This window comes from Undibacterium sp. FW305-107 (assembly GCF_058788535.1).
This window is the reverse complement of the sequence record NZ_JBYTAV010000011.1, coordinates 57672-251286: the sequence shown is the minus strand read 5'-3', so window position 1 is coordinate 251286 and position 193615 is coordinate 57672. Positions and strand designations below refer to the sequence as shown.

The following is a 193615-nucleotide window of genomic DNA, read 5'->3' as shown; positions in this document are numbered from 1 at the left end:
ACAGCACACAATGGCTGTTTGCAGATGGAAGTGACCGTGCACGGCAAGATGGCCCATGCAGCAATCCCTGATTCTGGCGTTGATGCCTTGCAGGCAGCAGTGAAAATCCTGAATGCCCTGTATGCACAAAATACCCTGTACAAGCAGGTTACATCGAAAGTCGAAGGCATTACCCACCCTTACCTGAATGTGGGGACGATAGAAGGCGGCACCAATACCAATGTCATCCCTGGCCGCGTCACTTTCAAACTGGACCGCCGCATGATACCGGAAGAAAATCCGGCAGAAGTCGAAGCGACGTTGCGCAAAGTCATCAGCGATACTGCGGCTGAGTTGCCTGGCATCAGCGTCGACGTAAAACGCATCTTGCTGGCAAATTCCATGCGGCCACTGCCGGGTAACACACCGCTAGTGGAAGCGATACAAAAGCATGGCGGCGCAGTATTTGGTGAAGCGATTCCTGCACTGGGTACGCCGCTCTATACGGATGTGCGTCTGTTTTCTGAAGCAGGCATACCTGGTGTTATCTATGGTGCAGGGCCACGTACTGTACTGGAATCACATGCCAAACGCGCAGATGAGCGTTTGAATCTGGAAGACTTGAGGCGGGCAACCAAGGTAGTAGCACGCGCGCTGCAAGATCTGCTGCAATAAAATAGCAAAAGCGCACATGGATTTATCCGGCTTTGTCGGCTAGGATGTAAAAAGTGTTGGGAAGTTGTTGAAAAGCAGTTGGCAAAACTTTTAATGCAATCACATTTTGAGAGACCAATATGAACAACAAAGCTCTTTTTCAATTCTGTGCGCTAGCTGCGCTGGCTGTTACCACCAGCAGCCAGGCTGACGACAAGATCGTTCTTAACTACAATGTGCGGCCACCCTATATAGTCGAAGAGCCGGATGGTTCCGCGTCAGGCTTGACGGCAAGTCCTGCAGCCAATGCCTTCAAAAGTGCTGGTGTGGCATTCACTTGGGCCAAAGCGGCTCCCAACCGCCAATTGGCCATGGTGCAGGAAAATACACAAAAAACCTGTGCCATAGGCTGGTATAAAACCGAAGAACGTGAAGGTTTCGCCAAGTTCAGTAAAGCCTTGTATCGCGACAAACCTGCTGTCATGATCGTCAACAGCAGTTTCAAGATCAAGGACAATGCCAAGCTGGAAGAAGTATTGACCATGCCGGGCATCAAGATACTCATCAAGGAAAAATTTTCTTACGGCCATTACATAGATGCGGCACTGGGAAAAATCAAACCACAGACGGTAGTTTCCAATGGTACCAACACCCAGATGCTGCAACTGGTTGCCAGCAAGTCAGCCGACCTGATGTTTGCAGCACCAGAAGAAGCAAATTACCTGATTGAGCAATCCAATATGGCGAAGGACAAGTTCAGCCAGTTCAAGGCAAGCGATATGCCTGACGGTGGGGAGAGATATCTTATTTGCAGCAAGAACGTACCAGATGACGTGATAGCAAAATTGAATAAGGCGATTAGTTTTAAATAGACCTTATTTAAGGTATGGGGGATGCGGTGCAAGGACTATGCGTATTTGCGTACACTGCATCCCGTGTCTTAACTTGGCATTCAATAATGCGGCGGTCTCTCATCCACCACGGCAGTGCGCTGGCTGGCAGCCACTGCCACTTCCCGTAAGCGTGCGGCCATCGCTGTGCATAGCGCTTCGAGTTCATCGATTTTCTTTTGCTGGCGATATACCTGGGTGTTCAGGGTATCGACCAGATCATCCTGGCGGGTCAGGCGTATTTCCAGGTCTATCAGTCGTTCTTCTGTTGTCATGATGCGGTTTTCCTTCAAAGTAGGCATATAGTATGCCATACCAGTCTGGTATTATAGTGGACTGGTATGCTTGTCTTACAAGCCGCGCATGCAAGTGGTATGTTCAACTTTGGCAAGAAGTAAAAACCTGTTGACCCATTTTGGCCACGCTTGCATGCTATGAGCATGAAAATCACGTCCTCTACTCCTCGCCCCTTGCTGTCATGCCTGTTCAGTATGCTGGCCTTATGTTCCGCATTTACCACTCTGGCGAAAGAAGTCAGCAAGCCCGTGGTCATGGCGTATTACGCACTGGACAAAGAAAATATCAATCATTACGACGAGGGTAAAGTCGCATTCCCGGTATCTGCCATCACGGCAGACAAGGCGCGCATGCTCACGCATCTGAATTTCTCGTTCCTGACGCTAAGCGAGGATGGGAAATGTGCGCTGGAAGAGGGTACCAATCTACAGGCCGCAGGCAAGATATTTCATGCATTGCATGATCTGAAAAAACATAATCCTGATTTACGCTTGCAGTTTTCCATCGGTGGCTGGGCTTATACCAATGATGATAGCCCCACGGCCGAGCGCTACCGCAAAGCAGCTGCGACAGCAGAGAACCGCAAGAAAATGGCGCAATCATGTGTCAGCTTCATGCGCGAATACGGCTTTGATGGTCTTGATCTGGATTGGGAATACCCACGTGCTGAAGATGCACAGAACTTTGTCGCCTTGCTCAAGGAAATGCGCTTGCAACTGAAGCAGGCCAAGCCATCAAATCAATTGTCAATTGCTGTCGCTGGCGGCGCTTTCAGCATGGCACGCACCTATCTGCATTTGCCGCAAATCGCTGCGCAGGTTGATTACGTTAATCTCATGAGTTATGACTTCAATGGAGCATGGGAAAAACTGGCCAACCATAATGCCCACCTGTTTGGCGATACGCGTGAACCCATGTTTGAAAACCCTTTGCGCACGCTGTCTTTCAAACCGGCATTGACGCAAAAAGAACTGGAAAAGCGTTTCCCTTCACCCATGGCATTGACAGTGGATGCCACAGTACAACAGCACCTGCATGCAGGTGTGCCTGCCAGCAAGCTGGTCATGGGCCTGCCATTTTACGGACGGGCTTACTTCAAGGTTGAAGCTAGCAATCAGGGCTTGTATCAGCCCTTTGTCACGCCTGCCGGTGATGTATATGCAGGCGACCCCGGCTTGCTGACAGGGTGCGATGCCTGCACCGCACGCAAGGATCCACGCACGCCTGGCTATGGCGAAATCAAGAAACTCCTGGCCGCCAACCTGGGCTACAAATCCTATTTCAGTAACGAGACCAAGGTGCCCTGGATTTATAACGCTGAAAAGAAAATCTTGATCAGCTATGACGATGAACAGTCCTTCGCCTATAAAGTCGCTTACCTGAAAAAATACAAGCTGGCCGGTGCCATGTTCTGGCACCTGGGACAGGACGATGAAGAAGGTAGTCTCTTGCGCAGCTTACATACGAACCTGCATGACAAGGTCCGCGCAGTCAATCTTGCAGGTGGTGTGCATTATCAACCTAAATGATCAGAACTCATTTCAAGGCAAGAGTGAACGTGAAGCAGGTTCAAGCATCAGGATCTCTGGCCAGCGTTGCAGCGATTTATACAAATCAGCAAACGCCTGGTCACGCCACTGCGCATCAGCAGCCAGACGTTGCAGATAGCTTTCATACGCTGCGCGGTCAGGGTAGGCAGCGAACCAGACAAAGACATTCACATTCTCACGTACGGGCAAACGCTCAAATGTATTGTGGCTTTTTTCACTGACAAAACGTCCCATGACATGTGCGCCATGGCGTTCAAACATGGGCATAAGCTGCTCGTTGAATTTGCTGATGAATTCAGGCTGCACTTCTTGGGCAAAATGGTAAACCGTTACCACCACAAAACCACTACGTGGGCTTGTACTACCTGGCGCAGGCCGTGTGCGCGATCCCGGCATAAAGCCGCTGGCGGATGTAGCGGGACGTAGCAACAGTACGTCGTCGTTATCATACAAAGTCGCGTTGGCCTCATTACGGTACGTCTGCCAGGTCTTGCCTGAATAAAAATCCGCCAGGGCTTGCTTGCGCGCCTCCATATTGCGAAAGCCGCGCAGCCAGGTGTAGCGGTAGGGATCATTCACGTCACGGAATTGCCCCAGCAGGCGTATCCCGGTTTCTTCCTGGGTTTCTATGAAATGCGTCTCAAACAAAGAGATCAGTGCATCGCGCTTACCCGGATAAGTCACATACTGGCGCAACTCTAAGACATTGCAGCATTCACCAGTATTGATGGTGTTGCCAGCTACTTCAGCAGTACTGGCCGTAGCAAGAGTACCCAACAGGGCAGCGCCAACCAAGGCAAGGGATGGGGTGTTCATTGCTTTTCTCCATGACAATTATGCGCGTGTTAATGCAGTGGAGTCAGCATATGCAGTAATTAGGACGATTCAAGTCCTAGATAAAATAATCACTCAAATAAATTAGCGACCGCGGAGAATGGGTAAGGGTCGCAAAATAAATCATTCACTTCTTTCATCGCGAAAAGAAAGCAGTCTGTTGGAATCTGATCCCCGCCAAAATCTGCAAGACTCTTTCGTCAGACAAATGACCTATGAATTCACCAAGTTGATTTTTAGGAATGGAAGTAATCTGGGATACCACCACCACGCTTTGCTTGTTCAAACTACCTTCACCCAGTTCCAGCAACACATTGCCCGGCTCCGTTACGCGCTTGAGATTGCTTGTCAGGGCGCAGACGATCACGGTAGCAATACGGGATTGATTAAAGATATCATCCTGCAAAATCACATGCGGATGTGCAAGGCCGGGGACAGCGCTACGCTCGTCGTCTGGATTTGCCCAGAATATATCGCCACGCTTAATCATGGGCTGTCATGGGCAATAACTGAGGACTTCAAAAAATTATCCACTGCCGCTGTGTAAGCATTATCCAGACCCAGGTTTTTATTGATATCGGCATGGCTCAGGCTTTGCGGCAGCAACAATGCCTGCATGCCCAGGGACCTGGCTTTATTGATAAATACTTCAGCCTGCGCGCAGGGTTTGTCTGGCCTGATGCTGGAGCATACGGCCACGAAGGGCGCTGCTGCCTGTTTCAATTGCAGGGTAGGTGAGCTGGCTTGCCAATAGGCAGGCTCAGCACCAAAGGCTTCATCATAAAAGCGGTAATGTTTTTGTTCCATGATTTTGTTGATATCGTAGGCTGCACTGTCAAGTGCGATGGTTGCCAGCCAGGCAGAGGCACCAGCCTTGGCCGCAATGGCGGGCGAACTGGCGAGCAGGGCGACCAGGTGGGCCCCGGCTGAGTGGCCCATGATGACAAAACGCTTGCGCGAGCCACCCCATTCTGCTGCCTTGCTCTGTGCGGTCGCCAGGGCTTTGGCGACATCATCGGCCTGCTCCAGCGGTTTGATGTCGGGCAACATGCGGTAATTGATGGAAATGAAGATATAACCCTGGGGCAGCCAGTGTGCAGCCTTGTTTTCAACCACACCACGGGCAGTCTTGCTACCTGTCCTCCATGCGCCGCCATGCACCATGAAGATGACAGGCATGGTTTTGTGTGTGGCCGCATTCGCTGGCAGATACACGTCCATGGTCTGGCGTTTGTCACTGCCATAGGCGACATCGCGCAAGACCTTGGTACCAGCGGGTAAGCCTTGCGGGGCAAGGTCTGTTGTCTCTGTATCAGTCATTTCATTCTTTTCAGCCACCTGCTCTGCCCGTTGCTCTTTTCTTTCCTGCCTTTTTTCCATGATTTTGTCACGCAGCGCGCCTGCCTCTGCTGAAGCTGCAGGCACGGCAAGTGCCAGCGCCAGGCATACAGAACATGCTTGCAGGGCTGGATGACGAAGTGCAGAAAGGGCAAATAACTTGAACATGGTGAAGCTCCAGGGACAAACAAGCGGGAATGGTAAGCCCTCATCTTAGAAAATCAGACTGCTTTTGCCCTAATCAATTTATGCAACAACTTGTAAAGCAAAGTAACATAATCAAGGCCAAAGCATGCGGTAGGTGTGCATGCAAGGCTGGGTTTATGCGAATATAACAGGCATCAACTTCAGGAGCGCTCAGACATGTTGCAGACTGTCCTGCTGTCCCCGACGCTTTGCCATCGCTGCCTTCAGCAGGAGGCAGAGTGCTGAGTTTTTTGCGCAGATTATGCTTGCGGCTGGGCATAGGTTCGGCCAAAGCTGATGCAGAGTCACTGCAGGCAGCAACTATCTTTAGCGCACCGGAAGACATCGTAGCCGAAGAGGGTGCCTGGCAGCCTGGCTTTGATGTCGATTCGCGTTTCTACCCCTGGCTGCTGGGTGAGTATGGCAAACAAATACAGCATGGAGCAGAAAAGCCCTTGCTGGTTGCACTTGACCGCCTGGTCAGGGCAGACTTCGGCAATACCCGCCACATACCCCGCGTGCCCAGTGTACTACCACAACTGCTGAAAAGCCTGCGTAATGAAAATGTCTCGGTCGATGAACTGGCCAACCATATCGCCAAGGATGTGACCCTGTTGGCCGAGATCATCAGTGAAGTGAACAGCTCTTACTACAGCCCGGCAGACAAGATCAGCAATCTGGACAACGCCATACGTCTGTTGGGTATCAATGGCTTGCGCATGCTGGTGGCACGCACGGCTTTCCGGCCATTGATACAGCTACAGTCGGGTCGTATTACATGCGTGGTTGCACCACTGATCTGGGAACAGTCAGAAAAATGTGCGCAGGCTTGCCGCCTGCTGGCGCAAGAGCGCGGTCTTGATGGTTTTCATGCTTTTCTGGCGGGGCTGGTGCAAAACATAGGCTTGATCATTGCCTTTCGCAGCCTCGATCAAATCATGGTGGCACCAGTCATGCCGCTGGCAACAGAATTTCGTCTGCGTTTTTTACATATGGCGCATATCCTGTCTTACCGCATTGCCAAAGAATGGGATTTTCCCGATGCCGTCATGCAGGCACTCAAAGACCAGGTCAGTCATGATGGGCCACTACAGGATTTGGGGCTGGCGCTGAAACAGGCAAGCGATATCAGCAAAATCAGATTGCTGGTCAACGCCGCTGTCATCAGCGCAGATGATGAAGATTTGTGCCTGGCCGCAGACGCAGAAATGCAGCGCTGTTTTACAGCGCTGCATTTACAGGATAAGGATGATGGTTAACAGGCCCTGAACTCATTTCCTACGCCCATTTTCAAAACAAAAACTTCCGCACGATGCCGATAATGAAGTCGAAAATCTTTGTTTTAAAAACGGGCTGTCGTCAAGAAAAAAGCCGTTTGCAAATACTGACATCCCGCGTGGTTTTGGCGATGACTATCGCGCAAAAAACACATCTTGATCAGCCTTGAACATGTTTGCGTGATGCGGCTTTTTCTGCCACTTGCTGACGTTCAAATTGCTCAGCTCTATCCATCGCCATTTTTTCATCAGCAGTCATTCTCTTAGCACTGATCAGCACTGTTTGCGTCACGTCCTGTGCTGCGTCAAATGCCAGTTTTTGTTCTTCAGTCATACGCTTTGCAGAGATAGTCACGCTGGCGATACTGGTGACATTCTGGCTTGCTTCAGCTTTGCCTTGGGTAAAAGCAGCAGTGATTGCCAGTGCGCCAGTCAGCAATGCTGTAGACAAAATCAGGCCAGTTTTGAATGTGTTGTTGATTGTGTTTTTCATTTCGTTTTCCTCTTTGTGGTTGGTTGATGTGTGTACTTTAGAGCTTGCGCTGTCAATCCGCGAGGGGCATGCGACGAAACGCAGGAAACGGAGATTGAAGTGTCAAAAACACCTCTCCAACGTTTTTTACGTCGAAGAATTTGATGAAGAAAAACGGCAGGAAAGGGGGCTGACTGGCTGGCTTAAGCAGCCTGAACCAGTGCTTGCACTATCCGGCAAGACATGAATGAGCGATGAGAAAACACAGGTTGCAGACTTGTAGATATAGGCAAATATATGCTGAAAGTGAGAAAGGGATGCGATATTACATCCATGTGAATTGGAAATATGACTTAACAGTGACATTCACATTTCATATAACAGACATCTAATCATGTGATTGGATTAACAAGTTTGCTTCTCTTATCATGAACTTGTTTTTAATCAACCAAGGAAATACACATGATCACCGCTATCGTTTTTGCTCAAATACTGGCAACTATCGTTATGCTGACTGCTGCCCTGACTGACTGAGTCTGACGCCGTCATAAGTAGTAATTGCATACAAGTAGTATTTATACAGGCTGAATTTGCAGCTGAATCAGGCCTGAGGCATACAATGCCAGATAAGTAAGTTTCTTCACCAGCATATGCGCGGCCGTCTGGCGTCGCGCAACGATGCACAGTAATCATGGCAGGATGCCTGCCGTTGAGGCGTACAATAGCGTACTTTAGCTGCTCCCGCCTTTTCGCACCATGACTATCCTGCTGACCACCCTGAACGCCCGCTATACCCATGCTTCTCTGGGGCTGCGCTATTTGCTTGCGAATATGGGCAAGCTGCAGCCAGTCACGCGGATACAGGAATTTGTCACTGGTGCGCGCAGTACCGATATTGTCGAAAAAATCCTGGCGCTGCGCCAGCCCGGTGAAAAATTCATCGTCGGCTTTGGTGTCTATATCTGGAACGTCGTTGAAACCACGCAGATCGTCGCTGTCCTGAAACGTGTCGCACCTGACGTCGTGGTGGTACTCGGCGGCCCCGAGGTATCGCATGAAACCGGCGACCAGGAAATCATACGCCTGGCAGACTATGTGATTACCGGCTGGGGCGACGTCAGTTTCCCCGCCCTGTGCCAGCAAATCCTGAACGGCCCGCAACCACTGATGAAGGTGCATGCGGGTCTGCAACCACCTATGGCCGACATACAATTGCCCTACCACTTGTATAGCGACCAGGACATCCGTCACCGCACCCTGTATGTGGAGGCTTCACGCGGTTGCCCATTCAAATGCGAATTCTGCCTGTCTGCACTCGACAAGACGGCCTGGCAGTTTGATATAGACCAGTTCCTGCAAGAGATGGAAGTGCTGTATCAGCGCGGAGCGCGCCTGTTCAAATTTGTTGACCGCACTTTCAACCTGAACATCAAAACCAGCTTGAAGATCATGCAGTTCTTTCTTGATAAACTGGAGGCAGCGCCGCATGACCCTGTGTTCGCCCATTTTGAAGTGGTGCCTGACCATTTGCCAGATGCCTTGAAAGAAGGCATACAAAAATTCCCTGAAGGCAGCCTGCAATTCGAGATAGGCATACAAAGTTTTAACACCGACGTGCAAGCCCTCATCAGCCGCAAGCAAAACAATGAAAAAGCTGCCGAGAACATACGCTGGCTGTGCGAACATTCACACGCGCATTTGCATGTGGATTTGATCGCTGGCTTGCCGGGTGAAACCATGGAGAGTTTTGCCGCAGGCTTCAACAAGCTGGTGGCCCTGGGCCCGCATGAGATACAGTTCGGCATCTTGAAACGCCTGCGCGGCACACCGATTATCCGCCACACAGAAGCCTATCAACTGGCTTTTGATCCGCAGCCGCCCTACACCATACTGGCCAACAAAGACATCGCCTTTGGCGACATGCAAAGGCTGATACGCTTTGCTCGTTACTGGGACATGATTGCCAATTCAGGACGTTTTTCACACAGCCTGCCCCTGATATTGGCAGATACCGCTTTTGAAAACTTCATGGCCTTGTCAGACTGGCTGTTCGTCAATACCGATGCGACCCACCGCATCGCCCTCGACAAACTGGCCGCACTCGTCAACAGGTGGCTGCTGGAAGTGCATGGTGCAAGTAGTGAAGCAGTGCAAGCTGCTGCTTCGCAGGACTATGCCGGGCAAGCCATACACAAGCAAGGCAACAAAGCTGATCCATCGGCCCCTCAAAGACAGACCAGGAAAGAAGCTGCCAGGGAAGTAGTGGCAAAGGCTTTGCCGCAAAGGCAGGCACGCCATATGGCGGCATAGGCATTGCTACTTACTTGTCACTGATGAGTATACGGCCGATCTCGCCTGATTTTCTGCCTGCCAGTATCGCTGCATTGAGCTTGCGTATCCATTCTTCATATTGCATACCAGTTGCAGCGAAATGCAATTCATCAACCAGCATGGGTTTGGGTAAGACTTTGAATGCTTGCTCCAGGCTTTTGTCGCTGGTGCTGGATTCTTTACGCAAGATACGTATCAATAATTGTTCGACCTCGTCTGCCTGGGCACGGCGGTCGCCAAAGATCATCACATCCATTCTTTTATTGATGAGTTTTTTCAAGCGTGCGCCGTGTGAGCCTACGTCTTCTTCCACCTGGAACAAGACATTGCGCTGGCTGTCAAATTCATCGCCATAGCTGGTACCGCGGATGACGCCAACCGTCTTTCCTTTCAGGTCCAGCATATTGTTATAAGTAAAGCTGGCATCGCTACGTGTCACCAGCCAGACATAGTTGGCATAAATGGCTTCAGAGAACTGGTAAGTCTGCAGACGTTCACGGTTTTTTGAGAGGCCAAAAACGATGCCCTCACCAGTCCTGGCATTGACTAATAAGCGTGTCCAGGGATAACGGCGAATTTCAAATTTGATTTGCAGCTGATGTTCAAAATAATTCAGTAACTGCCGGATTTCATCACGTATGGGTACGATGTCACCAGCTTCATTGCGCAATTCACGTATCAGCAAAACCAGCTTTTCCTGCTTTGCCGTCTCTGTCGCCATGCCGGGACTAGCAGCGAACAGTGCAGAAGCCAACAGCAGCAGACACAAGCCCAGCGACGCAGGCTGCCTGAGTTTGCGCATGCCTTGTGCTGCAACTGATTTCGCCTGAATGAACATACGGCGCTTCGTTTTCGTTTAGTGCGTCATGGTCAGGCGAATTTTTCCAGCAAAGACGCCAGACGCCGGGTGCTGGCGATGGCCTCTTCTGTCGTCTCGGCCTTTTCTGCATGGGTGATAACTGCGCTGGTCAGCAAGGTCACAAAAGACCGGTCCAGCGCCTTGCGTGCTGCTGACATCTGTTGTGCCACTGCCTCACAATCAGCTGGCACTGCCGCCTTGGCAATCAGTTTTTGCACACCACGCAATTGCCCTTCTACCCTGGCCAGGCGATGTAACAAGTCTTTCTTTTGCTGATCATTTAAAGCCGTGCCTTGCACTATTTTCAGTGGGGGAGTATCTGCCATGAAAATGCTCCTTCGCTATGGTGTGCCTGAATTTATTGAATAGAGAACTCATTTCATCAATAGGGATGAGATGAGTTCTACATACTACTACCGAGTATGCTACACCACTCCGGTGACTATAGGGAAACGGATATGAACGCGCAGGCCCGACACAACAGTGCCCGCCTCTGTCTGCAAGTCAGCATCTGCCAGACTGATATCACCACCATGCAATTTGACAATGTCATGCACGATGCACAGCCCCAGGCCAGTACCGCCGGGATTGGCAACAGAACTGGCGGAGGCGCGGTAAAAGGGTTCGAATACTTTTTCACGTTCGGTCTCTGCGATGCCCGGCCCCGTATCCTGGATATCTATCTTCGCTTGCGCATTCTCCAGATAGACACGCAAGACTATGCGGCCACCTTCCGGGGTATAGCGTATGGCATTATCCAGCAGGTTACTCAGCATTTCATGCAGCAGCAAGGTGTTGCCGCGATAAGGGATGTCTTCATCGGCTTCCAGTGCCAGGTCTATTTGTTTTCGCACCGCGGGCATGGCCAGTTCCAGACACACTTCCTGTGCCAGCTGGTTCAGCAAGATATCTTCCAGCTCTGCCGCTACTGCACCATGGCCGGTACGCGCCAGTGTCAGCAAGCGGTTCGCCAGATGGACCGTGGCATCGGTAGTCTGGGCAATGCTGGCGACGATCTGGCGCATGGCTACCGCATCATTTTCGCGCAGTGCCAGTTCCGCCTGGGTTTTCAGTACCGTCAAGGGTGTGCGTAGCTGATGTGAGGCATCGGCGATGAAACGCTTTTGCCCGTTGATCAGGGTCTGCAGCCTTTCCATATAGGCATTCATGGCATTCACCAGCGGGCGTATTTCCTTGTGCACGACATTCGGGTCAAAGCCGGACAAATCAGTCGGCTCACGTGCCTCTACATCAGCCCGCAATTGCATGATAGGAGCGAGTACAAAGCGCAAAGCCACCCAGACCATGAGCGCTACCGCCAGCACCAATGCCGCCTGGCGCAACAGGGTATCGATGAGGATTTTGCGTGACAGGCCGCGCCGCGCATCCAGGGTTTCACCCACTTCTATCAGGGCGATACCACGCATCTGGTCGTCATACACAGGCTGGTGCAGGGCGGCGATGCGCACAGGCTGCTCCTGGTAATCAGCATGAAAGAAATGCACGAGGGCAGGGTAAATCTCTGAACGCGGTACATTCTTGGGTAAATCCGGCAAGTCTTCATAGCCGGAAACAAACTCACCATTGACACCTGTGACCTTGTAATACAAACGCCCCAGGGTATCGGTTTCAAAGCTGTCCAGCGCGACATAGGGCACGTTTGCCACCACTTTGCCATCAACGATCTGCACTCTTTCTGCCAGTGCCCGTGCGGAAGACAGCAGTGAACGGTCATACGCCAGATCAGCCGCATCGAGAGCATTGCGGTATACAGAAAAAGCATTCAGCGCCACCAGCAAGACCAGGGGTATCAACAACCAGCGCAAGAACTGCCCGCGCAAACTCCCCAGTCGATAAGGTCTGGCCATCAGCGTGCTTCCAACAGATAACCTATGCCACGCAGGGTGACGATGACAACCTTGCCGGTGCTGACGGTCTCGAGTTTTTTACGCAGACGGTGGATGTAGATTTCTATCGCGTCCAGATTCGCATCGTCATCCAGGGCAAACACCTCATCAAACAGCTTGTCCTTGGATACTGCCTGGCCGGGACGGCTGATCAGGGTTTCAAGCACCGCGTATTCACGCGGGGTCAGTGACAGTGGCTGACCTTCATAGTGGAACTGCCGTATGACGGTATCAAAGCTCAGGGCACCGCAAGTCAGCGTGACCGCTTCGTTGCCCTGGGCACGACGCAGCAGGGCTTTGACGCGCGCTTCCAGTTCGGCCAGCTCGAATGGCTTGGGCAGGTAATCATCAGCACCAGAATTCAAACCCTGCACCCGGTCATTCAGGCCGCCACGGGCAGTCAAAATCAGTACAGGGGTCTTGCTGCCACGCGCGCGCATGCGTTTCAGCACATCCATGCCATCCATCTTGGGCAAGCTCAGGTCCAGGATGACCAGGGCATATTCCTGGGTATGCAAAAGCGCGTCGGCATCGGCCCCGTTCATGGCGGTTTCCACCGTCAGATGGGCATCACGCAAGGCCTTGGCCAGCCAGTGGGACAACTCAATATGATCTTCAACTAAAAGTATGCGCATACACAGCCTGTTCACTCCGGATTTCCGCTAGGCTACCAGCCTGATTCAAAAGCGTCACTATTTCTGTAACTATTTCTGACAAGAAAAACGTGCAGATTTCAATAAACGTATCGCAATCTCAACTTGCCTGAGCTAAGATAAATTTATAAACTTTCTGCCTAACAAGAAAATCTTATAGGTTCCACAACAGGAGGCTGGGATGACATCGATATTGACAAAGTTGCTATTATGGCAAAAATTTGTACTATTGAGTGTGATAGCGCTGATTTTGACAGCCATACCAACCGCCCTGTATTACCTTGAATCATCCAAAAACCTTGACGCTGCGCTGGCTGAAAAACAAGGCCTGCCAGCCATGACCCTGATACTCAAAACCGTGCAGCTGACACAGCAGCACCGGGGTTTGTCAGCTCTGGTACTGGGTGGTGTTTCCAGTGAAAAAGACAAACGCGAAGCCAAGCAGAAAGAAGCTGATGCCTCGTATTCTGGTATGGCAGCCATTATCAAAAAGATCAATGACAAAGCCATCACCGATGCCTGGAACAAGGCCGAACAAGACTGGAATACCCTGCGTGAACAGGTTACCAAGGCCAGTATTGCCGTACCTGCCAGTTACCAGGCTCATAGCGCCCTGGTGCCCAAATTGCTGCTGGTCAATGACCTTATTGGCGACTATTACGGCCTCAGCCTTGATCCCAATATAGATAGCTATCAGTTGATACAGGCGATGTACTACATCCAGCCCTATCTGACTGAAGAACTGGGGCGCATGCGTGCCAAGGGTGCGGGCCTGCTGGCCAAAAAAGAAGCGACGCTGGAAGACAAGATGGTCGTCTCTGACCTTATTGCCCGTTCCCAGGACCGTACACAGCAGATGAACAATTCCTTCAATAAGGCCGTACTCAGCAATCCTGATATCGAGAAAAAACTCGGTGCCGTCATGAAAGAAGCCACTGGACAGGCCACAGGCGCAATGAAACTGGCCACTGAAAAAATTGCCAAGGCCGAGACACTGGATTTCTCATCAGTGGAGTATGTGCAAGTGACTACCCGGGCCATCGATACGCAATTTCAGCTCAATGCTGATGCCACCAAGGAATTGCACAGCATACTGGATCAGCGCATCAGCGATTTCTATCAACTCCGATGGACCATGATCATCGCCATGCTGGCGCTGATCTGCGTGGCAGGTCTGTTTGCCAGGGCCATTGCGCGATCAGTCAGTGTCCCGCTGGAACAGGCCATCGTAGTGGCTCAGCATATCGCCAGTGGCGACTTGCGTTATCCCGCTGATGCCAGTGGCAACAATGAAACCGGACGCCTGTTACAGGCGCTGGAAGACATGCGCGTCAGCCTGATAGGCATAGTCGGCAACGTCAGGGACAGCATAGAGAATATCAATAATGGCACTCACGATATTGCCAAGGGTAATGTGGACTTGTCAGCACGTACCGAGACCCAGGCTTCCAGTCTGGAAGAAACCGCTTCGTCAATGGAGCAGATGACAGGTACGGTCAAGCAAAACTCCGACAGCGCCAGGCAGGCCAATCAACTCGTCAATGATGCCAGCAAGGTAGCCACCGAGGGCGGCGGCATCGTCAACCAGGTTATCCACACCATGGAAGCCATCAATGACAGCTCGCGCAAGATTTCTGAAATTATCGGCGTCATCGACGGCATCGCCTTCCAGACCAATATCCTGGCCCTGAACGCAGCCGTCGAAGCCGCCCGCGCAGGCGAACAAGGCCGTGGCTTTGCCGTAGTCGCCGCCGAAGTCCGCAACCTGGCCCAGCGCAGTGCCACCGCCGCCCGCGAAATCAAGGGCTTGATAGGCAGCAGTGTAGAACAGGTCGACGCCGGTAATGAACTGGCTGGCCACGCCGGTAAAGCCATGAACGACATTGTCGCCAGCGTCAAACGCATCACCGACATCATGTCAGAAATCGTCACCGCCACCGCCGAACAAAGCACGGGCATAGAACAAATCGACCTCGCCATCACTCAAATGGACGAAATGACCCAGCAAAACGCCGCCCTGGTAGAACAGGCAGCTGCCGCTGCCGAAGGCTTGCAGGAACAATCGCAGGCACTGGTGCAGACGGTGAGTGTGTTCAAGTTGTAGCGGGACGGTACTTTGCCAATAACCAAGGGACGCGCAAGCGTCCCTTTTAGTTTGTTGAATTGCAATACGCTGAGCAATCTGGATAGATGACGCATTGACGTTGTATTTGACTTTGGGGTTGCTTTTGAACTTCGCAGTTCCCATGTGTCGGCGCCGATTGTGCGGTACAGAAAATGGAAATAGAAGAGCCGCTGTTTGAGGTATAGCAGGGATTTCGGACAGTATGCTGTCCGCCTGCGTAACGGCATGCGCTTGCAAGCGCATGTTCCTAAAGCAAGGCCGCAGGCGAGTTTCGGATTTCCCCATTTTTTGTACCGCACAATCGGGAACCCCGCAGGGGCGACGACGCCTGGGTCGCCTTTCTTTGAATACTTACTTTGGCGACACAAAGAAAGTATTTCGGCTGCCGGGCCGAGACCCGGCTTGTATCCACGAAGGGTAATTGCTTTGATCAAAGTACGGCAATTCAACAAACGCCGCTGGATTCCAGCCAAGAGCATGCTGGAGCGCCAGCCCGGTGGAATGACGTAATTGAGATTGCAGTTCGAATCAAGAATCAAACCAAAGCTCGCGTACGTTCACTGTACGGCTAACTTCCCAAAAATCTCCCAAAGGCCCCTGACTGCAAGCAAACTGAAAGCTCCCCGGCTCTATGCTCCCTTACAAAAAAAATCCCGGAGACTACCATCATGAAGCCATTACGCCTCAGTTTCTTCCTGCTCGCCTGTTTCATCTGCCCTGCCATCGCCAGTGCAGAGGGTAAAATCGTCATAGGCCAGTCCGTAGAATTATCCGGCCAGGCCACCGGCAAAGAAAACCGCGAAGGTGCCCAGTTGTATTTTGATGCACTGAACCGCCAGGGCGGCATCCATGGCAAGAGCATAGAATTCATCAGCTATGACGACAAACGCGATCCGGCGCTGACCAAAGAAAATACCCTGAAACTCATCAATGAAGACCATGCGATTGCCCTGTTTGGTTACCGCAGCACTCCCACTATAGAAGCCATCTTGCCCTTGCTGGACAAATATGCAATACCTTTGATTGCCCCCTTTTCTGGCGCTCAAAGCCTGCATCAGCCTCTGCAACCTCAGGTATTCAATCTGCGCGCCAGCTATCAGGATGAAGCGGCCAAGATGGTAGTCTCGCTGGCTGACCTGAGTATCAGCAAGGTCGCGATCCTGCATCAGGATGACAGCTTTGGCAAAGATGGCCTGAACGGCTTTGTCAGCAATCTGGAAAAGCGCAATATGCGCGCAGTTGTCATCGCCAAATACGATAGAAAAGAAATGAAAGTCGATGCAGCCGTTGCCAGTATCGCGGCAACGTCCCCGCAAGCGGTATTGATGGCATGTACACCGGCAGCCTGCGCCGACTTCATCCGGCAAATGCAAAAATTGGGACAAAGACCGCAATTTTTGATGCTCTCGAATGTCAATTCCGATGATTTCTTCAAATCCCTGGGGGCGGAAGGGCGCGGCATCGGTGTCATGCAAGTCATGCCTTATCCACGGGATATAGGCATACCTGTCGTCAAAGAGTTGCAAAAAGTGCTGAAATCGGCCAAAAATCCGCCGCCTTTGTCCTATGCTGTACTGGAAGGCTATGTTGCCGCCAAATTAATGGCTGAAGCCTTGCGCCGTGCCGGTAATAACCCAGACTCAAAAAAATTGCTGCTGGCACTGGAGAGCATGCGCAATGTTGACCTGGGCGGGGTGGAAGTCAGTTATGGCCCCAAGGACCATGATGGCTCGCACTTTGTAGAGCTGACCATCGTTGGTAAAAATGGCGTGATATTGCGGTAAGCTACAGTTGCAGTTCAATAGACTCACATTTTGTGAAAGCCTACTGAAAGTTTCATTTCGGTATGATCCATGTAACCCTTAGCCTATGGTCTTATCATGCACATCCGGCCTACACATCTGACACTCCTGCTGAGCAGCCTGCTGGCCTGCATGCAGGCGGGTGCCGTCAAGCCGGAGCCGTCAGCAGAAAAACATGAAGCGGCCATGTGCATAGTCCCGGCCAAACCCGGTGGCGGTATGGACCTGACCTGCAAGCTGGCACAGCAGGTTCAACAGACAGGCGCCAGCCAGCCCATGCAAATCAATTACCTGCCTGGCGGTGTAGGCGCTATCGCCTGGACCACCATCATTTCCCAGAGAAAAGCCGAGGCCAATACCCTGGTTGCCTATTCCGGCGGTTCACTGCTGAATCTGGCAGAAGGCAAATTCGGTAAATCCGATGCCAGCAATGTGCGTTGGGTAGCCGCTATCGGTACCGACTACGGCATGATCGCCGTACGCAAGGATTCCCCTTATAAAAACCTGCGCGAATTGATGGATGCCATCAAGAGCAAGCCCGCCAATATCGCCATTGGTGCCGGTGGCACAGTTGGTAGCCAGGACTGGCTGAAGATGGCACAGATAGGCAAGCAGGCAGGCATAGATTCCAAAACCATGCGCCTGGTGGCCTTTGAAGGGGGTGGCGAATCTTTCACGGCCCTGCTGGCCGACCATGTACAGGCCGTCTCTGGAGATGCCTCTGAAGCCAGCCTGCATGCCCGTGATGACAAGATACGCGTGCTGGCCGTTTTATCCGATGCGCGCCTGCCCGGCCCGCTGGCGAATGTACCTACCGCGCGGGAGCAGGGTTTTGATGTGACCTGGCCCATCATCCGTGGCGTCTACATGGGGCCGCAGGTCAGCGACAAGGATTATCAGAAATGGGTCAGCTATTTCCAGCAAGCCATGAGTACTCCTGCCTTTGATGAGCAGAGAAAAATCCACGGCCTGTTCCCCTTCGCCATGACAGGCAAGGAGCTGACTGAGTACATACAAAAAGCCGTCAACAATTACCGTCTGCAAGCAAAAGAATTCGGCATGGTGCGTTAGCGCCTGCCAGTAGTTGTCCTTAGTCACCAGTCAGAAACCCAATAAGCCCAATCAGCCCAATCAGTAAATGTCAGTCAACGCAAGCTCGTATTACCCGAATAAACAATAACAGGAGAAGACAAATGCAAACAAAAAATTATTTCATCAAAAGCATGGCCGCACTTGCCGTAGGCAGCATGATGATGCTCAATGCCCAGGCGCAGGCACCAGCCGGTTATCCGGCTGATTACAGCAAGATCGTCGACGGCGCAAAAAAAGAAGGCAAGCTGGTCATCTACAGTGCGACCGATACCAAGGCCGTAGAATCGCTGATCAAGGATTTTCGCAGCATGTATCCTGATGTGCAGGTTGAATACAATGATATGAATTCCACCGAAGTATATAACCGCTATATCTCGGAAATGGCGGCGGGTGGTAATAGCGCCGACCTGATGTGGTCATCTGCCATGGATTTGCAAACCAAACTGGTCTCCGATGGCTATGGCCTGCAATATGCATCGCCAGAAATCAGCGGCATACCGCAATGGGCAATCTGGAATAACTCTGCTTACGGCACGACTTTTGAACCAGCGGTTTTCGTTTACAACAAACGTCTGGTCAGTGCTGACGAAGTACCAAAAACCCATGCTGAATTTGCCAAGATCATCAACAGCAAGCTGGATAAATTCAAAAACAAGGTCACTACTTACGACATCGAAAAATCTGGCGTAGGTTTCATGTTCATTACCCAGGACAGCCGTGAAAACAAGGAGTTCTGGGAACTGGCCAAGGCCTTCGGCAATGCCAGCGTGCGCGTGCAATCATCTACCGGCACCATGCTGGAACGCCTGTCTTCTGGCGAAAACCTGCTGGGCTATAACATCCTCGGCTCTTATGCCCTGGTACGTGCTGCCAAGGATCCATCCATAGGTGTGCAAATCCCCAAGGATTACACCCTGGTATTGTCACGTGTGATGTTCATCAGCAAGGCAGCCAAGCATCCAAATGCGGCCAAGTTGTGGCTGGATTACACCCTCTCGAAACGTGGCCAGACCATGATCGCGAATGAAGCCAAGCTGTATGCCATACGTGCCGACGTCAAGGGTGAAACCACGTATTCCGACCTGGCAAAACTCATCGGCATCGGCCTCAAACCTTTGCCAGTCAACCCGATGTTGTTGCAATATCTTGATCAAAACAAACGCCTCGCTTTCCTGAAGCAATGGAAAGAAACTGCGGGCAAAAAATAAGTCTGAGGGCACCGTGCAAATTTCAAGCTGCACGGTGCCAACCGGCTCTTCCTGCGGGATATTTTCCCCGCAATGCCTGTATGGCGAATCGCATTCTGATTGAATCTCAACCCTTGATATTGGGCTAAGCATGAGTACCCTGAGTCTACCTCCGCGCAGCCGGTGGTCGCAATTCAACTGGCCGCGTGGCCTGGTTGTGACCCTGACGCTGCTGGCAATTTTTACGCCGCTGTCACTGATCCTGTTCCAGAGCTTTTTAAATGCTCCCTTCTTTTCACCGGTAAAAGAACTGGGACTGGATTCCTATCGCTTCATCTTTGATGATCCTGATTTCCGCCAGGCATTCTGGAATGGCCTGATCCTCGCTTCTGGTCTGGCTGGCATCGCCGTTCCACTCGGCGGTTTGCTGGCCTTCCTGATGATACGTACCGACTTGCCGGGCCGTGGCTGGATAGAACCGATGTTGCTGGTACCTATCTTTGTCTCACCCATGGTGATGGGCTTTGGATATGTGGTGTCCATGGGGCCAGTAGGTTTCTATACCCTGTGGGTCAAGCAAATGACGGGGGTTGAGCCATGGAATATTTACTCCTTCTTCAGCATCGTCCTGATCGCCGGCCTGACTCACGTGCCACACGTTTACCTGTATTCATCTGCGGCCTTAAAGAGCCTGGGCTCGGACGTGGAAGAAGCAGCACGGGTCGCCGGTGCCTCGCCTTTCCAGGTTGCCATGCATGTATCTCTGCCCATGATCATGCCAGCGCTGGCTTTTGCTGCGGTGCTGGTGTTCTTCCTGGGATTTGAAGTGTTCGGCCTGGTGCTGGTACTGGGTGACCCTGAAGGCCATCTGGTACTGGCGACCTATCTTTACAAGCTGACCAACAAGCTGGGCACACCGTCTTACCACCTGATGGCAGCAGCAGCTGTCTGCCTGGTCGCGGTGACCATGCCGCTGGTGATGGTGCAGCGCTGGTTGTTGAAGTCAGCGAATAAATATGTTTCTATCAAGGGCAAGGGTTCACGCCAGAAACCGCTGCCACTCGGCAAATGGAAATGGCTGGCTTTTGCTGTACTGGCTGCCTGGCTGATTTTCACTATCGTGCTGCCATTGTCCGGCATCGTCCTGCGCGCTTTTGTCTCGTATTGGGGCGAAGGCGTCAAACTGGCGGATGTGATTACCCTGCAGCATTTCAAGGACATCCTTGAACAACCTTCTTTGATGCGCGGCATATTCAATACCGTGCTGATAGGCATCATCGGTGGTGCGCTGGCAGTGATTTGCTATGCCGGTATTGCCCTGGCCATGCACCGCAAACCTGACGGTATCACCCGCCTGCTGGATTACAGCGTGCTGGTACCACGCGCAGTCCCCGGTTTGCTGGCTGGTCTGTCTTTCCTGTGGGTATTCCTGTTCGTACCCAGCTGGCTGGAAGGTGGCCTGAAGGGTTTTGACAATACCTTCTGTATCTGGCTGATAGAAAATGTCATCCCGCAATTGCGCGCCTTGCGTTCCACCATCTTCTCGGTCTGGATTGCTTATTCCGTGGTGTGGATGGCTTATGGTTTGCGTCTGATTTCCACCGCCTTGCTGCAAGTTGGGCCTGAGCTGGAAGAAGCGGCGCGTGCAGTTGGTGCCAGCCGTGGCCAGGTCACACGTGATGTGACGCTGCCGCTGGTCAAGTTTGGTTTGCTGGGCGCCTGGCTGATGGTCTTCCTGATTTTTGAACGTGAATATTCAACTGGTGTGTACCTGCTGTCGCCGGGTACGGAAGTCATCGGTGCATTGATTGTTTCGCTGTGGGCGGGTGGTTCTGTTGATCTGGTGGCGGCTTTGTCCTTCATCAATATCACTCTGGTTGCCATAGGTTTGGGACTGGCCCTGCGCTTTGGCGTCAAGCTAAGTCACTGAATTAGTCACTGATGACATTCCATAAAAATTTCATTGCATAGCAATACAAAAAAATACGAGAGCACACTATGTCTGAATTAAGCGTACAAGATTTAACCCTGGAATATGGTTCCGGCGCTACTGCCAACCCCATTCTCAAAGGCGTGTCGATGAACTTGCAGCGTGGCGAGGTAGTCGCCCTGCTTGGCCCTTCTGGTAGCGGCAAGACCACCTTGTTGCGTGCAGTCGCCGGACTGGAATCGCCCAAGACTGGCACTATCACCCTTGGTGAGCGCGCCATTTTTGATGGCAGCAAGGGTCTGGAAGTACCGGCAGAACAACGCAACCTGGGCCTGGTATTCCAGTCCTATGCACTGTGGCCACACAAGACAGTATTCGACAATGTCGCCTACGGTCTGAAGCTGCGCAAGCTGGGCAGCAGCGAAATCAATGACAAGGTCAAGGATGTATTGGGCCAGCTGGGCCTGGGCCATCTGGGTGAACGCTTCCCGCATCAATTGTCAGGCGGCCAGCAACAGCGTGTGGCGATTGCCCGTGCACTGGTGTATAACCCTCCTGTAATTTTGCTGGATGAGCCTTTGTCGAATCTGGATGCCAAGCTGCGTGAAGAAGCGCGCGCCTTCCTGCGTGAACTGATCGTCAGGCTGAACCTGTCAGCCCTGATGGTGACGCATGACCAGGGCGAGGCGATGGCGATATCTGACCGCATCCTGTTATTGAACAATGGCGTCATAGAACAGCAAGGCACGCCGCAAAGCATGTATGAAACGCCAGATACCCTGTTCACTGCCGAATTCATGGGTAGCAATAACAAACTCAAAGGCAAGGTAGTCCAGCGCAATGGCGACACTGCCACCATCAGTGTCAATGGTGCATCATTGAAAGCCACAGTGCGCGGCAAAAATGTCGGTGAAGAAGCAACCGCCATCATCCGTCTGGAAAAAGTCAAGATCACTGATAGCCAGACCGAAAACGCCATCAAATTGCCATTGACGACCTGCATGTATCTCGGTGACCGCTGGGAATGCCTGTTCGGTCATGCCGAAGGTGGCTTGCGGGCGTATTCGCCATTCAAGCTGAGCCCTGGTGAGTATTATCTGCAACTGGATGCAGACAAGCTCTGGCTGTATTAAAAGCCGTTCATTACCCAAGATAGCCCCGCATTGAATAACAATGTGGGGCTTTTTTGCATTGAAGGCAGGAATTTTGCTCAAGACTGTATACTGGGGACTTATTTCATCTTATTTGCCCCGCATGTCCTCAAGATGTTTAATTTCCGCAATCACCTGCTAACAGTCTTTGCCATGCTGGTTTGCCCCTGGCAAGTGGCCAGTGCGGGCGCGCCTGCTGCTGGTCTTGTGTCGCCTCACGAGCTAGATATCTGGTCCTGGCTGACGCTGGCCCTGCTGGCACTGGTTATAATTACTGCAGCCTATACCTGGCATGTGCGCGCCCTGAAACGCCAGAAGCGGGCACTGGAAACTGAAATCAGGCTCAGGACTGCAGAAATACAGGCACAAAAAGAAGAACTCGAAAAAATCAACCAGACCTTGCTGAAAGTGAACAAGCGGCAAGAAGCACAGCAAAGCGAACTGACACGCTTCCTGGCCGTTGCCAGCCATGATTTGCGCCAACCCATGCATGCGCTGAATCTTTATCTCGGCGCCTTGTTTAATTTTGAGCTGCCAGCCGCCGTGCGCCCCGTCGTGAACAATCTCCGAAACTGCGCACGTACCATGGATGACATGTTTGCTAATCTGCTGGACCTGTCACGTCTGGATGCGCAAATCGTCGAACCACAATTACAAGAATTTGCTATCGCCGAAGTGCTCGGTAAACTCGACGTTGAATTCACTCCCCAGGCAATGGCCAAGGGCCTGCAATTTGAAATCCATCACAGCATGGCCATCGTCAACAGCGATGCTGACCTGGTCGAGCAGATACTGCGCAACCTGATTGCCAATGCGCTGCGGTATACCCCGGATGGCCAGGTAGTAGTCAGATGCATGGAATTTGATCAGCAGTTGCAAATCGCCGTTGAAGATACCGGCATAGGCATTTCTAAACATGACCAGGAAACCATCTTTGAAGAGTTCTTCCAGGTAGAGTCAGCGTCAGAATCCAGAAGCAGCACCGCAGGCATGGGATTGGGCCTCGCCATCGTACAAAGACTGGTGCGTCTCTTGCATATCCCCATCAAATTGCAATCGCAACCAGGCCAGGGCTCAACATTTGCCATCAGTCTGCCACTCGCTGCCAGCCAGGAAGTGACAGACAAGCATGGCCGCAGCAAGGCCAGCAACAGCGCCTCTCTGCTGCAAGCCCTGATTGTCGTGATTGATGATGATGAAAGCATACTGACGGCCATGCGAGCCTTGCTGGAGCGATGGGATGCACGCGTCATCACCGCGACCACTGGTACTGATGCACTGGCACTATGCAGCGAAGAAATCAAGATTCCTGATTTGCTGATCTGTGATTACCGTCTGAAACTCAATGAAAACGGCATCAACGTTATCGCCAACCTGCGCGAAGAATTCAATCATCATATTCCTGCAATACTGATTACTGGTGATGCCTCGCCGCAATTGTCAGGTGATGCAAAAGCGGCCAAACTGATATTGATGCACAAGCCCATACAGGCAGAGAACTTGCATGGGACCTTGACGCAATTGCTCAATGAAGCGAAAGAATAGGCACTGCGTCAGGTACGAAAATCAAGCCATTCAGAAGGTCTTGCTGACAGTAACTACCAGCGCCGTCTTGCCCAGGAACTTGCCATTGGCTGGCGATGCATAAGCGACTTCACCGGCATTGGTGCCGATAACGGCCACTGCGCCTGTAACGATGCCAAAGTCTTTGCTCAGACCGAGCTTCCAGTCTGTATAACTGTAAGCACCATTGTTCCTGACTTGCTGACGACCAGCATGCAGGTTCAGCGTCAGGCCAGAGGCCATTTCCACATTTGCACCCAGGTCCAGATAGCCACTGTTTTTACTGTCAGCAAGACCGAACAGGTTGGTGACAGAATGTGAATACTTGGCATAGGCCGGGCCGTAGGAAAGCTGGCCATAAATTTCTGTCGTATTGGCACTCACAGCCAGACCATTTGATGGATAGACATAGCTAAGTATACCAACGTCATAGCTGATGTCCTTGCTGACTTCACCACGCTTGCCTGCGTACAGATCAATTTCCATATCGCCACCACCACCAGCATCCTTGGTCCATTTGATGGTGGATGCCCATGTGCCGGCATAAAAGCCGCTGGGGTTATGGGTATAGTCGGCACCGCCCTGCAATGCAGCCTGCAAACGTGTTTGCGAAATGCCGCGATAACGGTAGTCAGAAGTGACTGCCGCATTGAAGCTGACTTCATGCTCGGGTTTGGCATCTTCTGCGCTGGCGTATGCGGCAAAAAAGACCGTGCTGATGGCTGCTGTAATGACGAATTTTTTCATTTGAGTCCTCTAAAAAAGTATTTGCAAAAATTAAGGATGCAAAAGTCCCACCGGCGAGCCAGGAAGCTGCCGGTTATTCAATATTTGCATGGTTTTAGCTAGGTAAGAGTAAGCGATAACCTATCGCTGTCTCCGTCAAGAGGTATCGCGGCTGTGCCGGATCATCTTCGAGTTTCTGTCGCAAATGCCCCATGTAGATGCGCAGGTAATGGCCGCTTTCAGAATGGCTGGGGCCCCAGACTTCGCGCAGTAATTGCGGGTTGGTGACGACCCGGCCTACATTGGTGACCAACACCATCAGCAGACGGAATTCTGTCGGCGTCAGCTTCACCATCGCCCCGGCCTTGGTGACCAGGCGGGCTTTCATATCGACCTTGACATCACCAAACTGGACTATGCCGTCCAGATTGATACCAGGCTGACGCTGACGCCGGAAAGTTGCGCGTACGCGTGCCAGCAATTCGCCGACACCGAAAGGCTTGCTGAGATAATCATCGGCCCCGGCATCCAGTGCCTTGATCTTGTCCTGTTCACTGACGCGGGCGGACAAGACGATGATGGGTACGTTAGACCATTTGCGCACATCCATAATGAAATCGATGCCGTCACCATCTGGCAAACCCAGGTCAAGGATGATGAGGTCAGGCTGGCGCGTGCCAGCATCGACGAGGCCGCGCTGCAGATTCACCGATTCATGGACTTGCCATTGTTCTTCTTCGAGCGCATTGCGCACGAAGCGGCGTATCTGTGGTTCATCTTCAACCAGCAAGGCGACTGGTGTTGTTTGGCTAGCAGTAGTCATCGTGTGCTTATTCTTCAAGATCAGGCATCGCCGGTGGCGTGCCTAAAGGCAGGGTAAAGATGAAGCAGGCCCCGCCATTGGGCGACTGCGCTGCATGCATGCTGCCCTTGTGGGCCGTGATAATAGCGCGGCAAATTGCCAGTCCCAGACCAACGCCGGGCAGGGCAGATTCACGCTCACCCCGGGTAAATTTTTCAAATACGGCTTCTTCACGCCCGGCTGGCAAACCCGGCCCATTGTCATAGACCTTGGCTTCCAGCATGCTGCCATTGAGCTCGGCTGAAATGGTTATGCGAGAATTTTCTGGCGTATATTTACAGGCATTTTCCAGCAGGTTGCACAATACCCGCTCTATCAGCACGGCATCAAAATTGATGAGGGGCAAAGCGGCTTCCAGCCTGGTTTCTACTTGATGTGTCTGCAATTGCGCACTACAGATACGCAGGGAAGTGCCGACCACTTCTTCAAAAGTCTGCCACTGCAAATTCAGTTTGACTTCACCGCTTTCTATTCTCGCCATGTCGAGCAGGTTGGTCACCAGGGCAGACAGGCGCAGGGTCTCGTTACGCAGGGCTTGTGCCATGTGCAGTTGCGCATCTGCCAGCGCAGGTTTGGACATGGCCAGGGATTCCGAAATACCCACCAGCGAAGTCAGCGGTGTGCGCAAGTCATGTGACAGCGCAGCCAACAGTGAATTGCGCAGGCGTTCGGATTCCATGTGGATCAGGGCATCTTGCGCGACTTCGATATAGTGCACACGTTCCAGCGCTATTGCCGCCAGGGCGGCAAAGGTATCGAGTTGCTGCCTTTGCTCAGGGATCATGATCCAGCGCTTGCTCTCTGGCTGTATCGCCAGCAAGCCACGGGTACGCATGGGTGCCACCAGCGGCAGGTAAAAGAAATTACTGGCGGGCAGGGTGTCTGTGCCTATGCCTGCTGCCTCTACCTTGTCGAATGCCCATTGCGCGATACCAAGGTCCAGGCCTGCGACCATATTATCCGGTGCCTGCAAGCGCCCTGCATCATCCGGCAAGAGCAAAGTAGCTTGTGCACGAAATGCTCGCTGCACGATGACTTGCGTGGTTTCTGAAATCTGCTCAGCCAGCAAGACACCGGACAGGTCTCGGGCAAATTCATACAGGGCACGCGCGCGGTTTTCCCTGTGGCTGGCTACCCTGGCCTGATAACGTAAATCTGCCGTCAGATGGCCGGTGATCAAGCCGACCACCAGCATGACAGCGAAAGTCATCAGGTATTGAAAATCACTGACAGCAAAAGAAAAGCGCGGCTGCACAAAAAAGAAATCGAAAACAGCAATACCAACCACTGTCGCCAGCACCGAAGGGCCGCGGCCAAATTTAACCGCCACCAGGACCACGGTCAATAAAAACAGCATGGCGATGTTGACGAGATTGAATATCTCGAACAAGGGGGTGGCAACCAGTCCCGCTGCTACACTGGCCAGGGCAGCATACACATAGCGCCAGTGCCGTGCTGGCACGCGTGGCGTGGCAGGTTCAGGGATATTCAGCGGCAATGCCTGTCTGTCTTGCGCGGTCTCGGACCTGGCTATCCTGGCTTCGCCTACCTCGATCAAATCCAGGTCGGGAGCATAGTCGGCGATGTTATTCAACAGCTTGACTTGCTGCCAGCCCAGCCGCCATTTGCTATTCCACTTGCTGCTGCGCCCCAGCACTACACGAGAAAAATTGTGACTATGAGCATAGTCAACGATAGCCAGCGCAATATCCTTGCCGGTCAGCACCGCCGTTACTGCACCCAGGTCTTGCGCCAGCTTCAGGGTTTTTAAAATGCGCTCACGCTGCGCCGATGGCAGCCTTTGTAGTTGCGGTGTTTCTACATACACGGCATGCCATTCTGCATTCATCTGGCTGGCAAGGCGGGCGGCGCTGCGTACCAGGTGGTCGGCATCACCATGCGGACCTATGCAGGCCAGCAGGGCGGCATCAGTCTTCCAGATCGTGCCTATGGACTTTTCTATGCGATAGGCCTGTACATCATCTTCCACCCTGTCGGCAGTGCGGCGCAGGGCCAGCTCACGCAAGGCGATCAGATTACCTTTGCGGAAAAAATTCTTGGCGGCGCGTTCTGCCTGTTGCAGCTTATAGACGCGGCCAGACTTGAGCCTGGCTAATAACTCGTCAGCCGGGATATCCACCAGCACGACTTCATCGGCCTCATCAAACACCTTGTCGGGCAGGGTTTCATTGACCCGTATGCCGGTGATGCCACCGACCACATCATTCAGGCTTTCCAGATGCTGGACATTGACGGTGGTATACACATCAATACCGGCGCTCAGCAATTCATCGACATCTTGCCAGCGTTTGGGGTGGCGTGAACCGGCAGCATTGGAATGCGCCAGTTCATCCATTAGTATCAATGGCGGGTGGCGCTCCAGCGCAGTGTCTATGTCAAATTCACTGAGTATCTTATCGCGATAGGGAATGGCCTTGGGTGGCAAGACTTCCAAACCATCGACCAGGGCTGCGGTTTCATCACGGCCATGGGTTTCTATGACACCGACCAATACCTGCTGGCCCTCGGCCACCAGCTTGCGGGCAGCAGTCAGCATGGCGTAGGTCTTGCCTACACCAGCGGATGCACCGAAATAGATACGCAGCTTGCCACGCGTGGCCCTGCGCTCTTGCTCCTGCACGTGGGCAAGCAAGACGTCAGGGTCAGGGCGTTGTTCGCTATTGGTAGCCATATCGTTTTATTGTACTTATTATTTTGAATTACTTGGTCAGCTTAGTCAGCTTATCCAGTGCCAGATTCAAAGCCAACACGTTGACCCTGGCCTCACCCAGCAAACCCAGGGCGGGATGTTGCGCCAGTTGGTCTATGATAGCCTTGACTTGTGACTCTTGCAGCTTGCGTTCGCGCGCCACCCTGGCCAGCTGGTAATTGGCAGCCGCCAGGCTGATTTCAGGATCAAGCCCACTGGCCGACGCCGTCACCAGGTCGACAGGGATTTTTGCCGTATTGCCAGGGTCGGCCGCCTTCAATGCCTCGACCCGGCCTTTGATGGCATCTATTTGCGCCACATTGCTAGGACCAAAGTTGGAACCACCGGATGCGCCAGCATTATTTGGCATGGGGCCAGTCGCAGATGGCCTGCCCCAGAAATATTTGGGCGATGAAAAAGACTGGCCTATCAGGGAAGAACCTACGGTCTTACTATCCTGCACAACCAGGCTGCCTTCGGCCTGATCGTTAAAAAGCACTTTGCCAACTCCTGTCATCGCATAGGGGTAGACGACGCCAACCACCAGTGTCAGCCCGGCGAGCAGGACGATAGCAGGGCGGAAGATAGCACTGCCAGTATCATTGTTTGTAATAGTACTCATGATGTTTCCTTATTGAGCGATATAAATTCAGGCCAGATGCAACACAGCCAGGATGACATCAATGAGCTTGATGCCAACAAAAGGCAGGACGATGCCACCCAGGCCATAGATCAGCAAATTGCGGCGCAATAGCAGCGATGCTCCGATGGCGCGGTATTTGACGCCCTTCAAGGCCAGCGGGATCAGGAAAACGATGATCAGGGCATTGAAGATCACCGCAGACATGATGGCCGACGAAGGGCTGGTCAAATGCATGATGTCCAGCGCCTTGAGCTGTGGATAAGTGGCGACAAAGGCAGCCGGGATAATCGCAAAATACTTGGCGATATCATTCGCAATCGAGAATGTCGTCAGCGAACCGCGTGTCATCAGCATCTGTTTGCCTATCTCGACGATTTCCAGCAACTTGGTAGGGTTGGAATCCAGGTCCACCATATTACCTGCCTCTTTTGCTGCCTGCGTGCCGGATGCCATGGCCACCGCCACGTCAGCCTGCGCCAATGCCGGTGCATCATTGGTGCCATCACCTGTCATGGCAACCAGGCGGCCTTCGGCCTGGTGGCTGCGTATCAGCTTGAGTTTGTCTTCTGGCGTGGCTTCTGCCAGAAAGTCATCGACACCAGCCTCAGCCGCGATGGCGGCGGCTGTCAGGCGGTTATCACCAGTGATCATGATGGTCTTGATACCCATGCGGCGCAACTCGGCAAACCTTTCCTTGATGCCGCCCTTGACGATATCCTTGAGTTCTATCGCGCCCATGACCTTGCCATCATCGACGACGACCAATGGCGTGCTGCCACGGCGTGAGATGTCATCCACGGTCTTACTGAGTTCAGCAGGGAAGGGACGACCGAGGGATTCAACGAACTTCTTGACGGAATCTGCAGCGCCCTTGCGTATCTGACGATTGCCGATATCGACACCACTCATACGGGTTTGTGCAGTGAATTGCACGAAAGTCGCATTCAGGCTGGCCATCTCACGTTCACGCAGATTATATTTTTGCTTGGCAAAGATGACGATGCTGCGGCCTTCTGGTGTTTCATCTGCGAGAGAAGCCAGTTGGGCAGAGTCAGCCAGTTGTGGCAGGCTCACGCCAGGTGCAGGGAAAAAATCAGATGCCTGACGATTACCCAGGGTGATGGTCCCGGTTTTATCCAGCATCAAGACATCAACGTCACCAGCAGCCTCAACCGCGCGACCAGACGTGGCGATGACATTGGCCTGCATCATGCGGCTCATACCAGCCACACCAATGGCAGACAGCAAGCCACCTATAGTGGTGGGGATAAGGCAGACCAGCAAGGCGATCAACACCGTGATGGAGATAGGGGCAGAAGCAAAACCCGCTGCCTTGGCAGCATCGACACTGAACAACGAGAATGGCAGCAAGGTCACAGTCACCACCAGGAAGATGATGGTCAGGGCCACCAGCAAAATGGTCAGGGCAACTTCATTCGGGGTCTTCTGGCGTTTGGCACCTTCTACCATGGCGATCATGCGGTCGATGAAGGCTTCACCAGGGTTGGATGTCACGCGCATCACCAGCCAGTCAGACAAGACGCGGGTGCCACCAGTGACGGCAGAAAAGTCACCGCCCGATTCACGTATCACGGGTGCAGATTCACCGGTGATGGCGCTTTCATCGACTGTCGCCACACCTTCTATGACTTCACCGTCGATAGGGATGACGTCATTGGCTTCGACCAGCACTACATCACCCTTGCGCAAGTCATTGGCCTGGGCTGGCAGCCAGGTGGTGCCGTGTTTTGGTATGGCCAGTTTCTTGGCCATGACAGTTTGCTTCAATGCGCGCAGGGAAGCAGCCTGGGCTTTGCTGCGGCCCTCTGCCAGTGCTTCGGCAAAATTGGCAAACAGGACAGTGAACCATAACCAGATGGAAATCGCCAGGATAAAACCAGGACTGGCTTCTCCCTGTCCCATCAGGGATTGCACGAACAACATGCTGGTGATGATGCTGCCTACATACACGACAAACATCACCGGGCTGCGCAATTGCGTGCGTGGGCTGAGTTTTTTGAATGAATCAATGACGGCAGGCATGATCAGACTGCTGTCAAATAGCGACAGGCGTGGCTTGCTGCCGGATATGGAGTCGCCAGCTTGTCCAGCGCCAGGTTTGGCGGCTGTATTGACTTTGCTGTCTATCGACTTTTGTACACTGGTACTAGACATGTTAATCCCCTTAAACTACTGGCGGGTCTGAATGAAAGCGCATTCCAGATGCGGCTGTCACTCAGACTGCTTAAATTAATTCGTGCGTTATTTCGCGATCAGTTGCAGATGTTCAACCACTGGTCCCAAGGCCAGGGCAGGCACATAATTGAGCACACTGATGAGCACCACCGTACCAACCAGCAAGGCAATGAACATGGGGCCATGGGTGGGCATGGTGCCGGCATTGGCTTCCAGGCGTTTCTTGCCTGCCAGTGAACCGGCAATCGCCAGCACAGGCACGATCATGGCAAAGCGGCCAAACCACATGGCAATCGCCAGCATGATGTTGTAGAAGGGCGTATTCGCACTCAGGCCGGCAAAGGCGCTGCCATTGTTGTTGGCGGCTGAAGTAAAGGCATACAGCACTTCAGAAAAGCCATGGGCACCGGGATTCAAAATGCCGGCCTTGCCTGCTTCCGACATGACCGCGATGGCTGTGCCAGCCAGCACCAATACCGGTGTCACCAGGATGGCGATGGACGTCATTTTCATTTCAAATGCCTGGATTTTCTTGCCCAGGTATTCCGGTGTGCGGCCTATCATCAGGCCAGCAATAAACACGGCCAGTATCGCGAAGATCAACATGCCATACAGGCCACTGCCTACGCCGCCAAACACCACTTCACCAAACTGCATGAGCACGATAGGTACCAGGCCACCAATAGGCATGAGGGAATCATGCATGGCATTCACCGCGCCGCAGGACGCCGCGGTAGTCACAGCAACAAACAGGCTCGATGCGCTGATGCCGAAGCGGGTTTCCTTGCCCTCCATATTGCCACCGGCTTGCAGGGCTGAAGTGGCCTGGTCGATATTCATGCTGGCCAGCACGGGATGAGTCTGCTGTTCAGACAACATGACAGTCAGCGTCATTGCCACGAACAAGACCGTCATTGCCGTCAATACCGCCCAGCCCTGGCGCATATCACCGACCATGTGACCAAAAGCGAAGCACAGCGCAGCAGGTATCAGGAAGATGGCGATCATCTGCATGAAATTGCTCAGGTAGCTGGGGTTTTCATAAGGATGTGCCGAGTTGGCATTGAAGAAGCCGCCACCATTCGTGCCCAGCATCTTGATCGCTTCTTGCGAAGCAACCGGGCCCATGGGCAGGGTTTGGGTAGTCGCCGTCAGGGTTTCCATGATGGGTGCGCCTTTGTCATCTTTTAAAGGCTGCGCGTCAGGGCCGAGCTTGGGCTGACTGTAGGTGACAGGGTCGATCAGTTGCACCTCTTTATAGCCAGAGAAATTCTGGATCACGCCCTGCCCCATGAGGAAGACGGCGAAAATGACAGATAGCGGCAACAGGAGATACAGGGTAGAGCGAGTAATATCAGTCCAGAAATTGCCTATGGATGTAGCTGAATGACGGCTGAAACCGCGTATCAGCGCAAACACGACTGCTATACCCGTCGCTGCGGAAAAAAAGTTTTGCCCGGCCAGCACCAGCATCTGGGTCAGGTAACTCATGGTGGCTTCACCGGCATAGCCTTGCCAGTTGGTATTGGCGACAAAGCTGACGGCGGTATTGAAGGAAGAATCCATGCTGACATTCGCCATGTTTTGCGGATTCAAAGGTAACCAGACTTGCAGGCGCTGCACTGCATATGCAAGCAGCGCGCCCAGAGTATTAAAAATCAGCAGGGCGATGGCATATTGCTTCCAGCCCATGCCCGCTTCAAGCTTTACGCCAGCGACACGGTACAGGCCTTTTTCCAGCCAGCGCAGCCAGCCCATGCCAGGAACGCTTGCCTTGTCATCCGCTATCCTGGCGATGTAGCCGCCCAAGGGATAAGCCAGGAGCAGCAGCGCGGCCAGGAACAATACCAATAAAACAATTGCTTGCGTAGTCATCACAGCTCCTCGGCATTCAACAAGGCTGCGATCAGATAAACGAACAAGGCGGCAGCCACCACCGTGCCCAGGATGTAGAAGGGATTCATGCCTTTGCTCCCAGAGTGTCGCAGGCCAGCACCAGAGCCCAGACCAGCAGGAAGAAAATTCCCATGCCTGCGAGATATAAAAATTCCATCAGATATTCCATGCTTTACTCCTTCGTTTTTACACAGTGAAGCATAGTCAGAAGCATGTAAAAAATTCGTAAAGACTTAAACGGGGGGCGTAAACAAGATGTAAAAATTCGGAAGGATTTGTACTTTTAGGGAGCAGCACTGCAAGAGTGCTGATGTATGGATTTGAAGATGTGGATTCAATTTCTCACTTTCACTCTTCATGTATCTAGAGTGACAACATGTCATGGAAACAGCGTAAGATCAGTTACATTTTCAAACAATCCAGCTTGTCAAGTGCTTCAGTTGCGAGGTCAAGGAAAGCCCGTGTTCGCTTGGGCATATGCTTGCGACTGGTATATACCAGGTTCACTGGATGGGAATTAGATTCGAACTCCTGGAGAACGCGAACGAGTTTACCTGTTTTAATTTCATCGATGACTTGATAAGAAAGGGGTCTCGCCAGCCCGATACCTGCAATGGCTGCATCAATCATCGTCTCCGCCTGGTTGACAATGAAACGGCTATGCATATTGGCTTTCGTTTCTTTCAGATTCCAGGCTTGCACGTCCCCGTTAATTGATAACATGATGAGTGCATGTCCGGAAAGCGCTGCCGGGGTGGTCGGTAATCCATGATGTTTCAGGTAGTCAGGGCTGGCAACGACAACACGACGAACCTCTCCAACGCGGCGTGCGGTTAAGCTTGAGTCATTCAGTGTACCGATACGCAAGGCGATATCAATCTTACGATCTACCATATCAATTTGCTTATTCGACAACTCCAATTCGATGTCTACTAGCGGATACATGGCAAGATAGCGTGTAACAATAGGCGCGATATGACGGCGTCCAAACATCATTGGAGCAGATATGCGCAACAAGCCTGTTGGTCTGACAGCATCACTCATCACATCGTGGAGTGATTCGTTGTAATCAACAAGCAAACGACGACCATTGTCAGCGAACCGGCGGCCAGCTTCAGTAGCCGTTAAGCTGCGCGTAGTACGTTCAATCAGGCGCACGCCAAGGCGTTTTTCCATCTCATTCAGAATATAGGTCACTGCGGCAGGCGATCGTCCTGTATGACGCGCAGCAGCTGCCATAGTCCCTTCGTCCAGAATCGCGATCAATAACGCAAGTTCATCAAGTCTGTCCATAATTCTAAAAATCTGAATAGTGAATCAAAAATTCAGTAAATAGTATAGCAAACATGAATAATCTACACTGTGTCGTTTAAGGGAGGTAATGATGAACCGACGTACATTTGTAGGTGTGACGATCGCCGGTGCGGCAAGCAATGTCACCCCAGCATGGGCGAGTAGCCGACGCATCAAGGCAGTGGCATTCGACGGTCTCGCTCTATTCGATCCGCGTCCTATCTTTTCGCTCGCGGAAACTCTTTTCCCAGGCCGGGGCGCGCAACTGGTGTCCGTATGGCGTTCGCGACAATTTGAATATACCTGGTTGCGCACAATGACCAGCAGTTATGTAGATTTCCTGAAGGTGACTGAAGACGCATTGGTTTTTGCCGCAGCCGCAGAAAAGCTCGAACTCAGCAATGAAAAATGTGCACAACTACTCAGCGGATTCCTGAACATGAAATCTTGGCCCGACGTGGTGCCAGTGCTGAAGAATTTGAAAAAACAGGGTCTGGGTCTCGCCCCGCTGACCAACTTCTCGGTGCCTATGCTGGAAGCTGGAATCAAGAACTCTGGTCTTGAGGGCGTATTTGATCATTTACTATCGACTGACAGAGTCAAAGTATATAAACCGGACCCACGCTCCTATCAGATGGCAACGGACGCATTCGGCCTGGCTCGAGACGAGATTGCTTTTGTGGCGTTTGGTAGTTGGGACGCGGCAGGGGCAAAAACCTATGGTTTTCCAACAATCTGGATTAATCGCATGGCTGTGCCTGCAGAACAATTAGGGGTCACGCCTGACGCAACTGCATCAACTTTCGAGGCGCTACCAGCTTTTGTTGGTATCTGACCCGGCTATTTTTTTCGATACGCGAGATAGAGATGTGAATGACGCGATTCAGTTCGTGCATTCACATTTGGCTTGCTTTTCGACAAAAAATTGTATTGTTTCACTTAGCATGAAACCAAGATTGCAACCCTCCGAATTAAAAATGCAGACTAGATGTTAATGGTTCTTTTGTCAGCCTGCCCCCCAAGAAAAAACTGACTTATCAAAAGTTAACCAATACTTCCCAGCCTTTGCCGCATAATTGCTCAAGTTCATACAAGTCAGCAGCCATGTACAAGCCCGAGCAATTTGCCCACTCCAGAAGTTTCCTGAGGGAAATGCGTGCGGGGCATTTTCTGTTAATTATGCTGGCTTACTTTGGTGCGGGACGCATAGGCCTGTCCATCCCCTATGTCAATCCCAGCGTCAGCCTGATCTGGTTGCCAACCGGTATCGCCATCACCGGTATGCTGCGCTATGGCAAACTGGCGGGTATGGCCGTATTTCTTGCGGCCTGGTTACTGGAAATGTCGGCGGGTTTCAGCGTACTCGTCGCTGGCAGTCTGGCGATCGGCAATACACTGGGGCCTTTACTGAGTAAATGGCTATTGCGCAAACAGGGTTTCAGGCGTGATTTTTCCAGACGGCGCGATGTTATCGGCTTTGGTCTGGCTGTCATGCTGGGCATGTGCATCTCGGCGACTGGCGGCACGCTGACGCTATGGTTGCATGGCTTGAATACTGACCTGGCAGCAGTCTGGCTGACCTGGTGGGCAGGTGATACTGTAGGCGCCTTGCTGGCTGCTCCCTTGCTGCTGTCTTTCTCGTTGAAGACTATGTCTAACCTGGCGAGGCGACGCAAGGAGATCCTTGGTTTCCTCGTATTGTTTGCACTCGCCAACTGGCTGATTTTTGCTTCACCTTACAGTCACCTGCACCTGACCTTCATCATGGTCGGCATCATGATCTGGGCAGCCATGCGCTTTGGCATTACCGGCGCATCCTGCGCGGTGCTGACAACATCCTTGTTCTCGGCCTGGGCCACATCCCACAGCATGGGGCCGTTTTATGACGGTGGCCAGGCGAACCTGCTGATACTCTGGGCCTATATGACGACCATGGTGCTGATCACCCTGATCATCACAGCCCTGCAGTCGGAAAGTATAGATGCCACCAGGCAGATACAGGAAGCTTACCAGCGCATCAACAAAGTCGCTTCGCGCCTGCCCGGCCTGGTCATGCAATACCGCATACGGCCCGACCACAGCGCTTCTATCCCTTTTGCCAGTGACGCCATCGTGCAGATGTTTGAAGTCACGCATGATGAAGTCAAGGATGATGCCCTGCATTTGTTTGCCCGCATAGACCCGCGCGATATAGAAAACGGTACTGAACTGATACGTGCAGCGATGCGCAATCTGTCGCCGTGGCAAAGTGAATTCCGCATGCATCGCAAGGATGGCACGGTGCGCTGGTTGTATCTGGATGGCTTGCCTGAGCCCGAGCCAGGTGGTTCCATGTTGTGGCATTGTTTTATTACCGACATCACCGAGCGCAAACAGGCAGAACAGGATTTGCGCATCGCTGCCTGTACCTTTGAATCACAGGAAGGCATCTTCGTGACTGACGCCGACTGGGTCATGCTGAGGCTGAACCAGGCTTTCACCCGCATCACCGGTTATGCCGCAGAAGACTTGATAGGCAAGCGCCCGCCTCTGCACAAAACCAAACAGCAGGACAGGGATTTTTTTGAACATATCAACATCTCGCTGACAGAACACCGTTTCTGGCATGGTGAGCTGTGGAGCCGTCGCAAGAATGGTGAGATTTATCCACAGATGATTACCCTGACCGCCATCACCGACAACCATGGCGAAGTCAGCAATTACATAGGTTCTTTCACCGATATCAGCCGTCACAAAGGTTATGAAGCCGAGATACGCAATCTGGCTTTCTACGATTCACTGACGCAGCTACCAAATCGCCGTTTGCTGATGGACAGGTTGCAGCATCTGATTTCCATCAGCAACCGCAATGAAACCCATAGCGCCATCCTGTTTATTGACCTCGATAATTTCAAGACTCTCAACGACACACGAGGTCATGATGCCGGTGACTTGCTGTTGATAGAAACCGCCAGCCGCCTGCAAACCTGCGTGCGCGACAGTGACACCGTGGCGCGCCTTGGTGGCGACGAATTTGTCGTGGTGCTCGAAGAACTGAGCATAGAAAAAGAAGATGCCCTGCGCCAGGCAGACCGCATCGCAGAGAAAATACGCCAGTTGCTGAGCCAGCCTTATATGATTACTGACTTTGAACATCATGGCTCTAGCAGCATAGGTGTCTGTCTGTTCCAGGGTGGTGATATCACGGTCAAGGACTTGTTCAAGCGCGCCGACACCGCCATGTATGAAGCCAAAACGGCGGGCCGCAATGCCGTGCGCTTTTTTGACCCAGCGATGCAGGCCATTCTCGTAGTGCGCATGTTGCTGGAATCGAATTTACGGGTGGCACTGGCGAATAATCAATTCCAGTTGTATTACCAGGTGCAGGTCAATTCCGAAGGCAAGCTCATCGGTGCTGAAGCCCTGCTACGCTGGATACACCCTGACCGTGGTTTCATTTCACCAGCAGACTTCATCCCGCTGGCAGAAGAAACCGGCCTGATTATCCCCATAGGTTTATGGGTATTGGAAACTGCCTGCGCCCAGATCAAACAATGGGAAAGCAGCAAAGAAACCCGTCACCTGACGCTGGCAGTCAACGTCAGCGCCAAGCAATTCCAGCAAGTCGATTTTGTTGAAACCCTCAGTGAAATCATCCACAGACACAAAATCGATGCGACCCGCCTGAAGATAGAATTGACCGAAAGTACGGTGCTCGATAATGTCGATGCCACGACTGAGAAAATGCATGAACTGAAAAAGCTGGGTATCGCTTTTTCCATGGATGATTTTGGTACTGGCTATTCTTCACTGGCTTACTTGCAGCGCCTGCCACTGAACCAGTTAAAGATAGACCAGTCTTTTGTGCGCGACTTAAGTCACGATGAAAATGATGCGACCATTGTCCGCGCCATTATTTCCCTCGGGGTTAACCTGGGCTTGAATGTGATTGCCGAAGGAGTGGAAACCAGCGCGCAGCGCGCATTTTTGATTGCGCATAATTGCTATGCCTTCCAGGGTTATTACTTCTCAAAACCCTTGCCGCTGGAAGGCTTTCTGGCGCTCTTGAAACCGCCCGAGGAAGCGCCGGAATCAGACCAGATTCAATAAACGCAGATCAAGCTTGCCATCCTGCATGGGCGGACACCAGAAATAACTGCCGGTCTGTGGTTGAGTGAACTGGAACAAGGCATCCACAATGCCATCTTCAGCACCTGACATGCGTTTCAATTGCACTTCAAACGGGTAGAAGGAATTGGCAAAGGCGACGAAGTACAGACCTGCCTTGTCCAGTGCAGACCATGGCATGGAACGCCTGAGCATGAAGGCTTCAGGAGTGAAATCTTCTTGCGCTGTACGCTTGACGTGGGCTGATTCTGGCGCATCTTCGAGTTCTTCATTATCGCTGCGACGACGGCCCACGGCATTGTCCTGGTCTACGGTAGACATGGCATCAAAGCGATCAAATTTGTGCGCCCATTGCTGGATGGCGACAAAGCTCGAACCTGTCAGGCCAGGCATGTCACCGGCAATAAAAGCCGCAGCGATGGCAGCCTCATCATGCGGATTTTCGGTGCCATCTTCATAACCGCTGAGGTCACGGCCTTCCTTGTATTTGAAAGCATCAACCTGCTGCTGTACTTCAAATGCCGGTGCCAGCACAGGCAGGAGTTGATGCAATTGGCGCACCAGGTCGCCACGTTCATGCTGGCGCAACCAGCACCACAATGCTGCCGGTGTTGCAGGCAGGCGCATGCGGCTACCTTCTATGCCATGGAATTCTTTCATGCCTGCGATCTCGCTGCCCAGTAACTGCAAGAGGCTGGCACCTAAACCGATGACCAGACTCTGACCATCTGTCTTGTCTGCAAGAGCGCGTACTACTTTCTTGACCGTTGCTACATCAGTACCGGTTTTGATATTCAAACTGAGATAAACGGCATGGGCAGGAACTGCCTGCAGTATGCCTTCCTGGAATAAGTTCATGTACTGCTCCACTTTTTAAAATTGATTGAATAGCGACAAATTTGTTTTGGCAAGCATAACGCATCTTGCTGAAATCCAGATTGCTCGCTACAATCAAACGCGAGGCAAATCGCTTCAACGTCGTTCGGACGGTTCCGGGCGCCCGTTCTTGCAGTCTGTATGGACTACAAGGGCTACGTACAATTCAGATCATGACAAATACAACTACTCCGCCGGGCCGGGGTTCTGCTGTTGAAGGCACACCTGTAGCTGCGCCTGCAACAAAGTTCTCCTTCGCTCGTATCAACCGCCTGCCCCCTTACGTATTCAATATCACTGCCGAGCTAAAGATGGCTGCGCGCCGTCGTGGCGAAGACATCATCGATATGTCCATGGGTAATCCTGATGGCGCAACCCCTGCGCACATTGTTGAGAAACTGGTCGAAGTTGCCCAGCGTCCTGACACCCACGGTTATTCTGCCTCCAAGGGCATCCCCCGTTTGCGCCGCGCGATTGCGCACTGGTACAAGAGCCGTTACGAAGTCGAAATCAATCCTGATAGCGAAGCCATCGTCACCATAGGCTCGAAAGAAGGCCTGGCGCATCTGATGCTGGCAACGCTGGACAAGGGTGACACCGTGCTGGTGCCCAACCCCAGCTATCCCATCCACATCTATGGCGCAGTGATTGCCGGTGCCGATATACGCTCCATCCGCATGAGCCCTGGCGTGGATTTTTTTGCCGAGCTCGAAAGAGCGATACGCGAGACTTATCCCAAGCCGAAGATGATGATCTTTGGTTTTCCATCCAACCCCACCGCGCAATGTGTGGAGCTGGAATTTTTCGAGCGCGTCGTCAAGCTGGCCAAGGAACATAATATTCTGGTGGTACATGACCTGGCCTATGCCGATATCACTTATGACGGCTGGAAAGCACCATCCATCATGCAGGTGCCCGGTGCACGTGACGTTGCGGTCGAGTTTTTCACGATGTCCAAGAGTTATAACATGGCGGGCTGGCGCATAGGTTTCATGGTTGGTAACAAGGAACTGGTAGCAGCGCTGGCACGTATCAAGAGTTACCATGACTATGGCAGCTTTACACCTGTGCAGGTGGCTGCGATTGCGGCACTGGAAGGTGACCAGAGCTGTGTCAACGAGATCCGTGACCAGTACCAGCGTCGTCGTGATGTGCTCGTCAAAGGCTTGCATGAACTGGGCTGGATGGTGGAAAAACCCAAGGCTTCGATGTATATCTGGGCGCATATCCCCGAACATTATCGTCATCTCGGTTCACTGGAATTTGCCAAGCAGATGCTGGAAAAAGCCAAACTCTGCGTTTCACCCGGTATAGGCTTTGGTGAATATGGCGATGAATACGTGCGCTTTGCCTTAATTGAAAATGAGTCGCGCATACGCCAGGCTCTGCGTGGTTTGAAAACCATGTTCAAGGATGATGGGGTAACAAAATAAGCACGATCACTATTGCTGTCTTGCGTGACTTGCTGTCACCCTGGGGAGAATTGCGCCCGCAGGCAGCAAGTGACTGGCAGGGTGAAATAGCCCTGCCTGCGGTTCTTACCAGCTTCTATGAACAGATAGGCCCCTGGGGTGAAATAGTCCATGAAAAAGTCGGACCTACTGGCTTATCACTGAGTGCGGGCGGTAATCCTGTTGATATACCTGTGCTTAAAAACCTCTGGTCCAGACAGGCTTGCTATCGCTGGCATGGCAATACCGGCCAGCGTTTGCCCGAGTGGCAAGATCACTGGCTGGTGGTAGCGACGGAAGGCAGTAATCCCTTCATGCTCGACACGATATCGGGGCAAGTCTATTTTGCCCTGGCTGGTGGCAAGCCTGACTTCCAGTTATTTGCACCAGACTTGCTGACAGCCTTTGCCGCCATCGCCTGCGTTGCGAATAGCATGCATGAGCTGGATGAACAGGCTTTTGATGACACTTATGAATTGACAGCCGCTGCGCGTGCGCAAGTCACTCGGGATCTGGATGAATTGCTGGCTGGCAGCGCAGACGCCAGTCAGATGCTGGCAGCCTGGCGCTGGTATTGCTGAGTCATTTGATGACCACAGGGTATCAGCGCAAACCCCAATACTGCTCCACCATTTTATAGCCCAAGGGATCATAATTTTTCAAGCCAGTCTTGTCATAAGGATGGTAGTCAGCACCGACAAAATACATTGCGCTCAATTCGGCAAAGTACTCACGCTCATTGGTGAGTGCATAAGCACTGGCCAGCGTCTTGCCTTTATAGGTTTCCACATTCTTATACAAACTGGCACGTTTTGCCGCTTCCCAGATATCGGTGATTTCCGGGTGTTTGGCTGGCCAGTCGCGCAAATGCCAGGTATGACTTATCTCATGGGTCAGGGCTTTTTTAGTCCACAGCTCATCCAATGACATCAGATTTGTTGCACTGTAAATGATAACGGCATCTTTCCAGGCAGGATCGTACAAAGGCAATCTGAGAGGATCAACCCGCTTTACGGCACGCATGCCTGATTTCTCTCCTCCCTTGGGAGATTTCTCGCCCCACATCAGGTAAAAATTGAGCGACCTGACATGCTGGTGTGATGCTGCGGGCAACTTGCCCAGAATCTCAGTCAGTGCTTGTTGTAATTTGTTGCTTGCAGCAGTGGTGAGTTTGGGATCAGCCGCGGCCATATCCTGTTCGACCAGTATCTTCCAGTCGCCAGCGATGGTTTGGTAGCTGCGGCGGGGCGAGCTAAAATTTGCCTTGCCCGAGGTGGCAGAATCATGTCCATGAAATTTTTGCGCCTGCCCATCGCATTTCGCCGCGCTGTCGGTGTAGATGGTTTTGCCATTTTCATCCTTGCAGCTGAGGATGTCGCCTGCGAAAACAGAAGCCGGGAGCAAGGACAACGCTAATAAAGAGAGTAATCGCCTGCTTCCTGCGGGTGAAAAAAGCTTGGATTTGTACATGCTGAAACCAATTAAAATGCGGTGCGCCACTATACAGCAACAGAACCCTGTCTTTAAATTTGTGTCGCCCGCCTCAAACCCACTACTCAAAATCTATCCACGATCCATTAATCAGCCAGTTTGCGCATCTCCGCATACAAATCTGCCTTGCCTTCAAAACCTATGCCCGGTAATTCTGGCAGCATGATGTAACCATCGACAACCTTCACCCCATCCGGGAAGCCACCATAGGGCTGGAACAGGTCGGGATAAGATTCATTGCCACCCAGGCCCAGACCAGCGGCAATATTCAGCGACATCTGGTGGCCGCCGTGAGGGATGCAGCGTTTGGCTGACCAGCCGTGTTCGCGCAACATATCCAGTGTACGCAGGTATTCGACGAGACCATAGCTGAGAGCGCAATCGAACTGCAGCCAGTCGCGGTCAGCGCGCATACCGCCGTAGCGTATGAGGTTACGGGCATCCTGCATAGAGAACAGGTCTTCTCCAGTCGCCATGGGGTTAGGATAATAATTGCGCAATGTCGCCTGCAATTCAAAGTCCAGCGGGTCACCCGGTTCTTCATACCAGAACAAGTCGTATTGCGAGAGTGCCTTGGCATATTTGATGGCAGTGTCGAGGTCAAAGCGGCCATTTGCATCGACCGCCAGCTTTTGCCCGTCACCAAGCACACTGAGTATGGAATCAATGCGGCGCAAATCTTCATCGAGAGAGGCACCGCCTATCTTTTTCTTGACCACAGTATAGCCACGGTCAATATAGCTGCGCATTTCATCCTTGAGTTTGTCGTGGTTCTGACCGGGGTAGTAATAGCCACCTGCAGCGTAGACAAAGATATTGCGGTCTGGCGTGCCATTGCCATAGCGTTCTGCCAGCAACTGGAATAGCGGCTTGCCCTCTATCTTGGCGACTGCATCCCAGACTGCCATGTCGATAGTGCCGATAGCCACTGAACGTTCACCATGACCACCGGGTTTTTCATTGGTGAACATGCAGTTCCAGATCTTGTGCGGGTCGAGATTGTCGCCTGTGTCATTGATGAGGCTTTCTGGTTCAGCTTCCAGCATGCGCGGGATGAAACGTTCGCGCATGAGCTTGCCTTGTCCATAGCGGCCATTGGAATTGAAACCGTAACCGATGACGCGCTTGCCATCTCTGATCACATCCGTCACGACAGCCACCAGGCTCAGCGTCATCTTGCTGAAATCAATATAGGCATTACGTATGGGTGAACTGATGGGAACGGTTTGTTCGCGGATTTCTACGATTTTCATTTGGCTTTGTCCTGACAGGTGTAAAAGGGAATCTACATGGTCAAAGCTTACTCTTCATTTTGAGAGATATAATTCACTCATATTGAAACCATTATTTACTTCAAGTGAATATTGATATTGCTCCTGAACTGACTTTTTTCGTGCTGCTGGCCAAGCTGGGCAGTTTGTCGGCTACCGCACGCGAATTGGGTGTCACCCCGCCCGCGGTGACCAAGCGCCTGATGCTGATGGAACAACGCCTGGGCGTGCGCCTGGTTAACCGCACCACACGCCGCCTCAGCCTGACCAGTGAAGGTGAGTCCTATCTGGTGCAAGCCAGACAAATACTGGACAGTATCCGCGACATGGAAGAGTCGGTATCCAGTAGCCGCGGCATACCCAAGGGTTTGCTGAGGGTAAATGCCACGCCAGGCTTTGGCCGCACCCACATCGCGCCGCTGGTGTCACGCTTTGCCCATTTGCATGCAGAAGTGGAAGTGCAATTGCAACTGACGGACCGTCCCATAGACTTGGTGGAAGCAGCCTATGACTTGGCGATACGCTTTGGTGAATTGCCGGATTCACGCCTGGGTGCCCGCAAGCTCATGAGCAACCGGCGTTTTTTATGCGCCTCACCCGCCTATCTGAAACAGGCCGGGCATCCGCAGACGCCTGCCGAGCTGCATCGTCACCGCTGCATCCTGCACAGGCAAAATGATGACGTGTATGGCACCTGGCGGCTGGAAAAAGGACGCAAGGTGGAACTGGTCAAGGTACGTGGCGCGGTATCGAGCAATGATGGCGATGTGGTGCTGAACTGGGCACTGGATGGCCACGGCATACTGGTGCGCTCGGAATGGGATTTGAATAAATACCTGGAAAGTGGCAGGCTGCAGATCGTCTTGCCTGCCTACACACTGCCAGCGGCCGACCTGTATGTCTACTATCTGAGCCGCCGCCAGCAGCCTGCCAAGGTCAGGGCGTTTATTGATTTTTTGGTAGGCGAATTCAAATGACAATCCGGCTGCAGCCGGATTTCATCCTTAACTTAGCTTTCCAGGTTCTCATGATGCGCTATCAAGCCACGCTTCCAGTAAGCCGCCACCCGCATGGCAGCTCCAGCATGGCCTTTTTCTTCTGCCAGTATGCGGCGTGTTGCAGCCATGGTCGCAGCTTCACCGGCACACCAGGCATAGCCATCACCCGCAGGCAAAGGCAGGGCGCGCAGGGTATCCAGAAACTCTGGTGCGCTGTCTACCCAGACGATGCTGATATCTGCCGCGCTGCTTAATTCACGGCGTTCTGCTGGTGGCACCTGCAGGATAACGATGGCACGTACCCCGGCTGGTAGTTCTTCCAGGCGCCGGGATATCGCTGGCAAGGCTGTTTCGTCACCTGCCAGCAAATGCCATTCATAATCGACAGGGATGACTAAAGAGCCACGCGGCCCGGCGACAGTGACGGCATGGCCAACATTGGCCTGGCTGGCCCAGGCGGCAGCGGGGCCATCACCGTGTATGGAAAATTCCAGCACCAGTTCGCCTTTGGCGGCATCGTAATGCCTGGGCGTGTAATCACGCATGACAACATTGTCGCTGTCGGCACCCAGTATCAGTTTAAGGTGATCATCAAAGGATGCACTGATAAAACCCGGCAGATCAGCGCCACTGAGAGTGATGCGGCGGAAGTGTGGGGTCGGGCTTTCAACACGGACAACTTGCAGATTACGGCGTTTGATTTCATGGCGTATGCGTTGTACGCGGCTGGTTTCAGAGGCTATACTCATTTATTCACCCATCAAATTAGTTGACAATATCTACTATAATGCGCAAAACAAATGACAATGTCAACCATTCTCAAGAAAATAATGAGGATGGGGTGCTGGACCTTATCCATACGGTCATGCATCAATACCGTTCCATGCAATACCAGGCCCTGCGCGATGGCCCGCATGACATCACCCATATGGAGGGCAAGGTATTGAGCTATTTTGGCCATTACCCCGGCTCTACCCAGAGCGACCTGGCCAAGCACAGTGGCCGCGACAAGGCGCAACTGGCGAGGCTTATCAAGGGCTTGCGCGACCAGGGCTTGCTTGATGCGGTTGCCGATGAAGCAGACAAACGCAATGTCAGGCTGACGCTGACTACGGATGGGCAAAGCGTATTGACGACATTGCGCCAGCAAGCCAAGCGTCTGAATACCCTGGCATTGAAAGATATGGCGAGTAGTGAACAGCAAGAGTTATTACAACTCTTGCAAAGAGTTCAAGTTAATCTGAACACCGGATCTTAAAGATTTTTTTCGTTAAAGCAGAATTGTCAGATCATGAGTAAATACTGGAGTGAAGTTGTCCACAAGCTGAGTCCTTATACCCCTGGTGAGCAACCAAAGATAGCCAAGCTCATCAAGCTCAATACCAATGAAAACCCTTACCCGCCTTCACCCCGTGTGCTGGCGGCGATACAGCAAGCCACCAATGCTGATTTGCGTCTTTACCCTGATCCAGGCTCAGATCATTTGCGTAGCGTGATCGCCAATTATCATGGCTTGCAGGCGGACCAGGTTTTTGTCGGCAACAGCTCAGATGAAGTACTGGCACATGTGTTCCAGGCTTTGCTCAAACATCAGCGGCCTTTGCTCTTCCCTGACATCAGCTACAGCTTTTATCCTGTGTATTGTGGCCTGTATGAAATAGCCTACAGCAGCGTGCCACTGGATGCAGAATTTCAACTGAATGTGGACGATTATCTGCAAGAAAACGGCGGGATTATTTTTGCCAATCCTAACGCCCCAACTGGCTGCGTCGTGCCGCTGGAAAAAATCGAATTCCTGCTGCAACACAATCACGATACGGTAGTCGTCATTGATGAAGCTTATGTGGATTTTGGTGGCGAGACAGCGATTGCACTCATCAATCGTTACCCCAATCTGCTGGTCGTGCATACACTGTCAAAATCACGTTCACTGGCTGGTTTGCGCATAGGTTTTGCTGCTGGCCATGCAGATTTGATTACGGGTTTGAACCGTGTCAAAAACAGTTTCAATGCCTATCCTCTGGACAGGCTGGCGGTGGCGGGTGCGATTGCCGCATTTGAAGACCAGGATTATTTTTTGCAGACTTGTCAGGCAGTGATGGCAACGCGGGAAAGGCTGGCAACAGCTATGCGGAGCCTGGGTTTTGAAGTCTTGCCATCGGCTACGAATTTCATCTTCGCCCGCCATTCCGGTTTTACTGCTGAAAAAATCGCCCTGGATTTACGTCAGTCCGGCATTGTCGTTCGTCATTTCAAACTGCCGCGTATCAGTGAATTTTTACGCATTTCCATAGGCACTGATGATGAAAGTACTGCCCTGCTTGCTGCCTTAAAGCTATTGGTAACACAAGACTGAAAAATGCCTACTCTGGCCACAGGGACAAAACCAGTTCCTCGATATTATGAGGGTCATTGATTTTCTTTTTGGCCTCTGCCCAGTCGGCAGGGGCGGGCACGGCTTTTTTGGTATGTACAGCCGTGTCTATCGCCATCTTCATGCCGAACACCAGGATGCCGCTTTCTACATTCACAGGCGGCACTTTTTTTACGATTTCATAAATCTGGTTATCGTAATATTCATGCACGGCGGGTGCCATGTCCAGCCAGCAGGTGACTTCACCATCTGAACGAACTGCCACCACCAGATAACCCGCACTCTCTGCCATTTTGACTTTTTTCAAAGCTTTGTATATCTGTGTTTGCAAGACCCGTGTATAGCGACCAAAGGTATCGACATTGATGCCTTTTTTTTCAAGCTCGGCTTGCGACTGGAAAAAATAGACGGAATCGAAACGCGTTTCTGCTGCCTGCGTCAGGGTGGAAAAACACAGCAATAATGTCGCCAGCAGCAGTTTCATCGTGGTCTCAATTAGTCTCAATGATCTTACCGGGTTTTACTTATTAACAAATACACCAGCTTCACGGTTCTTTTGTACATCATTCCAGGGGAAGACCTTGCCATTCATGGCGACGTGCACACCGGCTGGCAAGAGTTGCGCAGCACTGCAGGCAAAGCCCAGATTGAAGAAGGCATCGGAATTGGCGATTTCGTAAGGGATCATGGCGCCGGTAAACACAATGGTCTTGCCCAAATTGGCAGCACCCAACACTTCTGCCGTTTCACGCATGGTGTCGGTACCATGGATGATGACAATCGCCTTTTCTGCCGATTGCTGGCAAGCCTGCAAGACGGTATTGCGGTGGCTGTCATTCATGTCGAGCGAATCCACCAGCATGCAAACTTCCAGCTCTACTGGTATCGTCAGACGTGCACGTTTCAGCACTTCGGGCAGGTGGCTGTCAGCAAAGCTGAGCTTGCCGGCCAGTTCATCATAATGTTTATCAAAAGTGCCACCAGTGGCGATGATGCGCAATGTCATGGTCTAGTCTCTGTAGATGAAGAATTTGAAAAATTTTTTTAGATTAGACACATTGTAACGCGCATAGGGGGCCAGTGAAAACTGCTACACTAAGCTGTTGCATTTCATCGCATACAGCGTATTGATACACCAGAGATATATGAAACCGATTGCCCCCGGAACCGTTATTTTTCACCGCCATCGTGGCTATGGCGTGCTGACTGCCGTCAACTTGCTAAGTGGCTGGGTGGCAGCGCGTTTTGGCGATGAAAAACGTACCCTGGATTTGAACTTGTCCACAGATGAGGTCCAGCATGCCGATGGTGAACCAATACTGTTTCGTCGCGCACCGCCAGAACGCATGCCGCATGCGCGTCTGATGGCCATGGTCAGGGACCTGCATGCTGCCGGTTATCAAAAACTCTATCTGTATAGCTGGCCCAAGGCCTCTGGCCTGCACTGGCGCTGGCAGTTATTCACAGGCCCGCGCAACTGGATGCAAAGACCCTGGCGTGAAGGCTGGTACGGTTCAGGTGCTGATTACAATTTCAACCCCGTCATGGGCTGGGGCGATGCACCTGGTGCCAGCACGGCAGAATTGATAGAGGCGCTGGCCCGCTTTGATCCCGCTGGTCTGGCCAATGCACTGGGCCAGGATGAAGATCACACCGCCTGGTTTGCCACAGTTTGTGATGCCTTGCTGCCCAATTACGCCTATAGCCTGGGGGCAGATACACCAGAGCTGCCTTTACCACTGCACTTGCCCGTGATCGCTGTGCGCCAGCGCCTGCCAGACTGGCAAGGTGAAGGTTTGACCTACCCACCCGGCTGGGAAAAAACCTGGAGCTCCGACAGCCTGCAGCGCCACCAGCAACAGCGCGCCGTGGTCAGGCATGATGTCATCCCCACAAGCTGGAGTTTGCCGCTGGAATTTTGAGTTTGTATGTGAATTTGAATTTCAACTCAGGCGATAAGCTCAGCTTATTTTTCTGGAAAGATGGTGGCAACTCAGGTCGAAACCATTATTCAGATACAGCCTGTGCGCATCATGCCTTTGATAGCCAGTATCAAGATGTAACTCACTGCAATTCAAGATCTTTGCCTGATGCTTTACCCAGTCCATCAGCGCTGACCCCAAACCTGCGTTTTTCTTTTGTGGGTGGGTGATCAAATCATCAAGATAGAGTATCCTGCCCCAGGCCAGGTAGTGCTGCACGCGATAACCGGCGGCAGCGACCACCTTTCCATCCAGATAGATGCAGGCGATAGTATAGCCTTCAGCTACCTGAACCTGTACCCGGCTGATGAATTCAGCCTCATCCAGGTGAGGGCGCAAGTAGCTGAATACGGCGAAGCACTGACGTATGTTTTCTACCTGGCTGGTATCAACTATGCTCACTTCGTATTTCACGTCCATGCCGTTACCTCTCTAGCCAAGAATCAGGAACCCAGCGATTCCCACAGATTATCCCAGTCATTCGGCTGGAAACTGCCTTCGCGCTTCAAGACCAGCTGGCCTTTAGGGTTGATCACAAAATGCGTGGGCTGACTGATAATAGTCCCAAAATTATCCTTGTACCCTGGCGTATTGCGCCAGATGATAGGAAAGCGCTGCTCCGCAGGCACGGCCAGATTGATCAGTTGTACATAAGAATCAAAGTCTTTCTTGTCTGCATCAATATTAATCGCCAGCAAGACAAAATTGCGTTTCATATTACCAACATAAAACTCACGCATGAGCTTCAAGTCACGCGCACAGAGATTGCAACCCGCCGTAAAAAAACTCACCAGCAAGGTCTTGCCTGCATAGTCACTGATAGCGAGCTTCTTGCCATTCAGCTCAGCCCCTTGAAAACTCATCTGCTGAGTATCTTTATTTGCCTGTGCCGACGCAGAGAAACTGGCCACAGCCAACATGGCCGCAGTAACGACACTGAGTAATTTTGTTTTGTTCACGATGAAGACTTTCTATAAAGATATGTGCTTATGCATGAATCATACGACAGATATAAATTAGTCGTAGCCTTAGACCATAGGCTTACAGGATTTTATTTTAAGACACGTAATGTGACATTCAAGTTTCCAAAGTGACTGGCTCTAATAAGCTAATCGAGCAGAAATGTGGATAGATGCTGAGCTGGGGGTCTTGCTGTTGCTTTTGACTTTCTGCAGTTCCGATGTGTCGATGCCTTTGATGTAAGACAGAAAATGGAAAAAGAAAGGCCGATGTCTGAGCGTAGCGAGTTTTCGGACTTTCCCATTTTTTGACTTGCAGCAAAGGGAACCCCCTTTAGGGGGCAGCGACGCCTCGGTCGCCTTCTTTTGCGTTCTTTTCTTGGCGAGACAAGAAAAGAATGTAGCTGCCGGGCTACCCCCGGCCTGTAATCTTAAAATACGTGCGCAAGTATTTTAAAAACAGATATTTAAAACAATACCAATCTGAAATTAATTCCACCAGAAGTTTTCCAAGAACGCCGCTGAAGTATCAGCGCGGTTACCTCCTGCAAAAAGCACGCAGAAATGTCGTTTTTAAAATTAAATGGAAATCAAAAGCAAGGGGCGTGAAACTAAATTACCGCATCCTGTTTAGCTCAACATAGCAAGCTCACTCCACCTGCGGATTACTAAACGTATACTCAAAATACGCCACCACCTCACGTGCCAGTGAATAGGCATCCCGCACTTCATAATGCGTAGAATGCACATGTCCCACAGGCGTCACGCCATACTTCTTCATCGCCAGTTGAAAACGCGCTATATGAAAAAACTGGCTGGCCAGCATGCTGGTTTTCCAGTTTTTCTCTCGCATCAGGGCTGCCGCAGCTTTTGCCGTGGCAAAAGTAGTGACGCCCTGATTATCGGTATAGACAGCCGCGTCTGGCACGCCATGGTCGACCAGGTATTTTTTCATGACGGCAGCTTCATCATGACCTTCTTCACCAATGCCGCCACTGACCAGGATGGCTTTGCACTGTTGCGTGGCATACAGACGCAATGCCGCATTCAGGCGACCACGCAGACGCTCGGATGGCTTGCCATCAGCATTAACAGTATTGCCCGGCACGACCACCACATCCGCTGCCACCACCTGATCCCGCAAACCCAGAGTAGAAATGGCAGCTGCCATGAACATAAGGCAGATCAACAGACCCAGGCTGAATTGTTTGATTTTCTTTTGCAGTGAATAAGGCATGGGCATGGGGATAGGAATAGCAAGTAATGGGGACGAACCCGCATGCTAAGCCTTTTCACAGGGGATTGCAAAAAGAAGCTCTCAGGCCGACAACACTGCCCTGCGATTAATTTGCCATGAGCGCGCCCATTGGTTAAACACATCGGCAGGCATGGGCTTGCAATAATAATAGCCCTGGGCTATGTCGCAGCCCATTTCTTTCAGCTGTTGTTCGGTTTTGGCGTTTTCTATGCCCTCGGCCACTACCTTGAGGTTCAGATTATGCGCCAGTTGTATCGTCGACTGCACAATGGCGCGGCTGCTGGCATCTGTTGCCATGCTGCGCATGAAACTCTGGTCTATCTTGAGCTCATCGATCTTCAGGTTTTTGAGGTAAGACAAGGAAGAGTAACCGGTACCATAGTCATCGATGGACTGGCGGAAGCCCAGCTTGTGCAGGCTCAAAATGGTTTGCAGTGCAGTTTCTGGCGAATCGGCAAAACTGGCCTCGGTCAGTTCCAGCACTACGTATTCGGCGGGCAGATTGAATTCCTTGAGCAAGCTGCGCAAATCATCGACGAGCTGGTTATCCAGTATTGACCGCGAGGACAGGTTGATGGAGACGAACAGGTCCAGTCCTTCGGCACGCCATCTGGCGAGCTGGCCAAAGGCTTCACGCATAACCCATAGTGTAAAGGGTTTGATGAGACCGGATTTTTCTGCAATGGGGATGAATTCTGACGGTGCTATCGGGCCGGATACAGGGTCTATCCAACGGGCTAAAGCTTCTGCACCGATGACAGCGCCACTCTGCAAATCAATCAGGCCCTGGTAATGCAGGCTGAGCCCGCCTTTTTGCAGGGCCTCATGCAATTGTGCGAAAAGCAGTTGCTGCCTGCTGAATTGTTGCTCAAGTCTTTCATCATAAAAAGCCAGTGCCTGGTTGGCAAACTGCGCCTGCAGCATGGCTTGCGCCGCCTTTCGCAACAGGGTTTCGGCATCACCTGCATGGCCAGGGAAGCTGGCGACGCCTATGGTATGGTCTATGTGAATTGCGTAATCGTTGATTTTGTATTCGAGACGGAAGGCCAGCACGTCTTTGATGATTTCAGTTGCGCTGATATCTTCAGAATGCTTGCGGTAGATGCAGACGAATTCATCACGCCTGATGCGGGCGAATATACCGCGAGAACCGACCGTGGCCGTCATGGTGGCGGCAATATTGCGTATCAGTTTATCGCTGGCATCCGTGCCTATGATGTTGGCCGTCTCAAACATCTTTTTCAGGCGTATGTGTGCCACCAGCAGGGTATGTCCGCGTTCCTGGGCTGCGCTGATTTCCCTGCCCAGAATATCCAGCAAGCGCAGGCGGTTGGGTAAGCCGGTGACGCCATCCTGATAAGCAGCCTGTTCCAGCTTGGCCATATAGTCGCGGGTCTTGGCCTGTACCCCTTGTTCGCTGACATACAGTTTTTCTTCCAGCTGGCTGCGGCTGAAATTATAGGCCAGTGCAATGCCGGAATAAAACAGCAGCGCTGCACTGGCTTGCAGCACAAATTTTTCATCATAGTTATAAGCGAAAGGAAAAATGCTGCTGCCCGCCAGCATGCTCAATACCATGGCCAGCAGCCACACCAGGCTCCATTGCGCCCCCTGGCGCTGCCCCTTGAGCCACAATGCCAGGAAGGGAAAAGCATAAATCCACAAGATGCCACTACCCGCAATGCCACCCAGCAAACCCAGCGTCACACTGGCCAGCAGGGCAAACAGCAAGAGCAGGGATTCGGCCATGGCCAGCAATTTTTCCTGACTGGACAGGAAAAAAGCCGTTCCCAGCATGAGCAGGGCTGTGGCAGCAACGATCATGCCGGGAAGTGGATAGCCGGACTGCAAATAATTTGCCAGTGCCAGCAACAATGCACATGGCAAAGCTACATAAATAAGTTGCCTGACATGGGGTTTGCGCTGATTGGCGCTGAGCTCATGCCGGGCCAGCATGCCTAGCACGCCCTTTACTATTCCAGAATGTGGCATCAATAGTCTCATCGCAAGGCTCTCCCAACATCAATTGACATGGACGCAGCTTCAGTTTCGTAGAGGCAATAGCCAGTTTCAGGAATTATTGGTCGGCAGTAATCATGAAGAAATATCCCAAATGATAAAAATCGATCACTCGCGAGTGTTAGCCCCTGTGCGCTGGCCCTGACGCTAGAGTTTAGTGCATTTTTTACAAAATTAAAGTATTTGCAATGTTAATTTTGAAATATTTTGCTGGATGTTGGAAAACTGTCAAAACTAGCTGTGTCCACACTCGTCATCCCGGGTTCCATGCAGCACATCCAGTCTGGGTCATTTGCTTGTAAATGATTTTCAGCTTCCTTCACAAGCTGGCTTGCGCAATTCATAACGAAAAGGAACGAAAGTGCCATATACGCAATAAATCAAAGGCAGTACGCTTGCCGCTCTGATAAGTCTGCAAATGTCTGCTGTACCTGAATTTGCAGGCGTCAGCCGAATGATTCAATTTTCATCTACCTGTACATGAAAAGGATAGCCAATGAATTTCCCTTTACGACTTCCCCTTCTTACCCTGGCAAGCATTTTTCTTGTGGCCACTGGTGTACTGCCTGCCAGCCCAGTCCAGGCGCAAAACAACAGCTTCAGCCTGAGCATCAGCCTGACCGGAACTGGCCGTGTCAGCGCTGAACCGACCGGCATACGCTGCGACAATACCTGCGTCAGTAATTTTAGTGCCGGTACCAATGTGACCCTGACCGCCATCCCTGCCAATAAATACATGACTCTGGGCAGCTGGGGTGGCGCCTGCTCAGGCAGTAACCCGACTTGCGTAGTCACCATGAATGCAGCGAAAAGTGTCACGGCCAGCTTCAAGTACTTACCTGTACAACCAATCGGCCAAACCGGCGCACCGGTCACCGTCAAGTGGAAAGCGCCATTGACCAGGGCGGATGGCACTTTATTGGGCGGGCTGACGGGGCTGACAGGCTACAAGGTGTATGGCAGCAAGACTCAATACGACCTGGCACCTGCTTTACTGACAACAGTACAAAACCCGCAGGCATTGTCGACATCCATCAACGGACTGGCGATCGGCACCTGGTATTTCTGGGCTTCAGCCACGACAGCAGATGCGGAAAGTGAGCTGCAATACCTGAACCAGGCGGTCGTGCAGGCTGCCACTCCGTAAATTGAACGCTGCTGCTTGACATCACATCCGGCCACCCGTGGCCACCAATCAAATTCGCGTCCATGCGTAATCACGCGGAGCGAATGATTAACAACAAATTCGAAAGACCATTCATGAAGACGATATTTGCGTATGGATTGCTGGTTCTTGCCTCGGCTTCGGCTCAGGCAACGGACTATTATTTCTCTGACTGCCAGGCGGGCGCGGATGCCATGTGCGTGCCCGGCAATGATGCCAATCCCGGCACCTCGCCATCGGCCCCCAAGCGCAGTCTGGCTGCTGCCAATGCCCTATTGGATAAAGTATCTGCGGGCGATCAGATACTGCTTGCAAAGAATGGCTCGTGGACATCAGTCACCTCGGCATTCTGGACTGGCAATAACAGAGGCACGGCAACAAATCACATTGTCATCGCCGATTATGCGCCAACAGGCTATAGCGGTTCTGCCAAACCCCTGATTACCTTGACAGGGAAACAGGCAAGTTGCCTGGTTATTACCAACGGTGGCGCAATACCCGTGCACAAGGAGGGTTTTACATTCAAGAACATCAAATGTGTTGGAGTGGGGATGAATGGTATCGCTGACGCTACCGGTATCAATACTTATAACGACGTTAGCGATGTGCTGCTGGAAAACCTCGACATTAGCGGTTTTACCCTGGGTGTCTATCCATCAGATGGCCGTGTCCTTGGTGTCGTGACCAAGAACCTGACACTGCGTAATTCCTACATCCATGACAACAGCACTCAAGGTTTCCTCGGCGGTGGCCCCAATTTGCTGATAGAAGGAAATACCTTCGACAACAATGGCTTTATCGCGACGACAGGTGTTCCCCTGTCACGTAATCATAATATTTACCTTACGGCACAGAACTTTACTGGTGCAGTAATACGCGGCAACAAGCTGACTCGATCTGCCATGTGCACACCAGGTACTGGCTATGCTTGCGGCGCCTACGGTCAATGCCAGGGTGCGCCTTTGATTATTCATGGAACCGCCAATGATCTTGTCATCGAAAATAATATCGTGGATGAATCGAGCGGCGCGACCGATGGTTGCTACGGCATTCAGGTCGCACCTGGATATCCCACTATCACGGAAGCTTTCCCTGGTGCGATTGTGCGCGGTAACCGTGTAGTGAATGTCGGCGCAACGGCGATTGACATTGGCTCGTGCCCGAATTGCGTGATTGAAGATAATGTAATTGCCTGGACTAATTCACCCAAAGCGACCGTGGTCGGTATCACCGCACCTTCTGGTAATGTCAGGGCCGAGGATGCCGTCGATACTAATCTGACCGTACGTAATAACTCGATTTATATCAGTGGTGCAGACGCCTACAGCAGGGCCATACAAATGACATCGACGGGATCTGGCCACAATGTAGTCAATAACCTGATCTTTTATGCTGCAGATACCAGTGCCAGTGCCAAGTGTTTCGTTACGACTGGCCTGGATATTTCTAAATTCAATACCTTTGATAACAACCTCTGCTATAGCGACAGAAGTGATCACCTGGTACGCTACAGCCAGGCATATGCCACGCTCACCGGGAATACCGGCGCACAAGCCGCTGGATTCGATGTGCACGGCAAGAACGTCCATCCACTGATTTCAGTGCCATCACCTGGTAACGGATATTCCATGGCCCTGTCCTCTCCGAATAGTCCCGCAGCCAGCGGCGGGCATCCAGCATTGTCGAAGCGGCTTGGCTACCGTGGTGCATTTGCCCCGAACTCGCCACTGTTCATCGGAGCGTATCCGTCCAGGCCAATAGCTATTGCACCATCTTCACCCACGCCGAACTAGAGCCTGATCCATCGCCAGCCTGCCATGACCATCCAGACGGTTAGTCATGGCAAGTTGGCAGGATGTATCTCTTTTCAGCGCTTGTTGAATCGGAGGCTGCTGCATAATTAGCCTGGCATTGTTGTGCCTCATTGACCAGGGCACCAGGTTATCTTGATTTTGCAAGAGCCTCTTAGCACATCACCGAAGCAACTTATAGTTGTTGTTATCCAGGCACTCAGTCCCAGAATTTATTGTAACCATTTGAATCAGAGAAAATGTCACAAAGAAACTGCATGCTAAAAAGCATGCACAGCATGGATTGTGGCTTGATGCTTTTTTCTCTGGAAGCAAACAGATTGTTAGAGTTCCTACAGGATTTAGCCATCATTTGGCACTCTGAAAAACACCCGATTCCATCTTCCGGCACGTCATTGACAGTGCAATGTCCTTGCAGATAATCTGACCAGTCTCAGATGATGGGGGGAAGAATTTGATTGATCAATTGCTGTCAGAAGCTGCATCCGTTATTACTGTCGACGGTTTTAAACAATGGCTGCGCAAGTCAATTCATCCTCTTTATCCGCATGCAGCCATTTACTGTGGTTATGGGCGTGTACACGCCGGTGGTGTGGGGCTTGATTACGTCATTACCGATAATTTCCCGGTTGCCCATCTCGACAACATACGCAATAAAGCCGGTGGCATGGATTCGCCGATTTTGCGGCGCTGGATCGCGACGCAAGAACCGCAATTCTTTTCAGTCAACAATCCATGGGGAGATATCCCACCGCTTTGGTTCGAACACTTCCGCAACACCGGCTTCAACAATCTCGCCTCGCATGGTGTGTTTGATGCTGAACGCTGCGTCGGTACCTATTACAGTTTCTTTGGTGTTGATGATCATTTCGATCAACAGAAGGCCGCGCTGCTCAGACAATTATGTCCGCTTGTTCACGAAGTGATGTGCAAGGTCATCGAGCACTTCAATGATTTCAGCCAGTTTGAAAGCAAACTCAATACGCTGACCAGACGCGAATCTGAAATTGCACGGCATGTCGGTCAGGGCAAGACCAACCGTGAAATTTCCGAGCTGCTTTGTCTCAGTGAAATCACGATCAAACATCACCTGATGAAAATATTTGCCAAACTGGACGTAGGCACACGCGCCCAACTGGCCGGTTTGCTGGCCGCCTACCATGCAAGGTCACGGCCAGACTGCGAGTTCAAGTTATTGTAGCCTTGTGCCAGAAAATGATCATCAGCCTGGTGGCGGTGTATGCTTTACCTGTGGACATTGGAAAGGCGCAGCAGCATTTGCTACCGGTACAGTGCGGTATTGATTAAAGAAATTGGTAAACCCGCGATAGCCATTCCATGGACCTGACGGATCATCGTAGGTGATGGCAACCCCATAGCAAGCCTGTATGCGGGCACCTGCACCAGCCTTGTCATATGCCAGATTCATCGCCACACCGAAGTTGGCATCGTGCTCATCAAACCAGGTATTCCAGATGTTGTCTGCATCATGCCATTTCAACTTCTTCCAGCAATACTGACTGGACCAGTCGGTAGAGCAATAATTCTGCAAGCTCACTGTGCTGATACTCACTGGCGCTTCATCGTACATCAGCACCATGGGTGGAATCGATGATGAATTTACTACAGCGCCCAGTGAACAGCCTGCCTTGTAGCCTGGCGGTTGCGGGAATTTTGGATCCGCTTCAAAGACTGCATAGGAAGAGGGCAGTACAAAAGTATTTTCTACCGTACTACGGTCATAACAAGTCTGCGCCTGGTAATCCCAGATGGCACTGGCCTTGGATGATACTGAACGCCATGGTCGCTGCGCGTCACTGCCAGCCGCATTGTCTTTAATACCCCACAGCATATTCAATGAACCACGTGACTGGCCAACCAAAAAGAGATTGTCGGGATCAATATGCAACTGCTCTGCGTTGTAACGCATGAATTGTATGCCGTCACGAATGTCGGTGTTACCGGGGGCTGGATTGAATTTGGCATCATAAGATGCAATCGGATGCCTGAATTCCAGTGAGATTACGGTGTAGCCAGCATTCAGTGCCTGCACCAGTACGCTCTGGAACAAGGTCGAAGTTGCATACGGGTTGTCACTCGGTGTACTGCTTTCCTTGAACATGAATTTTTCTGTCTGCCCATTCGGATGAGTGAAGATAATGACGGGCCGTTTTGTACCCACAGGATCAGTCGCCGGGTCAACCGGGCTATAGACGGATGCGCGTTGGGTCAGGTAGGCCGCAGAACCCGGCTCCCACCATACTGCCTTGTCGGCATAACAAAAATTATCGCTCTCCCAGAAGGTAATTTGCCCGGACTGATTCTGGTAGTTGATGTAGGCAATAGTGTGGCTTTTGGCGACTGGCAGTTTGTTTGTACAGTCAGGTGAGGGTAGCGCAAGGCTTTGCGCATAACTGTTACCCACAAAAAGCAACAGGAATGAAAATACGATTTGCACGGCTGCTTTGAAAAAAGACTTCATGAAATGCTCCCTGGTGTTTGCTACTTGTTGAGCTGGATAGAATCGTCATTCGTGGACTATTAAAAAACACGCGACATCGCAGCCCGGCAAGGAACCCGCAAAGCATGTGTTTTTATCTCTTTTTATGATGTTGAGCGTGCTGATTCTAGCTTTGTTTTTTTGACTATAAAGAGGCTGTTACCAGAGATTACACAGCCTACAAGTCGGTAACCGTATAGCAAGCTAAAGCTACAATAGTCATACACTTTGGAACAATAAGTCCTGCCGGTGCCAGCCAGGTGAGTTAGCTCTGGGAGCAGGGAGAAAGTGACATTGAGCCAGAAGGCTTGCACGGGCAGCGCATGCTGCCCGCTCAATTTCCTGCATTAAAGATCAGGATGCCGCAACGTGGTCGAGGATGTTCTGGAAGGCAATGCGGAAATACAATTCATAACTGGCCTGTTCTACATAACCCAGATGCGGGGTGGCCAATACATTTTCCCTGTGCAGTAGTGGATGATCTGGCGCGACGGGTTCGCTCTCGAAAACATCAATCGCGGCAAAACCGGGGCGACCAGCATCCAGCGCCGCTTCAAGTGCGCCAGCCTGCACCAGTTCTGCGCGGCTGGTATTGACGAACAAGGCATCCGGCTTCATCAGGGCCAGATCAGCCGGGCTGACGATGTCGCGCGTCGCATCATTCAATCGCAAGTGCATGCTGATGATGTCGCACTCGGCAAAAAAAGCCTCTTTGGATGCCGCTACCAGCAAACCATCTGTGGCTGCCTGCGCACGGCTGGGTTCACGTCCCCAGACCATGACTTGCATGCCAAAGGCGCGGGCATAGCCAGCGATGAGCTTGCCGATCTTGCCGTAACCCCAGATGCCCAGAGTACGCTTCTTCAAAACCCGTCCCAGCTGGTTATGTACAGGATGAAGGGAGGAGGTTTGCCAGGCGCCTTCCTGCAAGAGCTGTGCATAATTGGCCAGGCGACGTGAAGCTGCCATGATCAGTGTCCAGGTCAGTTCAGCCGGTGCAGTCGGGTCACCGATACCTTCTACGACGGTAATACCCAGTTCAGCCGCTGCTTCCAAATCAATATTGCCTGCTACCTTGCCGGTTTGTGATATCAGCTTTAAATTTGGCAATTTTTGCATGAGCGCGCGCGTCAGGCGGGTGCGTTCGCGTATCAGTACCACGGCATCAAAAGGCTGCAGACGTATCGCCAGTTGACCAATTCCCACGGCAGTATTGTTGAAGACTTTGACTTCATGATCCTTCAATAAGTCAAAGCAAGGCAGCTGCCGGACTACGTCCTGGTAATCATCAAGTATGGCTATTTTCATGGTTCATCCTTATACATTCTTTAAAATCAGGGAAAATCTTTATTCCGGGTTTTATTCAAGTCTGGGTTGAAAAATCTTCACTTTCATAAAACGTAAAACAATGATAATGAAACTGAGGCAAAATTCGCTTCCTGCCAGACTCGCGTGTACAATGTCCGCCTACGTAGCTTTTAGATTCTTCCGCCCCGCGCCATCCTGCCGGGCGCAAGCCAGGAGCCAAGACACCCTCTTGTCTTCGTATTATCCGACAGAACCGCCGCTATGGTGTTCGCCTTGCTTGAGCGCTCCTGCGATCGCATCGCCACAATCTAACGACGATCCTGCCGTGCCGCTACACCGGTTTTTTTATTGAAATGGCATTGGAGGTAGTATCGTGAATCAACCCATCATGAAAGGTGTGGCTGCATTGAACGCACCCGCTTACGTGAAACATCAGAAATTGATCAACTGGATCGCCGAAATGGCGGCTTTGACCAAACCTGACAATATCTATTGGTGTGACGGCTCGCAAGAAGAGTATGACCGTCTGTGCGCACAAATGGTTGCCGCTGGCACCATGAAAAAGCTGAATGAAGCCAAGCGCCCCAACAGTTATCTGGCCTGTTCTGACCCTTCGGACGTCGCCCGTGTTGAAGACCGCACCTATATCTGCTCAGCCAACAAGGAAGATGCAGGCCCGACCAATAACTGGATGGCCCCGGCAGAAATGCGCGCCACCCTGAACCCCATGTTTGATGGCTGTATGCGTGGCCGCACCATGTATGTCGTGCCTTTCTCCATGGGCCCGCTGGGTTCACCCATCGCCCACATAGGCGTGGAATTATCTGATTCCCCTTACGTTGCCGTCAACATGCGCATCATGACGCGCATGGGTCAGGCTGTGTATGACGTACTGGGTACGGATGGTGATTTCGTCCCTTGCGTACATACCGTAGGCGCACCATTGGCAGAAGGCCAGGCTGACGTTGCATGGCCTTGCAATAACACCAAATACATCGTGCATTATCCAGAAACGCGCGAAATCTGGTCTTTTGGTTCCGGTTACGGTGGTAATGCACTGCTGGGCAAGAAATGCTTTGCGCTGCGTATCGCCTCCACCATGGGCCGTGACCAGGGCTGGCTGGCAGAACACATGCTGATCCTGGGCGTTGAATCACCAGAAGGCAAGAAGCATTATGTCGCAGCGGCCTTCCCGTCTGCCTGTGGCAAGACCAATTTCGCCATGCTGATCCCTGCCATCAAAGGCTGGAAAGTCACAACGATTGGTGATGACATTGCCTGGATCAAACCTGGCAAGGATGGTCGTTTGTATGCGATCAACCCGGAAGCCGGTTATTTTGGCGTGGCACCAGGTACCAATACCGCCACCAATTCCAACTGCATGGCGTCTTTGACCGCCAACACCATCTTCACCAATGTCGGCCTGACGGATGATGGCGATGTCTGGTGGGAAGGCATGAGCAAAGAAGCGCCAGCGCACCTGATCGACTGGCAAGGCAAGGACTGGACACCAGAAATCGCCAAGGAGACAGGCCGTAAAGCCGCCCATCCAAATGCGCGTTTCACGGTCGCAGCAACCCAAAACCCGGTTATCGACGCAGCCTGGGATGACCCGGCTGGCGTGCCTATCTCGGCCTTCATCTTTGGTGGCCGTCGCTCAACGACTGTGCCGCTGGTGACTGAAGCCCGCAACTGGGTAGAAGGCGTCTACATGGCAGCCACCATGGGTTCTGAAACCACGGCTGCTGCCGTTGGCCAGCAAGGTGTGGTACGTCGTGATCCTTTCGCCATGTTGCCTTTCATGGGCTACAACATGAGCGACTATTTCCAGCACTGGCTGGATATGGGCAAGAAGATAGAAGCGGCAGGCGCAACACAACCAGCCATTTTCTGCGTCAACTGGTTCCGTACGGATGAAAACGGCAAATTTGTCTGGCCAGGTTTTGGCGACAATATGCGCGTGTTGAAATGGATGCTGGAACGCATAGAAGGCAAAGCAAACGGTGTGGAAAACATCTTTGGTGTCACGCCTACCTTTGCCGACCTGAACTGGGAAGGTCTGAACTTCACGCAAGCGCAGTTCGATACCATCACTTCCATCGACAAGGCAGCCTGGGAAGCAGAATTGAAACTGCATGCCGAGCTGTTTGAAAAACTGGCCTACCACTTGCCAGCCGATCTGGAAGCGACCCGTGTCGCCCTGGAAAAACGCCTGGCAGCGTAAACCATCGTTTTCTGGCAATGACAAAACGCGGCTACGGCCGCGTTTTGTTTTTTTGCACAAACTGGAAATGCGGGCACAAGGGGTGTATAAATATCATCAGCCTCCACCACTCCACGATGCTCATTCTTCCGGGGACCGCATGCGCCTATCCACCACATGGCTGTTGCTAATGCTCACTGGCAGCATGCTGCTATCACCGACCCTGGCGCAAGGACAGTCACAAAGTCGTGAAGAGCGCAGGCTGGATATCTCGCTGTCCGATGCAAATCGCCCGAGTACGATCATCTCTCAAAAAGTCCTGATCAAGGCTTACGAACAACTGGGCATCAAGCTTAATTTCATTGCCACGCCAGCAGCGCGGGCGATCAGCATGTGGAACGGCGGCAGGCTGGACGGTGTTTCTGCCAAAGTCATAGATACAGGTTTGCCAGACTCCATCAAGATAGACATACCCATCGTCTATGAAGAAGCGGTGGTATTTACAGCGAAAAAGAATATCACCGTGGATGGCTTCGATAGCCTGAAACCCTATGTAGTCGGTTATGTCAGCGGGATTCCCTATCTTGAAGACAGGCTCAGGAATGTGGCGCAAAAAGAAACTGCCCCCAGCCTGGAATCACTGTTCAGAAAGCTCGAAGCCGGGCGCACCGATGTCGCCGTTGACTCCCGTTTCAGTTTTTGCCTGGTGCGAAAACTAGGCTTGAACCACATACGCATACTTGAGCCATCGCTGGAAAAACGCCTGGGTTACCACTTCCTGCATGCCAGGCATCAGCAACTGGCGCCTGCTGTGGAAGCGGTTTTACGCAATATGGAAAAAGATGGCAGCATCCGGAAGATCCAGGAAGAAACCATGCAAGAGTATATGGAGCAATGCACTGAGCTGTCTGACGCTAAAAACAAAAAAGCCGCAGGTTGATTACCTGCGGCTCTTCAATCTTGTCCAACGCACTACTTATATGCAATCAGCGCAATCAACGATGTACTGGCAATAATACGGGTTTGCGTTTCAAGCCACTCTTTGCTGTCGCCTGCTCAGACGCCTGCATGATGGCACTGGCACCCAGCGCATGCTCAGTTGGCACAGGCTTGCTCAGCATACGTGCCAGCTTATTGACCAAAGGTTTGCTGATATAGGCTGCCGGAAAAGCGATAGGCCATACAGTCAGCCAGGCTTCCATCCAGGCACCAACAAAGTCATGGCCCCAGCCCATCCACATCAGGCGCAAGACGGCTGTTGCCACCAGGCTCACCAGACCTGTCGTCAGGATGGTAGGCAGCATGGACGCCAGACTCCTGGAACCAGCCACCACACGTGGCTGGCGCTGTGTCACTACCGGGCTCTGGACTGCACCGCCAGCCAGAGAATACGCAGATGAATGTTGCATAAGGCCAATTACTTATTTAATCGTGCTACTGTTTAGTCACGGGCGGTTAGCCACGTGCAGCCAGGGCACGCAATTCAGCTGCCATGTTTGGCGAACTACGGTCCAGATCATTGGCGATGCGGCGGATAGTCAGCATATTGCGCAAATTACGTGAAGCTGTTTTTTCTTCACGAGATTGTTTTGGGCTGATAAGCAGCAAAGCAGCGCGCAACATGCCCAGCAACATAGGCTTGAAAACGATGAGCATGGTGGCCAGGATACCCAGACCCAACAATGGACGGGCAGCGCCAACAACGGCACTGATAGCGATTTGGGAAACTGGCAGGGCACTGGCTGCAGGGAAGGCGATATTCAGGAAAGTCATGATTTACTCCACTCTTTAAACACTTTGTAATGACGTCATAATATTGCACCGCATCATATAATTCTAATTTTGATTTACCATATCAATTATGCTGTTCATGAATAATTGTCAGTAACTTATTATTGACCTACCAACCGGAGCAAATAACGTGAATTTTCTGACATTGGATTTGAATCTCCTGCGTGTTTTTGATGCCGTCATGATCGAGCAAAACCTGACCCGTGCGGCAGACAAGCTGGCCATGACCCAGCCAGCCGTATCCAATGCCCTGAAACGCCTGCGCCATTCGCTGGGGGATGAGTTATTGATACGCACAGCCTATGGCGTGAAGCCGACGCCGCGTGCTGAAACCCTGTGGCCAGCGATACGCCAGGCACTGTCCAGCCTGGAAAGTGCGATTGCCCCGACCAGCTTTGATGTATCACAGGCGCAAACCACCTTCAGGATGGCGATGTCGGACGCTACCGCCGCCTTGTGGATGCCAACTCTGGTGAATGTCCTGGAAAAAGAAGCGCCCCGCGTGAATGTACGCATGGTGCCGCTGACCACCCGTGAACCGCGCCCTATGCTGATGCGTGGTGACATTGATATCGCCATCGGTTTCTTCCCCGGTGTTGTCGCCCAGCTTACGGGCGGGCAAGGCGCGGCCAATAGCGCAATCCGCCATGAACGGCTGTATTCCGGTCACTATGTTGTTGTCATGCGCCAAAATCACCCTTTGGCCAATAAAAAACTGACACTGGACGACTACTGCAATGCAAAACACTTGCTGGTGAGTTTTTCTGGTCGTGCCCATGGCCTGGTGGATGAAGCCCTGAGCCAGATGGGGCGCGAAAGACGCATTGTATTAACAGTTAATCAATTCTTTACCAGTGGTCGGGTAGTGTCCAATTCTGATTTGCTGACAGTGCTGCCGCGCCATCTGGTTGCCGCCACGGGTATGACCGAAGCACTGGTCTGGAAAGAACTGCCTTTCGCCATGCCGGATGTACACGTGGACATGCTGTGGCATGAGCGCGATAGCCGCAACCCCGCCCATCAATGGATACGCCGCAACCTGGTGGATATGACACACTCCAATTTGATTACCGAATTGGAACATGAGGTAAAACTCGATACCTGAAGCACGGAAAGAATTTCATCCTTACTTCAAGGTCGAAAATCGAGGCCGAAAATCAAGGATAGAGAAAAAGGACGAATTTGCTTACTATTGCCGCAGCTTGAAAAACTTGCTAGTCTGAAATCCGGTTTTTAAGACTGGCTTTTAAGCCTGGTGTTGACTTTATTAAACTGGCCAGTCCAGGAGTTTAGCAGCATGACATTTCAGCTTTAGATATGACCGAAGTCCGTAACACTTGCTGTCGGCTCTTGTTTTTGCTCGCATTTTGCCTGGGCATCTGCGGAACGGGTGTACACGCGGCAATTTTAAAGCTGGATAATGGCAAGAATGAAATTCCCTTAGCCTCTGCCTTCCAGATCTATGAAGACAAAAGTGCACAACTGCAAATAGCAGACATCCTCAAACCAGGCAGCACGACAGAGTTCCGGCCCTTGCGCGGCAATCTGAGTGCCTCTTTTTCCGCATCCGCATTCTGGCTGAAGCTGGATGTACAGCGCAGCCAGGCCAATATTGCCCGGCAATGGTTGATGGAGCTGTCGCCGGTCTTGCTTGACGATATCCGTCTGTACCATGTCAGCCCTGACGGCAGCATGACGGTGCACCGTGCAGGTGACCGCCTGTCTTTTTCCAGCCTGGAGCTAAAACACCGCTATCCGCTGTTCATGCTGCAATTGCCGGATACCCAGGTACATCATCTGTATCTGCGCATACAAAGCAGCAGCGCGGTATTTTTGCGTGCCAGCCTGTGGGAATCACATGCCTTTGCGGAACACTCGAACCAGGTTTCCATTTTCATGGGTATTTATTATGGCGTCCTGCTGGCCATGATTGTGTATAACCTGTTGCTAGCCATCTCTTACCGCGACGTGGCACTGCGCTATTACCTGTTTTTGTCTTGCATAGCCTTGCTGGCGGGAATGAGCCTGAACGGCCATGTTGCCATGTACATACTGCCTGACTGGCCGGAACTGGTGGATATACTGCCCAGCTTTCTCTCGCCGCTGGTGGTCATGAGTTCCACCATGTTTATCGCCAGTTTTTTGCGCCTGCATGAAAAAATGCCGCGCATCAATCGTCTGTTCATTTTTACCCAGATCATTTGCGCCTGTGTGTCACTGGCCGTGCTGGCCGGTTATTACCAATTGGTCGCACCACTCATGCAATTGACAGGCTTCGCCCTGATGATGGTGATTTTGCCGGTTTGCCTGCTGGTGGGCATGCGTGGTTATCGCCCTGGTTATATCGTCTTCCTGGCGTCGGCCACCTGGATTACCGGGCTTTCGCTGGTGGCACTGCGCAATATGGGTGTACTGGAACCGAGCTGGGCAACCGAGTATGGTTTCCAGATAGGTTCAGCCATAGAAGCCATCTTGCTGGCACTGGCCCAGGCTTACCACATCAGCCTGATGAAGAAAGAACATGCCCAGACCCAGGCCACACTGCTGGAAATATCCCAGCGTACTGAACAAGAGCTCGACGCCAAGGTCAGGCAGCGCACTGCCGAGCTGGCAGAAGCCGTGGCCAGCCTGCAAAAACTGGACAAGGACAAGAATGATTTCCTTGGCATTGCTGCCCATGATTTGAAAAACCCCTTGACCAGTATCATAGGCATGAGCGATTTGTTGCGTAAACTGCAGCAGGACATGCCGGAGCAGCAGCGCCAGCATTATCTTGAGCGCATCAGCAGCAGCGGCCAGCGCATGATGCGCATCATCAGTAATTTGCTGGACGTGAATGCCCTCGACTCCGGCCATCTGCACCTGAAATTGCAAAGTCTGGATTTGAGCAAGATTTTGCAGGACGTGGCCCAGCAATATACCGAGATGCTGAAAGCCAAAGACTTGCAAGTGATACTGGATATACAAGATGGCGTCATGATCAGGGCAGACTTTGATGCCTGTGTACAAATCATTGATAACCTGTTGTCGAATGCGGTCAAGTATTCGCCTTTGGGCAAGCGCATTTGGCTGAATGTCAGCAGCACTGCAGGATTTGGCGTTTTCCAGGTCAGGGATGAAGGGCCGGGCTTATCCACAGCTGACCAGCAGCATTTGTTTGAAAAATTCTCCAAACTCTCCAGCCTGCCGACAGCGGGTGAACATTCCAGCGGCCTGGGCCTGTCCATCGTCAAAAAACTCAGTGAAGCCTGCGGCGGCAAAGTCGATTGCGAAAGCGTGGTCGGGCAGGGTTGCAACTTCATGGTAGAACTACCGCTGGCAGCATAAATATCTGGCCAGACGGGAATGGCTTACAATCACTGACATTCAACGTACATCAACAATATCCATCATGTTCACAGGCATAGTACAGGGCATAGCCCGCATCGCAACACTCAATGACAAAACCGGCTTGCGCACTTATCAGCTGGAATTTCCCGATGGTTTTTGCAAGGACCTGGAAATCGGTGCCAGCGTCGCCGTCGACGGCGTTTGCCTGACCGTGACAGCCCTGCACGGCAACAATGCCGCAGAATTTGATGTCATGCAGCAAAGCCTGGCCATCACCACCCTGGGCGAATATGCTGAAGATGGCCGCGTCAATGTAGAGCGTGCCGCCAAAGATGGTGCCGAGATCGGTGGCCACCCTCTGTCCGGCCACATCGACTTCAAAGCCCATATCGCCCAGATACGCGAGCTGGAAAACAATTACGTGATACGCATCGCCGTACCACCAGAATGGCTGCGCTATATCTTCGCCAAAGGCTATATCGCCATCAATGGTGCCAGCCTGACGATAGCCGAGGTCAACCGCCAGGAAGGCTGGTTTGAAGTCTGGCTGATCCCCGAGACCCTGCGCATGACCGTCTTTGCCGAGAAAAAAACCGGTGCCAGCCTGAACATAGAAATTGAACGAACCACGCAAGTCGTGGTCGATACCGTACGCAATATGCTGGCAGAAACCCTGGGGCCACTGTTGCCAGCATTGGAAAGCCTGCTTGCGCAGCAAGGCAAGGACCTGGGACAAATCATACAAGCCCAGGTGCCGCCACCCAAATGAACTGAACCTGCGCTTGCCTCAGCCTCAAACATTAAAAGGATAGCCATGCACACTGCCGTACCAGATCCAACCAGCGAAGCAGCCACCACTATCCTCAACAATATCCGGCTATGGCAAGATGCCACGGCTGCCGGGGATGTGGATAAGTTGCTGGATTTGATGGATGAAGAAGTGGTATTCCTGGTGGCAGGTCATCCGCCCATGAAGGGCCGTGAGCAATTCGCCCAGAACCTGCGCAATATCTTGCAAACACATCACATCGCTTCCAGCTCACAGATACAGGAAATTGTCGTACAAGCCGATCTTGCCTATACCTGGTCTTACCTGCAAGTCGAGATCATCCCTAAACAGGCGGGCCAGCATATGAAGCGTGCCGGGAATGTGCTGAGTATCTGGCGCTTGCAGGCAGATGGCAAATGGCGTATCAGCCGTGATGCCAATCTGCTGACGCTGGAAACCCAGCCTGAGCCGGGAGCCTGAGCATGCGCAAGCTTTCCGGCTCATCGCTCAACAGCTTGTCCACAGGCTTGTCAACATACATATCTACACACTTATGCACCGCTTTTCTGGGCTTGTCCACAGCCTTATGTACAAGCTTATCCACAGATGCCTATGCACAAAACATTGATGCACCGAATGTCGTCCCCATCACGGCACAACTGACCAGCTCGGGCCAGCCTACCGCCAAAGCGCTGGAAGGACTGGCAGCACAAGGCTATGAAGCCGTCATCTACCTGGCCCCGCCGCACGTCTCTGATGCGGTACGCGAAGAGAACCTCATCGTCGGTCGCCAGAACATGCTGTTTGTGAATATCCCGATAATTTTCAACAAGCCAGCTGTCAGCGACTACGAAACCTTTGCCGCCATCCTGCAAGGCCTGGGAAATAAAAAGGTATTGGTGCACTGCCAGGTAAATATGCGCGCATCCACCATGGTCTTCCTGTACCGCGTCGTGATCGGCAAGGAAGACCCCGTCCTCGCCTATGAAGCCGTCAGCAAGGTCTGGGCACCCAGCGGGCCATGGAAGGCTCTGATGCTGGATGTCCTGCAAAAGCACAAGATCAATTTTGATCCGTATTGATTCTTGACTGTCACTGTAACCACCTACTTTGGTAGGCTGTGTTTTTGTATTCCGCCTCTGTAGTATGCAAAGTGGGCATGTCTTATGTTGGTCATGCTGTCTAAAAACCGGGTGGAATATCGTGATTGAATACTTCAGCAATGCCATCAAGAACGAGCATATCGTTACCTGGGGACAGGCTATACGCGCCCTGCTTATCTCAATACCGGTTTTTGTACTCTTCCTGATAGTCTCGACCGTCATCGTGGTCGGTATCGTCGTACTCGCTGGTTTCACAGGACAGGGCGGGCATGGCAGCAACCCCAGCAACACAGAATTCTTTAACTCTGCATTTGGCTATGCCAAGATATTTGGTCTCATTACTTTCCTGAGTTCACTTGCCGTCATACGCGCTATCTGTCTGTGCATAGGTGCCGTGTGCCAGGTAAGTTACGGCAAAACCAATATTGCTTTCTTTATCGTCACCGGTGTACTTGCCACAGCCTTGTTGTTGATGGCGGTTTTTTTTACTTATCTGCGTCCCAGTCCCTGAGCGCTGAAATTCTTTTACGGAAGTCTGTTGCATTTACCCCCACGGAAGAAATCGTAACACCGGAAGATATCGTAACAAGTGAAATATCGACAATGCCCGTGTCATAATCATTGTGCAAAATTTGAGCAATCCATCCAGATCAATCAGGGACACCACATGCAAAGCAAATCGTTAAAAATGGCGATGTTGTTCGCCTTACTCATTGCCATCATAGGCGGCGCATACTGGTACAAGAACAAGAGCCCGGGTACCTCTGATGGCATTGGTGCCCTGGTGGTCAATGATGATCCGAATGCGCCTTTGACCCTGGTGGATGCAGCTGACCGTGGCCTCGATGGTGCACCCGCACTGGCGCTGACCTTCAGCATCCCGCTCGACAGCAGCAAGACTTATGAAAAATACCTGCAGGTATTCGAGATGCCAGCTTCGGCTGCTGACCTGAAAAAAGCCGAAACCAATAGCAGCGATGAAGACAATGGCTATGACGACGACGGCCAGTCCAAAAAAGGCAAGGTCAGCACGGTCAGCACCAAGGCTGAAGACACTGACAGCAAGGGTGGCAAACCGGTAGCCGGTGCCTGGGTGGTAGGTGAAAACCCGCGCCTCTTGTACTTCCCGCATATCAAGCCGCAAACCCGCTATGTGGTGCAAGTGCAGATCGGCCTGCCCGCGCGCAATGGCAAGACCCTGGGTAGTGAAGCGCGCTATTCCATCGTCTCGGCTCCTGTCTCACCTTCCTATTATTTCGCCAGCAATGGCATGGTCTTGCCCGCCAAACAGAATGGTGGCTTGCCCATCGTGACAGTGAATGTGCCAGAAGTGGATGTGCAATTCCTGCGCGTGAAAAATGACCAGTTGCCACGCTTTCTGGACCGCGTCATCAATGGCAAGCCTAAAAAAGCCGATGCCGCAAAAACTGAAGGAGAAGAAGGTGAGGGTGGAGATGATTACAACTACGACTGGAAACGCAGCAGTTTGAAAGGTGCCGTCCAGGTTTACCAGCTTGATGATTTGCGCAATATGTCAGACAGTGTCTATCTTGGTCGCTTCATGACCGAGCAAAAAGCCAATAAACGCAGCGTCACCTATATCTCGGTGGAAGATATCAAGGAGCTCAAGGATCCCGGTGTGTATGTCGCCGTCATGAGCCAGCCTGGCCGCTTCCGCTATGAATACCAGACCACGTATTTCTATGTATCCGACCTCGGCCTGCATACGCATTTGTATGACAAGTCAGCGGATGCCTTTGTCAGTTCTTTGACAGATGGCAAGGCCGTTAGTGGCGTCGAAGTATCGTGGATGGATGAAACCGGCAAAGTACTGGCCAAGTCTGACACCAATGGCGACGGCCATGTGACTTTTGCCGAACAACCCAAAACTGCCAAGGTCTTGATGGCACGCAAGGGCGAGCAAATTTCTGTACTGGCCCTGAAAGAACCCGCACTGGATTTGTCTGAATACGATATCACCGGCTCACCATTCAAGGCGACGCGCCTGTTTGCCTATTCTGGCCGCAACTTATACCGCCCCGGTGAACAATTTGATTTGTCGGTATTGGCACGCGATGCCGATGGCCGTGCCGTACCTGCCAAGGCCATACAGGCCAAGCTGAAACGCCCGGACGGCAAGGAACAGTTCACCGCCACCTGGCGACCAGACCAGCGCTTTGCCGGTTACCTGGTCAAGCGTATGGAGTTGCCTGCCGATGCACCTACTGGCTTCTGGACCCTGGAATTGCGTGCTGACCCTGCCGACAAGGTGCCGGGTACAGTATTCCGCTTCGGTGTCGAAGAATTCCTGCCAGAACGCATGAAGCTGGATTTGTCCAGCAAGCTGGCGAATTTGGCGGCTGACAGTGACTACAGTGTCGATGTCGTCGGTAATTATCTGTATGGCGCACCAGCAGCCGGTAACCGCCTGCTGGGTGTGGCCCAGTTTGAACGTAATAAAAATCCGCTGGCCAAGCAGTACCCCGGTTTTGAATTTGGTGATGTCACTGAGAATGAAGCCAAGACCCGCACTGAACTGGCTGAAAGCAAGCTTGATGATGAAGGCAAGGCCTCCGTCGATGTTGATCTCTCACCTATCGCCAAGCGCCGTTCACCCTTTACCGTGCGCACTACCCTGAGCCTGCTGGAAAGCGGTGGACGCCCCGTTGTACGCAGTATGGAACGCGTAGTCTGGCCAGCCCCGGTGCTGGTCGGCCTGCGCCCCATGTTTACTGGTGAATATGCGCCTGAAGGCAGCCCGGTAGAGTTTGAAGTCATACGTTCGGACAAGGATGGCAAATTGCAGGCTTCACCGACTTTGCCGGTGCGCTTGTTCCGCGAAGACCGCAATTATTACTGGCGCTTTGAAGACCAGCGCGGCTGGCAGTCCGGCTTTACGGAGACGGACGAACTGGTAGAAACCAGTGCCGTCGCCGTGCCCGCCAATGGCCGTGGCAAATTGCGCCTGCCAGTGCGCTATGGCCGTTATCGCCTCGAAGTGCTGGACCCGGACACCAAGATGCAGGCCGTGTACCGCTTCTATGTAGGCTGGAGTGCACGCACAGATGAAAGCCAGGGCGTGCGCCCTGACAAAGTCGCCATGAAGCTGGATAAACCGGTCTACAAAGACGGCGACACTGCACGCCTGACGATCACCCCGCCGCACAAGGGCGAAGCCCTGATCACGGTAGAAGGTGACAAGACCCTGTGGATAAAACGCATGTCTGTCGGTGCGGATGCAACCACGATCGATATCCCGCTCAACAAAGACTGGAAACGTCACGACCTGTATGTCACTGCCGTGGTTTTGCGCCCCGGCAATGAAGGCGACAAGGTAACACCAGCACGTGCACTGGGCCTGGCGCATATCCCGCTGGACAGGGCAGACCGCAAATTCGCTGTGACCATGGAAGCACCGGTCAAAGTGCTGCCTGACAGCACCGTCAAGGTGAAAATCAAGGTGCCAGAGGCCAAAGGCCAGAAAACCATGGTGACCTTATCGGCAGTGGATGTGGGCATTTTGAACATCACCAAGTTTATCTCGCCTGATCCGCATGCCTTCTTCTTTGCCAAATTGCGTTATGGCTCAGACCAGCATGATATCTATGGCCGTCTCATAGAAAAAATGCAGGGCCAGAAAGGCAAACTGAAATTTGGTGGTGACAATACGCCCAAAGCCACCAAGAGCTTGCCGAAGAAGGTCAAACTCATCGACATCTTCAGTGGCCCCGTGCAACTGAATGAGCAAGGTGAAGCCGAGATACCGCTGGCCATCCCTGACTTCAACGGTACCTTGCGCCTGATGGCCGTGGTGGCCGGTGGCGAGCGTTTTGGCGCCAAGGATGCCGAGATGACAGTCGCCGCACCGCTGATTGCCGAACTGGCGACGCCACGTTTCCTGTCCTTTGGTGACACAGCCATCGTCGCGCTGGATTTGCATAATCTCTCAGGTGCAGGACAAAGTCTGAAAGTCAGCATCAATGGCGGCGAAGCACTGAAACTGACGGAAGCCGAACGCAGCGTGAGCCTGAAAGACCAGCAAAAACAAACCCTGCGCTTCCCTATCGAGGCCAAGCCGATGCCGGGTTTGCATACCATTACTGTCAATATCAGCGGCTCTGGCATCAAGATGGAGCGCAGCTTTGCTTTGACCGTGCAGGCACCGACGCCACAAACCCAGATCACCAAGCGCTTTACCGTAAAAGCCGGTGAATCGCTGGATATCAAAGAGGCTGACCTGGCAGGCTTGCACAAGGGATCGCTGCTGGCGCATATGGTGGTATCAAACAAGGCACCTATCGATATCCGCGCCGCCATTCAGGGTTTGCTGACTTACCCGTATGGCTGTGCCGAGCAAACCACAAGTACTGCTTACCCGCATGTATTCGTAGATGAAGAAGCCGCCAAGCGCTTTGGACTCAAAGCTTATACACGCGAGCAAAGGGTAGAAATGCTGGACAAGGCCATCGCCCGCCTGGCCAGCATGCAGGCACCCAATGGCGGCTTCAGCCTGTGGGGCAATGTATCCGAGTATGAATACTGGCTGTCTGCCTATGTCACCGGCTTTTTGGTGGATGCACGCGAACAGGGCTTTGGCGTACCAGATGCCATGTATAACAAGGCCCTGGATTACCTCCTGCGCGGTTTGCAGGATGGCGTAGCACGCATGCCAGCCAGCCCAAAACCGGCAGCAGCAGCGACTACTACCGGCACCAGCACCAACCTGTGGGAAGAAAACCGCGTGCGTGACAATAGCCACTTCAATGTACTGGCTGCCGGTGCGTATGTACTGTCACGCCAGAACAAGGCACCGCTGGCAACATTGCGCCAGATGCACGACGCCCGTGGCCACGCGCAATCCGGCCTGGCCCTGGTGCAACTTGGCATCGCCCTCAAGCAAATGGGTGACAAGGCACGCAGCGATGTGGCCCTGGCCGAAGGTGTCAAGAAGGGCCGTGACAATGGTTATTGGTGGTATGACTATGGCAGCAACCTGCGCGACGCTGCCCTGTCCTATGCCTTGCTGGATCGCCACCAGATCACGCTGGCTGGCCGCGATAACCTGATCGGTGTCATCGCCAATGAGATGGAAAAACATCGCTACTACAGCACCCAGGAAAAACTCGCCCTGTTCCTGGTAGGCCGTTCTTACAGTACTGGTGAGGCAGCGCCATGGACAGGCACCCTGGCTATCGCAGGCAAGACCGATGAATTGTCAGCCAAGGCCACGCTGTTCCGCGAATTGCAGGCCAGTGAATTGTCAACCGGTGTCAAGCTCAGCAACAGCAGCAAAGACAATCTGTATGTGGAATTGTCCATGACCGGCAACCTGGTCAAGCTGCCACCTGCGAAGAGCGACGTCATAGAGCTGAGCCGCAAGATGTATGCACCAGATGGCTCAGAAATCGGTAACCGTGCCCTGAAGGTAGGCGAAACCATCATCATGCGCATTACAGCCCGCAGCCGCAGCGTCATGGGCACAGGCATGATCGTTGACCGCATCCCGGCTGGCCTGGAAATCGAAAACACGAACATCGTCCAGGGTGAACAAATGGGTGTCGTAACAATAGACAAACTCAATCCTGCCGAAGCCATGCAAAACCCGCACATCAAGCATGTCGAGTTCCGCGATGACAGGTTTGTAGCGGCAGTACGCATGGACTGGAATGTACTGAATCTGTTCTACCGGGTGCGGGTAGTAACACCAGGTAAATTCGTCATACCACCGCTGTATGCGGAAGATATGTACAGGCCGGATTTGTATGGGCAAACGGGTGGGACGGATGTGTTGACTGTGGTGGAAAGTGGGAAGTAGTGATTTATTGCGGAGGTTGGGTAGATCGTAGGTTGGGCTACGGTTTACCAGCCCAACAATGGGCGCTCGATGACGTAATTCGTTTATCAAAGCCTGACCTAAGACCTCTCACCACAGAGGAAGGAAAGACTTCTTGCAAGAAGTCTTCGTTACGCAGGCGTGTGGCATGCCACACGAATTCCCTGCTACACCACAGAGACACAGAGGAAAAGCGGAGATTGTTTAGCTCCTTCCACTTCAAGGGGGAAGGTTGGGATGGGAATAGGTTTCGGTAAAACAACGGCAATCATAAAGACGTCGCTCCAGCGAAGGCTGGGGCCCAGTGGCGTTCGTTGCATACTTGAGTCGTTATTAAAGCGATTGCCCTTCGTAGATACCAGCCGGGTCTCGGCCCGGCGGCCGAAATCCTTTCTTTGCTTCGCCAAAGAAAGGATTCAAAGAAAGGCGACCGCAGACTCGCCCTTCGGGTGCTTACGCTACGCTTCAGCATAATTTGTGCATCACAAAAAATGGGAAGATCCGAAACTCGCTTCGCTCAAACATCGGCTCTTCTGATTCCATTTTCCGTGAAGCACAAATTACATCGGTGTAGCAGGGATTTCGGATTGCATGCAATCCGCCTGCGTAACGACATTGCCTTGCAAGGCGATGTGTCTCCCTTTAGGGACACAGGGCCCAAGCGGTTGAAGGTCAAAAGCAGAGTCAAAAACAAGATCAAAAACAGGGTAATTTGATCACTATAAAAATAACGTTATATCTCGTTCTTTTATCTTATTTTCCTGAATGCGTTGCTAATAAAAACCTACCCGAATGAAGCTCAATCTCAAGAAGTACACCAACTTCACTTCCCTGCCTAAAGTCCTGCTCACTCATAAAAAGAAATGCGCAGCAATCATCATCGTCGCACTGACCTTCATCATCGCCGACCTCTGTTTCCCTCTGCCCAAACCCGGCCGCGATTCCCCTTATGCCATGGTAGTCCTGGCCCGCGATGGCACGCCTTTACGCGCCTTCCCTGACAAAGACCACATCTGGCGTCACGCCATCAGCCTGCAGGAAGTCTCGCCCTATTATGTCGATGCACTGACGCAGTATGAAGACCGCGCATTCTGGTGGCATCCAGGTGTCAACCCGTTGGCGCTGATGCGGGCGGCATGGCAATGGCTGCATAATGGCAAGATCGTGTCCGGCGGTTCCACCATCACCATGCAGGTGGCGCGCATTATTGACCCCACCCCGCATACCGTACGTGGCAAGCTCAAACAGATTGCCCGTGCACTGCAACTGGAAGCGCATTATTCGAAAAAAGAAATCCTGACGCTCTACCTCAACTATGCCCCCATGGGTGGTGTGCTTGAAGGTGTAGAGGCAGCCAGCCGCGCCTACCTCGGCAAGCCTGCCAGCCGCCTGACGCATGCAGAGGCAGCGCTGCTGACGGTGCTGCCACAATTACCATCCGTCTTGCGGCCAGACCGTTATCCACAGCGTGCCCAGGTGGCGCGTGACAAGGTGATACGGCGCATGGAGGGCAACTGGAGCAAGGACATCATTGCCGATGCCTTGACCGAACCTGTTACGGCGCAAGTCGTGCGTGAGCCCCTGCTGGCCCCTTTGCTGGCGCTGCGCATGAAGCAGCAAGCGAAGCGTACAAAAAGCCAGCAAACCGTGATCCAGACTACGGTTGATACTGCCATCCAGCAGACGGTAGAAACCCTGCTGGCTGACCGCATACGGCAACTGCCACCGCATGTATCGATGGCCGCCATGGTGATGGATAATGTCACGTTTGAAGTACTGGGCTATGCCGGTTCGGCAGACTTCAGTGACCGTGATCGTTTCAGCGACGTTGATATGGTGCGGGCTGCGCGTTCGCCGGGTTCAGCACTGAAACCCTTCCTGTATGCGTTTGCGCTCGATGAAGGCCTGATCCATTCAGAGTCTTTATTGTCAGATACACCGCAATCATTTTCGGGCTACCAGCCGGGCAATTTCCAGCAAAATTTCCATGGCCCGGTCAGCGTGTCTGAGGCGCTGGTGAAATCCCTGAATGTGCCTGCGGTTGAAGTGCTGGAACAACTGGGTTCATCCAATTTTGTCTCCATGCTCAGGCGTGGTGGCTTGAAGCTCGAGTTCCCGCGTGGTGCCACACCCAACCTGAGTGTGATACTTGGTGGTGCAGGCGCCAAGCTCGAAGACATGGTCGGTGCCTATTCCTCCCTCGCACGCAAGGGCATGGCCGCCGTGCCACGCATGACACCCGCCGCACCACGCAAGGAACAAAGGATGATGAGTGAAGGTGCAGCCTTCATCGTGCGCGACATACTGGAAACCGGCGGGCCAGTGGCACGTGCTGTCGAAGGCAATGGCAGCTACCGCGGCATCGCCTGGAAGACCGGTACCAGCTTTGGCTTTCGTGATGCCTGGGCAGTCGGCGTCAGCAACCGTTATACCATAGGCGTCTGGGTAGGGCGGCCAGATGGCACACCCAATCCTGGCTTCTTTGGCGCGAACGTCGCCGCGCCCTTGCTGGTGGATATCTTCACCGCCATACCCGACGGCCGCAGCCTCAGCCCGGCTGCGCCCCCCTCCACTGTCAGCCAGGAAAAAATCTGCTGGCCGCTGGGGACACGCGCCAGCGAGCAACCAGAAAAACTCTGCCCGCTGCAACGCACGGCATGGGTCTTGAATGGCGCAGCACCACCGAGTTTTGCCGACCGCCTGAAAACCGCTTCACCAATATTCACTTACTTTGTCGATAGCCAGAGCGGCTTGCGAGTGGCCCCCGAATGCAGCAAGCGCCCCATGGATAAATTGCAGGCCGCACGCTGGCCCTCAGCCCTGGAACCCTGGCTGGATGCGGGCCTGCGCAAAGTCGCCCTGCCACCCGCCTGGGCAGCAGAATGTGCTGCGATCTACAATGCTGACGAAAGCATCAAGATAGTCGGCCTTAGCGATGGCGAAATCCTGCACAGGGCCAGCGGCAAGGAAGTACCCAAAGCCAGGCTGGAAATCCGCGGCTCGCAGGCAGAAGTCAGCTGGATGGTAAATGGCCATCTGGTAGCCAATAAACTAGCCAACCAGTCGCAGATCATCGAATTCCCTGAAGCCGGGCGCTATGACATTACGGCCTTTGATGCTTATGGAAGATACGATAGGGTCAGTATCAGCGTAACAAAGTAAAGCTATGTAAAGAAGCGACTATCTTCACTTTTTCTTCATAATTTTTGCTTAAGATCTATCCTGTCATCAACACCCTTGAAAGGAAACAGGATGAAAAAATTACTAAACCTGGCCCGTGCCAGTATCTTCATGGCGGCATTAGGTGCCAGCCTGTTCGCCCATGCTCAACCTCCCGGCGGTGACCAGAAAAAACCGCCTGAAGCTGGCAAAGACGACAGGCCGCCCCGTGAACCGCCACCGCAAGCTTATGAAGATTGCAAAGGCAAGAAAGAGGGCGCGGTAGTGCAAATCACCACGCCACGCGAAGGCAAGATTTCTGCGACTTGCACAAACTCACCCAAGGGTTTGTTTGCCAAACCAGAGCGGCCACCACGTCCACCTGAAGGCAAGGACAATAATCCACCGCCAAAGAAATAAATTGTCACAATAAGTTTTTTCTTTGCAAAGAAAATTTCCATGCACACGAGATTGCCAGAGTAGAATTTCTACTTCTGACAATCCTGCGTGCGATGGAATCAATATGAGTGAAGAAAAATTAGTCCCCGTTTTTATGCCTTCGCTGGTCGCTATGCTGGTCAATCTGGAAGACAAGAAAGGCAGCCCCTTAAGCTATGAAGAAGTCATAGACATCCGCGACAATGCCAGCGTCATGATGATGGCAAAATCCCATGCCGACGCACTCAGCGAATCACGCGGCTATGATGATATCGATCCAGAAAATTGCTGGTATGACTGGCAAATGTGCAGGAGAGAGATGGGCCGCAAGCCTGATCTCGATCCCGGCGCAAAAATCACCATGAGCAACTCAAATGACGCGAGCATGCAGCAAGCTTTTGCAGATGCCCAACAATCATTGCCACATTTCAGAAAACTTATCCACAGCAATACTGAGGAAGAATTCTTCCCTCTGATCAAGACCAAATTTGTGCTTGCCTCAAGCAATATGTTTGTGTGGCTGAGAGTAGTCGAAAGCAGCGATACCGGTTTCACAGGCGAGCTATTTGAAGTTCCCGCAGAGCTACGTGATCATGAAATCGGCGACACTTTCAATGTCGAAGATGCGGCAATCATAGACTGGATGATTAATCACAATGGTGTCATGCATGGCGGCTATACCATCAGGACGCACAGGGCAACGCTGGACGCAGAAGAACAAGCGAAGCTGGACAGGCATTTGGGTGTTAGTCATTATCTGTGAAAAAATAACTCACTGCACGAACAAGACTGGGAAAACCGTTTCGTTATCCACTATTGAGCACACGTAGGTGCGATTAATGAAACGTAATCGCGTACATGTCTAGTCTAAAAATACCACTAATCTTCTTAAAATCATGCGTGGGAATACGCAGGCTATTCGCACCTACGTGAGCCAGCCTGTGGATAACGCAAATAGTAATTGTCAAACTCGGCCACTTCACGCAAAACAAAGCCATGGCGAAGGTAAAAACGGTTGGCCTCGCTGTCACGCAAGGCACCAACGCGGATGATCTTTCCCTGTGCGTCGGCTTCTGCCAGCACTAGCTCGATAACTGCGCTGCCCAGACCTCGTTGCTGGAAATCTGGATGCAGATAAAAGTGGTCCAGCAGAAGATCGTTGTCTTGCGGACGCAGAACAAAAAAACCTGACAGCAATCCATCTTGCTTGATGATCCTGGTGTACTCAGCCGCGAAATTTAGCAGGAGCCGTTGCCGCGCCCTTTCTGCATCAAAGCGCCCGACGCGTTCAAGACTGGGGCGCATGGCGAGGACGCGTATTTCGGCCAGATGCGCAGCATCATCAGGCGTGGCAGGTTCAAGCTCTATTTTCATATCAGGCTCACATTAATTGACATCACGAACAACTCTGCGCGAACAGTTTCGCCATGTGGATAAACGCATTCTTACCCACTTTTGGCACATCCCATTTACCATCCACAGGTACGCGGCGCTGGTGGGCAATCACCATATCCAGTCTGGGGATAAGCAGCAAATATTGCCCATGCAAACCCCAGGCCACGTAGGCGCCTTGCAGTGGCGAATCTACGGGTTCTTCGAGTACCCACCACATATAGCCATAAGCGACATGGCGTGCTGCTGTGCTAGCCGGGTGCATGTCGGATGAGGGGGTAAAAACACTGGTCGTTAAACGCATCCAGTCTGCTGGTATCAACTGCCTGCCATTCCAGTTGCCTTCATGCAGTGCCAGCAGGCCTATGCGTGCCATGTCCCTGGTGGATAAAAGGAAATGATAGGGCAGGTGTATGGATTTGCTGCTGTCGCCAAATTTCTTTTGCGCGCTGAGTTTGTAGTCCTGTAATTGCAGGCTTTGTGCAATGTCTTCGTCAAAGAGTTGGTAGATGCTTTTGTGGGTGGCGTTTTCCAGTATGGTGCCTGCGACATTGAAGTCCCAGTTGTTATACAAAAAATAGCTGCCCGGCGTTTGTGAGGCGCGTGCCGGTGCATTTGCCAGGTCGTCGCCACTGTTGGCTGCAGCATGGAAAACACCTGAACGTGCCGTCAGCAAATCGCGCACTCTGGCCTGTTTTTCTGTGGATGAGAGGCCACCAACATCATCGATATTTGCGGCCTCCAGGGTCTGGTCGAGATTGATCGTTCCGTTGGCGACGTATTTGCCATACAACATGGACAGGATGCTTTTGCGCTGTGACTCTATGATGCCCGGCACATCGGTACGGCCATAGCTATACATAACACGGCCACCTCTGATCGCCAATAGAGCCGTAGTGGCCTGCTTTTGCGCGTAGCTATCCAGCTCGGCCTGTCCCTTTTTGCATTCGGCACTAGTCGTGGCAACGCTGTCCCATTCCGTGCCAGGGAAAACTGTGGCGGCATTGCCCGTCAGTGCAAAACTCGTCAGCAGCAAGGTCAGTAATTTGATTTTGTATGTAGCCATGGATACCCTTTCGCATCAGCATAGTCTACCTGACCTGAATACAATGACTTGGTTCCCCGATTCTTCTATTGCGGATATTCCATGAAGGTGCTGACCAGCGCCCTGGTAGCCAACCCGTAAGCCTTGCCTATCTCCTGCAAGGCCCTGTCCATGGCCTTGGCCGGGGCGATTTCAGTCAGCCAGTTGTGTTCTTTTTTCAAGCTGTCCATGGCAGATACATCAGCCACTGCATCCGGCAGCAATTGCAAACCATAACGCGTATTCACAGCCTGCATGCTACTGGCATAGGTTTTCACTTGCGAGCGGTAGGTGCGCGACCAGGCATCGGCATACAGGGCAAGGGCGATGTCATTGACGCCATCGCTGAGTGGCAGGGCAATTTCTTCATGCGACCAGAAGCGCAGCCAGTTGCTGGCGATGGTGATGATATTGGCAGCGCTCAGGCGAAATTGCTGGCTATCGTGTGTGGATAAGTACTCTTTTATCCCCAGCTCATTCGCCAGAGTAGTGGCGCGCTCATGACCTGCAATTGCTGCCACCATAGCCAGCGATACAGGCAAAGATGCTGTCACTCCAGTGGTGGTAATGATCTTGCCATCGGCCAGGTAGCGCTGGTTGCGCACCCAGGTCGTGCCGGGAAATTGTTTTTGCAAACTATCCATGGAATACCAGAAACCGACGGCACGGCGCTTGTCCAGCAAACCTGCATGCGCCAGAACCCAGACGCCGTCGCAGATACCGACGATCACTGCCCCCCTGGCAGCCTGCGCCTTGACCCAGTTTTGCAGGACTGCAGCCTGCACATTGTGCACAGCGGGAACGATGACGTAATCAGCACCCTGTGGATAAGTCTGGTCAAATTCAGCCATGCTTGCCTGTGCCTGCATTTTCAGTGCCGGATACAGATTCACCACGCCACTAGCGGTTGCGACAGAAAATACCTGCGCAGCACCTGAGGCCTTGAGCATCGCATAAGGCACGACAAAATCAGTCAGCTCTGTCATTTCATTATCGGCGACTACGGCAACGACAGGCTTGTCGCGGCCAAAACGCGGCTGGTAGGCTGGTAAAGGCGAGGGCAGCGTATCAGCACTAACCAGGGAAAAGCTGAAGCTCAAGAACAAGTACATCAAGATTTTTGTTTTCATCAGTGCACCGGGGATTTATCCACAGGCACACTATAATCATCAACATCTTGGCCGAAGTGCCAATCTTGTCGCAAATTCTGCCATGGACAACAATACCCGCAGCATAGTTTTCATCACTCTGAATGGCGTGCAAAGCCTGGACCTGAGTGGCCCCATGGAAGTATTTGCTGTCGCCAATCAGCACAGACCGCCAGGCATGCCGACCTATCGCCTGATCGTCGCCAGCCCACAGGGCGGCAATATCACCACTAACGCCGGGCTGGAAATACATGGGGTATGCGCACTCAGGGATTTGCCCGCAGAGATTGATACCATCATCGTCACCGGTGGCAGTGAAGCTGCGATGCGCGAAGCTGCGGCGGAGAATATCCTGTTGCCCTGGCTGCAAGCACGTAGTAAAAACACCCGCCGCATCGCCAGCGTCTGCACAGGCGCACTGGTACTGGCCGCTGCTGGCTTGTTGAATGGCCGCCGCGCCACCACACATTGGAACACCTGCGCCTTGCTGCAAAAGCTATTCCCTGAGGTGAAGCTGGATGCTGACGCCATCTTCACCGCCGATGGCCCCATCTATACCTCAGCAGGCGTCACCGCAGGCATAGACCTGTGCCTGTCCCTGCTGGAAGCCGACGGCGACCCGGCTCTGAGCCTGGCAGTAGCGCGTGAACTGGTACTGTACATGCGCCGCGCCGGTGGACAATCGCAATACAGTCACAGCCTGCAAACCCAGATCTCATCACAAACCCAGGCCAGCCCGCGCCTGCAGCAATTGCTCAGCGAAATCCTCGCCAATCCCACCGGCGACCTGCGCACCCCGGCACTGGCAGCCCGCGTGCACATGAGCGAACGTACATTCGCGCGCATCTTCCAGCAAGAAACTGGAACCACTCCGGCCCGCTTTGTAGAAAGCGCCCGTCTGGAGTTTGCCAAGAATTTGTTGGTCACTACCAGTTGGCCACTAGCAAGAATTGCAGACCGGTCTGGCTATAACAGCCTGGATACATTACATCGCAGTTTCATGAAACATCTGGGGATTACGCCGGGGTTTTTCAGGGAGAGGTTTGGGGGTTTGGATTGAGAGGTCAGACAATGAATGCATGACCAAGCAGCACTACAAACAAAATCCCGCAACGGTCGCATTGACGTTGCTGTTGGGTTTTGCTTTGGGGTTGCAGTTGCTTTTGATTTTCCGCAGTTCCCATGTGTAGGCGCCGTTTGTGCGGTACAGAAAATGGATTAAGAAGAGCCGCTGTCTGAGCGAAGCGAGTTTCGGATCTTCCCATTTTTTGTACTGCACAAACGGGAACCCCTTTAGGGGCGACTACGCCTGGGTCGCCTTTCTTTGAATACGTTCTTTGGCGACGCAAAGAAAGTATTTCGGCCGCCGGGCCGAGACCCGGCTTGTGTCCACGGAGGGTAACCGCTTTAATAACGACTGAAGTAGACAACGAACGCCACTAGGCTCCAGCCTGCGCTGGAGCGACGGATTTGAGATTGCACTTCGTCTTATTATTACTGCTGATCGAAAGAACCCCATTCTCATCCCAGCCTTCCCCACCGCGCCACTTGCAAGCGGCTTAGATATGCATGGCACAAAGCTGCGCTTTGCGAATTCCCACGCATCTCCTTGAAGGAGAAGGAACAAAAACCAGCATGGCGAAAGCTTGCTGTCAGCGATAGATAAAAGCATAAAAACTCAAAGCACTAGGGAACACAAATTCAAATCGACATATCCCGCAACATCCTCGAAGCCTCCCGGTTCGCCAGCAACACACTCCCATCGCGCATATGCAAACGCAATTGCGATTGCTCATCCGCTTTCATGGATTCGACAAAATCCAGGTTCACCAGTAGCGAACGGTGTATGCGTATGAAGCGTGCCGGGTCCAGCCGGGTTTCCAGTTCGGTGATGCCCAGCCGGACCAAATGGGTCCTGTCACCGACGATGATGGCGGTGTATTTGGCATCAGCTTTCAGGTAGGCGATGTCATTCACATTGACCGGGAAGATGTGGCCACGGTCACGCACCAGGATGCGTTCCAGCCGGCTGGTTTCACGGCCTGCTGCCAGGTTCAGCGCGTGTTCCATGGCTTGCATGGATGGTGGCGCATCCAGCAAACGGTCTACGGCTGCATCAAAGCGCTCACGTGTAAAAGGCTTGAGCAGGTAATCAACTGCATGCAGTTCAAAGGCGGTCACGGCATACTGGTCATACGCGGTAGTGAAGACGATTTCGGGTAAATGGCTGAGGCGGCGCAAGACTTCGAGGCCGGTCATCTCGGGCATCTGTATATCCATGAAGACCACGTCTGGTTTCAGCAAATTGATTTGCGTGAGGGCAGTGACGCCATCAGCAGCTTCGCCAATGAGACTGAGTTCTGGCCTGTCGCTGACAGCGTCGCGCAAGACTTCGCGGGCCAGTGGTTCATCTTCTGCGATAAAGGCGGTTTTTATTTTAGTCATGATGTAGTCCAGCCAAGCGTCACAACGAGGAGATAGGTATCGTCAGGCATATTTCAAAACCCTGTCCGGGTGCAGTATTGATGGTGAAACTGGCACGCCCGCCATATTCAAGGTGCAGGCGGCGTTCTACGGTTTTCACGCCTATACCGCTGGAAGCGTGAACATCTGCCAGCTCAGCTCCGGGGCCATCATCCCTGATGGTGATTTCCAGTTCGCCATGCAGGGCCTTGAGCCTGGTCTTGATCAGCAAGTTACCAGGCTGGGCGCGCGGGTTGAAGGCATGTTTGATACTATTTTCCACCAGAGGTTGCACGCTCAAGGCAGGTAGCCCGAAGCCACCTGCCATTTCATCGAGCTGCCAGTTGACGTTTAACCTGTGTCCCAGGCGCAAGGCTTCCAAGTTCAGATAATCACGCACGAAATTCAGTTCTTCTTCAAGGGCGACATGGGTAGTACCGTTTTTTTCGCTATCAAGCACATAGCGCAGCATGTCGGAAAAACGGAATAATGCAGCCTCAGCTGCCTTGCCATCCTTGCGCATGAGGGCAATGATGGAATGCAGGGTGTTGAACAGGAAGTGGGGATTGAGTTTATTGCGCAAGCTGGCCAGTTCAGCCACCACCAGCAAACCCTGGGCCTGGCTTGCAGCCAGTGCCTGCAAACGGCGCGCGTCGCTGGAGCGCACGGAATGAAAAATACTGGCGACCACGCCATACATCATCAGGCTGTACAGGAAAGGCCAGATATAGGCACTCAGGGGGCGGACTTCTTCGATTGCCTTGACATGCACTATCATTTGCATGAAACCACTGACCAGGTAATGCCAGAAAAACCCGAATCCAACGGACAAGAGGATATGGATGAATACGATACTGAGAGGCCGCAAACCCTTGCGTTCTATCAGGCCGGTCAGGGGCCAGATAAAGGCCAGGGTCACTGCCGCTGGCAAAGTATTGATCTCTGAATACATCGCCAGTTGCAGATCAAACTGCCCTTTGGACAGACCATCTATCTGTATCGCAAGAGCGATCAGTATGGAATATGCTATCCATGCCAGGGTATAAAAAAGCCACATGCGGCGCATTACCTATCCTTTCCACAAATCTGAGCCATGCATGCAGTATCCGGCAATTCTTGCCGGACAGCTATGGAGATGACACCAAATGAGGAATTAGGGAACTTAATTGCAAAGCTTGCGCCACTGATTAATCCTTTTCAATGTCTTTCAGTCCTTCTCAATCCTTCTCACGCGCCCAGTATTCCAGCGTTGCCGCCTTGTCATAGCCTTCACCAGCCAGCACCACACTGATACGGTTGCTATCAGGATAGACAATCACATCATGGGGATTACGCTCACCTATGACCAGGTAACGGCATACCGCATCGGTATGATTGAACAGACTGTGACCAACCTTTTGCCCGGCCGGGAATACCATGTAATCACCCGCTTTCATGACATAAGTCTGCTCACCCATGCGCAGGGTCAGACTGCCGTCCAGCATCATCAATTGCTCTTCTTCCAGATAATGATAATGGTTGGGGCAGGCGAGTTTGCCGGGTGACAGTTCTTCCAGACTCACGCCTACGTGCTGGCAACCACCATATTGACCTAGCTGGCGATAACGTGAACCAAAACTCTGTCCGTGGGAATATTCATCCCAGGGTACATCCTCCACCGCAAACGGACGGGTTACGCCGTCTTCAGTGAGTGCGATAGCTTTTCTTCTCTCTGTCATACCGGTTTCCTTTGAAATCAATCAGGTGAGGTGGCTCCTGCTTTGTCCGCTTCGACCTTGCCCATTTCCAGCAAGACTTCATGGGCAGAGCGATAGGCGTCAATGGCCAGTGGCATGCCGCAATACACGCTGGCATGTAATAGTACTTCTTGTATTTCTTTCATGCTTGCGCCGTTATTGACCGCACCGCGTACATGTCCTTTGATCTCGTGCGCGCGCCCCAGGGCAGTCAGCATAGAGAGCGTAATCAGGCTGCGGGTTTTTAAATCCAGGCCATCACGGCACCAGACCGTGCCCCAGGCATTGCGGGTGACAAATTCCTGCAGCGGTGCGGTAAAGGCATCGGTATTGCTGAATGCCTTTTCGACAAAGGCGTCACCCATGACTTGTTTGCGTATCTGCAGACCATCTTGAAACTGTTGATCTGTTTGCGAATCTGTTTGCTTATGCATTGCTTTGTGCGCTCCATATGATTTTCTGTAAGGGCATGCTAGCCAGAACAGCGGAAGGGGTCAAAACGGCAATGCAATTTGTTGTTTTTAGGTAGCAATGCCGTTTTCAAAGGAAAATATGTTAATTTGGAAACTTGTTTGAGGACAGACTTGTTTTAAGGACATACTCCCGTTACAGTTCATTACAGAAAACCCGGTATCTTTACCTAAGCCAAGATTTATTTGCGCAGTACAAGGCTTATGATGGATGTTAGCGCAAGCTGCTTATGAAGCGTCGGCAACAACTTATCCTGCAAGACAGGCAAGGCAGCACCATGAAATTTCTGAATCTTAAAACAGCAATGACGGCAGCGGTATCCGTAGCTTTCGCCTTGGGCTTGGGCATGCCGGCAATGGCGCTGGAAACCGGCAAACCAGCCCCTGAATTTACTGTACAGGGTGGCAAGGGCAATATACAACTGAGTGATTATCGCGGCAAAGTCGTCTATCTGGATTTTTGGGCTTCATGGTGCGGACCTTGCAAGCAATCCTTTCCGTGGATGAATGCGCTGCAAAGCAAATACGGTGCACAGGGTTTCCAGGTGGTAGCTATCAATCTGGATACCAAACAGGAAGATGCACTGGATTTTTTGAAATCCAGTCCTGGCAATTTTCATATAGCCTATGACCCTAAGGGTCTCATGCCACGCCAGTATGAAATCAAGGGCATGCCCAGCAGTATCCTGATAGACAGGGATGGCAAGATACTGTCGCAGCATGCGGGCTTTAATGAAGCCAGCAAGGCAAAAATTGAGCAGGCCATCGTGGCAAGTCTGGGGAGTAAATGATGATGCAATTCATACATTACAAACATTGGCAAAAACTGGTATTGCTGGGCCTGGTGCTGTCCTGTACCGCTTGCGGCAATATGCAGCTGGTACAAGCCGTACAGCCCTGGGAAAAAGGCAAGCTGGCGAAGAAGGAAATGACCTTTGACAATGACAAGCTGGAAAGCAAATTCGCCGAGCATACTTATTCCAGCAAGGAATCTGCCTTTGGCGGCACTGGTGTTGGTGGCGGCGGCTGCGGTTGTAATTGAAGAATAAAATTGAAGAACAAGCGTGGATAAGGCTCAGGAAAAAAAAGCATGAAACCAGTCACTTCCAAAACCCCTGACAATCTGGCCACCACTTTGCTGGCAGCCGCACTGGCCCTGCCCATGATGCAGGCTGCCCATGCTGAATCAGCACCGGACAAAGGCCTTATCAGCCTGAAATTGCTTGACTACAAGGATAGCCAACCCGGTGAAGACCGCGTCAAGGTACAGGCCAGTGCCCTCAAGATCATGGCACCGCTGTCGGATGAATGGTCGGTTGGTGCGACTTATGTAACCGATAGTATTTCTGGTGCCTCACCAGCCTTCCATAGTTATGGCCTGGTCAAGCTCAGGGATTTTCGCCGGGCACTGGATGCGGAAGTTACCCGCTATTTCCCGCATCACACGCTGACCCTGGGTGCCACAGCATCCAGCGAAGCCGATTATATTTCGCGTGGCATGTCGCTACAGGGCAGCCAGTTCAGCGAAGATAAAAATACCACCTGGACAGCTGGCCTGGGTTTTGCCAATGATACCGTCAGCGCCTCCACCGGCAAGGTCAGGGGTGAAAACAAGCAGGTGACCGATGCCTTGCTGGGACTGACCCAGGTCATGAGCATGAATGATATTCTGCAGATCAATCTTGGCCTGGCCCATGCCAAGGGTTATCTGTCCGACCCCTACAAGGCTTTCGACAAACGCCCGGATGAACGCAACAGCTATACGCTATTAGCCCGCTGGAACCATCACTTTGATGCCACAGGCGGCAGTGCACGACTCAGTTACCGCTATTTTGGCGATAGCTGGAAAATCAGGTCGCATACCTTCAACCTGGAATATACCCAGCCTTTTGGCCAGGGCTGGAGCGTCACGCCCATACTGCGTTTCTATAGCCAGAGTGCGGCCAGTTTTTATGTCGACGCACAGCCAGACATGTATCCGTTTGCACCTAACCCACCGGATGGGGCGCAGAATTATTCAGAAGACCAGCGGGTCTCGGCCTATGGCGCACGCACTGTGGGTATCAAGCTGGCCAAACAGATTAATGAAGACTGGCAGGTCGATGTGAAATTTGAGCAATACCAGCAACGAGCTTCATACCGTTTGTTTGGCAGTGGCAGCACTGGCCTATTGCCGTTTGATGCCAAGACCATACAAGTTGGACTGGCACGTCAATTTTAGTTTTCGAGTTTAGTGATTGAGTTCAGGTTTTTATGCAGATTTATCGTATTCCTTTCCAGGCCATGGCCAGTAGCTGTGAAGTCGTTATCGCCGATACCGATGAACAGCAGATGTTTGCCAAGGCACAGGAAGCGATTGCGGAAGTGAGAAGGATAGAAGTCAAGTATTCGCGCTATCGGCCAGACAGCATAGTCTCGCGCATCAATAGCCAGGCAGGTGGTGATGCCGTGGCCTGTGATGAAGAAACCGTGGCCTTGTTTGATTATGCCCAGGCACTGCACCAGGCCAGCGATGGCTTGTTCGACATCACGGCCGGTATCTTGCGCCAGGCCTGGGATTTCAAGAGCCAGCGGGTACCGGCAGCAGATGAATTGCAGGCTTTGTGCCAACGCATAGGCTGGACAAAAGTCGAACGGGCAGGTGACAGGCTGAGATTGCCGCTGGCGGGCATGGAGGTCGATTTTGGCGGTTTTGGCAAGGAGTATGCGGCAGACCGGGCGGCGGCAGTATTAGAGGCTGCAGGTGTAACGCATGGCTATGTCAACCTGGGAGGTGATATACGGGTACTAGGCCCCAAGCCGGACGGGCAGCCCTGGGTCATGGGCATACAAGACCCGCGCCAGCAGGACAAGATCGCTGCCAGCATCCCTTTAATGACAGGGGCGCTGGCGACCAGTGGCGATTACGAAAGGTATTTTGAAACGGACGGACAACGCTACTGCCATATCCTGAATCCGCAAACCGGCATGCCGGTCAGGTACTGGCGCAGTATCAGCGTGCTGGCACCCTTGACGGCACTGGCAGGCAGTTGTACCACCATAGGCATGTTGAAAGAAGCAGATGCACTGGCGTATTTGCAGAAAACCGGATTACGCTTTCTGGCAATAGATCAGCAGGGCAAAGTACATACTCAGGCTGCTGCCTGAATAATGAATTGAAGGAGTATTTATCATGGCAACAGTAGTTGGTGACGACGGCAATAATACCTGGACCGTCATTAATCCCTCGACGTTTACACTCGATGGAAAAGGTGGCATAGATACACTGAATCTCGGTACTTCCTTGCGTTCCGAATATACGATCACGCTGGCTGCGGATGGCTCCATTCATGTCGATACGCTGTCCGGTGCCAGTGGCGAATTGCATGCCACACTGCTCAACATGGAGAGGCTGGTTTTTAACAATGGCAAGGATGTGCTTGACCTGCTGAGTTTTTTTGGTGATACCACGCCACCTTCGGTGATCAGCTTCAGTCCGGCCACACTGGCTAATAGCGTGGCGACCAATAGCGATATCGTGCTGACTTTCAGTGAAACCGTCACTGCTGGCAGTGGCACGATCAGCCTCATGAATGCGGATGGCAGCGTTGTCGCCAACTACAATATCGCCCAGAGCAGCAATGTCAGCATCAACGGCAATACCGTCACCATCAACCCGACCAATGACTTGAATAACAACAGCACCTACAAGCTGAACATACCTTCAGGTGCTATCAAGGACATAGCCGGCAATAACTTCATTGGCACCAGCAGTTACTCCTTCACCACGGTGGCAAAAACCGTCCCAGGCGGCATTGTAGGCACGGCAGCCAATGACAATCTGAACGGCACTGCTGGCAATGACAGTTTCAATGGCCTGGCCGGGAATGACGTCATCAATGGTGGTGCTGGTCTGGATACAGCGATTTATGCTGGCAAACGTGCTGACTTTACGATTACCGCCTCTGGAGCAAGCTTCACTGTGCAGGACAAGACCGGGGCAGAGGGTACGGATACCGAGAATCAGGTAGAACGTCTTCAATTTTCCGACATGTCGGTGGCGCTCGACATCAATAGCACAGCTGGTGTCGCCTACCGCATTTATCAGGCAGCCTTTAACCGCACGCCAGATCTGCCTGGTCTGGGTTACTGGATAGGGCAGATGGACAAGGGATCAACACTGAACCAGGTTGCTGCCAGCTTTGTCATTTCAAATGAGTTCAAGCAATTGTATGGTGCAAATATCTCTGACAATGCCTTTCTGACAGCCTTGTACAGCAATGTCTTGCACCGTACACCAGACCAGGCAGGTTTTGATTACTGGAATGGGCAGGTCAGCAAGGGCATGACGCGCGCAGACATACTCGCCAGTTTTAGTGAAAGCACAGAGAACCAGGTGCAGGTGATAGCCAAGATACAGAACGGTATAGACTTTATCCCGTTTGGTTAAAGACGTTCATGCTGATGCTGCGGGCTTGCAGCATCAGCATGTGAATAAGTCCTGATTTATCAACAGCGACTGAGATCAAGCTCAGTCCATTAGCGCGTGTAAACAGCCTTGATATCCTCAGCAAAATGCGCCAGTAAATTATTGCGCTTAAGCTTCAGGGTAGGGGTGATCAACGTGTTTTCCACAGTCCATGCTTCCAGCGTCAAAATCGCGGCACGCGGTTGGGCATAGTAGGGGAAGTTTTTCGTCAGCGCCTTGATACGCTGCACGACCGCTTTCTGTGCCTGTGGTGACTTGAGGCTGGCGGCATCATCAGGGTTCAGGCCCAGCGAGCTGGACAATTCCTGCCAGTAAGCACGGCTAAGAACAACCGCACAGGCGATAAACGGTGAATTCTCGCCAAAAGCATAAGCCTGCTCAAACACCACGTCATTCATGATCGCCAGTTCCAGATCAACCGGAGCGATTTTTTCACCTGTCGAAGTGACGATGATTTCTTTCACACGTCCCAGGATACGCACGCGGCCATCGACAATGGAAGCCTGGTCGCCAGTGCGCAGCCAGCCATCGATAAAAGTTTTGGCGGTATCTTCTTCCCGCTTCCAGTAACCGCGCATGACATTCGGGCCACGCACCTGCAATTCTGCATTCTCGCCTATGCGTACTTCGACACCTTCAACAGCGCGGCCCACGGTGGCAGGGTCATTATCATCCGGCGCATTAAAGGAAACCACAGGCGCAGTCTCAGTCATGCCATAGCCCTGTACGATAGGTATGCCCAAGCCCAAAAAACATTGCGAAATTGTTTGCGACAGCGCCGCCCCACCACTGACTGCCACCCGTAAGCGACCACCAAACTGGTTCTTGAGTTTGCTGGCAATCAGAGGTTCAAGTACCAGCCAGCGCAAGCCATCCAGCAAGGCCGTCATGCCATCCCCCTTGAGCAAACCCTGTTCACGGCTGAAGCGGCGCCAGCCAGTGGCAATCGCCAGATTGAATAAATTCGCCTGGAGTTTTGATGCAGAGAGTTTGGTCTGGATCACGCCATACACACGCTCATAAATACGCGGCACGGAAATCAGGATTGTTGGCCGCACTTCCAGCAAGTCTTGCGGCAATTGCTTGACCGAACGCGAGAAAGCAACACAGGCACCCGCAGCCACTGGCAGGTAATAACCGGCAGTACGCTCAAAGGTATGCGACAAGGGCAGGAAAGATAAAAATACATCAGTGATGACAGGCGACACCCTGTGGACAACTGCCTTTACATTTGACACCACATTGGTATGCGTCAGCATGACACCCTTGGGTTTACCAGTCGTACCCGAGGTGTAGACCAGGGCCGCCAAATCATCGGCGACTGGCCCTTTTACTGTAGCCTGCAAATGCACTGCGCTGGCCAGCCATTCATCGATTTGCACGACAGGGGCGCTGGCTGGCAAGGCCGCAGCCTCCAGCGTTTTTTCAAGAACAACAACCTGGCGCAAAGCGGGCAATTCCAGACCTGCATTGGCGATATCTTTCCATTGCCGGTCGCTTGCGGCGATTAAAAATGCAGCATCGCTGTCACTGAGGATATAAGCAATACTGGCCGGGTTATCCAGCGCATGCATGGGCACCGGCACAAAGCCACAGGCCTGCACCGCCTGGTCCATGCAGACAGCATGCAAGCCATTCGGCAGCAAGATGGCAACACGCGAACCATGCTCGAGCGCCAGTGGCGACAGGGCCTTGATAAAGCCCTGCATGCGTTCTTGCGTCTGTTGCCATGAATAAGATATCCACTGATCTGTCAGCTCATCAAATTGCCGGTAGGCTTCTGCATCAGGGGTTTGTGCGACCCGCCAGGCAAATAATTCTGCCAGGGTTTGCACTGTGGATAAGTCTGGGGATATGGTTGTTTGCGCAGAGGTAGACATGAAATACTGAAGAAATTGAGCGATCAAGCGGCAAGCTTCCCCCGGACCCGGTGAAAGCTTTTAATTTTTCGATATCTAAACGAATATGCGACGAAAATGCCTGCTAAAAGCATCATTATGCAACAATTTCTACAAAGGCTTATTGCCTGAGCTCAAAACAACCAGGCAAATATAGTGTAAGCCTTGCCCCGGAACACCCCGCGCATGTCCCTCGCTTGCGCTTGCACTTTTACAGTCCGCTAGACCAACAGTTTGATAAATAGCAGAAAACTCGCTATCACTGCCCAAAACAACACAGTCATCACCAGTTCGCGTGATATCTGCAAATCAATTTTACGCTGACCCTTTGCATGCACTTCCATTTCGTTCACGCTGGCAAAAGCAGCACAGCCACAAGCCTGGCATCGCGATACGGATTTGCTGTTTTCTGCTGCGCAGGCATGGCAAACCCAGTCGTAGAGCATTTTATTCATCTTGATAGTAAAAACCTTTTCCCTCTGACGGGTTTCTTGTATTTTCTGTAGATGGTGGGCGCAAGGAAGATACTGACAGGCCCCAGCACCACGATCTGCACGATCAGCGTAAGCGCCAGTGAATGACTGATTATCATCAGGCAAGCGAACAAGCCTGTTTCCACCATAAGGCAGATAGCCAGGGTTTTCCAGAGCGGGGGTAAATTTTGCCAGAACGATTTCATGGTTGAATAAGCGGTCAGGGGACAAACCGTGTACAAAGTACTTGGCTGATTATCAGTATAATCGAGTTCTTGTCCGCCCATCCCATACAGGAGTTCCCCCAATGTTAGGCACACAAGACCTCGTCCAGTTCATCATCGCCGGTATCTTACTCAATATCGCCCCCGGCCCCGATTCCATCCTGATCATGACGCGTAGCGCGACGCAGGGCTGGCGTGCGGGTTCGGCAGCAGCGCTGGGCATAGGTGCGGGTACACTGGTGCATATCATGGCAGCGGCGCTGGGTTTGTCGGCTTTGCTGGCGACTTCCGCTACGGCTTTCACTGTTGTCAAACTGGCGGGTGCGGCTTATCTTTTGTATATAGGTGTGTCCATGCTGCTAAGCAGGGCAAAATCTGCTGAACAAAAGCAAGCAGACACAGAGGGCAGAACCAGCCTGCCTGCACTCAGCCACCGCAAGATTTTCATGCAAGGCTTTTTGACGAATATATTGAATCCGAAAGTAGCGATTTTCTTTTTGGCTTTTGTACCGCAATTTATTGCGGCTGATGCCAGCAACAAGCCGCTGGCCTTGATCGTCCTGGGTTGTATCTTCAATTTCAATGGCATGTTGTGGTGCCATTTCCTCGCTATCTCGACGGCATTTGCCAGACAGCGCATGCGTGTCAATCAGGCTGTCACACTGTGGCTGAACCGCTTCATCGGGCTGATGTTTGTTTCTTTCGGTATCAAGCTGGCGCTGTCGGGCAAGCATTGATGAGAAATCAGAAAAAGAGGAATCAGAAGCGCAAATGAAAACATGCCGCATCTTTAAGAAATGCGGCATGTATGCCAGGCTCAACAGAGTCTGAAGAAATACCTGAACAAGCTGCTTGCTTAATACTACCGATATTACTTAATTGGCAGGCAGCTGGTATTTTTAACTTCTTCCATCACTGCATAGGTATGCGTTTCGCGCACACCGTTCAATTGCAGCAGGGATTTGCCAAGGAAGTCGCGGTAGGCATTCATGTCCTTGACACGCGCCTTGACGAGATAGTCAAAACCACCCGCCACCATATGACATTCGAGCACTTCAGGGATGGCTTGTACGCCACGCCGGAAAGCGTCGAACACGTCTGGTGTCGTGCGGTCGAGCACAACTTCAATGAAAACCAGCAAAGCCACATCTAAAAGATGGGGATTGAGCTGGGCTGTGTATCCTAGTATGTAGCCGGACTCTTGCAGCTTGCGCACGCGTTCCAGGCAGGCGGCAGGGGAGAGGTTAACCCTTGTTGCCAGTTCTACATTACTGATACGGCCATCGTTTTGCAATTCGGCCAGAATTCTTTTACTGATTTTGTCGAGCATAAGAAGTCAAAAATCGTCAGTGTGGTGATTAATAATATTCGGCATAATTTTCTCACAAAAAAGAAAATTTCGATATATGTTCTGATTTCCAGAATTAATCATCGAAGAGCATCTATACAATGAAATCATATTTGTTTTGATTATTTTTATATGATTGCGATCACCGTGCCAACTAATAACTCGCCTTTTTCTGCCCTGCAAGCAGAGCTGCTCTCCCCTGCCAGCCCTCTCAGAACTGCAATTACAGAAGCATACCGCCGATCAGAGCCTGATGCTGTGCAATGGCTGCTTGGCAATGTAAATGCCCACGAGGATCAGCAAAAGAGTGTTGCAGAACTGGCACACCGCCTGGTCAGCAATGTACGTCAGCAACGCACTCGCGCTTCTGGTGTTGATGCCCTGATGCATGAATTTTCATTATCGTCAGAAGAAGGTGTCGCCCTGATGTGCCTGGCCGAGGCGCTGTTACGTATCCCCGATCATCAAACCGCTGACCGTCTGATCGCCGACAAGATTAGCAAGGGTGACTGGCGCAAACACCTGGGTGAATCCCCTTCTTTGTTTGTGAATGCTGCCACCTGGGGCTTGCTGGTGACTGGCAAGCTGGTCAGCACGAATAGCGAACAAAGCCTGGGTTCTGCCCTGACACGTTTGATCGCCAAGGGCGGTGAGCCTTTGATACGCAAAGGCGTGGATATGGCCATGCGCATGCTGGGTAACCAGTTCGTCACTGGCCAAACCATAGAAGAGGCCCTGAAAAATAGCCAGGACAATGAAAAACGTGGCTACCGCTATTCTTATGACATGCTGGGTGAAGCCGCGCTGACTGCCAAGGATGCAGCCTTCTATTACAAAGCCTATGAAACGGCCATTCATGCGATAGGCAAGGCCTCGAATGGCCGCGGTATCAAGAATGGCCCTGGCATTTCAGTCAAACTGTCTGCCCTGCACCCGCGCTATTCACGCGCCCAGCGTGAACGCACGATGAATGAATTGCTGCCCCTGCTGAAAAAATTGCTGGTGTTGGCGAAGCAATACAACATCGGTCTGAACATTGATGCAGAAGAAACCGACAGACTGGAATTATCGCTGGACCTGATGGAAGCACTGGCCTTTGATGCCGATCTCAAAGGTTTTGAAGGTATAGGTTTTGTCGTGCAAGGCTATCAAAAACGTTGCCCGTTCGTGATCGATTACCTGGTTGACCTGGCGCGCCGCAGCGGCAGCAAGTTCATGATACGCCTGGTCAAGGGTGCTTACTGGGACGCAGAAATCAAGCGTTCTCAGGTTGATGGCATGAGTGGCTTCCCGGTCTACACCCGCAAGGTCTACACCGATTTGTCTTATCTGACTTGCGCACAAAAACTGCTGGCCGCGACTGATGTGATTTATCCACAGTTTGCCACGCATAATGCGCTGACCCTGTCCACCATTTATACCTGGGCACAAAAAGCCGGTATCACTGATTATGAATTCCAGTGCCTGCATGGCATGGGTGAGACCTTGTATGACCAGGTGGTAGGCAAAGACAAACTGGACAAGCCTTGCCGCATCTACGCCCCGGTAGGCTCACACCAAACCTTGCTGGCTTACCTGGTACGCCGTCTGCTGGAAAATGGTGCGAACTCATCCTTCGTCAACCAGATCGTTGATGAAAGCGTGTCGATAGAATCCATGCTGGCCGACCCAATAGCCGTCTCGCGTGAACTCGGTGGTGCGCCGCATACCTCCATCGCCTTGCCCAAGGATTTGTTTGGCAAGGAAAGAAAGAACTCTGCTGGCCTGGATTTTTCGAATGAGCTGGAGCTGCAAAAAATCAGCGCCCACTTTGCCGAGAGTAGCCAGCAAAGTTTGATAGCTGCACCTATCCTGCATGGCCAGATATCTGCTACCCAGGCGCGCCCTGTGAATAACCCGGCCAATCAGCTGGATGTCGTCGGCGAAGTAATCGAAGCCGATGCCCAGGATGTGCAAACTGCCCTGCATGCGGCAGAACAGTATGCGATGGACTGGCAAACCACAGCGCCGGTAGAACGTGCTGCAGCCCTGAAAAAAGCTGCTGATTTGCTGGAAGCACAAACGCTGGATTTCATGGCGCTGGCAATACGTGAAGCTGGTAAATCACTGCCGAATGCTTTGGCAGAAATGCGCGAAGCCGTTGATTTTTTACGCTATTACGCTGCCCAGGTTGAGAGCCAGGCAAATACCCAGGCGCTAGGCCCTGTCGTCTGTATCAGTCCATGGAATTTCCCGCTGGCCATCTTCATTGGTGAAGTCAGTGCCGCACTGGCCGCTGGAAATGTGGTGCTGGCAAAGCCAGCAGAACAAACCCCGTTGATCGCCTATCGTGCCATACAACTGATGCATGAAGCAGGCGTGCCACGTGGTGCCCTGCAATTCTTGCCAGGCACGGGTGAAGTCGTTGGTGCCCAGCTGGTGGCGGATCACCGCGTCAAAGGGGTGATTTTCACAGGCTCTACCGAAGTCGCACAAATCATCAACCGCACGCTGGCGAAACGCGCTGTGGCTGAGGGCATCGATATCCCGCTGATCGCCGAGACTGGTGGCCAAAACGCCATGATCGTCGATAGCAGTGCCTTGCCTGAACAAGTCGTCAATGATGTATTGTCGTCTGCTTTTGACAGTGCCGGCCAGCGTTGCTCTGCCCTGCGCGTACTGTGCCTGCAAGAAGATATCGCCGACAAGACCATAGAAATGCTGCACGGTGCCATGCAAGAATTGCGCATAGGCCAGCCAGACCGCCTGGCTATTGATATAGGCCCCGTCATCGATGCAGAAGCGCAAAACAATCTGATGAGCCATATCAATGGCATGCGTGGCAAGGCCAAATCTTTCTATACGCTGGACCTGTCAGCCACTTGCCGCGCCGGTACTTTTGTTGCGCCGACTGTCATGGAAATCGCCAGTCTGGCCGACCTGAAAAAAGAAGTGTTTGGCCCGGTACTGCACATCTTGCGTTACAAGCGCAATGACTTGCCGGCATTGATAGATCAGATCAATGGCACCGGTTTTGGTCTGACGCTGGGCATCCATACCCGTATTGATGAAACTATCGATTTCATCATCTCCCGCGCTCACGTTGGCAATATCTATGTGAACCGCAATATCGTTGGCGCCGTGGTGGGTGTGCAACCATTTGGCGGCGAAGGCAAATCCGGTACCGGCCCCAAAGCAGGCGGCCCGCTGTACCTGAAACGCCTGCAACGCACGCCTGTGACCGGCCTGGGTGGACATACCGTATATGAACGCCAGTCACCACCAGCACTGGAAGCCTTGCTGGTCTGGGCGCAAAAACAAGGTCATCAAAAAATCGCCGAACTGGGTGAGCACTATGCCCATAACAGCCCCTACAAAGTGACCCAGGTCTTACCTGGCCCGACAGGTGAACGCAATACCCTGTCATTTGCACCTCGTGGCCGTATTTTTTGCGCGGCAACGACAGTCAATTGCATCATCAACCAACTGGCCGCAACACTGGCGACTGGCAACCTGCCTGTGTTGCCTGCACAAACCATGTCTATCTTGCCAGCAGGTTTGCCAATCGAAGTCAGCAAACTCATCATCACTGCAGAAGCAGAGCAATGCGGTGCCCAACTGGCTCTGGTCGAAGGCGGTTTGCTGTCGCATTACAAGCTCTTGTTTGCAGGCCTGGATGACGCTATCGTCTCCGTTGTCGAAACTCATGACCATGCAGAAATTCCTCTGTGGCGTTTAATGGCAGAACGGGCACTTTGTGTGAATACCACGGCTGCCGGCGGCAATGCGAGTTTGATGACACTGGCGACCTGATCGTTTTCCGTATTGTCGCTGCAAAAAAAGCTCCTGAATGCAGGAGCTTTTTTCATGGCGGGAATATATAGTGCATATCATCTCAGAGTACTGTCTTGAATCTCACTTCATAATCCCATGAGCAAACCTCAAACCCCTCCTATCTCTTCAAGAAAGCGACCCCAGCAAAGCCGTTCGGCTGATCTGGTGGCGACCATACTGGAAGCTGCCCTTCAGGTTTTACAAAGAGAGGGCGCGCAAAAATTTACCACGGCGCGGGTAGCAGAAAGAGCGGGGGTCAGCGTGGGTTCTGTATATCAATATTTCCCGAACAAAGCAGCCATCCTGTTCCGCCTGCAAAGTGATGAATGGCGACAGACTGGCGGGATGTTGCGCAATATCCTTCAGGATGTTCAACAGGCACCACTGGAGCGCTTGCGCACTCTCGTGCATGCCTTCTTGCGCTCAGAATGTGAAGAGGCACAGATGCGCAATGCCCTCACCGATATCGCCCCGCAGTATAACGATGACCCTGAAGCACAGGAAGCATGGCAATACTGGGACCAGACCATACGGGTATTCATAGAAGAGTTGCTTCCAGTCGCAGCAGCAGCGACGCGGTCCATCGTTGAAGAACTGATTTCGACCACACTCAGCAGTGCTGGTGAGCATGTGTCGGCAAATGGCTATCCTGCCGACAGAGTAGATGGCTATGCGAATGCCATGGCAGATATGTTCTGTGTTTATCTGAACAGTATCAAAAGCAAGGAAGAGATTGATCAGGCTTATTGAAAGCCTGATCAATCTCCCGTGGATGGTGCGCACGGCGCACCTGCAAAAATTTCAGTACCTTACGCACTTGCAGATGCTTTACCCAGCAAACGCACAGCCACTAGCAAAGACAAAGCCACTGCCACGCTGGCAGCAAGAAAAACAGCATCGACGCCCCAGTACCCGGCGATAAAACCAGCCAGCGGGCTGACTATGCCCAATGACATATCAAGAAAAGCGACATAGGCACCCATGGCAACACTGCGGCTTTGTGGTGGTGCACGGCGCGCAGCTTCAACACCAAAACCGGGGAAGGCCAGTGAATAGCCAAAGCCTGTCAAAGCAACACCTATATAGGCCATGCTGACAGTATCAGCCCGCCAGATCAGCATGAGCCCGGCGGCTTCTATCACAACATTGACAAGTGCGACCCTGGCGCCACCGAGCTTGTCAGGCAAGTGGCCAAATAAAATCCTGGCACCGATGAAAGCCACACCAAAGAATGTGAATGCAAGCGAGGAGTTGCCCCAGTTTTTTGCCGCAAACAACAAGGCAGAAAAAGCCGTTATCACACCAAAGCCAATGCTGGCGAGAGCCAGTCCCAGGCCGGGTATTACGACAGTGCCCAGTATCTTGTAAAAAGGCATACGGACAGTTGCTGTCGGTGGGACGGCAGCAATGCCCAGCGCCATCAGCAATGCGGCGACGGGCATGCAAATTGTCGCTATGCCTATACCAGCAAATCCCAGATGAGAATTGATGACGACACCTGCTGGTGCACCGAAGGCAAATGCACCGTAGATGGCGATACCTACCCAGGCCATGACCTTGCCTGCATTTTGCGGCCCGACCAGCCCTATGCCCCAGCCCAGTGCTCCGGTGACCATCAGGCTTTCGCCTATGGCCAGCAAGACACGGCCAGACAATAGTATCCACACCGATACTGCAGGTGTAGTGACAAAGGGGAGCGATGCCAGATACACCAGACCTGAGCTGGCAATAATCAGGGAACCAGTGAGTACTGCACGCTTGGTACCACGCATATCGGCAAAATTGCCAGCCCATGCTCGTGACAGCAGGGCAACAGCAAACTGTGTACCGATGACCAGGCCGACCACCAGTGTACTCATGCCCAGGCTGTCATGCAGGTACAGCGGTAATACGGGTAGCTGCATGCCCATGGTCAGAAAGCCGATAAAAACCGCCAGTGTGAGTGGCAGCAGTTTCAGAAAAACACTACCGCCAGCCGCTGCGGGTGCAGCAGACAAGGGCTGCGAAGATTGAGAAGATAAAGACATAAAAAACTCCAGGCATAATCATGTGATTGATGCTGGATATGATAAAAGTCTTCATCCCTATCGAATAGTCGCGTAATGCCGGTAGCATGAAACCGCGTTGCAAGCCAGGCAGGGCGTGGCTTTGCGCATTTCCGGGATTTTTATTTTTTTCTTGTGAACGCGAAGTATTCGCGTTTTAAACTGCTGCGCAGACAGTTTTTGTCTTAACTTGAAAATTAGATCTTTTTGGCATATTCATCATCTGCTGATAAATATGACTGCATAAAATCGCGCATAAAAAAACCTATAGACAATAATGAGTTGTGGATAAGTTCGGCTATATCTTGTCGCTGAAATTGATTACTTTATTTTCTCTTGCTTAAATTTACCGCTTCTATCGCATCACATAAAGAATCTGCATGACCAGCTTTCTTGAATTTCTTAGCAACAAGCGCACAGTTTGTTTTGATTGATGCTGAACCCAGTAGTTGTGACAGACTGCGCTCTAATTTACGTGTCGTCAGGCGCGACATGCGCATGAAATCGCCAACATCCAAATTTTTTACGCGCGCAGCATTATCAAATTGGTCAAAAGCCTGTGGCAACAACAGTTGCGGTATGCCTGCTCTTAAAGCTTCTGCGGTTGTGCCTATACCACCGTGGTGAACCAGGGCTGACGCAAGTGGCAAAATACTGCGCAGGGGTAAATAGCTTTGCCAAAGTATGTTCTCCGGCAAGTTTGCCACGATCTGTTCACGGTGAGAACTCAGGAAAATCGCCCGCAAACCCAGTTTTTGCACTGCTTGCAGCGCACATTGAAAATAATGGCTGGCCTGTATATTCCCTGAACCCGGGGTGAAAATCACTGGCGCATCGCCTGCTGCGAGAAATTCTTGCAACTCTGTGGATAAGTCTTTATCAGGACTGCTGTCGTACAGCTGAAATTCCCCCATAACAATAGGATTTGGCCAGTCTGGCTGTGCTAGAGCAAACCATGCGGGGAAAAAACTGATGCTCAGGTCTGGCACAGCATACATATATGGTGGCAGGCTCTTGATTGGTGGCAAGTTCCTGACTAGTCTGGCTTGATTGATGATGGGGACAGCAAGCGGGTCAACAAAATTCTTGTCTGCATAAGTCCACAGCCATTCACGCATCCATACGGGCAGCCAGCGCGGTATGAATAAATCACCCATGACCAATGGATCATGCACAGTCCTTAAATTGGAGGGTGCCAGGTAAGCCCCGATGACTGGAATATCAGGGCGAAAACTACGCGTCAGATCTGCTATAGGCAATCCCAATGGGTGAGTAATAAATACACAATCCTGATTAGCAGGCAAAGAAGCGAAGTAATCAGGTATTTCTGTAAATAAGCGTTTGCATGACTCAAGTACGATACCCAGACCTTTGCGTACATTCCATATATCGGGATCACGCATAGCGGCATCATATTCAGCCTGGGTACCCAAAATCTTGTAGGCAATACCAGCCATTTCTGCATGAATGGCATGAACTGGGGCCAGCAGCATCGTGGACATATGTCCACGCCTCTGCATTTCGACTGCCAGGCTCAGGAAAGGAAATATATCCCCGAGCGTGCCTACACCAAGGAAAATGAAGTGCCTGGATTTAGTCATTGTTTTTATTTGCCTGGAAAGGCACTTCTTACAGGTAGATTTTCAAAAGTAAGTACCGTACGTAGTCGATATCAACAGCTAAATTCAACTAAGGCAGGTAAATTCTTTTATTTACAGCGCATTAGTCGTTAAATTCAGCTGAAAACTTATTTTTTTTGATCCAGTTCGCGTAATTCTTCAGCCATTTTCCTGGAAGCTTCAATTATTTTATCCATCATGGGCGTGGTCACTTTTTGCATTGCCCCCAGACTTTGTTGAATGATGACCGGGATTTTGCCGACATAAGCCTTACCCGCCGGGGACCTGTAGAAAGCAGCAATGCCGTCAACCTCTTCCTGGCTCAGGGAATTCGCATAGATTTCAACAAAAATAGGTTCGAGTTTTTCCCAGGTCATTTCTGTCTTGTGAATATCTAAGACTTTATCCCTGAATTTATCCAGTACTTTTTGCTGGTCTGTACTGATCGTCTGGTCTTTCAGGGCTGCTTTCATCATGTTTTTCATGACGCCATCTATCTGGGCCTCTGTACTTTTCAGTATTTGTTGGCTATTCGTTAAAACCAGTAATTCTTTGACCGATGCTTCAGTGGCTTTTTCTGCATGTGCAGTACCGCAAGCGAGCAAGGTAATGAGCAGCAAATTTGACCATAGTTTCACGGTGTTTTCCCAGGAGGATTGAATGAGTTACGGATTCTACGACAGTTTTTTGCTTTTGTTTTTTTGCTTTTTTTGAGCTGTGGATACCTTTAACTTGAATAACTTTATATATAAATAGTAGTAGTTGTTAACGCAGGCATGTTGCTGTGGATAAGTCGGTAAACATCCACAGGATCAAGAGTTTAGGCGAATGATAAGGCGGTGATAAAAGTCTGTATATCCACAGGACAAAATCTGAACAGTAAACTTGCAGATGAGTAAATTTGGAGTTACGCACAATGAATACAGTGGATATCAGCTGACTTATCCACAAAGTTTTTTTGAAAAATGTTGTTTTTCGACGTGAATTTTCTAAAAAAGGCTGATTTATAGCTCTGCAGGGAAGTTTTTCTAGGAATGCCGGCGATCTTTGGCAGAGTCATGAGATAGATTTTTTGAAACAAGGCAGTTTTCAACACTTGAATTTGTCTGCAATAAAAAAATGAATGCTTTTTTTGGGGAATCCAGAATTTTTATAAAAGATGAAGAACGCTGCCAGCTTCTTTTTTTTGAAATATCAAATTTCTGCATCAATCATTTTTATTTGAATCAAAACCAGATCTTTCAGGAAAAACTTCCAGGGTTTTCCAAAAAGGGTTTAATTAGATAACTTAGTTTATATATACATAGTAATAGTAGTTAACGTCGCGATATTTTGTGGATAAGTCCTAATTTATCCACAGAAACAAGTACTTAGTTCATGTATAGATGTGCTGATAAGTCCTGTATGAAAAAAGGACGGTTTTGGGATAAAAAATCTTCTTCCACAGCTTTGTATGGTTTTGCACAGTTCATCCTGTGGATATGCATAGGCTTATCCACAGATAAATCAATGAAAATTTTGCTGTCAGGTTTTAAATACCATCAGCTTTTCTCAGTATTGCTGGAGCAAAAGTAGTGAGTAAACGACCAAAGAGCGCGGCACTTTGCACTGCAGTTGTGGATAAATGCCGGTTATGGATAGCGGTATATTCCAGCTGGGGAAGGCCGCCGCGGGCGCGTTTGAACTGGCTGGCACCTGAGCTGTAGTGCAGTTTCAGCTTTTTATCTTTGGCTGTTTTAAGTAATAAAGCCATCAGGCGTCTGTATAAACCCAGCTCTTTTGGCAGGTTGGTGTCATAACCTATCAAGGGTGTAGTCAGCCATCCGTGCTCTGGATGTGTATAAATACCTAGCACTCCAACCAGGCGGCCTTGCCAGCGCAGGGCGTGCATTTCCAGGAACTGGGTTTCCAGGCAAAGCTCGAAGAAAGCGGCACTGAAGTCGGGATTAAGATAAGAGTGCTTATCGATGAAGAGCTGGCGGTAGAGTTGCTGCAATACGGCAATATCCTGCGTTTGCAGATGTTCGTGTGTCAGCACTTCTACTTCAGTATTGCCCAGCAAGCGGGCATCCTGTTTGACATGATTGTGTTTCCAGACGCTGGCTTGTTGCGGATCGCACAAATAAATCATGCGACTTGGGAATAGCTGCCAGCCAGCGCTGAGCAGGCTTTCAGTCAGTTCGGGATTCACCTGTGGACAGATATTACGCATCATCAGCGGACGCTGTGGATAAGTGTCTAGTAACTTATCGGTAGTTTTGCTGATCTCTGTTGCTGACCAGTCAGAGTACAGATTGGTGGAGACGAGATGGTTGGCAATAATGGCTGCCTGGTCCAGTTTGCTGGCTTTGAACAGGGCAGAGAGCGGCCCGAAGATGGCGCAACTACCCAGTTTGATGGACTGCTCCCATCTTGGACCTACCTGGCGCAGTATTTCCTGGCGCGGATAACGCAACCAGGTAGAAAGCGGGCTGGCGACATAGCTTTCTTGCCAGCTGCTTTGATCCAGCAAAGTGACTGGCTGGCTTTGCCCGGCAATTTCTATGGCATTGACATCACAAGTAGCATTATTGAGCCAGTGCTGGCCACCACGTGAACGTGCAGTCAACAGCCACAGGGCATCTGCCACCACGCGTGGCGGTAATGAGGTATGCAATTTGGCGCTTAAATTTTGGTGTACAGGTGCATGCCGCCATAGATGGCGGAACGGTCAGTGGCGTACAGTGCACGGTTATGCACAACGTCGGTATGCCAGGCAGCCAGTACTTCTTGTGGCAACTTGGCTTCCAGTGGGGACTCGCTACCACCTGTACGGAATACCACTTTGGCACCCGGTGCCGCAGTGCGATTCACTTCTTGCCAGAGTGTTGTCAATTGTTGTTGATCCATCCAGTCCTGGGCATCAAGGAAGAGATAGGCGTCCATGGAAGCACGTGGCTGGCTCAGCAAAAAATCGGTCAGGGTTTGATGATGAGGATGCAGCCTGTCTATATTGCGGCGCAGGGTGTGGAAATGTTCTTGCTGTAAATACATGGGTAGGGCTGCCTGTTTTTTTGCGTCATAACGGCGGCCAAATGCCTGCTGGGCGAAACAGTTTTCTTCCAGTGGAAAGTCACAGGCCAGATGGCGCATTCTTTCTTTGAACAGCAGATGCAAGCCATCTTTGGCATCATGTTTTAATTCAGCAAACTGTGACGGCGGTATACCCAGGCTATACAGCGCCAATGGCTGGCTGGCGATGAGGCGGAATAAGCGGGTCTCAAATACCGGGGCGACATATTGCTCAAATAACTGCGCCTGCTCCTGCAGATTTTTAGCCTCCATGAGTTTGCTCATGTCGCCACCCATCAGACGTACAAAAAAATGGGCAAAGCCGATGAAATTACCCAGCAAGCCATGTTGATAAGCCTGATTCGTAAAATAATGGTAACGCGGTTTGCCAGACAAAGAGCGACTTTCCCAGAAATTGCTGGCATCGTCTGACAATTGCATGCGTATATGACGTTTATAGCGCTTCAGATTATCGGGCTTGTCGGCATTACCTAAAAAAGCCAGCACTGCATCATAGTCGGGCAAATGCCTGATGGCTGTTTGCTTGATATTGAGCATGGCCAGGTGAGCGGCATTCAAATCCACGGCATGGACTGCGGCTGGTTCGGCAGATAAGTAGGCCAGGGCGTTGCAGCCACCTGAAGAAATTGTCAGGATATTCGCGCCTGGTTTTAGTTGCAGGGCATCCAGATCAGCTTGTGGATCTTCCCAGATCTGGGCATACACGAGGCGGCTGAACCAGTGGGCAAACAATTTGTCTGCCAGGCCCTTGCGGCCAGATGTGGTGGAATTGAAAACGGCGCTGTCTATCAGGGCTTTGGTGGACATGCTGGTCTCCGCTTATGTTTTGGATAAGGAAGACTTTAGGATGCAGAGGTGACAGGCAAGTGACAGATTGATGAAGATTATGTGAAAAACGTATAAGAAAACCACAAAAAAAAGCATGAACCTGGAAGGATCATGCTTTTTCACAATATCAACAGATTTATCGATAAAGGATACGGTTCAACTACCTCGCTCTGTGGATAAACGGCGGCGTCTGGCTTTGATGAACATGAGTAACTGGTAAGCAAAATACAGAGATGCCAGTACCGGCATGGAGGCGACCAGTATCCACAGACCACCGGCCAGGGGTACCGGACCTGACCAGACCTGGATGGCGACTTCCGGTTTATGGCTTTTCTCTGGAGCAGTTTGCTTGGGCGTATCGATTTGTACACCAGAATTTTGCTTGGGCAAATCTTCTGGTGCGACCACGAATACCGCTTGCGTACTTGGCGCAGCTTTGGCCGGGGCAGATGTATTGCCAGTTGCGGCAGCAAAAACCGGGGAAGCTGGCAATGCAGTCAGCATTTGCAAAGCCAGGATCAGGAAATACATGAGTTTCATTGATGCAATCGGGTAGAAGATGCAATGTAGTTTTGACTACAAGTGCAATTAATTTTTCTCGGCGAACTTTTTAAGATTGCTTAAGCCCGCTTCAAAATCAGGACCCACCATTTTATCCATAAATGGCGCAAATAGCTTCATCATGAAATTGCCTTCGCTGCTACCTTCCATCTTCCAGGTGATTTTCGTGCCTTCTGCTTGTGCTTCCAGCAAGAAACTGCCGGTTGATGGTTTGCCCATACCTTCAAAATGCAGTTCATAGTCGATTTCGCGGAAGGGACTGGCGTGGATGAGTTTCATACCGCCGTTGCCTTGCGATTCACTTTTCCATTCCCAGGCGGCGTCTCTACCTGATTCAGGACCGGAAAATTCCATTTTCATATTTGGGTCGCGTTGGTTCCAGACTGACCAGTTTTTCCATTCCTTGGGTGTGGCGATCAAGGGAAAAATTTTGGCCGGTGTGGAACGTATCAAAATACTGCGGCTGACTTTGTATTCATTTGGCAGTGAATAAGCAATTGCCAGTATCAGGGCTATCGCAATAATCAGTATGCCGACAGACCATTTAATAATTTTCATTTTTATTCTCCTGTTGGTAATGTAAATGGTGGAACGAGTCGCCACTTAGTTGCGGGTATCTCATGCCTGGATTATCTTACTTTTCCTATGGCGATTTCCCAGTTTTGCATCAGGCTGGCGGCTTCATCGCGGCTCATGGCTGGTGTAAATTGCGTCTCCATTTGCCACTGGGTTGCGCATTCTTCCATGCTCTTATACACACCAGCTCCCAAACCTGCCAGATAAGCTGCACCCAGGGCCGTGGTTTCTGTGACTTTGGGACGTATCACGGGTATGCCCAGCAAATCAGCCTGGAATTGCAGCAGCATATTATTGGCTGCCGCACCACCATCGACACGCAGTTCCCTGATGGGGAAAACCGCATCCCTGACCATGGCCTGCAGCAAGGCGGTGCTTTGAAAGGCGATCGATTCCAGCGCAGCGCGGGCGATATGGGCCACGGTGCTGCCGCGGCTCAGGCCCAGGATGGCACCCTTGGCCGAAGGCACCCAGTAAGGGGCGCCGAGGCCAGTGAAAGAAGGGACGAAGACGACACCGCCAGAATCTGGCACAGTTGCTGCCAGTTGTTCTACGTCGGTGGAATGTTGTATGGCTTTCAAACCATCTCTTAGCCACTGCACTACCGCACCGCCGATGAAGACACTACCTTCCAGCGCATATTGGGCATGGCCATCAGTCTGGCAGGCCGCCGTGCTGATCAGACCATTTTGAGAGCTGGGACACTGGTCGCCAGTATGCATGAGCATGAAGCAGCCCGTGCCATAAGTATTTTTTGCCATACCCGGTGTAAAACAGGCCTGGCCAAACAAGGCTGCTTGCTGGTCACCGGCAATACCGGCAATGGGGATGGCCGCACCCAGCAGCTTGCTATGCCCGAACTGGTGGCTGGATGGCAAGACTTCAGGCAGCAAGGCTTTGGGGATATCAAACCAGCTCAGTAATTCTTCATCCCATTTATTATCGTGGATGTTGTACAGCATGGTGCGCGAGGCATTGCTGACATCAGTGACGTGCAAGCTGCCTTCACTGAGTTGCCAGGCCAGCCAGCTGTCGATGGTACCGAAAGCCAGTTCACCGGCATGGGCGCGGCGGCGCGCGTCGGGAATATTATCCAGCAACCACTTGAGTTTGGTAGCTGAAAAATAGGGGTCAAGTATCAGACCAGTCTTGGCCTGTATGCGTGCTGCATAGCCTTGCTGGCGCAATTCATCGCAATAAGCCTCGGTGCGGCGGTCTTGCCAGACGATGGCATGGTGGAGCGGCTGGCCAGTCTTCCTGTCCCACAATACCGTGGTTTCGCGCTGGTTGGTAATGCCCAGCGCGGCGATGTCATTTGCCTGTAAACCGGCTTTGGCCATGACTTGCTGGCAGGTGGCAAACTGGCTTTGCCAGATTTCCATGGCGTCGTGCTCTACCCAGCCTGGCTGCGGGAAAATCTGGCGAAACTCTTGCTGGGCGCTGGCGATTAATTCACCACGCTCATTGAAGATGATACTGCGCGAACTGGAAGTACCCTGGTCTAGTGCAAGCAGATATGTCATAAAAATTCCTGATGCATCTGAGCCTCATGGATGAAGATCAGAAAAATGCAGAATGAAAAATTTTCAGCCTGATGCTGACGTCTGGTTACAATTTTAGCCATTAGTGCAATGGCAAACAGGATTGAATTTGATATAGTAGATTATTGATTTAATATTAAGCAAGAAAGGCAAGTCTGTGGCGGGTTTACTCAATTTTTCTTTGTCTTTACTGGTGCTGGTCTTATTTGCTTTGGGCACCATGCGTAAAAGCCGCCGCTTGATTAATCTGTCTTTTTTTGCCATGGTCGCCGCCAGTCTGCTGGGTTGGTATCAATATATTTTCCCTGCTGGTCTTAGCCTGCTGTTTTATGCAGGCACCATGGCGACAGTGCTGGCGATTTCCATCTTCTTTTACGCCATCTATTCTTATGAATCCATCTGGACAGATGTCCAGGAAATCAAAGCCAGGCAGTTGAGCTGAAGGCTTTGGCCAGAGACATCTGAATTTATCTCACATCCAGTAATTCAATATCAAAAATCAGATAGGAATTCGGCGGTATCATGCCGTTGCCTGCTCCTGCTGCACCATAGCCCAGTTCTGGCGGAATGATCAGGGTGCGCTTGCCGCCTACCTTCATTCCTGCAACACCTTGTTCCCAACCCTTGATGACACGGCCTGAGCCTATGGAAAAGGAAAAAGCCTGCTGACCTACCGAGCTGTCAAACTTGGCACCGCGTTCGCGGTTGGCGAAAGGGTCGTGTAGCCAACCTGTGTAATGTACATAGACGGTATTACCTGCAAGCGCTTCTTTGCCTGTGCCAACTTTTTCATCGATTTTAGTCAGCCTGCTGATGACCACGCTGTCAGGCGCTTGCGCCTGGGCTGGTGAGATGGACAAAATGCCAGTGAACAGAGTGCTGGCGAGCAGGGCGCTAAGACATTTGTATTTCATTCGGTTTTCCTTATGTGACAATAAACGCAAAACAGCTGCGGCTGCATTGCAGCTTCCGCATTTATCTGCTGGAGCAATTTTGCGTAAATATTAATGATGATTTGTTGTATTGCCTACTATTTTTGCTTGGCCGCTGCCAGTTTTTTCTCAAAGGCGACATCCAGTTTGCTGGCTTTTTTTGGAGCCAGTTTTTGCAAGTTATTCACATAGGCGACAAATTCATCCATTTCCATGGCATCGCTGACGCTGGCTGGCAATTCATCTGGCTGTTCCAGATTGGCCAGGGTCAGTGAAAAACGCCCATCGGCCAGGCTTACCATGGAGTAAGGTGCATTGCTGCGCTCGCGCAGGCGGTTTACGGCATAGGCGGCCTTGGTTGATCTGGCCATTATCTGATCCCGTATTTGCGCATGATTTTTTCCATGGTACCGTCGTTATCCAGTTCTTTATTGATTTTGTTGTACAGCTCTATACGCTGCTTATCCATGCGGACATTGCATAACATATTCAATTCTATGCTTTTCCATTTGATGGCACGCGCAATGTCATTGCCAAATCCTTGTTGTTGGGCAATGAGCATGCCATGTGACTCTGAAACTATCCAGTAATTCAACCTGCCATTCACCAGCAGGCGCGGATTATCTTCGTCCTGGCTCGCAAATTCTATTTTGTAGCCTTGTTCGCTGAGTTGCAAACCTGTGGCTGCATTTTTGTAAGAGCCTATGGAATAAGGTTTGGCGTCTTCAAAACTTTTCAATACCCGCGTTTCGGTTTTGCGGGCATATAAGACCCAATTGTCGGTGACCAGTGGGCCTACCCATTTATACGAATTCTCACGCTCAGGTGTACGGCGAAAACCGAACAAACAGGTATTGTCGTCATTCAGCGTGGAATTAAGGCCACGGGCCAGAGACGTGCTGCTGATGCTGTAATTGTCACCTGCGCGCTTGAGGATTTCTTGTATCTTTTCGGTCAGCGCACCCTGGATTTCGCCGCTTTTGAGATCGGTATGGGTGAAAGGTGCATATTCCTGGATAAGCAGTTTGATCGTTTCTGCATGGCAAAATGCAGGAACGGTGGCCAGAGATACAAGCAAACTGGATAGCAAGAATTTCACGAACTTTGTTTCCGAAATAAATAAGTGCTGGAAATATACCGCTGAATTTCCAATAAAGGCAGATATTTTCTTGTTTTGAACTCAGGTGTGCGGCTGAGGAGACAGTGCGGGTTGCAATCTATACCCAGATTGTTTTCAACAAGGCAAAACTCGCTGCGATCATGGCTTCATGCTGGCGTTTTTCCTGGCAGATAAAACTTAGTTCTGTAGTAATACTGACGGCGTCAGCGATCACCAGCCCGTGTGCATGGGCCTCGCGTATGGCAATGGAATCGCGGATCAGGCTCAGACCTACGCCAGACTTCACCAGATCCAGCATGGTCGGCTCCTGGTCTACCAGGGCAACCTTGTTGGGCATAATTCCTAGCCCGGCGAAGATCTGGCTGAGCAGCCGGTGATGTGCTGATTCTGCCGGCGTCCACAACCATGGCAATTTGGCCAGGCTGGCCCAGCCTTGGCCTGCAACCCGGTTTTTCCAACCCTTGGGTGCCACGACGCGATAGGTAAATGGTGTCAGCACCTGGCTGTGGCAAGGCGTTTTACCATCGTCGGGCGGTTGCCCGAGATAAAAGCCCACATCCAGGGTACCGGCGCGAATTTGCTGCAAGACTGTACCAGACATGCCTTGCTGCAATTTTGTGGATAACTGTGGATAAGTCTCGACCAGACGCTTCAAAAATAGACCGAGACGGGTGAACTCAGGGTCAAGTATGGTGCCTATCGCCAGTTCACCAGAAATGGTGCTGTGCATACTATGGGCGGCCTGGCGAAATTCAGCCATGCTGGCAATGACTTTTTCTGCGTAAGGCAAGAGTTTGGCACCATCGTTGGAGAGGCGCATGCCACTGGCGCTACGTGTGAATAAACTTAATTGCAAGGCATCTTGCAAGGACTTGATTTGCAGGCTGACGGCGGGCTGGGTCACATGCAATTGTTCTGCTGCCCGTGTCAAATTGCCTTCTTTCGCCACGGCGACAAAGGCGCGTAGTTGTATCAAGTCCATTATTAGCCATCCTTATATTGCTATTGATAATAACTCATTGGATTAACCAGGACGAGTGAATTAATCTCTGTGTCACCGCAGAAAAAACTTCACATTATCTCTAAGGTTTACTTATGACATCCACAATCGCGCATTATATGAATGGCCAGGCCTATGCTTCTGCCAGTGGCCGCCAGCAAGATGTATTCAACCCTTCTACTGGCGAAGTGACAGGCAGTGTTGCCCTCGCCAGCATTGCGGAAGTACATGCCGTCATCGCCGCCGCCAAGGCTGCCGCGCCGGCCTGGGCAGAAACTGCGCCGCTGAAACGTGCCCGTGTGATGTTCAAGTTCAAGGAATTGCTGGACCAGCATCACAAGGAAATGGCAACCCTGATTACCCGTGAACATGGCAAGGTTTTGTCAGATGCCATGGGCGAAGTCACGCGCGGCATAGAAATCGTCGAATTTGCCTGCGGTATGCCACAACTGCTGAAGTCGCAATTCTCGGACAATATCGGCGGCGGCATAGACAATTACAATCTGCGCCAACCGCTGGGTGTGACTGCTGGCATCACGCCTTTCAACTTCCCCTTCATGGTGCCTATGTGGATGGCACCGCTGGCGATTGCGACTGGCAATACCTTCATCCTGAAGCCGTCTGAACGCGATCCTTCCTGCTCTTTGCTGATAGCTGACTTGCTTAAAAAAGCTGGTTTGCCGGATGGTGTTTTCAATGTCGTACAGGGCGATAAAGTGGCGGTCGATGCCTTGCTCCAGCACCCTGATGTGTCGGCGATTTCTTTCGTAGGTTCCACCCCTATCGCTGAATACATCTACAGCGAAGGCACCCGCATGGGCAAGCGCGTGCAGGCTCTGGGCGGTGCAAAAAACCACCTGGTCGTCATGCCCGACGCCAACCTCGAACAAGCTGTCGATGCCCTGATGGGTGCGGCTTACGGTTCTGCCGGTGAACGCTGCATGGCGATCTCGGTGGCTGTTGCCGTTGGTAATGTGGCCGACAAACTGGTAGCAGCCCTGGTACCCAGAGTGGAAGCTTTGAAGATCAAGAACGGCATGGAATCTGATGCCGAAATGGGCCCGGTCGTGACAGCCCAGCACAAGGCAAAAATCGAGTCTTATATTGCTGAAGGCATAACCGAAGGTGCGCAATTGCTGGTCGATGGCCGTGGCCTTAAAGTCCCTGGTCATGAGTCCGGTTTTTTCCTCGGCGGCTGCCTGTTTGACCATGTCAAAGAGGGCATGAAAATACATCGCGAAGAAATTTTTGGCCCGGTTCTGTGCATAGTCCGCGTCCCGGATTTTGCATCCGCTGTTGAGCTCATCAACCGCCATGAATTTGGTAATGGCGTGTCATTGTTTACCTCGGATGGCAACACAGCCCGCGAATTTTCCCGCCGCATCCAGGTCGGCATGGTGGGCATCAATGTACCTATCCCCGTCCCCATGGCCTGGCATTCTTTCGGCGGCTGGAAGCGCTCCTTGTTTGGCGATGTGCATGCCTATGGCGAAGAGGGTATACGCTTTTATACGCGCTATAAATCCATCATGCAGAGGTGGCCGGATAGCATAGATAAAGGGGCGGAGTTTACGATGCCGGTGGCGAAGTAACCACGAACTGCTTCCTTCAAGGAGACAGTAGGGATGAGGATGGGGTTCTGTCGATAAACGGCAATCAGATTGTCGTCGCTCCTGCGAAGGCAAGAGCCTAGTGGCGTTCGTTGCATGCTTGAGTCTTTGTTAAAGCGATTGCACTCCGTAGACACAAGCCGGGTCTCGGCCCGGCGACCGAAATACTTTCTTTGCTTCGCCAAAGAAAGTATTCAAAGAAAGGCGACCGCAGACTCGCCCTCCGGGTGCTTACGCTACGCTCCAGCATAATTTGTGCGTCCCAAAAAATGGGAAAGCTTCGAAACTCGCTGCGCTCAAACAACGAAGCTTTCTGATCCATTTTCCGTGAAGCACAAATTACATCGTCCCAAGCGGATTAAGGTCAAGAACAGATTCAAAAACAACGGCAACTGCAACGTCAATGCAACCGTTACGATAATGTCGTTGAGAGTGGTCAATCAACCGGGGTTTTGGGGTTGCTGCTGTTTTTGACTTTTGTAGTTCCCATGTGTAGACGCCGTTTGTGTAGTACAGAAAATGGATTAAGAAATGCACGTGTTTGAGCGCAGCGAGTTTCGGGCATTTCCCATTTTTTGTACTGCATAAACGGGAACCCCGCAGGGGCGGCTACGCCTGGGTCGCCTTCTTTGGCTTACTTTTCTTGGCGAGACAAGAAAAGTGAGTAGCTGTCGGGCTACCCCCGACCTGCAATCGCAATACAGTGACAGAAGTGAGTAAATGAGTTAGCGTACAAACACGACAATTGATGAAAGCCTGATTTACCTGTTTCCAACAACTCACTTAAATAAACCCGGAGCCCTAAATGCCCAGCCTGCCAACCCTCTGCCCCCACCCCATCATCCAAGCCCCCATGGCTGGTGGCGCCACCACCCCGGAACTGGTGGCCGCAGTGTCAAATGCAGGCGGCCTGGGCTCCCTGGCCGCTCCCTTGCTGACTCCGCTAGCCATCATAGAGCAGGCTGAACACATCAGAAGACTGACGGACAAACCCTTCGCGATTAACCTGTTCGTACAAACCCGTCCACAAGTCGATTTTGCGGCTCTTGAAGCTGCCAAGCTCTTGCTGCAACCAGTTTGTGAAGAACTGGGCTGGGACAACTTGCCGACGCCAACCCGCTGGTGTGAAGATTTTGAAGCCCAGCTCGATGCCCTGATCACGGCACGCCCTGCAGTCGCCAGCTTTACCTTTGATGTGCTGCACGGTAGCCAGTTGCAGCGCCTGCATGATGCGGGAATAAAAGTGGTTGGCACTGCCACCAATCTTCAGGAAGCCATCGTCTGGCAAGCCATGGGGGCGGATGCGGTTTGCCTGCAAGGGGTGGAGGCGGGTGGTCACCGCGGGACGTTCATCGGCGCACAAAAAGATTCCACTCTGGGCCTGTCTGCCTTGCTGGAAGCCTGCAAGCCACATATGCAGGTACCGGTTATCGCTGCTGGCGGCATCATGGATGGCAGGCAGATCAAACAAGTACTGCAGGCGGGCGCGCAGATGGTGCAGATGGGCACGGCATTCCTGGCGACGAAGGAATCAGCCATTCACCCTGCCTATAAACAACGTCTGCTGGAAAGCAGCAGCGATACGACACGCCAGACCCGCGCTTTTTCTGGCCGTATTGCACGCGGTCTCAACAATCATTTCATGCAAACCATGGATGCAGTGGCTGACAAAGTACCTGCCTATCCGATACAGAACGCACTGACGGGTTCCATACGCGCAGCGGCTGCCAAGGCAGCGAATACTGAACTGATGTCCATGTGGGCCGGGCAGGGCATGGCAGCGACCAGGGATATGAGCGTGGCAGAGCTGATGGCTGCACTGATCGCGGAAATGCAAGATTAATCAGGAACAAGGAAAAACGGTATGGAAGCAGCAGGACAGTTTGATTACATCGTCGTCGGTGCCGGTACTGCAGGTTGTGTATTGGCGAACCGCCTCAGCAAGAATCCTGATAACAGGGTTTTGCTGATAGAAGCGGGTGGCAAGGATGATTATGTGTGGATACATATCCCCGTTGGTTACCTGTACTGCATCAATAATCCGCGCACAGACTGGATGTTCCGTACCGAGGCGGAGGCTGGTCTGAATGGCCGTAGCCTGATTTATCCGCGTGGCAAGGTGCTGGGCGGCAGTTCATCCATCAATGGCATGATTTACATGCGTGGCCAGGAAAGGGATTACCAGCAATGGGCAGAACTGACAGGTGACGATAGCTGGCGCTGGGAGCATGTCTTGCCACTGTTCAAGAAGAGCGAAGACCATCACGGCGATGATGCAGAATTCCACGGCAAGGGCGGTGAATGGCGGGTGGAAAAACAAAGGCTGTCCTGGGAAATCCTGGATGCCTTCCGCAATGCAGCAGCCGAAGTCGGCATCCCTAACAGTAATGACTTTAACCGTGGCAATAATGAAGGCTGTGGCTATTTCGATGTGAATCAAAAACGTGGTGTGCGCTGGAATGCTTCCAAGGCTTTTCTGAAGCCAGCAGCAAGCAGGCCCAACCTGACCATCATGACGGGTTGCCAGGTCCAAAAACTGGTCATCAGGAATGATGAACAAGGTAAGCGCTGCACGGGCGTGGAATTCATAGGCGGTGGTCGCAGCTGGTTTGCCGAATCTGTGAAGGAAACCGTATTGGCAGCAGGTGCCATAGGCTCACCACAGATTTTGCAATTATCCGGCATAGGAGATGCGGCACATTTGCAACAGGTAGGGGTTGATGTGGTGCATGAATTGCCTGGCGTCGGCGCCAATTTGCAAGACCATTTGCAGATACGTTCTGCATTCAAAATCACTGGTGCCAAAACGCTCAACAAGATGGCTAACAGCCTGATAGGCAAGGCGCGCATAGGGTTGGAATATGCCATGTTCCAGAGTGGCCCGATGTCGATGGCACCGTCGCAACTGGGGGCATTTACCCGTTCGGATGCCAGTCAGACTACACCGAATCTGCAATACCATGTACAGCCTTTGTCACTGGAGAAATTTGGTGACCCTCTGCATGATTTCCCGGCGTTCACCGCCAGTGTTTGCAATCTGCGCCCTACTTCGCGTGGTCATGTGCGCATTGCCAGCAATGATGCCGCCGCAGCACCGAAGATTGTGCCCAATTACCTGACGACGGCAGAAGACCGCAAAGTAGCAGCGGCCTCCCTGACACTGACACGCAAGATAGTTGCTGCGCCATCCTTGCAAAAATACCAGCCTGAAGAAATGAAGCCGGGGGCACAGTTCCAGACTGAAGAAGAATTGGCCAAAGCAGCAGGGGATATAGGAACGACGATCTTCCATCCGGTAGGCACTTGCAAAATGGGAAGAGTGGATGATACTGAGGCAGTAGTCGACAGCACTTTACGCGTAATAGGCATAATTGGCCTGCGCGTGGCTGATGCTTCTATTATGCCGACTATAACCTCAGGTAATACCAACTCGCCTACTGTGATGATTGCAGAGAAGGCGGCCAGGAGTATATTGGCAAGCTGAACGGATGAAAATTGAGTCAGTACAGGAGGGAATTTTTCTGCGTGGAATTACTTATGGTAGTTATACCGTATTGTTTAGAAATCGGTTTGCTGGGTATTATAAAAAGCTAATATAAAAACTTCCAAAAAATAAAGGAAGTGTTGTCGCGTTGGAGTAATAACCATAAGCCAGACAATAAGGAGAAGAGATGACCGACGTCATCCTGGAGACTAAGCGCTTGACCAAAGAGTTCAAGGGCTTCACAGCTGTAAGCGATGTGAATTTGCAGGTACAGCGTGGGCATATCCACGCCCTGATCGGCCCTAACGGTGCCGGCAAGACCACCTGTTTCAATTTACTGACCAAATTTCTTGTCCCGACTTCGGGACAAATCCTGTTCAATGGCCGCGATATTACCTCGGCCAAACCAGCCCAGATCGCACGGCAGGGCATCATACGTTCATTCCAGATCTCGGCGGTGTTCCCGCACCTGACGGTGATGGAAAACGTGCGCATAGGCCTGCAAAGAAAACTGGGCACATCCTTCCATTTCTGGAAAAGCGAACAGTCGCTGAACCAGCTCAATGCCCGTGCCATGGAATTGCTGGCCGAAGTTGACCTGACTTCCTTTGCCGACACCGTGACTGTCGATCTGCCCTATGGCCGCAAGCGCGCCCTGGAAATCGCCACCACCCTGGCCATGGAACCAGAAATGATGTTGCTCGATGAACCTACGCAGGGCATGGGCCATGAAGATGTGCACCGGGTGACCGAGCTTATCAAGAAGGTGTCGGCCGGCCGCACTATCCTCATGGTGGAACATAATATGAACGTGGTGTCGGGTATTTGCGACAAGATATCTGTCTTGCAGCGCGGTGCCATGCTGGCCGAAGGTACTTACCAGGAAGTCTCCACCAATCCCAAAGTCATGGAAGCCTATATGGGCAGTACCAGTGGTGAACTGGAAGGGGCGCATGCATGAGTGCTACAAATACGAATGCAAATACCAGCCCGGCGCTGGAAATTACCGGCCTGCAAGCCTGGTATGGTGAATCGCATATCCTGCATGATGTGAACCTCAAAGTGAATCAGGGTGAAGTGGTGACCATACTCGGTCGCAATGGTGCCGGGCGCACGACGACGATGCGCGCCATCGTTGGCCTGACTGGTGCACGTAAGGGGTCGATCAAGATCAATGGGCAAGAAGCTATCCATCTGCCTACCCATAAAGTGGCGCATCTGGGTGTGGGTTATTGCCCGGAAGAGCGGGGGATATTTTCCTCCTTGTCCACAGAAGAAAACCTGATGTTGCCGCCCTCGGTATCGAAAGATAACAAGGGCATGTCGGTGGCCGAGATTTATGAGATGTTCCCCAATCTGGCTGAGCGTAAAAACAGTCAGGGCACACGCCTGTCCGGTGGTGAACAACAAATGCTGGCGGTAGCACGTATCTTGCGCACCGGTGCCCGTCTGCTGTTGCTCGATGAAATTTCCGAAGGCCTGGCACCCGTCATTGTGCAGGCTTTGGCGCGCATGATCACGATGCTGAAATCCAAGGGTTATACCATCGTCATGGTGGAACAGAATTTCCGCTTTGCTGCTCCGCTGGCGGACAGGTTTTATGTCATGGAGCATGGGCAGATCGTCGAGAGTTTTGCGTCTGCGCAATTGCAGGAAAAAATGCCGGTCTTGAATGAGTTGTTGGGTGTGTAGGATGTATATCTGTAAGGTAACTGCCTCGCTGTCTTGGTGAAGCAGGGTTGAATAAAAATATGATTGGAGAAGACGCATGAAAGCAACATTCACGAAATTAAAAGTAGCAAGTCTCGCAGTTTCCGCCGCACTCGCTGGTTTTGCGCTGAATGCAAATGCGCAAGTATCTGGTGACACGGTCAAGATCGGTTTCATCACCGATATTTCCGGCCTGTATTCTGATATCGATGGTCAGGGTGGCGCAGAAGCCATCAAGATGGCGATTGCCGATTTTGGCGGCACGGTACTGGGCAAAAAAATCGAGCTGGTCACAGCTGACCATCAAAACAAGGCCGATATTGCCGCCAGCCGCGCACGTGAATGGTTTGATCGCGATGGCGTAGACATGCTGATTGGCGGCACCAATTCAGGTACAGCCTTGTCCATGTCCAAAGTGGCGGCTGAAAAGAAACGCATCTTTATTTCCATTGGAGCCGGCTCTGCCCGCCTGACCAATGAAGAATGCACACCAAGCACAATTCATTATGCTTACGATACCGTGGCACTGGCAAAAGGCACGGGTTCTGCCGTTGTCAAGCAAGGTGGCAAGAGCTGGTATTTCCTGACGGCTGATTATGCCTTTGGTGCTTCGCTGGAAAGTGACACTGCCAACGTCGTCAAAGCCAATGGCGGCACAGTCGCAGGTTCGGTCAAGCATCCTTTGTCGGCATCTGATTTCTCTTCTTTCCTGTTGCAGGCACAAGCTTCCAAGGCACAAATCCTGGGCCTGGCAAATGCTGGCGGCGACACCATCAATGCGATTAAAGCAGCCAATGAATTTGGCGTCACCAAGACCATGAAACTGGCTGGTTTGCTGATGTTTATCAATGACATCCATTCCCTGGGTCTGAATGCCACTAACGGCATGTACCTGACCGATAGCTGGTACTGGAACCAGAATGAAGAAGCGCGCAAATGGTCACGTCGCTATTTCGAAAAAATGAAGAAAATGCCTTCCAGCCTGCAAGCGGCTGATTACTCTGCGACCCTGACTTACCTGAATGCCGTCAAGGCAGCAGGTACGGATGACACGACCAAGGTCATGGAAAAACTGAAGGCTGCTAAGGTCAATGACATGTATGCCAAGAACGGTTACATCCGTGGCGACGGCAGCATGATCCATGACATGTACCTCATGCAGGTGAAAACCAGCGCCGAGTCGAAAGAGCCTTGGGATTATTACAAAGTGGCGCAGACTATTCCGGGTGAGCAGGCATTTACCACTAAATCCGAATCCAAATGTTCCCTCTGGAAGTGAAATCCAATTCTCGGGCGCATAGCGGCGTTGCAAAGCCTCGCAATACTTTCGTATTGCTACGTTTTGCGCCTTGCTCTGCATCCCGATAATTGAATTTCAGCATTGCTCTTGTTTTACGGGTAAGGTCGCGGACTTTGTCGCGACCTTCACGTTTGCAAAATTGAAGTCATTCAACTCTAGATTTTTCGCAGAAGAAGTACTTAGGGAGTAGGCAGAAAGAAATGATTTTCTCTGTGACTCTGTGTGTCTGTGTGTCTGTGTTGAGAGGTCTTCACCTTTCCATCCATTTTTTATTTAGCGTGCCATGGAAATATTTGGTATTCCGCTGCAAGCGATGCTAAGCCAGCTTTTGCTGGGCTTGGTCAACGGCTCGTTTTACGCGATGCTGTCTCTGGGGTTGGCCGTGATATTCGGCTTGCTCAATGTGATTAACTTTGCCCATGGTGCCCTGTATATGATGGGTGCCTTCCTTGCATGGATGGGCATGAATTATTTTGGTATCAATTACTGGGTCATGCTGCTTGCTGCGCCTTTGCTGGTGGGCCTGTTTGGCATCATCATAGAAAAGACCATGCTGCGCTGGCTGTACAAGCTTGATCATCTGTATGGCTTGCTGCTGACCTTTGGTATTACGCTGATGCTGGAAGGTGTATTCCGCTCAGTGTATGGTGTGTCTGGCCAGCCTTATCAGGTACCTGATGCGCTGACAGGGGCGACCAATCTTGGCTTCATGATCTTGCCTAATTACCGTGCCTGGGTGGTGGTGGCCTCGCTGGTGGTGTGCTTTGCGACCTGGTTCGTTATCGAAAAAACCAAGCTCGGTGCCTACCTGCGTGCCGGTACTGAAAACCCCAAGCTGGTCGAAGCCTTTGGTGTCAATGTGCCGCTGATGGTGACGTTGACTTATGGCTTCGGTGTGGCATTGGCAGCCTTTGCCGGCGTGCTGGCAGCACCTGTCATACAGGTGTCACCGCTGATGGGTTCCAACCTGATTATTACGGTATTTGCGGTGGTGGTGATTGGTGGCATGGGCTCTATCCTGGGGTCGATTTTGACAGGCCTGGGCCTGGGCATTATCGAAGGCCTGACGCGGGTGTTTTATCCTGAGCTGTCGGCGACTGTTGTGTTCATCGTCATGGCGATTGTCCTGATGATCCGCCCTGCCGGTTTGTTCGGTAAAGAAAAATGAACGGAGCCACCATGAATAAGAAAATCAGTTACGGCATTGCTTTTGCCTTGTTACTGGCGGCACCGTTTATCGTCTATCCGGTGTTCCTGATGAAGCTCTTGTGCTTCGCCCTGTTTGCCTGTGCCTTTAATTTGCTCATCGGTTTTACCGGTTTGCTGTCCTTTGGCCATGCTGCCTTCTTTGGTGCTGCCGGTTATATCGCAGGCTGGGCTTTGCGTGATGCCGGTTTGCCGACCGAGTTGGGGATCTTGCTGGGAGTAGGGGCAGCAGCCCTGATAGGCCTGGTGATGGGTGCACTGGCGATACGCCGCCAGGGTATCTACTTCACCATGATCACGCTGGCCCTGGCGCAGATGCTCTACTTCGTTTTCCTGCAAGCGAAGTTCACCGGTGGCGAAGATGGTTTGCAAGGTGTGCCACGTGGCAAACTACTGGGTATGGTGGACCTGGGTTCTGACCTGACCTTGTATTACTTTGTGCTGGCAATTGCGATCGCCGGTTTTGCCCTGGTCATGCGCACCGTACATTCTCCTTTTGGTCAGGTCTTGAAAGCCGTCAAGGAAAACGAGCCACGCGCCATTTCGCTGGGTTATGACGTAGACCGTTATAAACTGATGGCCTTCGTTTTGTCAGCTGCACTGGCTGGCCTGGCTGGTGCCACCAAAACCCTGGTACTGGGTTTTGAGACGCTGACGGACGTACACTGGTCCATGTCTGGCCTGGTGGTGCTGATGACCCTGGTGGGCGGTCTGGGCACGCTGGTAGGCCCGATAGTTGGTGCCATCATCATCATCGCGCTGGAAAACAAACTCGGCGACCTGGGCAACCTGCTGGCGAACGTGACGACGATAGAATGGTTCCGCACGATAGGGGACTCTGTCACCATCGTTACTGGCCTGATCTTCATCGTCTGCGTACTGGCTTTCCGCCGTGGCATCGTGGGTGAATTGATGGCGTATGTGGAACGCAATGGCAAGGCTGGTTGAAAGTTTTGAATTGCCAGCAGCAAAAAAGCCCCGTGAAGAAATTCCCGGGGCTTTTTCTTTTCTTGAAGATTTAAGAAGATTTAATTGGCGACGTGCTTATTATCTGTCAGCCTTTCCAACACTTGCCGTGCACTTGTTTTGATTATCGTGTTTTCACCGGCACTGTTGATGAGGCTGGTCAGCAGCCGTTTCACTGTTTCCGCATTGGCACCTGACTGCGCAAGCGCAAAGATGGCTGCCTGGCGCACTTCCGGGATTTGATCATTCAGGGCGGCGGAAAAGTAATTGAGGCTGCTGTCGTTTTTATCCCATTGCGCGAGTTGTGAAATGCTGCGGCTTCTGACTGTGGCATCTGGATTTTCAGTCAGGCTTTGTAGTTGCCTGATGACGGCGGCAGTTGTTTTGGTATCGGCATTGCTTGGCATGCTGTTGTCACCTGGCTTACCTGGCGCGTCAATCCCTGCTGGTGCAGGTGCTTTCAGTGCTGCTAGTGCCTGCAGGGTGACTGCCGGTGTTTGTTGGTTATTCAGCGACAACAGTATGAGTTCGCGCTCTTCTTGCAGATTGACATTCAGGTTGCCGAGCATGGATAAAGCTGCTTTGCGTTGTCCGGCATCCGGGCTGCTGGCAAGTCGTCTGGCTAATGTCAGTGTTTCTGCGCTGGGTATACTTGCCAGCAAAGTGATGATGAGTTCCTTGCTGGCGGCAGGTGTTTCACTGCCGTATAGCGCCACCAGTTTTTTCAGGTAGTGTGGATTGTCCTGCGCGAGTTTTCGCAATTGATCTTGAGCATCTTCTTTTCCTTCAAGCTGGTCGGCAGGTGACAGGGCGCGTACCCACAGCAAGTCAAACGGATCTGCTTTATCTGCAGGTATTGAAGTGCTGTTTGTATTTCCCCACAATCCGGTGAACTGACCCAATGTGCGCGCCGCCTGGGGTGCTACGGCAGCGTTGTCACTGCGTCCATGCGTAGCGACTACCGGCGCAGGGCTGGCGCTGTCTGAAGGCAATGCCATCCAGTTTATTGATACCAGGCTGGCCAGGGCAAGCAGGCTGAGCAAGAGCAGGATTTTTTTCATGGCTTGAGTCTGTCCCGATTTGGAAAAAGCCCGTGCAACAGCATTGTGCATGGATGATATGAACAAGCCGGTTTTATTATGCATGGGACTTTTCCTGATGTAGTTATTGTGACGAGGGTGGTTATTGAAGCACCAGGCTGGCCTGGGTATTGGTGGTGTAATCCTTCAAACCAAAATGTCCCAGCCAGAAATCGTAAGTCGCATTCTGCCCGTCAATATTGCTTGTATGCGAACCGTAGACGTAGCAACTGCCTATGCATACGACTTCATCTATGTAGCTTTTGATCGAATACATTTTGCTGCCATAGCGTTTATTTTTGACTGACAGTATCAGGGGGCTGTCTATGGACAGACCATTGCTGCCACAGGTCGGTGTCATGATATTGAAAGGGTAGAGTCCGCATGACTCGAGGCCATGCTGGGCACCGGCAATGCCGATAAAGGAATTGACGGATGTTGAATACGCCAGTTCATTGATGGCTTTCATCGCCAGCGTCACACCCATGGAATGGCCGATGACATCTATCCTGCCGGTGCAAGAGGCTGCTTTGGCGGCTTGCATGGAGGCCTTGACGGGATTGGTGTTGGCCGCGCCATGATCATTGATGGCAGGATTGGTCTTGGAGCCCCAGTTGGGGCGGTACAGCTGGGCATCGGTATAACCCTGGCTTTTGAGGGTGCTGACGGTGGCATTCCAGTCCGACGGTGAACCGGCATTGCCGTGTACCAGTACCACATTGTCGAGGCAGGCGGCTTGGCTGGCGCAGGCGATAAAGCTGAGGCTCATGGCAATGAGCACCCGGATGAGTGTGTGGTGTTGCATGGTGTTGTCTCCTGTGGTGTTTTTATGTAGTCCCGTGCTTTGGTGCGCAGGAAAAAACAGGGTAGGAGCAAGTTGGCAGGAGCACCACTATCCGTTCAGATAGTGGCTGAGAACCGGTTCACGATCTTACTGCGCGAGCGTGATCGGGGCTCATGCGCTGCTCAAAATGCTCATGCACTTAAGTACATTCCGCTTTTTGCGCTGCGCTTTTGTTACCCTCACCCCGCTGACGCTCGCGACAGATCGTGAACAGGTTCTGAGGGGTGTTGAGTCAGCTTTTATGTGATGTCAACAGCAAGCCCAGTTCATAGGCTTTGGCGACGGCATGTACGCGGCTGCGCACATCCAGTTTGGCGAAGATCTGGTCGATATGGTATTTGACGTTGACTTCGGTGAGCTCGAGGATGGTGGCGATTTCCCAGTTGGTCTTGCCTTCATGCAGCCAGTGCAGGATTTCTCTTTGCCGCTCACTGAGGGTCTTGTTGCTGATACCGGGCTTGATAGGGAATTCTTCTACCTTGCTCAGCGCATGGGCAAGTGCCAGGTGCAGATGAGGCGTCAACAGGCTCAGCAGGTAAGCATGTTGTTGACCGACTTCAAAGGGTAGATTTGTGAATATGAAATAACTGGAGAAATGCCCGCTCAGGTCCAGCATGCCGTGGGCGACGGTGTTATGCATTTTCTGCTTCCTGAATGAAGCGAGCCACTCCGCAGGAACTGCATGGTCATCACGCCCTGCCTGGAAGAAAACAGGTTCCTGGGTTTCACGCCATTTTTGCATCAGGGGGCTATGTGCCCGTCCCTTGCTGTCGAGCAGGGATTGATAGTATTGGTAGCTCTCTGCCGGACAATTGAACTGCAACAGCTTATGCACATAGTTGCCCTGCGGGCTAACGCCACCTATACCGCAGACCATCATTTCATGCGGCAAGACTTCACGCAAAATCCCTTGGGCAATCAGGCTGAAGTCATCGGCATTGCGGGTTGCCGCACAAGCCATGATGATGGGCAGTATGGAATTGCCGGAGACTTCATGCGCAAAGTTCACCATGTCTGGAATCGTCCTTCAGGCTGCTCAAGATCTGCGTGATGCTGGGGGAGATGTGATGTGCCAGGGCTTGCAAGGACGGTGCATGGTTACTGTTCCATGCACCGTCCTCAACTACTTACCCTTTACTTACATAGCTGCTGCGTAAATCGCCCTGGCATCTTCCTTCGTCACTTCACGTGGATTATTACCCAGCAGGCGTGTCTGCAACATGGCGTCGCTGGCAAGCTGGTCCAGGTCTTTCTCGGTGATGCCTACCTGGCTCAGGCGGGTTTCTATGCCTACCCGCACCGCCAGGTCTTCCATGGCCTTGATCATGGCGTGGCAACGCTGCTCTGCAGTGCCCGTGGCTTCTGGCGCGATGATGGCTGCCAGCTCGGCATACAGTTCGGCCGCATGGCTGGCATTGAAGCGCAGTACGTGCGGCAAGACCAGGGAGTTCGACAAACCATGCGGGACATGGAAGATGCCGCCTACCGGATAGGCCAGCGCATGCACTGCTGCGCAGGGTGCGTTGGCAAAGGACTGCCCTGCCAGCATGGCACCCAGCAACATGGCCTGCCTTGCCGCCAGATTGCTGCCATTGGCGCAGGCTTCATCGATGTTGTTCCAGAGTAATTTCAAGGCTTGTACTGCCAGCATGTCGGACAACGGATTCTTTTTGTGTTTGGTCGTATAGGCTTCTATCGCATGCACCATGGCATCTATGCCAGTGGCAGCAGTGACCTTGGCTGGCAAGCCTGTTGTCAGTTGCGCATCAAGGATGGCGATGTCGGCATATAGCTGTGGCGCGACTACACCCATCTTGGTGGTCGCACCTGTGGTGACGATGGAGATAGGGGTGACTTCAGACCCGGTACCAGCCGTGGTCGGGATTTGTATCAGCGGCAAACGCCTGCCTTTGACATTACCTATGCCATACATGGTGGACAGGCTTTGATCGCTGCCAGCCAGGATGGCGATGAGTTTGGCCACATCCATGGAGCTGCCGCCGCCCAGGCCGACGACTAGTTCCACTTGCAGGTCGCGGGCATTGGCTACGGCTTGCAAGACTATGGCTTCTGGCGGGTCAGCAATCACGTCGGAAAAAATACTGACTTTGAGTTGTTCCGTTTCCAGGCTGTCAATGACAGGCTGGACCAGGCCGGTACGCAGGAAACCAGCATCGGTCACCAGCAGTACATGGCTAATCGCTGGAAATTCCTGGCGTATGATTTTGCCCAGGCGCGTTGCTGCACCGGTTTGGCTGATCAGGCTGGGGACGGTTCTGAATTCAAAGTCATTCATCTTTATCTCATTTTCATTTAGCTAGTTGTAGGGATATCTACCTTAGCACATGCTGATGCTTTCTATTTATCCAGTAGTTTCAAATCTCGCATCCAGTCGGCATACAGACTGGTCCAGCTGCGCACACTGCCGCTGGCGGGTGTCATGCCAAAGCCATGGTCGCCACGGCGGAAGGCATGCAGTTCTGCTTGGGCAGCGCCTTCCAGTAATTGCTGATAGATTTTTGCGGCGACTACCGGTGGGGCTTTGGGATCGTCCGAGGCATGGACTATAAATACGGGCGGGGTGTTCTTGCTTGCCTTTGGGATTTTCCCGCCAGGCACGCCGGTATATACCAGGGCGATAAAGTCTGCACGATTGCTCAATTTTTCTGCGGCGTCGGCAGCGCTAGCGCTACCCTCGTCCTGATCCGCCAATAGTTGCAAGGCCATGATGCCGCCAGCAGAAAAACCGAGTACACCTATCTTCTTGCTGTCGATTTTCCAATCCGCTGCATGTTGCCGCAGTAGCCGCATGGCGCGGCTGGCGTCTGCTGTCAGGGGCTGTATGGCTTTCCAGTTACGCTCGGTATCTGGTGCGAGGGTTCGGTATTTCAGTACGGCTGCGGTGATGCCCTGGGCATTCAGCCAGTGTGCTGCTTCTATACCTTCCTTGTCTATGCAGATATAACGGAAGCCGCCACCCGGCACGACCAGTACCGCAGTACCAGTGGACTTGTCCGCTGGAGCCGGATAAATGGTCAGGGTAGGTTTGCTGACATAGCTGAGGTATCTGTCGAGACGGCCAGTTTCACGCCTGTCTTCTGCTGCCTCTGCTTGCTGATGTTGCAGACCGGGCGCACCGTTTTGCCATAAGGGAATCTCGATTTCAGTTTGCGCCTTACTGGTGGTGCTGAATAAGATACATGCTGCAAACATCAGAGACAGAGAAATCTTCATTGCGTTGATCCTTGCGAGAGACAAACTAGCGACAGATTTATTACACCGGATTTGCATCTTGTCTGATTTGTCGCGGGCAGTCAAACCGGCAAAGCCGCACTGCAACTGTTATGGCATGGCCTGTACCTTGTTGCCTACAGCGTGCTTCTGTATAAGTTATCTGTGCCATGTTTGCTATTCAAGATATTCTCTTGAGGCAACATGCAGGCCCCAATCACAAATCAAATACGCTCAATATGGATATTTTTCTTTTAGCCCTGGCTGCCTTCTTTGCTGGTTTTGTTGATTCCATCGTCGGTGGCGGTGGCTTGATACAGGTTCCCGCCTTGTTTTCTTTCATGCCAGGAACTGCTCCTGCCACTCTGCTGGGGACCAATAAGATGGCAGGTATCTGGGGAACGACAGTTGCAGCGACTCGCTATATGAAGACAGTCAGCCTGCGCTGGAGCATGGTGGCACCAGCCGCATTCATGGCGTTTGCCTTTTCCTTTGCAGGGGCTTTCCTTGTGACACATATTCCGCCCACCTATTTGCGCAAGGCTTTGCCCGTTATCCTGGTGGCTGTGGCTATCTATACCTTCAAGAAGAAAGAGTTTGGTGCTGACAATAAACCTGTGTTCTCGGGTATAAAAGAAACCTATATGGCGATGCTGGTGGGCGCAGGCATAGGGTTTTACGATGGTTTCTTTGGGCCTGGCACAGGCAGCTTCTTCATGTTTTTGTTTGTGCGTATCTTTGGTTATGACTTCCTGCGTGCCTCTGCTGCAGCCAAGGTATTGAATGTTGCCTGCAATACCGCCGCACTTATCTGGTTTGGTTATAGTGGTCACGTACTCTGGATGCTGGGTTTGACGATGGCCGTATGCGGTGTTGGCGGTTCTATTTTAGGTAGTCATTTGGCAATAAAACATGGTACCTCGTTTGTTCGCAAGATGTTCCTTGGTGTGGTTCTTGCGCTGATATGCAAGACGACTTACGATGGCTTTCTCAAATAGTAGTGTTTCACGTGAAACAATCAGGCAGTGATAATGGGACTTCGGTCCCATTTTTTATGTCCTGATACCCATGTTTCACGTGAAACATAGTTCTAAATAAAAAGAGAATCTTTAGCTCTCTAAAAGTTTACGCGCAAAACAAACTATAATCGTGCCTCCCGTCCCAAGTTTCTCAGAAATCCACCATGTTTTATCCAAAAGAATTCGATGTCATCGTCGTCGGCGGCGGTCACGCCGGTACCGAAGCTGCACTTGCCGCTGCCCGTATGGGGCAGTCCACACTATTGTTGACCCATAATATCGAGACCCTGGGTCAGATGTCTTGCAACCCATCCATAGGTGGGATAGGCAAGGGGCATCTGGTTAAAGAGGTTGATGCCATGGGCGGCGCCATGGCGATTGCCACTGATGAGGCAGGCATACAATTCCGTATCCTGAATTCATCCAAAGGCCCTGCTGTGCGCGCTACCCGCGCCCAGGCTGATCGTATCTTGTACAAGCAAGCCATTCGTAGTCGCCTGGAAAATCAGCCTAATCTGTGGTTGTTCCAGCAGGCTGTAGATGATTTGCTGGTCGAAGGTAGTCGTGTTGTCGGTGCCGTGACCCAGGTTGGCATCAGGTTCCGCGCCCGCGCAGTCGTGTTGACAGCAGGTACTTTCCTTGATGGGAAGATACACGTGGGCTTGAATAACTACTCGGCAGGCCGTGCCGGTGATCCGCCGGCGATATCTTTGTCTGCCCGTTTGAAGGAATTGGCGCTACCACAAGGTCGTTTGAAGACCGGTACGCCACCACGTATAGATGGTCGCAGTATCGATTTTTCACTGATGCAAGAGCAGCCGGGTGATCTCGATCCTGTGCCAGTGTTCTCGTATATGGGCAATACCAGCATGCATCCAAGGCAGTTGCCATGCTGGATCACTCATACCAATGAAAAAACCCATGACATTATCCGGGCTGGTCTGGACCGCAGCCCCATGTACACAGGTGTCATTGAAGGGGTGGGGCCACGCTATTGCCCCTCGATAGAAGACAAAATACATCGTTTCGCCAGCAAGGAATCGCACCAGATTTTCCTGGAGCCTGAAGGCCTGACGACCAATGAGTTTTACCCTAACGGTATCTCTACCAGCCTGCCTTTTGATGTGCAGCTGGACCTCGTGCGTTCCATGCGCGGTATGGAAAACGCCTACATCCTGCGTCCTGGCTATGCGATTGAATATGATTATTTTGACCCGCGTGGTTTGAAATCGTCGCTGGAGACTCGCCAAATTGAGGGCTTGTTCTTTGCAGGTCAGATTAATGGCACGACAGGTTACGAAGAAGCCGCAGCCCAGGGTATGTTGGCAGGCTTGAATGCCGCACTGAAAACCCAGGGTAAAGACGCCTGGGTGCCACGCCGCGATGAAGCTTATCTCGGTGTGCTGGTGGATGACCTGATTACCAAGGGGGTGCAAGAACCTTACCGCATGTTTACCAGTCGTGCGGAATTCCGTCTGAGTCTGCGTGAAGATAATGCCGATATGCGCCTGACCGAGATAGGTCGTCAGTTGGGTTGCGTCAGCGATGCGCAGTGGCAGCAGTTTGAAGAAAAGCGTGAAAGTGTTTCACGTGAAATGGAAAGACTGCGCTCGACCTGGGTTAATCCGCGCATCCTGGCGGATGTGGAAGCTGAGCGTGTCGTTGGCAAGGCTTTGGAGCGTGAGTATTCCCTGGCTGATTTATTGCGTCGCCCACAAGTGACTTATGAAAGCCTCATGAGTTTGCAAGGTGTGGAAGGGCAGGAACTGGCCGGGCCAGGTGTGCTCGATCCCCATGTGCGCGAGCAGGTTGAGATACAGGTCAAGTATGCCGGTTATATCGACAGGCAAGCGAAGGAGGTTGAGCGCCATGCACATTTTGAAAATCTCAAAATGCCGGTTGGTTTTGACTACATGGAAGTCAACGGGCTTTCGATTGAAGTCAGGCAAAAGCTGAACAAGCATCAGCCTGAAAGCCTGGGCCAGTGTGGCCGCATTTCTGGCGTGACGCCTGCAGCGATTTCCCTGCTTTTGGTGCATCTGAAGAAACGTGGTTTTAAAGAGTTCTTGGCGAATACGGATGTTGTAGCCGAAGGCCAGGTGGCAGATTGATTCACGTGGAACATCAAATTACAGACACGTTTGAAAGTGCTTTGATATCAGCACGATCCAGGTGATGAATAAAAACGAAGAATAAAAAATTGAAATGAAAAACAAGAAGTTAATCGAGGACCAGGCAGTATGATTCACGTGGAACATGCACACTTAAGAGCGACGCTGCAGAGCGGTGTTGAAGAATTGTCGTTGAATTTGAATGATGATCAAATTGATAACATGATTGCTTATTTGTCATTATTATCAAAATGGAATTCAGTTTACAATTTAACATCTATCCGTGACCCGAAAGAAATGGTCAAACAACACTTGCTGGATTCGCTGTCGGCAGCCCCCGCCTTCAAAGACGCAAAAAATGTGCTGGATGTGGGTGCAGGTGGTGGTTTGCCCGGTATGATGCTGGCGATTACATATCCAGATATCAAAATATCAATGATTGATACCGTCAGCAAAAAGACTGCATTTTTGACCCAGGCCAAGACTGAGTTGGGTTTGAAGAACGTGACTGTGCATACCGGCAGGGTAGAAGCCCTGCAGGTGAAAGACAAGTTTGATGTGATCACCTCACGGGCGTTTTCCGAGCTGTGTAACTTCATCAACTGGTCAGGTCATTTGCTGGCAGATGGTGGCCAGTTCATTGCCATGAAAGGCGTCGCCCCCAATCAAGAAATAGAACGCCTGCCGGATGGTTGGCAGGTAGAGAAAATGCAAGCCCTTGCGGTGCCAGGTCTACAGGCCGAACGCCATCTCGTCTTTATCAAAAAACAACTGGCCCCGGCTTGACCCTACGGAAATCTTCTATGGCAAAAATCTTTTGTGTTGCAAATCAAAAAGGTGGCGTAGGCAAGACCACGACCACTGTTAATCTCGCCGCAGGGCTGGCGCAACTCGATCAACGTGTCTTACTGGTTGATCTCGATCCCCAGGGCAATGCCACCATGGGGGCAGGCATCAACAAGGCCAAACTGACAGCTTCCATTTATGAAGTCTTGTTGGGTATGTCTGACGTGACAACTGCAAAACAGCGTTCTGAATCTGGCCGTTTTGATGTTCTCCCTGCCAACCGCGAGCTGGCTGGTGCTGAAGTTGAAATGGTATCTCTGGACAACCGCGACAAGCGCCTGCGTGAAGCACTCGCCAAGGTTGATGCTGACTATGACTTCATCCTCATCGACTGTCCGCCAGCCTTGTCGTTGCTGACTTTGAATGGCTTGTGTGCCGCCCATGGCGTGATCATCCCCATGCAGTGTGAATACTATGCGCTTGAGGGTTTGTCTGACCTGGCCAATACCATCAAGAAAGTCTCGGCCAACCTCAACCCTGACTTGAAGATAGTCGGCCTGCTGCGCGTGATGTTTGACCCGCGTATGACGCTGTCGCAACAAGTCTCTGACCAGCTCGAACAGCATTTTGGCGACAAGGTCTTCAAGACCCTGATCCCGCGCAATGTGCGTCTGGCTGAAGCACCATCTTACGGTATCCCCGGCGTGGTGTTTGATCCTGCATCCAAAGGAGCGCAAGCCTATATCGCCTTTGGTGCAGAGATGGTGGAAAGAATTAAACAACTGGAAAAATAAGTATGTCGATCAAAAAACAAAAAGGTCTGGGCCGCGGCCTGGACGCCTTGCTTGGCGGTGCCGCTGACTTCGCCGAAGCCGTACCTACCGTCACTGGCGCCCCTACCAGCCTGAACGTGGCACAAATGCAGGCCGGCAAGTACCAACCCCGTACCCGCATGGACGAAGGCGCACTGGCTGAGCTGGCGGCCTCCATCAAGGCCCAGGGCCTGATGCAACCTATCCTGGTTCGTCCTATAGGACAAAATAATGGCGTAACCCGTTACGAAATCATTGCTGGTGAACGCCGTTTCCGCGCTTCGCAAATGGCAGGCATGGAAGAGGTGCCGGTACTGGTCAAGGATGTGGACGACCAGGCCGCCGCCGCCATGGCCCTGATCGAGAACATCCAGCGTGAAGACCTTAACCCTCTGGAAGAAGCCCAGGGCATACATAGGCTGATCACGGATTTTTCTTTCACCCACGAACAGGCCGCCAATGCAGTAGGGCGTTCACGCAGTGCGGTATCTAACTTGCTGCGTTTGCTGAACCTGGCCAAGCCTGTGCAAACCATGCTGATGGCGGGTGACATAGACATGGGCCATGCGCGTTCCCTGCTGGTGACAGACGCTGCCACGCAGATACAACTGGCCAACCAGATCGTTGCCAAGCGCATGTCTGTCCGTGAGGCAGAAAAGCTGGTCGCCAAGACCACGGCAGAAATGAGTGCCAATGGCAAGCCGCGCGACAAGGCAGAAAAATCCCGCGACATCACCCGCCTTGAAGAAGAGTTGTCCGACTTGCTGGCCACCCAGGTTGCGCTCAAATTAGGCAGCAAGGGCAGGGGACAGATGTTGATCGACTTTGCCGATTTGGATAGCCTCGACGGTATTATTTTAAAAATACGCGGACAGTAAAAAGATTTAACCCATGCAGATACTGACTTTACCCGGCCTGTATAGCTCAGGCCCCAGCCACTGGCAAACGCGCTGGGAAGCCGAATTACCGAATGTAAAAAGAGTAGAGCAACAAGACTGGGACCATCCGGTCAAGGATCAATGGGTTGCCACTTTATCAGCTGCTGTGAATGCAGTATCTGATGAAGTGGTGCTGGTTGCGCATAGCATGGGTTGTGCGCTGACGGCCTGGTGGCTGGCATCAGGCATGCCAGGCGTTGTGGATAAAAGCAAGGTCCGGGCTGCATTCCTGGTGGCGCCACCAAATGTGGGCCGGGTGGATTTCCCTGCTCCCACTTTTAGTCCCATGCCCCTAAACCCTTTTCCTTTCCCTGTTGCGGTGGTCGCATCCAGTGACGACCCCTGGTGCGATTTATCAATTGCGCAAGACTGGGCAAAAAACTGGGGGGCGGAACTGCACCTGATTGGTGCAAAAGGCCATATCAATGGCGAGTCTGGTCTGGGTAGCTGGAAGCAAGGCCAGGACTGGCTCAACCTGCTAATCGCAAAAACGGTACAATAGTAAAAAAGCACCAAAATGGCGCATTTTGATGCAATGCACCAAACATTTGGCCTTATGCATCAAACGTTTGACGTTATAACGCACTACCACGTATAATTCCGTGGTTTTGATCGGCGAGGATTTGCGCTGCCCGGTTATATCGTGGCAAGCCAGTCAAATTCAATGTCATATTTTATAAAATTGTAGGACTTACGCAAGATAGGCCAGCAAGGCTCCGTAATGAACACAGTGCAAAACTGGACGACGGGGCTACCGATGAGCTCATGCACTGCTGCTATTTTGCGCAAGTCCTGGATAAATGAGGGAAGCATGGCACGCATCATACTGCTGCAACTGGTAGCAGCGCTGGTTGCGGGCTTGCTTGCTGGAATTTTCGGCAATATTTCTTACGGATTATCCGCCCTGTTTGGGGGATTATCTTGTGCGATTCCAAATGCCTTGTTCGCGTTGCGCCTGAGTATGAGCGCCCGGAGGCCTGGAGGAGCAAATCCGATGAGTTTTTTCATCGGAGAATTTTTCAAAGTTACATTGACAGTCGCGCTGATGGCAGCGGTTGTCTTCTGGTACCCCGATGTCAACTGGCCGGCCTTTTTGATCGCCTTCATCGTCGTACTGAAAAGCTATTTCATTTTACTCTTTAGGCACTGATCATGAGCTCAGCTGAACAAGTCACTCCGTCAGAATATATAGCCCATCACCTTGGGCATTTGACTAACCACGGCCACCAGGCACAAACGTCCTTGTGGGACATGTCGTATGTGAATATTGATACGGTTATCTGGTCAGTCGTTTGCGGCTTGCTGGGTACTATCATTATGTACATGGCAGCACGCAAGGCAACTTCCGGCGTACCTGGCCGTTTCCAGTGCGCGGTTGAAATGCTCATCGAAATGGTGGACAACAATGCAAAAAGCATCGTTCACGGCAATACCAGCTTCATCGCCCCTATGGCCTTGTCGGTATTTATCTGGGTTGTACTGATGAACTCCCTGGATTTCCTGCCAGTTGACCTGTTCTCTCAATGGCTGTTCCCCTTGTTTGGTCTGGATCATGAAATGCCACATCGTGTGGTTCCTACTGCTGACTTGAACGGTACTCTGGGTATCTCCATCGGTATTTTTGCCCTGATGATGTATTACAGCTTCAAGATCAAAGGCGTAGGCGGCTTCATCAAGGAATTGTTCAGTGCACCGTTTGGTCCTATGCTCTTTCCTTTCAATCTGGCATTGAATCTGGTTGAATACGCAGCGAAAACTTTCTCGCTCGGTATGCGGTTGTTCGGCAATATGTTTGCCGGCGAATTGTTGTTCCTGTTGATTGCAGCTTTGCTGGGTGCTTCCGATTCCATTTTCGGCGGTATTGGTCATTTGGTACTGGGCTCTGCCTGGTCCATCTTCCACATCCTGATCGTGCCTCTGCAAGCCTTTATTTTCATGATGTTGACTCTGGTGTACATGGGTCAGGCTCACGAAGCGCATTAATTAAGTTTTGAAGTTTCAGGTTTTTGGTTTTAGTTTTTTTGATTTTGGTATTTTAATTTTAACTTTCAAGGAGTTTTCTCATGACTAACGTCGCTTTCGTTGCATTGGCTTGTGGTTTGATCATTGGTTTGGGCGCTTTGGGTGCTTGTATCGGTATCGCTATGATGGGTGGTAAATATCTGGAAGCGTCTGCTCGTCAACCAGAATTGATGGACAAACTGCAAGGTAAAATGTTGTTGTTGGCTGGTCTGATCGATGCTGCGTTCATTATCGGTGTTGGTATCGCCATGTTCTTCGCAACTGCAAACCCATTCAAAGGCTAATAGCTTTCCTTTTTCTACCGCAGGTCTCTGGCCTGCGGAACGATTAATTTGATAAGGAAACTAAAGTGAATCTGAATCTATCTATGTGGTATCAGGCTGGGGTGTTTTTCATCCTGGCTTTGGTGACTGCAAAATTCATCTGGCCACCAGTGATTGGTGCGATCGATGAGCGCATGAAGCGCATTGCAGACGGTTTGGCTGCTGCTGATAAAGGCAAGTTGGAAATGCAAGCTGCTGAAAAGCGCGTGCAGGCTCAATTGGCTGCTGCTGGTGAAGAGAGCAAAACACATATCATCAACGCAGAAAAACGCGCTGCTCTGATCGTTGAAGAAGCTCGCAACACTGCTGCTGCTGAAGCTGCCCGCATTATTGCTGCAGCAAAAGCGGATGCTGAAAATCAAGTGACTAAAGCACGCGAAGAATTGCGCGACCAGGTTGCCACTCTGGCAGTCAAAGGCGCAGAACAAATTCTGAAACGTGAAGTCAACGCATCTGCTCACGCTGATCTGTTGAACCAACTGAAAACCGAGCTGTAATCATGGCCGAAATCGCAACGATCGCTCGTCCTTACGCAGAAGCGCTGTTTCGTGTTGCCCAAGCCGGTAACCTGTCCGCCTGGTCGGACCTGGTTACCGAAATGGCACACGTAGGTGCGCATTCCGATGTACAAGCTCTTGCACACAACCCCAAAGTCTCGGCTGATCAAAAAGCTGAGATTTTCTTGTCTGCGATCAAATCTCCAGTGACTGCTGAAGCGAAAAACTTCATCAACACACTTGCTGACTATGACCGTCTGACTCTGCTGCCGGAAATCGCTTTCCAGTTCCATGCTCTGAAAAACGCCCACGAAGGCGCTGCAGATGCAGAAGTAACCAGCGCATTTGAAATGTCGGCAGCTCAGTTGAGCGAGCTTTCAGCGCTGTTGGAAAAGAAATTTGGCCGCAAGTTGCACCCTACAGTCAAAGTGGATTCCTCTTTGATCGGTGGTGTACGCATCGTGGTTGGTGATCAGGTGCTCGACACGTCGGTACGCGCGAAGCTGCAGAAAATGCACGTCGCCCTGACCGCGTAAGAACGTAATAAATATTAGGAGTTAGTATGCAACTCAACCCATCTGAAATCAGCGAGTTGATCAAGAGCCGGATTCAAGGCCTTGGCGACACAGCTGAGATTCGCAATCAAGGTACGGTTATCTCCGTTACCGACGGTATCTGCCGCATTCACGGTCTGTCTGACGCGATGCAAGGCGAGATGCTGGAATTCCCAGGCAATACATTTGGTCTGGCGCTGAACCTGGAACGTGATTCCGTTGGTGCCGTTATTCTGGGTGACTACGAACACATTTCCGAAGGCGATACAGTTAAATGTACCGGCCGTATTCTGGAAGTGCCTATTGGTCCTGAACTGCGCGGTCGTGTTGTTAACGCGCTGGGTCAGCCTATCGACGGCAAAGGTCCTATCAATGCAAAACTGTCCGCGCCTATCGAAAAGATTGCGCCTGGCGTTATTGCACGTCAATCCGTTTCTGAACCTATGCAAACTGGCCTGAAGTCTATCGACTCCATGGTACCGGTTGGCCGCGGTCAGCGCGAATTGATCATTGGCGATCGTCAAACTGGTAAAACAGCTGTTGCGATCGATGCCGTGATCAATCAAAAAGGTCAAAACGTAACATGTATCTATGTTGCGATTGGTCAAAAAGCTTCTTCCGTTAAAAACGTTGTGCGCGCTCTCGAAGCCCACGGGGCCATGGAATACACTATCGTTGTTGCTGCCACTGCTGCTGAATCTGCAGCGATGCAATACGTATCCGCATACTCCGGTTGCGCGATGGGTGAATACTTCCGTGACCGCGGTCAAGATGCACTGATCATTTATGATGATCTGTCCAAACAGGCTGTTGCTTACCGTCAGGTTTCCCTGTTGCTGCGCCGCCCACCAGGCCGCGAAGCTTACCCAGGTGACGTATTCTATTTGCACAGCCGTTTGCTGGAACGTGCAGCACGCGTTAACCCAGACTACGTTGAAGCTTTCACCAAAGGTGAAGTTAAAGGTAAAACAGGTTCTTTGACAGCATTGCCTATCATTGAAACTCAAGCTGGTGACGTTTCCGCTTTCGTTCCTACCAACGTAATTTCGATTACTGATGGTCAGATCTTCCTGGAAACATCCTTGTTCAATGCAGGTATCCGTCCAGCGATTAACGCTGGTATCTCGGTTTCCCGCGTTGGTGGTGCAGCGCAGACTAAAGTCATCAAAAACTTGTCCGGCGGTATCCGTAATGACTTGGCACAGTACCGTGAATTGGCAGCGTTTGCCCAGTTCGCTTCTGACCTCGACGAAGTAACACGCAAGCAGCTCGATCGTGGTGCCCGCGTTACTGAATTGTTGAAGCAAGCACAATATGCTCCACTGTCTATCTCCCTGATGGCCGTTACATTGTTCTCCGTGAACAAAGGCTTCCTGGATGATGTACCGGTCAAGCAAGTGCTGGCATTCGAAGCAGGCGTGCACAATTTCATGAAAACGAGCCACGCAGCATTGCTGCAGAAGATCGAAGAAACCAAGCAACTGGACAAAGATGGCGAAGCTGCCATGGCTGCCGCAATTGCTGATTTCAAAAAATCCGGCGCCTATTAATTTACTGTAGCTAGAAGGAGTCAATACTCATGGCTGCAGGCAAAGAGATACGTGGCAAGATCAAAAGCGTAGAAAATACGAAGAAGATCACTAAGGCGATGGAAATGGTCGCCGCATCCAAAATGCGTAAAGCGCAAGACCGGATGCGCGCGGCTCGCCCGTACAGTGAAAAGATTCGTACGATTACGGCTAACTTGTCACAGGCCAACCCAGAGTACACGCATCCTTTTATGGTGCAACAAGATCTGTCCAAGAAAATTGGCGTGATTGTTGTAACGACAGATAAAGGTTTGTGTGGCGGTCTCAACACTAACGTGTTGCGTCTGGTCACCAGCAAAATGCGTGAACTCGAAGGTAAGGGTTCAAAGATAGAAGCGGTCGCAATTGGTAATAAAGGTCTCGGCTTCCTGAATCGCGTAGGTGCGCAAGTGGTTTCCCATGTAACACAATTGGGCGACACTCCTCACCTCGACAAACTGATAGGTCCAGTCAAAGTTTTGCTGGACGCGTATCAGGAAGGCAAGCTGGACGCGGTTTACCTGAGTTATACCAAGTTCATCAACACCATGAAGCAAGAGCCGGTGATGGAGCAGTTGCTGCCCCTGACAGCGGACAGGCTGACGACAGACAAGAATGCCCATTCCTGGGACTATCTGTATGAGCCAGATGCAGCAACCGTGATTGATGAATTGTTGATACGTTATGTAGAAGCACTGATTTTCCAGGCCGTAGCGGAAAACATGGCATCTGAACAATCGGCCCGTATGGTGGCGATGAAATCAGCAACTGATAACGCAGGTAACGTGATTGGCGAACTGAAACTGGTTTATAACAAAACCCGTCAAGCCGCCATTACCAAAGAGCTCTCCGAGATCGTCGCCGGCGCGGCAGCGGTCTAAACTGAATTTAAATATTAAGAAGGAACGAACATGGCTAATGGCAAAATCGTTCAGTGTATCGGCGCTGTTGTGGACGTTGAATTTCCACGCGACGCGATGCCTAAGATTTATGACGCCTTGAAAATGGAAGGCTCCGAGCTGACATTGGAAGTTCAGCAGCAATTGGGTGACGGCATCGTCCGTACCATTGCTCTGGGTACTTCTGACGGTCTGCGTCGCGGCATGACTATTTCCAACACTGGCAACCCTATCATGGTACCAACCGGCAAAGCAACGCTGGGCCGCATCATGGACGTACTGGGCAACCCTATCGATGAATGCGGTCCTGTCAGCCACGCGCAGACAGCATCCATCCACCGTAAAGCCCCTGCATACGACGAACTGTCTCCATCCCAGGAATTGCTGGAAACCGGTATCAAAGTTATTGATCTGGTTTGCCCATTTGCTAAAGGTGGTAAGGTCGGTCTGTTCGGTGGTGCGGGTGTAGGCAAGACCGTTAACATGATGGAACTGATCAACAACATCGCCAAGGCACACAGTGGTTTGTCCGTGTTTGCCGGTGTGGGTGAGCGTACTCGTGAGGGTAATGACTTCTACCACGAAATGGCTGACGCAAAAGTGGTTGATCTGGAAAATCCAGAAAACTCCAAAGTTGCGATGGTGTACGGTCAGATGAATGAACCACCAGGTAACCGTCTGCGCGTTGCTCTGACAGGTTTGACGATTGCTGAAGGTTTCCGTGACGAAGGCAAAGACGTTCTGTTCTTCGTGGATAACATCTACCGTTACACACTGGCCGGTACTGAAGTATCCGCTTTGCTGGGTCGTATGCCTTCCGCCGTGGGTTATCAACCTACTCTGGCTGAAGAAATGGGCCGCCTGCAAGAGCGTATTACTTCCACTAAAACTGGTTCCATTACGTCCATTCAGGCCGTATATGTTCCAGCGGATGACTTGACCGATCCATCTCCAGCAACAACATTTGCTCACTTGGATTCCACTGTTGTTCTGTCCCGTGACATCGCTTCCCTGGGTATCTACCCTGCGGTTGATCCGCTGGATTCAACTTCCCGTCAGCTGGACCCACAAGTGGTTGGTGTAGAGCACTATGAAACAGCCCGCGCTGTTCAAGGTACTTTGCAGCGCTACAAAGAATTGCGTGACATTATCGCGATTCTGGGTATGGATGAATTGGCTCCTGAAGACAAACTACTGGTCGCACGTGCACGTAAGATGCAGCGTTTCCTGTCTCAGCCTTTCCACGTTGCTGAAGTGTTTACCGGTGCTCCAGGTAAATACGTTTCCTTGAAAGAAACGATCCGTGGTTTCAAAATGATCGCTTCCGGCGAACTCGATCACCTGCCAGAACAAGCGTTCTACATGGTAGGTACTATCGACGAAGCAATCGAAAAAGCGAAAAAACTGGCTGCTGCTTAATTCAAGCGCACTGGCGGTGCAGTTGATATTGACTGCACCATAGCTTTTTTGAGCGAATAATAAGGGTCCAACATGGCACACACTATTCACGTTGACGTGGTTTCCGCAGAAGAGCTGATCTTCTCCGGTGAAGCCGAATTCGTCGCGTTGCCGGGTGAGGCTGGTGAATTGGGTATCTATCCGAAACATACGCCACTGATTACCCGCATCAAGCCGGGCGCGGTGCGCATCAAGGTTCCGGGCAAAGCCGAAGACGAGTTCGTATTCGTCGCCGGTGGCCTGCTTGAAGTGCAACCAAATGCGGTGACAGTTTTGGCTGATACAGCGATTCGCGGTCACGATCTGGACGAAGCCAAAGCCAGCGAAGCCAAGAGACTGGCAGAACAAGCTTTGGTTAATCGTGATTCCAAAATTGACTATGCGCAAGCACAGGCAGAACTGGCATCCGCGATCGCCCAATTGGCAGCGATACAAAGATTGCGTCAAAAGCGTTAATTTCGCTGCGAAAAATTTTTCGCGACGAAAGCAGTACAATGAAAAGGCAGCTCAGGCTGCCTTTTTGTTTTTCAATTGAATGTTGAGCAAAGCCGCCTATGCCCTTGGAACAAGACTTGATTGCTGAGATACTGAGCAAAAGTAAAACCATCGCCGTCGTCGGCCTGTCGTCGAAAACTTCCCGTCCCAGCCATGGCGTGGCAGCTTACATGCAGGCGCATGGCTATCGCATCATCCCGGTCAATCCGCGCGAAGCGGGGAATATGATACTGGGTGAGCATTGCTATCCTGATCTGATCGCTGCCGCGGCTGAGCACCATATTGATATCGTCGATTGTTTCCGCAATGCGGCGGATATTCCTCCCATCGTCGAAGAAGCAATACAGATAGCCACGCCTTATCTGTGGATGCAATCAGGCATCGTAAATACAGAAGCTGCCGCCAGGGCCGAAGCAGCAGGCATCAAAGTGGTGATGGACAGGTGTATCAAGATAGAGCACCTTTATCGTTCCTGAGTTTGCTTTGCTGAGCGCAATTGCTGTATGTAGGCAAGTTCGTTTTGCGCCAGTTTATTATCAGGTTCGATTTGCAAGGATTCCTGAAAAGCTTTTTCTGCCTCGTCCAGTTGCTTAAGTTCTATCAAAGAAAATCCTATGCCACGCAGTGACATCGCCTGGTAAGGGCGTTGTGAAAGATATTGCTTGCTCAGTTCATGCGCGTGACGATAGGTTTGCAAGGCTTCTGTGGGTTTGGCCAGCTGGTTCAAGACATAGCCAATTTCTACCGAGGTGCCAGCAGAAACCGGAGCCAGGGATTCCACTTTCCTGAGCATGGACAAAGCCTGTTGCAAATCTCTTCTTTCAACAGCAACAAAGGCCTGAACTTGCAGGCAGTTTTTATAACCCCATTCTATCCATTCAAAATCTAGTTTGCTGGTTTTGCTGAATTCCTCAAATTCTTGAGTCGACTGGAAAGAAAACTGCTTCTTGCTGCTGTCAAAAAATGGATTCATAAGAGCGACAATTTTCTTTTGCTCTCTTGTCCGCTTCTTCAAATTTTTTATCCTTGATAAGCACATTCAATGCTTTTGAAGCTGCTGAAAATTCCACCCCCTTGGCACTGTCGGCAACTAAATTGGTATGGGTGGTAATCGTAAAAATCTTGTCGTCAGCCGTAACGCAAGCAGGGAAGGCCGCCGCCAATGCGAGAGCAGCTATCCATTTACGGGCACTCATTCTTCGGTTTGGAATAAAAAAATCAGTCATGCCCAGTGTCAGGTGATCACTCATAAAAAGCACGGTGCGGCTCCACGTAGATCAATTTTATCGACTTGAGCAGTTTGTAAATGATCGCCGCCAGCAATCCATAGAAATACCCTACCAGCAAGCTGTATAAACCGCCGATCATAAACAGATTGAACAGGTCAGCGATATCGATGCGCCTGTCGTTGATCATCATCATGACCGCAGCACTAACACCAAATGCCAGCGCCATGACGAACGGCGCAAAATGGCAGTAGAAAACAAACTTGTTTTCATCCAGGCGAAAAAAAACAAAACTGAACACCAGCAGCGTCAGCAAATATGGTATGCCGCCAATGAACAGAGATCCAATCAGAAAGCGCGATAATTCACGCAACACGCCGAATTGCGCACATGCGACACTGAGTAAGGTCAGCACTATGGGCAATAACAATGCGGCCAGGTAATAGGTTTTCTTTCGTATCATAGGCACATAGACAATGAGTTTGCGATGTCTGCCGCACAAAAAGTGTAATCCTGCAGAAAGCATTTATAGTCTTGCTAGGGTATGCAGCACTTTTCATATTATCATCAAAACATTGTCTCTGAATCTGAGATACTTTCTTTGTAAGCTAACGATATTGATTGGGGACTTGAATGACAGTTGCGGACTTGTTTCGGGTAGGTAAAGGTTTTCAGGTCAAGGATGCTGATGCCAATAAAAAACTGCTGGGTACCGCAGTCACTGAAAAAAATGGGGACAAGGCTGCCGACAAGCTGGCGACACTAAAACTGGCAGAAGAAATTTCTGACCTGCAAAATGTTTTGTACGCCGGTCATGACCGCAAGCTCCTGGTCATCCTGCAAGGCATGGATACCTCCGGTAAAGATGGTACGGTCAACGGCGTGTTCGGGCAAATCAACCCCCTCGGTGCGCGCACGGTCGCCTTTAAAGCACCCAGTAGTGATGAAAAAAATCATGATTATTTGTGGCGCGTGCATAAAGAAGTGCCGGGCAAGGGTGAGGTCACCATCTTTAACCGCAGCCATTATGAAGACGTGCTGATTACCCGTGTGCATGACTGGATAGACCAGGCAGAATGCAAACGTCGTTACGCGCAAATCCGCGACTTTGAACGCATGCTGGCTGAGACCGGTACGGTGATACTGAAATTCTTTCTGCATATTTCCAAGGCCGAGCAAAAGCTCAGGCTGGAAGAGCGTCTGGCCGATCCTGACAAACACTGGAAGTTTGACCCGCAGGACCTGGTAGAACGCAAATACTGGGAGGCATACCAAGAGGCTTATGAAAACGCCTTGCAGGCAACGGACGCAGATCATGCGCCCTGGTATGCAGTGCCATCCGACTCCAAAACCCAACGCAACCTGGTCATCGCCAGCATCGTGAAAGAAAAATTACTCAGCCTGAAACTCAAATATCCACCCGGTAAGCCTGACTACAGCAAACTCAAGGTGGAATGAAGCTCAAGGCTAAGCTCAGCAGTAAATTAAACATTACATTCAGCTACTGGCCAGAATTGATCGCGGCACTGCTGTACCCTTTGCTGGCCTGGCAGGGACGGCGTACCCGTATCATGACGCCGCGCCTGCCCGAAGCCAGTGACCAGGCATATGGACTGTGGTCTCCTGGCAAGGCTGTGGATAAATACCGGGTATTGGGTATAGGTGAGTCGCCCGTTGCTGGGGTAGGCGTGGCGAATTATGAGGAAGCCATCACCGCACAACTGGCAAAAGCACTGGCTGGCCAGCTGGATGCTGCTGTGGCATGGCAGGCTCTGGGGCAAAACGGCGCACGCTTATCCTGGGCCAGACAAGCTTTGCCAGCATTTCGTCAGGCACAAAGCCATGCATCGCCAGCGTGGGATGTCATTCTGGTTGCTTTTGGTGTCAATGATACGACCAGCTTTTGCCCGGTCAATAGCTATCGGGCAGAGTTGCAAAGCCTGCTGGATGAATTGCAGATGATGCTAAAACCAAGTGGTCTTATCGTATTGGCGGGCGTGCCGCCGATGCAGGTTTTTCCCGCTTTGCCGGCTCCTTTGCGTCAGGTTTTGGGCATGAAAGCGCGTGCTCTGGATCAAATCAACCGCGAAATGTCAGCATCTCGGCAGCAGGTTTTGCATTTGCCGTTTACCCCAAGTCTTCAAGATGCGCGCCTGATGGCCGAAGATGGCTACCATCCGTCAGCACTTGGCGTCAGTATTTGGGCAAAAGAATTAGCGAAAACATTTCTGCAAAATCGTCAAGAAAAATAATATGGCTTTGGTACTTATGCACAATTTCGCTTGCACACGATTTATGTTAAAAAACGCGGATTTTTCATAAACTGGTATTCCTTCCCAATAAAATCAATGGCTTACAGAATAATCCTGTTAACCGAATTTAAAATAAATCAGTAAACTGGCATTCTGTCATTTCTATCCACAAAGTTATCCACAGTTTATTTCCGGAAATTTTGCTGAAAATTGCGTCACTTATTGCAGATCAGATGCCGAGACTGCGCGCATAGGCGATAATGTCGCTTATACAGCAATAGACTGCGTAGTTTGACAATGTCAGTAGATAAGCAGATGCGCGCAGCGTCACCGAAAGCCCTTATGTCCATGAATTTTGCCCCACTCAAAAACGATACCTTCCTCAGAGCCTTGTTGCGCCAGGAAACCGATTACACGCCACTATGGCTGATGCGCCAGGCAGGCCGTTATTTGCCAGAATACCGCGCCACCCGCAAAGGTGCAGGCTCTTTCCTGAGCCTGGCCAAGAACCCCGGTTTCGCGACTGAAGTGACTTTGCAGCCGATAGACCGTTATGGCCTGGATGCTGCCATCCTGTTCTCTGACATTTTGACCGTGCCGGATGCGATGGGCCTGGGTCTGTACTTTGAAGATGGCGAAGGCCCGAAGTTTGAGCGCCCGCTAAAAGATGAAAAAGACGTCATGGCACTCAAAGTGCCAGAAGCAGGCAGCCTGCAATATGTGTTTGATGCTGTAACGCAAATCCGCACCGCTTTGGATGGTCGCGTACCGCTGATCGGTTTTTCCGGCAGCCCATGGACGCTGGCTTGCTATATGGTTGAAGGCCAGGGTTCGCGTGATTTTCATACCGTCAAGAGCATGATGTACAAACGTCCTGACCTCATGCACCACATCCTGCGCACCAATGCCGATGCAGTCGCTACTTATCTGAATGCGCAAATTGATGCTGGTGCCCAGGCCGTGATGATATTTGACAGCTGGGGTGGGGCGCTGGCAGATGGCGCTTATCAAGAATTCTCGCTGTCTTATATGCGCGATATTGTCAGCCAGTTGCAAAAAGAAAAAGATGGCAAGCGTATTCCTGCCATTGTCTTCACCAAAGGTGGTGGCTTGTGGCTGGAACAGCTGGCCGACATCGGTGCCGATGCCCTGGGCCTGGACTGGACGATGAACCTCGGCCAGGCACGCGCCAAAGTTGGCGATAAAGTAGCCTTGCAGGGTAATCTTGATCCGGCAGTATTGTTTGCTGAATCAGAGCAAATCCGCCAGCAGGTGATTGCTGCGCTGGATAGTTATGGCAAGCCTGCAGCCGGTCACGGCCATGTATTTAACCTGGGCCATGGTATTTCGCAATTCACCCCGGTTGAGTCAGTCAGCGTACTGGTTGAAACTGTGCATGAATATAGTCGCCAACAACGCCAGGCGTAGTAAGTCACAGAATTTATTTATAAAATATGCATGGTTTTTGCCACTGACTGCTAAGAGAGTGGCTTGTCCAGCCAGTATTTCTGGTCAGGCCAGTGGCAAAGTATGGGCTTTTAGGCACTGGTAAAACAACAAGTGCCGGAAATGCTTGTCTTTGCGTTATGTTGCTCTGCAAAACATAGTACTGGCGTGCTTTTCCAGCCTGAAAGCTGTGGAAAACCAATGGATTAGCGGCAGTAAAATTTTGCATTTCTATGCACATTTTCTGTCACTTATGCACAAAATCGGGGCGACAAAAAATATTTTCAAAAATATTTTTTTGTCTTCCAGCATTTTTTATAAGTCATTGATTTTAAAAGATTAAATTCTAGGCTCTGAGACAGGGCATTTTGCCGAAACCCCCGTAAACGCTAGCGAAAACCGATGTCAATAGATCTTTCTCCACAAAGTTATCCACAGAAACTGTGGATATGTCAAAAAGCCTTATGAAATCAATAGTTAGCGCTGATTTTCATGTTCAGGTTTAGATCGTGAAACAAGTTTATTTACGCGTAGCCCTCGATACCCCTCTTGACAGCACCTTCGATTATCGATGGACAGCACAAGAAGAGGGCGGGGCTGTAATCGGCTTGCCACAGGTCGGGCAACTGGTCGCTTTACCATTTGGCCGTCAGGAAGTAGTCGGCCTGATTATGGATGTGGTAACCGAGACCGATGTCCCGCCCGCCAAGTTGCGCGATGCCATTGCTGTCAGGCATGAGTTGCCAGCCATGAACAGAGAATGGCTGGCGCTATGCCAGTTTGCCGCCGAGTATTACCAGCGCCCTATAGGCGAGGTAGCTATACCCGCCTTGCCCAAGAATTTAAAAGCTATCAAGACGGTTTCCTTGCAGCGTGCCATCAAGAAGCTGGCCAAATTGTCTGAACAAACCGATGTCAGCCCGCTGGGTGAGCCGCAATTAAATCCTGAGCAGCAAGTTGCTGTCGACGCTGTTGCCAATGCTGAAGGCTATGCCCCGCATCTCTTGTTCGGGGTGACAGGCAGCGGCAAGACCGAAGTGTATTTGCAGACAGCCGCCAAAGTGCTGGCAAAAACCCCGGATGCCCAGATACTGATCCTAGTGCCAGAGATTAACCTGACACCACAGCTTGAATCTCATATCCGCGCCCGTTTCCCCGGCCTGATGCTGTCCACTCTGCACAGCGGCATGGCCGAAGGTGAGCGCTTGCTACACTGGCTGGCTGCGCATACCGGGCGTGCCCGCATCGTGCTGGGTACACGTCTGGCGATGCTGGCATCCCTGCCCAGATTGAAACTGATCATCATTGATGAAGAGCACGACCCTTCCTACAAGCAACAGGAAGGCTTGCGATATTCAGCCCGTGACCTTGCCGTGTGGCGGGCGCGCCAACTGTCTATCCCCATCTTGCTGGGTTCTGCCACGCCTTCGCTGGAAAGCTGGCAGGGGGCGCAAACTGGCCGCTACCGCTTGCTTGAATTGCGTGAGCGGGCAGTCCAGCATGCCGTCTTGCCCATCATACGCATCATCAACCTGGAAAGAGAAAAGCCCAGCGAGGGCCTGACGCAAAGGCTGATAGGTGCTATCAAACTACGTCTTGAGAAGGGTGAGCAATCACTACTATTCCTTAACCGGCGTGGTTATGCACCGGTGCTGGCCTGCGACGCCTGTGGCTGGATCAGTAATTGCACGCGCTGCACTGCCCACCTGGTCTTGCATAAAGGCGACCACAGGCTGCGCTGCCATCACTGCGGCCTGGAACAACGCATACCACGCTCTTGCCCGACCTGCGGCAATATAGACCTGCAACCCCTGGGTCGCGGCACCCAGCGCATGGAAGAAAGCCTGGCTCTGCTTTTCCCCGAAGCAAGAGTATTTCGTATTGATGCCGACTCCACCCGCCTCAAAGGCAGCGCCGCCGCCGCCTTTGAACGTGTGCATGCCGGTGAAGTTGATATCCTGATAGGCACACAAATGGTGGCCAAGGGCCATGACTTCAAACGCCTGACTCTGGTGGCGGCATTGAATCCAGACGCTGCCCTGTTTTCGCAAGATTACCGCGCCAGTGAACGCCTGTTTGCCCAGCTCATGCAGGTCGCAGGGCGGGCCGGGCGGGCTGCGCAAAAAGAAGGCGGTAATGCATCCGAGGTACTGGTGCAAACCCGCTACCCTGACCATCCGCTCTACCACGCGCTGATGTCACACAATTACCCCGACTTTGCCAAAGACTTGCTGGATGAACGCCAGCAGGCCCATATGCCGCCCTTCATGTACCAGGCTTTACTGCGGGCAGAAGCCAAAGAGCTGGAAACCGCCATTGCCTTTTTGAAAGAAGCCGCGCTCTGTACCGAGCATCAGGGCATCATGATCAATGACCCCATACCCATGACCATGACGCGGGTGGCCAATGTAGACAGGGCGCAATTGCTGGTCGAATCAGTCTCACGCCCGGCCCTGCAAGCTTTCGTCAAAGCCTGGATAGCTGATTTGCGCACCATGAAAAGCCGTGTCAGGTGGTCGGTGGAAATTGATCCTGTGGATATCTGAGTGTTTATCCACATGCACGGTTTCAGAAGCTGACTTTGCCAACTTTCTGACCCAGTTGGTAGCCGCGCGTATTGGTTCTTGCTTAAATACCATCTATACTGCGCATCAGCGCAATTGATGAACATATTGATCAGGCCCGCATGTGATTTGCAGTGGCATGTCAATTCGACGGAATGTTCCAACTTGCGAAGGAGGGAACATCTTGAAATTACATCGTTTTCACAATCTTGCACTGATGATGGCATTACTACTGCCTGGCATGACAAGTGCCACTACAGGCCAGCTGACTAATGCAGTAGCCCGGCAGATGCATATTAACCAGGAGCGCTATGGCCTTGCCGGGCAGGCTGTACTGGTAGCGCACAACGACGAGGTCTTGTTCCGTGGTGTCGACGGGCAGGCCGACCTCGCTACTGGCAGGCCGGTGCGGGTCAACGATGTCTTCCCTGCGTACTCGCTGGCCAAATTGTTCGCCAGCACACTCGTCATGCAACTGGTTGAGCGGGGCGAAGTCAGGCTGGATGCTCCAGCCAAATCTTATGTACCTGGTTTGCCAGATGCGTGGCAGGCAATTACCGTTCGCCAGTTCCTTGATCACACTTCCGGCGTACCGGAATACTTCGCTGACCTGCGGGCAGCATCTCCACCTTCATTCCCGGCAACACTGTCGGCAGCGCTGGCCGCGCTCGCCAACAAGCCATTGCAATTCGGGCCGGGCACGGCGACGCGCTACACGCAAACGAACTACCTGGTGTTGACTGCGCTGCTGGAAGCCCACTACGGCAAGTCTTACCCGCAGATCGCGCACGAGCGCATAGTGCAAAAACTAGGCCTCGAGCATACCTCGCTGGGGCCTGCATCTAAGGGGCAGGTGGTGACTGCCTATGTTGGCAAAGATGGCCGGCTGCAACCGAACCCTGACTTGCTGTGGCCAACGTACAGCTACGGCCATGCTGCGCTGTACACGACGCTGGACGACTTTGCCAGGTTCCTGCAAGCCTTGCGCAAAGGTGAATTGCTTGGCCGGGATGCTTTGCAACGCTTATGGTTGCCGCAGATATTGACCAATGGCCAGCGCGGCGTGTTTGCCTCGGGCTGGGAATATGGTGAAAGTGGGGCTTACCGGCACGTCGGCCACGACGGCGGCACTCAAGTGCGGGTGCGGCTGGCGTTCAAGGATACGCTGGCTGGCGATGCCTATATCTTCATTTACCTGACCAATGGCAGTGTACAGAATGTCTGGTCACGTACCCTGGTGGAAAGCATCATGGCTACGGTGGCACCGCAAGAGTTCGCGGCAGAAGCGCTGTCCGGGCAATTGATCGATTATGCGCTCAAGCCAGCCAGTAATGGTGACGCCGGTGCCCAGGCAGAAATCATCCGGAACAACAATACTGTGCAAGGTGCGGCACTGGAGCGCACTATCAATGCCACTGGGTATGCTGTGCGTGAGAGTCTTGGCCTTGCTGAGGCCATCCGTGTGTTCGAGTTGAACACGCTTCTTTTCCCCATGTCGGCAAATGCATGGGACAGTCTGGCGGAAGCATATCAGGCACAGGGCGAGCGCGACAAGGCGAAGCAGCTTTATGCGAAGGCACATGCGCTGGCGGCACAGACCACGTCCGGTGCCAGCACAAATTGAACGGGGTCGGGCTGGCTGAACCGGTTCGCTCGCGCAGCATAATAATGCCGATCAGTTAAAATTGCTGTCCAGACTGATCAAACGAACACGAAGATTGCGCCATGCCCCTCAGCCCTTACCTGACCACCTTTCCAGAAATATCCCCGGACTGTTATATCCATCCCAGTGCCCAGCTCATAGGTGATGTGCAACTGGGGCCAGACAGTTCAGTCTGGTGCAATGCCGTCTTGCGTGGCGACGTCAATCACATACGCCTAGGCCGCAGCAGCAATATCCAGGATCTGGCCATGGGTCATGTCTCCCACAAGAATGCCAGCAAGCCTGCAGGTTCACCTCTCATCATCGGCGACTATGTGACGATTGCCCATTCCGTCATCCTGCACGGCTGCAGCATAGGTGATGAATGCCTGATAGGCATGGGCAGCATCGTCATGGATGACGTAGTTATCCACAAACATGTCATGCTGGGTGCCGGCAGTCTGGTGCCACCGGGCAAAGTTCTGGAAAGCGGCTATTTATATGTAGGCCGCCCGGCAGTCAAAGTCCGCGCTCTGACAGCTGAAGAAATCAGCTATTTCAAGTATTCGGCAGAACACTATGTGCGCATCAAGAATAATTACCTGGCCAGCATCGTGGCTGACCAATGAACTTGCCAGCGAACTTCGTGTCAGAACGCAGCAAATCCATTTTTGAGAGGTTTTCAACCCTACCTGATTAGAAAGGTAAAAACGCATGAACGCAACACAGGCTGGCGAATACTGGATCACCACTGACAAGGACAAGATAGATATCGATCTTGTGCATCAATTTCTCACGACTGAGAGTGGCTGGGCCACCGGTATTTCACGACCCGTGGTAGAAGAGTCGCTGCGCAATTCCCTGTGTTTCAGCATTTTTCAGCAAGACCGCATGGTGGGTTTTTGCCGCATTATTACCGACATGGCCACCTTCGGTAACCTGGTTGACGTATTTGTCGTGACTGATATGCGTGGCAAAGGTATTTCCAGGTTGCTCATGGAAGAAGTCATGGCCCATCCGGTCATTAATAAACTGCGCCGCTTCACGCTGTCCACAAGCACAGCCGCTGGCCTGTATGAAAAATTTGGTTTCACGCCACTCAGCAAGCCTGAAAATTTCATGGAAGTGTATAAGCCCAGGATTTATCTGGAATAAGCCAATCCTGCACCTGCCCGCTTTCAGGAGGCGGGCTGGTAATTCAGTTCACCGACATTACTGGCCTCAAAATACATCATCATCTGACGCTGGCCGCCTTTTTTGATATCCGTCACCTTCTTGACGATCTGGTCCGAGCGCATCGCATTGTCATGATAGTGGGCTTCAACTTCATAGCGGCCTTCTGGCAAAGCCAGGAATAACCAGGGGCCATCCAGGCTGGTGGTCAGTAGCACGGCTTTGGTTTTTTCATTGCGGACGATGACTTTGATATTCGCCAGATAAGCACCTGATTTGCTCGCAGCAGTGCGCAGCCAGAAGGTGTATTGCCCCGCCTGTTGCTGCAACTCTTCCCGCTCCGTACTACCTATGCCACCAGATAAACAGGCGATCTCCTTATTTGAACAATTGCTGCCCGCCGCCAGTGCAGGCATGCTCAGGCACAGCGAAAGCGGTAAGGGCAACAATATGGCTAATTTTGCAAATTTCATGGCATGCTACTCCAGCGTAAAGTGCTCAATATAGTATTTGTCGTATCAGACTGTTTGAGGTGAGTCAAAGTTGCAACATCTTGCATGCCACCATGCTGGTTATACTTGTCTGTCAGTATGAAACTGCGGCATATTGAAAGCGTTTAAGCGATAAAAACTCATGCTAGCGTTTCATTGCATAGCCGACCATTCTTTTTTAATTCAACATGCTTTCATCCTTGCTTAAACCTGCGACAGCCATCACCTTGGCGCTGGCCTTTGCTGCACCATACCCGGCCCAGGCGCTGGAATCTGCCCTGAGCCTCAAAGATATCTATGCCAGCACGGTGGTACAGCAAGTCCAGCCACCGCCGGAAGACTTGCAAAGTTATATAGACCAGATGGTGAGTGCGCTGACCAGTACCAACATCAGCAATTTGCCTTCACAATATATTTTGCTGGTGGACCGTAATCCCAAAGTACAGATTGCCATGTTGTTCTGGCTGGATCAGGAAGGACAGTACCAGTTCATCGGTGCATCACCAGTATCGACAGGACGCTCTCCCGGTTTTGAGCATTTCGAAACCCCCATTGGTGTGTATGCCCATAGCCTGGCCAATCTGGATTACCGTGCAGAAGGCAGTAAAAACAGCAAAGGTGTACGCGGCTATGGCATCAAAGGGCGGCGCGTGTTCGATTTTGGCTGGCAAAAAGCTAAAAAAGGCTGGGGCGATAAAATCATTGCCGACATGCGCCTGCAAATGCATGCCACCGACCCTGGCATACTCGAATCGCGCCTGGGCACAGTGCAATCCAAGGGCTGTGTACGCATACCGGGCACCTTGAATTTTCTGCTCGACCGTTATTCCGTACTGGATGCCGACTATATGCAAGGGGTGGCCGAAGGCAAGAAATTCTGGGTACTCGATAAAAACCGCGAAGATAATCCCTGGGCCGGGCGTTACATGGTCATTGTGGACAGCGGCAAAGAGCAAAAGCCTGAATGGGCAGCCTATATACCGCCTGCGCCTGCAACTCGGAAGGTAGTGAAAGCCTCTTGAACAGCAAGGCAAGTGTCTGGCCCTGAAATCGACTAAGATATCCCTGTCAGGATATTTAAATCATTTCAGGGAACACTTATGTCTATAGAAACCTGGTTGCTATATGTCGTCGCCGTACTGGTATTGACCATTACCCCCGGCCCTGCCGTGCTGATGTGTATTACCAACAGCATCAATTTCGGTGCCCGCATGACCCTGTTCCCAGCCTTGGGAAATATTACCTCCCTGATCGCCATCATGACATGTTCAGCGATAGGCATAGGCGCCATCCTGGCGACATCATCACTGGTGTTTACCATCATTAAATACCTGGGTGTTGCTTACCTGCTATATCTGGGTATCAGCAGCTTGCGTGCCAAAAGCAGTGACTTTGTCTTGCCAACGGAAACCGAATTGCGTGGCACCCGCCTGCGTCTGTATGTCAAAGGCATGCTGGTCGGTGCCAGTAATCCCAAGGCACTGTTGTTCTTTACCGCCTTCTTTCCGCAATTCATCAATCCTGCCGCCGCCAAGATGCCGCAATTTTTAGTTTTGTGCAGTACCTTTGTGTTCTTTGAATTCAGTGTCTTGATGTTGTATGCCGTATTTGCTGAACGCATGGGGCCGTGGCTGCGTTCCAAAGGCAAGGCGAAAATGTTCAATCAGTTTTCTGGTGGCGTATTTGTGGCAGCGGCGGGTCTGCTGGCAACCGTGAAAAAGGCCAACGATTGAGGCCGCTGCAAAATAAGCTAGTGTTGTTGCGCCTCCTTGTCGTACTAAAGTACTGTTTGCGTCGGCACGCCTGGCTATCTTAATTTTGCAACAGCCTTCAGGAGTAAGATCATGTCACATAGCAATGCGTACAGTGAAAACGGTTTTTGGGACAAGCTCAAAAAATATGCACAAGCGGCAGGTAGCGAAGTCGTAGAAAAAGTACTCTGTCTGTACTATGCAGCGCAAAGACCGGAGACACCGGCCTGGGCCAAGACCGTGATTTTCGGCGCACTGGGGTATTTTATTTTCCCTCTGGATGCGGTGCCGGATATCTTGCCTGTTGTCGGTTATGGCGATGACCTGGGAGTGATTGCAGGGGCGCTGGTGACTGTCAGTTTGTATATTACGGATGAAGTGAAGCAGCGCGCGCGAGATAAGATGAAGGGGTGGTTTGGGCGTGGGCAAGCTTGAATACTTGCAATGCCCCAGCTGTGAATGACGGCTATTCCATGACACTCAATCAAGCTCAGTCCAGCTCAAAGCAAGCTGGACTGAGGCTGTCGTTGATCAATAGATCCTTAGTCGCTCAGCCTGCAGTCTTCCTGGCAGAACTCTTGATAAAGTCGCTGTGCCTGAAGCGCAACGCTGACCAATCCTCATCAATCGCCACCATCCTCACTGTATCAAATCCCGCCTCCTTGATCACGTCCCAACCAGTGTCCCGGTTGAATTCACATTGATATTTCTTTGACGTCCCTTTGGGATAAGCAAACCACAGCACGGCATCCCCCTCAACCAGCTTGCTCAAGGCCAGTGAGACTTCATCAAGCTCTTGCTGCTTGCTGACAAACACCAAAGCAAACTTAAGCTTTTTGACGCCAGACAATTTTTTGAGCACCTTGACGCCAGTCAAAGCCGCAATTTCGGACTCAAAGGAGGCGGGTGCATGCAAGACCAGGATTTCGCTCTGGTCCTTCAGATTCAATTTAGTAAAAATGGCAGACATAAACACTCCAGGATTTATAGTTGCTCGCCCAATTCACGGATCTTGCGCATGGTCAGAAAATTAGGCAAAAAGCGCCATGCGGCGATGGCCAGGGCTGCCAGCAATATCCAGTAAAAATTGCCACCCCTGAAAAACACTGGCACGGCGATGATGGCAATGGCCACGAAAATCTGCATCTCCTGCCCCGCCCAGCCCTGGTTTTCTGTGCGCCGGGCCAGCAGGCTATCGAGCAGCCGCGATATTTTCGCGGCAATATGCTCTACCCGCAATGCCGCTTTTTTTGCTTCCTGCCAAGACGCTTCAGTGCTGGCAGAGGCACGCAATTTTTCCAGTATTTCATAATAATCGTCCAATGCTCTGCGCAGGTCTTCTGCTCCACTGGCAGGCAAGAGACTGTCGGTAGCAGCCACGCGCAATGCCTTGATAGTGCCCAATACATCCTGCTTCATGGCCATTGCTGCATCCTGGTCTGATGTACGTTGCCAGGCTTCAGCCTTTTGCTGGCGTTCAACCGCTTTCTGCGCCTCCGGCAACAGGGCTTCCAGCACCAGCAGCGAGGCCACTGGCATTTGCTCTATCTCACCCAAAGCTGATAACCAGGGGCAATAAGCTTTCAGGCCAGCATAGGCAATGACCAGGCGCTTGCGCAGGCGCTCTGGCCAGCGCTCATCATAGGCCAGCGCCAGGATCCGCGCATGCAGTTTATGCAGGGGCGCATTGTCACTGTTATCTTCCATGCCGTAGATGAGCTTGTCGATATTGGCATATTCACCGGGCAAATGCTTGCTGGCATATTCTTTCACCAGGCCAAAAGCCTCTTGCCATGCCTGCTGGATTTGCTTGCAGCAATGCTGCCACTTCTGCACTATGCTGGCGACTTCCTTGTTGCCAGCATCGGCATAGGCTTCCAGCACGCCGTAGTTATACAACTGGTTCAGCCAGTTGCTGGCGGTTTCGTCGCCTTTCAGTGCACGGTTGGCATAGCTGAGTATGGCAGGCAATTCTATGGTTTCACCGCGCCAGACCGGTGGTATGCCGGGTGCCAGATAGAGGATCAGGCGTAATAGCTGCACATCGACCGAGAGCTTTTTGTCCTGGCGCATATCGAGCAAAACACGTACGGCATTCTGGTCTTTTTGCACATCGCGGAACCAGGCCAGCAATTGCGCATTCGAGATATCCCTGACGCCATCATCCCAGTTACGGGCCAGTGCTACTGCCAGTTGTTCGCGGGTGTGGCAAAGATATGGCCCTATATGATAGGGCTCGCGAAAACCGCCCATGGCCATGGTTTCCACTGCGTCTGGCAAGCTGGTATCGCGCGCCAGCCAGCGCATGATTTGCTCATCACCCCAGCGTTTTTTGGGATCACGCAAGAGCAGGCCACGCAACAGCTTGTGCAGGTAGGTATCAGGCACGGCATTGAGTTCCAGCTCGCGCGTGGTCAGGTGGTGCAGGATCACGGCTTCTGACAAACCGGCAAATGGATGCTGACCCAGAGCCAGCTCCAGCATGATCATGCCCAGCGCCCAATAATCTGCCTTGGCATCGATGACGCCCGACAGGCTTTCTGGTGAGGCATAGGGCAGGGTGCGCGCCGTACCAGTCAGTCTTTGCGTGGCATCCAGCACGGAAGAAATACCAAAGTCAGTCAGTATCAAATCCAGTGGTTGCAGCGTGCGTACCAGGATATTTTCTGGCTTGAGATCGCGGTGGATAAGTCCGGCTTCATGCACACTGGCGATGGCGGCTGCCAGCTCACGCACTATGCTTTCCAGCATGGCAGAATCTGGCCGCTTGCCCTGTGTGAATTTTTTTAATGAACCAAGCTCACAGTATTCCATGAGTTCATAGGCATGGCCGTCAGATACACCAGCCTCCAGCACGACCACGCGGTGCTCGGCTGGTACTGCGTTTAATCTCTCCCTGACTTCGGATTTGCCATGTATACCATGGCGATAGATTTTTGCGACGCGTTGTACACCGGATGTGTTTTCTTGCACCAATAACAGCTCGGCTTCTGCACCCAGGGTGGGCAGATGATGCAATATCCTGTAGCGTTCACGCAGGGCCTGCGGCAGTGATAACAGACTATGGATCTCGTTGCTGTCGGCAGTTGATGCTATTGGTTCCTTGATTAGCGGACGATTGCAATACAGGCATAGTTCACTACTTGGCGGATTACTTTGTTCGCAATCTTCATAACCGCAAATTAATTCTGTTGCTGCTGCTATCTGTTTTATCTCGCGTGATGGTTCAGCTTGCTCCCGCTTTTCCATCAAGTCCACACCAGACAGCAAGGTGCCACAAACACAGCGCATGACTTCTGGCGCGTTTTCGGTTTCACATGCGGGGCAGCGGCGTATGTAAGTCTGACTCACTCAGGGTCTCCAACTGACGCTATCAAAGGTCAGGCCACGGCTGGCGCATAATTGTTCCAGCGCCTGCATGTCACCACGCCCTGGTATGCCTACGTACCAGACACGCTGGCCGTCTATCATGGTCTGTATGCGCTTGTCCTGCTCATCCAGGGGTGCGTCAACATAGTTTTGCATACGCGCTCTGGCGCGGTCTGACAAAAGCACCAACGGCTGATTGGCAGAGCCACGCCAGGCCTGAGTCAGCGGTTTGCTGGCGATAAAAGGTTCAGGAATCAGGGCATCGAGTTTTTGCAGCAAGTCTGCATGTTTTTTTTGCAGGGTCGCCAGTGGATAACCGCTATAGCAGAGTATGTCAAAATCCATCCCCGCATTGCTTCGCCAATGATGCAGACCATCGAGCAAGGCATGCAGGGCCTTGGGCTGCTCGAATGGTTCGCCACCAGAAATAGTGATGCCATCAAATTGCCCGGCACTGACTTCGCGGCACCAGCTCAGCAAACCCGCGACTGTCATTTCCTTGCTGCCATCCTTGGCCCAGGTATCTTGCGAGACGCAGCCCTTGCAGCCTATGTTGCAACCCTGTACCCATATGCCTATGCGCCGCCCCGGCCCCAGTACAGTGACGGGGAAATGCGCTTTATTGATGGCAATCTTCATGTTAATTGCAGGCTCAGGCTGATGACTTTATCGGCTTCAGTAATCGCTGTTACGGTGACACGTTGCTTGCCTTCCAGCTCTTGCTCAAACAGGGCACGCGACAAGGGATTGATGAAATTTGATTCCAGCTGATTGCCGACACCCCGGCCACCATTACTGAGGTCACGTATGCAGCGCGCCAGCAACTCATCGCGCACAGTCGCTGGCATGGCCAGTTGCAGGCCAAGTTCTTCTTGCAGACGACGCGCCACATTGCGTAGCATGCCATCAAAAATCTTGGCGGCGACTTCAGCCGAAATAAAATCAAAGACCACTATATTGTCACCGATGCGGTTCAATAATTCTGGCCGTGACAATTTGAATTTGAAGTAATTGCCTATCGCCTCACGCACCTTGAATTCCACGGTTTCATAACTGTCACCAGGCTTCACATTCTGGCTGCGGTTGCCCTGGTTATCCTCAACATAGATACCCAGATTGGAAGTGAAGATCAAAATGGTTTCTGAGAAATACGCAGTATCGCCACGGCCATCGGTGAGGCGGCCATCTTCGAGTATCTGCAAGAATTTATCAAGTATGCGCGGATGGGCTTTTTCGATTTCATCGAAGAGCACGACAGAAAAAGGTTTTTGCCTGACGGCGTTGGTGAGTTCGCCACCGGCATCAAAACCCACATAACCAGGCGGCGCACCGAGCAGGCGGGCGCTGGTATGTTCTTCGGCAAATTCGCTCATGTCAAAGCGCAGGTAGGCGCGTTCATCCCCAAACACCAGTTGCGTCAGGGTTTTGGCCAGCTCGGTTTTACCGACACCGGTAGGACCAGCAAAAAACAGGACGCCACGCGGACGGCTGCCGCCAGAACGTGCCTGTGCGCCCGTCAGGCTCATGACGGAACGCTTGAGTATATCCAGGGTTTTGACCACGGCAGGATGCTGGCCCTTGACACGGTCTTCGATAAAGCTTTGCCCATCGCGTATTTTCTTGCGCAGGTAATCCTTGCGCCAGGGGTTGTCCAGCGCACCTATCTTGAAGCAGCGTACAGCATCTTCTATATCTGCAATACCCAATTTTTGCCTGTCTGCCAGCTCAGTGATATCGGACAGGGCTGACAAGGACATGCCCTCTGTCCCTTCAGTAAAACTTTTAACGAACTGGGTGCGCACGGCAGTAGCCGCGTCAGCATAGCCATTGAACAAAGGGGCCAGTTGCAGGGTAGCCGCCTGGCGCATTTCAAAATCTGGCTTGCTGATGACCAGGCTAGCGACTCTTTCACTATCCAGCGTGAACCAGGATGGCAAATCTTGCGCACGGTTGACCAGCCACAGTATGGGATTGTATTGTGGGGCCCCACCTGTCTCACGAGGGACGACGGCGCTGGCTGTGAGTGAAAGTTTTTCAGCAGCGACAAAAAAACGATGCTCAGCCTCGCCCAGCTGTTCTGCCTTGCGGGTAATGCGTGAAGCAAAATCCAGCACCAGGGCGCAGCGCATTTCTCTTTCGGCGCTGAGTTTCTTCATCAGCTTGCTGAGGCTTTCGAGACTGATTTGCTGGCAACCATCAGCCAGTTTCACATCGAATAGCCGTGTGGCCAGATCGCGCTGGGCACTTTCATCAGGATAGACACGCAAGCCATCTACCGGGTCATAAATCAGCAAGAGCTTGTAATCCAGACGCTTTAGCGATTCCCACAAGGCGCGGTTGAATGGCACCAGCGTAGCGCCGCCAGCGCCTGAGGATGCATCCTGAGATGCCAGCGGCAGTAAAAAGCTGTCGCGTATCGCACCAGAAATCACATAATGTGATCGTATCGGCAGCAAGCGCTGCAAGTCTTGCAGCCAGCGGGTTTCGGGTACATTCATGGCAATTTTTTCGACAGTAATTGGCTATGGCTTTCAATTTGCTCTTCTTCTGCAAATTGCGGCAGCTTGTCTTCCACGACCAGTTGCACAGGCAGTTCACCAGCCTGCAATAGCCGCGTCACCTGCATATGGATGCCCCGTGCTTCCAGTGCTGCCATCAGCGTCGGGAATTCGCTGCACCAGCGGTCTTCTGCCAGATGGTCAAGCACACTGCGCTCATTTTCACCCTGCTTGACAGAGCGGATGACATTGAAATTGGCTTGCCCGGTTTTGGTATCCATGCGCATGCGCACCATGTACTTGTCCCAGCTGGCGCGACGGAAGTGCACGACGCCGCCTTCGACAAACAGGGTATGCGACACTTCTTCGACCTGGTAGCCAAGGTCTTTCAAGGTCTGTTCCAGTATCAGGGCCTGGGCTTCTTCAACCTGCCGTTTTTTCTCGGCTTCCAGCAGGGCCTGGATTTGCAGGCGCAGCTCGCTGGCCAGCATGTCGGCACGGGCACCCGGCAGGGACTTTTCCAGTTCCCTTGCCAGTTGCGCGATATGTTCGGGTAATTGTTCAATATGAGCGATGCGTTTCAACAAACGCGCCAAGCGGTCTTGTGGCAAGGCTGCGGCGCTGGCGGCATCGAGATTGGCATCGCTTTCGTCAAACGAGGCATCAGCGCGTCTGGCAGATTCTTGCAACAAGACTGGTCTTAACTCATGTACCAGTGCCTGCAAGCTACGCAGATATTCTATGATTTCATGTTCGTCTGTCCCGGCTGGCGGTACAGGCTGGCTGGCGGTAATTTGCGCGCTACAGCCTATCTTTTCAGCCAGCGCGATCAACTGGACATATTCTTGCTCGGCGATTTGCAATTGCTCTTGCAGGGCTTGCCGGCCCATGACACCGGCAGCACGCAGGCGCTCTTGCAGGGCGTTATGCTGTTCATCCTGGTCTGCACGCAACAGCTTGGCATTTTGATGTGCCTGCGCCACCGCCAGCGCTGCACGTATGGCGGCAGCCGACAACAGGATTACCAGGCCGTCGCCCGTGATCACGACTGTAGTGGGACCACTCATAGCTCAGATTTCAAGAAATGCAGAAGTAGCTAATATAGCATGGGCCAGACTGCTGCTTTACGGGAACGGGAAACGTATCTCATCCTGTTTATGAAATGAGTTCTAATAAAACTCGCAATAGCGAGCAATCAACCAGCGCTGCCTATTTTGACGCGTATCAGGCAGCAGCATGTTGCCCGGCTACTACACAAGGATGTGGCAAATTACCATCGCCATACGTACGCAAGACTTCCGCTACGACAACCTGGTAACCATCCAGCCAGTTCGCCTGGGCCGCCTTGGCTTGCTGGTGTATGGGATTATTGATCAAGGATTGCAAGGCTTCCAGACTGTCCCAGTAATACACATTGGAAATCTGACCAGTCGCCGCATTCTCCCAGGTCTCTTCACCGAGGTAGCCAGGTATGGACTTGGCCAGATTGATGATCTGGTCATCCAGCGCATAAAAAGCGTCGTCGTATTGCTTTTTCTTGAAAGTGAAAGTGGAGGTGTACATGCGCAGGCCCAGCTGATTAAATGAGTTGCAAATCATACATATATTTGTAGATTTTTTGATGTTTTTTTTGAACCGTCACTGGGAGTAATTTAAGAATTGCTTGCCTTAAGCATGGGGCCAGCCGGCCAATATTTGCTATTTTGATGCGCTACCTGTGTCGCTACTGTGTTAATTGTCTTGGTTGTCCTGGTTGGTATATATAAACCGTGATATTGCCCATTTATGCCGTGGTCTGCGGTTTTTTATTAACTGTCTATACTGAATACTGGCAAGGCTTTCCAGCCTGCCAGGGTGTTTGTCTGGTGTTTTATATTTTGAGCCGCAGATAAGCTACATCATTTTATGCATATAGATGTCAGCGCCGCGGATGCTAACCTCGCCCCATAAGAATTTCATACCGGAGCATTCATGTCTGACCCTATACGTTTCTATTACCAAGGCCAAATCCAGCAGGTAACCAATGCTGCGCCTACGCGCACGCTGTTGCAGCATCTGCGTGAAGACCTGCATTGCACCGGCACCAAGGAAGGCTGTGCCGAAGGCGATTGTGGTGCCTGTACGGTCGTCGTTGGTGAAATGAAACATGGTCAGCTGGAATTGCAGTCAGTTAATTCCTGCATACAATTCCTGCCTACCCTCGATGGCAAGGCAGTGTTTACGGTAGAAGACTTGCAACAAAAGAATGGTGAGCTGCATCCTGTGCAACAGGCGCTGGTGGAATGCCATGGCTCGCAATGTGGCTTCTGTACACCCGGCTTTGCCATGTCGCTGTGGAGCCTGTACCTGAAAAAAGAAGGGGATACTGTCCCGCCATGCCGCAAGGAGATAGACGAAACCCTGTCCGGCAATCTCTGCCGTTGCACAGGTTACCGCCCCATCATAGATGCCGCAAAGCGCATGGGTGAATTGCCTGCGGCTGAGTTTGACCGTGCTGCTGTCATCAGCGGCCTGCAAGGTCTGCAACGTGGCGAGATGTTCAGCTATACGGCGGATGGCCAGACTTTCTATGCGCCGCGCACTTTGCAGCAACTGGCTGAAGTGCGTGAAGCCAATCCCAAGGCCACCATACTGGCAGGTTCTACCGATGTTGGCCTGTGGGTCACCAAGCAAATGCGCGACTTGGGCAATATCATTTATGTGCGTGAAGTCGATGAGTTAAAACATATCAAGCCCGCGGATGGGATGCTGGAGATAGGTGCCGCCGTGTCACTCAATGATGCCTACGGCGCAGTCTGCCAGCATTACCCGGATGAACTGACCGAGATGTGGCAGCGCTTTGCTTCGCAGCCTATACGCAATACTGGTACGCTCGGTGGCAGTGTCGCCAATGGTTCGCCTATTGGTGATTCAGCACCGTGGATGATCGCCCTGGGGGCAGAGATAGTCTTGCACAGCGTGCGCGGCCAGCGTGTGCTGTTGCTCGAGAATTTTTACCTCGACTATATGAAAAAGGATATGCAACCCGGCGAACTTGTTGCTGCCGTGCGCATACCTCTGCCCAAAGCCGGGCAGCAATTCCGCACCTATAAACTCGCCAAGCGTTATGACCAGGATATCTCTGCCGTCTGCGCCGCTTTTGCGATCAGCCTTGATGCTGACAATGGCAACATCGTGCGTGATGCGCATATTGCCTTTGGTGGCATGGCCGCTACCTCACGCCGCGCACCACTGGCAGAAGCAGCCTTGAACGGACAACCCTGGAATGAAGCAACAGTAAAAAATGCCATGGCCTTGCTGGCACAGGATTACACACCGCTGACCGATATGCGTGCCAGCAATACCTACCGCATGCAGACAGCACAAAATCTCTTGCGCCGTTTCTGGCTGGAGACGCGTAGCGATGCGCCGCTGAAACTGCAGGCCATCAATGTCTTTGCCACCGTCACAGCTTAATGAAGCTCAGGAGAAAACATGAATACCCAAACTGAAGCTTTCCTGACAGACAAAAACCTTGCCAAAGACAATGCAGACTGGGCAGAGGTTGGCAAATCGCATCCGCATGAATCAGCAGTCTTGCATGTGCTGGGTGAGGCGCGTTATACCGATGATATCCCGGAAGTGCAGGGCACTCTGCACGCGGCACTTGGGCTGTCGTCCAAGGCGCATGCGAATATTGTGGCCATGAATTTTGATGCAGTCAAAAGTGCGCGTGGCGTGGTGGCCGTATACACCGCCAAAGATATCCCCGGCACCAATGATTGTGGCCCCATCATACATGACGACCCTATCCTGTCCGAAGGCCTGGTTGAATATGTAGGCCAGCCCATCTTCATCGTCGTTGCCGATACGCATGACAATGCACGTCGTGCCGTGCGCAAGGCTGAGATTACTTACGAAGAATTGCCCGCGATACTGACACCGCAAGAAGCGAAAAAAGCACAGTCTTTCGTCTTGCCGCCGATGCGCTTGCAACGCGGTGATGCACAGGCTGCATTCGAGCGCTCACCACGCCGTGTCAAGGGCGAATTGTATGTAGGCGGGCAAGAACAGTTCTACCTCGAAGGCCAGATTTCTTACGCAATACCGAAGGAAGACCGTGGCATACTGGTGCTGTGCTCTACCCAGCACCCCAGTGAAATGCAGCATGTGGTCGCGCATGCACTCGGTGTGCACAGCCATAATATCGTGGTTGAATGCCGCCGCATGGGTGGTGGCTTTGGTGGCAAGGAATCACAATCGGCTTTGTGGGCAGCCGCGGCAGCGATTTCTGCGGTGCATCTGAAGCGCCCAGTCAAACTGCGTGCCGACCGTGATGACGACATGATGGTGACAGGCAAACGCCATTGCTTCCATTATGATTATGAAGTCGGTTATGACGACGAAGGCCGTATCATCGCCGCAAGGGTAGAGATGGTCTCGCGTGCCGGTTTTTCTGCCGACCTGTCAGCACCGGTAGCAACCCGTGCCGTCTGTCATTTCGATAATACTTACTATCTTGGTGATGTCGATATCCGCGCCATGTGCGGCAAGACCAATACCCAGTCGAATACCGCCTTCCGTGGCTTTGGTGGCCCGCAAGGGGCGATTGCGATTGAATACATCGTCGACAATATCGCCCGTGACCTGAACAAGGATGCGCTTGAGATACGCAAGATCAATTTCTACGGCCGTAATGACGAAGAGGGGCGCAATATCACCCAGTACGGGCAGAAGGTCGTCGATAACGTCATCCATGAACTGGTGGCAGAACTGGAAGCCAGTAGTGAATATCAGCAACGCCGTGCCGATATCAAGGCGTTCAACGCCAGCAGCCCTGTCCTCAAAAAGGGGCTGGCACTGACACCAGTTAAATTTGGTATTGCCTTTAACGTCACCCATCTGAACCAGGCCGGTGCTTTGGTACACATCTATACCGATGGCTCGGTACTGGTTAATCACGGCGGTTGTGAAATGGGGCAGGGCGTCAATACCAAGGTCTGCCAAGTCGTCGCTCATGAGCTGGGCCTGAACCTGGACAAGGTGCGCGCTACCGCCACTGACACCAGCAAGGTTGCCAACACCTCGGCCACGGCTGCTTCGACTGGTGCTGACCTGAACGGCAAGGCGGCGCAAAATGCCGCGCATACCCTGCGCCAGCGCCTCGCTGAATTTGCAGTAAAAACTTATGGTGGCGAATTGGCAGACATCCGCTTTGCGGCAGGCCTGGTCAGTGTCAATGGCCTTGATATTCCGTTTGAAGCCCTGGTGCAAAAAGCTTACCTGGCACGGGTGCAATTATGGTCTGATGGTTTTTATGCGACACCTGGTTTGCATTGGGACCCCAAAACCATGAGTGGTAATCCTTTCTCTTACTATGCTTACGGTGCTTCGGTCTCTGAAGTCATCGTCGATACCCTGACCGGTGAATGGAAACTCTTGCGTGCCGATGCGCTCTATGATGCCGGTAATTCACTGAACCCCGCCATCGATATCGGCCAGGTAGAAGGCGCTTTCATACAGGGCATGGGCTGGTTGACGACAGAAGAATTGTGGTGGAACAAAGGCGGCAAGCTGATGACGCATGCACCTTCGACTTACAAGATACCGGCGATTTCTGATTGTCCTGAAGACTTCCGTGTGAGCCTCTACAAGAACCGCAATGTGCAGGACAGCATACACAGGTCCAAGGCTGTTGGTGAGCCACCTCTGTTGTTGCCGTTTTCTGTTTTCTTCGCAATCCGTGACGCAATTGCCAGCGTGGCGGATTACCGCTATAACCCGCCACTGAATGCACCGGCAACCAGTGAAGCGATTTTGTCGGCCATCAATGGCGTAGCAGCCATGGCTGCTGCCAGCTAAGATAAAATCAGACAAGCGAGTTCATCATGAAGCTTTGGTTAAATGCAATTGCCACACAAGCCGTCCCCAAGATACTGGTGACGGTCGCTACGGTATTGGGTTCCGGCCCGCGTGAGCCGGGTGCCAAGATGCTGGTCACTGCAGATGAATTATTCGACACCATAGGTGGCGGCCACCTGGAAATGAAGGCGACAGAAATCGCCCGTAATATGCTGGCCATGCCAGAAAGCCAGCTTGCCGCCCAGCGCCGATTTGAACGCTTCCCGCTAGGCCCCAGCCTGGGCCAATGCTGTGGTGGTGTCGTGCATCTGGCGTTTGAACGTGTGCAAGCTGACAGCCTGGCTTACTTGAATTGCCTGAACCAGCGCTGGCGTCTGGGGCAGGATAGCTGGCGTTTGCTGGCGCTGGACAGTGCGCAAGAGTCGACTTTATGCGATGCGAATGGCACTCACCTGACAGGTCCGGCTTGGCCCACGGGTTTGCCAGTGCAAATCGATACCAGCAATCCCTGCCAGGTTTTGACCGATACAGCGGGCCAGCGCTGGTTGCTCGATTCCTGTCTGGCTTACCGCGCCCACCTGATGTTGTTTGGCGCTGGCCATGTCGGTGCTGCCATCGTTCGTGCCATGTCTGACTTGCCTTGCCGTATTACCTGGGTGGATGAACGCGAAGACATGTTCCCTACCAGGCTGGCAGCCAATGTCACAGTGGAGGCGACAGATACGCCAGAAGCTCTTATTGCCAGGGCTGCACCAGGCACATCCTTCCTCGTGCTCACGCATAGTCATGCACTGGACCAGAAACTGTCTGAGCATATCTTGCGCTTGCCGGATGTGGGTTGGTTTGGCCTCATCGGCTCGCAAACCAAGCGCGTGCAGTTTGAACGCCGCCTGCGTGAACGCGGCATACCGGCTACCCGTCTGAATGACATGGTTTGCCCAATAGGCTTGCCCGGCATACACGGCAAGCAACCCGCAGTCATAGCTGCCTCTGTCGCTGCCCAGCTTTTGCAGGTCTGGGAAGAGCATGAAATCCATCAACAAAAAGAACTCAGCCGTGTACTTGCACGCATAGGCTCTGATGTTTTTGCATCTAATACAGAAAAACGAGCGCTAGATGAGTGTCACTCGCTGGCTAAGCGTTAAACTCTCGCTGTTAGCGCTTAGCACCCACCAGATCAATGCGAATGTGACGCCAGACCGGCAGACTTGATGAACAAGTCGTGGTCTGGCTTGATTGCGCCTGCAAGACAGAATTCAGAAAGACCACGATGAGTAATATTTCAAGTAAAAACACGCTGCAAGCCTATCGCGCCAGTGTGCTGCATTTCCAGCAAGACCCGGCTTTTCATGAGCAGGCTTATGCCTGGCATGAAGACGGTCTGTTGATCGTTGAAGACGGCAAGATCATCGCCGCTGGCGAGTATGCGCAACTGCATGCCAGCCTGCCTGAGGGTACCGAGGTCATCGATTACCGTGGCAAACTCATTGTGCCGGGTTTTATCGATACCCACATCCATTACCCCCAGACTGACATGATCGCCTCGCCAGCGCCCGGTTTGCTGCCCTGGCTGGAGACTTATACCTTCCCGACTGAACGCCAGTTTGCAGATATCAATCACAGTGCCCAGGTCGCGCATTTTTTCATTGATGAATTGCTGCGCTCAGGCACGACGACAGCCATGGTGTATTGCACCGTCCACCCAGAATCCGTCGAAGCCTTTTTCACTGAGAGTGAAGCGCGCAATCTGCGCATGGTGGCAGGCAAGGTCTTGATGGACAGGAATTGCCCTGAATTTCTGCGCGACACTGCCGAGGGCGGCATACGTGACAGCGAAACCCTGATCAAGAAATGGCATAAACGTGGCCGCCAGTTATATGCGATCACCCCACGCTTTGCACCAACCTCCAGCGACGCACAAATGCAACTCGCTGGCGAACTGGCACAGGCTTATCCCGATACTTTTTTGCAGACTCACGTTGCAGAAAATACCGATGAAGTAGCCTGGGCCAAAGCACTGTATCCAAAAGCACGCAGTTATCTCGATGTGTATGACCAGTACGGCATGCTGCGCCCGCGTGCCATGTACGGCCATTGCATCTGGCTCGATGATGCTGATCGCGCACGCATGGCAGAGACGCAATCGGCAGTGGCGATGTGTCCGACTTCCAATCTCTTCCTCGGCAGCGGCCTGTTCAATTTTGAACGCGCTGATGCCCAGCAAGTCAGCCTGTCACTGGCAACCGATGTCGGTGGCGGTACTTCATTCTCGATGTTGCGCACCATGAATGAAGCTTACAAGATGGCACGGCTCGGAGGTACTTATTTGCCTGCGTTACGCATGTTTTACCTGGCAACCCTGGGTGGTGCACGCAGCATGCAACTCGAAGGCACGATAGGCAATTTCGTCAAGGATGCAGAAGCCGATTTTATCGTGCTTGACCCGCAAGCCACGCCTTTGCTGGCACGTCGTACCGGACATACCGAGAGCCTGGATGAATTGTTGTTTGCACTGGCCTTGTTGGGGGATGACAGGACAGTGGCTGCAACATATGCAGCAGGCAAACTGGTCCATCAGCGTCAGTTGTGAAAATCTTGTCTGACTGATTTATGATGGTGGGTATTGTTCAACACCTTTCAAGGAAAAACCATGCCCACCATCAATGTACAAATGTTTGAAGGCCGCACGCTTGAGCAAAAGCGTGCCTTTGTCAAAGCCGTTACTGAAGCCAGCGCCCAGACTCTGGGTTGTTCTCTCGACGCTGTGGATATCATCATTCAGGAAGTGAAGCGCGAAGACTGGGCTTCTGGCGGGACTTTGTGGTCGGATAAGAAGTAAGTCTAGTCCACTTTCAACTTGCCCTTGATAATCGCCTGACTGGCTTCGCGCAGTTTTTGCAGCACCGGCCGCTGGCGCAGGATGTCGCAGTCGGAGTATGCGGCATCAGTGCTGATACCGGTCAGCGATACTGCGCCTTCTTTGAGGCCATATTCAACTTTGGTTGCAGTTGATCCACCCAGTATGGCTGCTACTGCCAGACTGATGGCCGTATCGCCATGCACCTGCATATTGTCGATGACCTTGCCCGCAGTCTTCGGGCACTGGTTGACATAGCTGCCTATGGCCCGCGCTTTGCTATTGCCAGCAAGTGCTTTGAATACCCCATTATTGCTGCTGCCAGCAGCCGCATAAATCATGTCAACACCATCGGCCAGCATGCTCTTCGCCAGTGCTTCGGCACGGGCTGTGTCATTGAAGGGCTGGCTGCCTTCTATCCAGACGATATGGTTCAGGTCAGCATCCGGCCTGACTGACCTGGCACCGGCGATAAAGGCATCGACAGGCTTTTGTTTCAATGGCGTTTTCACAGCACCGATGACACCTATCTTGCCGCTGGCTGATACCAGTGCCGCCTCCATGCCCGCCAGATAGCTGGCTTCGCTTTCGCGAAAGCTGATGCAGAGCAGGTTGGGTGGTGGATTGCTGATGCATTGTTCCAGTATCACGAAACGTATGTTGGGCGCGGTGCGCGGCACGGTATCGAGCAATTCCCTGAATTCATAGCCTATCATGACGATGATATTCGCCCCCAGCCTGATGGCATTTTCCAGCTGCTTTTGCCTGCCCGCGCGGTCGGGCTGGCTGGCCAGTGTGGTGGCTTGCATCTGGTACATCTGCGCCGCCTGTTTGATGCCGTCGCTGCCTTGTTGCAGGTAGGGGTCGTCGTTGTCGGGGACGGGGCGTATGTAGAAGATTTTTTGTGGCTCTACTGCTTGGGCTGGACTGTTTGTCATGCTGATCATGAGGCTCATGATCAGTAGTGCTGCTCTGATGATTTTGTTATTGCGGATGTGGGTTTGCATGGTCGTCCTCCGGGTATTTTTACTGCTGGCTTCGGGGTCAGCATGAGCTTTTTATCTTGGAGGAAAATTGTGTTTGTTCAGGGGGTTGGAGGCAATATTGAATATGGGTTTGGGGGGATAATGAGGGAGGGGGCTTGTGTTAGTTGCGCTTGGTTTTTTTGCGATGCGCTATATGAATTGAAGACGATAAATCGCTATCGTATTAACGTCGCTCCAGCGCAGGCTGGAGGCCAGTGGCGTCGTCGTGCATTTGGGTCGTTATTAAAACGATTGCCCTTCGTGGACACAAGCCGGGTCTCGGCCCGGCGGCCGAAATACTTTCTTTGCGTCGCCAAAGAAAGTATTCAAAGAAAAGCGACCCAGGCGTCGTCGCCCCTACGGGGTTCCCATTTGTGCAATACAAAAAATGGGAAAGTCCGAAAACTCGCTTCGCTCAAACATCGGCCTTTCTCTTTCCATTTTCTGTATTGCACAAATGGCGTCGACACATGGTAACTGCGGAAAGTCAAAGTCAACCGCAACGTCAAATTCAACAGCAACGTCAATGCGGCTATTGCTGCAATTTCTGCGGACTAATTTTTAAAATTTTCTCCTCTTACTCCGCCTGATAAACCCACTTCCCACCCTTGATCTGCACCATGACACGCGCCCTTTGATCGAGGCCCAGGTGATCTGCTTTGCTCATGTTGACGACACCGTTGGTGGTGGCCAGGCCCTGTGTCGCTTCCAGGGCATCGCGCAAGGCTGCGCGGAATTCTGCAGTGCCGGGGGCGGCTTTTTTCAAGGCGACGGGGATGGCTTGTTGCAGCAGCAGGCCAGCGTCCCAGGCATAGGAGGCAAAGGCAGCGAGGCTGCCTGCGCCGTAGGTGGTTTCAAATTTGTTGGAAAAATCCAATGCAGCTTTTTTGACGGGGTTGTTGTCGGCCAGTTGTCTGGCGACCATGACCGGGCCGGTGGGCAGGAAAGTGCCATCGCAGTCTTTGCCGCAGACGCGCAGGAAGTCGCTGTTGGCGACGCCGTGGTTATGGTAGATGCGGCCTTTGTAGCCGCGTTCTGCCAGGGTTTTGGGTGGCAGGGCGGCGGGTGTGCCGGAGGCACCTACCACGATAGCTTCTGGATTGCTGGACATCAGTTTCAAGACCTGGCCGACGACGCTGTTATCACTGCGGCTGAAACGCTCAGTCGCTACGACCTTGATCTTTTTGAGCTCAGCATACTTCGTCACTTCCACCAGGAAGGCTTCTCCGAGGGCATCCGAGAAACCGATGAAGCCCATGGTCTTGATGCCTTTCTTGCTCATGTCTTCGGCAATCGCGATGGCCATCATGGTATCGGTTTGTGGGGTCTTGAACATCCAGGCTTTATTGACATCCATGGGTTCTATGATGCGGTTGCTCGATGCCAGACTGATGGTAGGGGTCTTGCCTTCACCTATGACACCCAGCATGGCGAGGGAGTTTGGCGTGGTGGTCGAACCTATGATGGCATCTACTTTTTCTTCCGAGATCAGCTTGCGGGTATTGGTCACGGTTTGTGTAGTGTCGGAGGCATCATCGAGGACGATGTAGTCGACTTTTTTGCCCGCGATTTCCTTGGGCAGCATGGCAATCGCATTTTTCTCAGGGATGCCCAGCGAGGCTGCCGGGCCTGTCGATGAAATGGTAACGCCTATCTTGATCTGTGCCTGGGCACTGATACTGAGGCTGACGCAGAGCATGGTCGCTGCTGCTGCCAGCAGGCTTTTTTTGATGTGGGTATTTGCTTTCATTTTGTCTCCGTATTTTTGTTGTGGGTAGTTTTATAGTTTGCAGGGTACAGATAAAAAACCGCGGAAGCGTGCGCGTCCACCTCTGACGGGTGCTGCGCTTAATTTGTAATCGGGAAAACGTGCCAGCAGACGAGAAATTGCCACCCTGCCTTCCAGCCGCGCCAGGAACATGCCTGCGCATTGGTGTATGCCGGAGGCAAACGCCAGATGACGGTTGGGACTGCGGCTGATGTCCAGTTTGTCGGGGTCAGGAAATTGCAAGGGGTCGCGATTGGCCGCACCTATGCACAGGCTGATGCGGCTGCCAGCGGCAATGGCGACATCGCCGATTTGCGTGTCTATCGTCGTCATGCGGTTGCCCAGCTGGTTGGAACTTTCAAAGCGCAGGAATTCTTCGATGGCGGTGTTGATCATTTCTGGCTGGGCGATCAGGCGGGCTTTTTGTTCCGGCCATTCCTGCAGGGCGACCAGGCCATTGCCTATCAGGTTGGTGGTGGTTTCATGCCCGGCATTGAGCAGGAAGACACAGTTTTGCAGGAGCTCGGTTTCAGTCAGTTTTTCGCCATTGGCTTCACCTTCTATCAGGCGGGTCAGCATATCGGTTTTGGGATCGCCGGGATGCAGTCTGCGCTGTGCTACCAGTTGTTTCAGGTAATCCAGAAATTCTGCAACACATTGATTGGCATAGGCAAAAAATTCTGGCGTGATGGCGGGCTCCAGCGCACCCAGGATGGCGAGTGACCATTCACGCAAAGGTTCGCGTTCATCATGTGGTACAGCCAGCAAATTGCCAATGATTTCTACCGGTATGGCAGAAGCGAAATCGCTGATGAGATCGACATCATTTTTACTTGCCATCTGGTCCAGCAAGCCATCGACCAGTTTGATCAGGCCAGGCTCGGTATCGGCCATGGCTGCCGGTGTCAGGCCGCCCATGATGAGGCGGCGCACCCTCGTGTGCAGCGGCGGGTCATTGAAGACCAGGCTATTGGTGTGATGTTCATATAGCAGTGAATCACCATAGCGCGGTTTGAACTCCAGCTTTTTGTCCGAGCTGAAAGTTTTGGCATCTTTATAGACATGCACCAGGTCGGCATAACGCGTCAGCAGGTAAGAACCATCCGGCATCTTGCGCACAGGCGTCTGTTCGCGCAGGGCGTGGTAGTAGGGATAGGGATTCTGGTAAAAATCTGCGGGCAGGTGGCGCAGGTCAAAATCATCACTGATAAGCGGCGCTGATGTGACGGTATTCTGATACTGAGAAGGCATAAAAATCCCGGCAAAGGACAGAGTTTGCACTGTGTCCGATTTGCCGGGTACTGTCAATCAGGCTGACGACAATTCAAATCATGGCAGTGGCACGTAATTCAGCGGCATCCATGCATAGCCTTTGCCTTCCTTGCGTATATAACCCAAGCCAGGGAAGGACAGGTGGGCAGAACCTACCTGGTAGGAATGCTGCGCTGCATCAGCATAGGCTTTTTGCCTTTGTGCATAAGCAGCTTTGCTGTCACTATCGAATTGTATGGTGACTGCCGGGTTTTCAAACTGCACTGCAGCGACATGCATGAGGTCACCCCACAAGACCAGGGTCTGGCCTTTGCTCTCTACCTTGTAGATGCTGTGACCAGGGGTATGGCCATGGGAAGCGACTGCTTTGATGCCGGGTACCAGTTCTGTATCACCTTCGAAGGACTTCAACTTGCCAGCCTGCACATAGGGTTTCAGGATGGCGATGGCTTTTTCAAAACTGCCTTTGGCATCGGCGGGAGCCTTGTCCAGGTTGGCCAGGCTTAACCAGTAATCAGTGTCATGCTGGTCTACGCGTACGATAGCATTCGGGAAAGCTGCTTTGTCACCATCTACCAGGCCACCGATATGGTCGGTATGCATGTGGGTGATGTAGATTTCATCGATTTGCTCAGGCAGATAACCGGATGCTTTCAGGCTCGTCTGCAGCTTGCCCAGGGTAGGGCCGAAGAAGACGCCGGCACCGCTGTCTATCAGTACCAGTTTGCTGCCGGTGTTGATGAGGTAGGCATTCACCGAAGTCACGACAGGGGATTGCAAATGGTATTTGCTGAGTGCCTTGCCGACTTTTTCTGGCGTGGTATTGGTCAGCAGTTTATCGACAGGCAAGGGTACTGCACCATCAGACAGGACGGTGACTTCAAAATCACCGAGCATGCTGCGGTAAAAGCCGGGTGCGCTGGTTTTCACCATCGGTGCGGCAGCGTGGGCGCTGATGGCAGGTATGCCAAACACGGCAATGCCAGCGAGGATGGAAGAACTGAACAGGCCGGAACGAAGCAAACTTTTCAATTGCATGGTTTTTCCTTTGAAGTTGGCAGGGACTCAGCAGGCTGGCAACTTTAGCCTGGCAGCTTGCTGTGACGGGCAAAAAAATTGTAAATGCGACAGCTATTATGCCGAATTTCTGCCAACTTCGTTGGGAGCAGCTTGTTCGCCTTCTGACCAGTATTAGCTGATCAGGGACGCAGTCAGGGCATCGACTTCTTCCGCCGATTCAGACAGGATGGAAAGCAGGGTGCCTTCGCCGACCGCAAAATCAATTTCCGAGGCTGACTGGCGTATGTTTTCTGGGGAACGTGGGTCCAGTGGCGATGGCACGGCGGCCAGTTCATTGGCCAGCAACAGGGTGTCCCCCAGGGTTTCTGGTGGCATGACACGCATGCCATACCACAGGGCTTCTACCGCTGATACCACGCGTTTGGGTACCAGCAATTTGTTCAAAACGGCGCGGCCTATGAAGGTTTCATCGGTTTCCGCCAGGGCATCTGTGGCAACTGGAGTAGTATCGATTTCCAGCAGAGCCGGGAATTCCTGAGCCCGCGACAGCAGGTAAAAACCACCAACTTCATGGACGATACCGGCGAACAGGGCTGTCTCGGCATCCACCTTGCTGACCTTGCGGGCAATCAGGTGGGCCAGCGCAGCGACATAGGCAGAATGACGCCACAGGGCTTCCATTTTGTTGCGTATGGCCGGGTCAGAGACTGCTGCGCTTAGCTGGCGCATGACAACGGCGGCAGTGACCGAGCGCAGGGTGTTGAAGCCCAGTATGGTAATGGCAGTGCGGATATTGGTAACACCCCCGCCGAAGCGGTTATAGGCAACAGAATTGGCAATGGCAACCACACGGGCTGACATCAGGGGTTCAGTCATGACCAGTTTTGCGGCTGTCTCTATACCGCAGTCCGGGTCGTCGAGAGCCTGTTGTATCTTTAGCGAGGCATTGACATTGGTAGGGAAGACCAGATCACCCTTGCTGGCTTGTTCAACAATACTCTTTAATGCTGCCGACTTGTTCATAATGTGTTTGTTGGAGCAGTGCCATGCAGGGCATCTGCTCCCCACGGTCCGCTAATTTTTATTGAAACCCAGTGCCCTCACTAGTTTACCAGCAGTTGCCATGATCAAGGAGGGTTCCTCTTCAGTATAGTCGTTGCGCACGGGAGTAGCTTGCACTTGCTGTACCCTGCGCACGGTATTGCTGGCATTATCCAGCTTGAAGGCAGACACCGCCCTGGCCAGATTATTGGCTTGTTCTTCCATACTTTCTGCTGCTGCTGCTGCCTGTTCTACCAGCGCTGCATTTTGTTGTGTCATTTCATCCATCTGGTTGATGGCACGGTTGACTTCTTCTATGCCTGAACTTTGTTCCTGGCCAGCAGCCGTGATTTCAGACATGATTTCTGCCACATGTTTCACGGAGCTGACGATTTCATTCATGGTCTTGCCAGCGGCATCGACGAGCTTGCCACCGGTATCGACTTTTTCTACAGAATCACCGATCAGGGTCTTGATCTCTTTCGCAGCACTGGCACTGCGTTGTGCCAGATTGCGCACTTCTGAGGCCACCACGGCAAAGCCGCGGCCCTGTTCACCGGCGCGCGCTGCTTCCACCGCCGCATTCAGAGCCAGGATATTGGTCTGGAAGGCAATACCGTCGATGACGCTGATGATATCGACAATCTTGCGTGAGCTTTCCTTGATGGAGTTCATGGTGTGGACAACCTTGCCGACTTCTTCACCACCCTTGATGGCGAAGTTGGAAGCAGAGGTGACCAGGCCATTGGCCTGTCTGGCATTGTCGGCATTATGTCTGACCGTTGCCGTGATTTCTTCCATGGAGCTGGCGGTTTCTTCCAGCGCACCAGCCTGGGTTTCTGTGCGGGAAGACAAGTCAGAATTACCGCTAGAAATTTCTACTGCCGCAATCGCGATGGCGTCTGTACCCTGCCTGACTTCGCTGACGATATTGTGCAGGTTATCGCTCATCTCTTTGAGGGCATTCAGCAACTCGCTGATCTCGTCTGTGCCGTCAGCCGCTTCACGGAAGGTCAGCTCACCGGCAGCAACGCGCTTGGCAATTGAGACTGCATCCCGCAAAGGTGTGGTGATACTGCGCGTCAGGAAGATGGAAAAGCCTGCACCAAATAATAAGATCACTGCACCAATGGCGAACAGGGTGAAGGTCAGTTGCTTGCCCTTGCTTTCTGCCGTGGCAGACAATTCAGAAGCAGCCTTGTTTTGAATCTCGACCAGTTTGTTGATTTCCAATATGGCTTTTTGTTGCAATGGGTCAACTTGTGTGGCGATCAGCTTCACAGCTTCTTCACCATTGAAGGCCAGCAACATTTTCATGGCTTCCTTGATGGGAAAATCAATTTGCTTGTCCAGGTCGGATACCGCATCGATAATCTTTTTTTCCTCTGCGCTCAGACCCAGGGCAATGAGTTTTTCCCTTGCTTCAGCAAAGCGGGCTTGCTGCTTTTTGGAGATGACATTTTGTTTGTCACTTTCGCCCAGGTCAGTCTGCAAACCTATATTGCGTATGGCTATGCCACTTTCCAGCATGCTGCTTTTCATGGTGGCAGCAAGTTCGCTTTTGCTATGGGAGAGTTCCAGACCTGCAACCATTTCCTTGCGGTTACTGGCACTGAAGATGCTGTCGATGATGAGTATGAGTACCAGGGTCGCCAGTATCACACCAAAGCCCACAGCGAGTCGGGTACCTATGCGCAAGTGACGCAAATTCATAGTGAATCTCCCTTAAAGAAGCTCAGTTACTACGAGGTCGTGCTTACATAAAATCTTTGCCTGGTATTGCTTGCTCTGACTTTTCCGCTTGCATGACAACATGCAAGCCGCATGCCAACGTTATCCGTATTTATCATGCGACGCTTGGTTTTTGTCGCTCCAGGCAATCATGTGAATGACGTACAAGATTTCAGATCAGCCCCTGAGAAAAAATATTTTTCATAAAACAACATATCAGAATTCGGGGAAGAGAAAATCTGGTATCTCATACCGGTCTTGGAATAAGCTACGGTGCAGTCTACCTTGCCGGTACGATATACCTTTGTATCCATACTATGCCAAAATTGCTTTGCCGCAAAGCATGTATGGCACATGTTTTTGTTAAATTCTATTGATTGAGAGCAAGCTTGATGCCCTTATTACTCAGCGTTGTTGTACTTGTGCTGGCGGTCAGTCTGATCTACGTCTGGACGCGCTGGCGTCGGGCAGCGCAGGCGGACTATATTCGCACGTATATGTTTCCACCCGGACTGTTGGAAAGACTACACAAACAGCGTCCTGATCTGAATGTAAAAGACCAGCAACTGGTCGCGCGCGCCTTGCGGCAGTTTTTTCTGGTGTATCTGAAATCGGGTTTCAAACATATTTCCATGCCTTCGCAGGTGGTCGATGACCTCTGGCATGAATTTATACTATATACAAAAAACTACGAGCAATTTTGTAAAAAAGCTTTTGGCCGTTACATGCACCACACACCGGCTGCGGTATTGGGTGCCAGCCAGCGTGGCAATGAGGGTTTGCGCCGCACCTGGTGGTTTGCCTGCCTGGAAGAAAACATCAATCCACGCCGTGCGACACGCTTGCCACTGCTGTTTGCGCTGGATGCCAAATGGAATATTGCTGATGGCTTTCGTTATGAACCCGATTGCAGTGCCTTGCGCAAAAATGGCGATGGCACGGTGTATTGCGGTGGTGATTTCTATGGCGGCAGCGGTGGCAGTAGCGGCAGCGACACATCCTATGATTTTGGTGATACTACCCATCATAGCAGTCACAGCAGCCATGCTGATAGTGGCGGTGGCGATAGTGGGGGTGACAGTTCAGGTTGTAGTGGGGGTTGCGGCGGTGGTTGTGGTGGGGGAGGGGATTAGCGCTGGTTTCTGGTAATTATCCGCCGGTCGGCCTTAGCGCTGCATTGCTGCTTTCCAGCCTGTCCATCAATATTTTCTTTTCGCCATCGTGGAAATTCAAGAATTCCAGGCCGATGCGGAAAGAAAATTGCGAGAGTATGGTGTACACCATCCTGCTCTCGACTTCTATTTTTTGCGCTTGCATGCCTGTGTTCAAGGGCGGCAGCGTCATGACCAGTTTTACTTTGCCGTTAAAAAAGACATTGTAATCACAGAACATGCTGAGACCATTTTCGGAAATATCATTGATCTTGCCGTAATAACTCAGTTTTTTACCGCCGAATTCATGAATCAGGGCAATTTTCCATTTCACCAGGTAGCGGTTATGTGAACGCAAGAGCTGCGTTTTTACGACATTGAATTTGGCCAGCGTATCCGAAATCGCTGCATTTTGAGAGGGGGGCGTATCCTGCACCAGGATGGTATCCCCCAGATCCGGGGTCACAAACGGCGGTGTCAAAGGCCCATCTACAAGCGTCTCATCCTTCAGCAATACAGGTGCTTCTGGCGCTACCGTATCAGCGCCATAAGAGACTTTTCTTTTTCCTGGTAGCTTGTGCATGGCAACATTATATAGAGAAAAACCGCCGCAATAATTTCCATGTGGAAATTATTGCGGCTTTTCATGCTATTTTTTGTATTAATTTTGTAGCTGTTTTTTGCTACTTAAGCACTGACTGTAGCCCGTTTAGCGGGTCTGAATTGCTCGCGATAACTGGCCGGTGACAGGCCCGAATGTTTTTTGAACAGGCGGCGGAATGAACTAGGGTCACTATAACCCGTGCGTTCTGCCACTTGCTCCAGTGTCAGCGTGGTGGTTTCCAGCAGGCGTTTGGCGATATCCATCTTGACTTGCTGGGCATAGCTGGCTGGGGTGGTATCCAGGGTCTGGTGAAAATGCCGTATTACGGTACGTTCACTGACCGCCAGGTGTCCGGCTAGTGCAGGCAGGCGGAAGGGCAGGTGATGATTCAGGCTCAGCCATTTCTGTGCCCGCTGCACCAGGATGTTTTCATGCTGATGGGTATCTTGCTGGGTCAGGCTCAGCATTTGCATATAGGGCATTTGCGAAGTGCGGTTGGCATCGATCAGCAGGGTTTTTGCGACACCGCTGGCTATATCCTGGCCACCAAAGCGCTCCACCAGATGGTAGGCAAGATTCAAAAAGCTGGTGGCGGCACCACTGGTCAGGATGTTTTCATATTCATCCAGCACTTCCGACAGACGCAGGCTGACTTCGGGATAACGGGTCTTGAATGCTCTCTCCAGCCACCAGGTAGTCGTTGCGTGACCACCATCCAGCAAACCGGCTTCAGCCAGCAAGAAGGTGGCGCTGCAATTGGCCGCCAGCACACAGCCCTGCGCATGCCTGGCCCGCAAGATAGGGAATAGTTCACGCATGGCATGCATGCTGCTGGTCAGGCCCGTAATGCCGTTTTCCATATACAGGCCTGGTAATAAAATGATATCGGCGTTGCTGTCGGCCTGTATGCAGGCATCGGCACCCAGGCTGACTTTGGCAGGTGTCATGACAGGCTTGCCATCGATGGAATGGGTGCTCCAGGTGAACAAGGGATCTACTTCATCGACATTCTTGAGCGACCAGATGGCATTGGCGACAGCAAACACATCCAGCGGGCCAGTGACCGCAGATGCCATGCATTGAGGGTAGAGCCAGACTTCGATATGTGCCATTTGTCGTAATCTGCATTAAAAGAGTCAATACTGACACTGTCAGCACTTTCCTGCAATAACTAGAATGTAGCTTAAATTCATAAAGGAAAAATGATGACTTCAGCAGATACACTGAATGAAACCGTGAATAGTACGGTGGCGGCGGAAGAGCAGGCACAACGCCTGAACCAGTTCGGTGCCAAGTTTCTACCCGGCCACCTGGGCATCAACATCCTGACCGTAGAAAAAGGCAAAGTCACGGCAGAATTGCCGGTCTTGCCCCATTTATTGGCACCCAACGGCTATCTGCATGCAGGCAGCGTGGTTACCCTGGCTGATACCGCCTGCGGTTATGGCTGCGTCGCCAGCCTGCCAGAGGGGGCACAGAGTTTTACGACCATAGAACTGAAATCCAATCATCTGGGTACTGCGCGTGCGGGCACCATCAGCGTGCTTGCCACCGCAGTCCATCTGGGCCGCACTACCCAGGTCTGGGATGCCGTAGTCAGTTATGAGGGCAAGACGATTGCCCTGTTCCGTTGTACCCAAATGATTCTATTCCCCCGGAAGGATGCATGATGAGTGATGCAAAGAGTGACGCAACTGCGGTCTTGAAACAATGGCAGGAACAGGAAGCCGCAGTCCGCGCCCGCATGGCTGAACCTGGCGTATTGGGCCTGGACCAATTGAAAGCTGTCAGCGGTATCGATTTTTTACGCGGCATCCTCGAAGGTAAATATCCGGTCGCCCATATAGGCAAGACCCTGGATTTCATCCCGGTAGAAGGTGAGGCTGGCCGTATCGTGTTCCAGGGTACGCCGGGTTTGCAGCACTACAACCCTTTGGGCAGTGTGCATGGCGGTTACTTCTGTACCTTGCTTGATTCTGCCGTTGGCTGTGCCGTGCAATCGATGTTGCCAGCCGGCGTTGGCTATACCACGCTGGAAATCAAGGTAAACCTGATCCGGGCCATGAGCGCCAAGACCGGGCCTGTGCGGGCTGAGGGCAAGGTGATACAGGTGGGCAAGCAGGTAGGTACTGCTGAGGGGCGTATCGTGGATGCGGCGGGGAGGGTTTATGCGCATGCAACGACGACATGTCTGATTTTTCCTTTGCCTTGAGAGAAGGTGGGGTTCTGTCGATGAACGGCAATCATAAGATAAGCGACGAATCTCAGATTCGTCGCTCCTGTGCAGGCAGGAGCCCAGTGGCGTTCGTTGCATTACCGTACTTTGATTAAAACGATTGCCCTCCGTGGACACAAGCCGGGTCTCGGCCCGGCGGCCGAAATTCTTTCTTTGCGTCGCCAAAGAAAGAATTCAAAGAAAGGCGACCCAGGCGTAGCCGCCCCTGCGGGGTTCCCATTTATGCGGTACAAAAAATGGGAAATGCCCGAAACTCGCAACGCTCAAACACGGGCATTTCTTAATCCATTTTCTGCACAGCACAAATGGCGGCTACACATGGGAACGGCGAAAATTCAAAAACAAACCCAACGTCAAAACCAACACCATCACAACCGCATTTAAATTACTTAAAGCTTAGCTATTTCTTCGCCGCTTCCTTCTCCTGCAAGGTCCGCCACATCACTTTCCCCGTCCCTGATTTCGGCAAGCTATCCACAAACTCGACAAACTTGGGCACTTTGTAAGCGGCCATTTTTTCATGTGCCCAGGTCATGATGTCTTCGGCAGTCACATCGCTGCCAGGTTTTTTGACGACCACGGCTTTGACGGTTTCGCCGCGGTAGGCGTCGTGGGCGGCGATGATGCAGCATTCCTGGATGGCGGGGTGCTGGTACATCATGGATTCGACTTCGGCGGGCCAGACTTTAAAGCCGCTGGCGTTGATCATGCGTTTCAGGCGGTCGGTGAAGAAGAAGAAGCCTTCCGGGTCCATGTAACCAAGGTCGCCGGAACGGAAGAATTTTTTGCCGTCGAGTTCGGCGAAAGAGTCGGCGGTTTTTTGCGGGTCGTTCCAGTAACCCTGGAAGACTTGTGGGCCATGTATCCAGATTTCGCCAGTTTCGCCCTGTTTAACTTCTTGCAGGGTGGTCGGGTCAACGATGCGTGAATCGACATTGAAATAGGGCACGCCCAGGCATTGCTGCTTCATGCGTTGTGCCGGATTGACATGGGATGCGGCCATGGTTTCTGACAAGCCATAACCCTCCATATAGACTTGCCCAGACAAGTCCAGCAGCTTTTGGGCAATCGCAGCGGGCATGGCTGCGCCACCTCCGGATACCCTGGTCAGCCTGGAAATATCATATTCAGCCAGACGTGGGTTGGACAGGAAATCGATCATCATCGATGGCACCAGCGTCCAGTTACTGACCGCATAGCGGGTGATGAGCTGTCCTGCCGCATCCCTGTCCCAGCGCGGCAGGATGACCAGAGTGCCGCCACAGTAAATCATGCTGTTCATCACCGATTGCATGCCAGTCACATGAAAGAATGGCAGCACTGCCAAAGACACATGATTGGCAACTATATTGCCCGACCAGGTGGGGCTGGCAACCGTATTGAAAATGACGGAGCGATGGGTATGGATGCAGCCCTTGGGTTTGCCTGTCGTGCCCGAGGTATAAGGCATACAGGCCAGGTCGTCCGGGCCTGCCGCATGGGCATGCGGCTGGTATCCGGCCTCTATTGCCGTTCGCCAACTATGGACGCCAGCCTGATCTGGCACCTGGCGTTCTGCCTTTACAAAGTCAGGGATGACCAGGTTGGTGGCCGCTGTTAAATGATCGGAGTAAGTGGCTACTATCGCATTTTGCAATATGCTATGGCCTACTAATGGCTGCAGGCGCGAAAAAATTTCCTGGGAGACCAGGGCTGTTTTGGCACCGCTGTCGGCGATGTAATGGCTAAGTTCATCCGTCATCAACATGGGATTGACAGGGACGACCATGGCATCAGCCCGCAAAATGGCATAAAAACCGATGATGAACTGTGGACAGTTTTGCATGTTAAGCAAGACACGGTCACCTTTTTGTACACCGCAAACCTCTTGCAGATAGCCAGCCAGCGCCAGCACTTCTTCGTGCAGTTGGCGATAGGTGATGACCGTGTCATAAAAGATGATCGCAGCCTTGTCCGGGTAGCGCAGGGCTGATACCTGCAAATTCGTATACACGCTGGCTTCTGGCGTGATCAGATGATGCGGCAAGCCTTGCGGCCAGTGGGCGTAGTGCAAAGTGTTCATAGGCTGTCTCCGTTATGTTCGGTTTTTTTATTAGAGTGCCATACCTAATTCTTTTTTGCACGGTCGTTCGCAAAATAATGATGTTTATCGGAAACTTGAAACATTTTGTCAACACTTAGCTTAAAGGTATTGCAAACGGCAGCATGAAGCTACAATGTTAAGCATTCCCCTATTCAGCAAGACATCGGAGTCAGCGTGTTTCAGCAAATCAAAACAGCCCTAATCGTTTTATCCAGCCTGGCCATGGTGGCTTGTGGCGGAGGTGGCGGTGGTACCGCGGGTACAGGTGGCGGCACGACGGCCAACCCCATGGCGATTGCGGTTCCCGATGCCTTGACAGTGACCAGTGGTGCGCCCCTGAGCTTTAATGGTCAGGCCAGCAGTACCGTCGGTGTCATCACGAATATGTACTGGCAGGTAGAGAACCTGACCCTGTCAGCCAACCCGCTGGCAGCAGTGACGAATGCAGATTGCAAGATCATCAGCAAGAGCAGTACAGGTGCTGATGCCAGCTGTGTCCTGCAAGTCACCCCGCCGGCTTTGTTGACGGCGGACTATACCTATAAATTGACCCTCAATGCTGTTGACGTTAAAGGCAATACCATCAAGGCGTCCACCACTTTGCTGGTGAAACAGGAGGCATCCACGACTGCCAATCCAATAGCCAAAGTCAGCGGCACCACTAATGCCACATCGGGTGACAAAGTCAGCCTGAGTTGTACCGGCAGTGGTGGTACACCGGCAGCTACGGGTGAACCTTATTCCTATCAATGGGTGGTCAGCGATGCAGCCGGTACTACCATTACCCTGGCACCGGCGGATACTGCCGCCACCAGTTTTACCGCGCCTGTAGTGACAGCATCTACGGCCTTAAAAGTGCAATGCCGTGTCACTGATGACAAGCAAAAAGTAGGTACGGCAACCCAGACCGTGACAGTGACACCTATCATCAAGCCGACAGTCGTGCCTATCTCTTACAGCGGAGGTGTGGTTGCGGCAGGTTCTACCATCACTCTTGATGGCAGCAAGTCGGTCAAATACGATGCCAACGGCAAGGTCGACAGCAGCACACCTATTTATTATTACTGGAAGCAAAAATCCGGTCCTTCGGTAGAAATTTTCAATGCTTTCAGCAGTGTGGCCAGTGCCGCCCTGCCCAAGTTTGTCGATGTGCGTACACCTTTTGTATTTACCCTCAATGCCTCAAATTCCGTCATCCAGCCTGGCGGTTTTTCGCTGGATCCTATCGTCCAGATGGATGTGGTGTTTTATGTAGACCCCTTGCCACCTATTTCGCTGGTGTCGTATACCCCGGTACAAGTAGTGCTGACCAATAGTGCCGTTACCCTGAAAGTCGATGCGCCGTCGAATACCAGCAATATCATCTACTACAGCTGGACGCAGATTGCCGGTACTACCGTTGCCATCGCCGGTGCAGGTACCAGCAATGCCGGATTTATTTCGCCTGGCACACCGGGGACATTGATTTTCCGCGCTACTGGTAGTTATCAACCGATTACCGTGGCTAATCCTGGCACGGCTTCCATTGATGTCATCGTCACGGTACAGGCACCAGCCGTAGTGAAATAACAGCGTGAAGTAAGAGCTTGAAATAAGAGCTTGAAATAAGCAGGCAGCTAAAAAAAAGCCCCGCATCGTAAAGATAGCGGGGCTTTTTATTGGGGCTTGTCTGATATTACGATTCGCGGGCAATGATCTTACGCCTGCCCAGTTTGCGCTGGCGTGTCAGGGTCTTGGTGGCGACAAAAATCTCGCGCATGAAATAAATGAAGCTGCCTATCAGGGAAAACACCCCGCCCACAAACAGGGTGGCAATCAGCTTGTCGAGATTCAGGCTGGTGGCATCGCCCATGAACAAGGTAGCAATCACCAGACAGATCAGCAAACCACAGGATGTGCTGAGGGTGATGGCGCGGTTGATCAGGTGTGAGCGTTCATATAGTTCGTGCAATTCTTCTTCCACGCCAGGAGGGCTGACGGGTGGGCTATTCTCGCCATGCAGCAAGTCTTCCACGACCCTTGAGCGATCTATGATACGGGCCAGGCGGCTGGTCAGGACCGAGAGTGTGGTACCCACGCCGGTCAGCAGGAAGACCGGGGCAATCGAGAGTTGTATGATGTGGCTGACATCGCTTAGTTGTAGATTAATCATGTGCAAGTCCTCAGGTTTTCCCCGGATTTTACAGGGACGAGGGCTTGCCCGGGCAGATGGAGCGCAGACTTTTTTGAGCAGCCTTGCTGACAGCAACAGGTTTTTGTCATGCAGGCAGGGCTTAAGGAAGGATTACCCCACTGGCATGCAGCGGGGCTGGTCCAGGATACAGGCGAGGGTACTAACTCCTGCCATTCAAACCACGTCAAGCCGTTTGCAAAGGCAGCGTCAGGCGAACTTCCAGGCCACCTTCAGGCAGATTGCTCAATTGCAGCTGGCCGCCGTGTTGCTGGGCGATATTCTGGGCTATCGTCAGACCCAGACCAGTGCCGCCAGACTCTCTGGAGCGCGAGGTTTCCATGCGAAAAAATGGCTCAAACACCTTGCTTTGAAATTCAGGCGGTATGCCATGGCCGCCGTCGCGTATCAACACATGCAATACATCCTTGGCGGCATCCTTGCCAGCCACCAGGCTGACTGTGGCGTATTGACCATATTTGACGGCATTGTCGATCAGATTGGTCAGGCAACGGCGCAGGGCTTGTGGCCTGGCCATGACAGTCAGGCCGGGCTTACCTTGAAAGCTGACGTTTTGCCCGGCATCCGCGGCGTCGGCGCATACGCTATCAAGCAGCGAATCCAGGTCCAGCGGTTTCAGGGCTTCATTGCTGTCCATGCTGCGCGCCAGATCCAGGCCTTCGCGTATCATCATTTGCATGCCTGACAAATCTTCTATGAGTTTGTCGCGCAATTCTTCATCCCTGACTTTTTCCAGACGCAGACGCAGGCGCGTCAACGGGGTTTGCAAGTCATGGGTGATGGCTGCCAGCATATGGGTGCGCTGGGCGATATGCTGGCGTATCCGTGCTTGCATGGCATTGAAGGCACGCGTTGCCTGCAAGATTTCAGTCGCCCCTTTTTCTGGCAAAGGAGGGCGGTTAATGTCTTGCCCCAGGGCCGTGGCTGCCTTTGCCATTTGCTGCAAGGGCCGCATGGTCATACGCGCGATCAGGAATGCCAGAACGGCAATACTGGCTAAAAACAGGAACAGGTATTGCAAGAAATCCGGGCGCAGTGGTGGGGCAGGATTACGTGGCGGTAATACCGTCAGGCGCAGGGCGGTACCGTCATGCAGGGTGATGCCCAGTGCTTCACAGGGCAGGCGGTTGGTTTGTATGTTCTGCGGGTTGCGCGGGCAGGATGCCGGATCTTGCGCCAGTGACATGACGCGAAAGGTCTTGCCCAGTCTTTCGCTGACAGCGGCTGCATACTCAGAACGTGGTGCCTGGTCAGTCGTCTCGGCGGGCAGGGTGGCTACTTTCAAGCCCAGGCGTGGTGCAGTTGCCAAAAACTTTTCACGGTTTTCTGCCGGCAGGGCATCCAGTGCCAGCACCAGTTGTTCAGCCCGTTCAACTGCGTGTGAATCTCTGTATTGCGATATGGTTTTTTGTCTTTCGCCAAAAGCCAGCGACCAGGTCAGTACCGTCGAAGCGATTACTCCCAGCAGAAGGATGGCAAATACCCTGCCCCACATCGACGATAAGATTTTCATGCGTCCTGCTCCACGACGACGGTAACGGCCAGTACATAACCGCCATTCCTGACGGTTTTGATGATTTGCGGTGAACGCGCATCTTCGCGCAGTTTTTGGCGCAAGCGGCTGATCTGGATATCGATGGAACGGTCAAACGGGTCGGCATCGCGGCCATGTGTCATGTTCAGCAACTGATCACGGTTCAGCACGCGGTTAGGATGTTCCAGGAAGATATTCAACATGCGGAACTCGGCGCCAGACAATGACACTACCATGCCATCCGGGCTGATCAAGTGGCGTGCCGTCAAATCCAGTGTCCAGCCAGCAAATTTAAGTTTTTGCAGGGCTTCGCCAGAATGCGTATTGACATTGGTCTGGGTACGGCGCAAAACACTGCGTATGCGCGCCAGTAGTTCGCGTGGCTCGAAGGGTTTGGGCAGGTAATCATCTGCACCCATTTCCAGGCCCAGGATACGGTCCAGCGGTTCGCCGCGCGCAGTCAACATGATGACAGGCAAAGTTGATTTGCTGCGCAAGGTACGGCAAAGCGTCAGGCCATCATCGCCAGGCAAATTCAAATCCAGCACCACCAGGTCAACCTGGTGGTTTTGCAGGGCTGTCCACATGGCATTGCCTTCAGCAGCCGTGACTGTGCTGTAGCCATTATTGTCGAGATAATCAGCCAGCAAATTGCGGATGTCGCGGTCATCATCAACGATGAGAATTTTATTTGGTGTGTCCATGTTCTTCATTATGAGCCCGATCCAGTAGATAAAAACCCTGATTTTGTATCGTCTTGTTATGATAAACCGTAACATACCACCTTATCATTCTTGACTGTTACACGTCGATACAAAGCGAGAGCAGACGGACATTTCGACGTTACAAGCTTGCTGCAAGATACATCACATGTCTGAGACAGCAATGCAGGACTTGATGCAAGTCCAGAAAGCGATCAGCCAGCTTAACTCACCATTTTGTGGAATGTATTTTTGTAAAATGTATATTGCGGATGTGTGAGCTTGTTCTACTGTTCAGAAAGAGAAAAAATATGAAAACCTTACACAAAAAATTCTGCATGGCTCTGGCAGCAATCAGTCTGGGTATTGCCGCCAGTGCAGGCAGCGCCCTGGCACAATCTTCTGCACCGCCGTCTGCTTCTGCACATGCTGGCCATGGTCAGCCGCATGGCGACCCCGCCAAGTGGGCAGAAAAGATGAAAGAGCGCATGGCTAAACACCAGGCCGAACTGCATGACAAATTGAAAATTACAGCTGCACAAGAACCAGCCTGGAAGACCTTCATTGATGCCATGAATCCAGGCGCCATGCCAGTCCGTCCTGACCGCAAGGAAATGGAAAAATTGACGACACCAGAACGCATGGAAAAAGGTCTGGAAAAAATGAAGGAGCATCTGGCAAGAATGCAAACGCGCCTGGCTTCCCTGAAAACTTTCTATGCCGTGTTAACACCTGAGCAGCAAAAGATTTTTGATGACAGCCACCGACGCATGGCATCGCATATGCGTGAACGCATGGGCAAGCAGATGGGTGAGCATGGTCCTGGTATGCAAAAGAGCGGTGATCGTCCCCCGATGACAGACAAGAAGTAAGCTGTCAAATTATCAGAACTTGCAGTATGCCGGTTCTGATAATAAAAGTAAGTGTAGAAAAGCGTAGAAGGCTGTTGCGAGATGGGGAATTTACTCCCCCATTTTGTGACAGCCTTTTATTTTCTGAGATTGATCCAGGAGACAAGATTCTCTTCCAGCATGGGGCGGCCTATGTAAAAGCCCTGGCCCTCATGACAACCCATGGCTGCCAGCGTCTTCCAGTGGGTTTCATGTTCTACCCCTTCGGCGATCACCTGCAAGCCAAGTTTTTTACCGAGTTGCGTAATCAGCTCGGCTATCCGCGGCCCCTCAGGCGTATCGATTTGATTGACGAAAGCGCGGTCTATTTTCAGCCTGTCTACCGGTAATTTATCAAGGTAGCTGAGTGAAGAAAAACCGGTGCCGAAATCATCGATGGCAATTTTTACGCCCATTTGTTTTAACTTGGCGAGCTTGCTTTCAAACAGGGCCGCGCTGGTCATGGTGACAGACTCTGTAATTTCCAGCTCCAGATTTTCTGGCAGTAATCCTGTTTCTTTCAGCGCTGATTCGACGACTTCGATAAAGTCATCCTGGCGGAATTGCACGACCGAGACATTGACACCCATGCGTTGTGGCGCGATGCCCGCTTTTTGTAATCTGACCATCATGAAACAGGCAGTGCGTAATACCCAGGCACCCAGGCTGATGATGAGACCGGAATATTCTGCCAGCGGGATAAAGTCATTTGGTGGTATTAGCACACCATCATCATTACGCCAGCGTATCAGTGCTTCCAGTCCAGTAAATTGACCGCTCTCCAGATCGATTTGTGGCTGGTACATGAGGAACAGGCGCTCGGCATCAAAGGCTTTGTGCAAATGCTGCATGAGCGTAGCGCGCTCGCGTATCTCTATGCCCATGGAGCGGGTAAATAAGGTGCAACTGCCACGCTGATGTATCTTGGTGCGCTTGAGGGCGATACTGGCGTCTTTCAGCGGTTCGGCACCGTCACCTACGTAACCTTCCAGTGCCACCATGCCTATCGACATGGACACCGCATGGGCAGTTTCTTCTATCGTGTATGACTCGACAAACATCAGTCTCAGGGTTTCTGGCTCGAGTAATTCCTTGCTGCCCAGCAGACCGAATACATCACCGGAAATACGGGCCAGGAAGACGTGAGCGCCCAGTTTTTCACGCAGCCTGTCTGCGACTGCTTTCAGGATCAGGTCGCCGTAATGATGGCCGAGCACATCATTGATTTCAGCAAAATCGTCAATGTCTATCAATGCCACCATTTGCCCGGTCTGTTCACTTGCCAGGGTAGTGCTGATCTGTTCTATGAACTTCAGGCGGTTAGGCAGTTTCAACAACTGATCACGATAAGCATGGTTCTTGAGTTGATTGACCAGGCTCAGATTATCAAGACAGACGCCGAGGTTGGAGCAAAATACTTCCAGCAAATGCTGGTTGATTTCCGACAGCGAAAACGGCAAGTCGATGAAGGCAGCCAGAGGCCGGTTGCCACGGCCAGAGAAATACAGGGTCATGCTGTGATCAGTGAACAGAGATTCACGTCTGGTCAGCACATGTCTTAAGGCATCGCGCACGCGACTGCTGTGGATATCATCAATCGGGCAATTCATCAGGTTGCTGTAATGCCCGGCAGAGGCGATGACATTGAAAGTCTCGGGGATTTCTTCATCCAGCTCATTGAGCTCGCCCTGGGCGCACAACAAACCTTCTGGCGGTACGCCACACAAGGCGGCGATCTGGGTAATTACACCGCTGGCAAAAGATTGTATCCCATGGTCGAAAGTGAAGGCAGCGCTGGAACTGATGATCTGGTGCAGGCCACGCCGGCTGGCATCGATGGTGCGTATCTGTTCATACGAGCGCACTGCTGCCGTCAGTGAAGTCAGCAATTTCTTGCGTGTCAGCTCATTCTTGGTTTTATAGTCGTTGATGTCATAGTCGCGTATCGCTTCTTCTTCCGGTGCATAACCGGGTTGGCCGGTGCGAAGGATGATACGGGTATCGGTCCAGCCCAGTTCATCGCGGATGAAGCTGACCAGCTCCAGTCCCGCATGCTCGGTTTCCATGACCACATCCAGCAAGACTACGGCGATATCGCTTTCACTTGCGAATACTTTGCGGGTCTCATTTTTGGAGTAAGTGTGGATAAATTCCAGAGGACGGTTCAGTATCTGCACATACTGCAGCGCAAAGCAGGTGGTGCGGTGTACATCTTCATCATCATCGACGATGGCGATTTTCCAGCTGCGTCCTGTTTGCTGAGTGGCGGCTTCTTCTTCCGCATCCTCAACCAGGAACAGCTCATCATCATCGTCTTGTTCGTTCGACATGCCTTCTCCGGGTAGAAAAGCCTGCTAATTGATGCAACAAGTATAGTTTAAGTTTTGGCGTCGGACGCAGGCATGGCTCACCGACTTTGTGACTTAAGGTGAAATATATTAGTCAAAACTGACGCCTTCCTTGCAAATCTAATTTTCATGCAAAGCGGCGGGCGGCATCCAGACCAAGACCTGATCCTATGCTGCCAAAAAGATCACCTTCGACCTTGGTTGCGGTCGGGACTATGCTGGCGATTTGCTGGCGCAAGCCACGTACGCCACTGGAACCACCGGTGAAAAACACGGTATCGACCTGTTCCGGTTTCAGGTTTGCCATGTTCAGTACGGTGTTGACGGTGTCACCGATATTGCTGGTCAGGTGGGCGATGGAGGCTTGCAAGCCATCCTGGTCCAGTGCCAGATGGCAGGCAGGTGCAGGCTGTTTGCTGCGCAAACGTTCCAGTGGCAAGTCGATGGTGTGCTGATCTGACAATAAGATCTTGGCTTCTTCAGACTTGATGGCCAGCCAGTGGCCATCGCGTTCTTCTACCAGGTTCAGCAGACGTTCAAAGCGCAGGCGTAATTCGGCAGTATTGATATCACGATAAACTTCCTGCAATTCACGCCAGACTTTTTGGGTATACGTCAGGTTGATCGTGTGCCAGGTCGCCAGGTTGAAATAATAACTGGATGGCACTTCGATCTGGCTGCCCAGACGGCCACCTAGTCCGAGCAGGGGCATGACGTGGTTCAGGCTCAGGTATTTATCAAAGTCGGTGCCGCCGATATGTACACCGCCATTGGCGAGGATATCGTCTTTCCTGTCTATCCTGTGGGCACGTTCCGGTGCCAGGCGCACCAGTGAAAAATCTGAAGTACCACCGCCTATATCGGCGATCAGTACAAGTTCTTCCTTGGTGATGCGTGATTCATAATCAAAGGCGGCGGCAATGGGTTCATACTGGAACTGCACTTCCTTGAAGCCGGCAGCGCGGGCGATTTCTTCCAGGGTATCTTGCGCCAGCTTGTCGGCCTTGCTGTCATCATCAATGAAATGCACAGGGCGGCCCATGACAGCCTGGGTAAAGTTGCAGCCTGCAGATTTTTCTGCGCGCACTTTGAGTTCACGGATAAATTGCGCCAGCAAATGGCGGAAGGGGACGGACTTGCCCTGTACTTCGGTCTGGCCATCCATCAGGCTGGTACCCAGCAAACTCTTCATCGAGCGCATCAGGCGGCCTTCATAACCCGCCAGGTAATTGCCCAGAGCAGCCCGGCCATAAGTGACCTGGTCATCCTCGACATCGAAAAATACCACCGATGGCAGCGTGACTTTGCCCTCTTCCAGCGCTAACAGCGCAGGCTGGCCCGGCCTGTGCCAGCCAACAGTTGAATTCGAGGTGCCAAAATCTACTCCACAAGCGTGCGACATGAAAATCCTGATAAAAACGGGTAAGCCAGCAGCTTTGGGTGAACTGCTGTTGACGATAATGCGTTATAAATGAGTTAAGACGTGATACGGAAGAAGCTTAGTGATAACTACGATGATTTGTTGGTTTCCGCACTATCGAGCTTAACTACCAGCAACTGATCAATGCGATAGTGATCAATATCGACGACTTCGAACTTATAAGACCCCAGCATCACAAAATCAGTGCGTTTGGGTATCCGTTTCAGCATCGTCATCATGAAACCGGCAATGGTCTCATAGCTTCCCTGCTCAGGCAAGCCATCTATGTCGAGGGCACGACAGACATCCTCGATTGTTGTCGCACCGTCAATGAGCCAGGAATTGGCATCACGCTGGACGATCTGGTCTTCCAGGAAAGGATGAACCAGGTTGCCCATCAGGGTACTCAGCACATCATTGAGTGTAATCACGCCTACTACCAGCGCATATTCATTGAAGATGACGGCAAAGTCTTCGCGCGTGCCCTTGAATTGTTCCAGCATTTCAGACAGGGTCAGAGAATCAGGCACCGCCAGGGCAGTGCGTATCGATAATTCCTGCACCTTGGTGAAAGCCTGGTTGGTCAGTACCCGTTTCAAGATATCCTTGGATTCGACATAACCAACCACGTTGTCGATATTGCCATCACAGACCAGGAACTTGGTATGCGGATGCTCGGCGATCTTCTGGCGTATCACTACATCGGTGTCTTGCAGGGTGAAGTAGACGATGCTGTCGCGCTGCGACATGGCCGATGGCACAGTGCGGCTTTCCAGCTCGAACACATTGCCTATCATGTGATGTTCGCTTTCCAGCACTACCCCGGCTTCAGCCCCGGCATCAAACATCGCATAGATTTCATCAGACGTGATTTGCTCATTGCGTGTCGTTGGTAAATTGAACAGCCGCAGGAGCAGGTTGGCCAGGCCATTGAAGACCCAGACCAGAGGTTTGAACAGGCGCACGCACAAGAGTATGGGGCTGACCACCAGCATGGCCACGGTTTCTGGCGAGATCATGGCGATCTTCTTGGGCATCAGGTCAGCAAACAAAATGAAAATCGAGGTCACGAACAAAAAGGAGGTGACAAAGCTGACGGTTTCCACCCAACTGGTCATCCCGAAAACAGCGACCAGGGCTTTCAGGATATATGGCGTCAAAGCCTGTTCACCCAGAATACCGCCAAGTATGGCAACTGCATTCAGGGCGATTTGTACGACCGTGAAAAAATGCCCCGGCTCTTGTTGCAGTGCCAGCACCTTGCCCGCACGCTGCTCGCCCTCTGCATGCAGTATCTGCAATTTGACCTTGCGCGCAGCCGCCAGCGAAATCTCTGACATGGAAAAAAATGCGCTGATGGCGACCAGCAAGGCAATGATGAGAAAGTGATCAAACAAAGCCATATTGGCTCCCGTGCAAATGTACTTGACGGTAATCATATACTATTGTGCTTTGTATATTTCGCTTAAAGGTTGTCATTCATGACAAGTTCCGAACAGGCCGATGTCGTTAAAGCACTGCCGACCAATGTACGTTTTGTATTGATCACCGTATTCCTCGACATACTGGGCATAGGTCTCATCATCCCGGTCTTGCCACGGCTGGTGGCCAGTTATACTTTGCAGGCCGATAGTCAGGCTTACTGGTACGGCGCGATTGTCGCCATCTATGGGGTCATGCAATTTATATTTGCCCCGATGATAGGGGCGCTCAGTGACCGCTATGGCCGTCGTCCGGTCTTGTTGATATGTGTATTCGGCCTGGGCTTGAATTTCCTGTTACTGACCCAGGTGACGACTATTTACTGGATGTTGCTGGTGCGCGCCATCGGTGGTGTCACCGCAGGTAATCTGTCAGTCGCGAATGCTTATATTGCGGACGTATCGAGTCCGGAAAACCGCGCCAAGGCCCTGGGCAAGATAGGTGCCATGTTTGGCCTGGGATTTATATGCGGCCCGGTTATTGGTGGCATGCTGGGTGAGGCGCATATCCACTATCCGTTTTATCTGGCGGCGGCTGTGGCGCTGGGAAATGTGGTGTACGGTTATTTCACCTTGCCAGAATCACTGCCTGCCGATCACCGCAAGGCATTTCATATTTCCGCCGCCAATCCCTTTGCGGGTTTGCGCGGTCTCGCTCATTTGCGTGGCGTCGGTGCGCTGGTGTGG

173 protein-coding genes and 1 pseudogene (1 of these 174 running past the window's edge) are annotated in these 193615 nt (G+C 52.0%); 90 read left to right on the top strand and 84 right to left on the bottom strand.

Features of this window, described 5'->3' with window-relative positions; all coding sequences use genetic code 11:
- Both AC3WQT_RS23835 and AC3WQT_RS23830 read left to right on the top strand, forming a co-directional pair.
- The coding region (locus AC3WQT_RS23835) for a M20/M25/M40 family metallo-hydrolase (RefSeq protein WP_492707719.1) at positions 1-654 on the top strand (654 nt) is incomplete at its 5' end.
- A 119-nt stretch (positions 655-773) separates the two neighbouring features.
- Positions 774-1505 carry a substrate-binding periplasmic protein gene (locus AC3WQT_RS23830; protein ID WP_492707717.1) on the top strand — a complete coding sequence of 244 codons (732 nt, stop codon included), beginning with the start codon at positions 774-776 and terminating at the stop codon, positions 1503-1505.
- A gap of 80 nt (positions 1506-1585) precedes the next feature.
- On the opposite strand, the gene AC3WQT_RS23825 is transcribed toward AC3WQT_RS23830, so the two are convergent.
- Positions 1586-1825 (bottom strand): SlyX family protein, encoded by a 240-nt coding sequence (locus AC3WQT_RS23825; RefSeq protein WP_492707715.1) that lies wholly within the window; start codon positions 1823-1825, stop codon positions 1586-1588.
- A 138-nt stretch (positions 1826-1963) separates the two neighbouring features.
- Here AC3WQT_RS23825 and AC3WQT_RS23820 point away from each other — a divergent pair, with 138 nt between their 5' ends.
- A complete protein-coding gene (locus tag AC3WQT_RS23820) occupies positions 1964-3349 on the top strand; it encodes a glycoside hydrolase family 18 protein (protein WP_492707713.1) in 1386 nt (461 codons plus the stop codon).
- 12 nt (positions 3350-3361) lie between these two features.
- On the opposite strand, the gene AC3WQT_RS23815 is transcribed toward AC3WQT_RS23820, so the two are convergent.
- From AC3WQT_RS23815 to AC3WQT_RS23805, 3 genes are all read right to left on the bottom strand, one after another.
- Entirely contained in the window at positions 3362-4186 is an 825-nt protein-coding gene (locus tag AC3WQT_RS23815; RefSeq protein WP_492707711.1) for an NIPSNAP family protein, read from the bottom strand.
- 154 nt (positions 4187-4340) lie between these two features.
- Entirely contained in the window at positions 4341-4694 is a 354-nt protein-coding gene (locus tag AC3WQT_RS23810; RefSeq protein WP_492707710.1) for a type II toxin-antitoxin system PemK/MazF family toxin, read from the bottom strand.
- Positions 4691-5710, bottom strand: a complete 1020-nt coding sequence (locus AC3WQT_RS23805; RefSeq protein WP_492707708.1) for an alpha/beta hydrolase fold domain-containing protein — start codon at positions 5708-5710, stop codon at positions 4691-4693. The genes AC3WQT_RS23810 and AC3WQT_RS23805 overlap by 4 nt, the downstream gene beginning before the upstream one ends.
- A 257-nt stretch (positions 5711-5967) precedes the next feature.
- Between AC3WQT_RS23805 and AC3WQT_RS23800 the strand changes: the two genes are divergently transcribed.
- A complete protein-coding gene (locus AC3WQT_RS23800; RefSeq protein ID WP_492707707.1) occupies positions 5968-6987 on the top strand; it encodes an HDOD domain-containing protein in 1020 nt (339 codons plus the stop codon).
- A 178-nt stretch (positions 6988-7165) separates the two neighbouring features.
- Here AC3WQT_RS23800 and AC3WQT_RS23795 read toward each other — a convergent pair whose 3' ends face one another.
- Positions 7166-7498, bottom strand: coding sequence for a hypothetical protein (locus AC3WQT_RS23795; RefSeq protein WP_492707705.1), 333 nt, complete (start codon positions 7496-7498; stop codon positions 7166-7168).
- A gap of 735 nt (positions 7499-8233) precedes the next feature.
- Here AC3WQT_RS23795 and AC3WQT_RS23790 point away from each other — a divergent pair.
- A complete protein-coding gene (locus AC3WQT_RS23790) occupies positions 8234-9787 on the top strand; it encodes a B12-binding domain-containing radical SAM protein (RefSeq protein WP_492707703.1) in 1554 nt (517 codons plus the stop codon).
- Positions 9788-9797: 10 nt separating this feature from the next.
- On the opposite strand, the gene AC3WQT_RS23785 is transcribed toward AC3WQT_RS23790, so the two are convergent.
- The 4 genes from AC3WQT_RS23785 to AC3WQT_RS23770 form a co-directional block, all read right to left on the bottom strand.
- A complete protein-coding gene (locus tag AC3WQT_RS23785) occupies positions 9798-10646 on the bottom strand; it encodes a substrate-binding periplasmic protein (RefSeq protein ID WP_492707701.1) in 849 nt (282 codons plus the stop codon).
- Between the two features lie 32 nt (positions 10647-10678).
- Positions 10679-10993 (bottom strand): metal-sensitive transcriptional regulator, encoded by a 315-nt coding sequence (locus tag AC3WQT_RS23780; RefSeq protein WP_492707700.1) that lies wholly within the window; start codon positions 10991-10993, stop codon positions 10679-10681.
- 99 nt (positions 10994-11092) lie between these two features.
- Positions 11093-12535 carry a sensor histidine kinase gene (locus AC3WQT_RS23775; RefSeq protein ID WP_492707698.1) on the bottom strand — a complete coding sequence of 481 codons (1443 nt, stop codon included), beginning with the start codon at positions 12533-12535 and terminating at the stop codon, positions 11093-11095.
- Complete coding sequence (locus tag AC3WQT_RS23770) at positions 12535-13209, bottom strand: response regulator (RefSeq protein WP_492707696.1); 675 nt, start codon at positions 13207-13209, stop codon at positions 12535-12537. Before AC3WQT_RS23770 ends, AC3WQT_RS23775 begins: the two co-directional genes overlap by 1 nt.
- A gap of 199 nt (positions 13210-13408) precedes the next feature.
- Between AC3WQT_RS23770 and AC3WQT_RS23765 the strand changes: the two genes are divergently transcribed.
- The 7 genes from AC3WQT_RS23765 (at position 13409) to AC3WQT_RS23735 (ending at position 24059) form a co-directional block, all read left to right on the top strand.
- Positions 13409-15331 (top strand): methyl-accepting chemotaxis protein, encoded by a 1923-nt coding sequence (locus AC3WQT_RS23765; protein ID WP_492707695.1) that lies wholly within the window; start codon positions 13409-13411, stop codon positions 15329-15331.
- A 689-nt stretch (positions 15332-16020) separates the two neighbouring features.
- Complete coding sequence (locus tag AC3WQT_RS23760) at positions 16021-17136, top strand: ABC transporter substrate-binding protein (protein ID WP_492707693.1); 1116 nt, start codon at positions 16021-16023, stop codon at positions 17134-17136.
- Positions 17137-17232: 96 nt separating this feature from the next.
- Positions 17233-18225 carry a Bug family tripartite tricarboxylate transporter substrate binding protein gene (locus AC3WQT_RS23755; protein WP_492707691.1) on the top strand — a complete coding sequence of 331 codons (993 nt, stop codon included), beginning with the start codon at positions 17233-17235 and terminating at the stop codon, positions 18223-18225.
- 152 nt (positions 18226-18377) lie between these two features.
- Positions 18378-19454 carry an ABC transporter substrate-binding protein gene (locus AC3WQT_RS23750; RefSeq protein WP_492707723.1) on the top strand — a complete coding sequence of 359 codons (1077 nt, stop codon included), beginning with the start codon at positions 18378-18380 and terminating at the stop codon, positions 19452-19454.
- Positions 19455-19584: 130 nt separating this feature from the next.
- On the top strand, positions 19585-21363 hold the full coding sequence (locus AC3WQT_RS23745; RefSeq protein WP_492707689.1) for an ABC transporter permease: 1779 nt from the start codon (positions 19585-19587) through the stop codon (positions 21361-21363).
- A 68-nt stretch (positions 21364-21431) separates the two neighbouring features.
- Entirely contained in the window at positions 21432-22496 is a 1065-nt protein-coding gene (locus AC3WQT_RS23740; protein ID WP_492707687.1) for an ABC transporter ATP-binding protein, read from the top strand.
- A gap of 132 nt (positions 22497-22628) precedes the next feature.
- The gene (locus tag AC3WQT_RS23735) at positions 22629-24059 is read left to right on the top strand and encodes an ATP-binding response regulator (RefSeq protein ID WP_492707685.1); all 1431 of its coding nucleotides are present in this window, start codon (positions 22629-22631) and stop codon (positions 24057-24059) included.
- A 30-nt stretch (positions 24060-24089) separates the two neighbouring features.
- On the opposite strand, the gene AC3WQT_RS23730 is transcribed toward AC3WQT_RS23735, so the two are convergent.
- From AC3WQT_RS23730 to AC3WQT_RS23695, 8 genes are all read right to left on the bottom strand, one after another.
- Positions 24090-24824 (bottom strand): TorF family putative porin, encoded by a 735-nt coding sequence (locus tag AC3WQT_RS23730; RefSeq protein WP_492707683.1) that lies wholly within the window; start codon positions 24822-24824, stop codon positions 24090-24092.
- A 94-nt stretch (positions 24825-24918) separates the two neighbouring features.
- Positions 24919-25626: a two-component system response regulator KdpE gene (gene kdpE / locus AC3WQT_RS23725; protein ID WP_492707682.1), complete on the bottom strand. Its 708-nt coding sequence runs from the start codon at positions 25624-25626 to the stop codon at positions 24919-24921.
- Between the two features lie 7 nt (positions 25627-25633).
- On the bottom strand, positions 25634-28357 hold the full coding sequence (kdpD, locus tag AC3WQT_RS23720; RefSeq protein ID WP_492707680.1) for a two-component system sensor histidine kinase KdpD: 2724 nt from the start codon (positions 28355-28357) through the stop codon (positions 25634-25636).
- Between the two features lie 28 nt (positions 28358-28385).
- Positions 28386-28997 (bottom strand): potassium-transporting ATPase subunit KdpC, encoded by a 612-nt coding sequence (kdpC, locus tag AC3WQT_RS23715; RefSeq protein WP_492707679.1) that lies wholly within the window; start codon positions 28995-28997, stop codon positions 28386-28388.
- A gap of 27 nt (positions 28998-29024) precedes the next feature.
- A complete protein-coding gene (kdpB, locus tag AC3WQT_RS23710) occupies positions 29025-31061 on the bottom strand; it encodes a potassium-transporting ATPase subunit KdpB (RefSeq protein WP_422951779.1) in 2037 nt (678 codons plus the stop codon).
- A 219-nt stretch (positions 31062-31280) separates the two neighbouring features.
- On the bottom strand, positions 31281-33089 hold the full coding sequence (gene kdpA / locus AC3WQT_RS23705; protein ID WP_492707677.1) for a potassium-transporting ATPase subunit KdpA: 1809 nt from the start codon (positions 33087-33089) through the stop codon (positions 31281-31283).
- The gene (gene kdpF / locus AC3WQT_RS23700; protein WP_110254457.1) at positions 33089-33178 is read right to left on the bottom strand and encodes a K(+)-transporting ATPase subunit F; all 90 of its coding nucleotides are present in this window, start codon (positions 33176-33178) and stop codon (positions 33089-33091) included. The genes kdpA and kdpF overlap by 1 nt, the downstream gene beginning before the upstream one ends.
- A gap of 334 nt (positions 33179-33512) precedes the next feature.
- Positions 33513-34403: a LysR family transcriptional regulator gene (locus AC3WQT_RS23695; RefSeq protein ID WP_492707676.1), complete on the bottom strand. Its 891-nt coding sequence runs from the start codon at positions 34401-34403 to the stop codon at positions 33513-33515.
- Positions 34404-34491: 88 nt separating this feature from the next.
- On the opposite strand from AC3WQT_RS23695, the gene AC3WQT_RS23690 reads away from it, so the two are divergent.
- Together AC3WQT_RS23690 and AC3WQT_RS23685 are read left to right on the top strand one after the other, a co-directional pair.
- Positions 34492-35238, top strand: a complete 747-nt coding sequence (locus tag AC3WQT_RS23690) for a haloacid dehalogenase type II (protein ID WP_492707674.1) — start codon at positions 34492-34494, stop codon at positions 35236-35238.
- 269 nt (positions 35239-35507) lie between these two features.
- Positions 35508-38492, top strand: coding sequence for a bifunctional diguanylate cyclase/phosphodiesterase (locus AC3WQT_RS23685; protein ID WP_492707672.1), 2985 nt, complete (start codon positions 35508-35510; stop codon positions 38490-38492).
- On the opposite strand, the gene AC3WQT_RS23680 is transcribed toward AC3WQT_RS23685, so the two are convergent.
- On the bottom strand, positions 38475-39368 hold the full coding sequence (locus tag AC3WQT_RS23680) for a Dyp-type peroxidase (RefSeq protein WP_492707670.1): 894 nt from the start codon (positions 39366-39368) through the stop codon (positions 38475-38477). The genes AC3WQT_RS23685 and AC3WQT_RS23680 overlap by 18 nt on opposite strands.
- Positions 39369-39559: 191 nt before the next feature.
- Here AC3WQT_RS23680 and alaC point away from each other — a divergent pair, with 191 nt between their 5' ends.
- Both alaC and AC3WQT_RS23670 read left to right on the top strand, forming a co-directional pair.
- The gene (gene alaC / locus AC3WQT_RS23675; protein ID WP_492707669.1) at positions 39560-40819 is read left to right on the top strand and encodes an alanine transaminase; all 1260 of its coding nucleotides are present in this window, start codon (positions 39560-39562) and stop codon (positions 40817-40819) included.
- Between the two features lie 20 nt (positions 40820-40839).
- Positions 40840-41418: a hypothetical protein gene (locus tag AC3WQT_RS23670; protein WP_492707667.1), complete on the top strand. Its 579-nt coding sequence runs from the start codon at positions 40840-40842 to the stop codon at positions 41416-41418.
- A 22-nt stretch (positions 41419-41440) separates the two neighbouring features.
- On the opposite strand, the gene AC3WQT_RS23665 is transcribed toward AC3WQT_RS23670, so the two are convergent.
- Both AC3WQT_RS23665 and AC3WQT_RS23660 read right to left on the bottom strand, forming a co-directional pair.
- Entirely contained in the window at positions 41441-42241 is an 801-nt protein-coding gene (locus AC3WQT_RS23665; RefSeq protein WP_492707665.1) for a hypothetical protein, read from the bottom strand.
- A 173-nt stretch (positions 42242-42414) separates the two neighbouring features.
- Positions 42415-43581 (bottom strand): mandelate racemase/muconate lactonizing enzyme family protein, encoded by a 1167-nt coding sequence (locus tag AC3WQT_RS23660; protein WP_492707663.1) that lies wholly within the window; start codon positions 43579-43581, stop codon positions 42415-42417.
- A gap of 104 nt (positions 43582-43685) precedes the next feature.
- On the opposite strand from AC3WQT_RS23660, the gene AC3WQT_RS23655 reads away from it, so the two are divergent.
- The gene (locus AC3WQT_RS23655; protein ID WP_492707661.1) at positions 43686-44576 is read left to right on the top strand and encodes a LysR family transcriptional regulator; all 891 of its coding nucleotides are present in this window, start codon (positions 43686-43688) and stop codon (positions 44574-44576) included.
- A gap of 32 nt (positions 44577-44608) precedes the next feature.
- Here AC3WQT_RS23655 and AC3WQT_RS23650 read toward each other — a convergent pair whose 3' ends face one another.
- Complete coding sequence (locus AC3WQT_RS23650; protein WP_492707659.1) at positions 44609-45346, bottom strand: siderophore-interacting protein; 738 nt, start codon at positions 45344-45346, stop codon at positions 44609-44611.
- Positions 45347-45384: 38 nt separating this feature from the next.
- Here AC3WQT_RS23650 and AC3WQT_RS23645 point away from each other — a divergent pair, with 38 nt between their 5' ends.
- Both AC3WQT_RS23645 and hisC read left to right on the top strand, forming a co-directional pair.
- A complete protein-coding gene (locus AC3WQT_RS23645) occupies positions 45385-45855 on the top strand; it encodes a MarR family winged helix-turn-helix transcriptional regulator (protein WP_492707658.1) in 471 nt (156 codons plus the stop codon).
- A 33-nt stretch (positions 45856-45888) separates the two neighbouring features.
- Complete coding sequence (gene hisC, locus AC3WQT_RS23640; protein WP_492707656.1) at positions 45889-46953, top strand: histidinol-phosphate transaminase; 1065 nt, start codon at positions 45889-45891, stop codon at positions 46951-46953.
- 7 nt (positions 46954-46960) lie between these two features.
- Here hisC and AC3WQT_RS23635 read toward each other — a convergent pair whose 3' ends face one another.
- Both AC3WQT_RS23635 and AC3WQT_RS23630 read right to left on the bottom strand, forming a co-directional pair.
- The gene (locus AC3WQT_RS23635) at positions 46961-47455 is read right to left on the bottom strand and encodes a hypothetical protein (protein WP_492707654.1); all 495 of its coding nucleotides are present in this window, start codon (positions 47453-47455) and stop codon (positions 46961-46963) included.
- A 36-nt stretch (positions 47456-47491) separates the two neighbouring features.
- Complete coding sequence (locus tag AC3WQT_RS23630; RefSeq protein ID WP_110254445.1) at positions 47492-47977, bottom strand: asparaginase domain-containing protein; 486 nt, start codon at positions 47975-47977, stop codon at positions 47492-47494.
- A gap of 139 nt (positions 47978-48116) precedes the next feature.
- On the opposite strand from AC3WQT_RS23630, the gene AC3WQT_RS23625 reads away from it, so the two are divergent.
- Entirely contained in the window at positions 48117-48893 is a 777-nt protein-coding gene (locus tag AC3WQT_RS23625) for an L-asparaginase (RefSeq protein ID WP_492707652.1), read from the top strand.
- A 39-nt stretch (positions 48894-48932) separates the two neighbouring features.
- Here AC3WQT_RS23625 and AC3WQT_RS23620 read toward each other — a convergent pair whose 3' ends face one another.
- The 4 genes from AC3WQT_RS23620 to AC3WQT_RS23605 all read right to left on the bottom strand — a co-directional run bounded on the left by AC3WQT_RS23620 (position 48933) and on the right by AC3WQT_RS23605 (position 53162).
- Positions 48933-49373, bottom strand: a complete 441-nt coding sequence (locus tag AC3WQT_RS23620; protein ID WP_492707650.1) for a GNAT family N-acetyltransferase — start codon at positions 49371-49373, stop codon at positions 48933-48935.
- A 23-nt stretch (positions 49374-49396) separates the two neighbouring features.
- Positions 49397-49912: a TlpA family protein disulfide reductase gene (locus AC3WQT_RS23615; RefSeq protein WP_492707648.1), complete on the bottom strand. Its 516-nt coding sequence runs from the start codon at positions 49910-49912 to the stop codon at positions 49397-49399.
- A gap of 649 nt (positions 49913-50561) precedes the next feature.
- Positions 50562-51155, bottom strand: a complete 594-nt coding sequence (locus tag AC3WQT_RS23610) for a YdcF family protein (protein ID WP_492707646.1) — start codon at positions 51153-51155, stop codon at positions 50562-50564.
- Positions 51156-51230: 75 nt separating this feature from the next.
- On the bottom strand, positions 51231-53162 hold the full coding sequence (locus AC3WQT_RS23605) for a putative bifunctional diguanylate cyclase/phosphodiesterase (protein ID WP_492707644.1): 1932 nt from the start codon (positions 53160-53162) through the stop codon (positions 51231-51233).
- Positions 53163-53685: 523 nt separating this feature from the next.
- Between AC3WQT_RS23605 and AC3WQT_RS23600 the strand changes: the two genes are divergently transcribed.
- The 3 genes from AC3WQT_RS23600 (at position 53686) to AC3WQT_RS23590 (ending at position 57366) form a co-directional block, all read left to right on the top strand.
- Positions 53686-54336, top strand: a complete 651-nt coding sequence (locus tag AC3WQT_RS23600) for an InlB B-repeat-containing protein (RefSeq protein WP_492707643.1) — start codon at positions 53686-53688, stop codon at positions 54334-54336.
- 113 nt (positions 54337-54449) lie between these two features.
- Positions 54450-56147 carry a right-handed parallel beta-helix repeat-containing protein gene (locus AC3WQT_RS23595; RefSeq protein WP_492707641.1) on the top strand — a complete coding sequence of 566 codons (1698 nt, stop codon included), beginning with the start codon at positions 54450-54452 and terminating at the stop codon, positions 56145-56147.
- Between the two features lie 472 nt (positions 56148-56619).
- Positions 56620-57366 carry a helix-turn-helix domain-containing protein gene (locus AC3WQT_RS23590; protein ID WP_492707639.1) on the top strand — a complete coding sequence of 249 codons (747 nt, stop codon included), beginning with the start codon at positions 56620-56622 and terminating at the stop codon, positions 57364-57366.
- 21 nt (positions 57367-57387) lie between these two features.
- Here the strand turns inward: AC3WQT_RS23590 and AC3WQT_RS23585 are convergent, their stop codons facing one another.
- Both AC3WQT_RS23585 and AC3WQT_RS23580 read right to left on the bottom strand, forming a co-directional pair.
- Positions 57388-58647, bottom strand: a complete 1260-nt coding sequence (locus AC3WQT_RS23585; RefSeq protein ID WP_492707638.1) for a hypothetical protein — start codon at positions 58645-58647, stop codon at positions 57388-57390.
- Between the two features lie 372 nt (positions 58648-59019).
- Positions 59020-59973, bottom strand: a complete 954-nt coding sequence (locus tag AC3WQT_RS23580; RefSeq protein WP_492707636.1) for a D-2-hydroxyacid dehydrogenase family protein — start codon at positions 59971-59973, stop codon at positions 59020-59022.
- Between the two features lie 373 nt (positions 59974-60346).
- On the opposite strand from AC3WQT_RS23580, the gene AC3WQT_RS23575 reads away from it, so the two are divergent.
- A complete protein-coding gene (locus AC3WQT_RS23575) occupies positions 60347-62197 on the top strand; it encodes a phosphoenolpyruvate carboxykinase (GTP) (protein ID WP_492707634.1) in 1851 nt (616 codons plus the stop codon).
- Between the two features lie 139 nt (positions 62198-62336).
- Complete coding sequence (locus AC3WQT_RS23570; protein WP_492707632.1) at positions 62337-63116, top strand: substrate-binding periplasmic protein; 780 nt, start codon at positions 62337-62339, stop codon at positions 63114-63116.
- A gap of 55 nt (positions 63117-63171) precedes the next feature.
- On the opposite strand, the gene AC3WQT_RS23565 is transcribed toward AC3WQT_RS23570, so the two are convergent.
- Both AC3WQT_RS23565 and AC3WQT_RS23560 read right to left on the bottom strand, forming a co-directional pair.
- The gene (locus AC3WQT_RS23565; protein ID WP_492707630.1) at positions 63172-63585 is read right to left on the bottom strand and encodes a DUF2798 domain-containing protein; all 414 of its coding nucleotides are present in this window, start codon (positions 63583-63585) and stop codon (positions 63172-63174) included.
- Between the two features lie 46 nt (positions 63586-63631).
- On the bottom strand, positions 63632-63949 hold the full coding sequence (locus AC3WQT_RS23560) for a hypothetical protein (RefSeq protein ID WP_492707628.1): 318 nt from the start codon (positions 63947-63949) through the stop codon (positions 63632-63634).
- A 148-nt stretch (positions 63950-64097) separates the two neighbouring features.
- On the opposite strand from AC3WQT_RS23560, the gene AC3WQT_RS23555 reads away from it, so the two are divergent.
- The 10 genes from AC3WQT_RS23555 to AC3WQT_RS23510 all read left to right on the top strand — a co-directional run bounded on the left by AC3WQT_RS23555 (position 64098) and on the right by AC3WQT_RS23510 (position 79362).
- Entirely contained in the window at positions 64098-65072 is a 975-nt protein-coding gene (locus AC3WQT_RS23555; protein WP_492707627.1) for a LysR family transcriptional regulator, read from the top strand.
- Between the two features lie 245 nt (positions 65073-65317).
- Positions 65318-67294 carry a sensor histidine kinase gene (locus AC3WQT_RS23550; RefSeq protein WP_492707625.1) on the top strand — a complete coding sequence of 659 codons (1977 nt, stop codon included), beginning with the start codon at positions 65318-65320 and terminating at the stop codon, positions 67292-67294.
- 64 nt (positions 67295-67358) lie between these two features.
- On the top strand, positions 67359-68066 hold the full coding sequence (locus AC3WQT_RS23545; protein ID WP_492707624.1) for a riboflavin synthase subunit alpha: 708 nt from the start codon (positions 67359-67361) through the stop codon (positions 68064-68066).
- A 45-nt stretch (positions 68067-68111) separates the two neighbouring features.
- Positions 68112-68546, top strand: coding sequence for a YybH family protein (locus AC3WQT_RS23540; protein ID WP_492707622.1), 435 nt, complete (start codon positions 68112-68114; stop codon positions 68544-68546).
- A gap of 2 nt (positions 68547-68548) precedes the next feature.
- On the top strand, positions 68549-69148 hold the full coding sequence (locus tag AC3WQT_RS23535; protein WP_492707621.1) for a protein tyrosine phosphatase family protein: 600 nt from the start codon (positions 68549-68551) through the stop codon (positions 69146-69148).
- 121 nt (positions 69149-69269) lie between these two features.
- Positions 69270-69680 (top strand): hypothetical protein, encoded by a 411-nt coding sequence (locus tag AC3WQT_RS23530; protein WP_492707619.1) that lies wholly within the window; start codon positions 69270-69272, stop codon positions 69678-69680.
- Between the two features lie 156 nt (positions 69681-69836).
- On the top strand, positions 69837-74984 hold the full coding sequence (locus AC3WQT_RS23525) for an alpha-2-macroglobulin family protein (RefSeq protein WP_492707618.1): 5148 nt from the start codon (positions 69837-69839) through the stop codon (positions 74982-74984).
- An 810-nt stretch (positions 74985-75794) separates the two neighbouring features.
- Entirely contained in the window at positions 75795-78164 is a 2370-nt protein-coding gene (pbpC, locus tag AC3WQT_RS23520) for a penicillin-binding protein 1C (RefSeq protein ID WP_492707617.1), read from the top strand.
- A gap of 90 nt (positions 78165-78254) precedes the next feature.
- Positions 78255-78581 (top strand): hypothetical protein, encoded by a 327-nt coding sequence (locus AC3WQT_RS23515; protein ID WP_492707615.1) that lies wholly within the window; start codon positions 78255-78257, stop codon positions 78579-78581.
- A 103-nt stretch (positions 78582-78684) separates the two neighbouring features.
- Positions 78685-79362 carry a DUF2314 domain-containing protein gene (locus tag AC3WQT_RS23510; protein ID WP_492707614.1) on the top strand — a complete coding sequence of 226 codons (678 nt, stop codon included), beginning with the start codon at positions 78685-78687 and terminating at the stop codon, positions 79360-79362.
- 152 nt (positions 79363-79514) lie between these two features.
- On the opposite strand, the gene AC3WQT_RS23505 is transcribed toward AC3WQT_RS23510, so the two are convergent.
- From AC3WQT_RS23505 to AC3WQT_RS23495, 3 genes are all read right to left on the bottom strand, one after another.
- Positions 79515-79973, bottom strand: coding sequence for a GNAT family N-acetyltransferase (locus tag AC3WQT_RS23505; RefSeq protein ID WP_492707613.1), 459 nt, complete (start codon positions 79971-79973; stop codon positions 79515-79517).
- Positions 79974-79995: 22 nt separating this feature from the next.
- Complete coding sequence (locus tag AC3WQT_RS23500; RefSeq protein WP_492707611.1) at positions 79996-81057, bottom strand: serine hydrolase domain-containing protein; 1062 nt, start codon at positions 81055-81057, stop codon at positions 79996-79998.
- 65 nt (positions 81058-81122) lie between these two features.
- The gene (locus tag AC3WQT_RS23495) at positions 81123-82205 is read right to left on the bottom strand and encodes a DJ-1/PfpI family protein (protein ID WP_492707610.1); all 1083 of its coding nucleotides are present in this window, start codon (positions 82203-82205) and stop codon (positions 81123-81125) included.
- 82 nt (positions 82206-82287) lie between these two features.
- On the opposite strand from AC3WQT_RS23495, the gene AC3WQT_RS23490 reads away from it, so the two are divergent.
- Positions 82288-83283 (top strand): GlxA family transcriptional regulator, encoded by a 996-nt coding sequence (locus AC3WQT_RS23490; RefSeq protein WP_492707609.1) that lies wholly within the window; start codon positions 82288-82290, stop codon positions 83281-83283.
- A 641-nt stretch (positions 83284-83924) separates the two neighbouring features.
- Here AC3WQT_RS23490 and AC3WQT_RS23485 read toward each other — a convergent pair.
- The 4 genes from AC3WQT_RS23485 to AC3WQT_RS23470 all read right to left on the bottom strand — a co-directional run bounded on the left by AC3WQT_RS23485 (position 83925) and on the right by AC3WQT_RS23470 (position 86856).
- Positions 83925-84668: a LytR/AlgR family response regulator transcription factor gene (locus AC3WQT_RS23485; RefSeq protein WP_492707608.1), complete on the bottom strand. Its 744-nt coding sequence runs from the start codon at positions 84666-84668 to the stop codon at positions 83925-83927.
- Positions 84669-84687: 19 nt separating this feature from the next.
- Positions 84688-85743, bottom strand: a complete 1056-nt coding sequence (locus AC3WQT_RS23480; RefSeq protein ID WP_492707606.1) for a sensor histidine kinase — start codon at positions 85741-85743, stop codon at positions 84688-84690.
- A gap of 160 nt (positions 85744-85903) precedes the next feature.
- Entirely contained in the window at positions 85904-86404 is a 501-nt protein-coding gene (locus AC3WQT_RS23475; RefSeq protein ID WP_492707604.1) for a cupin domain-containing protein, read from the bottom strand.
- Between the two features lie 17 nt (positions 86405-86421).
- Complete coding sequence (locus tag AC3WQT_RS23470; protein ID WP_492707603.1) at positions 86422-86856, bottom strand: carboxymuconolactone decarboxylase family protein; 435 nt, start codon at positions 86854-86856, stop codon at positions 86422-86424.
- Between the two features lie 266 nt (positions 86857-87122).
- On the opposite strand from AC3WQT_RS23470, the gene AC3WQT_RS23465 reads away from it, so the two are divergent.
- From AC3WQT_RS23465 to AC3WQT_RS23445, 5 genes are read left to right on the top strand one after another with little or no spacing between them, the layout of a single operon-like run.
- Positions 87123-87683 (top strand): TlpA family protein disulfide reductase, encoded by a 561-nt coding sequence (locus tag AC3WQT_RS23465; RefSeq protein ID WP_492707602.1) that lies wholly within the window; start codon positions 87123-87125, stop codon positions 87681-87683.
- Positions 87680-87934, top strand: coding sequence for a DUF4266 domain-containing protein (locus AC3WQT_RS23460; RefSeq protein ID WP_492707600.1), 255 nt, complete (start codon positions 87680-87682; stop codon positions 87932-87934). Before AC3WQT_RS23465 ends, AC3WQT_RS23460 begins: the two co-directional genes overlap by 4 nt.
- Before the next feature lie 48 nt (positions 87935-87982).
- The gene (locus AC3WQT_RS23455) at positions 87983-89113 is read left to right on the top strand and encodes a DUF3570 domain-containing protein (protein ID WP_492707598.1); all 1131 of its coding nucleotides are present in this window, start codon (positions 87983-87985) and stop codon (positions 89111-89113) included.
- A gap of 32 nt (positions 89114-89145) precedes the next feature.
- Positions 89146-90039 (top strand): FAD:protein FMN transferase, encoded by an 894-nt coding sequence (locus AC3WQT_RS23450; protein ID WP_492707596.1) that lies wholly within the window; start codon positions 89146-89148, stop codon positions 90037-90039.
- Between the two features lie 25 nt (positions 90040-90064).
- The gene (locus tag AC3WQT_RS23445; RefSeq protein WP_492707594.1) at positions 90065-91321 is read left to right on the top strand and encodes a DUF4214 domain-containing protein; all 1257 of its coding nucleotides are present in this window, start codon (positions 90065-90067) and stop codon (positions 91319-91321) included.
- Positions 91322-91410: 89 nt separating this feature from the next.
- Here AC3WQT_RS23445 and AC3WQT_RS23440 read toward each other — a convergent pair whose 3' ends face one another.
- Together AC3WQT_RS23440 and AC3WQT_RS23435 are read right to left on the bottom strand one after the other, a co-directional pair.
- Entirely contained in the window at positions 91411-93240 is a 1830-nt protein-coding gene (locus AC3WQT_RS23440; RefSeq protein WP_492707592.1) for an AMP-dependent synthetase/ligase, read from the bottom strand.
- Between the two features lie 469 nt (positions 93241-93709).
- Positions 93710-94018 (bottom strand): hypothetical protein, encoded by a 309-nt coding sequence (locus tag AC3WQT_RS23435; protein WP_492707590.1) that lies wholly within the window; start codon positions 94016-94018, stop codon positions 93710-93712.
- A 20-nt stretch (positions 94019-94038) separates the two neighbouring features.
- Between AC3WQT_RS23435 and AC3WQT_RS23430 the strand changes: the two genes are divergently transcribed.
- Positions 94039-94692: a LysE family translocator gene (locus AC3WQT_RS23430; RefSeq protein WP_492707588.1), complete on the top strand. Its 654-nt coding sequence runs from the start codon at positions 94039-94041 to the stop codon at positions 94690-94692.
- A 134-nt stretch (positions 94693-94826) separates the two neighbouring features.
- On the opposite strand, the gene AC3WQT_RS23425 is transcribed toward AC3WQT_RS23430, so the two are convergent.
- Positions 94827-95285 (bottom strand): Lrp/AsnC ligand binding domain-containing protein, encoded by a 459-nt coding sequence (locus tag AC3WQT_RS23425; protein WP_110254407.1) that lies wholly within the window; start codon positions 95283-95285, stop codon positions 94827-94829.
- 150 nt (positions 95286-95435) lie between these two features.
- On the opposite strand from AC3WQT_RS23425, the gene putA reads away from it, so the two are divergent.
- Together putA and AC3WQT_RS23415 are read left to right on the top strand one after the other, a co-directional pair.
- Entirely contained in the window at positions 95436-99095 is a 3660-nt protein-coding gene (putA, locus tag AC3WQT_RS23420) for a trifunctional transcriptional regulator/proline dehydrogenase/L-glutamate gamma-semialdehyde dehydrogenase (protein WP_492707586.1), read from the top strand.
- A gap of 117 nt (positions 99096-99212) precedes the next feature.
- Positions 99213-99866, top strand: a complete 654-nt coding sequence (locus AC3WQT_RS23415) for a TetR/AcrR family transcriptional regulator (protein ID WP_492707584.1) — start codon at positions 99213-99215, stop codon at positions 99864-99866.
- A 59-nt stretch (positions 99867-99925) separates the two neighbouring features.
- Here AC3WQT_RS23415 and AC3WQT_RS23410 read toward each other — a convergent pair whose 3' ends face one another.
- From AC3WQT_RS23410 to glpK, 8 genes are all read right to left on the bottom strand, one after another.
- A complete protein-coding gene (locus AC3WQT_RS23410; RefSeq protein ID WP_492707583.1) occupies positions 99926-101143 on the bottom strand; it encodes an arabinose transporter in 1218 nt (405 codons plus the stop codon).
- Between the two features lie 344 nt (positions 101144-101487).
- Positions 101488-102762: a nucleotide disphospho-sugar-binding domain-containing protein gene (locus tag AC3WQT_RS23405; RefSeq protein ID WP_492707581.1), complete on the bottom strand. Its 1275-nt coding sequence runs from the start codon at positions 102760-102762 to the stop codon at positions 101488-101490.
- A gap of 146 nt (positions 102763-102908) precedes the next feature.
- Positions 102909-103418, bottom strand: a complete 510-nt coding sequence (locus AC3WQT_RS23400; protein ID WP_492707579.1) for a DUF2059 domain-containing protein — start codon at positions 103416-103418, stop codon at positions 102909-102911.
- Positions 103419-104311: 893 nt separating this feature from the next.
- Positions 104312-105436, bottom strand: a complete 1125-nt coding sequence (locus AC3WQT_RS23395) for a hypothetical protein (RefSeq protein ID WP_492707578.1) — start codon at positions 105434-105436, stop codon at positions 104312-104314.
- 8 nt (positions 105437-105444) lie between these two features.
- The gene (locus tag AC3WQT_RS23390) at positions 105445-106659 is read right to left on the bottom strand and encodes a BtaA family protein (protein ID WP_492707576.1); all 1215 of its coding nucleotides are present in this window, start codon (positions 106657-106659) and stop codon (positions 105445-105447) included.
- A 177-nt stretch (positions 106660-106836) separates the two neighbouring features.
- Entirely contained in the window at positions 106837-107211 is a 375-nt protein-coding gene (locus tag AC3WQT_RS23385; RefSeq protein WP_492707573.1) for a hypothetical protein, read from the bottom strand.
- Positions 107212-107268: 57 nt separating this feature from the next.
- Positions 107269-107799: an SRPBCC family protein gene (locus AC3WQT_RS23380; RefSeq protein ID WP_492707572.1), complete on the bottom strand. Its 531-nt coding sequence runs from the start codon at positions 107797-107799 to the stop codon at positions 107269-107271.
- A gap of 71 nt (positions 107800-107870) precedes the next feature.
- The gene (gene glpK, locus AC3WQT_RS23375; protein WP_492707570.1) at positions 107871-109340 is read right to left on the bottom strand and encodes a glycerol kinase GlpK; all 1470 of its coding nucleotides are present in this window, start codon (positions 109338-109340) and stop codon (positions 107871-107873) included.
- 175 nt (positions 109341-109515) lie between these two features.
- Between glpK and AC3WQT_RS23370 the strand changes: the two genes are divergently transcribed.
- Positions 109516-109800, top strand: a complete 285-nt coding sequence (locus tag AC3WQT_RS23370; RefSeq protein WP_492707569.1) for a hypothetical protein — start codon at positions 109516-109518, stop codon at positions 109798-109800.
- 25 nt (positions 109801-109825) lie between these two features.
- On the opposite strand, the gene AC3WQT_RS23365 is transcribed toward AC3WQT_RS23370, so the two are convergent.
- The 4 genes from AC3WQT_RS23365 to AC3WQT_RS23350 form a co-directional block, all read right to left on the bottom strand.
- Positions 109826-110272 (bottom strand): FKBP-type peptidyl-prolyl cis-trans isomerase, encoded by a 447-nt coding sequence (locus AC3WQT_RS23365; RefSeq protein ID WP_492707567.1) that lies wholly within the window; start codon positions 110270-110272, stop codon positions 109826-109828.
- Positions 110273-110388: 116 nt separating this feature from the next.
- Complete coding sequence (locus AC3WQT_RS23360) at positions 110389-110661, bottom strand: hypothetical protein (RefSeq protein ID WP_492707565.1); 273 nt, start codon at positions 110659-110661, stop codon at positions 110389-110391.
- Positions 110661-111389 carry a substrate-binding periplasmic protein gene (locus tag AC3WQT_RS23355; protein ID WP_492707563.1) on the bottom strand — a complete coding sequence of 243 codons (729 nt, stop codon included), beginning with the start codon at positions 111387-111389 and terminating at the stop codon, positions 110661-110663. The genes AC3WQT_RS23360 and AC3WQT_RS23355 overlap by 1 nt, the downstream gene beginning before the upstream one ends.
- A gap of 118 nt (positions 111390-111507) precedes the next feature.
- A complete protein-coding gene (locus tag AC3WQT_RS23350; protein WP_492707562.1) occupies positions 111508-112392 on the bottom strand; it encodes a LysR family transcriptional regulator in 885 nt (294 codons plus the stop codon).
- A gap of 113 nt (positions 112393-112505) precedes the next feature.
- Between AC3WQT_RS23350 and AC3WQT_RS23345 the strand changes: the two genes are divergently transcribed.
- The 8 genes from AC3WQT_RS23345 to AC3WQT_RS23310 all read left to right on the top strand — a co-directional run bounded on the left by AC3WQT_RS23345 (position 112506) and on the right by AC3WQT_RS23310 (position 122668).
- Positions 112506-114002: a CoA-acylating methylmalonate-semialdehyde dehydrogenase gene (locus AC3WQT_RS23345; RefSeq protein ID WP_492707560.1), complete on the top strand. Its 1497-nt coding sequence runs from the start codon at positions 112506-112508 to the stop codon at positions 114000-114002.
- Between the two features lie 823 nt (positions 114003-114825).
- Complete coding sequence (locus tag AC3WQT_RS23340) at positions 114826-115863, top strand: NAD(P)H-dependent flavin oxidoreductase (protein WP_492707558.1); 1038 nt, start codon at positions 114826-114828, stop codon at positions 115861-115863.
- Between the two features lie 21 nt (positions 115864-115884).
- Complete coding sequence (locus AC3WQT_RS23335) at positions 115885-117504, top strand: GMC family oxidoreductase (RefSeq protein ID WP_492707556.1); 1620 nt, start codon at positions 115885-115887, stop codon at positions 117502-117504.
- A gap of 187 nt (positions 117505-117691) precedes the next feature.
- A complete protein-coding gene (locus AC3WQT_RS23330) occupies positions 117692-118465 on the top strand; it encodes an ABC transporter ATP-binding protein (protein WP_492707554.1) in 774 nt (257 codons plus the stop codon).
- Complete coding sequence (locus AC3WQT_RS23325; RefSeq protein WP_492707553.1) at positions 118462-119196, top strand: ABC transporter ATP-binding protein; 735 nt, start codon at positions 118462-118464, stop codon at positions 119194-119196. Before AC3WQT_RS23330 ends, AC3WQT_RS23325 begins: the two co-directional genes overlap by 4 nt.
- Before the next feature lie 76 nt (positions 119197-119272).
- Complete coding sequence (locus tag AC3WQT_RS23320; protein WP_492707552.1) at positions 119273-120493, top strand: ABC transporter substrate-binding protein; 1221 nt, start codon at positions 119273-119275, stop codon at positions 120491-120493.
- A 304-nt stretch (positions 120494-120797) separates the two neighbouring features.
- Positions 120798-121682 (top strand): branched-chain amino acid ABC transporter permease, encoded by an 885-nt coding sequence (locus tag AC3WQT_RS23315; protein WP_492707550.1) that lies wholly within the window; start codon positions 120798-120800, stop codon positions 121680-121682.
- Positions 121683-121693: 11 nt separating this feature from the next.
- Positions 121694-122668 (top strand): branched-chain amino acid ABC transporter permease, encoded by a 975-nt coding sequence (locus AC3WQT_RS23310; protein WP_492707548.1) that lies wholly within the window; start codon positions 121694-121696, stop codon positions 122666-122668.
- Between the two features lie 80 nt (positions 122669-122748).
- Here AC3WQT_RS23310 and AC3WQT_RS23305 read toward each other — a convergent pair whose 3' ends face one another.
- From AC3WQT_RS23305 to AC3WQT_RS23285, 5 genes are all read right to left on the bottom strand, one after another.
- Positions 122749-123831, bottom strand: coding sequence for a HEAT repeat domain-containing protein (locus tag AC3WQT_RS23305; RefSeq protein WP_492707546.1), 1083 nt, complete (start codon positions 123829-123831; stop codon positions 122749-122751).
- 37 nt (positions 123832-123868) lie between these two features.
- A complete protein-coding gene (locus AC3WQT_RS23300) occupies positions 123869-124570 on the bottom strand; it encodes an alpha/beta hydrolase (RefSeq protein ID WP_492707544.1) in 702 nt (233 codons plus the stop codon).
- Between the two features lie 271 nt (positions 124571-124841).
- Entirely contained in the window at positions 124842-125621 is a 780-nt protein-coding gene (locus AC3WQT_RS23295; RefSeq protein ID WP_492707542.1) for a response regulator transcription factor, read from the bottom strand.
- Positions 125622-125747: 126 nt separating this feature from the next.
- Positions 125748-126905 carry an iron-containing alcohol dehydrogenase gene (locus AC3WQT_RS23290; protein WP_492707540.1) on the bottom strand — a complete coding sequence of 386 codons (1158 nt, stop codon included), beginning with the start codon at positions 126903-126905 and terminating at the stop codon, positions 125748-125750.
- 62 nt (positions 126906-126967) lie between these two features.
- The gene (locus AC3WQT_RS23285; RefSeq protein WP_492707539.1) at positions 126968-127843 is read right to left on the bottom strand and encodes an alpha/beta hydrolase; all 876 of its coding nucleotides are present in this window, start codon (positions 127841-127843) and stop codon (positions 126968-126970) included.
- Positions 127844-128079: 236 nt separating this feature from the next.
- Here AC3WQT_RS23285 and AC3WQT_RS23280 point away from each other — a divergent pair, with 236 nt between their 5' ends.
- From AC3WQT_RS23280 to AC3WQT_RS23205, 16 genes are all read left to right on the top strand, one after another.
- Complete coding sequence (locus tag AC3WQT_RS23280; RefSeq protein WP_492707537.1) at positions 128080-128838, top strand: TSUP family transporter; 759 nt, start codon at positions 128080-128082, stop codon at positions 128836-128838.
- 185 nt (positions 128839-129023) lie between these two features.
- Complete coding sequence (mnmG, locus tag AC3WQT_RS23275) at positions 129024-130970, top strand: tRNA uridine-5-carboxymethylaminomethyl(34) synthesis enzyme MnmG (RefSeq protein ID WP_492707536.1); 1947 nt, start codon at positions 129024-129026, stop codon at positions 130968-130970.
- A 129-nt stretch (positions 130971-131099) separates the two neighbouring features.
- On the top strand, positions 131100-131756 hold the full coding sequence (gene rsmG / locus AC3WQT_RS23270) for a 16S rRNA (guanine(527)-N(7))-methyltransferase RsmG (protein WP_492707534.1): 657 nt from the start codon (positions 131100-131102) through the stop codon (positions 131754-131756).
- A gap of 17 nt (positions 131757-131773) precedes the next feature.
- Positions 131774-132550: a ParA family protein gene (locus AC3WQT_RS23265; RefSeq protein WP_492707533.1), complete on the top strand. Its 777-nt coding sequence runs from the start codon at positions 131774-131776 to the stop codon at positions 132548-132550.
- A gap of 2 nt (positions 132551-132552) precedes the next feature.
- Positions 132553-133446: a ParB/RepB/Spo0J family partition protein gene (locus tag AC3WQT_RS23260; protein WP_492707532.1), complete on the top strand. Its 894-nt coding sequence runs from the start codon at positions 132553-132555 to the stop codon at positions 133444-133446.
- A 13-nt stretch (positions 133447-133459) separates the two neighbouring features.
- Positions 133460-134008: an RBBP9/YdeN family alpha/beta hydrolase gene (locus AC3WQT_RS23255; RefSeq protein ID WP_492707531.1), complete on the top strand. Its 549-nt coding sequence runs from the start codon at positions 133460-133462 to the stop codon at positions 134006-134008.
- A gap of 309 nt (positions 134009-134317) precedes the next feature.
- Positions 134318-134656 (top strand): ATP synthase subunit I, encoded by a 339-nt coding sequence (locus AC3WQT_RS23250; protein WP_492707530.1) that lies wholly within the window; start codon positions 134318-134320, stop codon positions 134654-134656.
- A 2-nt stretch (positions 134657-134658) separates the two neighbouring features.
- Positions 134659-135489, top strand: a complete 831-nt coding sequence (gene atpB, locus AC3WQT_RS23245; protein ID WP_492707529.1) for a F0F1 ATP synthase subunit A — start codon at positions 134659-134661, stop codon at positions 135487-135489.
- A gap of 80 nt (positions 135490-135569) precedes the next feature.
- The gene (gene atpE / locus AC3WQT_RS23240) at positions 135570-135812 is read left to right on the top strand and encodes a F0F1 ATP synthase subunit C (protein WP_186917574.1); all 243 of its coding nucleotides are present in this window, start codon (positions 135570-135572) and stop codon (positions 135810-135812) included.
- 65 nt (positions 135813-135877) lie between these two features.
- Positions 135878-136348, top strand: coding sequence for a F0F1 ATP synthase subunit B (locus AC3WQT_RS23235; RefSeq protein WP_422951672.1), 471 nt, complete (start codon positions 135878-135880; stop codon positions 136346-136348).
- A 2-nt stretch (positions 136349-136350) separates the two neighbouring features.
- Positions 136351-136884 carry a F0F1 ATP synthase subunit delta gene (locus AC3WQT_RS23230; protein ID WP_492707527.1) on the top strand — a complete coding sequence of 178 codons (534 nt, stop codon included), beginning with the start codon at positions 136351-136353 and terminating at the stop codon, positions 136882-136884.
- Positions 136885-136910: 26 nt separating this feature from the next.
- On the top strand, positions 136911-138452 hold the full coding sequence (gene atpA, locus AC3WQT_RS23225; protein WP_162044016.1) for a F0F1 ATP synthase subunit alpha: 1542 nt from the start codon (positions 136911-136913) through the stop codon (positions 138450-138452).
- A 29-nt stretch (positions 138453-138481) separates the two neighbouring features.
- Entirely contained in the window at positions 138482-139351 is an 870-nt protein-coding gene (gene atpG / locus AC3WQT_RS23220) for a F0F1 ATP synthase subunit gamma (protein WP_492707525.1), read from the top strand.
- Between the two features lie 30 nt (positions 139352-139381).
- The gene (gene atpD, locus AC3WQT_RS23215) at positions 139382-140788 is read left to right on the top strand and encodes a F0F1 ATP synthase subunit beta (RefSeq protein WP_492707524.1); all 1407 of its coding nucleotides are present in this window, start codon (positions 139382-139384) and stop codon (positions 140786-140788) included.
- 72 nt (positions 140789-140860) lie between these two features.
- Positions 140861-141283 carry a F0F1 ATP synthase subunit epsilon gene (locus AC3WQT_RS23210; protein WP_422951668.1) on the top strand — a complete coding sequence of 141 codons (423 nt, stop codon included), beginning with the start codon at positions 140861-140863 and terminating at the stop codon, positions 141281-141283.
- 98 nt (positions 141284-141381) lie between these two features.
- Positions 141382-141798 carry a CoA-binding protein gene (locus AC3WQT_RS23205; protein ID WP_492707522.1) on the top strand — a complete coding sequence of 139 codons (417 nt, stop codon included), beginning with the start codon at positions 141382-141384 and terminating at the stop codon, positions 141796-141798.
- Here the strand turns inward: AC3WQT_RS23205 and AC3WQT_RS23200 are convergent.
- The 3 genes from AC3WQT_RS23200 to AC3WQT_RS23190 are packed head-to-tail and all read right to left on the bottom strand — an operon-like array spanning position 141786 to position 143011.
- Positions 141786-142295, bottom strand: coding sequence for a tetratricopeptide repeat protein (locus AC3WQT_RS23200; RefSeq protein ID WP_492707521.1), 510 nt, complete (start codon positions 142293-142295; stop codon positions 141786-141788). The two genes, AC3WQT_RS23205 and AC3WQT_RS23200, sit on opposite strands and share 13 nt — an antisense overlap.
- Entirely contained in the window at positions 142279-142548 is a 270-nt protein-coding gene (locus AC3WQT_RS23195; RefSeq protein ID WP_492707520.1) for a hypothetical protein, read from the bottom strand. The genes AC3WQT_RS23200 and AC3WQT_RS23195 overlap by 17 nt, the downstream gene beginning before the upstream one ends.
- A gap of 16 nt (positions 142549-142564) precedes the next feature.
- Positions 142565-143011, bottom strand: coding sequence for a hypothetical protein (locus AC3WQT_RS23190; protein WP_492707519.1), 447 nt, complete (start codon positions 143009-143011; stop codon positions 142565-142567).
- Positions 143012-143181: 170 nt separating this feature from the next.
- Between AC3WQT_RS23190 and AC3WQT_RS23185 the strand changes: the two genes are divergently transcribed.
- The 7 genes from AC3WQT_RS23185 (at position 143182) to AC3WQT_RS23155 (ending at position 151607) form a co-directional block, all read left to right on the top strand.
- Positions 143182-144006, top strand: a complete 825-nt coding sequence (locus tag AC3WQT_RS23185) for a PPK2 family polyphosphate kinase (RefSeq protein ID WP_492707517.1) — start codon at positions 143182-143184, stop codon at positions 144004-144006.
- Positions 144003-144800 carry an SGNH/GDSL hydrolase family protein gene (locus AC3WQT_RS23180; protein WP_492707516.1) on the top strand — a complete coding sequence of 266 codons (798 nt, stop codon included), beginning with the start codon at positions 144003-144005 and terminating at the stop codon, positions 144798-144800. Before AC3WQT_RS23185 ends, AC3WQT_RS23180 begins: the two co-directional genes overlap by 4 nt.
- 342 nt (positions 144801-145142) lie before the next feature.
- Positions 145143-146228: a uroporphyrinogen decarboxylase gene (gene hemE / locus AC3WQT_RS23175; RefSeq protein ID WP_492707514.1), complete on the top strand. Its 1086-nt coding sequence runs from the start codon at positions 145143-145145 to the stop codon at positions 146226-146228.
- A gap of 527 nt (positions 146229-146755) precedes the next feature.
- The gene (locus AC3WQT_RS23170; RefSeq protein ID WP_492707512.1) at positions 146756-148792 is read left to right on the top strand and encodes a primosomal protein N'; all 2037 of its coding nucleotides are present in this window, start codon (positions 146756-146758) and stop codon (positions 148790-148792) included.
- A 202-nt stretch (positions 148793-148994) separates the two neighbouring features.
- Positions 148995-150434 carry a serine hydrolase gene (locus AC3WQT_RS23165; RefSeq protein WP_492707510.1) on the top strand — a complete coding sequence of 480 codons (1440 nt, stop codon included), beginning with the start codon at positions 148995-148997 and terminating at the stop codon, positions 150432-150434.
- 101 nt (positions 150435-150535) lie between these two features.
- Entirely contained in the window at positions 150536-151081 is a 546-nt protein-coding gene (locus AC3WQT_RS23160; RefSeq protein WP_492707509.1) for a gamma carbonic anhydrase family protein, read from the top strand.
- Between the two features lie 85 nt (positions 151082-151166).
- Positions 151167-151607: a GNAT family N-acetyltransferase gene (locus AC3WQT_RS23155; protein ID WP_492707507.1), complete on the top strand. Its 441-nt coding sequence runs from the start codon at positions 151167-151169 to the stop codon at positions 151605-151607.
- 23 nt (positions 151608-151630) lie between these two features.
- Here AC3WQT_RS23155 and AC3WQT_RS23150 read toward each other — a convergent pair whose 3' ends face one another.
- Positions 151631-152098, bottom strand: a complete 468-nt coding sequence (locus AC3WQT_RS23150; protein ID WP_492707505.1) for a peptidase associated/transthyretin-like domain-containing protein — start codon at positions 152096-152098, stop codon at positions 151631-151633.
- 206 nt (positions 152099-152304) lie between these two features.
- Here AC3WQT_RS23150 and AC3WQT_RS23145 point away from each other — a divergent pair, with 206 nt between their 5' ends.
- From AC3WQT_RS23145 to AC3WQT_RS23135, 3 genes are all read left to right on the top strand, one after another.
- Positions 152305-153138, top strand: a complete 834-nt coding sequence (locus AC3WQT_RS23145; RefSeq protein ID WP_492707503.1) for a L,D-transpeptidase — start codon at positions 152305-152307, stop codon at positions 153136-153138.
- A gap of 78 nt (positions 153139-153216) precedes the next feature.
- Positions 153217-153849: a LysE family translocator gene (locus AC3WQT_RS23140; protein WP_492707501.1), complete on the top strand. Its 633-nt coding sequence runs from the start codon at positions 153217-153219 to the stop codon at positions 153847-153849.
- Positions 153850-153960: 111 nt separating this feature from the next.
- Positions 153961-154302 carry a YkvA family protein gene (locus tag AC3WQT_RS23135; protein WP_492707499.1) on the top strand — a complete coding sequence of 114 codons (342 nt, stop codon included), beginning with the start codon at positions 153961-153963 and terminating at the stop codon, positions 154300-154302.
- Between the two features lie 115 nt (positions 154303-154417).
- Here AC3WQT_RS23135 and AC3WQT_RS23130 read toward each other — a convergent pair whose 3' ends face one another.
- The 6 genes from AC3WQT_RS23130 to AC3WQT_RS23105 all read right to left on the bottom strand — a co-directional run bounded on the left by AC3WQT_RS23130 (position 154418) and on the right by AC3WQT_RS23105 (position 161297).
- A complete protein-coding gene (locus tag AC3WQT_RS23130) occupies positions 154418-154837 on the bottom strand; it encodes a hypothetical protein (RefSeq protein WP_492707498.1) in 420 nt (139 codons plus the stop codon).
- A 14-nt stretch (positions 154838-154851) separates the two neighbouring features.
- Positions 154852-157218, bottom strand: coding sequence for a protein kinase domain-containing protein (locus AC3WQT_RS23125; RefSeq protein WP_492707496.1), 2367 nt, complete (start codon positions 157216-157218; stop codon positions 154852-154854).
- Positions 157219-157875: a 4Fe-4S single cluster domain-containing protein gene (locus AC3WQT_RS23120; protein ID WP_492707494.1), complete on the bottom strand. Its 657-nt coding sequence runs from the start codon at positions 157873-157875 to the stop codon at positions 157219-157221.
- Entirely contained in the window at positions 157872-159734 is a 1863-nt protein-coding gene (locus tag AC3WQT_RS23115) for an AAA family ATPase (protein ID WP_492707492.1), read from the bottom strand. The genes AC3WQT_RS23120 and AC3WQT_RS23115 overlap by 4 nt, the downstream gene beginning before the upstream one ends.
- A complete protein-coding gene (locus AC3WQT_RS23110; RefSeq protein WP_492707490.1) occupies positions 159731-160801 on the bottom strand; it encodes a hypothetical protein in 1071 nt (356 codons plus the stop codon). The genes AC3WQT_RS23115 and AC3WQT_RS23110 overlap by 4 nt, the downstream gene beginning before the upstream one ends.
- A gap of 157 nt (positions 160802-160958) precedes the next feature.
- Positions 160959-161297, bottom strand: a complete 339-nt coding sequence (locus AC3WQT_RS23105) for an antibiotic biosynthesis monooxygenase family protein (RefSeq protein ID WP_492707488.1) — start codon at positions 161295-161297, stop codon at positions 160959-160961.
- 408 nt (positions 161298-161705) lie between these two features.
- Here AC3WQT_RS23105 and xdhA point away from each other — a divergent pair, with 408 nt between their 5' ends.
- The 5 genes from xdhA (at position 161706) to AC3WQT_RS23080 (ending at position 168414) form a co-directional block, all read left to right on the top strand.
- Positions 161706-163190 (top strand): xanthine dehydrogenase small subunit, encoded by a 1485-nt coding sequence (gene xdhA, locus AC3WQT_RS23100; protein ID WP_492707486.1) that lies wholly within the window; start codon positions 161706-161708, stop codon positions 163188-163190.
- Between the two features lie 18 nt (positions 163191-163208).
- Entirely contained in the window at positions 163209-165575 is a 2367-nt protein-coding gene (gene xdhB / locus AC3WQT_RS23095; protein ID WP_492707484.1) for a xanthine dehydrogenase molybdopterin binding subunit, read from the top strand.
- Positions 165576-165601: 26 nt separating this feature from the next.
- Complete coding sequence (xdhC, locus tag AC3WQT_RS23090) at positions 165602-166720, top strand: xanthine dehydrogenase accessory protein XdhC (RefSeq protein ID WP_492707482.1); 1119 nt, start codon at positions 165602-165604, stop codon at positions 166718-166720.
- A gap of 125 nt (positions 166721-166845) precedes the next feature.
- A complete protein-coding gene (guaD, locus tag AC3WQT_RS23085; protein WP_492707480.1) occupies positions 166846-168165 on the top strand; it encodes a guanine deaminase in 1320 nt (439 codons plus the stop codon).
- 60 nt (positions 168166-168225) lie between these two features.
- Positions 168226-168414, top strand: a complete 189-nt coding sequence (locus tag AC3WQT_RS23080; RefSeq protein ID WP_422999455.1) for a 4-oxalocrotonate tautomerase — start codon at positions 168226-168228, stop codon at positions 168412-168414.
- A 2-nt stretch (positions 168415-168416) separates the two neighbouring features.
- Here the strand turns inward: AC3WQT_RS23080 and AC3WQT_RS23075 are convergent, their stop codons facing one another.
- The 6 genes from AC3WQT_RS23075 to AC3WQT_RS23050 all read right to left on the bottom strand — a co-directional run bounded on the left by AC3WQT_RS23075 (position 168417) and on the right by AC3WQT_RS23050 (position 176271).
- Positions 168417-169439: a BMP family ABC transporter substrate-binding protein gene (locus AC3WQT_RS23075; protein WP_492707477.1), complete on the bottom strand. Its 1023-nt coding sequence runs from the start codon at positions 169437-169439 to the stop codon at positions 168417-168419.
- A gap of 595 nt (positions 169440-170034) precedes the next feature.
- A complete protein-coding gene (locus AC3WQT_RS23070) occupies positions 170035-171207 on the bottom strand; it encodes an ABC transporter substrate-binding protein (RefSeq protein WP_492707475.1) in 1173 nt (390 codons plus the stop codon).
- A 30-nt stretch (positions 171208-171237) separates the two neighbouring features.
- On the bottom strand, positions 171238-172476 hold the full coding sequence (locus tag AC3WQT_RS23065) for a cytochrome P450 (RefSeq protein ID WP_492707473.1): 1239 nt from the start codon (positions 172474-172476) through the stop codon (positions 171238-171240).
- Between the two features lie 78 nt (positions 172477-172554).
- Complete coding sequence (locus AC3WQT_RS23060) at positions 172555-173535, bottom strand: MBL fold metallo-hydrolase (RefSeq protein WP_492707471.1); 981 nt, start codon at positions 173533-173535, stop codon at positions 172555-172557.
- A 153-nt stretch (positions 173536-173688) separates the two neighbouring features.
- Positions 173689-174540 (bottom strand): HDOD domain-containing protein, encoded by an 852-nt coding sequence (locus AC3WQT_RS23055; RefSeq protein WP_492707469.1) that lies wholly within the window; start codon positions 174538-174540, stop codon positions 173689-173691.
- 51 nt (positions 174541-174591) lie between these two features.
- Entirely contained in the window at positions 174592-176271 is a 1680-nt protein-coding gene (locus AC3WQT_RS23050) for a methyl-accepting chemotaxis protein (RefSeq protein WP_492707467.1), read from the bottom strand.
- A gap of 410 nt (positions 176272-176681) precedes the next feature.
- On the opposite strand from AC3WQT_RS23050, the gene AC3WQT_RS23045 reads away from it, so the two are divergent.
- The gene (locus AC3WQT_RS23045) at positions 176682-177422 is read left to right on the top strand and encodes a glycine-rich domain-containing protein (protein WP_492707466.1); all 741 of its coding nucleotides are present in this window, start codon (positions 176682-176684) and stop codon (positions 177420-177422) included.
- A 16-nt stretch (positions 177423-177438) separates the two neighbouring features.
- Here AC3WQT_RS23045 and AC3WQT_RS23040 read toward each other — a convergent pair whose 3' ends face one another.
- The 3 genes and pseudogenes from AC3WQT_RS23040 to AC3WQT_RS23030 form a co-directional block, all read right to left on the bottom strand.
- Complete coding sequence (locus AC3WQT_RS23040; RefSeq protein ID WP_492707464.1) at positions 177439-178023, bottom strand: PilZ domain-containing protein; 585 nt, start codon at positions 178021-178023, stop codon at positions 177439-177441.
- Between the two features lie 104 nt (positions 178024-178127).
- Positions 178128-178511, bottom strand: a complete 384-nt coding sequence (locus AC3WQT_RS23035) for a helix-turn-helix domain-containing protein (protein WP_492707721.1) — start codon at positions 178509-178511, stop codon at positions 178128-178130.
- Positions 178512-178658: 147 nt separating this feature from the next.
- Positions 178659-178991: pseudogene (locus tag AC3WQT_RS23030) on the bottom strand (type 1 glutamine amidotransferase family protein); the annotation flags it as partial.
- A 255-nt stretch (positions 178992-179246) separates the two neighbouring features.
- Between AC3WQT_RS23030 and AC3WQT_RS23025 the strand changes: the two are divergent.
- Together AC3WQT_RS23025 and AC3WQT_RS23020 are read left to right on the top strand one after the other, a co-directional pair.
- A complete protein-coding gene (locus AC3WQT_RS23025; RefSeq protein WP_492707462.1) occupies positions 179247-179714 on the top strand; it encodes a PaaI family thioesterase in 468 nt (155 codons plus the stop codon).
- Positions 179711-180256: a PaaI family thioesterase gene (locus tag AC3WQT_RS23020; protein WP_492707460.1), complete on the top strand. Its 546-nt coding sequence runs from the start codon at positions 179711-179713 to the stop codon at positions 180254-180256. Before AC3WQT_RS23025 ends, AC3WQT_RS23020 begins: the two co-directional genes overlap by 4 nt.
- A gap of 424 nt (positions 180257-180680) precedes the next feature.
- Here the strand turns inward: AC3WQT_RS23020 and AC3WQT_RS23015 are convergent, their stop codons facing one another.
- A complete protein-coding gene (locus AC3WQT_RS23015; protein ID WP_492707458.1) occupies positions 180681-182342 on the bottom strand; it encodes a long-chain fatty acid--CoA ligase in 1662 nt (553 codons plus the stop codon).
- 195 nt (positions 182343-182537) lie between these two features.
- On the opposite strand from AC3WQT_RS23015, the gene AC3WQT_RS23010 reads away from it, so the two are divergent.
- Positions 182538-183932, top strand: coding sequence for a hypothetical protein (locus tag AC3WQT_RS23010; protein WP_492707456.1), 1395 nt, complete (start codon positions 182538-182540; stop codon positions 183930-183932).
- A gap of 106 nt (positions 183933-184038) precedes the next feature.
- On the opposite strand, the gene AC3WQT_RS23005 is transcribed toward AC3WQT_RS23010, so the two are convergent.
- The 3 genes from AC3WQT_RS23005 to AC3WQT_RS22995 form a co-directional block, all read right to left on the bottom strand.
- Positions 184039-184512: a DUF2721 domain-containing protein gene (locus AC3WQT_RS23005; protein WP_492707720.1), complete on the bottom strand. Its 474-nt coding sequence runs from the start codon at positions 184510-184512 to the stop codon at positions 184039-184041.
- A gap of 208 nt (positions 184513-184720) precedes the next feature.
- Positions 184721-186067, bottom strand: a complete 1347-nt coding sequence (locus AC3WQT_RS23000) for an ATP-binding protein (RefSeq protein WP_492707454.1) — start codon at positions 186065-186067, stop codon at positions 184721-184723.
- A complete protein-coding gene (locus AC3WQT_RS22995; RefSeq protein ID WP_492707452.1) occupies positions 186064-186792 on the bottom strand; it encodes a response regulator in 729 nt (242 codons plus the stop codon). The genes AC3WQT_RS23000 and AC3WQT_RS22995 overlap by 4 nt, the downstream gene beginning before the upstream one ends.
- 308 nt (positions 186793-187100) lie before the next feature.
- Here AC3WQT_RS22995 and AC3WQT_RS22990 point away from each other — a divergent pair, with 308 nt between their 5' ends.
- On the top strand, positions 187101-187661 hold the full coding sequence (locus AC3WQT_RS22990) for a Spy/CpxP family protein refolding chaperone (protein ID WP_492707450.1): 561 nt from the start codon (positions 187101-187103) through the stop codon (positions 187659-187661).
- Positions 187662-187777: 116 nt separating this feature from the next.
- Here AC3WQT_RS22990 and AC3WQT_RS22985 read toward each other — a convergent pair whose 3' ends face one another.
- The 3 genes from AC3WQT_RS22985 to paeA all read right to left on the bottom strand — a co-directional run bounded on the left by AC3WQT_RS22985 (position 187778) and on the right by paeA (position 192850).
- Complete coding sequence (locus tag AC3WQT_RS22985; protein WP_492707449.1) at positions 187778-190009, bottom strand: bifunctional diguanylate cyclase/phosphodiesterase; 2232 nt, start codon at positions 190007-190009, stop codon at positions 187778-187780.
- 145 nt (positions 190010-190154) lie between these two features.
- Positions 190155-191429: an Hsp70 family protein gene (locus AC3WQT_RS22980; RefSeq protein WP_492707447.1), complete on the bottom strand. Its 1275-nt coding sequence runs from the start codon at positions 191427-191429 to the stop codon at positions 190155-190157.
- Between the two features lie 107 nt (positions 191430-191536).
- On the bottom strand, positions 191537-192850 hold the full coding sequence (paeA, locus tag AC3WQT_RS22975; RefSeq protein ID WP_492707445.1) for a polyamine export protein PaeA: 1314 nt from the start codon (positions 192848-192850) through the stop codon (positions 191537-191539).
- Between the two features lie 78 nt (positions 192851-192928).
- Here paeA and AC3WQT_RS22970 point away from each other — a divergent pair, with 78 nt between their 5' ends.
- A protein-coding gene (locus AC3WQT_RS22970; RefSeq protein WP_492707443.1) for an MFS transporter crosses the window boundary here: on the top strand, positions 192929-193615 show its 5' portion. The gene runs 540 nt beyond the window's last position; the window shows 687 of its 1227 coding nt (coding positions 1-687); its start codon is at positions 192929-192931; the stop codon falls past the right edge of the window.

Excerpts from the sequence above, each read along its gene's own strand:
- AC3WQT_RS23830 (WP_492707717.1), top strand. The coding sequence starts at position 774 with ATGAACAACAAAGCTCTTTTTCAATTCTGTGCGCTAGCTGCGCTGGCT.
- AC3WQT_RS23825 (WP_492707715.1), bottom strand. The coding sequence starts at position 1,825 with ATGCCTACTTTGAAGGAAAACCGCATCATGACAACAGAAGAACGACTG.
- AC3WQT_RS23820 (WP_492707713.1), top strand. The coding sequence starts at position 1,964 with ATGAAAATCACGTCCTCTACTCCTCGCCCCTTGCTGTCATGCCTGTTC.
- AC3WQT_RS23815 (WP_492707711.1), bottom strand. The coding sequence starts at position 4,186 with ATGAACACCCCATCCCTTGCCTTGGTTGGCGCTGCCCTGTTGGGTACT.
- AC3WQT_RS23810 (WP_492707710.1), bottom strand. The coding sequence starts at position 4,694 with ATGATTAAGCGTGGCGATATATTCTGGGCAAATCCAGACGACGAGCGT.
- AC3WQT_RS23805 (WP_492707708.1), bottom strand. The coding sequence starts at position 5,710 with ATGTTCAAGTTATTTGCCCTTTCTGCACTTCGTCATCCAGCCCTGCAA.
- AC3WQT_RS23795 (WP_492707705.1), bottom strand. The coding sequence starts at position 7,498 with ATGAAAAACACAATCAACAACACATTCAAAACTGGCCTGATTTTGTCT.
- AC3WQT_RS23790 (WP_492707703.1), top strand. The coding sequence starts at position 8,234 with ATGACTATCCTGCTGACCACCCTGAACGCCCGCTATACCCATGCTTCT.
- AC3WQT_RS23785 (WP_492707701.1), bottom strand. The coding sequence starts at position 10,646 with ATGTTCATTCAGGCGAAATCAGTTGCAGCACAAGGCATGCGCAAACTC.
- AC3WQT_RS23780 (WP_492707700.1), bottom strand. The coding sequence starts at position 10,993 with ATGGCAGATACTCCCCCACTGAAAATAGTGCAAGGCACGGCTTTAAAT.
- AC3WQT_RS23775 (WP_492707698.1), bottom strand. The coding sequence starts at position 12,535 with ATGGCCAGACCTTATCGACTGGGGAGTTTGCGCGGGCAGTTCTTGCGC.
- AC3WQT_RS23770 (WP_492707696.1), bottom strand. The coding sequence starts at position 13,209 with ATGCGCATACTTTTAGTTGAAGATCATATTGAGTTGTCCCACTGGCTG.
- AC3WQT_RS23765 (WP_492707695.1), top strand. The coding sequence starts at position 13,409 with ATGACATCGATATTGACAAAGTTGCTATTATGGCAAAAATTTGTACTA.
- AC3WQT_RS23760 (WP_492707693.1), top strand. The coding sequence starts at position 16,021 with ATGAAGCCATTACGCCTCAGTTTCTTCCTGCTCGCCTGTTTCATCTGC.
- AC3WQT_RS23755 (WP_492707691.1), top strand. The coding sequence starts at position 17,233 with ATGCACATCCGGCCTACACATCTGACACTCCTGCTGAGCAGCCTGCTG.
- AC3WQT_RS23750 (WP_492707723.1), top strand. The coding sequence starts at position 18,378 with ATGGCCGCACTTGCCGTAGGCAGCATGATGATGCTCAATGCCCAGGCG.
- AC3WQT_RS23745 (WP_492707689.1), top strand. The coding sequence starts at position 19,585 with ATGAGTACCCTGAGTCTACCTCCGCGCAGCCGGTGGTCGCAATTCAAC.
- AC3WQT_RS23740 (WP_492707687.1), top strand. The coding sequence starts at position 21,432 with ATGTCTGAATTAAGCGTACAAGATTTAACCCTGGAATATGGTTCCGGC.
- AC3WQT_RS23735 (WP_492707685.1), top strand. The coding sequence starts at position 22,629 with ATGTTTAATTTCCGCAATCACCTGCTAACAGTCTTTGCCATGCTGGTT.
- AC3WQT_RS23730 (WP_492707683.1), bottom strand. The coding sequence starts at position 24,824 with ATGAAAAAATTCGTCATTACAGCAGCCATCAGCACGGTCTTTTTTGCC.
- kdpE (WP_492707682.1), bottom strand. The coding sequence starts at position 25,626 with ATGACTACTGCTAGCCAAACAACACCAGTCGCCTTGCTGGTTGAAGAT.
- kdpD (WP_492707680.1), bottom strand. The coding sequence starts at position 28,357 with ATGGCTACCAATAGCGAACAACGCCCTGACCCTGACGTCTTGCTTGCC.
- kdpC (WP_492707679.1), bottom strand. The coding sequence starts at position 28,997 with ATGAGTACTATTACAAACAATGATACTGGCAGTGCTATCTTCCGCCCT.
- kdpB (WP_422951779.1), bottom strand. The coding sequence starts at position 31,061 with ATGCCTGCCGTCATTGATTCATTCAAAAAACTCAGCCCACGCACGCAA.
- kdpA (WP_492707677.1), bottom strand. The coding sequence starts at position 33,089 with ATGACTACGCAAGCAATTGTTTTATTGGTATTGTTCCTGGCCGCGCTG.
- kdpF (WP_110254457.1), bottom strand. The coding sequence starts at position 33,178 with ATGAATCCCTTCTACATCCTGGGCACGGTGGTGGCTGCCGCCTTGTTC.
- AC3WQT_RS23695 (WP_492707676.1), bottom strand. The coding sequence starts at position 34,403 with ATGGACAGACTTGATGAACTTGCGTTATTGATCGCGATTCTGGACGAA.
- AC3WQT_RS23690 (WP_492707674.1), top strand. The coding sequence starts at position 34,492 with ATGATGAACCGACGTACATTTGTAGGTGTGACGATCGCCGGTGCGGCA.
- AC3WQT_RS23685 (WP_492707672.1), top strand. The coding sequence starts at position 35,508 with ATGTACAAGCCCGAGCAATTTGCCCACTCCAGAAGTTTCCTGAGGGAA.
- AC3WQT_RS23680 (WP_492707670.1), bottom strand. The coding sequence starts at position 39,368 with ATGAACTTATTCCAGGAAGGCATACTGCAGGCAGTTCCTGCCCATGCC.
- alaC (WP_492707669.1), top strand. The coding sequence starts at position 39,560 with ATGACAAATACAACTACTCCGCCGGGCCGGGGTTCTGCTGTTGAAGGC.
- AC3WQT_RS23660 (WP_492707663.1), bottom strand. The coding sequence starts at position 43,581 with ATGAAAATCGTAGAAATCCGCGAACAAACCGTTCCCATCAGTTCACCC.
- AC3WQT_RS23650 (WP_492707659.1), bottom strand. The coding sequence starts at position 45,346 with ATGAGTATAGCCTCTGAAACCAGCCGCGTACAACGCATACGCCATGAA.
- AC3WQT_RS23645 (WP_492707658.1), top strand. The coding sequence starts at position 45,385 with ATGCGCAAAACAAATGACAATGTCAACCATTCTCAAGAAAATAATGAG.
- hisC (WP_492707656.1), top strand. The coding sequence starts at position 45,889 with ATGAGTAAATACTGGAGTGAAGTTGTCCACAAGCTGAGTCCTTATACC.
- AC3WQT_RS23635 (WP_492707654.1), bottom strand. The coding sequence starts at position 47,455 with ATGAAACTGCTGCTGGCGACATTATTGCTGTGTTTTTCCACCCTGACG.
- AC3WQT_RS23630 (WP_110254445.1), bottom strand. The coding sequence starts at position 47,977 with ATGACATTGCGCATCATCGCCACTGGTGGCACTTTTGATAAACATTAT.
- AC3WQT_RS23625 (WP_492707652.1), top strand. The coding sequence starts at position 48,117 with ATGAAACCGATTGCCCCCGGAACCGTTATTTTTCACCGCCATCGTGGC.
- AC3WQT_RS23620 (WP_492707650.1), bottom strand. The coding sequence starts at position 49,373 with ATGGACGTGAAATACGAAGTGAGCATAGTTGATACCAGCCAGGTAGAA.
- AC3WQT_RS23610 (WP_492707646.1), bottom strand. The coding sequence starts at position 51,155 with ATGCCCATGCCTTATTCACTGCAAAAGAAAATCAAACAATTCAGCCTG.
- AC3WQT_RS23605 (WP_492707644.1), bottom strand. The coding sequence starts at position 53,162 with ATGCCACATTCTGGAATAGTAAAGGGCGTGCTAGGCATGCTGGCCCGG.
- AC3WQT_RS23600 (WP_492707643.1), top strand. The coding sequence starts at position 53,686 with ATGAATTTCCCTTTACGACTTCCCCTTCTTACCCTGGCAAGCATTTTT.
- AC3WQT_RS23595 (WP_492707641.1), top strand. The coding sequence starts at position 54,450 with ATGAAGACGATATTTGCGTATGGATTGCTGGTTCTTGCCTCGGCTTCG.
- AC3WQT_RS23585 (WP_492707638.1), bottom strand. The coding sequence starts at position 58,647 with ATGAAGTCTTTTTTCAAAGCAGCCGTGCAAATCGTATTTTCATTCCTG.
- AC3WQT_RS23580 (WP_492707636.1), bottom strand. The coding sequence starts at position 59,973 with ATGAAAATAGCCATACTTGATGATTACCAGGACGTAGTCCGGCAGCTG.
- AC3WQT_RS23570 (WP_492707632.1), top strand. The coding sequence starts at position 62,337 with ATGCGCCTATCCACCACATGGCTGTTGCTAATGCTCACTGGCAGCATG.
- AC3WQT_RS23565 (WP_492707630.1), bottom strand. The coding sequence starts at position 63,585 with ATGCAACATTCATCTGCGTATTCTCTGGCTGGCGGTGCAGTCCAGAGC.
- AC3WQT_RS23560 (WP_492707628.1), bottom strand. The coding sequence starts at position 63,949 with ATGACTTTCCTGAATATCGCCTTCCCTGCAGCCAGTGCCCTGCCAGTT.
- AC3WQT_RS23545 (WP_492707624.1), top strand. The coding sequence starts at position 67,359 with ATGTTCACAGGCATAGTACAGGGCATAGCCCGCATCGCAACACTCAAT.
- AC3WQT_RS23540 (WP_492707622.1), top strand. The coding sequence starts at position 68,112 with ATGCACACTGCCGTACCAGATCCAACCAGCGAAGCAGCCACCACTATC.
- AC3WQT_RS23535 (WP_492707621.1), top strand. The coding sequence starts at position 68,549 with ATGCGCAAGCTTTCCGGCTCATCGCTCAACAGCTTGTCCACAGGCTTG.
- AC3WQT_RS23525 (WP_492707618.1), top strand. The coding sequence starts at position 69,837 with ATGCAAAGCAAATCGTTAAAAATGGCGATGTTGTTCGCCTTACTCATT.
- pbpC (WP_492707617.1), top strand. The coding sequence starts at position 75,795 with ATGAAGCTCAATCTCAAGAAGTACACCAACTTCACTTCCCTGCCTAAA.
- AC3WQT_RS23515 (WP_492707615.1), top strand. The coding sequence starts at position 78,255 with ATGAAAAAATTACTAAACCTGGCCCGTGCCAGTATCTTCATGGCGGCA.
- AC3WQT_RS23510 (WP_492707614.1), top strand. The coding sequence starts at position 78,685 with ATGAGTGAAGAAAAATTAGTCCCCGTTTTTATGCCTTCGCTGGTCGCT.
- AC3WQT_RS23505 (WP_492707613.1), bottom strand. The coding sequence starts at position 79,973 with ATGAAAATAGAGCTTGAACCTGCCACGCCTGATGATGCTGCGCATCTG.
- AC3WQT_RS23500 (WP_492707611.1), bottom strand. The coding sequence starts at position 81,057 with ATGGCTACATACAAAATCAAATTACTGACCTTGCTGCTGACGAGTTTT.
- AC3WQT_RS23495 (WP_492707610.1), bottom strand. The coding sequence starts at position 82,205 with ATGAAAACAAAAATCTTGATGTACTTGTTCTTGAGCTTCAGCTTTTCC.
- AC3WQT_RS23490 (WP_492707609.1), top strand. The coding sequence starts at position 82,288 with ATGGACAACAATACCCGCAGCATAGTTTTCATCACTCTGAATGGCGTG.
- AC3WQT_RS23485 (WP_492707608.1), bottom strand. The coding sequence starts at position 84,668 with ATGACTAAAATAAAAACCGCCTTTATCGCAGAAGATGAACCACTGGCC.
- AC3WQT_RS23480 (WP_492707606.1), bottom strand. The coding sequence starts at position 85,743 with ATGTGGCTTTTTTATACCCTGGCATGGATAGCATATTCCATACTGATC.
- AC3WQT_RS23475 (WP_492707604.1), bottom strand. The coding sequence starts at position 86,404 with ATGACAGAGAGAAGAAAAGCTATCGCACTCACTGAAGACGGCGTAACC.
- AC3WQT_RS23470 (WP_492707603.1), bottom strand. The coding sequence starts at position 86,856 with ATGCATAAGCAAACAGATTCGCAAACAGATCAACAGTTTCAAGATGGT.
- AC3WQT_RS23465 (WP_492707602.1), top strand. The coding sequence starts at position 87,123 with ATGAAGCGTCGGCAACAACTTATCCTGCAAGACAGGCAAGGCAGCACC.
- AC3WQT_RS23460 (WP_492707600.1), top strand. The coding sequence starts at position 87,680 with ATGATGATGCAATTCATACATTACAAACATTGGCAAAAACTGGTATTG.
- AC3WQT_RS23455 (WP_492707598.1), top strand. The coding sequence starts at position 87,983 with ATGAAACCAGTCACTTCCAAAACCCCTGACAATCTGGCCACCACTTTG.
- AC3WQT_RS23450 (WP_492707596.1), top strand. The coding sequence starts at position 89,146 with ATGCAGATTTATCGTATTCCTTTCCAGGCCATGGCCAGTAGCTGTGAA.
- AC3WQT_RS23445 (WP_492707594.1), top strand. The coding sequence starts at position 90,065 with ATGGCAACAGTAGTTGGTGACGACGGCAATAATACCTGGACCGTCATT.
- AC3WQT_RS23440 (WP_492707592.1), bottom strand. The coding sequence starts at position 93,240 with ATGTCTACCTCTGCGCAAACAACCATATCCCCAGACTTATCCACAGTG.
- AC3WQT_RS23435 (WP_492707590.1), bottom strand. The coding sequence starts at position 94,018 with ATGGGCGGACAAGAACTCGATTATACTGATAATCAGCCAAGTACTTTG.
- AC3WQT_RS23430 (WP_492707588.1), top strand. The coding sequence starts at position 94,039 with ATGTTAGGCACACAAGACCTCGTCCAGTTCATCATCGCCGGTATCTTA.
- AC3WQT_RS23425 (WP_110254407.1), bottom strand. The coding sequence starts at position 95,285 with ATGCTCGACAAAATCAGTAAAAGAATTCTGGCCGAATTGCAAAACGAT.
- putA (WP_492707586.1), top strand. The coding sequence starts at position 95,436 with ATGATTGCGATCACCGTGCCAACTAATAACTCGCCTTTTTCTGCCCTG.
- AC3WQT_RS23415 (WP_492707584.1), top strand. The coding sequence starts at position 99,213 with ATGAGCAAACCTCAAACCCCTCCTATCTCTTCAAGAAAGCGACCCCAG.
- AC3WQT_RS23410 (WP_492707583.1), bottom strand. The coding sequence starts at position 101,143 with ATGTCTTTATCTTCTCAATCTTCGCAGCCCTTGTCTGCTGCACCCGCA.
- AC3WQT_RS23405 (WP_492707581.1), bottom strand. The coding sequence starts at position 102,762 with ATGACTAAATCCAGGCACTTCATTTTCCTTGGTGTAGGCACGCTCGGG.
- AC3WQT_RS23390 (WP_492707576.1), bottom strand. The coding sequence starts at position 106,659 with ATGTCCACCAAAGCCCTGATAGACAGCGCCGTTTTCAATTCCACCACA.
- AC3WQT_RS23385 (WP_492707573.1), bottom strand. The coding sequence starts at position 107,211 with ATGTATTTCCTGATCCTGGCTTTGCAAATGCTGACTGCATTGCCAGCT.
- AC3WQT_RS23380 (WP_492707572.1), bottom strand. The coding sequence starts at position 107,799 with ATGAAAATTATTAAATGGTCTGTCGGCATACTGATTATTGCGATAGCC.
- glpK (WP_492707570.1), bottom strand. The coding sequence starts at position 109,340 with ATGACATATCTGCTTGCACTAGACCAGGGTACTTCCAGTTCGCGCAGT.
- AC3WQT_RS23365 (WP_492707567.1), bottom strand. The coding sequence starts at position 110,272 with ATGAAATACAAATGTCTTAGCGCCCTGCTCGCCAGCACTCTGTTCACT.
- AC3WQT_RS23360 (WP_492707565.1), bottom strand. The coding sequence starts at position 110,661 with ATGGCCAGATCAACCAAGGCCGCCTATGCCGTAAACCGCCTGCGCGAG.
- AC3WQT_RS23350 (WP_492707562.1), bottom strand. The coding sequence starts at position 112,392 with ATGGACTTGATACAACTACGCGCCTTTGTCGCCGTGGCGAAAGAAGGC.
- AC3WQT_RS23345 (WP_492707560.1), top strand. The coding sequence starts at position 112,506 with ATGACATCCACAATCGCGCATTATATGAATGGCCAGGCCTATGCTTCT.
- AC3WQT_RS23340 (WP_492707558.1), top strand. The coding sequence starts at position 114,826 with ATGCCCAGCCTGCCAACCCTCTGCCCCCACCCCATCATCCAAGCCCCC.
- AC3WQT_RS23335 (WP_492707556.1), top strand. The coding sequence starts at position 115,885 with ATGGAAGCAGCAGGACAGTTTGATTACATCGTCGTCGGTGCCGGTACT.
- AC3WQT_RS23330 (WP_492707554.1), top strand. The coding sequence starts at position 117,692 with ATGACCGACGTCATCCTGGAGACTAAGCGCTTGACCAAAGAGTTCAAG.
- AC3WQT_RS23325 (WP_492707553.1), top strand. The coding sequence starts at position 118,462 with ATGAGTGCTACAAATACGAATGCAAATACCAGCCCGGCGCTGGAAATT.
- AC3WQT_RS23320 (WP_492707552.1), top strand. The coding sequence starts at position 119,273 with ATGAAAGCAACATTCACGAAATTAAAAGTAGCAAGTCTCGCAGTTTCC.
- AC3WQT_RS23315 (WP_492707550.1), top strand. The coding sequence starts at position 120,798 with ATGGAAATATTTGGTATTCCGCTGCAAGCGATGCTAAGCCAGCTTTTG.
- AC3WQT_RS23310 (WP_492707548.1), top strand. The coding sequence starts at position 121,694 with ATGAATAAGAAAATCAGTTACGGCATTGCTTTTGCCTTGTTACTGGCG.
- AC3WQT_RS23305 (WP_492707546.1), bottom strand. The coding sequence starts at position 123,831 with ATGCATAATAAAACCGGCTTGTTCATATCATCCATGCACAATGCTGTT.
- AC3WQT_RS23300 (WP_492707544.1), bottom strand. The coding sequence starts at position 124,570 with ATGCAACACCACACACTCATCCGGGTGCTCATTGCCATGAGCCTCAGC.
- AC3WQT_RS23295 (WP_492707542.1), bottom strand. The coding sequence starts at position 125,621 with ATGGTGAACTTTGCGCATGAAGTCTCCGGCAATTCCATACTGCCCATC.
- AC3WQT_RS23290 (WP_492707540.1), bottom strand. The coding sequence starts at position 126,905 with ATGAATGACTTTGAATTCAGAACCGTCCCCAGCCTGATCAGCCAAACC.
- AC3WQT_RS23285 (WP_492707539.1), bottom strand. The coding sequence starts at position 127,843 with ATGAAGATTTCTCTGTCTCTGATGTTTGCAGCATGTATCTTATTCAGC.
- AC3WQT_RS23280 (WP_492707537.1), top strand. The coding sequence starts at position 128,080 with ATGGATATTTTTCTTTTAGCCCTGGCTGCCTTCTTTGCTGGTTTTGTT.
- mnmG (WP_492707536.1), top strand. The coding sequence starts at position 129,024 with ATGTTTTATCCAAAAGAATTCGATGTCATCGTCGTCGGCGGCGGTCAC.
- rsmG (WP_492707534.1), top strand. The coding sequence starts at position 131,100 with ATGATTCACGTGGAACATGCACACTTAAGAGCGACGCTGCAGAGCGGT.
- AC3WQT_RS23265 (WP_492707533.1), top strand. The coding sequence starts at position 131,774 with ATGGCAAAAATCTTTTGTGTTGCAAATCAAAAAGGTGGCGTAGGCAAG.
- AC3WQT_RS23260 (WP_492707532.1), top strand. The coding sequence starts at position 132,553 with ATGTCGATCAAAAAACAAAAAGGTCTGGGCCGCGGCCTGGACGCCTTG.
- AC3WQT_RS23255 (WP_492707531.1), top strand. The coding sequence starts at position 133,460 with ATGCAGATACTGACTTTACCCGGCCTGTATAGCTCAGGCCCCAGCCAC.
- AC3WQT_RS23250 (WP_492707530.1), top strand. The coding sequence starts at position 134,318 with ATGGCACGCATCATACTGCTGCAACTGGTAGCAGCGCTGGTTGCGGGC.
- atpB (WP_492707529.1), top strand. The coding sequence starts at position 134,659 with ATGAGCTCAGCTGAACAAGTCACTCCGTCAGAATATATAGCCCATCAC.
- atpE (WP_186917574.1), top strand. The coding sequence starts at position 135,570 with ATGACTAACGTCGCTTTCGTTGCATTGGCTTGTGGTTTGATCATTGGT.
- AC3WQT_RS23230 (WP_492707527.1), top strand. The coding sequence starts at position 136,351 with ATGGCCGAAATCGCAACGATCGCTCGTCCTTACGCAGAAGCGCTGTTT.
- atpA (WP_162044016.1), top strand. The coding sequence starts at position 136,911 with ATGCAACTCAACCCATCTGAAATCAGCGAGTTGATCAAGAGCCGGATT.
- atpG (WP_492707525.1), top strand. The coding sequence starts at position 138,482 with ATGGCTGCAGGCAAAGAGATACGTGGCAAGATCAAAAGCGTAGAAAAT.
- atpD (WP_492707524.1), top strand. The coding sequence starts at position 139,382 with ATGGCTAATGGCAAAATCGTTCAGTGTATCGGCGCTGTTGTGGACGTT.
- AC3WQT_RS23210 (WP_422951668.1), top strand. The coding sequence starts at position 140,861 with ATGGCACACACTATTCACGTTGACGTGGTTTCCGCAGAAGAGCTGATC.
- AC3WQT_RS23205 (WP_492707522.1), top strand. The coding sequence starts at position 141,382 with ATGCCCTTGGAACAAGACTTGATTGCTGAGATACTGAGCAAAAGTAAA.
- AC3WQT_RS23200 (WP_492707521.1), bottom strand. The coding sequence starts at position 142,295 with ATGAATCCATTTTTTGACAGCAGCAAGAAGCAGTTTTCTTTCCAGTCG.
- AC3WQT_RS23195 (WP_492707520.1), bottom strand. The coding sequence starts at position 142,548 with ATGACTGATTTTTTTATTCCAAACCGAAGAATGAGTGCCCGTAAATGG.
- AC3WQT_RS23190 (WP_492707519.1), bottom strand. The coding sequence starts at position 143,011 with ATGATACGAAAGAAAACCTATTACCTGGCCGCATTGTTATTGCCCATA.
- AC3WQT_RS23185 (WP_492707517.1), top strand. The coding sequence starts at position 143,182 with ATGACAGTTGCGGACTTGTTTCGGGTAGGTAAAGGTTTTCAGGTCAAG.
- AC3WQT_RS23180 (WP_492707516.1), top strand. The coding sequence starts at position 144,003 with ATGAAGCTCAAGGCTAAGCTCAGCAGTAAATTAAACATTACATTCAGC.
- hemE (WP_492707514.1), top strand. The coding sequence starts at position 145,143 with ATGTCCATGAATTTTGCCCCACTCAAAAACGATACCTTCCTCAGAGCC.
- AC3WQT_RS23160 (WP_492707509.1), top strand. The coding sequence starts at position 150,536 with ATGCCCCTCAGCCCTTACCTGACCACCTTTCCAGAAATATCCCCGGAC.
- AC3WQT_RS23155 (WP_492707507.1), top strand. The coding sequence starts at position 151,167 with ATGAACGCAACACAGGCTGGCGAATACTGGATCACCACTGACAAGGAC.
- AC3WQT_RS23150 (WP_492707505.1), bottom strand. The coding sequence starts at position 152,098 with ATGAAATTTGCAAAATTAGCCATATTGTTGCCCTTACCGCTTTCGCTG.
- AC3WQT_RS23145 (WP_492707503.1), top strand. The coding sequence starts at position 152,305 with ATGCTTTCATCCTTGCTTAAACCTGCGACAGCCATCACCTTGGCGCTG.
- AC3WQT_RS23140 (WP_492707501.1), top strand. The coding sequence starts at position 153,217 with ATGTCTATAGAAACCTGGTTGCTATATGTCGTCGCCGTACTGGTATTG.
- AC3WQT_RS23135 (WP_492707499.1), top strand. The coding sequence starts at position 153,961 with ATGTCACATAGCAATGCGTACAGTGAAAACGGTTTTTGGGACAAGCTC.
- AC3WQT_RS23130 (WP_492707498.1), bottom strand. The coding sequence starts at position 154,837 with ATGTCTGCCATTTTTACTAAATTGAATCTGAAGGACCAGAGCGAAATC.
- AC3WQT_RS23120 (WP_492707494.1), bottom strand. The coding sequence starts at position 157,875 with ATGAAGATTGCCATCAATAAAGCGCATTTCCCCGTCACTGTACTGGGG.
- AC3WQT_RS23115 (WP_492707492.1), bottom strand. The coding sequence starts at position 159,734 with ATGAATGTACCCGAAACCCGCTGGCTGCAAGACTTGCAGCGCTTGCTG.
- AC3WQT_RS23110 (WP_492707490.1), bottom strand. The coding sequence starts at position 160,801 with ATGAGTGGTCCCACTACAGTCGTGATCACGGGCGACGGCCTGGTAATC.
- AC3WQT_RS23105 (WP_492707488.1), bottom strand. The coding sequence starts at position 161,297 with ATGTACACCTCCACTTTCACTTTCAAGAAAAAGCAATACGACGACGCT.
- xdhA (WP_492707486.1), top strand. The coding sequence starts at position 161,706 with ATGTCTGACCCTATACGTTTCTATTACCAAGGCCAAATCCAGCAGGTA.
- xdhB (WP_492707484.1), top strand. The coding sequence starts at position 163,209 with ATGAATACCCAAACTGAAGCTTTCCTGACAGACAAAAACCTTGCCAAA.
- xdhC (WP_492707482.1), top strand. The coding sequence starts at position 165,602 with ATGAAGCTTTGGTTAAATGCAATTGCCACACAAGCCGTCCCCAAGATA.
- guaD (WP_492707480.1), top strand. The coding sequence starts at position 166,846 with ATGAGTAATATTTCAAGTAAAAACACGCTGCAAGCCTATCGCGCCAGT.
- AC3WQT_RS23080 (WP_422999455.1), top strand. The coding sequence starts at position 168,226 with ATGCCCACCATCAATGTACAAATGTTTGAAGGCCGCACGCTTGAGCAA.
- AC3WQT_RS23075 (WP_492707477.1), bottom strand. The coding sequence starts at position 169,439 with ATGCAAACCCACATCCGCAATAACAAAATCATCAGAGCAGCACTACTG.
- AC3WQT_RS23070 (WP_492707475.1), bottom strand. The coding sequence starts at position 171,207 with ATGAAAGCAAATACCCACATCAAAAAAAGCCTGCTGGCAGCAGCAGCG.
- AC3WQT_RS23065 (WP_492707473.1), bottom strand. The coding sequence starts at position 172,476 with ATGCCTTCTCAGTATCAGAATACCGTCACATCAGCGCCGCTTATCAGT.
- AC3WQT_RS23060 (WP_492707471.1), bottom strand. The coding sequence starts at position 173,535 with ATGCAATTGAAAAGTTTGCTTCGTTCCGGCCTGTTCAGTTCTTCCATC.
- AC3WQT_RS23055 (WP_492707469.1), bottom strand. The coding sequence starts at position 174,540 with ATGAACAAGTCGGCAGCATTAAAGAGTATTGTTGAACAAGCCAGCAAG.
- AC3WQT_RS23050 (WP_492707467.1), bottom strand. The coding sequence starts at position 176,271 with ATGAATTTGCGTCACTTGCGCATAGGTACCCGACTCGCTGTGGGCTTT.
- AC3WQT_RS23045 (WP_492707466.1), top strand. The coding sequence starts at position 176,682 with ATGCCCTTATTACTCAGCGTTGTTGTACTTGTGCTGGCGGTCAGTCTG.
- AC3WQT_RS23040 (WP_492707464.1), bottom strand. The coding sequence starts at position 178,023 with ATGCACAAGCTACCAGGAAAAAGAAAAGTCTCTTATGGCGCTGATACG.
- AC3WQT_RS23035 (WP_492707721.1), bottom strand. The coding sequence starts at position 178,511 with ATGCTGAGCCTGACCCAGCAAGATACCCATCAGCATGAAAACATCCTG.
- AC3WQT_RS23025 (WP_492707462.1), top strand. The coding sequence starts at position 179,247 with ATGATGACTTCAGCAGATACACTGAATGAAACCGTGAATAGTACGGTG.
- AC3WQT_RS23020 (WP_492707460.1), top strand. The coding sequence starts at position 179,711 with ATGATGAGTGATGCAAAGAGTGACGCAACTGCGGTCTTGAAACAATGG.
- AC3WQT_RS23015 (WP_492707458.1), bottom strand. The coding sequence starts at position 182,342 with ATGAACACTTTGCACTACGCCCACTGGCCGCAAGGCTTGCCGCATCAT.
- AC3WQT_RS23000 (WP_492707454.1), bottom strand. The coding sequence starts at position 186,067 with ATGAAAATCTTATCGTCGATGTGGGGCAGGGTATTTGCCATCCTTCTG.
- AC3WQT_RS22995 (WP_492707452.1), bottom strand. The coding sequence starts at position 186,792 with ATGGACACACCAAATAAAATTCTCATCGTTGATGATGACCGCGACATC.
- AC3WQT_RS22990 (WP_492707450.1), top strand. The coding sequence starts at position 187,101 with ATGAAAACCTTACACAAAAAATTCTGCATGGCTCTGGCAGCAATCAGT.
- AC3WQT_RS22985 (WP_492707449.1), bottom strand. The coding sequence starts at position 190,009 with ATGTCGAACGAACAAGACGATGATGATGAGCTGTTCCTGGTTGAGGAT.
- AC3WQT_RS22980 (WP_492707447.1), bottom strand. The coding sequence starts at position 191,429 with ATGTCGCACGCTTGTGGAGTAGATTTTGGCACCTCGAATTCAACTGTT.
- paeA (WP_492707445.1), bottom strand. The coding sequence starts at position 192,850 with ATGGCTTTGTTTGATCACTTTCTCATCATTGCCTTGCTGGTCGCCATC.